The following is a 227771-nucleotide window of genomic DNA, read 5'->3' as shown; positions in this document are numbered from 1 at the left end:
GCCGACTGGCCAACCAGGATTTCGCCATCGTTGGCGTAGGCAATGATCGACGGCGTGGTACGAGCGCCTTCGGCGTTCTCGATAACCTTGACGTTGCCGTTTTCCAGAATGGAGACGCAGGAGTTGGTGGTCCCCAGGTCGATACCAATGATTTTACCCATGTTAACTCTCCCGAAACTTGAATTTGGTTGCCGCAGCAGTGGTGGCTAACTGCGGTAATACTTGAATGCTTGACACCTAGATGGGGGCGCTGAAAACGATTTCAAGCCTGCTCGTCAATCGACGGCGAAACCGTTGCCGGGGCCTTGCTGACCACGACCATGGCCGGGCGCAGCAGACGGCCGTTGAGCTGATAGCCCTTCTGGAACACCTTGAGCACGCTGTTGGGCTCGACCTCGGCGCTTTCCTGCATGGCCATCGCCTGATGGTGCTCGGCATTGAACGGTTCGCCGTGCGGGTCGATGGCCTCGAGGTTGTAGCGCTTGAGGGTGTCGTGGAACATTTTCAGGGTCAGCTCGATGCCTTCGCGCATCGGGCGGATGCTCTCGTCGTCCGGGCTGGACAGTTCCAGGCCGCGCTCGAGGCTGTCGATGACCGGCAGCAGGTCAGCGGCGAATTTTTCCAGGGCGAACTTGTGCGCCTTTTCTACGTCCTGCTCGGCGCGGCGGCGCACGTTCTGCAGGTCGGCGGCGGTGCGCAGGGATTGATCCTGGGCCGCCGCCAGCTGCTCTTCGAGCACCTGCACGCGGGCGCTCAGCTCTTGGTCGCCAGCCGCTTCGGCGTTCAGATTCTGTTCATCCAGCTGTTCGTCAGCCATAAAATCTCTCCTCTCGAATTAGGTCTGCGAGCATTACTCGCGCGTCTGCCGGCTATATGGGGTCGCAAAACCCAGGTTCAAGGGCCTGCAAGGCAGCTCGCTCAGATTCGTTCATAACCCATGGCGATCAGAACAGCGCCCTGATAACCAAATTGAACTAAACATCAGCATTGTCAGCGGATTTGAAAACACTGTATAAATAACCAGACCTAACGCCTGGGAGCCGCCCCAATGCTGGTGCACCTGTCCGTACACAACTATGCCATCGTCGAACACCTGGACCTTGAGCTCGCCCGCGGGATGAGCGTCATCACCGGTGAAACCGGGGCCGGCAAATCGATCATGCTCGACGCCCTGGGCCTGACCCTGGGCGATCGCGCCGACAGTGGCGTGGTGCGCCCAGGAGCCGACAAGGCTGACATCCTCGCCACCTTCGACCTGGTGGATATCCCCGAGGCGCGCACCTGGCTGGCCGAGCGCGACCTCGACAGCGACGGGCCGTGCATCCTGCGCCGGGTGATCACCGCCGAAGGCCGCAGCCGTGGCTATATCAACGGCACGCCCTGCCCGCTCGGCGACCTCAAGGCCCTGGGCGAGCTGCTTATCGACATCCACAGCCAGCACGAACACCAGTCACTGCTGAAAACCGACACCCACCGCCGCCTGCTCGACGAATACGCTGGCGCCACCGACCTCGCCCGCCAGGTACAGCTCGCCGCCCAGCGCTGGCGCCAGACCCGCCAGGAACTGGAGCGGCTGTCCAATTCCGGCGATGAGCAGCGCGCGCAGCACCAGCTGCTCAGCTACCAGCTCGAAGAACTGGACAACCTTGGCCTGGGCGAGAACGAACTGGAGCTCCTGGAACAGGAACACAAGAACCTGACCAATGCCGAAGCGCTGTTCGGCATCTGCCGCCAGGTCATCGACCACTGCAGCGAAAACGATTCGGGCAACGTACTCAACGCCCTGACTGCCAGCCTCAACCGCCTGACCGCCGTGCACAACGCGCCCAAGGCCCTGGGCGAGGCGGCCACCATGATCGCCAGCGCGCAGATCCAGGTAGAAGAAGCCGTTGGCGAGCTGAACCGCTTCCTCGACAACTTCGATGCCGACCCGGCGCGCCTGCAACAGCTCGAAGAGCGCCTCGACACCATCTATACCCTCGCCCGCAAGCACCGGGTGCACCCTACCGAGCTGGCCGGCCTGCAGCAGCGCTTGATGGAAGAGCTGGAAAACCTCAACGCCAACGACGAATCGATCGAGCGCCTGGCTGAAGAGCTGGCCGCCTATGCCCGCCACTACCAGGACAAGGCCGGTGAACTGAGCGCCCTGCGCCAGCAAGCCGCCAGCCAGCTGGCCAGCGCCGTGGAGCAGGAAATCCAGCGCCTGGGCATGCCTGGCGGGCGCTTCAGTATCGAGTTGCGGCCCAACAGCAGCGACGAACTGCAGCCCCAGGGCCTGGAACAGGTCGAGCTGCTGGTCAGCGCCAACCCCGGGCAGCCGCTCAAGGCCCTGGCCAAGGTTGCCTCCGGTGGCGAGCTGTCGCGGATCAGCCTGGCGATCCAGGTGATCACCGCGCAGACCTCGCGCATCCCGACCCTGGTATTCGACGAAGTCGACGTGGGTATCGGCGGGCCAACGGCAGAGATCGTCGGTCAACTGCTGCGTCGCCTGGGCGAACGCGGCCAGGTGCTGACCGTCACCCACCTGCCGCAGGTGGCCGCCCAGGGCCATCACCACCTGTTCGTGCACAAAGTGCGCAACAGCGATGCCACCCATACTGCCGTGGCCAATCTGGGCAAGCGCGAGCGTGTTGAAGAGGTTGCGCGCATGCTCGGCGGCATCGACCTGACCAAGGAATCCCTGGCACACGCACGCAAGATGGTGGTCACCAGCAAGGCCTGAAACGCGCAGCTATAAAAAACAATCAGGCAGAAAGCACGAAGGCGACCCCAGGGTCGCCTTCAGTACTTATGCAGCAATGTAATAATTGCTTACTTTTTCTTGCGTACGTACAGAACCAGGTTGTGGTCAACCAGTTCGAAACCGTGCTCTTCCACGATTTGCTTCTGACGCTTCTCGATTTCACTGTCGAAGAACTCGATGACTTCGCCGGAATCGACGTTGACCATGTGGTCGTGGTGACCACCGTCAGCCAGCTCGAACACAGCGTGGCCGCCATCGAAATTGTGGCGCACGACCAGGCCAGCGGCTTCGAACTGGGTCAGAACACGGTAAACCGTGGCCAGACCGACGTCCTCGCCTGCCTCCATCAGCGCCTTGTAGACATCTTCAGCACTCATGTGACGCTGCTCGGTAGAGTCGAGCATCTGTAGAATTTTTACTCGAGGCAGTGTCACCTTGAGACCGGCTTTGCGCAGTTCGCTATTTTCAACCATGGTCAGCTTTCTCGCCGATGCTGCTTCGCAGCTTCTCTGAATACGGGTATGATCGGGGTTTACGTTGTCCAGCCAAGATAGTGGAAGTCGCCCACCGATGCAAAACACCAAGCTCTTGCTAACCAGCCTCACCTTCGTGGGACTGCTCGCACTCGCCGGTTGCTCGTTCCCCGGGGTTTACAAAATCGACATCCAGCAGGGCAATGTCGTCACGCAAGACATGATAGACCAATTGCGCCCCGGAATGACCCGTCGGCAAGTACGGTTTATCATGGGCAACCCGCTGATCCAGGATACTTTCCACACCAATCGCTGGGACTACCTGTATAGCCTGCAGCCCGGTGGCGGTGAGCGCCAACAGGAGCGCATGAGCATCTTCTTCAACGAGAACGATCAGCTCGCCAGCCTGTCCGGCGACTTCATGCCAGGTGTCAGCCGCGACCAGGAAATCCTCGGTGGCAGCAGCGACACCACTGTCAGCCCGGCCGGCACCACCGAACCCGCTGCGCAGGAGAAACCTGCCAAGCCAGGCTCGCTGGAAGACACCATCCAGAAAGACGTGGATACCATCGAGGTCATCCCGGTGCCGGTGCCAGAAGCACTGGACACCTCGCCGCAGTAAACCTGCAGCGCACACAAAAAAGCCCGGACCAGTCCGGGCTTTTTATTGCCTGCGATTCAGCGCTTGGCTTTCTTGAAGACCCTGGCGACTTTTGCGGCGCGCTGCTTGCGCACCTCTTTCGGGTCTGCCAGCAATGGCCGGTAAATCTCGATGCGATCCCCCGCCTCGACTTTTTGCTCTTCAGGGTTAGCGATTACCCGGCCAAAAATACCGAGCGGGCAGGCTTGAATATCGGCCTCGGGAAAATGCGCGGCGATCCCCGACAGTTTTACCGCTTCATTGATAGTCGCCCCCGCCGGCACCTCAACACTGAGCAGCACCTGCCGCTCGGCCAGGGCGTACACCACCTCGACCGCCAGCAGCGCTTCAGACATGGAGCTGTTTGGCACGCTGACAGAAGGCATCGACCAGGGTATTGGCCGCCTGGTTGAACAACGGCCCCAAGGTGGCGCGCACCAGCGGCCCGGCGTAATCGAACGACAGGTCGAGGCTGATCTTGCAGGCCTTCTCGCCCAATGGCTTGAATACCCAGACGCCATGCAGCTGGGTAAAAGGCCCCTCCTCAAGGTTCATTTCAATGGACTGGCCCGGCACCAGCACATTGCTGGTTACAAACTGCTGGCTCATCCCCCCCTTGGCCACTTCCAGGCGCGCGCGCATGTGCGTGTCGCTTTCTTCCATCACGGTGCTGGACGAACACCAGGGCAGGAATTCCGGGTAGCGCGCTACATCATTGACCAGGTCGTACAGGGCCTGGGCGGGATATGGCAGCAGGGCCGAACGTTGAATATGGGTAGTCATCCAGGGGTCAATTCCAAAGCTGGGCGGCAAACACAACCAGAATGCCGAGGGGCGCCATAGAGCGCATCAAGTGCGCGCATTGTCCGGGATTCACGGCAATGGCTCAAGCGCACTGCTACCCCGTAGCCGACAGCGCGGCGACTGCCTATAATGCCGCCCCTATGGCTAACCAAAAGAAACATCCGACAGGGACTATCGCGCAGAATAAAAAGGCGCGTCACGATTACTTCATCGAACACAAGTTCGAGGCCGGATTGGTCCTGTCCGGTTGGGAAGTAAAAAGTCTGCGTGCCGGCAAGGCGCACCTGACCGACAGTTACGTGGTGCTCAAGGATGGCGAGGCCTGGCTGATGGGCAGCCATATCACGCCACTGACAGCCGCCAGTACTCACGTCATTGCCGACCCGACACGTACCCGCAAACTGCTGCTCAACCGTCGAGAGCTGGAACGCCTGCATGCGGCCGTCCAGCAGAAGGGCTACACCTGCGTAGCCTTGTCGATCTATTGGAGCAAGCACTTGATCAAGTGCGAAATCGCACTGGGCAAGGGCAAGAAGGAATACGACAAGCGCGATACCCAGCGCGAGCGTGATTCCGACCGCGAATTGCAGCGCGCGGTGCGTAACAAGGGCAAAGAAGACTGATTCCAGCCTGAAGCGCCTTTATCGCGGGGCAAGCCCGCTCCTACAGGAGCGGGCTTGCCCCGCGATTGCTAACGCCCGCTACGCCGTTCCGCCCGCGCCACCCGCTGAACCTCCTGGCGCACTTCGTCGAGCACCTCCTGCACATAGGTGATGTGCCGGCTGGACACTTCGCGAGCATCTTCCGCACGCCCTTCGACAATCGCCAGGTACAGCTCACGGTGCTGGCTGATGAGCATGTCGCGAGTTTCGGCGCGCTGTTTGTACATGCCGCCGATGTTGGTCACCACGTTGCGCTTGAGCAGGTCGAACAGGCCACGAATGGTGTGCAGCAGCACCGCGTTATGGCTGGCTTCGGCGATCGCCAGGTGGAAACGCGCATCGGCCGCGCCCTCCTCGGCCCGGTCCACTTCATCGGCGCGGGCGTAGCAATCCTGCAAGGTGTCGAAGGCCGCCTTGAGCCGCTGGCGATCAGGCTCGGTGGCGCGGATCGCCGCATAATAGGCGCAGGATGCCTCCAGGGTATGCCGGAATTCCAGCAAGTCGCGCTGCGCTTCAGGGTTGCTTTCGAGCAACTGCAGCAGCGGGTCACTGAAGGTCGAGCCGAGCGATTCGGCCACATAGTTGCCACCGCCCTGGCGGCTGACCAACAAGCCCTTGGCCACCAGCTTCTGGATCGCTTCGCGCAACGACGGTCGTGACACGCCGAACTGTTCGGCCAGCGCCCGCTCGGCAGGCAGGCGCTGACCGGCCGTCAAGGTGCCTTCGAGAATCATCCCTTCCAGCCGCTCGACGATATCGTCGGACAAACGGCGTTGGCGGACCTGATCAAAAACCATCACATGCTCTCCACATCCCGAGTGCGTTCGGGGCTGTCTATTCTGGCGCATCCGCGACCCGCCGACACCCATCAGTTGGCAAATTTCCCTGCCGCTCAGGCCCGTGCCCCCGCACAAATCCGACGAAAGTTTTCCTGGGACAAATTGACACAGCCGCAGCGAGGCTTTTAACCTAGCGCCTCGACATTGTAAATTGGTCTTACCAATTATCCAATGCCAGTGCTGACCAACAACAATTAGGGGCCACCCCATATGCAAACCTGGCAACAGCTTTACAGTCCGCTTGGTAGTCTTGGCCTGTCCGCGCTCGCGGCAGTCATCCCGATCGTGTTCTTCTTCCTCGCGCTGGCGGTGTTCCGCCTCAAGGGTCATGTGGCCGGCAGCATCACGCTGGGCTTGTCGATCCTGGTGGCGATCTTTGCCTTCCAGATGCCTGCCGACATGGCGCTTGCCGCCGCCGGATATGGCTTTGCCTATGGCCTGTGGCCAATTGCCTGGATCATTGTCGCCGCGGTGTTCCTCTACAAACTGACGGTCAAGAGCGGCCAGTTCGAAGTGATCCGCAGCTCGGTGCTGTCGATCACCGATGACCAGCGCCTGCAGGTGTTGCTGATCGGTTTCTGCTTCGGCGCCTTCCTCGAAGGTGCGGCAGGTTTCGGCGCACCGGTAGCCATTACCGCCGCTCTGCTGGTGGGCCTGGGCTTCAACCCGCTGTACGCCGCCGGCCTGTGCCTGATCGCCAACACTGCGCCAGTGGCCTTCGGCGCCCTGGGCATCCCGATCATCGTTGCCGGCCAGGTTACCGGTATCGATGCGTTCAAGATCGGCGCCATGACCGGTCGCCAGTTGCCACTGCTGTCGCTGTTCGTACCGTTCTGGCTGGTGTTCATGATGGACGGCCTGCGCGGCGTCAAAGAGACCTGGCCTGCCGCCCTGGTGGCCGGCTTGAGCTTTGCCGTAACCCAGTACTTCACCTCGAACTTCATCGGCCCGGAACTGCCGGACATCACCTCGGCCCTGGCCAGCCTGATTTCCCTGACCCTGTTCCTCAAGGTCTGGCAGCCCAAGCGCTCGTTCGCCAGCGCCACCGGCAGTGTCGGCGCTGCCGTGGTCCAGGGCGGCGGCAGCCAGCCTTCGCCCTACAGCTTCGGCGAGATCTTCAAGGCCTGGTCGCCGTTCCTGATCCTCACCGTGCTGGTCACCATCTGGACCCTCAAGCCATTCAAGGCTGCCTTCGCTGCTGGCGGTTCGATGTACAGCTGGGTGTTCAACTTCGCCATCCCGCACCTTGATCAACTGGTGATCAAGTCCGCACCGATCGTTGCCACCCCGACGGCGATCCCGGCGGTGTTCAAGCTCGACCCGATTTCCGCCACCGGTACCGCGATCTTCTTCTCGGCGCTGATCTCGATGCTGGTGCTGAAGATCAATTTCAAAACTGGTCTGACCACTTTGAAAGAGACCTTCTTCGAACTGCGCTGGCCGATCCTGTCGATCGGCATGGTCCTGGCCTTCGCCTTCGTCACCAACTACTCGGGCATGTCCTCGACCATGGCGCTGGTATTGGCCGGCACCGGCGCGGCGTTCCCGTTCTTTTCGCCGTTCCTTGGCTGGCTAGGCGTGTTCCTGACCGGTTCCGACACCTCGTCCAACGCCCTGTTCAGCTCGCTGCAGGCCACTACCGCGCACCAGATCGGGGTCAGCGACACCCTGCTGGTAGCAGCCAACACCAGCGGCGGCGTGACCGGCAAGATGATTTCGCCGCAATCGATCGCCGTGGCCTGCGCCGCCACCGGCCTGGTCGGCAAAGAGTCGGACCTGTTCCGCTTCACCCTCAAGCACAGCTTGTTCTTCGCCACCATCGTCGGCCTGATCACCCTGGTCCAGGCCTATTGGCTGACCGGCATGCTGGTTCACTAAAGTGTCAGGGGCCGGGCGCGTTGTGGCGCGCCCGGCAGCCGCCCCTTTAACCAACGCTGCGAGACCCCATGATCATTTCTGCCTCTACCGATTACCGCGCAGCTGCCCAACGCAAGCTGCCGCCGTTCTTGTTCCACTACGCCGACGGCGGTGCTTATGCCGAGCACACGCTGCGCCACAACGTCCAGGACCTGGCCGGCATCGCCCTGCGCCAGCGCGTATTGAAGAACATGTCCGAGCTGAGCCTCGAGACCCGATTGTTCAACGAAACCCTGAGCATGCCCGTGGCCCTGGCGCCGGTCGGCCTGACCGGCATGTACGCGCGCCGCGGTGAAGTGCAGGCTGCCCGTGCGGCAGCGGCCAAAGGCATTCCGTTCACCCTGTCGACCGTATCGGTGTGCCCGATCGAAGAAGTGGCACCCGCCATCGACCGGCCGATGTGGTTCCAGCTCTACGTTCTCAAGGATCGCGGCTTCATGCGCAACGCCCTGGAGCGCGCCAAGGCTGCTGGCGTCACCACCCTGGTGTTCACCGTCGACATGCCGGTACCCGGCGCTCGCTACCGTGATGCCCACTCCGGCATGAGCGGCCCGAATGCACCGCTGCGCCGGGTCTGGCAGGCCATGACCCACCCACAGTGGGCCATGGATGTCGGCCTGCTGGGCAAGCCCCATGACCTGGGCAACATCTCCGCCTACCGCGGCAGCCCGACGGGCCTGGCCGACTACATCGGCTGGCTGGGCGCCAACTTCGACCCGTCGATTTCCTGGAAAGACCTGGAGTGGATCCGTGAGTTCTGGGAGGGCCCGATGGTGATCAAGGGCATCCTCGACCCGCAAGACGCCAAGGACGCCGTGAAGTTTGGCGCCGACGGCATCGTCGTCTCCAACCACGGCGGCCGCCAGCTCGACGGCGTGCTGTCCAGCGCCCGCGCCTTGCCAGCGATTGCCGACGCGGTGAAAGGCGACCTGAAGATCCTCGCCGACTCGGGCATCCGCAGCGGCCTGGACGTGGTGCGCATGATTGCCCTGGGTGCCGATACCGTGCTGATCGGCCGCGCGTTCCTCTACGCCCTGGCTACCGCCGGCGAAGCCGGGGTGAAGAACCTGCTGGACCTGTTCGAAAAAGAAATGCGCGTGGCCATGGTGCTCACCGGCGCCAAATCGATCAGCGAAATCACCCGCGACTCGCTGGTCCGCGAACTGGGTGCCTGATTGCCGCACCTTCGAATCACAGCCTGATTGACCGGGGCACGCGGCGCACCAGACGCCACGGCCCCGCGAGGAGATTGCATGAGTCTGCCCGCCGCGTTCCTCGACTCGGTAGCCCGCCTGATACCCGGCGAGCGACGTTTCGACGACCCGCTCTCGACCCTGGCTTTCGGTACCGATGCCAGCTTCTACCGGCTGATCCCCAAGCTGGTGGTGCGGGTCGAGTCCGAAGATGAAGTGGTCGCCCTGCTCAAGCTGGCCCAGCGCGAGCGCGTGCCGGTCACCTTCCGCGCCGCCGGCACCAGCCTGTCCGGCCAGGCCATCAGCGATTCGGTGCTGATCGTGCTCGGCGATAACTGGAACGGCCGCGAGATTCGCCACCAGGGCCAGCAGATCCGCCTGCAACCCGGGGTGATCGGCGCCCAGGCCAACGCCTGGCTGGCCCCCTTCGGGCGCAAGATCGGCCCGGATCCGGCCTCGATCAACGCCTGCAAGATCGGCGGTATCGTCGCCAACAATGCCAGCGGCATGTGCTGCGGCACCGCGCAGAACACCTATCACACCCTGGCCGGCATGCGCCTGGTGCTGGCCGACGGCACGCGCCTGGACAGCGAAGATCCGGCCAGCGTCGCCGCCTTCGAACAAAGCCACGCCAGCTTGCTCGATGAGCTCACGCGCCTGGCTCGGGAAACCCGCGCCAACACCGAACTGGCGGCGAAGATTCGCCACAAGTACCGCCTGAAGAACACCACCGGCCTGTCGCTCAATGCCCTGATCGACTACGACCAGCCGCTGGATATCCTCAGCCACCTGCTGGTCGGCTCCGAGGGCACCCTGGGTTTTATCAGTGCGGTGACCTACGACACGGTGGTCGATCACCCGAACAAAGCCTCGGCACTGATCGTCTTTCCGGATGTGGAAACCTGCTGCAACGCCGTCACCGTGCTCAAGAGCCAGCCGGTATCGGCCGTGGAGCTACTTGACCGGCGCAGCCTGCGCTCGGTACAGGACAAGCCCGGCATGCCGGCTTTCGTCCAGCAACTGTCCGACGGCGCCTGCGCACTACTGATCGAATCGCGTGCGGCAACCCAGGCGTTGCTGCACGAGCAGCTGGCGCAGATCATGGCCTCGCTGGCGGGCTTCCCGGTGGAAAAGCAGGTCGACTTTACCGAAGACGCCAAGGAGAACGCCAAGCTCTGGGCCATCCGCAAGGACACCTTCCCCGCCGTCGGCGCAGTACGCAAGACCGGCACCACGGTGATCATCGAAGACGTGACCTTCCCGGTCGAGCAACTGGCCATCGGCGTCAATCGCCTGATCGCCCTGTTCGACAAGCACCGCTACGACGAAGCCATCCTGTTCGGCCACGCCCTGGAAGGCAACTTGCACTTCGTCTTCACCCAGGGCTTTAACAGCGCCGAGGAAGTCGCGCGTTACCAGGCCTTCATGGACGATGTGGCGCAACTGGTGGCGGTGGAATTCGGTGGTTCGCTCAAGGCCGAACACGGCACCGGGCGCAACATGGCGCCCTTCGTCGAGCTGGAATGGGGCAGCGATGCCTACCGGTTGATGTGGCAGCTCAAGCGCTTGCTCGACCCCAATGGCATCCTCAACCCGGATGTGGTGCTCAGCGAAGACCCGCAGATCCACCTGAAGAACCTCAAGCCACTGCCCGCCGCCGACGAGATCGTCGACAAGTGCATCGAATGCGGGTTCTGCGAGCCGGTCTGTCCCTCCAAGGGGCTGACCCTGAGCCCGCGCCAGCGCATCGTCATGTGGCGCGATATCCAGGCAAAAAAACGTGCTGGCAGCGATACCCGCGAACTGGAGCGCGACTACCAGTACCAGGGCATCGACACCTGCGCGGCCACCGGCCTGTGCGCCCAGCGTTGCCCGGTGGGTATCAACACGGGTGAGCTGGTGAAAAAGCTGCGCGCCCAGGCGGCGGATCATGTCAAGACCGCCGACTGGCTGGCTGACAACTTCCACACCGCCCTCAGCGGTGCGCGCTTTACCCTGCAGGCGGCCAATGGCGCCCGTCGCTTGCTCGGTGCGCCGCGCCTGAGTCGCCTGAGCGCCAGCCTGAACACGCTCAGCCATGGCCGCGTGCCGCAGTGGACGCCAGCCATGCCGCAACCGCTCAAGGCCGTGCAGTTCACCCCGGCCAGCAACGACGCGCGACCGCGGGTGGTGTACCTGGCAGCGTGCGTCTCGCGGGTGATGGGCCCGGCGGCGGCTGATCGCGAGCAGACTTCACTGCTGGACAAGACTCGCGCCCTGCTGGAAAAGGCCGGCTATCAAGTGATATTCCCGGACAACCAGGACAACCTGTGCTGCGGCCAGCCGTTTGCTTCCAAGGGCTACGCCGAACAAGCCGAGCACAAGCGCCAGGAGCTGATCAACGCGCTGCTCCACGCCAGCCGCGGCGGACTTGACCCGATCTACTGCGACACCAGCCCGTGCACCTTGCGCCTGGTTCAGGACCTGGCCGAAACGCGGCTGGACCTGTATGACCCGGTGCGCTTCATCCGCACCCACCTGGTCGACAAACTGGAGTTCACGCCCCAGGACGAGCCGATCGCCGTACACGTAACCTGCAGCACCCAGCACCTGGGCGAAAGCCAGGCATTGATCGACCTGGCGCGGCGTTGCAGCAAGCAGGTGGTAGTTCCCGAAGGTATTCATTGCTGCGGCTTTGCCGGCGACAAGGGCTTTACCACCCCAGAGCTCAATGCCCACTCGCTGCGCAGCCTCAGGGATGCGGTGCAGTACTGCAGCGAAGGGATCTCCACCAGCCGCACCTGCGAGATCGGTCTGTCGAACCATGGCGGGATCGATTATCACGGTCTAGTTTATCTGGTGGACCGCGTGACCCGGGCGCGAGCAATCTGAACCCTAGGCAAGCAGTGCAGTCCATCCATTTAGGCCCCTGTTTCCCGAGGCCTTTCCAGCCAAGGAGATTCACATGAAGCGTACTGCGATTTCCGGACTGTTCATTGCCGCCGCACTGCTTGCCTCCCCTGTGTTCGCGGAAGAAGACCTGTGTGCCCTAAACCTGCAGAAGATTGAAGATGCCACGGCCACCGCCGGAGCTACCTCCGAAGGTATGGACAATGCCGTGGCCGAGCATGTCAAGGACGCCAAGGCTGCCCAGGCAGCGGGCAACACGAAAGACTGCATTGCTATTACCAGCAAAACTCTGGAGCGCCTGGAGAAAACCGAGAAAGGCAGCAACGGCCAATAACCCGTCTGCCGGGCGATGTTAGGCCAGCAGTCGACGTCGCCCGACCGATGGCGTATACTCGGCCTTGAGCGTTGAAAAACGCTTACAGCTAGAGCGCAGCAAATGGGGCCGATTAGGATTCGACGCCGGTAGTGAAACTCTAGGTGCATGCCGAGTTGGTAACAGAACTCGTAAATCCACTGTTGCAACTTTCTATAGTTGCCAATGACGAAAACTACGAGGGTTACGCTCTCGCTGCGTAAGCAGCTGAGCCCGCTCTCCTGGTAGCTTCGGCTCCAGCAATCACTAGGGGATGCCTGTAAACCCGAAGTGATTGTCATACAGAACAGGATCGCCGTGCAGTACGTTGTGGACGAAGCGGCTAAAACTTACACAACTCGTCCAAAGCACCCTGCCCGTCGGGCGGCTGCGGATTAACTCAATAGACACGGCTAAGCATGTAGGACCGACAGCGGATCACTGGCGGACGGGGGTTCAAATCCCCCCGGTTCCACCAAATTTTCTTCCCAGGAAGACCCAGAAAAGCCGTAAAGCCTAGATAAATCAAAGCTTTACGGCTTTTTTCTTGCCCGTGTTTTCCCACCTGATCCCAGGGCATCCCACGGTTGACGGGGGCATATATGGGGGCATAAAACTCTCATCTGCTCGCTCGGAGAGGATGTGCCCCCAATGCCCCTGAAAGACACCAACTGCCGCAACGCCAAGCCCCAGGACAAGCCATACCGCCTGTACGACGAACAAGGTTTGTACCTTGAAGTGCAGCCCAACGGAGGCCGTTACTGGCGCTTGAAGTACCGCTTTCTGGGAAAAGAAAAGCGCCTGGCGCTTGGTGTTTATCCTGAGGTCGGCCTGCAGGAGGCACGACGCAAGCGTGATGATGCTCGTGTCCAGCTCGCCAGCGGCCAAGACCCTTCGCTGCAAAGACGCATGGCCAAGGTGGTCAGCCAGCTCGATCACCAACACACCTTTGAATCGGTCGCTGAGCAATGGCTCACTATTCGCGAATCAACCTGGGATCCGGAATACACCCGCACGGTGCGGCAGCGCCTTGAGCTCAATGCCTACCCCTGGTTGGGAAAACTCCCGATCAGCAGCATCAGCACGCCCATGCTGGTCGAAAACCTGCAGCGCATCATCAAGCGCGGTGCTCGCGAGACGGCACGTCGTGTAGCTCAAATCTACAAACAGATTTTCGAGTTCGCCGAATCTGCCGGTATCACCCCGCCCAACCAGATAGGGAATCTCTCACGGACGCTCCCAGCCAAGCGGGTAAAACACTTTGCTGCCGTGACCGATCCTGAAAAACTCGGCGCACTGCTCAAAGCACTGGATAGCTACACGGGAACAATGCCTGTTTGTTGTGCACTCAAACTGGCCCCGTTGCTGTTCTGCAGGCCCGGTGACCTGCGCCACATGGAGTGGTCGGAGGTCAATCTGGATGCGGGCGAGTGGTTGATTCCCGGCCACAAGATGAAAGGGCTCACTGCCACCAAGCAGGATCGGCCGGACCATTTGGTTCCTCTCAGCCAACAAGCAGTCGCGGTTCTGCGCGAGCTGAAACCACTCACCGGCAGACATCCGTACGCCTTCCCCTCGGCACGAGGAGGCGACCGGCCGATGTCCAACAATGCCGTACTCAGTGCGTTACGCCGCATGGACATCACCGGCGACGAAATGACTGGGCACGGCTTTCGTGCGACAGCGAGAACCATAGGCGCTGAGGTGCTGGGGTTTCGCCCCGATCTTCTGGAGCATCAGCTTGCTCATACGGTAAAAAATCCGCTGGGACGTGCGTACGATCGAACCACCTTCTTGCCGGAGCGCCGTGAAATGATGCAGATCTGGGCCGACTTTTTGGACTCGATAAAACGCTGAATGCAAGCGCCCCCATCAGCCAGCGAGCCTTCAAGCTAATACGAGCACTATCTTATCGCTCCAGTACTGGCTGAATTGCTAAACTGCGCCGATTTGGCGCCTGTAATGCGCCAGACGCAGTCCAAAAGGAATTCCTACCGATGTCAGCCTTATCAGCTTTGCTGAATACCTACCGCAGCGCTTCTGTCACCGAACGCGAAAAAGGTACTTACTTCGAAGAGCTGGTTTGCACTTACCTACGCAACGAAGCCACCTACCGCGACCTTTACGACAAAGTATGGACGTATGCAGAGTGGGCGAAGGAACAAAGCCTCAGTGGTAAGGATGCGGGCATTGATTTAGTGGCTCGCACCCAGGGCACCGGCGAGTACCACGCCATCCAGTGCAAGCTGTACGCCGCGGACTACAAAGTCCAGAAGAAGGACATAGACAGTTTCTTCACTGCCTCGGGCAAGGCGCCGTTCTCGCACCGCGTCATCGTCGCCACCACCAACAACTGGAGCGAGCACGCCGAGGACGCGTTGCAGGGCCAGCAGCCTCCGGTCAGTAAAATCGACCTGCAAGCCCTGGAAGACAGCCAGATAGACTGGGCCAAGTACCAGCCCCATCAAGCCGTCGCGCTCAAGGCCAAGAAGCAGCTGCGCGAGCACCAGCAAACCGCGTTGAATGCCGTGGCCGCTGGCCTCAAGGACGCCGAACGCGGCAAGCTGATCATGGCCTGCGGCACCGGCAAGACCTTCACCAGCCTGAAAATTGCCGAGCAGCAGGCCGGCAAGGGCAAGCGTGTACTGTTCCTGGTGCCCAGCCTGTCGCTACTATCGCAGACCCTTACCGAATGGACGCAGGAAAGCGCCACCCCGCTTCACAGCTTTGCCGTCTGCTCCGACAGTGACGTAGGCAAGAAGCGCAAAGCAGAGGATGACGCGGTTCAGGTGTTCACCCACGAGCTACGCTACCCGGCCACCACTAAGGCAGATCGCCTCGCAGCGGAAATGCTCAAGCGCCACGATGCCGAGCACATGAGCGTGGTGTTCTCCACCTATCACTCCATCGACGTGATCAGCCGTGCCCAGGCTGATCATGGCCTGGCCGCTTTCGATCTGGTGATCTGCGACGAAGCGCACCGCACCACGGGCGCCACCTTTGGCGACGATGACGAAAGCAACTTTGTGCGCGTTCATGATGCCGACTACATCCGCGCCACCAAACGTCTGTACATGACCGCCACGCCGCGCATCTACGGTGACAACGCCAAGCTCAAGGCCGAGTCCGGCGACGTAACCCTGTGCTCGATGGATGACGAAGCGCTCTACGGCAAAGAGCTGTTCGTCATCAACTTCTCCGAGGCCGTTCAGCGAGGCCTGCTCACCGATTACAAGGTGCTGGTACTCACCGTCGAGGAGAGCACCATCAGTCGCCGCCTTCAAGAGATGCTGAAGGACGAGAACAACCAGCTCAAGGTAGACGACGCCGCCAAGATAGTCGGTTGCTGGAAGGCGCTGGCCAAGCAGGGATTGGCCGAAAACCTGGTGGGTGATGATCAGCCCATGAGGCGCGCTGTAGCTTTCTGCCAGGTCATCTCGCCCAACTACAAGGGCACCAAGCACAAGGTCAGCTCGATCAACATCGCCAGCATGTTCCAGTCGGTGGTGGAGGCTTATCAGGAGTCAGAAAACATCGATGAGTCCTCACGCATCGTCTGCGAAGCCGCACACGTCGATGGCGGCATGAACGCAAGTGCTAAGGAAGCCAAGCTCAACTGGCTCAAAGAAGAACCGCCAGCCAACACCTGCCGCATCCTCAGCAACGTGCGCTGCCTGTCTGAAGGTGTGGACGTACCGGCGCTGGACGCCGTTCTCTTCCTCACCCCGCGTAATTCCCAGGTGGACGTGGTGCAATCCGTTGGCCGGGTAATGCGCAACGCACCGGGTAAGAAGCGTGGCTATGTGGTGCTGCCCGTGGTCATTCCGGCCGGCATGGAGCCCCACGAAGCGCTCAATGACAACCAGACCTACAAAGTGGTTTGGCAGGTGCTGCAGGCACTGCGGTCGCACGACGACAGCTTCGACGCCATGGTCAACAAGCTCGACCTGATCGGCTCTGACCCGCGCAAGATGGAAGTCATCGCCATCACCGACAAGGCCGAGAAGAAGGCCAGGAAAGCTAGCGGCACCAGCAACGGCCAGGCAGGCAAAGGCCAATACGGCATCGGCGAGAAACGCGCTAAGTACGATGTCGAAGGCCAGATGACCCAGCAGGCCGAGCTGACCTATGAGGTGGGGGAAATCGAGAAGGCCATCTACGCCAAGATCGTCTCCAAGTGCGGCAACCGCCACCACTGGGAAGACTGGGCCAACGATATCGCCAAGATCGCCCGCACCCATATTGATCGTATCCAGGGCATTTTGGAGAACCCTGAATATACCCAGGAGAGAGCGACTTTCGAGGCCTTCGCCGCTGAGCTGCGCGATGATCTCAACGACAGCATCAGCGATGGTGAGATCATCGAAATGCTTGCCCAGCATCTGGTAACGAAGCCAGTGTTCGATGCGCTGTTCGAGGAACACAGCTTCGCCAGCCACAACCCCATGTCCAAGGCCATGCAAGGCGTGCTGGACGCGCTCCATGAGCATCACCTGGCCAAGGAAGCCGACACACTGGAAAAATTCTACGCCAGCGTTCGTCAACGCGCTGCCGGCATCGACAACGCCCAAGGCAAGCAGAAGATCATCGTCGAGCTGTACGACAAATTCTTCCGCAACGCCTTCCCCAAGATGACCGAGCGCTTGGGCATCGTTTACACCCCGGTCGAGGTGGTGGACTTCATCCTCCACAGCGTTAACCATCTGCTGCAACAGGAGTTCGGCCAAACCCTGGGCAGTACGGGCGTTCACATCATCGATCCGTTCACCGGCACCGGCACCTTTATCACACGCCTAATCCAGTCGGGTCTGATCAAGCCGGAAGAGCTAGCGCACAAGTATAGGCACGAGATCCATGCCAACGAACTGGTGCTACTGGCTTACTACATCGCCGCCATCAATATCGAAGCGGCCTACCATGGCGAAGTGATCGACGAGTACACCCCGTTTGAAGGTATCTGTCTGACCGATACCTTCCAAATGTATGAGAAGGACGACCTGGTAGACGCACTGCTGGAGGACAACAGTGCCCGGCGTAAGCGGCAGAAGGATTTGGATATACGGGTGATTGTGGGCAATCCGCCTTATTCAGTCGGCCAAGGTGATGCCAACGCGAATAACGCCAACGTCCCTTACCCCAGTTTGGATACCCGCATCCGTGATACGTACGGAGCGCGCTCTGATGCAACGAACAAAAACTCGCTGTATGACAGCTACATTCGCTCAATCCGTTGGGCCAGTGACCGTATAGGCGATGCGGGCATCATCGGTTTTGTCACCAATGCGGGCTTCGTCGATGCCACCACCGCCGATGGCTTGCGTAAGTGTCTGGTCGATGAATTTTCCAGCCTCTATGTGTTCCATCTGCGTGGCAACCAGCGTACCAGCGGTGAAACCTCACGCAAGGAGGGCGGCAAGATTTTCGGAGGTGGCAGTCGCTCACCTATTGCCATTTCTCTGTTGGTTAAGAACCCAGACGCACATGCCCATGGCCAGATCTATTTCCATGACATTGGTGACTATCTCAGCCGTGAGGAAAAGCTAGAGAAAATTGCGGGCTTCACCAGCGTTGCGGGTATTGAGCAGTGGCAAAAGATCACTCCGGATGAGCACGGCGACTGGCTAAAGCAGCGTGACGGAAGTTTCAACCAGTTCATCGCGCTAGGAGACAAAGACGATAAGAGCTCACTAGCGCTGTTCGCAAATTACTCTAACGGCGTGAAAACTCAACGCGATGCTTGGGCCTGCAATTCCAGCAAAACCAGGCTAGTGGCAAACATGAAAAGCATGATCAGTTTCTACGACTCGGAAGTAGAGCGTTTCAATGCTGCATATCCAGGGCTGGATACTAAAGCACGCCAGACAAAGGTGGATGGGTTTATAGATACCAACCCGGCGCGTATCAGTTGGACGCGAGCCTTGAAGCAGGATCTGGGTAAAGATCGCAATTATGCTTTCGAGGCTGAATGTACAGTGACTAGCCTGTATCGCCCTTTCACCAAGCAATGGTTGTACTTCAATCGTCGATTCAACGAGATGGTTTACCAGATGCCGCGCATTTTTCCCGATGCAGTGGCTGAGAATTTGGTTATCGGCGTTTCTGCCACAGGTGAAAAGGTTGCATTTAGCGCCTTGATTTCTCGCCATGTACCAAGCCTTCACTTCGTGGATATTGAGGGTTCGCAATGCTTCCCCCTGTACCTCTACGACGAAACCGCACAGGCCTCGAAAAAAGATCTCTTTTCCGAGCCCACTGAAGCCGGGCTGCGCCGCCGAGATGCCATCACCGATGCCGGCCTTGCACACTTCCATAATGCCTACCCCGGCGAGCAGATCGGCAAAGAAGATCTGTTCTACTACGTCTACGGCATCCTCCATTCGCCCGATTACCGAGAGCGCTATGCCGACAATCTGAGCAAGGAACTGCCACGCATTCCGGCCGTAAAGAAAGTCGCCGACTTGTGGGCTTTCAGCAAGGCGGGCCGCGCATTGGCCGAACTTCACCTGAACTACGAAACCGTCGCGCCCTACCCGCTGACCATCGAGGCCAAGGGCACGCTGGCCAATGCCGATTACCGCGTGGAGAAGATGAAGTTCGCCAAGAAGGGCGACAAGACCACCGTCATCTACAACCACTGCATCACCCTAAAGGGCATTCCTGAAGCGGCGTGGGATTACGTCGTCAACGGCAAAGCCGCACTCGATTGGGTGATGGAGCGCCAAGCGGTGCGTACCGACAAGGCCAGCGGCATCGTCAACGACGCCAACGACTGGGCCGTGGAAACCATGGGCAACCCCAAGTACCCACTCGAGCTGTTCCAGCGCGTGGTCACCGTCAGCCTGGAGACCCAGAAAATCGTCAAGGCGCTGCCCAAACTCGATATTGGGACAGATAACTAGTTGAGTCCGACAGAACGCTGAGCATTCAGTCAACTACTGCCTTGGTTGGGCCACCCTTTCCCAACCAAGGCAGAGCACCTGCTGATTGCCAGCCCGGCACTCTCATGTTAAATAGTGTCTGTCCCAAGCGATCCCTATCGATCCGCAACGGGCCGCCACGTCGCCCCGGTAACGACGTTAAAAACTTTCGCCTCGTTCGCATCAGCTGAACGGGCCGCATCAGCTGCCATTGGCTGATTTGCGTATCTGGTCAGAACACTCGCAGTCCGTTCTGCCCCTAGAAGCCTTAGTGCCCTAGAACTTCTGTAGCTCACAACGACCTCCGACGCTACCGACCACAAATCTCGGAAACGCGCATATACCTATGCGTGTGGCAAATGCCCCTGCTCGCTATATAGCCAGCCGATATCCGTCTTTTTACCCTTTTTAGCAGTAGTGCCGGAGGACGCTGCCCCACGCTTCAGGACCTAGGACTCAAACCTATGGCAATGCACGTTAGCAACTTTGACGACGTCGGCGACGATGACAAGATTCTTCGTTTACGCGATGTCGAAGCAATCGTCGGCCTAAAACGTTCAACGATCTATCGGAAAATATCGGAAGGCCTTTTCCCGCGACAGCGCCTTTTGTGCGGCTCCAGCGTCGGTTGGCGTAACAGCGAAGTCCAGGCCTGGATTCGGCAAAGGGAGGCGCTGTAATGCAGCGCCGAACACCTCAACAACCGGGCTGGATGATAGAACTCACAGCAGCGGTCGATATTCCAGCGGAAAAAATCCAGTGGATTTGGCCAGGCTGGCTGCCAAAGGCAAAGTTATCCATTCTTGCCGGCGCAGGTGGATGCGGCAAAACCACGCTGGCAATCTCGCTGGCCGCCACGCTCAGCAGAGGAGGTGACTGGCCAGACGGCAGCAAATGTGAGGCAGCAGGCAACATCGTAATCTGGAGCGGCGAGGATGGTATCGCTGACACGATCATTCCCCGCCTTACGGCTGCAGATGCAGACCTAACCCGCGTGCACATTATCGAGGGGCTCAGAGATCAACGTGGGAACAGACGACAGTTTGATCCTGCAGCCAACTTTTCCCTTTTGGATGAAGCAGCCGCAAGGATTGACGGCGTTTCATTGCTGATTTTCGACCCACTGATAAATCTCATTCGTGGGGATATGCACCGGGCAAACGAAGTTCGGCAGGGGCTACAAATGGTAGTGGATTTCGCAGAGCAGCATTGTTGCGCTGTCCTCGGTATATCTCACCTGAGCAAAGGTACATCCCAGTCATCCGTAGCTGATCGCGTAATCGGCAGCCAGGCATTCTCAGCACTTGCTCGCACGGTACTGGTGGCTGGGAAAGCTCAAAATTCCGAAGCGCGAGTGCTTGTCCGACCGAAATCCAACGTCTCGATTGATAGTGGGGGGATAGAGTACTTCGTTGAGCCCTTAGTGATAAACGAGCAGTTGGAAACAACCTGCATCCGGTGGGGAGAGGCCGTCGAAGGTAGTGCTGAAACTATTTTGGCGGATATCGAGCGAGCGGACGGCGAAAGACCAGCATCAGCTACTCAAGAGGCGTGCAGCTTTCTTGAGGAGACGTTGCAAGCTGGGCCTGTTGCAATCAATGCGTTGATGGCTTTAGCTGAAGAACGTTGCATTTCTTCGGCGTCACTTCGCAGAGCCCAGAAACAGCTAGGTATACGTTCACACAAAACAGGTATGCAGGGCGGATGGGCATGGGAGCTTCCCACTGCTCCCTGAAGGCGCTCAACGCACGTCGAAGGTGCTCAATACTTGTGTTGAGCACCTTCGTTTTTATTGAACGCCTTCGACTCGCGAGAGAGTCTGTATGCCTGATTCCGCAGATAAAATCCCGGCACGCCAGTCGCACAGGTCAACCACGACTACTTCCCAATGAAATAGAGATTGCCGTTCTTGTTGTAAATCGCGGCAGGTCGGAAGTCCTTAGGCCAATTCCGTCCAGGATAGTATGCATACATCCATTCGGGCAGGTGACGAGCAATACCCGCCAGCGCATCCATGCCGTCCTTATCAGCTCTGCTAGCATCAGCAAATAGTTCGCCTGAGGGATCGGTCAGGAAAATCGGGCCGTAGGCTTTCTCGGCCGAAATGAACGCTGGCGCAGCGCTCGCCGGAGCGTCGAACGGCGCGGGGTTCCCAGCAGCCAAATCTGCAAGCCTGTCGTATTTCTTGCCTGATCCGTCAGCATACTTAGCTGGCTCATGACGCAACTTTGAGATTTTTCCACCGAAGTATTTCTCTCTCGCATCCAGCCAGGCCGACCAGACCATCGCAGATGCCTGATTGGGGTTAGACGCGAGCTCCTCAGGCACCCACGCAGCAACCTGGTAGTGATAGACAGGGCCAGCGCTGCCACCACCCAGCAAGAACAACCCTACGCCAAGAGAGGCTGCTCCTGCGCTGCTAAAACCAGTTGGAGGTGACACGTATCCCAAACCTGCCGTCGCTAGACCTCCAGAGCCTCCCGAAGACCGCGGCGCGCTCAGGTTATCTACTTCATTCCCAACCATTTCCCTTGGAATATCGCGCTGACCATCGATGCGCATGGCTTCCAGAACCAGCATGGCATCGGACCATTTCTCGCGAGGAACATCTTTAGGTTCTGGCAACGTGACCTTCGGGGTACTGGAGCAACCAACCAGCGCAACCAACAGCAAGGTACCAACGCATCCCTTCACAGAAAAAAGCATCGACATGAAAAATCCCTATTTATTCAGTGGTAGTCCGGCACACGTAGTACGCCGGAGACATCCTTCACTTGCCTGCCAGGTCATAGCGCCCAAAATTATCTGGGCAACTTCAGCGGAAAATACCACCACCACTTAAACGACCGCAGATGATTTCGGCGAACCGACGTAGCGGTAAAGCGTTGTTCGAGAAACGCCATACCGTCGGGCAACATCGGTTACCTGTATCTCAGGATCTCTGAGAAGAGCTCGTATCTCACGTACCTGACGATCATCCAGCGCAGGCTTGCGTCCACCTTTTCTCCCACGGGCACGAGCCGCAGCCAGTCCTGCACGAGTTCGCTCTCGAGTGAGGTTGCGCTCGAACTCCGCCAGGGCAGCGAACACGTGAAAGATCAGCTTGCCGGCAGCGCTGGTGGTTTCGATTCGTTCGGTTATGGATTCGAAGGCCACCCCTTCCCGCTCCAAGCTACTGACAATCCCAACCAAGTCAGGCAAAGAACGACCGAGGCGGTCCAGTCGCCAGACAACCAGAGTGTCACCACTACGCAAAGCTTTGAGGCAATGCCCCAGCTCCGGCCTGTCCGCCGACTTGCCGCTCATGGTCTCCTCGTAGACTGTTGAGCACCCAGCCAGAGCAAGTGCATCTCGCTGCAGGTCGAGGTTCTGATCATCAGTCGACACTCGGGCATATCCAATCCGCTTTCCCATACGTTTTTCTCACACTGATTTCGGTACAGGCAAAGTGACAGGAAAGCGGTAAATCCCAAGTCCAAAAGATCAGCTGGAATAGGTGTGCCGTAAACGACCGTTTACGGGACGAATGCACTCATCAATTTCAGACGTCGAAAGCGACCGAAACCGAGCCTCAGGAAATTTTTTCTAGCTCATCCTCTCCACCACAGCTCAACACCTGAGCTAATTGGGAGGAGTGATCATGAAGCAAAACTTCCACTTACGTTTTGACCGGGACTTGAGCAAGGCTGGTTCGACGATCCTGAGGGATGCAGTCCGACACGGGTTCCTCAGTCAACATGAGGCGATGATTCACGACCAGCAATGGACTCAGTTTAGTATTTACGTCAAGGAGTCTCATGAGGTGGATATCCTGGAGTTCGTCAATAAAAAGCTGGTGCGGCAATACGGCGAAGAACTCTGCATCCAGGTGTACCACAGGAACCTCTCGCAACAACAAGCGGTGAATTTGCTTCAAACCGTGCACTTGGTTATGGACCTTGCTACCAATGGTGGTTGGAGATTCGTTTTGGCTGATATTGTCGATCGCATTGTCTTTCCTACCCATGCACGGATTACCGTCCCGCGCAGTCTTGATCAAATAAAGTTCGAGGCTGCAATGGAAGACATTCGAGTTCGGTTCTCAGAACAGCTAGCAATGCTAATCAAACTAGTTCGATACCTGGGCATTTCGTTACGCGAGGCTTTCTTCTTCGATGCACAAAGTGCGGAGAAGGACGCCAGAGCAGAAAAAATATTCTATGTATCCAACGGTGAAGATCCATATGAGCACCGGGTTATGAATATCTCAAACCCTAAGCAAATGGACATCTTGGAGACAATCTCAGAAATTCAAAACCTACAGCGCGGCTACCCGGCAACGCTAAAAGCATGGCGTAGATGGAAACAAAAGAGCCTACCTGCAGCGAAGGAGCTTTTACTTGCCCATGGGCTGAGCATTAATGATTGCCGCGCAGCATATGCCTGCGAACTCTACGAGCAATTGTCTGGTCATCAAGCACCGATTCTTGGGGGGAAGGCTCCCAACGAGCTGGATTTGGAGGCGCGGAACCAACTCGCTTATGAACTCGGATATCTGCGTATTTGGGAAACTGATGCACACGTTGGTGCCCGAGCCCCCTAACTAAAGGAAGCAGCCGTTAAGGCATAACGTAGCAGATTTGGGATTAGCTCAGACGCCCTTAAACTTTGCTTACCTCGAGTCAAAGGAGTCAGGGTATGGATCGTTTTGAATTGTTGGTATGTGCGGTTGTTGCGGTCATCAGTGCGCTGACCATCACTGGGGTTGTTGTCTACATGGTCGCAGCGTACCTGGACAAGAAGCGTGGTGACGACTGAGGCTTCAGCGGGACGACCAGATACTTGTAACAAACTGTCCGCTGCCTCTTGGCAGCGGGCGCTTACGCAAATGCATCATCAAAGCCCCTATTGCTGCGATACGCAGTTTTTTCCATCCAAGTCCAGGAGGTCAGGGATGGCCTCGGCAAGACTTGGGTTTTCCTAAAGCTACCGGAGAGTGTCTCGCGACCTAATCTACCCGGAGCACCAATATGGAATTTCGTCACCTCGGTAACGGACTGTACTTCCCACCCGTTGCACCAAACGGTCGGGTTTACGCCGTACCTCTTGGACAGGAAACCCAGGTAGAAATTTTCTACCTGACACCAGTGGGCATCATGGGCGCGGGCGTCCAATCACACTGGTCAGAAATCGTTGGCTTCTACTACGACGACGAATCATGGGAGATCATCCCGCACAATTACTCGGGACGAGGAATGCGCTTCCGCAGAGGCCTATCCTGCATCATGGTGATCGCCGGCAGCGAAACCCTCACGACTCACATCCAGGGCTACCCCATCCCCATGTGCGTAATGAACCGCATTGCATTCGAACAACAACGAGTAGGTGAAGGGTAGCACGTCACCTCCACTATCCGCTGCGCGACACGGGTATCTGCTAGACGGCACCTGCCAATGTTTATTTTATGAAAGTCAAGCCTTTCACTACTAATACAGATCGCAGTAGGGCAGCCGGCTTAGACTCACGCTTCGCTGCTAATAGAAAATATTGCCTGCAAGCCCCGCCTTCATGGCTTTGCTGGCTGCCCGCGGTTAGATGTAGAACCTTACACCACTTATAGACGCATCCTTCTCAAGCGCATCAGCATGTCGCTCTGAAGTTCACTGCTGATACAAGAAAGCCCCGTCAGACCAAGGTGCGCGGGGCTTTCGTGCGTTAAAAACGATTCAGATCCGTTTGGCACTGCTTATTAGCACTCGGCCTCTACTCTCCCGAATAGAGGTCGCCATGATCGAGAGCTTGATATCTAGACAGTTTGTTTTCATAAGCAACCAACGTCCGCCGTAGCTGGCGATTTTCACTGGCGATGCGGCGGATCTCAGCAAGCTGCTCCTCCACCTGCAAAACCAGGCGGCGATAGGGGTATTTAACAAATTCGAACGAGGAAGCCGGATATTTGTGTTTGCCATTGCCCTTCGGGATAGTCAGAGGCGCGAATTTGTTTTTTTGCCCTTGCAATGGCACCAGTTTGCACCAGTAGATAGAGAATGCATTTGGGCTCACCTGCTTGATTGACACGGCAGCCACAACAGATCTGACTCCGGTCTTTTTGTACAGATTCATGGACGCACCCACATAGGTTTGTACTAGGCTTCTCGCCTGCGCCAAAACCTGATCGTATTGCTGATCCAGTAGCGTGACTATCGTTTGTGCTTCTTTACTCATGACCAAGCCTCTTTATTCTGTGGGAGTCCGAATCGTGCCTGAACTCCGATCAAAACAAATTCGCTTTCAAACGATTTTATCGACGGAAATTAACCCAAATTTGAGTTGGTTCCGTAACGCTGATGAAGACTAGGTGATCCATAACAAAACCACTTTAATCAGGCTCAGATTCGTTCACAACGGACAAACAACTGTCAATTGCACTCACCGCCCGCATCAGGTCAGCCCTCAATGATGGAAGCGTTGTACGTATTATAGAGCTGCTTCGCCTGGACATATCGAGGAAAGATTCCAATGCGGCGTCTGAGTGCTGTACTAGACGGGCCAGATGTTCACCGCGAGGGCCACAAGTCCCTTTTAACCAATTTTTGGCGGTACGTTCGTTTGCATTCGTCCATCTCATCAATGTCTTCACAGCCTGGTGCGTCGAACCCAACTCACTTTGTAATGCCAACGCCAGTCCCGACGCATAATCTTGTCTGTCCGGAAAAGTTTTGCCCTTTTTAGGAAACATTTTTCCCCCTTAAGTCCTCTATGGTGAAAAGACACACCGCTTGCTTAAGAAGCAAGCAGAACGGGTGCTCCCGCTGGCGCACGTCCAGTGTGGATGCACGCAGGGGTTATTGCGTATGCGCAGTCGAAAAAGTGCTCACTCAGGAAACCCACACCGAGACCCAGGATTGGCAGCGGCTTATGTCCGGATGTCCACAGAACATCAGCAGTACTCAACTGAAAATCAGCTCGACACTATCAAGCTTTACGCAACGGCGCAGTCTCTCGAAATCGTCAGAGTTTATACCGACGCCGGAAAAAGTGGCCTTCGCCTGGAAGGACGTGATGCGTTAATTCAGCTGTTCAGCGATGTCGAAAGCGGTGCCCTTGGTTTTTCGACTGTTCTCGTCTACGACGTAAGCCGCTGGGGCCGCTTTCAAGATCCGGACTTGGCGGCCAGCTTCGAGGTCCGTTGCAGACAGGCCGGCGTCTCGATTCACTACTGCGCGGAGCAATTTTCCAATGATGGCTCTCCCGTTTCTAACATCGTCAAAAGCCTAAAGCGCATGATGGCTGGCGAGTACAGTCGGGAGCTGTCTGTCAAAGTCTTTGCGGGGCAATCCCGCCTCATTCAGCTGGGCTATCGGCAAGGGGGAATGGCGGGGTACGGGCTCAGGCGTCAGCTGGTTGACGCGGCTGGTAACCCCAAGGCGGAACTAGCGATTGGCGAACACAAAAGCATCCAAACCGACCGCGTAAAACTTGTTCCCGGACCACCGGTAGAGGTTTCAACCGTCAATTGGATCTATCAACAGTTTGTTGAAGCCGGCTACTCAGAGATAGAGATCGCTCAACAACTGAATAGTCGAGGGCTTCAGAATGACCTAGCCAGGCAGTGGACCAAAGGGGGAGTTCATCAGGTTCTGACCAACGAGAAGTACATCGGCAACAACGTATGGAACCGGTCCTCTTTCAAACTTAAAAAAGAACATGTACGGAATGATCCAGAGCAATGGATACGCGCGGATGGTGTCTTTCCTTCTTTAGTCGACCACGTAATATTCGCCGCAGCCCAAGAAATCATCCAATCTCGCAGCTACCGCATGCCCGACTCCGAAATGCTGGAGAGGCTAAAAAAACTCTACGAGAAAGCCGGGTATTTATCCGGCATGATCATCAACGAGTCTGACGACTGCCCCTCCAGCACGGCGTATCAATATCGGTTTGGCGAGTCTTCTGCGTACGTACTCGCTCATTGGCTACACTCCCTCACGGGACTACGACTACGTCACCGCTAACCATCAGCTTCGAATGATGTATCCGCTGTTGCTGGCTCGAACCGTGGAGCAAATTCAGCAAATCGGGGGAAGAGTTGCAATAGACCCAACCAGCGACCTGCTCCTAGTCAACGAAGAGCTACTGATTTCCCTCGTCCTGTGCCGGTGCAAGCGCAGTGATTCGGGAGCAAATCGTTGGAAAATACGCTTCGACCTCGGCCTCTCACCTGATATCACCGTTGCCGTCCGAATGGAGCCTGGGGAAGAGATCGCCCGCGATTACTACATCCTGCCAACCATCGATATTCAACAGCCCAAAATTCGTCTGAGTGAGTCCAACGCCTCCAGCCTGGAAATCTATCGTTACGACAGCCTCGAAGCCCTCGCGCAACTTTCTCGTCGAACTGTTGTGGGGAGAGCCGCATGAATATGCCGCAACACCCTCGAAGCCCGCACCATGTCGGGGAAGCGACGACCGTTGTAATGGTCAGCCTGGATCGTATACGCGTCCTCAATCCCCGCGCGCGTAACAAACAAGTGTTCGCCAAACTGGTCGAAAACATTTCGAGCTTGGGTCTGAAGCGACCGATCACCGTCACCCCCAGCAGCGACCAAGACAATACTGGCTTCTTCGAACTGGTCTGTGGGCAAGGTCGATACGAAGCCTTTTGTGCGTTGGGCGAGCGAGAAATTCCCTGTGTTGTCGTCAGTGCCGGTGAAACCGACCGATTTCTCATCAGCCTAGTCGAAAACCTGGCCCGTCGTAAGCACACGAACAAGGACCTGCTCTACTCTATTCAAATCCTGTCTGACCGCGGTTACACCACTAAACAGATCAGCATGAAAACTAGCCTGGATCCCACCTATATCAACGCCATTCTCCTGCTTTTACGTCAAGGGGAAGAGCGACTCATCGCAGCTGTCGAAAAAGGCTGGTTACCCATCTCACTCGCGACAATGGTGGCTAGGTCGAGTGACACCGAAGTACAGATCGCGATGGTGGAAGCCTATGAAACGGGCGTCTTGAAAGGAGAGCAATTGATTAAGGTCAGACGTCTGATCGATAGGCGTCGTTTTTTAGGAAAACATTACGGTCAAAAGCGATCAACCACCGAACAACCGACGACGCCTCAAAAACTGCTGAGTACTTACCAAACCGAAGTCAGGCGCCAACAAGTCATGCTCAAAAAAGCCGATATTAACGAGCAACGCGTATTGATCATCGTCACGGCTATGCGCCGACTGCTGGCTGACGACTATTTCTGTACGCTCCTGCGTAGCGAAAACATCGCGGACATGCCTAAGTCGCTGGCAGACCGTATCAATGGAGAGGGGTGATTATGGGCCAGGTGAAACAAGGCTTTGAACGGCAGATCATCCCAGTCCCCCTCGACCGAATTCTTCCGACCCGATCTGTAGACAAGGATATAGAACAGACCAAAAAATACTTAACTATCCTAACTTCCATTCGCGAGTTGGGAGTCATTGAGCCACTGGCAGTGCATCGGCAACAGACCAATGTGGAGGGGGTAGCAACTTTCGTGTTGCTCGACGGCCATCTTCGCCTGCACGCCCTTAAAGCACTAGGCGCTACTGAGGCACTGTGCCTGCTGTCAATCGATGACGAAAGTTTCACATACAACCGGCAGATCAACCGCTTAACTCCCGTGCAAGAGCACAAGATGATTCTCACGGCTGTGCGATCAGGGATTTCCCCCGCCCTGATCGCCAAAGTCTTGGGCATCAACATCGAGCGCATCCATGAACGGCAGCGCTTGCTTGATGGCATCGCGCCCGAAGTGGTGGAAATGCTCAAAGTCAAAATGGTCAGCCAAGGAGTATTCCGCACATTAAGAAAAATGAAACCCATGCGCCAAATCGAAACCGTAGAGCTGATGGTGTCCGCCAACTGCTTCACCCAGACCTACGCCGACATGGTACTTGCCGCTTCACGTCCCGACATGTTGATCGAAAAAAAATCCAAGCTCTCCGCCGAGGTCAGTGTCGAAGAACTGGCAAGGATGGAACGCGAGATGGAAAAGCTGTTTCACGATTACAAGGTCGTGGAGGATACGCTGGGGGAAACCATGCTGTTTCTGGTCGTTGCCAAAGGCTATCTCGCCCGTCTGCTGCGCAATGAAACCATTTCGGGTTACTTAAACCGTTGCCACGCCGAACTTCTACATGAATTAACCGCCATCATGGAGGCGGTCAGCTCCGACGCAAGAAAGCCTGAACGAGAGTGATGAATCGACTTGGCGAGGGCATAAATATTTTCAGCGTTTCAGATGCATTTGGAGCACAGAGAATTGGAATTTTTTTCGCTGTATTGATGATATTGTCTAATAGCTCGGCATGAACAAAAGCTTCTGCTGGCAATTCAAGACCTAGCGTCCCACGCCTGCCCTCGGCTGGTTGCTGCCTGTTATACGTATACAAAATCCGCTTTTCAGCAGTCTACAAACCAATTGTAAAAACGATAGCCCGCAGCCACCGACACTGCACATGTTCCCAGGCTCAGCAGAGACCACTGTCCCTCAATACCGAGCCACCACTGGACTTTGAACAAAAGTGCTCCCACAAGAACACAGGCCAGAATACCCAATGCCAGGCCAACCAACGCAAACAGCCGAGCCCCTAAACTTGGATTTCCCCCGTGCCAGTTCTCGCTCAGGCAAAAGGGACAATGATTCGACGAAGGCGAATAGCCCCAGAAACCACGGCTGTATGTCGCTCTCGGAACCATCGCTTTGCCGCAGTTGTGACAGGTAACTATCGAATGTCTCACGCTGCACCTCAGATCAGATCGCCCTAGATGAGCCCATGGTGCTTTACCGCGAAAAAAACCCAACGGCATGATCCAACCGCTACCGAGCGTCAGGTCGCCAGCTCAACCTCTTAAATGACCGTTCATCGGAATTAAGTGTTCGGGGGCATTTATGGGGGCACTTACTTAACCAATCAACAATAAACTAATGTAAAACAAATGCTTATATACGCCTTTCTAATTCCCCCGGTTCCACCAAATACGCAAAACGAAAAAGGCATCTGGCGCTTGCGCCGATGCCTTTTTTGTTGCCTGCAGAACCCTGACTGAACCCGCCTGTCGGCCATCGACACGCCGCAGACAAAACCGCACTCATCCTATTGCCGCAGCGGTCGATAAACAGCAGAAGGACCGCCCCGTCTCGTATCCTTGTCGACTCCGGGGGGCCGCAACCACCACAGAACAGGAGCAGGCATGAAAGTCTGTATGACCCACCGCGAGACCTTCTACCACCTTCTCAAGGCAGTGTTTGACGCCTGCAACAAAAAGCCGCTCATCGCCGAGCTTGGCGTCCTGCGCGGGCAAAATGCGCTGAACCTCTACAACGCCCTCAGCCCTGAAAAGATGGTGTTGATCGACAGCTGGAGCCCCTCGGCTACCGAAGCCTACAGCTCGTTCGACCAACTGCCACCTTGGGTTGACCCTATAGATAGCTATGATTACTACTATGGCGGCTCGCTGTATGACATGACCACCTGGGACAACCTGTATGAGGAATGCCAGGGCAAGTTCGCTGACAAGCACAACGTCACCCTCATTCGCGCCGAGACGATCGACGCCATTCCTGAGATCCAGCCAAGAACCGGTATCGAGAAATTCGACCTGATCTACATTGATGCCAACCATCAATACGAGTACATCCTGCGCGACATGATGTACTACCAGGACCTGCTGGCCGATGATGGCTTCATGCTTCTCAACGATTGCTGCCATAGCCTGCAGGGCACCAAGCAGAACCTGGGTGTACTGGAAGCCCTCAGCAGCTTCCTCAAGCGTTCCGACTTCGTGCCTGTGGCCGTGACTAACACCGACTGGTCGGATGTCATCCTGGTCAAAAAGAACTCGATGATGCTGCAACTTGTGGACATCGCCATCACCAACTCGGATATCCCCTTCGTCGAGATTCCTCATCAACTGATGTCCGCCGCACGCGTTGTCTATGGCGCGCAGCGCACCAACATCAGTTTTGCCTGAGCCGAGTCAAAGCCCCGGACATATGAAGAACCAATGCGCCCATTGATTATCCTTACCCTGCTCCTGCTGTGCGGCCCGCTTCAAGCCGCACCGCAGTGCGCAGACTTCCTGGGTGCATTGGGTGCGTACCCAAAGGGAATCGAGTACCTGGGCTGCCGCCAGGAACCCGAACTGCAGACCGCCCCCTTAATCGCGACCTATAGGGTCAAAGGTGCCGAAGCAGGGGCTGCCGAGGGCTATCTGCACCACGCCTTCGGCATGCCGCGCCTGCTGTTTATCTGCTGCATGTGGGATTCATTTCGCCACTTCCACCGCGCCCCACAGAGCGGCATCGGCTACGAAATCCTCATGGCTTCCGAAGAGACACCGGTCAACCAGCGCTCGCAATGGGCACGGATCGAGTTCTTCTACATCACCGTCAGCGTCGATACCCTCGAGCCCTGACCGGGTATCAGCCCTTGGCGTACTGCAGCAGCACCTCCAGCGGATGACGCAACTGGCGGTCTGCCAAGCGCTTGACCTGGCTGCGGCATGAATAGCCGGTCGCCAACGCCTCCCCCTGTTTACCCAGCTTGCCGGCCCAGGATTGCTCGAAAATGGTTCGCGAGGTGTCCTGGTTGCGCGCTTCGTGGCCATAGGTGCCGGACATGCCGCAGCAACCGGTCGCTTCGGTGAGCAGTTTCAGCCCCAAGCGCGCGAATACCTGCTCCCACTGGCGGGTACTGGCCGGCACGTTGGTTTTCTCGGTGCAGTGGGCCAGCAGACGGAAGGTTTCGCCGACGCCCGCGGCCTGTTCGGGCAGCACGTCGATCAACCATTCCTGCGGCAGCAGCACCTTCGGGCAGTCGCTCAGGCCTTCGACCTTCTGGTACTCCTGGCGGTACACCAGGGTCATGGCCGGGTCGAGGCCGACCAGTGGCACGCCGCAATCGGCCAGGGCCTTGAGCTGGTTGGCGTTGCGAATCGCCGCCTTGGCAAAGGCGCCAAGGAAGCCCTGAACATGCAAGGGTTTGCCGTTGGCGCTGTAGGGCGCGAGGAACACCTTGTGGCCAAGACGGTGGGCCAGCTCGATAAACGACGCCAGCAGCGGTGTTTCGAAGTAGCGGGTGAACGCATCCTGGACCAGCACGATGCTGCGCTCACGCTGGGCCGGGGTCAGTTCGCGCAGCGCCGGCACGCTGGCCGCGCGGACGTTGCAACGGGTCAGGGTGTTCTGCAGGTTGTAGCGGCTGATCAGCGGGCTGTCGAGCATGCCGACATGGCGCTCGAGCAGGCGGCTGACCCACTTCGACCCCATCACCGCGTTGTACAACCCTGGCGCATAGGCCATGTAGGGAATGCTGAACTCCAGCGAGCCGATCAGGTAGTCACGCAGCGGGCGCTGATAGCGACCGTGGTACAGCTCCAGGAAGCGCGAGCGAAACTCCGGCACGTTGACCTTGATCGGGCACTGCCCCGCGCAGGATTTGCACGCCAGGCAGCCGGCCATGGCTTCGTAGACTTCGTGGGAGAAATCGGCTTCGCCACGGGAGCGTGCCTGGTTGTTGCGCAGGCGTTTGGGCAGCTCCTTGAGCCACGAAGTCTTGTTCTTTGCCGCCGCCAATACATCGATGCTGGCCGCACCCTGCAGGCGCAACCATTCACGGATCAGCGAGGCGCGGCCCTTGGGCGAATGCTGGCGCTCACGGGTGGCCTTCCACGATGGGCACATGGCGTCGTTGGGGTCGAAGTTGTAGCAGGCGCCGTTGCCGTTGCAGTGCACGGCGCTGCCAAAGCTTTGCCAGACCCGCTCATCGATCTGCCGGTCAAAATCACCGCGCATTGGCGCTTCGTTGACCTTGATCAGGCCCTGCTCGCTATCGGGCGGGGTGCAGATCTTGCCGGGGTTGAGCTGGTTGTAGGGGTCGAACGCGCCCTTGAGCGACTGCAGTGCCGGGTACAGTTCACCGAAGAAATCCGGCACGTATTCCGAACGCAGGCCCTTGCCATGCTCCCCCCAGAGCAGGCCGCCATAACGCTGGGTCAGTGCCGCCACGGCATCGGAAATCGGCTTGACCAGTGCAGCCTGGGCCGGGTCTTTCATGTCCAGCGCCGGGCGTACGTGCAACACGCCGGCGTCGACATGACCGAACATGCCATAGGCCAGGCCGTAGCTGTCGAGCAATGCGCGGAAGTCGGCGATGTAGTCGGCCAACTGCTCTGGCGGTACGGCGGTGTCTTCAACGAACGGTTGCGGACGCACTTCGCCGTCGACGTTGCCAAGCAGGCCTACCGAACGCTTGCGCATGGTGTAGACCCGGGTCACCGCCTCGGCGCCTTCGGCCAGGGTGTGGCCCAGACGCTCGACGCCGGTGTCAGCCTGCAGGTGGGCGACAAACGCCTGCACCCGCGCGTTCACTTCAGCCGGATCATCACCGCAGAACTCCACCAGGTTGATGCCCAGGGTCGGGCGCTCGGCTTCGGCGGGGAAGTACTCGGCGACGCTGTGCCAGACGATGTCCTTCATCGCCAGCATCAGTACCTTGGAGTCCACCGTCTCGATCGACAGCGGCTTGTGCGCCATCAGCGCATTGGCGTCGCGCAGGGCGTCCATGAAGCTGCTGTAACGCACGTTGACCAGCACAGCGTACTTCGGAATCGGCAGCACGTTGAGCTTGGCCTCGACCACGTAGCCCAGCGAGCCTTCGGCGCCGCACAGCACACTGTTAAGGTTGAAGCGGCCCTGCTCGTCGCGCAGGTGCGCCAGGTCGTAACCGGTCAGGCAGCGGTTGAGCTTGGGGAAGATGGTCTCGATCAGCTCGGCCTGGGTTTCCTGGATCTGCCGGGCCATGCGGTACACCTCACCGCTGCGGCCTGGTTGCGCGCAAGCCTGCTCCAGCGCCTGGTCATCGATGGGCAGGCTGTGCAGGCGCTCGCCGCCGAGCAGCACACTGTGCAGTTCAAGCACGTGATCGCGGGTCTTGCCGTAGGTGCAGCTGCCCTGGCCGCTGGCGTCGGTGTTGATCATGCCGCCGACGGTGGCGCGGTTGGAGGTCGACAGCTCCGGGGCGAAGAACAAGCCGTGGGGCTTGAGCGCGGCGTTGAGCTGGTCCTTGACCACCCCGGCCTGGACCCGCACCCAACGCTCCTCGACGTTGATCTCGAGGATGTTGTTCATGTGCCGCGACAGGTCGACGACGATGCCGTCGGTCAGCGACTGGCCGTTGGTACCGGTGCCGCCACCACGGGGGGTGAGCTTGACCTGGCGAAAGCGCGGTTCGGCCATCAGCGCGGCAACCCGGGCGACGTCCTCGGCATCCAGCGGGAACACCGCCGCTTGTGGCAGGCGCTGGTAGATCGAGTTATCGGTGGCGAGCACCGTGCGGGTGGCATAGTCGGCGCTAATCTGGCCACGGAAACCGTTGGCACGCAGGGCGGCGAGGAAATCGGAATAGTCGGCAGCAGGGGCGCTGGTCGGCAACTGGGCGATCATCAAAGGATGGCCTCTTTAATTTGGCTAATCACGGGATATCGGAACACTTGCTGGCTGAGCATAATTAGGTCAGCCTCAAGACACTGATATGCCAATGATCCCGGAGCGTGCCGCCGCGGACAACTGGATATTTCTGCCGCTATCGATGACTTTTACGAATGAATTACCGCCATCTAACGCCGTCCATGTCATTGCTGCTGGCTTTCGAAGCCGCCGCCCGGCATGAAAGCTACACCCGCGCCGCCACCGAGCTGTCGCTGACCCAGAGCGCGGTGAGCCGCCAGGTGCAGGCGCTGGAGCAGCAACTGGGCCTGACCCTGTTCCGCCGCGAAGGCCGCCAGGTGCGCCTGACTGATGTCGGTCGGCTGTATCAGCGGGAGATGAGCGAAGCCCTCGGGCGGATCCGCAGTGCTACTTTGCAGGCCATGGCTTACCAGTCTGGCGAAGGCAGCCTGCGCCTGGCGACCCTGCCGACCTTCGGCTCCAAATGGCTGCTGCCGCGCCTGCATGAGTTCTACAAGCTGCACCCGGGCATGCTGGTGCACATCAATTCACGCATCGAAGCCATCGATTTTGAAACCAGCGGCATCGACGCCGCCATCGTCGTCGGTAATGCCGACGTACCGGGGCTGGTCTGTCATCGCCTGCATGCCGAAGAGTTGCTGGTGATCCTCTCGCCGGACACCGCCGCCGGCCAGGCCGACTGGTCACCGCCGCGCCTGCATGAGCAGTTGCTGCTCAACGTGGCCAACAACCCCAACGCCTGGGGCGAATGGTTTTCCCACCATGGCCTGGCGCACCGCAGCATGCGCCTGGGGCCCAGCTTCGAGCTGACTTCGCACCTGATCCAGGCAGTGCGCGCCGGCATCGGCATCGGCCTGGTACCGCGCATCCTGGTGGCCGACGAGCTGGCCAGCGGTGAACTGGTCAGTGCCGGTGCACCGTTTGCCAGCCAGCGCAGCTATTACCTGATCTACCCGCCACGCAACCAGTCGCTGCCATCGCTGATGGCATTTCGCGGCTGGTTGCTGGGGCAGATCTGAGGCGCTGGCTCAGATGCTCAGGCAGATCTTGCCGAAGTGCTGGTTGCTTTCCTGATAGCGGAAGGCTTCGACGATCTGCTCCAGGTCGAAGGTCTTGTCCACGACCGGGCGCAAGCCATTGGCATCGATGGCGCGGACCATCGCCTGCTGCTGGGCACGGCTGCCCACCAGCACGCCTTGCAGGCGAATCTGCCGTACCAGGGCCTGGACCAGCGGCAGGTTGCCCGCCACGCCGGTCAGAATACCGATCAGCGACACATGCCCGCCGATACGCGCAGCGATCATTGATTGCTCGAGGGTCGCCGGGCCACCGACTTCGATCACGTGATCGACACCGCGGTTGGCGGTGAGCTGGCGCACCTTCTCGCCCCAGGCCGGAGTCTTGCGGTAGTTGATCAGGTGGTCGGCGCCGAGGGCCTTGAGGCGTTCGAGCTTGTCGTCGCTGGAGGACGTGGCGATCACCGTGGCACCGGCCAGCTTGGCGAACTGCAGGGCGAAAATCGACACGCCACCAGTACCTTGCACCAGCACGGTATCGCCTGGCTTGAGCGAGTCATCGGCCATCAGTGCGCGCCAGGCGGTGAGGCCGGCGGTGGTCAGGGTCGCCGCTTCGGCGTGGCTGTAGCCCTTGGGCGCATGGGTAAAAGAGGTTGCGCGGGCAGTCACCTGTTCGCGGGCGTAACCATCGATGCCGTCGCCCGGTACGCTGGCGAAACCTTCGACCAACGGCTGGCCGTCCAGCCAGTCTGGGAAGAAGGTGCTGACCACCGAATCGCCCACGGCGAACTCGCTCACGCCAGCACCCACTGCGGTCACCACACCGGCGCCGTCGGCCATGGGGATACGCGGCGCAGTCGGCCCCCACATGCCGCTGACCACGGCGAAGTCGTGATAGTTGAGCGAGTTGGCGTGCAGGCGCACGCTGATTTCGCCGGCTTGCGGCGCCGCAGCCTCGCGGGTGCCTACCTGCACCTTGTCGTAACCACCGCCGGTCTGGACGATAATGGCCCTGCTGGTCATGGAAACCTCCTGAGTCGATTGGGCAAATAGCTGACCAGTCTTTGCCTGCCCCTGCCCCAGGTCAAGCACGAGCGCTTGCATAGTGCGCCAGCAAACCACAATAATGCGACTAATTATCAATTACTCGATATTGCCTCACCATGCCCGCTCCCGATCATGCTGCCCTGCACGCGCTCTACAGCGAACATAACGGTTGGTTGAAGAACTGGCTGCGCGCCCGCCTGGGCAATGCCAGCGATGCCGCCGACCTGGCCCAGGACACCTTTATCCGGGTTTTGAACGCGCGCAATGCAGACACCATTCGCGAGCCGCGCAGCTACCTGGGCGCCATTGCCCATGCGCTGATGATCGACAAGTTCCGCCGCAAAGCGCTCGAACAGGCCTACCTGGACGAACTGGCGTTGCGCCCGGAGCGGGTCGCCGAATCGCCGGAAAGCCGCTTGCTGATCCTCGAAACCTTGCTGGCCGTGGACCAGATGCTCGATGGCCTGGGCGAGCGCACGCGCAATATTTTCCTGGCCGTGCAGCTCGAAGGCCTGAGCTATGTGGCCACCGCTGAGCGCCTGGGAGTGTCGGTGACCACGGTGAAGAAGCACCTGATCCGCGCCATGACCCACTGCCTGCTACTGACGGACGACTGACATGGCCCAGCCGCTGGACTATCGCACCCTCGAAGCTGCCGCCACCTGGTACGTGCAGCTCAACGCCGCGCCGCCCAGCGATGCGCAGTTGCAGGCCTGGCAAGACTGGCTGGGCAAGAGCCAGGCCCATGCCCAGGCCTGGGCGCGGGTAGAAAAGCTGCAGCGTCAGTTGGGACGACTGCCGGCCGATGTCGCCCTGCCGGCCCTGGCCGGTGTGCGCGCCCGGCGCCGCGCCGTACTCAAGACCCTGGCCCTGCTCATGGCCGTCGGTGCAACCGGCTGGGCCGTACGGGAAAGCACCCCGGGCCAGGCCTGGATGGCCGAGTTGCGCACCGGCAAGGGCCAGCGCCGCCAGGTACGCCTCGCCGACGGCAGCCAGCTCGAACTCAACACCGACAGCGCTGTGGATATCCGCTACGACGGCCAGCAACGCCTGCTGCGCCTTTACAGCGGTGAAATCATGGTGCAGACCGCACGCGATAGTGCGGCTCGCCCGTTCATTGTCGAAACGGCCGAAGGCCGGGTGCGCGCCCTGGGCACGCGCTTCAACGTCCGTAGCGACAACGGCCTGAGCCGCGTCAGCGTGCTCGAGCATGCGGTTGAAGTACGCCCGCTCGACCAGCCGCTGCTGATGCTGCGCCTGGAGACCGGACAAAGCGTCAGCTTCGACCGCACGCAGATTGCTGCCGCCAGCACCGCCCTGCCCGGCACCGGAGCCTGGACCCAGGGCATGCTGACCGTGATCGAATGGCGCCTGGGCGACTTCATCAGTGAACTGCGCCGCTACCGCCCCGGCGTGCTGCGCTGTGCCGAGAGCATTGCCGACCTGCGCCTGTCCGGCGCCTTTCGTATCGACGACACCGACACCGTCCTGGAAAACCTTGGCGTGTCGTTGCCGGTCAGGGTGCGTTACATGACCCGCTACTGGGTCAGCATTGAAGCAGTCTGAAGAAATTTCGCACAAAGGGTTGCCGATTTTCATTCTCATTCGGCTACGCAGTTAAAGCGGCAAATTTCGACCGCCCCTCTGCCCAGCCAATCGAAGGAAATCCTGCATGACCCCGACTTGTCCGCGCGCACCCCGCCCTCTGGTTCGCGCTGTCCACCTGGCGCTGTTCGGCCTGACCCTGGCGCCTTTGCCGCTGCTCGCGCTGCTGCCTGCCCAGGCCATGGCGCAGAGCGCCAGCACGCAATTCCAGATCGCCCCGGGCCCGCTGGGCACCACTCTGAGCCTGTTCGCCACCCGCGCCAACATTACCCTGTCGTTCGATGCCCGCCAGACTCAGGGCCAGCAGTCGGCCGGCCTGCAGGGCAACTATTCGGTGGAAGAAGGCCTGGCCCGTCTGCTCAGCGGTACCGGCCTGCAGGCTCAGCGTCAGTCCAACGGCGGCTACGTATTGGTGCCGGCCAACACCGGCGCAGCGATGGAACTGGGCGCCACCAGCATCAACGCCCAGGGTCTGGGTGAAACCACCGAGGGCACCCATTCCTACACCACGGCGGCGACCCGTACCGCGACCAAGCTGCCGCTGTCGATACGCGAAACACCGCAAACCATCACCGTGGTCACCCGCCAGCAGATGGACGACCAGGGCGCCCAGAGCATTTCCGATGTACTGCGCAACACCCCCGGCGTGTCGGCGCAAACCTATGACAGCGACCGCACCGAGTTCACCAGCCGCGGCCTGGTGATCACCAACTACCAGTACGACGGCGTCAACACCGTGTATGACGGTGTGTATGGCGAAGGCACCGCCCACGTCGACATGGCCATCTACGACCGGGTGGAAGTGCTCAAGGGCGCCACCGGCCTGATGACCGGCTCCGGCGACCCGTCGGCCACGGTCAACCTGATCCGCAAAAAACCGACCGCGCAGTTCCAGGGTTCGCTGACCGGCAGTGCCGGCAACTGGGATAACTACCGTGGCGAAGTCGATGTCTCCGGCCCGATCAACAGCAGCGGCAGCGTGCGCGGGCGCTTCGTCAGCGCCCAGCAGGACAAGAAGGGCTACCAGGACCACTACCAGCAGAGCAAAGAGGTGTACTACGGCATCCTCGAAGCCGACATCACCCCGGACACCCTGCTGACCGTCGGCATCGACCAGCAGACCACCACCCCGCGTGGCAGCTCCTGGACCGGTAACCCGGTGTATTACACCGACGGCGGCCGCACGGACTTCTCACGCTCGTTCAACCCGGGCGCCGACTGGAGCCGCCGCGACTTCCAGAACCGTACCTACTTCGCCTCGCTGGAGCAGGCGCTGGCCAACGACTGGTCGCTCAAACTCACCGTCAACCAGCTGCAAAGCGACCACGACACCCGCCTGGCCTCGGCCAGTGGCGGTGCGCCGGATCGCAATGGCGATGGCATGTCGTTCTTCTGGGGCCGCTGGGAAGGCCATCGGGTGCAGAACAGCGCCGACCTCAACCTCTCGGGCCCGTTCACCCTGTTCGGTCGCCAGCATGACCTGGTCGTCGGTCTGGACACCAACCATTCGCGCCAGACTGGCGCCACCTGGGACACCAGCGAGTTTGCCATGGTGCCCGGCAGCATCTTTGACTGGGACGGCCACATCGGCGTGCCGGACTTCCCGAAAAACGGCAAGTACGAACAGAAAAAGAGCCAGAACGGCGCCTACATCGCTACCCGCCTGCACCCGACGGACGACCTCTCGGTGATACTCGGCACCCGTGTCAGCACCTTCAAGTACGACGACAACTACGACTACGACGGCCTCAACCCGACCTTCCAGGACAGCCAGTCCGGCTACAAGCAACATGGCGTGGTCACCCCGTACGCCGGTGTCGTCTATGACCTCGACGACACCTACTCGGTGTACGCCAGCTACACTTCGATCTACCAGCCACAGAGCAACAAGGACAGCAATGGCGCGACCCTTGATCCGGTCGAAGGCGACAGCTACGAAACCGGCCTCAAGGCGGCCTACTTCGACGGCAAGCTCAACGCCAGCCTGGCGCTGTTCCGCATCGAGCAGGACAACGTCGCCGAGTCGATCGGCACCAACCCTGCGACCAACGAGGGCATCTACAAGGCCACCAGTGGCGCCACCACCCAGGGCATCGAGCTGGAAATCGCCGGCGAACTGCAGGAAGGCTGGAACCTCTCGGCAGGCTACACCTACGCACGCTCGCGCGATGCCGACGAGCAGCGCATCTATGGCTTCCCGATGAGCACCAGCAAGCCTGAGCACCTGGTGCGGATGTTCACCACCTACCGTTTGCCGGGGGTGCTGGATAAAGTGACCGTGGGCGGGGGAATCAACTGGCAGAGCGCGTTCTACGGCAAGATCTACAATCGCTCGGTGAACGACTACACCTTCATCAAGCAAGGCGGCTACACCCTGGTCGACCTGATGACCCGCTACCAGTACAACGAACAGCTGAGCTTCACGGTCAATGCCAACAACGTGTTCGACAAGCGCTACCTTAGCGGGCTGGGCAACTTCGATACCACCTACTACGGTGATCCGCGCAATGTGATGCTGACCACGCGCTGGGAGTTCTGAGTAAGGTGTGAGGGCCTCATCGCTGGCGAGCCAGCTCCCACAAGGACCGCGTGCAGCCCACCTGTGGGAGCCGGCCTTGCCAGCTATTGGTCGAGCATCACCTGCAGCGCCCGACAATCCGCCGCATGCCAGTCGGCCAGTTCCGGCCAGGGATTGTCCGGCAGGTTGACCAGAATCGTCCGCGCCCCCGCCGCCCGGCCGCAATCCAGGTCAAAGCGATAATCGCCGACCATGACCATCTCGGTCGGCGCCACGTCCCAGGCTTCGGCCAGCTTCAACAAGCCACCCGGGTGTGGTTTGGGCGGTGCTTCATCGCGACCGACGATGTGCTCGACGGCAAAGCAGTCAGCCAGGCCGATGGCCTCCAGAGTGATATGCGCCAGCTCACGGGCATTGCGGGTGAGGATGCCCAACCGACAACCACGCGCCGCCAGGTCGCGGACCAGCTCCACGGCGCCGGTAGCCGGGCGCGAGCCGATCGCCAGCTCACGCTCATGTTCCAGCAGCCAGGCGTGCTTGGCCGCGGCCTCGGCGGCCGGCAAAGCCGCCAGGTGGGTAAGGATGTCGTGCGTCTGCGGAATCTCCAGCGCCTCCTTGATCGCCGCAAAATCGTGCACGGCGACGGTCAGGGTACCGTCCATGTCGAACACCCAGTGGCGAATCTGCTGCAGGCTCATTGCCAATCCTTGCGATGACGAATCAGGCCTTCCTGGCACGACGAGGCCACTAGATGCCCGGCCTGGTTGTAGATATTGCCGCGGGCAAAACCACGGGCATTGCCGGCCCATGGGCTGTCCATGGCGTACAGCAGCCACTGGTCGGCGCGCAGGTTGCCGTGGAACCACAGCGCGTGGTCGAGGCTGGCAATCTGCATGTCTTTCTGCCACACCGATTTGCCATGGGGCAGCAGCGAAGTGGTCAGCAGGCCGAAGTCCGAGGCGTAGGCGAGCATGTACTTGTGCAGCGCCGGCACATCCGGCAGGTTGCCATCGGCGCGGAACCAGACGTACTTCACCGGCTCGCCCGGCTTGGGGTTGAACGGGTCCTCGGCGGTCACCGGGCGCATTTCGATCGGCTTGGCGCAGAGCATCTTGTCGCGGATGGCTTCAGGCAGGCGATCGGCCATGCCCTTGGCCAGCTCGACTTCCGACGGCAGGTTCTCCGGGCCGACCACATTGGGCATCTGGCTCTGGTGCTCGAAACCTTCTTCGTCGTACTGGAACGAGGCGCTGCAGGTGAAGATGGTCTTGCCCTTCTGGATCGCGGTCACCCGCCGGGTGCTGAAACTGCCGCCATCGCGCACGCGGTCGACCGAATAGACCACCGGCATGCTGGCATCGCCCGGGCGCAGGAAGTAACCGTGCAGCGAGTGCACATGACGCGCCTCTTCGACCGTCTGGCTGGCCGCCGACAGCGACTGGCCCAGTACCTGTCCACCGTACAGCTGCCGAAAGCCCAGGTCCTGGCTTCGCCCGCGGAACAGGTTTTCCTCGATCGATTCCAGGCTCAACAGGTCAACCAGATCGTCCAACACGTGGCTCATTCAAGATTCTCCAAGGCAATGCGCAACTGCTGCAAATAATACAGGGTTTGTCATTGCCAGCCCGTATGTTCTGCAATTCAGCCGCGCAGGGTAGCTTGCCACTGGGCGCGGTCGATGCGGTACAGCACGTGCGGGCGCAGGGGGTGGCCAGGCTCTAGCTTGGGGTGTTCGAAGCTGCCTGCCAGGTCCTGCTGCATGCCGATGGCCTGCATGACTTTCTGCGACGCCAGGTTGCTTTGCGTGGTGAACGACACCACCTGCTCCAGGCCCAGTTGAGCGAAGGCGCAGCGCAGGCTGGTCCAGGCTGCTTCACTGGCAAACCCCAGCCCCCAGTGACGCCGGGCCAGGCGCCAGCCGATCTCCACCGCTGGGGCGAAGTCGGCGTCAAAACTAACATTGAGCAGGCCGGTCATGCCGATGAAAGCGCCGGTATCCTTGCGTTCCAGGGCCCATAGGCCATAGCCGTATTCATTGAAGTGACCGCGGATCCGGCCGATCAGCGCGGCGCTCTCGACCCGGGTCAACGGCGCAGGAAAGTAGCGCATGACCATAGGGTCGGCGCACATGGCGGCGAACTCGGCGAGGTCGTCATCCTGCCATTGGCGCAACTGCAGCCGCGCGCTTTCAAGTTGCAGTATCGGGGTCATGCTCGGCTCCTTATCCACAGCCTGCAGTTTACAGCGTAGGCTGTTCATCGGCTGCTGGCGCTTCAGTGCTGGTAGCACAACAAGGCAAGGAGCTGGCAAGATCGATTCCTGCTCTGACCAAGACCCTGCCATGCCCCTGCCGCTGATCTATCACGACGACTACAGCCCGGCGTTCCCGCCGAGCACCGCTTTCCGATGGACAAGTTCCGCCTGTTGCGCGATCACCTGGTCGCCAGCGGCCTGACCACGGATGCGGCGCTGCTACGCCCGGAAATCTGCCCCAACGATATCCTCGCCCTGGCCCACGACCGCGCCTACATCGAGCGCTACATGCATGGCGAGCTGTCGCGTGAAGACCAGCGCCGCCTCGGCCTGCCCTGGAGCGAAGCCCTGGCGCGGCGTACCGTGCGTGCGGTCGGCGGCTCGCTGCTGGCCGCCGAGCAGGCGCTGGAGCACGGCATCGCCTGCCATTTGGCGGGAGGTACCCATCATGCCCATTACGATCACCCGGCCGGTTTCTGCATCTTCAATGACCTGGCAGTGATCAGCCATTACCTGCTGGAAGCCGGGCGGGTGCACAAGGTGCTGATCTTCGATTGCGACGTGCACCAGGGCGACGGTACCGCGCGCATCCTCCACGACACCGCGGATGCCATCACCGTGTCGCTGCATTGCGAGCAGAACTTCCCGGCGCGCAAGGCTGAAAGCGACTGGGACATTCCGCTGCCGCGCGGCATGGGTGACCAGGCTTACCTGAAGGTGGTGGATGACGCGCTCAACTACCTGCTGCCGCTGTATCGCCCTGACCTGGTGCTGTACGACGCCGGCGTCGACGTGCACAAGGACGACGCCCTGGGGTATCTGCAACTCACCGATGAAGGCGTCGCCGCGCGTGACGAAAGCGTGCTGCGCCACTGCCTGGGGCGTGACATCCCGGTGGTCGGCGTGATTGGCGGAGGCTACAGCAAGGACCGCGAGGCCCTCGCCCGCCGTCACGGGATACTGCACCACAGCGCCAGCCGCGTGCTGGGTTACTCACAATGACTGTGGAACCGCCTGTGGATAACCTGCTGGAAACCCCCTCAAGCCCTTTAACTACCTGGCCTTGAGGCTGCTGTTCATTTTTTGATCAGTGTTTCCGGGCGGCCCGCTAAGGTAGAATGCCGGCTCTTTTTCCCAGCTTGCAGCCGACCATGACCGACACCCGCCCCACCGACCGCCCACACGTTGCCATTATCGGAGGCGGGCCGGCCGGGTTGATGGCCGCCGAAGTGCTGAGCCAGGCCGGGGTCGCCGTCGAGCTGTACGACGCCATGCCCTCGGTGGGCCGCAAGTTCCTCCTGGCCGGGGTCGGTGGCATGAACATCACCCATTCCGAGCCTTACCCGGCGTTCATCGCCCGCTATGCCGAACGTACGGATGAAGTTGCCCGCCTGCTCGAAGGCTTCGATGCCGATGTGCTGCGCCAGTGGATTCACGACCTGGGTATCGAAACCTTCGTCGGCAGTTCCGGCCGGGTCTTCCCCCGCGACATGAAAGCCGCGCCGCTGCTACGCGCCTGGCTCAAGCGCCTGCGCGACGCCGGAGTAGTTATCCACACCCGCCATCGCTGGCTGGGCTGGAACGCCGAAGGAGCCTTGCGGATCGCTTATCCACAGGGCGAACTGGCGCTCAAGCCGACGGCCACCGTGCTGGCGCTGGGCGGCGGCAGCTGGGCGCGGTTGGGCTCGGATGCAGCCTGGCTGCCCTGGCTGCAAGCGCAAGGCGTGCAGATTGCGCCGTTGCAGGCGGCCAACAGTGGTTTCGAGGTCGAGGGCTGGAGCGCTGTGCTCAAGGACAAGTTTGCCGGCGCGCCGCTGAAGAATATCGCCCTGAGCCTTGAGGGCCATGCACCGCGCCTGGGTGAGTGCGTGCTCACCGCACAAGGGCTGGAAGGCAGCCTGGTATACGCCTGGTCGGCGCAGATTCGCGAGGCGATCAACCGCGATGGCAGCGCCAGGGTGCTGATCGACCTGCTGCCCAACCGGCCTGTGGATAAAATCCAGCAGGCCCTGGCCAAGCAGCGGGGTTCACGCTCGATGGCCAAGCATCTGCACAGTCAACTGGGGCTGGACGGGGTCAAGGCAGCGCTGTTGCGCGAGCAGACCGATCAGCAGACCTTTGCCGACCCGGCGTTGCTGGCGCAAGCGATCAAGGCCTTGCCGGTCACCCTGGTGCGCCCTCGCCCGCTGGATGAAGCGATCAGCAGTGCCGGTGGGGTGACCTTCGAAGCGCTGGATGAACGCTTGATGCTCAAGCAGATGCCCGGCGTGTTCTGTGCCGGCGAGATGCTCGACTGGGAGGCGCCGACGGGCGGCTATCTGCTGACGGCCTGTTTTGCCAGTGGGCGCAAGGCGGGGTTGGGGTTGCTGGAGTGGCTCAAGGCCTAAGGGAAGGCTTCGCCTTCCATCGCCGGCAAGTCCGGCTCCCACAGGTTATCGCTGCCCTCTGTAGGAGCGGGCTTGACCCGCGATGGCGTACTCAAGGCTTGCGCTTGCGCGGCCCGGTGTTGAAAGTCGGCACCTTGCGCACCGGCTTGGCCTGCGGCGCCGCCGCTGGCGTTTCAGCGCTGTCCAGCCAACGCCCGAGGCTGCGTTTGCTGCTGTTCTCCTTGGGCTTCTTCGGCTTTTTCGGCTTCTTCAGCACCTGGCCATTGGCGTCGGTCATCGGCACCTTGTGGTCCGGAGTGAAGTCCGGCTCTTCATGGCGCGGCAAGGTCTTGCGGGTCAGGGTTTCAATCGCCGACAGCAGTTGAACCTCGTCGGCACACACCAGCGAAATCGCCTCACCACTGTTGCCCTTGCGCCCGGTACGGCCGATGCGGTGGATGTAATCCTCGGCCACGATCGGCAGGTCGAAGTTGACCACCAGCGGCAGGTCGTCGATATCCAGCCCGCGCGCCGCCACATCGGTGGCTACCAGAATCTGGATCTCGCGCGCCTTGAAGCTGTCCAGTGCACGCTGGCGAGTGGCCTGAGGCTTGTCGCCGTGGATACCGTCGGCGTTGACACCCTGGCCACGCAGGCGCTCGACCAACTGGTCAACGCCATTACGGGTTTTGGCAAACACCAGCACCTGCTTCCAGCGCTGTTTGCGCATCAGGTGGCTGAACAGCTCAGGCTTGCGCTTCTTGTCCACCGGCACGATCCACTGCTTAACGGTGCTGGCGGTGACGTTGCGCGGGCTGACTTCAATGCTCAACGGATCATTGAGGGTTTGTGCGGCCAGTTGGCGGATCTCGTCGGAGAAAGTTGCCGAGAACAGCAGGGTTTGCCGGCGTGCCGGCAAGGCGGCGTACACCGCGCGCAGCTCTTCGGCAAAACCGAGGTCGAGCATGCGGTCCGCTTCATCGAGCACCAGCGCCTGCAGCTGGTTGAACTTCACCGCGTTCTGGCGGAACAGGTCGAGCAAACGGCCGGGGGTGGCCACCAGCAGGTCGATACCCTTGCGCAGCTTCATCATCTGCGGGTTGATGCTGACGCCGCCGTACACCGCGTAGGTACTCAGTGGCAGGTGCTCGGCGTAGTCGCGAATGTTGGCGTGTACCTGTTCGGCCAGTTCGCGGGTCGGCACCAGCACCAGCGCGCGTACCGAGTTGCTGGCGACCTTGGCCCCTTCCAGGGTCAGGCGCTGCAACAGCGGCAGGGCAAAACCTGCGGTCTTGCCGGTGCCGGTCTGGGCGGCGGCCATCAGGTCGCGGCCGGCCAGTACGGCAGGAATGGCCTGGGCCTGGACCGGGGTCGGGGTGTTGTAGTCCAGGCGCTCGAGCGCGCGCAGCAAGGGTTCGATCAGGCCGAGTTTGGCGAAAGTCATGGCAATACCGTCAGGGGAATTCAGCAATGGCGGCAGTTTACCTTGTTCAGGCCCGGCGCGTGCCCCTGTCGGTATCAGCCTGGCGGTTGAAAGCGCACCTTGAGCAGACGATCGACACCTTCCCCCAGATAGAACGAAAAGGGCCTGCCGCTCTGGTAGGCAACCGCTCGACAAGCGTCGAATGCCTCGGGGTCGTTGCGGATGAAGTACATGTAAGGCTGATACCTGACGGTGCCAATCGAGCCGAACTCGAACACCAGACGGTCTACAGTGTCCGGGCGGTCGATGCGTACCCGCATACCGCCCATCTCCAGACGTTCGAGCAACTGCTGATCATCGAAAAACAGCTGCGCCGGCGCCTGGACTTGCTCACCGCTGGCCATGCGCAACTTCATTTCGCCGCGCAGGTCGCTGCCACTGACATCGAACTCGGTCACCTCGAAGGGCAACGCTGCCTGCAGCCTGGCATTGGCCTCACAGATCATATCGGCCTGCGGCTTTTGCGCAGTCGCCTGCTCTTTGCGTCGCAACTGCACATCGATTCCAGAGCGAAAACTGAAGTGCAGTGGCAGCGACACCTCACCGAGTGCGACGATCTCCCTGGGCGCCGGGCCGAAGTCATAAACACCCAGGCCCAGCTTTCGCGCCTGGCGCATGTCGACCATCAGCCGACCACTGAGCCGGGCCGCTTCACGAGCGGGCTCGAATGACTCGAACAACGCCCGCAGATCCTGGCGCTGCCTGGCATTCAGGGCATCATCGGCAAAGCGCAGCTGCAGTGCCCGCCGGCTGTCGGGATCGAGCACCAGGTCGATCTTTTGTGTATCGATCTGCTGCGTAGCGATGATCTGCTGCAGCGCCTGGACATAGCGCGGGTCGATTTCGTCGCTGGCGCTGGTGCGGGTAACCGACTCCTGAAAGTACAGGGTCATGAAGGTGCTTCGGTCGTCGCGCAACATGACCATGCATACCGCGACCACTGCCACGCAACCCACGATCTTCACTGCCGTCCTGGCAAAACGTCCTTTCATTTACAGAGTTCACCTTCCACTTCGCCAACGGGTTTGGCCTTTTCAACTGCCGGTCGGCGCCACTGCGGCACACCGATCAACACCACGGCGCCAATGATAACCGCCATTGCCACGCATTCCTCGAAACCGATCTGTTCGCCGGCAAAAACGATCCCCAGCAGCACCGCCACTGCCGGGTTGACGTAGGCATAGCTGGTGGCTGCGGCCGGACGCACGTGCTTGAGCAGGTACATGTAGGCGCTGAAGGCCAGGATCGAGCCAAAGAACACCAGGTAGGCCAGCGCCCCCCAGCCGGCGGCGGTGGGCATCTGGGTCATGCGTTCGCCGCTCAACGCGCTGCCGAGCAGCAAGACCACGCCACCAACGAGCATTTCCGCGGCACTGGCCATCGGCCCCTGGGGCAGCGGCAGGCTTTTGCTCCATACCGAGCCGAAGGCCCAGGAGGCGGCGGCAAACAGGATCAGCGCGGCACCGACGGGGCTGGCCTGCAGGTTGGAGCCGAGGTTGAGCAAGGCGATGCCAACCAGGCCGAGGACAATCCCGGCCCATTCCAGGCGAGTGTTGCGATGGCCCCAGAGCAGGCCGAACATCAAGGTGAACAGCGGCACTGTGGCCACCGCCAGCGCGGCCACACCAGAGGCCACGCCAGCGTGCTCGGCCAGGGTCACGCCACCGTTGCCACAGCTGAGCAGCAATACACCGATGACACCCGCTGCCCGCCATTGCGGCCAGGTCGGTGCCGGCACGCCGCGCCAGCGCAAAAAGCCGTAGAGCAAGGAACCGGCAATGACAAAACGCACCCCGGCCATCAGCAACGGCGGCCAGGATTCGACGCCGATGCGAATCACCAGGTAGGTCGAGCCCCAGACCAGGTACAAGGCGAGAAAGGCGCCGATCAAGACTAACGGGAAGCGACGGGAGGCAGGCATGGGGGGCTCGAATTATGGGTGTCGGGCGGTTAGTTTAGAAAGGCAGCACGGCAAACATAAGTTACAAAACCTGTTTAAACGAGCCGTACACTTTTGAAACAACGGTTATTCAGGTCTTGCACCTTTGAATCGACAATCAGCCTCTGGAAGCCCATGGACAAGTACGATCGCATGCTCCTCAGCGCCCTGCTGGACAACGGCCGCGCCTCCTTCGCCGAACTCGCGCGCAAGGTCAATCTCTCCGCCCCGGCGGTGGCCGAACGGGTGGCCAAGCTTGAAGCCAGCGGGGTGATTACCGGCTATCAGGCCAAGGTCGACCTGGAGAAAATCGGCCTGCCGATCCAGTGCGTGATCGAGCTGCGCCTGGCCAGCCATGGCAACCAGCAGACCTTTGAGGAGCTCACGCAGATCCCGCAACTGACCGAGTGCCACCGGGTGACCGGCGACCCCTGCGTGATCATGCAGGCGGCCGTGGCCTCGATGCCGGAACTGGAGGAACTGATCAACCGCATCGCCCAGTTCGGCTTCAGCAAGACTTCGATCATTCTCTCCAGCGCGGTGGAGCGGCGCCTGCCGCTGGGCCACCTGGAGCACAACGGCAAGAAGGCCTAGCGATAGTTGTTCAGCGCTTCGCCGATCTTCGCCGCGGGGACTTTCTGCAGGCTGCAGAACAACTGGTGGGAGACGCCGTTGACGCCCTGCTGGCGCAATTGCCCGGCCAGGTGCTGGGCAAGGTTGGCGGCCATTTCCGCATCGGCCATGGCCCGGTGCGCGGTGCCGGTGTCAGGCAGGCCGGCCCAACGGGTCAGGGTGCCCAATTTGTGGTTAGGCGCCGATGGCATCAGGCGCCGCGCCAGCAACATCGAACAGGCGAACCGCTGGCTGCGGCTACGGCCGATCTGTGAAAGCTCGTAGTCCCAGAATTTCTGGTCGAACGAGGCGTTGTGGGCGAGCATCGGCGTATCGCCAACGAACTCGGCCACCTCGTTCATCACCCGGGCGATCGGTGGCGCACTGCGCAGCATGGCGGTGGTGATGCCGGTCAAGCCGGCGACAAACGCCGGCACCGGCACCCCGGCATTCATCAGGCTTTGATAGCGCTCGACGATGCGCCCGCGCTCCAGCATGACCACCGCCACCTCCGTGGCCCGGCAACCGGCCCCTGGTGAAATACCGGTGGTTTCAAAGTCGATGACAGCGATACGTTCCAAAACGACAACCTCGGAAATCTTAATGCTTGAGCAGCAGGCTGCCCTCGATGGGCACATAACGGCTGGCCGCGCGAATCAGTGAATTGGCGGTCAGCCCCGGCACGCCATAGGCGACGGCCTGAATGCCGTGACGGCTGATGACCCGCTCGAGCAGCAGGTCGAAATCGCCATCGCCGGAAGCCAGCACCACCTCATCGACCCGCGCGGCGGCGTCGATCACATCGAGGGTGATGCCCACGTCCCAGTCGCCCTTGGCCGAGCCGTCGCTGCGCTGGATATAGGGTTTGAGTTTGACCGTGAAACCAAGGTTGCGCAGGATCTGTTGAAACTGCTGCTGCTTGCTGTCGCCGCGGTCGATGGCGTAGGCCACCGCTTCGACGATCTGCCCGTGCTGGCTGATGTCGGCCCACAGCGCCGCGTAGTTGAAGTGGCAACCGTAGGCCTGGCGCACGGTGTAGTAGAGGTTCTGCACATCGGCGAATACCGCGATCTTCTTCACCGCTTTTCCTCATGGCGCCACGGCGCTGTTACCGGCCGCCGCACACCGGGGCCGTTTCGGCGCCCAGTATGCCAGCCCGCGAGCCATGCGGGTAAGCGCGGTCAGACGAAGCTGTCGTCGTCACCGCCGAAGAAGCCGCCGTCATCATTGCCGTAGTCGGTGTCCATGAAGCCGCCCTGGTCGTTGCCATAGCTGCCATTGTCGGCGGTCAGGCGTTGCTCGTCGTTGCTGCCCCAGCCGCCCGTGTCGCTGGCGGGCGCCGGTTCTTCCTTGATCACCTCGACCACTTCTTCAGGCTGCGAGTGGTGGTTGAACAGGCTGCTGATACCCTGGGCCAGCATCACCCCGCCGGCCACGCCAGCGGCAGTCTGCAGCGCGCCACCGAGAAAGCTGCTGGCACCACCGCGGGCCGGAGCCTGGGCGGGAGCTGCGTTGAAACCCTGCTGCTGGGCAGGTTGGTTGAATGACGGGCGCGACGGTTCGCGCCAACCGCCGCCACGGCTGGGAGTGCTGGCGGGGGCCGGGTTCTGTACCGGCTGTGGATCGCGGGTGCCACTGCCGAATATGCTCGACAAGAAGCCGCCGCCGCTGCTCGGCGCGGTCGCTGCAACCTGGGCCCTGGCCTGTTTCAGCTCGGCCTCCAGCTGTTTGTTCTGTTCGTCGAGACGCTTGAGCGCCGCTTCCTGCACCAGGATCGCCTGGGCCATGTAGTAAGGCGCCGCGGGTTGCTGCTGCAGGTGTTCGCCGATGCGCGCCTGGGCCTGGGCGTCGCGCGGCACAGCCGGGTCCTCGGCTTGCTTGAGCCGACCGAACAGGCCGTCGATCAGGGTTTGTTCTTCACTGTTCATGGGCAACCTCACTGCAAAACCGGAAAATCGAGTACGGGTAAAATGGGGTGCCGGGGCCGTAGATTCAACACAAGCCGGGATTAAACTTTCTTCAGGTTGGCCTACGGCTGGGCTAAAGTGACGCCCTGCTTTTTTTCAATGCGATATCGACCGATGAATCCGCTTAGTGTTCTGCGCGACTCCCTGTATTTCTTCCGCCGTCACCTGCTGAGCATTGCCCAGCTGTGCCTGCCGCTGGTGGTGCTCGAAGCACTGTGCACCCAGCTGCTGAACCAGCAACTGGGCGAGGATGCCTCGCCAGGCTACGGCATGCTGGTCAGCCTGCTGTTCTACCCGTTGTACAGCGCCGCGCTGATCCTCTACCTCGACACCCGCAGCAACGGCTACACCCCGCTCAAGCGCAACCTGCTGGCCATGGCCTTGCGCCTGTGGCCGTCGTTCGCCCTGATGGTGATGCTCAGCTCGTTGCTGATCATGGCCGGCGCCGCGCTGTTCATCATTCCCGGCATCTGGGTGATGATCCATCTGGTGTTTGCCGAATACGTCCTGGTGCTGCGCGGCCTGGCGCCAATCGAAGCCATGCGTGAAAGCTTCAAGCTGAGCACCGGTAATTTCTGGCGCATTTTCAGCTGCATCCTCGGCGTGCTGGCACCGCTGTGGCTGATCGACGGCCTGAGCATGATGCTGGTGCCCGAGCCTTCGGCGCTGGTGCAACTGGCCCTCGACAGCGCCAACGGCTTCCTGCAGCTGTTCAGCACCGTGGTGATGTTCCGCCTGTACATGCTGGTCAGCGAACCGGTTGCAGAGCCACCGGTATCCTGACTGGTTAGCGGACGAACGGCTCGGGTATGCTTGGCGGTGACCTGCCAAGCCAAGCCGAGCCGATGACCCGACTACTGCGCAACGCACTGCTGACCCTGCTTGTTCTGTTCGCCCTGCTGTGGCTGCTGGCCACGCAGCTGAGCTGGCAACCCGAGCCACGCGAAACCCTGCCGGTCAGTTGTCGCGCCGGCAACGCAACGCTGGTGCCGGGCCAGGTGCTCAAGGTGATGACCTGGAACGTGCAGTACCTGGCCGGCAAACGCTACGTGTTCTGGTACGACCAGGGCCGTGGCGACGACACCCGCCCTACCCCTGAAGACCTCGCCTTCAACCTCGATGAAGTGGCGCGGGTTATCCGCGCCGAGCAGCCGGACATCGTCCTGCTCCAGGAACTGGACAACAACGCCAAGGCCAGCGACTACCAGGACCAGCTGGCACTGCTGCGTGAGCGCCTGGTCGATATCTACCCCTGCGCGGTGCAGGCCTACGACTGGAAAGCCGATTTCGTCCCCGACTGGCATATTTTCGGCAGCGTCGGCCGCAGCCTGGCGACCCTGAGCCGCTACCCGATCAAACAGGCCGAACGCGTGCAATTGCCGGTGACCGCGAGCAACACCCTGCAGCGCTTGCTGCAACCTCAGCAAGCCATCCTTGCCAGCTACCTGCCACTGCGCGACGGCGGCCAGCTAGCGGTACTCAACACCCGCCTCGCCCCCTTCGAGGCGGGCAGCGATATCCAGCGCCAGCAGGTGCAACAGCTAACGCGGCTGCTCGACAAGCTCGAAAGCCAGGGCACCCCCTGGTTGATCGGCGGCGACTTCAACCTGCTGCCGCTCGGCCAGTACCGGCGCCTGCCGGCCGAACTGCGCGGTCAGTACAGCGCCGACAGCGACTTGCACCTGCTCTGGGACAAGTACCCGATGATCCCCAGCAACGCCGAAGCCAGCGGCGCCGACCGCGCGGCCTGGCTGACCCATTACCCCAACGACCGCAATGTGCAAGGGCCGGACCGCACCCTCGACTACCTGTTCCACAGCCCCAAACTGCAGCGTCTGGGGGCACGGGTGATTCAGCAGGACACCCTGGAAATTTCCGATCACCTGCCGGTAACGGCGCGCCTTGTACTGCCTGCGATGCCCTGACTATTTGCGTGGCTTGGCCCGCGCGGTGGCCTCGGCTACCAACGGGTCATCCGGCCAATAGTGCTTGGGATAGCGCCCCTTCAGATCCTTCTTCACCTCGGCATAGGTACTGCGCCAGAAGTTGGCCAGATCCTGGGTCACCTGCACCGGCCGCCGCGCGGGCGACAGCAGGTGCAACAGGACTTGCTGTCGGCCCTGGGCAATACGTGGGGTTTCGGCCAGGCCGAACAGCTCCTGCAGGCGCACGGCGAGGATTGGCGGGGTTTCGCTGTAGTCCAGGCGGATGTTCGAGCCTGAAGGCACGCTCAGGTGGACCGGCGCCTGTTCATCCAGGCGCTGAGGCAATGGCCAGGGCAACAGATTGCGCAGGATCGACGAGAGGTCGAGCTGGGCGAAATGGCTCAGACGGGTGACCTTGCCCAGGTAGGGTTGCAGCCAGTGCGAAAGGCTTGCCAACAGGGCGGCGTCGCTCAGGTCCGGCCATTCACTTTCACCCAGGGTTGCCAGGTCGAGCTGGCGCAACAGTGCCACACGCGCCTGCCACTGGCGCAGCTCGGGGGTCCACGACAGCAGCTCCAGGCCCTTGCGCCGCACCAGTTCCAGCAGGGCCTTTGCGCGGGCGTCTTCGTCCAGGCCGGTCAGTGGCTCTCGGCTGAGCACCAGCTCGCCGACCTTGCGCTGACGCTCGGCACGCAAAACGTTTTCGCGTTCGTCCCAGTCGAGGATATCGAGGCTGCGCACCTGTTCGGCCAGCACCCCGTCGAACAGTGCCGGGTCGAAGTCGGCGGCGAGATAAATGCGCTCCTCGCGCTGGCCCTGGCGGCTGCCCAGGTCGGCAATCACCAGCCACGAATGTTTCATCAAGGCATCGGCTTCGCCGAACAGCGCGGCACGGCCGTTAGCCAGCCGATATTCCGCACCGCCGGCACGCCGCTGTTGGCCGACCCGGTCCGGATAGGCCAGCGCCAGCAAGGCGCCCAGCCAGCGGGAATGGTCAGGGTCGGCAACAGCTGAAGTGGCTTTGCCACGCAGATAACCACGGTACTGGCGAGCCAGTTGCCGGGCGCGCTGCACGCCGCCCTGCCCGCCTTTGGCTGCGCGGGTTTCGCCGCTGAGCAAGGCCAGGCGACTGTGCAGGTCAGCACCGCCGCCGCGCAGAATGTCGCGTTCACCGAGCAATGCGGCGACGTCGCAAGCCATGTCGGCCAGCCCCAGGTCCTGGCCGCGCAGCAGCAAGTGGGCGATGCGCGGATGCGCCGGCAATTCGGCCATGGCCTGGCCGTGGGCGCTGAGGCTGTCCTGACTGTCGGCCTTGAACGCGCCCAGACGCCGCAACAGGTCCAGCGCCTGGCCGTACGCGGCAGCAGGCGGCTGGTCGAGCCAGCGCAATTGTTCGGGGGTGACGCCCCAGCGCGATAGCTGCAGGGCCAGCCCGGCCAGATCGGCCTGGAGGATTTCGGCCGCGCCGTACGCCGCCAGTTGCTCATGCTGGGCTTCGGACCACAAGCGATAGCACACGCCGGGCTCAAGGCGTCCGGCACGGCCGGCGCGCTGGGTGGCGCTGGCGCGAGAGATGCGCTGGGTGTCCAGGCGGGTCATGCCACTACCCGGGTCGAAACGCGGTACCCGCGCCAGGCCGGCGTCGACCACCACGCGCACGCCGTCGATGGTCAGGCTGGTCTCGGCGATGTTGGTCGCCAGCACCACCTTGCGCAGGCCGGCAGCGGGCGTGTCGATGGCGGCGCGTTGGGCATTGAGGTCGAGCTCGCCATGCAATGGGCATAGCAGGACATCGCGGCGATCACCGAGGGCCTCCTGCAAGGATTGATGCACCCGGCGAATTTCCGCCTGACCCGGCAGGAACACCAGGACACTGCCCGACTCGTCAGCGATGGCCTGCAGCACCGCATCGACCACCCGCGGCTCGATGAACTCGCCCGGCTGGAACGGCCGGCCCCACCGCACATCGACCGGGTACATGCGCCCTTCGCTGCTGACCACCGGGGCATCGTCGAGCAAGCTCGACAGACGCTCGCCCTCAAGGGTCGCCGACATCAGCAGGATCTTCAGCGGCGGCTCGTCACGCAACAACTCGCGACCATTGAGGCTCAAGGCCAGGGCCAGGTCGGCATCGAGGCTGCGTTCGTGGAATTCGTCGAAGATCAGCAAGCCCACACCGTCCAGGGCCGGGTCGGCTTGCAAACGACGGGTGAGAATCCCTTCGGTAACCACCTCGATCCGCGTGTTCGGGCCGACCTTGCTGTCCAGCCGAATGCGATAACCGACCGTTTGCCCGACCTGCTCGCCCAACTCGCTGGCCAGCCGCTCGGCTGCCGCCCGTGCCGCCAGGCGCCGCGGTTCGAGCATGAGGATGCGCTGCCCGGCCAGCCACGGCTCATCAAGCAGCGCCAGCGGCACACGGGTGGTCTTGCCGGCGCCGGGGGGCGCTTCGAGCACCGCTTCGTGGCGCAGGCTCAAGGCTGCGCGCAAGGCTGGCAGTACGGCATCGATCGGTAATGATTTCATGGTGGCCCTCAAACAATCCGCCGAGTATAACGGCGAACCGAGCCTGCCTTATCATGGTCTTAGCTGTAGATACCGGCTCTTTGCCTGTATCGTTGTCGCCTTCATTCCGGAGATTTCCATGCGTATTCCCTCCCGTGTCATTGGCGGCGTCGTGATCGCCACCCTGCTGACCCAACTGACCGCCTGCGGCACCCTGTTCTTCCCCGACCGACGCGGCCAGATCGAGGGCAAGATCGACCCGGTGGTCGCCGCCCTCGACGCAATCGGCATCCTTTTCTACGTGATCCCGGGCTTGATCGCCTTCGGTATCGACTTCGCCACCGGCGCTATCTACCTGCCAGGCGGCACCACTGCCCAGGTCGCGCCCGAGAAGCTCAATGAAGCCATCAGCGCCGACGGCAAGGTCGACAACAGCAAGCTGCAGGCTATTCTCGAGAGCGAACTGGGCCAGCGCCTGCCGCTCAACGACCCACGCCTGATCCAGCACAAGGGCAGTGTCGAGCAACTGGCCATGTACGGCCTCAAGCCCGCTGCTTGATCTTTGACAGGAAGCCACCTTCGGCATGACTCCCTCGGCTGAACACCAACGCCTGCTGCGCCTGGCCACCCGCGCCTCGCTGGCGGTGGCCAGTATCCTGATCCTGACCAAGGCGGTGGCCTGGTGGCTCAGCGGTTCGGTCAGCCTGCTGGCCGGGCTGACCGATTCGGCGCTGGATGGCGTGGCCTCCTTTCTCAATCTGCTGGCCGTGCACTACGCCCTGCGCCCGGCCGATGACGACCACCGCTACGGCCACGGCAAGGCCGAAGCCATGGCCGGCAAGGCCCAGGCGCTGTTCATTGCGGTCAGTGCGGTGCTGATCGGTGTACAGGCGGTGGAACGGCTGCAGAACCCGCAACCTTTGGGTGATACCGGCATCGGTATCGCGGTGATGCTGTTATCGCTGGTGCTGACCGTTGCCTTGTTGATGCTCCAGGGCAAGGTGATCCGCATCACCGGCTCGACCGCGGTGCGCGCCGACTCTCTGCATTACCGCTCCGACCTGCTGCTCAACGGCAGCATCCTGGTGGCGCTGGTGCTGGCGCGCTTCGGCTGGCCGCAGCTCGATGCGATTTTCGGTCTGGGCATCGCCCTGTACATCTTCTGGAGTGCCTTGCAGATTGCCCGGGAGAGCAGCTCGATCCTGATGGATCAAGAGCTGCCCAGCGACATCAGCGAGCAAATGCTGGCGCTGGCCTGCAGTGTGCCGGGGGTACGCGGCGCCCATGACTTGCGCACGCGTGTGTCGGGCAGTCACTGGTTTGTGCAGTTGCACCTGGAACTGCCCGGGGACTTGCCGCTGACCCAGGCCCATGCCTTGTGTGACCAGGCTGCGGCGGCGATCAACAGCAAGTATCCGAAGGCTGAAGTGCTGGTGCATGCGGATCCGGTGATGTGAGGCCATTGGCAAGGCCGGCTCCCACAATGGAACTGCATACACCGTTAAACTGTGGGAACTGGCCTTGCCAGCGATGGGCTGCGCAGCAGCCCCCGGTTCAGTTGACGCTATACCCCCGCCCGCTCAAACAAGCACCCTGCGCCCGCCGATAGTCATCGGCCACTTGCGCCGCTGGCGCATAGCTGGCCGCCGCCGGGTCAAACCCGGTCTGCTGCACCGCCCAGCGATGGCATTCGTAACGATCACGATCAAGCTGCTGAGGGCTCTGGCCCTGGGCCGGATAGGCGATCACGTCATAACCGGGGCTACTCTGTACCGGCGCACTGGCCGTCGGTGGATTGACCACCACGTACTCGCGGCTGTCCTCGAGGTACTGGTAGTAAGTACCCGCCGCGAGGAACAACAGCGCGCCGCCACTCCATACTTGCCGGGCATAGTCGGGCAGGTAGTTGACCCGTGCACCATAGGGCGGCGTCACCACCACATAGCGCGGGCCTTGCGGGCGATACCAGTAGCCGCCGGAATAGAAGTAGTCATCCCCGCGATAGGGCACTTTCCAGTAGCGATCGGGGAAGCGGTCGATTGTGTGCCCCGGCCGATACTGCGGGCCGGGCCCCCAGCCATTGCCGTGGCCATCCGGACGCCCGGCGCCACCGGCCTGGTAGTAGCGATTGTCGTTACGCCGCGGAATGTCCTGGTAGTAACCGGTACGCGGCTCCTGAGTCTGACGCACTTCATCGGGCCGCGACTGCAAAGGTGAAGCTCCCTGCCCTTCGGCCAGTAGCGGCAGATTGACACTCATGCACAGCAAACCAACACCTGCCATACGCCAGACGCGCGACTTCATGCTTTTCCTCTCGGACCGGTAACAAGGGGCCTGGGATTACTTTATCAGGCCGTCTGCAACGGGGTATCGGCCGCCAGATGAAATTTGCCAGGCAATAAAAAAGGGAGACCCTGGGGTCTCCCTTTGAGAATTTTGTCCGTGCTCGGCGCTTGTGACACCGGCTCACCTCACGCCGTCTTGTGGACAGTGTGTAGCCCGGGGGCCGAGCACAACCTGGTGGGGTTGCTGGCCGCAGCTGGCCTGATTCGGCCCGCCGCACTGGACTGATGTCCGGGCAGTGATTCTGGTGATAAGAATACGGCGAAGGCAGCGGCAGAGGATTGCGAAGATTGCTCAATTAAATATCACTTGCGCAATTTTTGCCTACAGATTGATAATTCAACGCAATCGAAACAGAAAAGGCCAACCCCATGAGCAAGCTTGACCGCTATGACCTGAGCATTCTTGCTGAATTGCAGCGCGATGCGCGTATCTCCAACCAGGAACTGGCCGAACGCATCGGTCTTTCACCCTCGCCTTGCTCGCGCCGGGTCAAGCAACTGGAAGACGACGGTTACATTGCCCGTCAGGTCGCCCTGCTCGACCGCAAGAAGCTCGGCCTGAGCCTGACTGCCTACGTATTGATCGGCATGGACCGCCACACCCCCGAGCGCTTCGAGACCTTCGAGTCGGCGATCCGCAGCCTGCCGCAAGTGCTCGAATGCAGCCTGGTTACCGGGATGGATGCCGACTACCAGTTGAAAGTCGTGGTGCCCGACATGGACCATTACCAGCAGTTGCTGCTGGGCCACCTGACCCGCATTGAAGGCGTTACCAGCGTGCGTTCCAGTTTCGTTCTCAACCAGGTACTGGCCAGCACCGAAATGCCGCTCACGCACCTGCGTTAGTCAGGCTGGCAAGGGGGGCGTATAATCGCGCGCCTCAACCTGCCGGAGAAAATCGATGGATCCTGCGTTGTTCGAAGAGTGGATGATGACCATCCTGGTCACCATCCTGATTGGTTTCATGGGCTTTATCGTCTGGGACCTGGCGAAAAAATCCAAGGCCGGCAAGTTCGGCACCTTCATCCTGTTTTTCGTGCTGGGCCTGGGCATCCTCGCCTTCATCATCAAAAGCGTGGTGATCGGCTTTATCGAAGGCGTTTAAAGCCTGGCCGGCACTTCCCGCCACTGGCCCTGATCGAGGCCATCCAGGCTCCAGTCGCCGATCCGCACGCGCACCAGGCGCAGGGTCGGCAGGCCGACGGCAGCGGTCATGCGCCGCACCTGACGGTTGCGCCCTTCCTTGATCACCAGCTCCAGCCAACGGGTCGGCACGCTCTTGCGAAAGCGTACCGGCGGGTTGCGTGGCCAAAGGTCTGGCTCGTCGAGCTGACGGGCCTGGGCCGGCAAGGTCGGGCCGTCGTTGAGTTCGACGCCATCGCGCAAGCGCTGCAACTGCTCCTCGCTCGGCTCACCCTCCACTTGTACCCAATAGGTTTTCGCCAGCTTGTGCCTGGGGTCGGCAATGCGTGCCTGCAACTGGCCGTCGTTGGTCAGCAGCAGCAAGCCTTCACTGTCACGGTCCAGGCGCCCGGCCGGGTAAATGCCGGGGATGGCGATGAAGTCCTTGAGGGTCGCGCGCCCTTCGCCGTCGCTGAACTGGGTCAGCACGTCAAAGGGTTTGTTGAACAGGATCAACCGCGGCTCGGCCGGCGGCGCCTTGGGCAGGCGACGCGGGCCGGCGGGTTTGGCCGCGGGACGCCGCGGCTTGGTGCGTGGGGGTAACGGCATGGGGCCTCAGCGGAACGGCGGCTCGTCAAAACTGCGCAGTTTACGCGAGTGCAGCGAGTTGAGCTCGGTACGCAGCAGGTCGAGGGCGGCGATGCCGATCTTCAGGTGCTGGCTGACTGCCCGGTTGTAGAAAGCATTGGCCGCCCCCGGCAATTTGATCTCGCTGTGCAGCGGCTTGTCGGAGACGCACAGCAAGGTGCCGTACGGGACCCGCAGGCGATAGCCCTGGGCGGCGATGGTGCCGCTTTCCATGTCCACCGCCACTGCCCGCGACAGGTTGATCAGCGGCCGTTCCTGCGCCCAGCGCAGTTCCCAATTGCGGTCGTCGTAGGTCAGCACGGTACCGGTGCGCAGGCGCTTTTTCAGTTCGTCGCCGCGCTCGCCCGTGACCTGCGCCGCCGCTTCCTGCAACGCCAGTTGCACCTCGGCCAGGGCCGGAATCGGAATGTTCGGCGGCACCACCCGGTCGAGAATCCCGTCGCGGCGCATATAAGCGTGGGCCAGCACATAGTCGCCGATGGTCTGCGATTGGCGCAGGCCACCGCAGTGGCCGATCATCAGCCAGCAGTGCGGACGCAGCACCGCCAGGTGGTCGGTGATGTTCTTGGCGTTGGACGGGCCGACACCGATATTGACCAGGGTAATGCCGTCGCCATCGGCAGCGATCAGGTGATAGGCGGGCATCTGGTAGCGGTGCCAGACCACCCCGGCGACCAGGGCCTGGGCTTCGCCGTTGTCCATGGCCTTTTCGATGATCACATTGCCGGGCAGGACCATGCGCACAAAACGCGGGTCATCACGCAGGCGCTCAAGGCCGTGGCTGATGAACTGGTCGACATAGCGGTGGTAGTTGGTCAGCAGGATCCACGGCTGCACTTGTCGCCAGTCGCTACCGGTGTAATGCACCAGGCGGCGCAGGGAGAAATCCACCCGCGCGGCGTCGAACAGCGCCAGCGGCAGCGGATCGACGTTGGCCCAGTCATACAGGCCGTCGGCGATGCCGTCGGTGGCGGCGGAAAGATCGGTACTGGGGAACACCCGCGCCAGCGCGGCGGCAGTGATGCCGGTGCCGGCCAGCTCGTCGCCCTGCTCGACCACATAGGGGTAAGGAATGTTCTGCTGGCTGACGCCCACTTCGACCGTGACGGTGAAGTCGCGCATCAGTGGCTTGAGCTGCTCGAGGAGGTAGCCACGGAACGCCGCCGGCTGGGTCACGGTCACGCTGTAGGTGCCAGGCAGCTGGACCTTGGCGTAGGCGCGGGTGATCGCCGGAACTTCACCATGGTACTGGTAGGTCAGACGCAGTTCGGGGTAGCGGAACAGCGCCCGCTCCTCGGCATCCGGCTCGGTGCGGTCCTTGAGGTAGCGCTTGAGCGCCTGGCTCAGGGCCGCGGTGGCTTGTTCGTGCAGGGCCGCGAGGCGATCGACGGCCTGCTCGGCGGTTTCTACGACAACGAAGGCTTCATCAGTACGGCTCACAATGTACTTCCTGTCTGACATGCATGCGCCCATCTTGCCTATATCCGGCGGCAAAGGCACGCACGTTAGAGCGGCCAGTTCGGGGTCGAGCGCTGCACCAGCGCCGCGACGTCGACGCCACGGGGCAGCACGCCGTATACCCGGCCGTTGCCACTCAGGCGGCTGGCGATAAAGGCATCGCTGACCGCCGTGTTACCGGCTTCGAGCAGCAGCTTGGCCTGCAGGCCGACGGCGATGTCTTCGCTGAGCTGGCGGGCGCGGTACTGGATGTCGGCGGTGTCGGCAAAGGCCGCCTTGAGGTTGCCAATATGCGCGGCCAAGCGTGGATCGCCGTGACCATCACCCAGCTCGGCGAACAGCGTGTCGAGAACGCCCGGCTCCTTGGACAGTGCGCGCAGCACATCCAGGCACTGGACGTTGCCCGAGCCTTCCCAAGTCGAGTTGACCGGTGCTTCGCGGTACAGCCTCGGCAGGATGCTGTCTTCGACATAACCGGCGCCGCCCATGCACTCGGCCGCTTCGTTGATCATCGCTGGCGCCCGTTTGCAGATCCAGTACTTGCCCACGGCGGTGATCAGCCGGGCAAAACGCGCCTGATGCGGATCATCCGGCTGGTCGAGGGCCCGCCCCATGCGCAGGCTCAAGGCCAGCGCCGCCTCGCTTTCCAGGGCCAGGTCGGCCAGCACGTTCTGCATCAATGGCTGCTCGGCCAACAGGCGTCCGCCGACCTGGCGATGAGCGCAGTGGTGGGCGGCCTGGGTCAGGGCCTGGCGCATCAGGGCGCTGGAGCCAACCATGCAATCGAAGCGGGTCATGGCGACCATTTCGATGATGGTCGGCACCCCCCGGCCTTCCTCGCCGATCATCCAGGCCAGGGCGCCGCGGAACTCGACTTCGCTGGACGCGTTGGAGCAGTTGCCGAGCTTGTTCTTCAGGCGCTGGATATAGAACTGGTTGCGACTGTCATCCGGGCGGTGGCGCGGCAGCAGGAAGCAGCTCAGGCCCTTGTCGGTCTGGGCCAGGGTCAGGAAGGCGTCGCACATCGGTGCCGAACAGAACCATTTATGCCCGACCAGCTCATAAGCCTGGCCCGGGCCGGGCGCACCGACCGGGTAAGCACGGGTTGTGTTGGCGCGTACATCGGTGCCGCCCTGCTTCTCGGTCATGGCCATGCCCAGAGTCACGCCGACCTTGTGGCGATCGCCAACGTTGCGCGGGTCGTATTCAGTGGCCAGCACTTTCGGCAGCCAGTACTCGGCCAGTTCCGGCTGCAGCTTGAGCGCCGGCACCGCGGCAAAGGTCATGGTCAGCGGGCAGCCACTGCCGGCTTCGGCCTGGCTGTGCAGGTAGGTCATCGATGCGCGGGCGACATGGGCGCCCTCCCGCGGGTCGGTCCAGGGCAAGGACGGCAGGCCATGCTCGATGGCCGTGCGCATCAGCTCGTGATAGGCCGGATGAAACTCCACCAGGTCGATGCGATGGCCATAACGATCATGACTGCTGAATTGCGGCTTGTTCTGGTTGGCCAGAAAGCCCGCGGCCATCAGCGGCCCGCCAGCCAGAGCACCGTACGCATCGATGCGCTCCTGCGCCCAACCCGCCCCGTAGCGCCGCGACCACTCCTGCAACGGCAGGTCGATGCGGTACAGGTTGGCGCCGTCCAGGGATGGCGGCTGGTTGGTGACCTCATGGGTTTCAGCGTACTGGTGCAGGTTCATCGAGGGGCCTCCTGGATCCTGGCGTGACTGAAATTTCAGTGAATCACGCCCTGCCCCCCTGTCAAAGTGACAAAAACGCCTAACTAGCCGTGATTTAGCCCTGGCCTGACCATGCCCAGCTGCGCCTGGGGCGGGCTCAAGGGCGCGCGCAGGCTCAGCTCGAAGCGACTGCCCAGCCCCGGGTTGGATTCGTGCTGCAGGCGCGCGCCGATCAGCTCGGCCAACTGCCGACAAATCGCCAGGCCAATGCCCAGGCCGCCGTATTCACGGGTCATCGAACCATCGACCTGGAAGAAGCGCTGGTACAGCGTGGCTTCATCCAGGCAGTCGAAACCGATGCCACTGTCGCTGACGCTGATGCTCAAGCCCAGTTGGTCCGGCCCCAGGCGATCACCGCGTACCTGCAACATGACTCCGCCCTGATGAGTGAACTTGATGCCGTTATCCATCAGGTAACCCAGACACATGGCCAGCTTGTGCCGATCGCCGATCAGCACATCCGGCAGCTCCGCCGGGGTATCCAGGCTCAGGTACAAGCCCTTGGCCATGGCGGGAGCAGCGTATTCGGCACGCACCTCCTGCAGCAGCGAACGCAGGCTGAACGGGGCGTTCTGGGCGCTCAGGCGGCCGGCCTGCAGCTCGGTGAGGATGAGAATGTCATCGACCATGCCCATCATGTCCTGGGCCGCCGAAGTAGCGGTGTGCTGATACTGGGCCAGCTCGCCGTCCAGCGGCATGGTCTGCATCAGCTCCAGCGAACCGATCACACCGTTCATCGGCGTGCGCAGTTCATGGGTGACGGTGGCCAGGAACTGGTCCTTGAGGCGGTTGCTGTTGGCCAGCTGGACGTTGAGCTGCTCAAGGGTCCGGCCGGTTTCGCGCAGGGTCTGGGCCTGCTCTTCACGCATACTGTTTATGCGGTCGGCCAGGGCCAGCGACAGCAGGCCGACCTCCAGCGCCGAACCGATCTGGCTGGCATACATGGTCAGGAATACGTTGGGCAAATAGCCCAGTACCATCAGGGTGTTGACCAGGCCGCCGAGCAAGAACGCCGACCAGGCGATGATGAAGTAGCGAGCCACGCGCAAACCACGGTGCCAGGCATAAATCCCGGCAGCGAAGATGCATACGGTAAACAGCAGCGCCAACGCCGTGGCCAGACGCAGGGCGACGCCGTAGCTGCTGGTCAGCGACAGCAACATGACCAGCGCACCACCGCCCATCAATGCCTTGAGCACCCCATCGAAGGCACGGCTGTGATTGCGCAGCTGCAGGAAACTGCGGGCAAACTGGCAACCGAACAGGCCGGACGCACCGATGAACATTGGCGTGGCGGCGTTCGCCCACCAGGGGCTGTCCGGCCAGAAATAGGCCACCCCGGCGCCGTTGACCGAGACCTGGTAAAGGCCGAACGAAGCGATATAGAGGATGTAATACAGGTAACTGGTGTCGCGCACGCTGAGGTAGATGAACAGGTTGTACACCAGCATCCCCAGCAACACGCCATAGATCAGGCCCAGCACATACAGGCGGGTCGGCTGTGCTTCCAGGTAGGCCTGGGCCGACCACAGGGTCAGCGGCGCCTGCACCGAACCCTGGCTGTGCAGGCGCAGGTAGGCGGTGGTGGTCTGGCCGGGAGTAAAGGGCAGTTCGAAAAGGTAGTTGTTCTGCTTGATTTGCCGACTGGCGTAAGGCAGGGCGTCGCCGGTGCGCTGGGCCAGGCGGAAGGTGCCGCTGGCGTCCGGCAGGTAGAGCTCAAGGTGATCGAGGGGTGGATAGGCCAGCTCCAGCAACCAGGTGCGTGGCGCGGCCGACGGCAAGGCGGTGTAGCGCAACTGGATTTTCAGCCAGAACACCGAGGTGGAATAGCCGGCATTGAGGACCTCGGCCCGGTGCGGGCGAAAATGCTCGCTGAACGACGGCGCACTGACCTGCGCAATGCTGGCATTGCCATCGCGGTCTTCGAACACCTGCATCATCTGCCCCAGCGGCAAGCTGCGGGTGGAGTCGTCGAAATCGACCGCCGTGGCCAGTAACGGCAACCAGCCCAGCACAACAATCAGCAAATAGCGCATACAGCCCCAGCATGGTCTGTCCCGGTCGCGTCGCGTAGCCTCCTGTCCGTTTGAGGCGACGCAATCCGGCAGTAACCGTTATCGGTTTATTCGAGCACTCTAGCATAGCTTTCCGAGCCTGCCAGACGCCACTGAAAACTTTGCGACGAAGGCTCTAGAACGGCACTTTCAGCGTTTTTTTAAACTGCAGTTCAAACGCCCGTTGAAAAATCCGCGGCGCCGGGGCGGACCCAGCAAAAGCGTTTGGTGATAAGCTCGCGCACCATGAATACCTACAGCTCCCGCCCCGTTGTCCTCTGTCTCTCCGGCCACGACCCCAGTGGCGGCGCCGGCTTGCAGGCAGATATCGAAGCCCTGATTGCGCAAGGCTGTCATGCCGCTCCGGCCGTGACCGCCCTGACCGTCCAGGATACTGTCAATGTCAGCGACTTCCGCGTCCTCGACCGCGAGTGGGTACTGGCCCAGGCCAATGCCGTGCTCGCCGATTCGACGGTAGCGGCGGTCAAGCTGGGCATGCTCGGCTCTACCGAAATGGTCGATACCGTGGTCGAACTGCTCAGTGCTCATCCGCATCTGCCGCTGGTCTGCGACCCGGTCCTGCGCGCTGGCGGCGGTGGCCGCCTGGGCAAGGATGAAGTCGGCTACGCCATGCGCGAGCGCCTGCTGCCCTTGGCAACCATCGCCACCCCTAACCTTCCCGAAGCGCGCATCCTGGCCGAACTGCCCGAAGGCAGTGCCGATGAATGCGCAGAAAAGCTCCTGCCGTTTGTCAGACACCTGCTGATCACCGGCGGTCACGGCGACGAACACGAAATCCATAACCGCCTGTACAGCCGCGACGGCCAGCGTCACACCTGGACCTGCCAGCGCCTGCCCGGCAGCTACCACGGCTCCGGCTGCACCCTGGCCAGCACCCTGGCCGGCCGCCTGGCCCTTGGCGAACAACTGCAGAGCGCCGTGCGCACAGCCCTGGACTACACCTGGCGAACCCTGCGCGACGCCGAGCAACTGGGCAAAGGCCAGTTCGTGCCGCGCCGCCTGCCCCTGGATTTCTGTTCCTGATCTTCGCTTGAGGTCTACACCATGAAGTTACGCGGCCTGTATGCCATCACTGACAGCCAGTTGCTGGCCGGCAAGTTTCTGCCCTATGTCGAAGCGGCCCTCGAAGGCGGCGTGACCTTGCTGCAGTACCGTGACAAGAGCCAGGACGAGTCCCGCCGGCTGCGCGAAGCGGAGGCCCTGGCCGAGCTGTGTGCACGCTACAACACTCAGTTGATCATCAACGATGACGCCGAGCTGGCCGCGCGCCTGGGCGTCGGCGTCCACCTGGGTCAGACCGACGGGCCGTTGACCCCGGCGCGAGCCTTGCTCGGGCGCAACGCCATCATCGGTTCCACCTGCCACGCGCAAATTGACCTGGCCGAGCAGGCCGCCCGTGAAGGCGCCAGCTACGTCGCCTTCGGCCGCTTCTTCAACTCGGTGACCAAGCCGGGCGCACCCGCCGCCGACATCGCCCTGCTGGAGCAAGCGCACGACCGCATCCATCTGCCGATCTGCGTGATCGGCGGCATCACCCTCGACAACGCCGCCCCGCTGGTCGCCCACGGCGCCAGCCTGCTTGCGGTGATTCATGGCCTGTTCGGCGCCGACAGCACGCAGGAAGTCACCCGTCGTGCCCGCGCCTTCAACGCCCTGTTCGCATCTGCCTGATTGAGAGAGCCCATCATGTCTCGTTCCGAAACCCTGTTTGCCAACGCCCAGAAACACATCCCCGGTGGCGTCAACTCGCCGGTGCGGGCGTTCAAAAGCGTTGGCGGCACGCCGCTGTTCTTCAAGCACGCCGCCGGTGCCTATGTCACTGACGAAGACGACAAGCGCTACGTGGACTACGTCGGCTCCTGGGGCCCGATGATTCTCGGCCATAGCCACCCGGACGTGCTCGAGTCGGTACGCAAGCAACTGGAGCACGGCCTGTCCTACGGCGCCCCCACCGCCATGGAAACCGAAATGGCCGACCTGGTCTGCTCGATCGTGCCATCGATGGAAATGGTGCGCATGGTCAGCTCCGGCACCGAAGCGACCATGAGCGCCATCCGCCTGGCCCGTGGCTACACCGGCCGCGACAGCATCATCAAGTTCGAGGGCTGCTACCACGGCCACTCCGACAGCCTGCTGGTAAAAGCCGGTTCCGGCCTGCTGACCCAGGGCGTGCCAAGCTCCGCTGGCGTTCCGGCAGCCTTTGCCAAACACACCCTGACCCTGCCGTTCAACGACATCGACGCGGTCGAGAAGATGCTCGCTGACGTCGGCCAGGAAGTCGCCTGCATCATCGTCGAGCCGGTCGCCGGCAACATGAACTGCGTGCCGCCGGCGCCTGGTTTCCTCGAGGGCCTGCGCACACTGTGCGACCAGCACGGCGTGGTGCTGATCTTCGACGAAGTGATGACCGGTTTTCGCGTCGCCCTGGGTGGCGCCCAGGCGCACTACGGGGTCACCCCCGACCTGTCGACCTTCGGCAAGATCGTCGGCGGCGGCATGCCGGTGGGCTGCTTCGGCGGCAAGCGCACGATCATGGAACAGATCGCGCCGCTGGGCCCGGTCTACCAGGCCGGTACCCTGTCGGGCAACCCGCTGGCCATGGCCGCCGGCCTGACCACCCTCAAGCTGATCAGCCGCCCGGGCTTCCATGACGAGCTGAGCGCCTTCACCAGCCGCCTGCTCGATGGCCTGCAACAGCGCGCCGATGCCGCTGGCATCCCGTTCGTCACCACCCAGGCTGGCGGCATGTTCGGCCTGTACTTCAGTGGCGCCGACGATATCGTCACCTTCGATGACGTCATGGCCAGCGATGCCGAACGCTTCAAGCGCTTCTTCCACCTCATGCTCGAAGGTGGCGTGTACCTGGCGCCAAGCGCCTTCGAGGCAGGTTTTACCTCGATTGCCCACGGTGAAACCGAGCTGCAGATCACCCTGGATGCGGCTGAGCGAGCGTTCGCCAAGCTCTGATTTTTGCAGCCCTCGCGGGGCAAGCCCGCCCCCACAGTGATCATTGTGGGAGCGGGCTTGCCCCGCAATGGGGCCTTGCAAAGCAGAAAATCGAGTAAAGACTTTGTAAGGTAGGCGCTGCTTATCCCATAATGTGCCACCAGACACTTTGGCCGCAGCTTTGCAGAGGTATGTCGATCCCCATGAACCGCACCGGCCGCGCCCTTGCCCTGGGCTGCCTGTTGCTTCTTCAGCCCCTGCTGGCCACGGCAGGCGGTAACTCGTTGCTGATTCCAGCAACGGGCCGCTGCACCCTCGATTCCCAGCCCGAAGACCTGCCGCAAGCCCTCGCCGCCTGCCAGGACGCGGCCAAGTCCGGGGATGCCCAGGCCCAGTACGAGCTGGGTGAGTTCTACTACGAAGGCACCCATACCCCACGTGACCTCAACCAGGCCCTGAGCTACTTCGAGCAAGCCTCGCTGCAAGGCCACGCCGAGGCTCAATACCGCCTGGGCACCATGTTCTACAAGGGTGAAGGTGTGGCAGCCAACAATGTGCAGGCCTACATCGTACTGAAGATGGCCGCGGTCAACGGCGCAGAAGACGCGCTGGACATGGCCGACGAGGTGTCTGCCAAGATGCCCCGCGATGAGCTGGAAGTCGCTACCCAGGTGCTCGGGCAGATTTTCCGCAAATACCTGTTGGAGCTGCAGACCGCCGAAGGTCGCACGCCCTTCTCACCGCTGCCCTGAAACGCTCGCCTACTTCTCCGGCATTGGCATCGGGAACGGCATTACATTGCCAGTACCGCGCGCCTCGCTGATCTTGGGCGTGCCCAGACGCTCGACCTCGTCGATGCGCACGATCGAATGCATTGGCACAAAGCTGCGCACCACGCCTTCGAACTGGGCCTTGAGCTTTTCTTCGCTCGGGTCGACCACCACCTGGGTGCGCTCGCCAAAGACAAATTCCTCGACTTCAAGGAAGCCCCACAGATCGCTTTGATAGATCTGTTTGGCGTACATCTCGTACACCTGGCCCTGGTTGAGAAAGATCACTTTGTAGATCGGAGCTTCGCGTTTGGTCATTTTTGGCGGGGACAATCACGGGTGGTAAAGAAGGCGCAAACTATAACATAGGCACCGGGCCGACAACGCTAGGATCCAAAGCCCCAGGCCCTTATAATGTGCGGTTCTTCGAATCACCAGATGATCTCCCATGGCCAAGAAGCTTTACATCGAAACCCACGGTTGCCAGATGAACGAGTACGACAGCTCGCGCATGGTCGATCTGCTGGGTGAACATCAAGCCCTTGAAGTCACGGCCCGCGCCGAAGACGCCGACGTCATCCTGCTCAACACCTGCTCGATCCGCGAGCGCGCCCAGGACCGGGTGTACTCCCAGCTGGGCCGCTGGCGTGAACTCAAAGACCTGAAGCCGGACATGGTCATCGCCGTCGGCGGCTGCGTGGCCAGCCAGGAAGGCGAGTCGATCCGCAAGCGCGCGCCCTATGTCGACGTGGTCTTCGGCCCGCAGACCCTGCACCGCCTGCCGGAAATGATCGACGCCGCGCGCACCACGCGCCTGCCGCAGGTCGATGTGTCGTTCCCGGAAATCGAGAAGTTCGACCACCTGCCCGAACCGCGCATCGATGGCCCCACCGCCTATGTCTCGGTGATGGAAGGCTGCAGCAAGTACTGCACCTTCTGCGTGGTGCCCTATACCCGTGGCGAGGAAGTCAGCCGGCCGTTCGATGATGTACTGGCCGAGGTCATTCACCTGGCCGAGAACGGCGTGCGTGAAATCACTCTGCTGGGGCAGAACGTCAACGGCTACCGTGGCCAGACCCACGACGGGCGCCTGGCGGACCTTGCCGAGTTGATCCGCGTGGTCGCCGCCGTCGACGGTATCGAGCGCATCCGCTACACCACCTCGCACCCGCTGGAATTTTCCGACAGCCTGATCCAGGCCCACGCCGAGGTGCCGGAGCTGGTCAAGCACCTGCACCTGCCGGTCCAATCGGGCTCCGACCGGGTACTGGCGGCGATGAAGCGCAACCACACCACCCTCGAATACAAGTCCAAGCTGCGCAAACTCAAGGCCGCGGTGCCAGGCATCTGCATCAGCTCGGACTTCATCGTCGGCTTCCCCGGCGAAACCGAGAAAGACTTCGAGCAGACCATGAAGCTGGTGGCCGACGTCGGTTTCGACTTCTCCTACTCGTTCGTCTACAGCCAGCGTCCGGGCACCCCGGCTTCGGACCTGCCGGATGAAACCCCGGAAGAAGTGAAAAAAGAGCGCCTCAAGGCCTTGCAGCATCGCCTCGATACCCAAGGCTTCGAGATCAGCCGACAAATGGTCGGTACCGTCCAGCGCATCCTGGTCACCGACTACTCGCGCCGTGACCCCGGCCAGTTGCAGGGACGCACCGAGAATAACCGTATCGTCAACTTCCGCTGCGACAATCCCAAGCTGATCGGCCAGTTCGTCGACATCCATATCGACGACGCGCGTCCGCACTCGCTGTTCGGCTCGCTGGCCCATTGACCTGTCCTGCCGGGCCTTGTTACAGGCCCGGCGACCCTTGATCGTTTCAGCGCTTTCGCCCTGCAGCGGCTAGGGTTATCCTTGAGACCATATCCTTTGCCGTTGGGCGGCTGAAAAACGACCTTGAACGCACCTATCGAACCACATCGCTTCATCCTAGAGCCCTTCGAGGCCCATCGCTTCGCCAACCTGTGCGGGCAGTTCGACGAGCATCTGCGCCTGATCGAACAGCGCCTGGCCATCGAAATCCGCAACCGCGGCAATCAATTCGAGCTGATCGGCGAACCCAAACACACCTCCTCTGCCGAGCAACTGCTGCGCCGGCTCTATCGCGAAGCCAAGGCCACCGACCTGTCGCCGGAAATGGTCCACCTGTACCTGCAGGAATCGGCCGTCGAAGAGCTGGAAAATCCGGCCGTCAACGAAGTCAGCGTTTCCCTGCGTACACGCAAGGGCATGATTCGTCCTCGCGGGCTGAACCAGCAGCGCTATGTGAAGGAAATCCTCAGCAACGACATCAACTTCGGCATCGGCCCGGCCGGCACCGGCAAGACGTACCTGGCCGTGGCCTGCGCCGTCGATGCCCTGGAGCGTGAACAGGTGCGGCGCATCCTGCTGGTACGCCCGGCAGTCGAAGCGGGCGAAAAGCTCGGCTTCCTGCCTGGCGACCTGGCGCAGAAGATCGATCCGTACCTGCGTCCGCTGTACGACGCGCTGTACGAGATGCTCGGCTTCGAGCACGTGGCCAAGCTGATCGAACGCCAGGTGATCGAGATTGCCCCGCTGGCCTACATGCGCGGCCGCACCCTGAACAACAGCTTCATCATCCTCGACGAAAGCCAGAACACCACGGTCGAGCAGATGAAGATGTTCCTCACCCGTATCGGTTTCGGCTCCACCGCCGTGATCACCGGCGACATCACCCAGGTCGACCTGCCACGTGGCACCAAGTCGGGCCTGACCCAGGTCATCGAGGTGCTCAAGGGTGTGCCGGGCATCAGCTTCACGCACTTCCAACCCAAGGACGTGGTCCGCCACCCGTTGGTGCAGCGGATTGTCGAAGCCTACGAGCGCTTCGACAGCCAGCAGCAGAACCCGACCGAAGGCAAACAACGCGATGCTTGAGCTCGATCTGCAGCTGGCAAGCGATGCGAACCACCCGAGCGAAGAGCAGTTCCGCCAATGGTGCGAGCTGGCCCTGCGCCAGCGCACGGCCGATTCGGAGCTGACCATTCGTCTGGTCGATGAAGCCGAAGGCCGTGAACTGAATCTCACCTGGCGAGGCAAAGACTACGCCACCAACGTGCTGTCCTTCCCGGCCGACGTGCCTGATGAACTGCTCGACATCCCGCTGCTGGGCGACCTGGTGATCTGCATCGCCGTGGTCGAGCGCGAAGCCGCCGAACAGAGCAAGGCGCTCGACGCCCACTGGGCGCACCTGGTCATCCATGGTTGCCTGCACCTGCTGGGCTACGACCACATCGACGACGATGAGGCCGAGGAAATGGAAGCACTGGAACGAACGTTGCTTGCGGAACTGGGCCATCCGGACCCGTACGCCGACGACGAACACGACGACATTTCAACACTGATATCTGCAAAGGATCACGAGTAACCGCCATGAGCGAAGATCGATCGAGCAACGGGCAAAAGTCCTGGCTGGGCAAACTGACCCAGGCTTTTGCCCACGAGCCGAAAAACCGTCAGGAGCTGCTTGAGCTGCTGCGCGAAGCCCATCAGAACAAGCTGCTCGACAGCGAGGCGCTGACCATTGTCGAGGGCGCCATCCAGGTCGCCGACCTGCAAGTGCGCGACATCATGGTGCCGCGCTCGCAGATGATGAGCATCAAGGCGACCCAGTCGCCACGTGAGTTCCTGCCGGCGGTGATCGACGCCGCGCACTCGCGCTACCCGGTCGTCGGCGAAAGCCATGACGACGTGCTCGGTGTGCTGCTGGCCAAGGACCTGTTGCCGCTGATCCTCAAGGAGAACGGCGACAGCTTCAACATCAAGGACCTGCTGCGCCCGGCCACCTTCGTGCCCGAGTCCAAGCGCCTGAACGTACTGCTGCGTGAATTTCGCGCCAACCACAACCACATGGCCATCGTCATCGACGAATACGGCGGCGTGGCGGGCCTGGTGACCATCGAAGACGTACTTGAGCAGATCGTAGGCGACATCGAAGACGAACACGACGTCGAGGAAGACAGCTACATCAAGCCGCTGCCCAGTGGAGACTTCCTGATCAAGGCGCTGACGCCGATCGAAAACTTCAACGAGTTCTTCGACAGCCAGTTCTCCGACGACGAATTCGACACCGTCGGCGGCCTGGTCATGAGCGCCTTCGGCCACCTGCCCAAGCGTAACGAGACCACCGAGATCGGCCCATACCGTTTCCGCATTCTCAACGCCGACAGCCGCCGGATTCACCTGCTGCGTCTGACCCCTATTACCCGTTAAGGACAACCATGCGCTGGATCACCCGCCCCGGCTGGCCCGGTAACCTGCTGGCCGTGGCGGCCGGTGCAATCACCACCCTGGCCCTGGCGCCGTTCGACATCTGGCCGCTGGCATTGCTCGCGGCCGGCCTGTTCTACCTCGGCCTGCGCGAGCTCAGCCCGCGCCAGGCCCTGGGCCGCGGCTGGTGCTTCGGTTTTGGCTTGTACGCCGCTGGCACCAGCTGGATCTACGTCAGTATCAACACCTATGGCGGTGCCACGCCGCTGCTGGCCACCGGGCTGTTGCTGGCGTTCTTCGCCGCCATAGCCTGGTTCTTTGCCCTGCCCGCCTGGCTCTGGGCACGCTGGCTGCGCCGCAACGAGGCGCCGTTGGCCGATGCCCTGTGCTTCGCCGCCCTGTGGGTAGGCCAGGAAGCTTTCCGCGGCTGGTTCCTTACCGGTTTCCCCTGGCTGTACTCCGGCTACAGCCAGCTTGACGGCCCCCTGTCGGGCCTGGCACCGCTGGGTGGCATGTGGCTGATCTCCTTCTGCCTGGCCCTGTGCGCGGCGCTGCTGTGCAACCTGCCACGCCTGCGGGCGCGCAAATCGTTCCTGGCGGTGGCCATCGTCCTGCTGCTGGCACCCTGGGCAATCGGCCTGGCGCTGAAGAACCACGCCTGGACAAGCCCTGCGGGCAAGCCGCTGACTGTCGCTGCGCTGCAAGGCAACGTCGAGCAGGAACTTAAATGGAACCCGGAACACATCAACGCCCAGTTGGCTCTGTACCGCGACATGAGCTTCAGCTCGAAACCTGTCGACCTGCTGGTATGGCCGGAAACCGCGGTGCCGATCCTCAAGGAACAAGCCCAGGGTTACCTGGACATGATGGGCAACTTCGCCGCCGAGCGTAATTCGGCGCTGATCACCGGGTTGCCGGTGCGCGAAGTGGTGCACGAGCAACGCCGCTATTACAACGGCATCACCGTAACCGGCGAAGGCGATGGCACTTACCTCAAGCAAAAACTGGTGCCGTTCGGCGAGTACGTGCCGCTGCAGGATATGCTCCGCGGCCTGATCGCCTTCTTCGACCTGCCAATGTCGGACTTTGCCCGCGGGCCGGCTGACCAGCCTCTGCTGCAGGCCAAGGGCTATCAGATCGCGCCATATATCTGCTACGAAGTGGTCTATCCGGAGTTTGCGGCGAGCCTGGCGGCGCGCAGCGATATTCTCCTGACCATCAGTAATGACACCTGGTTCGGCACCTCGATCGGCCCCCTGCAGCACCTGCAGATGGCCCAGATGCGCGCGCTGGAGGCCGGACGCTGGATGATCCGCGCCACCAACAACGGCGTCACCGGCCTGATCGACCCGTTCGGGCGGATCACCGCGCAGATCCCGCAGTTCGAGCGCGGCATCCTCTACGGCGAAGTGGTGCCGATGCAGCAACTCACCCCGTACCTGCAATGGCGCTCCTGGCCACTGGTGATTCTCTGCGCACTGCTGCTGGGCTGGGCCCTGCTGGCCAGCCGGATCGCCAAGACCGTCTAGTAGAACAGTTTGTAGCCGAGCAGGCCGACTGCCTCGTTGAGCAGTTGGCCGCTCTGCCACATGGACTTGCCTTCCGGCAGCCAGCCACCGAAAGGCCGGGCGTGATCGCGGCCGAGAAAGCCCACCGGTGCCGGCACCACTTCAAACCCCGCCTGCTCGAAGCTCCAGCGTGAACGCTGCATGTGCCAGGCCTGGGTTACCACCACCACGCGCTTGATCCCCAGGGGCTGCAACAGCTCGGCGCTCATTTGGGCGTTTTCCCAGGTGGTGCGGCTGCGCTCTTCCTTCCAGCGTACAGTCACGCCCAGGTCACGTTGCAGGGCATCGGCCATCAGTTGCGCTTCGCTGGGTGGCGTATCGTAGTGCAGGCCGCCGCTGGTCAACACGGGCAACCCCGACGCCTTCGCCAACTGCGCGGCGTACCGCATGCGTTCCATGGCTACGCCCGTGGGTTGGTCCTGCGAATCCCAGGCCGGATCACCGCGTTCGCGGCCGGAGCCGAGGATGACGATGGCATCGGCATGCTGGCTAAGCCCTGCCCACTGGCTGGTGGCCAGTGCCGGTTCGCTTTCCAGTCGATAGGCGGCCTGCTCCACCACGATCGGCAGGCTCATCACCCACAGCCCGCCCAAACCCAGGACGAAGCACAGGGTCGACAGCCGCGGCCAGGACCTGCGCAGCCACCAGGCAACTATAAGTAAGAGCAACAGAATGCCAGGCGGCATGATCATTTGTTTGATGAGATAGCGAAACGGCACAGGACACCTCCTTGGAGGTGCGCAGCCTAAGACGATCGGCACCTGGCAACAATAGCCAGGTGCCGATCAGAGAAGTTATTGACTCAGTGGCGCACTCCGCATTGCGCCGGAAAAACCCGAACGGCTACTTGAATTGCAGCGTCCTGGACTTTGCTGTGGTAGCGGAACGCTTGTCCTTGAGCCAGACGACTCTGGCCGCAGGCGGCGACTCCGGTTGTGGCAATGCGCCGACGCGTCCATGCCCGCCTTCCGGAAGGGATTCCAGATAGGCCTTGATCACTTCGAATTCAGCGCGGCTCAGACCACGCAACTCCAATTCAGCAGGCACTTCATCGCGTAATCGAACGGAAGTTCTGGCGACCTCGAGGGCCAGGCCCAGACGATCGATCAGCCGTTCGTAAAGCTCCGGTTTCGTTGCTTGTTGCTGCGACTCTCCCATCCGTTCACCTCATTGAAGGTAAATGTATCTCCCCCCACACATGAGCTTAGCGTTACTCGTAAAAGCAGCAGGACGCCGCGACCAACGGCCCGCCGCGCCACAGGCGGTGCAATCAGGGTTTCCCTCGATGGACAGGGGTCATGTATGCTAGGCCGTTCACCATACTTGACACCGGATTGCCGATGCAGCGGTTTGATCGCTGCCTGGATAAGGTCTCCCATTTCTCAGCGCAAAGTAGCCATGCACGAACTCTATCAGCCCCGCGAAATCGAAGCCGCCGCCCAGTCTTACTGGGATGAGCGAAAGTCTTTTGAAGTCAGTGAACAGCCAGGCAAGGACACGTACTACTGCCTATCGATGTTCCCGTACCCAAGCGGCAAGCTACATATGGGCCACGTGCGCAACTACACCATCGGTGACGTGATCGCCCGTTACCAGCGCATGCTCGGCAAGAACGTGCTGCAGCCAATGGGTTGGGACGCCTTCGGCATGCCGGCGGAAAACGCCGCGATGAAGAACAACGTCGCCCCGGCCAAGTGGACCTACGAAAACATCGAATACATGAAAACCCAGCTCAAGAGCCTGGGCCTGGCATTCGACTGGTCGCGAGAAGTCACCACCTGCAAGCCGGACTACTACCGCTGGGAACAGTGGCTGTTCACCCGCCTGTTCGAAAAAGGCGTGATCTACCGCAAGAACGGTACCGTGAACTGGGACCCGGCCGACCAGACCGTACTCGCCAACGAGCAGGTCATCGACGGCCGCGGCTGGCGTTCGGGCGCGCTGATCGAGAAGCGCGAAATCCCGATGTACTACTTCAAGATCACCGACTACGCCGATGAGCTGCTGGAAAGCCTCGATGAGCTGCCGGGCTGGCCTGAGCAGGTCAAGACCATGCAGCGCAACTGGATCGGCAAGTCCCGCGGCATGGAAGTGCAGTTCCCCTACGATCAGGCCAGCATCGGCCACGCCGGGGCCCTGAAGGTCTTCACCACCCGTCCGGACACCCTGATGGGCGCCACCTACGTGGCCGTTGCCGCCGAACACCCGCTGGCCACCCAGGCCGCCCAGGGCAACCCCGAGCTGCAAGCCTTCATCGATGAGTGCAAGAGCGGCAGCGTCGCCGAAGCCGACATCGCCACCCAGGAGAAAAAGGGCCTGGCCACTTCGCTGTTCGTGGAGCACCCGCTGACCGGCGAAAAACTGCCGGTGTGGGTCGCCAACTACGTGTTGATGCACTACGGCGACGGCGCGGTCATGGCTGTTCCGGCTCACGACGAACGCGATTTCGAGTTCGCCCACAAGTACAACCTGCCGGTCAAGGCGGTGATCCGTACCAGCGCTGGCGATGAAGTCGGCAGCGAGTGGCTGGTCGCCTACGGCGAGCATGGCCAGCTGATCAATTCCGGCGCATTCGACGGCCTGGACTTCCAGGGCGCCTTCGACGCCATCGAAGTGGCACTGATCAAGAAAGAGCTGGGTAAATCCCGCACCCAGTTCCGCCTGCGCGACTGGGGCATCAGCCGTCAGCGTTACTGGGGCTGCCCGATCCCGATCATCCACTGCCCAGCTTGTGGCGATGTGCCGGTACCGGAAGACCAACTGCCGGTCACCTTGCCGGAAAACGTCGTACCCGATGGCGCCGGTTCGCCGCTGGCGCGCATGCCCGAGTTCTACGAATGCGAATGCCCGAAATGCGGCACGGCGGCCAAGCGCGAAACCGACACCATGGACACCTTCGTCGAGTCGTCCTGGTACTTCGCCCGCTACGCCTCGCCTAACTACGAAGGCGGCATGGTCGACCCGAAAGCGGCCAACCACTGGCTGCCGGTAGATCAGTACATCGGTGGTATCGAACACGCGATCCTGCACCTGCTGTACGCGCGTTTCTTCCACAAGCTGATGCGCGACGAAGGCCTGGTCACCTCCAACGAGCCGTTCAAGAACCTGCTGACCCAGGGCATGGTCGTCGCCGAAACCTACTACCGCGTTGCCAGCAATGGCGGCAAGGACTGGTTCAACCCGGCCGACGTCGAAATCGAGCGCGATGCCAAGGCCAAGATCATCGGCGCCACGCTGAAGACCGACGGTCTGCCGGTCGAGATCGGCGGCACCGAGAAGATGTCCAAGTCCAAGAACAACGGCGTTGACCCGCAGGCGATGATCGAAGCCTACGGCGCCGACACCTGCCGCCTGTTCATGATGTTCGCCTCGCCACCGGACATGAGCCTGGAATGGTCCGACTCTGGTGTCGAAGGTGCCAACCGCTTCCTGCGCCGCGTCTGGCGCCTGGCTCAGGCCCACGTAGCCCAGGGTCTGCCGGGCAAGCTGGACATCGCCAGCCTCGATGACGGGCAAAAAGTGATCCGCCGCGCCATCCACGCTGCCATCAAGCAGGCCAGCACCGATGTCGGTCAGTTCCACAAGTTCAACACCGCCATCGCCCAGGTGATGACCCTGATGAACGTGCTGGAAAAGGCCGCGCAAGCCAGCGAACAGGACCGCGCCCTGCTGCACGAAGGCCTGGAAGCCGTCGCCCTGCTGCTGGCACCGATCACCCCGCACATCAGCCATGAGCTGTGGCAGCGACTGGGTCACCAGGGCGCCGTGATCGACGCCGCCTGGCCGGTGCTGGACGAAAGCGCCCTGGTCCAGGACAGCATCGTCCTGGTCATCCAGGTCAACGGCAAGCTGCGTGGCCAGATCGAAATGCCGGCCGCGGCCAGCCGCGAGGAAGTCGAAGCCGCCGCCCGCAGCAACGAGAACGTGCTGCGCTTCACCGAAGGCCTGAGCATCCGCAAGGTCATCGTGGTACCGGGCAAGCTGGTCAACATCGTCGCCAACTGACAGGAAACGCCGGCCCGCCATAGCGCGGGCCGGCGCACAGAATCGGCCCACAAGGGAGCTACAACATGATCAAACGCAATCTGCTGGTAATGGGCCTGGCCGTCATGCTCAGCGCCTGCGGTTTCCAGCTGCGCGGTACTGGCACCAATGAACTGGCGTTCAAGGAACTGGACCTGAGCGCGCGTAACGCCTACGGCGAAACCGTGACCAAACTGCGTCAGGCCCTGCAGAGCAGCGGCGTCAACGTCCACGCCGGCGCACCTTACAAGCTGGTGCTGACCAACGAGCAAGAGTCCCAGCGTGCGGCGAGCTACGCCGGTTCAGGTCGTTCTACCGAGTATGAGCTGACCACCGTGCTGACCTTCAGCATCGAAGGCCAAAACGACGCCAACCTGCTCAACGACAAGATCGAAGTGCGTAAGATCTACGTGCATGACGGCAACAACATCACCGGTTCCGATCAGGAAGCCGTCCAGACTCGCAAGGAAATGCGCCGCGATCTAGTGCAGAACATGCTCGTGCGCCTGCAGTTGCTGACCCCAAGCCAGCTCGACAGCCTGCAGCAAAAGGCTGACGAACGCGCCAAGGCCGAAGCCGACGCCCTGGAAGCCGCCCGCCGTGCCCAGGACGAAACGCCTCAGCAATCGCCGCTGCAACTGCCGGTCAACTGAGAATGAACGGGGCACTTCGGTGCCCCGTCTGCCATCATGAAACTCACTCCCGCCCAGCTCAACAAACACCTGCAAGGCAGCCTCGCGCCGGTCTACGTGATCAGTGGCGATGACCCGCTGCTGTGCCAGGAAGCCGCCGATGCCGTGCGTGCCGCGGCACGCCAGCAAGGTTTCGATGAACGCCAGGTGTTCAGCGCCGATGCCAACTTCGACTGGGGCACCCTGCTCCAGGCCGGGGCCAGCCTGTCGCTGTTTGCCCAGCGCCGTGTGCTCGAACTGCGTTTACCCTCCGGCAAGCCCGGCGACAAAGGCGCGGCGGCGCTGATCGAATACTGCTCCAACCCCGCTGAAGACACCCTGCTGCTGATCAGCCTGCCCAAACTCGATGGCAGCGCGCAGAAGACCAAGTGGGGCAAGGCACTGATCGAAGGCCAACACGCCCAGTTCGTACAGATCTGGCCGGTAGACAGCCACCAGCTGCCGCAATGGATCAGCCAGCGCCTGTCCCAGGCCGGGTTGAGCGCCCAGCGCGACGCAGTTGACCTGATCGCCGCCCGGGTTGAAGGCAACCTGCTGGCGGCGGCCCAGGAGATCGAGAAGCTCAAGCTGCTTGCCGAAGGCAATCAGATCACGGTCGAAACGGTGCAGGCGGCGGTAGCCGACAGCGCCCGTTTCGATGTTTTCGGCCTGGTCGATGCGATTCTCAATGGCGAGGCGGCCCACGCCTTGCGCATGCTTGAGGGATTGCGCGGCGAGGGTGTCGAGCCACCCGTGATTCTCTGGGCCCTGGCCCGGGAGCTGCGCCTGCTGGCCGGACTTGCCCAGCAGTTCAGCCAGGGCGTGCCGCTGGACAAGGCTTTCAGCCAGGCCCGGCCACCGGTCTGGGACAAGCGCAAGCCATTGATGAGCAAGGCCCTGCAACGCCATTCGGCGCAGCGTTGGAGTCAGTTGCTGCAAGATGCCCAGCGTATCGACGCACAGATCAAGGGCCAGGCACAGGGTTCGGCCTGGACCAGCCTGGCGCGCTTGTCGTTGTTGATGGCCGGGCAGCGCCTGGCGTTGCCGGCGGAGTGAAGCCGGGGGCTGCTTTGCAGCCCATCGCTGGCAAGCCAGCTCCCACGACCGTCCCTGTGGGAGCTGGCTTGCCAGCGATGGCTTCAACGCCTATATTGCGCCCCACACCCACCCCAGCAGGATTCCCTGTCATGAGCAAAAAACCCGCAAAACCCGGGCCCAACAAGGCCAAATCAATCGTTGCCCAGCCTCTGTTCCGTAGCCGCCAGGAACCCGCAGGCAAAGGCAAAGGCAGCTACCGCCGCGAAGCCTTCCAATCGAGAGATTGGGAGGCTTCTTACTTTTTGGCCGCATAAAGGCAAGAATTCGGCAGGCATGGTATGGTCGACACCTGACCTGAAATACCTGGACCTGTGCATGCCCCTTTGTCTTTCCCGTCGCTGGCAACCTCGTCAGCTGATTGCCGCCTCCAGCCTCATCCTGCTTGTCGCCTGCGCGGAAAAACCCACCGCCGCCGATGCACTGCCGCTGGCCCCTGCCCAGCCTGCTCCGGTAGTCACCCTGCCCAACCCCGCCGTCGACACCAGCACTGAAATCCAGCCGCTGCAAACTTTTGCCCAATGGCAGGCAGGCTTCCGTCAGCAAGCCCTGCAAGCGGGCATCAACGCCAGCACCTTCGACAGCGCCTTCCTCGGCGTCACGCCTGACATGGACGTGATCAAGGCTGACCGCAGCCAGCCGGAGTTCACCCGGCCGGTATGGGAATACCTCGATGGCGCGCTATCGCCGCTGCGCGTGCGCAATGGCAAGGGCCTGCTGGAAAAACACGCTGAACTGCTGAGCCAGATCGAACAACGCTATGGCGTTGATCGCAACGTGCTGGTGTCGGTGTGGGGCATGGAAAGCAACTTCGGCCAGTTCCAGGGCAACAAATCGGTGATCCGCTCCCTGGCCACCTTGGCTTATGAAGGCCGCCGCCCGGCTTTTGCCCAGGCGCAGCTGATCGCGGCCCTGCAGATCCTGCAAAACGGTGATATCCAGCCCGACGCCATGAAAGGCTCGTGGGCCGGCGCCATGGGCCAGACCCAGTTCATCCCCACCACCTACAACACCCATGCCGTGGACTTCGATGGCGATGGCCGTCGCGATATCTGGAACAGTTCGGCTGACGCCCTGGCCTCCACTGCCCACTACCTGCAGAGCTCCGGCTGGAAACGCGGCGAGCCTTGGGGTTTTGAGGTGCAGCTGGCGCCTGGCTTCGATTACTGGCTGGCGGATGGCAGCCAGCGCAAGACAGTCTCCGAATGGCTGCAACTGGGGCTGAAACTGCCTGCCGGCGTACGTCTGCCTACCGGTAGCGAGCAGCTCTCTGCCGCCCTGTTGCTGCCGGCCGGTTATCGCGGCCCGGCGTTCCTGGTGCTGGACAACTTCCGCGCGATCCTCAAGTACAACAACTCGTCGTCCTACGCCATGGCCGTCGGCCTGCTTGGCCAACGGTTCGACGGCTCGGGTTACATCGCCGGATCCTGGCCCAAGGACGACTTGCCGCTGAGCCGCAGCGAGCGGGTCGAATTGCAGACCCTGCTCAGCGCCCGCAACTACGACGCCGGGGCCGCCGACGGCATTATCGGCGCCAACACCCGCAAGGCCATTCGCAGCGCCCAGCAGGCGATGGGCTGGCCTGCCGACGGCTATCCGACGCACAAGCTGCTGGATAGCCTGCGTCAACGCTAAGCAATACAAAAACGCCCCTGTTCAGGGGCGTTTTTCATTCAGCGTCTGAACAAGTCCTGCTCCAGCCGCAAGCACTTGCGATCGGCATCCAGGTGCACCCTGGCCCCTAGCGGCAAGGTCAGGTTCGGGTCGCAATGACCGCTGCGCCATCCGGCCAGTACCGGCACCTGCAACGGCGCGAAGAACTGCCGCATCAAGGGCGCCAGCGCCTCTAGCGTGATCCCGGCAAAATCCCCCACCAACACGCCACGAACCCCTTCGAGCTTGCCCGCCAGGCGCAACTGCGTCAGCAGGCGGTCAACCCGATACAGTGGCTCATTGACGTCTTCGACAAACAGAATGCCACCGCCGCAGTGGATTTCTGCAGGGGTGCCCAGGGTCGCGCACAACATCGACAGGTTACCGCCCTGCAAGGGCCCGCTGGCGGCGCCTGGCAGGATCGAGGTCAACGGCCAGGCATCGGGGTGCTCAAGGCGGTCGCCGGCGCCCAGGCGGCCGCTGAGCTGCTCGAACAGCGATGACAGGGTCGGCTCCTGCTTGTTGCCCAGCAATTCCGACTTGAGCATGGCGCCGTGGAACGACACGAACCCGGCATGACGGGCAATGGCCGTGTGCAGCGCGGTGATGTCGCTGTAGCCGACCAAAGGCTTGGGGTGACGGCGCAGCAGGTCGAAATCGATGTTGTCCACCAGGCGCATGCTGCCGTAGCCACCGCGCAGGCAGATGATGGCATCGACATCCTCGGCAGCGAAGGCGCTGTGCAGATCTTGCAACCGCTGCGCATCGCTACCGGCCAGGTAGCCCTCGGCGGCGGTCACCCCCGGGTAGATCCGGCAACGATAGCCGCGCGCCTCGAACCACTGGTTGACCTTGAGCGTATCGACCTGGGCAGGACCTGCCGGGGCAATGATTGCAATCAGCCCACCTGCCGGCAAGGCCGCCGGCAGGGGCTGGGCATTCGTCAACAGGCCGGCCTGTTGCGTGAAGGGAAGGTTCATCCAGACGACTCCTTGTGTGGACTGATCCGTCCACAGTAAATCAACGATCCGTTCGACGGCGCAAGGAAGCCTTGCCGCAAACAAAAATGCCGATGCCGCAGGGTAGCGGGCATCGGCATTGAGGCACGGCGGCGTCGATCAGAGCTTGATCTTGGCCTCGTGCGCTTGCTGGTCAGCATGGTACGAAGAACGCACCAGCGGGCCGGAGGCGACGTTCTTGAAGCCCATCTTGTAGCCTTCTTCGGCGAACCAGGCGAAGGTGTCCGGGTGCACGAAACGCTGCACCGGCAAGTGGCTACGCGACGGCTGCAGGTACTGGCCGAGGGTCAGCATGTCGATGTTGTGCTCGCGCATGCGGTGCATCACTTCGATCACTTCTTCGTCGGTTTCGCCAAGGCCCAGCATCAGCCCGGACTTGGTCGGTACATGCGGCACCAGTTCCTTGAACTTCTGCAGCAGGGTCAGCGACCACTGGTAGTCCGAACCCGGACGCGCAGCCTTGTACAGGCGAGGCACGGTTTCGAGGTTGTGGTTGAACACATCCGGCGGGGTCTCGGCGGTGATCGCCAGGGCCACATCCATGCGCCCGCGGTAGTCCGGCACCAGGGTCTCGAGCTGGACGCCCGGCGACAGTGCGCGAATTTCACGAATGCAGTCGGCAAAGTGCTGGGCACCGCCATCACGCAGGTCGTCGCGGTCCACCGAAGTGATCACCACGTACTTCAGGCGCAGGTCGGCGATGGCCACGGCAAGGTTCTTTGGCTCGTCGACGTCCAGAGGCTTGGGCCGGCCATGGCCGACGTCGCAGAACGGGCAACGGCGGGTGCAGATGTCACCCATGATCATGAAGGTGGCGGTGCCGCCAGAGAAGCATTCGCCCAGGTTCGGGCACGAGGCTTCTTCGCAGACGCTGTGCAACTTGTGTTTGCGCAGCAGTTGCTTGATACGGTCGACTTCCGGCGAAACCGGAATACGCACGCGAATCCAGTCAGGCTTTTTTGGCAGCTCGTCGGTGGGGATGATCTTCACCGGGATACGCGCGACTTTTTCCGCGCCACGCAGTTTGACACCCGCCTCGACCTTCGGCCGTGGCGCTGGCGTCACGCTTTGCACTGGTTCTTGCACAACAGTAGTCATATTCAGAAGATTCCGCCCGTAAGGGTCGTCTGCTCAGCATAGTCGAGGTGCTTGACCAGCTGCCCGCGCAGCCTTGCCCTTACCTCAGAGAGTTCGATCGAGCCTGCCTGATCGCGCAGCTGGGTCATGGCCAGCCCCGCATACCCGCAGGGGTTAATCCGGCGGAATGGCGCAAGGTCCATGTCCACGTTCAGGGCAAGGCCGTGGAACGAACAGCCATTGCGAATCCGCAAGCCGAGGGAGGCGATTTTCGCCCCTTCGACATAGACGCCCGGCGCATCGGCCTTGGCCGCCGCCTCGACGTTATAACTGGCCAACAGCTCGATCAGGCAGCGCTCAATGCGGCTGACCAGATCGCGCACGCCAAAGCCCAGGCGGCGCACATCCAGCAACAGGTACGCCACCAGCTGGCCCGGGCCGTGATAGGTCACCTGGCCGCCGCGATCGGTCTGCACCACCGGGATGTCACCCGGTACCAGCAGATGCTCGGCCTTGCCGGCCTGGCCCTGGGTAAACACCGCCGGGTGTTCAACCAGCCATACCTCATCCGCCGTGCCGGGGCCACGCTGGTCGGTGAACCGACGCATGGCCTCCAGCACCGGCTCATAAGGCAGCAGGCCGAGGTCGCGAAAGCCGAGGCAATCGGGCATCAGAGCACCATTTTCACGATTCCGGTCGCGCGCAGGGCGCTGTTGATATCGTGCAGCTGGTCTTCACCGGTGGCGACGATGTGCAGTTGCACCGTGGTGTACTTGCCTTCCTTGCTCTGGCGTTCGGCCAGGGTATTCATGTCGACCGTGGCGTACTTCTTCAGGATCTCGATCACCGTGTCCTTGAAATTGACCACGGTGTCACCGATGACCTTGATCGGGTAATCGGCGCAGGGGAATTCGATTTTGTGCGATTTGACGTCTTCGGTCATGGCAGTAACGGCCTCGTAAGCCGTGGCAACAACAACGCCCCCGCGTGAGTGGGCGGGGGCGTGGCAGGTCACGATATCAGTTGAACAACCCGTAGAAGAATAGCCGAATGCTATCCCACACACGACGGAAGAAACCACCTTCCTCGACGCCATCCAGCGCGATCAGGTCGGCACTGTGGACAACCTTGTCATCCAGTTTGACTTCCACTTTACCGATCACGTCACCTTTGTTGATCGGAGCGATCAATTGCGGGTTCATGGTCATGCTTGCAGCCAGCTTTTTCAATTGGCCTTTAGGCAAAGTCATGCTCAGATCCTGAGCCAGACCGGCTTTGACCTGGTTGGTCGCCCCTTTCCATACCGGCGCCTGGGCCAGTTCGGTACCCTTCTGGTAGAAAGTCTGGGTTTCGAAGAAGCGGAAGCCGTAAGTCAGCAGTTTCTGGGTTTCGGCTGCACGCGATTGCTCGCTGTTGGTACCGAAGACCACGGCGATCAGGCGCATGCCGTCACGTACCGCCGAAGACACCATGCAGTAGCCGGCTTCGTCGGTGTGGCCGGTTTTCAGGCCGTCGACGGTCTTGTCGCGCCACAGCAGCAGGTTGCGGTTAGGCTGCTTGATGTTGTTCCAGAAGAACTCCTTCTGCGAGTAGATCGCGTAGTGAGCCGGGTCTTCGTGGATGATCGCGCGTGCCAGCACCGCCATGTCGTGAGCCGACGAGTAGTGCTCGGGGTTCGGCAGGCCGGTCGGGTTCATGAAGTGGCTGTTGCTCATGCCAAGATCGGTAGCGGTCTTGTTCATCATGTCGGCGAAAGCGTCTTCGCTGCCGGCGATGTGCTCGGCCAGGGCGACGCTGGCGTCGTTACCCGACTGGATGATGATACCGTGCAGCAGGTCGCTGACGCTGACCTGGGTGCCAACCTTGATGAACATCCGCGAACCGCCGGTACGCCAGGCGTTTTCGCTGACGGTGACCGGGTCGTTTTCGCCGATCTGCCCGCGACGGATATCCAGGGTCGCGATGTAGGCGGTCATCAGCTTGGTCAGGCTCGCCGGAGGCAGACGCTGGTCACCATTGTTCTCGACCAGGATGTTGCCGCTGGAGGCTTCCATGAGCACGTAGGACTTGGCAGCCAGTTGCGGCGGCGACGGCATCATCTGCTCTGCCGCGAAGGCGGCAGGGGCAATCATCAGCGGTACAAGCAGGCAAAGGCGTTTGGCAAAGCTGGTTATGTTCATCCGTCTCTCGAAATGGCTAATGGGCTCATGCCCTCATGGGCAAAACGTTTACAGGCGCATGGCCTGACGGGCAAAACCGCCATTGTACATGGCGGCTGCGCCCGGCTGCATGACAAACCGATCAGTCCCCCCGATCAGTCTGCCGTGACGACTTTGGGCTGCCCCAGATTGGCCAGCCGCACGCTGTCCTGCATCTGCTGGGCTTCGCCCTGGCTGTTGATCGGCCCCAGGCGGACCCGATGCAGGGTCTGCTGGTTACGCACCACCGAACTGATGAAGACCGGCGCGCTGACCATGCTGCTGAGCTTGGAGCGCAGCAGTTCGGCGGCGTCCGGGTTGGCAAAGGCGCCGACCTGCAAGTAAAGACCATTGCTGGCCAGGCCATTATTGCTGGCGACCTGTACCGGGACCACGGCGGCGGCGTGCTGCTGCGGTGGCGGAGTCCATTGTTCGACCGTACCGGTGCTGGCCGGCAGGGCCTGGGTCTGGGCCACTTGCGGCTGGTCGAGCACCATCGGCGCTGCTTGGCCACGCTGAGCCCACCATTGTTTCGGGTCGATACCCTCGACGCGCACCCGCGCGGTACCGGTTTCGGCATAGCCGAGCTTCTTCGCCGCCGCGTAGGACAGGTCGATGATGCGGTCGGAATAGAACGGTCCGCGGTCGTTGACCCGCAGGATCACGCTACGGTGGTTGTCGAGGTTGGTGACCTTGACGTAGGCCGGCAGCGGCAGGGTCTTGTGCGCCGCGCTCATGCCGTAGAGGTCATAGACCTCGCCGTTGGCGGTGTTCTGGCCGTGGAACTTGGTGCCGTACCAGGACGCCGTGCCCTCGGCGCGGTAGTTGCGCGAGTCGGGGATCGGGAAGTAGGTCTTACCCAGTACGGTGTAGGGGTTGGCCTTGTAGTTGCCGGTGTGCACGGTCGGCGTGGCATCGGGGATCTTCGAGACATCGACATCCCACCAGGGCGCGCCGTCCTTGTGGGCCCGGTTGATGTCCAGCCCGGGCTTGGCCCGCACCACATTGGCATTACCCTGGGTAGAGGTGCTCGGGCGGCTGCTCGAGCAGCTCACCAGCACCAGGCCCAGGGCGGCGCAACCAAGCATTTTCAGCGATGTAGCGGAGAACATTACACGCATTACTTGGCGCCCCGTGCTTGAACCAGCAGGTCCGAGAGCTGATGCACTGCCATGGCATACATCACGCTGCGGTTATAGCGAGTGATCGCGTAGAAGTTTTTCAGGCCCAGCCAGTATTCGGGGCCATTGTCGCCTTCGAGCCGGAAGGCGGTGACCGGCAGATCATCGCGCAGCGCATCATGACTCGACCAGCCCAGTGCCCGCAACTCCCCGACCGTCTTGACCGCGTCGATACCCGGGCTCAGGCCCTCTTCGACACGTTCGCCACGTACCGTGGCACGGCTGACCACCTGCTCGCCAGCGACCCAGCCATGGCGCTTGAAGTAGCTGGCAACGCTGCCAATGGCATCGTCCGGGTTGTTCCAGATATTGATGTGGCCGTCGCCGTCAAAGTCCACGGCGTAGGCGCGAAAGCTGCTCGGCATGAACTGCGGCAGGCCCATGGCGCCAGCATAGGAGCCTTTGAGGGTCAGCGGGTCAACCTGCTCTTCACGGGCCAGCAGCAGGTATTCGCGCAGCTCCTTGCGGAAGAATTCGGCGCGCGGCGGGTAATCGAAGCCCAGGGTCGACAGCGCGTCGATCACCCGGTAGTTGCCGGTGTTGCGGCCAAAGAAGGTCTCGACACCGATGATCGAAACGATCACCTGGGCCGGCACGCCGTATTCCTGCTCGGCGCGGGCCAGGGTGGCCTCATGCTGGCGCCAGAAGTCGACGCCACGGGCGACCCGGGCGTCGGTGAGGAACATCGGCCGGTAGTCCTTCCAGGGTTTTACCCGTTCGGCCGGACGCGAGATCGCATCGAGGATCGACTGCTTGCGCTGAACCTCGCGAAACACCCCCATCAGTTGCTCACCGGCAAAACCGTAGTCGCGGGTCATTTCGCCGACGAACTCGGCCACCTGGGGCGAGCCGTCATAGTCGCCGGCAGAGGCACCCTGCACCCCGCCGAACAAACCCAGAAAGCCGACCCAAGGCGCGCAACGAGCCGCCCAGCCACGCATTGCTTGCATGTAATTCTTCACCTTATTCAAACCTGCGCAATCCATTTGCGATGCGTATGGATCGACATTAAAACTCCAAACGCTGACAGCAGCGTCACCAACGAAGTTCCGCCATAACTAATGAAGGGCAGCGGCACACCCACTACAGGCAACAAGCCGCTGACCATTCCGATATTGACGAACACATAAACAAAGAAGGTCATGGTCAGGCTGCCGGCCAGCAACTTGCCGTAGAGCGTCTGGGCCTGGGCAGTAATCACCAGGCCACGGCCGATCAACAGCAGGTAGATGAGAAGCAGCGCGCAGATGCCGACCAGGCCGAACTCTTCGCCGAGCACGGCGATGATGAAGTCGGTGTGGCTTTCCGGCAGAAAGTCCAGGTGCGACTGGGTGCCCAGCAGCCAGCCCTTGCCGAACACCCCGCCCGAGCCGATCGCCGCTTTCGACTGGATGATGTTCCAGCCGGTGCCCAGCGGGTCGCTTTCCGGGTCGAGGAAGGTCAGTACCCGTTGCTTCTGATAGTCGTGCATGACGAAGAACCACATGGCCACCGCCACCGGTACCGCCGCCGCCACCACGCTAAGGATCCAGCGCCAGCGCAGGCCGCCCATGAACAGCACGAAGGCGCCGGAGGCCAGGATCAGCAAGGCGGTGCCGAGGTCTGGCTGACGCACGATCAGGATGAACGGCACGCCGATCATGATCAGGCTGATCATCACGTGCTTGAGGTGCGGCGGCAGCGAGCGCTTGGCCAGGTACCAGGCGATGGTCGCCGGCATGATGATCTTCATGAATTCCGAGGGCTGGAAGCGGATCACCCCGGGGATATTGATCCAGCGCGTGGCGCCCATGGCGTTGTGGCCCATGACGTCGACCACCACCAGCAGGATCACCCCGACCACGTAGGCCAGGGGCACCCAGCGCGCCATGAAGCGCGGTTCGAGCTGGGCAATGACGAACATCGATACCAGGCCGATGCCGAAGGAACTGGCCTGCTTGAGCAGCAGGTCCCAGTTCTTGCCGCTGGCCGAATAGAGGACGAACAGGCTGCCGGCCGCCAGGGTCAGCAGCAGGATCAGCAACGGTCCGTCGACATGGATACGCTGCAGGAAGCTGGCGCGACGACGCATCACGTCCTCGCTGGAAAGCATGCGATCGAAATTGTTCTTCACTGGGCCGACTCCTGAACAACGGTGGCGGGAGCGAACTCGGATTTGAGCCGGCCGTTCTCGTCGAGCAGCCAGGCGTCCATCACCTGCCGCATCACTGGCGCTGCGACGCGACCACCGGCCTCGCCGTTTTCGATCATGACCGAGACCACGATCTTCGGGTTCTCTGCCGGGGCGAAGCCGACGAACAGGGCGTGGTCACGGTGGCGTTCCTGAACCTTGTTGCGGTCGTACTTCTCGCCCTGCTTGATCGCTACCACCTGGGCGGTGCCGCTCTTGCCGGCAATCCGGTACTGGGCCCCGGCGGCGGCGGCGCGTGCGGTACCGCGGGCGTTGTGCATCACCTGCTCCATGCCGTGGGTGACCCTGGCCCAGTCGGACTTGTCGCGCAGCACAATGTCTTCCATCGGGTTGTCGTCCACCGGCGGCTGGCCTTCGATGGTCTTGGCCAGGTGCGGACGGTACCACTTGCCCTTGCTGGCGATCAGCGCGATGGCCTGGGCCATCTGCAACGGCGTGGTCTGCATGTAGCCCTGGCCGATACCGAGGATCAGCGTCTCACCCGGGAACCAGGCCTGGCGGCGGGTGGCGCGCTTCCATTCGCGGGTCGGCATCAGCCCGGCGGACTCCTCGAACATGTCGAGGGAGACTTTCTGCCCGAGACCGAACTTGTTCATGTAGCTGGACAGACGGTCGATGCCCATCTTGTGCGCCAGGTCGTAGAAGTAGGTGTCGTTGGAGCGCATGATCGCCAGGTCCAGGTCGACCCAGCCGTCGCCGCTGCGGTTCCAGTTGCGGTACTTGTGGTCATAGTTGGGCAACTGGTAGTAGCCCGGGTCGAATACTCGGCTGCTGGCCGTGACCACGCCACTGTCGAGGCCGGCGATGGCCACTGCCGGCTTGATGGTCGAACCCGGCGGGTACAGCCCACGCAGCACGCGGTTGAACAGCGGGCGGTCGATCGAATCGCGCAGGTCGGCGTAGGCCTTGAAGCTGATACCGGTGACGAATGGGTTAGGGTCGAAGCTCGGCTGGCTGACCATCGCCAGCACTTCGCCGGTGTTCGGATCGAGCGCGACGATAGCGCCGCGTCGCCCGCCCAGTGCGGCTTCGGCGGCCTCCTGCAGCTTGATGTCGAGGCTCAGGACGATGTCCTTGCCGGGGATCGGGTCGGTGCGCTTGAGCACCCGCAACACCCGGCCACGGGCATTGGTCTCGACCTCTTCGTAACCCACCTGGCCGTGCAGCTCCGGCTCGTAGAAGCGCTCGATGCCGGTCTTGCCGATATGGTGAGTGCCGCTGTAATTGACCGGATCGAGGGTTTTCAGCTCTTTCTCGTTGATCCGCCCAACATAGCCGACCGAGTGGGCAAAGTGCGCACCCTGCGGGTAATGGCGCACCAGCTGGGCAACCACCTCAACACCCGGCAAGCGGAACTGGTTCACCGCAATACGGGCGATCTGCTCTTCGGTCAACTCGAACAGGATCGGCACCGGCTCGAACGGCCGGCGCCCCTGGCGCATGCGCTTTTCGAACAGGGTGCGGTCATCCGGGGTCAGTTCCAGCACCTCGACGATTACGTCGAGCACCTGCTGCCAGTCGCCGGAGCGCTCGCGGGTCATGCTCAGGCTGAAGCTTGGCCGGTTGTCGGCGACAATCACCCCGTTGCGGTCGAAGATCAGCCCGCGGGTCGGCGGAATCGGCTGCACATGCACCCGGTTGTTTTCCGACAGGGTCGAGTGATAGTCGTACTGGATCACCTGCAGGTAATACAGGCGGACGATCAACACGCAGATCAGCAGGACGATCGCCACTGCACCGACCACGACGCGGCTACGCACCAGACGGGCGTCTTTCTCGTGATCCTTGAGGCGAATCGGCTGCGACATTGAAAAGGCTTAAGGCTTATTTATGGTAGGGGTGCCCGGACAGTACGGTCCAGGCGCGGTACAGCTGTTCGCCGATCAGTATCCTTACCAACGGGTGGGGCAGTGTCAGTGGCGACAGCGACCAGCGCTGCTCGGCCCGCGCGCAGACTTCCGGCGCCAGCCCTTCGGGGCCGCCAACCATGAAGTTGACAGTACGCGAGTCCAGGCGCCAGCAGTCCAGCTCGACCGCCAGTTGCTCGGTACTCCAGGGCTTGCCATGGACCTCCAGAGTGACAATCCGTTCCCCTGGCTGGACCTTGGCGAGCATGGCCTCGCCCTCCTGACGAATCAGGCGGGCGACGTCGGCATTCTTGCCCCGGGTATTGAGCGGTATTTCCACCAGCTCCAACGACAGCTCAGAGGGCAGGCGCTTGGCATATTCATGCCAACCGTCCTCAACCCACTTGGGCATGCGCGAGCCGACCGCGATCAAACGCAGACGCACGAGCCTTCCTTATTCCCGATCTTTCAGCTTGTCTGAAAACTCGTGGGCATGATCCGGGCTGTGGTGTTTGCCATCAGCTGAGCGGCTCTGCTCCGCACCCAGCCACAGGCGCTCGAGATCGTAGAACTGACGGGCAGCGGCGGTCATCATGTGGACGATGACGTCGTTCAGGTCGAGCAGGACCCAGTCGCTGTCGCCCTTGCCTTCTTCGCCCAGCGGCTGCACGCCCTTGGCCTTGACTTGCTCGCGGACCTTTTCCAGCATCGCGCTGATCTGGCGGTTGGAGGTACCGGTGGCGATGATCATGTAATCGGTCAGGCTGTGCTTTTCACGCACGTCGATAACCTGGATGTCCTGGGCCTTGACGTCTTCCAGGGCGGATTTGGTCAGTTCGACCAGCTCTTCGGCGCTGACGGCGTTGTGTTTTTGCTTGGTCATATAAAACTCATTCAACTCAATAGTATGAGGCGCTTTTCAGCGCCCTCAGTTCGGCGCACGGTAAAGGTTGTGCGCATCGATGTAGGCCAGTACTGCGTCCGGCACCAGAAACCGCACCGACTTGCCGCTGGCCAGCAGCTGTCGGATCTGCGTGGCTGACACCGCAAGCGGCGTCTGCCAGACGAATGCAATATTCCCGGCAGGCCCTTCGAGGGCCTGCGGATCACTGACCGAGCGTGCGGCCAGCAGGTTGCGCAAGGCATCCGGCGGCTCGACGTCGGCATCCGGGCGTTGCAGCACCAGGATGTGACAATGTTGCAGCAATTCTTCCCAACGGTGCCAACCGGGCAGGCCGCAGAACGCGTCCCAGCCCAGCAGCAGAAACAGTTGCTCCGAGGCGGCCATTTCGGCGCGCATCAGCTCCAGCGTTTCAATGGTGTACGACGGCTTGTCGCGGGCAAGCTCGCGGGCATCGACCGACAGCGTTGGCACACCCTGTACGGCGCACCGGACCATCGCCAGACGGTCCTGGGCCGATACCTGCGGTGTGTCGCGGTGCGGCGGGCGGGCGTTGGGCATCAGCCGCAGCTCGTCCAGCGCCAGCACTTCAGCTACCTCCAGCGCACTGCGCAGGTGGCCGATGTGCACGGGGTCGAATGTCCCGCCGAGCACGCCGATGCGCCGGGCGGGCGACAGCGTCGAAACGTGGGCGGGCGGTTTGCGCTCGGCCAAGTCAGAGCGACTCCTGTCCGCGCAGTTGACCGTCGCCGATCACCACGTACTTCTCGCAGGTCAGGCCTTCCAGGCCAACCGGGCCGCGGGCGTGCAGCTTGTCGGTGGAAATACCGATCTCCGCGCCCAGGCCGTACTCGAAACCGTCGGCAAAGCAGGTCGGGGTGTTGATCATCACCGAGGACGAATCGACCTCGGCCATGAACTGGCGAGCCTGCGCCTGATGTTCGGTCACGATGGAATCGGTATGGTGCGAGCCATAGTGATTGATATGTTCGATGGCCTGGTCCAGGCCGTCGACCACGCGAATCGACAGAATCGCCGCGAGGTATTCAGTGTTCCAATCCGCCTCGGTCGCCGGCACCGCCTCGATAATCTCGAGGGTGCGCTCGCAACCGCGCAGTTCGACACCTTTTTCCCGAAATTGACGGGCCATTTCCGGCAAGAACTCGGCCGCTACCGACTGATCGACCAGCAGGGTTTCCATCGCCCCGCAGATGCCGTAGCGGTAGGTCTTGGCGTTGAAGGCGATGCGCCGGGCCTTGTCCAGCTCTGCATGCTCGGCCACATAGACGTGGCAGATGCCGTCCAGGTGCTTGATCACCGGCACCCGCGCGTCGCGGCTGATGCGCTCGATCAGGCCCTTGCCGCCACGCGGCACGATGACATCGACAAACTCCGGCATGCTGATCAGCGCGCCGACCGCTTCGCGATCGGTGGTTTCCACCACTTGTACCACCGCCGCCGGCAAGCCGGCCTCGGCCAGCCCGCGCTGGATGCAGGCGGCAATGGCACGGTTGGAGTGGATGGCCTCGGAGCCGCCACGCAGGATGGTGGCGTTGCCGGACTTGAGGCACAGGCTGGCGGCGTCGATGGTCACGTTCGGACGCGACTCGTAAATGATGCCGATCACCCCCAGCGGTACGCGCATCTTGCCAACCTGGATACCCGATGGCCGGTAGCTCATGTCGCGGATCGCGCCGACCGGGTCCGGCAGGCTGGCCACCTGGCGCAGGCCGACAATCATGCCGTCGATGCGCGCCGGGGTCAGTGCCAGGCGCTCGAGCATGGCCGGTTCCAGGCCGTTGGCCCGGCCAGCGGCCAGGTCCAGCTCATTGGCGGCGGTCAGCTCTGCGCGGGCAGCGTCCAGCGCGTTGGCGGCGGCTTGCAGGGCGCGGTTCTTCTGCGCGGTGCTGGCACGGCCGATCACGCGCGACGCCGCGCGGGCAGCGCGACCCAGGCGGGTCATGTAGTCAAGAACGGACTCAGTCATGGGCTCAGTGGTCTTGGCGAAGGGGAAAATCGGATGATTATAACTGTCGCGTGGTCCCACGCCCAGCGGTGACAGGCGGATGGTCGAAAAGAGTGCTGATATTGGCCATTCAGGGTTGATTAAGACAGAAATTGCTATCATCGCCCACCTGCCCACCCGCGAACCCCGCCAGCATGCCCGATTCTGCCCCCTGCCCGCTCAAGGCCCTGCCCGACAGTTTCTTCGACCGCGACGCCGGGGAACTGGCCAGGGCTCTGCTGGGCAAGGTCATCCGCCACCGTCACGGCCCGTACTGGCTGGCGGCGCGGATCATCGAGACCGAGGCCTACTACCTCACCGACAAGGGCAGCCACGCCTCGCTCGGCTACACCGAGAAACGCAAGGCGCTGTTCCTCGACGGCGGGCACATTTACATGTACTACGCCCGCGGCGGCGACTCGCTGAACTTCAGCGCCCACGGGCCGGGCAATGCTGTGCTGATCAAGTCGGCCTACCCCTTCGTCGACGCCCTTTCGGATGACAACAGCCTGGCGCAAATGCAACTGAACAACCCCGACGCCAGCGGCCAGGCGCGCCCACCCGAGCGCCTGTGTGCCGGGCAGACCCTGCTGTGCAAGGCCCTGGGCCTGAAAGTTCCGCATTGGGACGGCAAACGCTTCGATGCCGAGCAGCTGTTTGTCGAGGACTGCGGTATCAAAGTGAAACAAATTATCCAGACCACCCGCCTGGGGATTCCCCACGGCCGTGATGAACATCTGCCCTACCGGTTCGTCGACGCCGACTTCGCCCGCCATTGCACACGGAACCCGCTGCGCCGGGGCCAAGTCGAAGGCCGGGATTACTTCTTACTGACACAAGGAAACTGACACGATGGGCCCATGGCTCGACAGCCTGACCACTTGGCTCAGCGCCAACCCGCAATGGCTGGGATTGGCGATTTTTCTGGTGGCCTGCGTGGAATGCCTGGCAATAGCCGGGATCATCGTCCCCGGCACCGTCCTGTTGTTCGCCGTCGCGGTACTGGCTGGCAGCGGCGCCCTGACGCTGGGTGAAACCCTGCTGCTGGGCTTTGCCGGTGGCCTGCTCGGTGACGCGATCTCCTACACCCTGGGCCGGCGCTTTCACCAGAACATCCGCCGCTTGCCGCTGCTGCGCCATCATCCTGAATGGATCGGCAGCGCCGAGACCTATTTCCAGCGCTACGGTATCGCCAGCCTGCTGGTCGGGCGCTTCATCGGCCCGCTGCGGCCAATGCTGCCCATGGTCGCCGGCATGTTCGACATGCCGCTGCCACGCTTTATCGCGGTAAGCCTGATCGCCGGGGCCGGCTGGGCGGTGGCTTACCTGCTGCCAGGCTGGGCCACGGGAGCAGCCATGCGCCTGCCGCTGCCGGAAGGCTTCTGGCCACAGGCCGGAGTGGTCGTCGGCGGCCTGGCGTTGCTGATCGGCCTGAGCATCAACAGCAGCCTGCGCAGCATGCGCCGCGGCACCCGACTGATTGCCGGGATGAGCCTGCTGGCCCTGACCGGGCTGTTTTTCGGCTGGCCGTACCTGACCCAGTTCGACCAGGGCCTGATGACCCTGATCCAGGAAAACCGCAGTCGCGCCATCGACGGCACGGTGGTGCTGATCACCCGCCTCGGCGATTTCCGTACCCAGTTTTTCCTTGGCGGCCTGCTCACTGGCCTGCTGCTGCTGGCCCGGCAATGGCGCCCGGCGATTCTCGCCGGCAGCACCCTGATCGGCACGGCACTGGCCAACGGCAGCCTTAAATGGCTATTTGCCCGGGCCCGCCCGGAAGTACTGACCGATCCGCTGACCACCTATAGCATGCCCAGCGGCCACAGTTCGGCGTCGTTTGCGTTCTTTCTGGTGCTGGCAGTACTGGCCGGGCGCGGACAACCGCCGCGCATGCGCCTGACCTGGATCCTGCTGGGCTGCATTCCGGCGCTGTCGATCGCGCTGTCACGGGTCTATCTGGGCGCGCACTGGCCGACCGACATTCTCGCCGGCGCCATGCTCGCCTGCTGCGTGTGTGCCACCAGCCTGACCCTGACCCAGCAGCGTCAACCGCTCACGGCCCTGCCGCTGCGGGTGTGGTGGCTGATCCTGCCGGCGTGCGTCGCGCTGCTGGCATTCTTCGCCCTGCACGCGCTGCCCCACGCCCTGCTGCGCTACCAGTACTGAGGGCTCAGGCGAACAGCTCGCCCTGCAGCCGATCGAGCAGCGCCTGGATAGCCTCCAGGCGTTTGTGCGGCGAATCGATGGCCAACAGGTCGAGCTTGTCTTCTTCGACGAAGGGCAGCAGGTAGGCCAACTGATTGGCCAGTGCCTGCTGGCCCGTCACGGGTACCGGCATGCCCAAGGCTTCGACCATCGGGTGCTCGCCCAGCGCCTGCAGCAGCGCCAGCAAGTCGTGGTGGTCATCTTCCAGCGACTCATCGGCAAGTTCAGGCAGCCAGGACACATCAGCAACCAGCAACTGATCCTTCTGCACCTCGAACGGCCCGACGCGAAAGCGTCGGGTGCCCTCGACGCGAATACCCAGCAGGCCGTTGTCCTGCTGCTGGAAATCACGAATCAGCGCCTCGCAGCCGATCTGCGAGAAACCGCTCGGCGCACTGCCAACCTGCTCGCCTTCAAGAATGCACACCACACCAAAGCCGCCGCCCTGCTTCATGATGCGGCCGATCATGTCCAGGTAGCGCGCCTCGAATATCTGCAAATCGAGAAAGCAGCCTGGAAACAGCACGGTATTGAGCGGAAACAGGGGTAACGTCATTGCAACTCCTCAAGCAACCAGGCTAACCGCCAGGGGCAGGAACACCGCCGTGGCAACCCCCATCAGGCTCATCGCCAGGGCCGCGAAGGCCCCGCATTCTTCACTTTCCTGCAGCGCCACCGAAGTGCCCACCGCATGCGCGGTAACGCCGAGGGCCATGCCCCGCGCCTCGGGGCTGTGCACGCCACAGCGCGACAGCAGCGCCGGACCGAAAATCGCCCCGATCACCCCGGTGATCAGTACGAACACCGCCGCCAGCGCGGCCACGCCACCAATCTGCTCGGCCACCAACATGGCAATCGGCGAAGTCACCGATTTTGGCGCCATGGTCATCAGGATCATGTGCTCGGCGCCGAACCACCAGCCCAGCAACAGGCAGGCGCCGGTGGCGAACACCCCTCCGATTACCAGCGTAGTAAAAGTCGGCCAGAACAGCTGGCGAATGCGCCGAAGGTTGAGGTAGAGCGGTACCGCCAGAGCCACGGTCGCCGGGCCCAGGAGGATGTTCATGATCTCGGTGCTTTTACGGTACTCGCTGTAGGTCAGGCCACAGGTGAGCAGTACGCCAATGACCACCAGCATCGACACCAGCACCGGTTGCAGGAAGATCCAGCGGGTCTTCTCATAGGCAGCCAGCACCAGTTGATAGGCGCCCAGGGTGATGCCGATGCCGAACAGCGGATGGTGAATGACGGCGTCGACGGCGCCGCTCCAGTCCAGGCTCATGGCTGCTCCTTGTGGGTGCCCTGGCGGGCCATCAGCTTGTGCATCAGCACACCGACAAACACCAGGGTGAGCAACGCCGACAGCACCAGGGCGCCGACGATGGCCCAGAAGTCCGCGGCAATATCCGCGGCATAGACCATCACCCCCACCGCCGGCGGTACCAGCAAGAGAGGCAGGTAGCGCAGCAGACTGTTGGCCGCCTCGCTCAGGGGCGCGCCCACTTCGCCGCGCAGCATCAGGAACACCAGCAGCAACAGCAGACCGATGATCGGCCCCGGAAGGATCGGCACGAACAGGTGATTGATCGCCGTCCCGAACAACTGGAACAGCACCAGCCAGGTCAAACCACGCAACAGCATAAGCATCTCCTTGAAGCCCGGCGGCCATTATAAGCACGCTAACGACCGGCTTATAAGCCGATATTCGCCGACTTGACCGCACCCTGCAGGCGTGCTGATCTTAGGTCTTCGAATCTGCCGAAGTCATAAGAAACCAAAGACAATCTGGAGAGTCACAATGCCCTATGTACCTGTTGCAGAGCTTTCGCAGTACGTTGGAAAGGAACTTGGACGTTCCGAATGGCTGACCATCGATCAACAACGCATCAACCTGTTCGCCGAGGCCACCGGCGACTTCCAGTTCATCCACGTCGACCCGGACAAGGCGGCAAAAACGCCATTTGGCAGCACCATCGCTCACGGTTTTCTCACCCTGTCGCTGATTCCCAAGTTGATGGAAGGCATTCTGGTTGTGCCTGAAGGCCTGAAGATGGCTGTCAACTATGGCCTGGACAGCGTGCGTTTCATCCAGCCGGTGAAGGTCGACAGCAAGGTGCGGCTCAAGGTCGACCTGACTGACGCCACCGAGAAGAAGCCCGGGCAATGGCTGCTCAAGGTCACCGCCACCCTGGAAATCGAAGGCCAGGAAAAACCTGCCTACATTGCCGAACCGCTGTCGCTCTGCTTCGTCTGAGCCAGGCAATGGGTGAAACCGTCCTGGCGACTGTTTCACCCGCCGCATTCTGCGGCATACTCGGGGCCTCACTCGTCCGGACCCCGCCATGCGCCCACTCGTTCCTCTTGCCCTGACCCTGCTACTGGCCGCTTGCGGTGACGGCGAGCCGTTGTCGCCACCCGATGCGCGCCTGCCCGATGGCGGCCGCTATCGAGGCGAGGTGGTCGATGGTCTGTTGCAAGGTGCCGGGCGCATCGACTACCCCAATGGCAGCTGGTATGAAGGCAACTTCCTCAATGGCCAATGGCACGGCCAGGGTGAATGGCACGGCAGCAATGGCGAGGTCTACCGGGGCCAGTTCCAGCAGGGCCTGTTCCACGGCCTGGGCACCCTGAAGACGCCGGGTAGCAGCTACACCGGCGGCTTCAAGCTTGGCCGCCGTGATGGCGAAGGCACCCTGAAAGAACCCGGCCTGCTCTACCGTGGCCAGTTCAAGGACGACCAGTACAACGGCGCCGGCCACCTTGAACTGGCTGACGGCAGCCAGTACCAGGGCCTGTTCGCCCGGGGCAAGCCCAACGGCGAAGGCATTCGCAGCGATGCCAGCGGCAACCAGTTCAGCGGCCATTTCGTCAACGGCCAGCTCGAAGGCAGCGGCACCTTCAACAGCGCCGAAGGCGATCAGTACATCGGCGCCTTTCACGACAACCGCCTGGAAGGGCGGGGTCGTTATGAAAACGCCGACGGCGACGTGTGGATCGGTCAGTTCAAGGACGGCTCGCTCAGCGGCAAGGGCGAACTGATCGGCAGTGACGGCAGCCACTACAAAGGTAATTTCAGCGACTGGCGCTTTTCCGGTAACGGCCGCCTGCAGTTGCCTGACGGCAGTGTCTATGTCGGCGGCTTCGAGAACGACACCTACCAGGGCAATGGCCGCCTGACCCTGGTCGACGGGCGCAGCGAAAGCGGCCTGTGGCTCAATGGCCAGCGCGTGCGCGACGAGCATGGCAAGCTGCTGCCCGACCCGCTGGAACTGGCACTGCTCAACCAGGGCAGCCTGCTTGACCAAGCGCTGACCAAGGTGCCGGCTTCGACCGCACAAATCGAACTCTACAGCCTGGCTCTGGGTGGCGATGGCAAGCAGAGCGTATTCCTGCGTGAAGCCGACTACGTCAGCAACATGCTCAAGAGCCGCTTCGGCGCGGTCGGCCAGGTCAGCCTGGTCAACCACCGCGACCACCTCGCCGACCGGCCCATGGCCACCCGCGAGAACCTCGCCCGCGCCGTGCGCACTTTGGCAGAGCGCAGCGGCCCGGAAGACCTGGTGTTCATCTATCTGACCAGCCACGGCAGCCATGAGCATGAACTGGTGCTCGACCAACCGCGCCTGCAACTGGCCGACCTGCCCGCCGATGCCCTGGCTGCCACCCTGGCGCCATTAAAAGACCGCGACAAGATCATTGTCATCTCGGCCTGTTATTCAGGGGGCTATATCGCTCCGCTCAAGGACGACAGGACCCTGATCATGACCGCTTCGCGCGCCGACCGGGTGTCGTTCGGCTGCTCGGAAGAGGCGGACTTCACCTACTTCGGCGACGCGCTGTTTGCCCAGGCCTTGAACCAGACCGACGACCTGCAACAAGCCTTTGAACGAGCCAGGGCCGCCGTCTCGGAGCGCGAGGCGATCGAAGGTTTCGATGCCTCCGAACCACAGATCTGGGCGCCCAAAGGCGTACTCGATCACTGGCAGCGCCTGCGCCAGCAACAAGCGCGCAAAGCCCTGCAAAGTGATACGGGCAAGCAACAGGCCGAGCATGCAAAAAATGCCGGTAACCACTAAGCTGACTGTATCAAGGGAGAGACATCATGTACTTGACGCCTCAGCATATCCTGCTTGCCGGAGCCACCGGTCTTACCGGTGAACACTTACTTGATCGGCTGCTCAACGAGCCCACCGTCAGCCGCGTATTGGCCCCAACCCGTCGCCCACTGGCCGAACACCCACACCTGGAAAACCCGGTGGGTGACCCGGCGGTGTTCCTCCCACAACTGGCAGGCCGCGTCGACATCGCCTTCTGCTGCCTGGGCACCACCATCAAGCAGGCCGGATCGGAGCCGGCCTTTCGCGCAGTCGACCTGGACATGGTCGTCGCCTTCGGCAAACGCGCCCGGGAGATGGGCGCGCGGCATTTGCTGGTGGTCAGCGCCCTGGGTGCCGACCGTAGATCGCCGATCTTCTACAACCGGGTCAAAGGCGAAATGGAGGCCGCATTGAAGGCCCAGGACTGGCCGCAACTGACCATTGCCCGGCCTTCGCTGCTGCTGGGCGATCGCGTCGAACCGCGGCTGTCGGAGAGGCTGGCCGGGCCACTGTCCAAGCTGATTCCGGGCAAGTATCGAGGGATCGAGGCATGCCAGCTGGCCCGGGCACTGTGGCGTCTGGCGCTGGAAGAGCAGGACGGGATTCGGATTGTCGAGTCCGATGAGTTGCGCAGGCTGGGCAAGTAGAACCTGGGGCTGCTTTGCAGCCCATCGCTGGCAAGGCCAGCTCCCACAAGGAGCTACATTCTCCCTGTGGGAGCCGGCGTTGCCGGCGATGAGGCCAGCCGCTACAACCCGCCAGTCGCCTGAAACCCAACCCCCAGCGCGGTCAATACCGACAGCGGCAACAGCAAGGTATCGAGCAAGGCACTGCCCGGCAGATCCAGCCCGGGATACTTCGGCGCCTCGGCACCGAAGCGGTCCATGGCGCAACAGCCACCCTGCATGGCATACAGATCCAGGCGCGTACCGGCATACACCAGCGGCGCACCCGGCTTGGCCGCGTCCAGGGTGCGCACGCTGGCGCAACCGCTAGCCACCAAGCACAGCGTCATCACGCCAAGCAGTCGCTTCATTCATCCGCGCCGAAATGATGCTCGCCCCAACGTGGCAGCATGTCCTGGGGAATGTTCAGCAGGTTGAGAATCCGCGCGACAACGAAGTCGATCAGGTCATCGATGGTCTGCGGCTGATGATAAAAGCCCGGCGCCGCCGGCAGGATCACCGCGCCCATGTTCGACAGCTTGAGCATGTTCTCCAGGTGGATGGTCGAGAATGGCGCTTCACGCGGCACCAGGATCAGCTGCCGACGCTCCTTCAAGGTGACATCCGCAGCCCGCTCGATGAGGTTGTTGCAGGCGCCGGTGGCGATCGCCGACAAGGTACCGGTAGAGCACGGCACCACCACCATCGCCGCCGGCGCGCCGGAGCCCGAGGCCACTGGCGACATCCAGTCTTCCTTGCCATACACGCGAATCTGCCCGGCCGCAGCGCCGGTGTATTCGGTGAGGAAGGCTTGCATGGCTTGCGGTTTGGCCGGCAGCAACACATCAGTCTCGGTGGCCATCACCAGTTGCGCGGCCTTGGAGATCAGAAAATGCACCTCGCGGTCTTCGCGCACCAGGCAATCGAGCAGGCGCAGCCCATACTGCGCCCCCGAAGCCCCGGTCATGGCCAGGGTGATGCGTTCCGGCCCGCTCATTTCAGGGCCTCGGCCAACTTGCCGTGCAGGCCGCCGAAGCCGCCGTTGCTCATGATCACCACCTGGGTGCCGGGCTTGGCCTGGCTCTTGACCCGTTCGATGATGGCTTCAAGGCTGTCGGCGACCACAGCGGGTACCTTGCATTCGGCAGCGGTGGCGGCCAGGTCCCAGCCCAGGTTCGGCGGTGCGTACCAGATCACCTGGTCGGCATCGTTGACGGCTTCCGGCAGGCCATCGCGGTGGGCACCGAGTTTCATCGAATTGGAACGCGGCTCGATCACGGCAATCAGCGGCGCATCGCCGATGCGCTTGCGCAGGCCGTCCAGAGTGGTGGCGATGGCGGTCGGGTGGTGGGCGAAATCATCATAGATGGTCACGCCTTGCACTTCAGCGACCTTTTCCATACGGCGTTTGACGCTCTTGAAAGCGCTCAACGCGGCAATGCCCATAGCTGGCACTACACCAACATGACGCGCGGCCGCCAGGGTGGCCAGGGCGTTGGCGACGTTGTGCTGACCGGTCAGCTCCCACTCGACCACGCCCTGGGTTTCGCCCTCGAAGCTGACCTCGAAACGCGAACCATCGGCGCTGAGCAGCTTGACCTGCCACTGCCCGCCCTCACCGGTGGTCTGCACCGGCGTCCAGCAACCCATCTTGATCACCCGCTCCAGAGCAGGCTCGGTGGTCGGATGAATCACCAGCCCTTCGCTCGGAATGGTCCGCACCAAGTGGTGGAACTGCCGCTCGATCGCTGCCAGGTCAGGGAAGATATCCGCATGATCGAACTCAAGGTTGTTGAGGATCGCGGTGCGTGGGCGGTAATGAACGAACTTCGAACGTTTGTCGAAGAAGGCGCTGTCGTACTCATCGGCCTCGACCACGAAGAACGGCGTGCCGCCCAAACGTGCCGATACCGAGAAATTCTGCGGCACGCCGCCGATCAAAAAGCCCGGGCTCATGCCGGCGTGCTCCAGCACCCAGGCGAGCATGCTGCTGGTGGTGGTCTTGCCATGGGTACCGGCAACCGCCAGCACCCAGCGGCCTTGCAGCACATGGTCGGCCAGCCACTGAGGCCCCGACACATACGGCAGGCCCTTGTTCAACACGTATTCCACTGCCGGGTTGCCCCGCGACAGGGCGTTGCCGATCACCACCAGGTCCGGTGCCGGGTCCAACTGGGCGGCGTCATAGCCCTGGGTCAGTTCGATGCCCTGGGCTTGAAGCTGAGTGCTCATCGGTGGGTAGACGTTGGCATCGGAGCCGGTGACCCGATGGCCCAGCTCCTTGGCCAGGACGGCCAGCGAACCCATGAAAGTGCCGCAAATACCGAGAATATGAATGTGCATGATCGACCTCGCAAAACGTCGAGGCAGGGTAGCCTAGGGCGCGACAAATCGCATCCTGTGTTTCGCTCAGGCGTCCCGGGCGATGCCGTGTTTGCGAAGTTTTCGATACAAGGTATTGCGGCTGACCCCCAACTGCGCCGCGACATGGGTCATGTGCCAGCGTTGTTGCTCCAGCACTGTCAGCAAGGCATTGCGTTCGGCGCTGTCCAGCGGCGGAGCGGGGTTATCCACAGGCGGATTGCTTTTGATAAGGACCGGTGCCTGGCGCACCACGGCTGGCAGGTCGGCAAACTCGATGCGCCCGTCTTCGCACAGGGCCACCAAGGTGCGCAGGACGTTACGCAACTGGCGCACGTTGCCCGGCCAGTTGAAGTCGAGCAACGCCCGGCGCGCCGAAGGCTCAAGGGCAACCGTTTGCTCGCCGGCCTCTTCAGCCAGGATGAAATCGAGCAGCTGGGATTTGTCGCTACGCTCGCGCAAGGCCGGCAGGTCGATTTCCAGGCCGTTGAGGCGGTAGTAAAGGTCTTCCCGGAAACTGCCATCCTCGACCCGCTCCAGCAGGTTGCGGTGGCTGGCGCTGATGATGCGCACGTTGACCGCTTGTGGCTCGCCACCGATGGGCACCACCATGCGGTCTTCCAGTACCCGTAGCAAACGGGTCTGCAGAGCCAGTGGCATGTCGCCGATCTCGTCCAGCAGCAGCGTGCCGCCATCGGCCTGCTGCAACTTGCCGCGCATGCCTTCCTTGCGCGCGCCGGTAAAGCTGCCGCCGCGATAACCGAACAGTTCGCTCTCGATCAGGCTTTCAGGGATCGACGCACAGTTGAGAGCGACAAACGCCTTGCGGCTGCGTTGACTGGCCTGGTGCACGGCTTTGGCGAAAGCCTCCTTGCCGCAGCCGGTCTCGCCGCTGAGCAGCAACGGCACATCGCGCTCGAACACGCGTACGGCGCGGCGAAAGTCGTTCTGCAGGGCCGGATCGACCAGGCAGATGCCACCGGGCTGCGCGGTTTTGGCCGGAGCAACAAAGGGCGCCGCCGCAGGCACCACCGAACGCACCTGCCCGCGCACACTGGCGAACAACACGCGGCCATCCCGGGTGCGCAGCGGCCAGCTGGTGTTGGCCTGGGCGGTGGCGCGGCTGAACAGCTCGTCCTGGGCGCAATCGAAGAACATATCCACAGGCTTGCCGAGCACACCACCGCGGATGGTGCCCAACAGGTTCAAGGCGCTCTGGTTGACCGCACAGATTCGCCCGTCGCCATCAAAAGCCAGCAGCCCTTCACTGAACATCCCGACCGATTCGGCCTGCAGATGAAAGCGCAGGAGGAACTGGTTGTCGAAATAACGCAGGAAGTAACTGCTCTCGATCATCTTCGCCGAGAGGTTGACCAGCGCCATGGTGTGAAACTGGCTCTGGCGCGATACATCAGCCCGCGCCGACGACACATCGAGCACCGCCAGCAATTCACCGTGCGGGTCGAACACCGGGCTGGCCGAGCAGGTCAGCCCGGTATGGCGGCCACGAAAGTGCTCATCCTGATGAATGGTCACCGCCTGACGTTCGACCAGGCAGGTGCCGATGCCATTGGTGCCTTCGCGCGCTTCGCTCCAGTCGGCACCGAGCCACAGCCCGGCGCGTTCGAAAATGCGTCGCTCGCTGGGCGCGGTGACGCAGTTGAGGATCACCCCACGGGCGTCGGTGAGCAGCACGGCATGGCCGGCGCCGGAAAGTTGCTGGTGCAGGCTGTTCATCTCGTTGCCGGCGATTTGCAGCACCTGTTGCAAGCGCTCGCGGCTTTCCAGCACGCGGCCGTGTTCGAGCACGGTCGGCGCCATGCTCTGGGCCGGGTCCAGGTGATAGTCCTCGAGGCAACGCAGCCAGGAACGGGCGATCGACGGGTCGCTACCGGGGCCCTGGGCCAGGGCCTTGCCCTGGGTCACGGTGAGTACTTGCCGGGCGTGCCGGCTGAGGTGATTGCTCTGCACTTTTTATTGTTCTCCGCAGACGAGATAGGCCCAGCATCCTCCACCCGTCGGCGCAATGCAATGCTGGCTTGACCGTAGGGTCACGCTTTGTGTCAGTAACGGTACAAAGTGTCACCCAGGCTGTACCGCAGCCGCTACAGCCCCTCGCCTGCGCCCCCGCAAAAACCTGCCAAGCCCTTGATTTAACTGGGCCCGGCCACACTGGCCCAACCCTTGCTCTATGCTTTACATCCTCCCCAACAAGCACAATAGCCAGGAGACACACCATGCGTTATGCACATCCCGGTACCGAAGGCGCCAAGGTTTCCTTCAAGAGCCGTTACGGGAACTACATCGGTGGCGAGTTCGTCGCTCCAGTCAAAGGCCAGTACTTCGAAAACACCTCGCCCGTGAACGGCCAACTGATTGCTGAATTCCCCCGCTCCTCTGCCGAAGACATCGAAAAAGCCCTGGATGCCGCCCATGCCGCCGCAGATGCCTGGGGCGCAACGTCGGTGCAGGCACGCTCGCTGATCCTGCTGAAAATCGCCGACCGTATCGAACAGAACCTCGAACTGCTGGCCATCACCGAAACCTGGGACAACGGCAAGGCTGTGCGCGAAACCCTCAACGCCGACATCCCGCTGGCTGCCGACCATTTCCGCTACTTCGCCGGCTGCCTGCGCGCCCAGGAAGGCAGCGCCGCCGAGATCGACGGCAACACCGTGGCCTACCACATCCATGAACCGCTGGGCGTGGTCGGGCAGATCATCCCCTGGAACTTCCCGATCCTGATGGCCGCGTGGAAACTCGCCCCGGCCCTGGCTGCCGGCAACTGCGTGGTACTCAAGCCCGCCGAGCAAACCCCGCTGGGCATCACGGTGCTGCTGGAAGTGATCGGCGACCTGCTGCCACCCGGCGTGCTCAACGTGGTGCAAGGCTACGGCCGTGAAGCCGGTGAAGCCTTGGCCACCAGCAAGCGCATCGCCAAGATCGCCTTCACCGGCTCCACCCCGGTCGGCTCGCACATCATGAAATGCGCCGCCGAGAACATCATCCCGTCCACCGTCGAGCTGGGCGGCAAGTCGCCGAACATCTTCTTCGAAGACATCATGCAGGCCGAACAGAGCTTCATCGAAAAAGCGGCTGAAGGCCTGGTGCTGGCGTTCTTCAATCAGGGCGAAGTGTGCACCTGCCCATCCCGCGCGCTGGTGCAGGAATCGATCTACCCGGCGTTCATGCAAGAGGTGATGAAGAAGATCAAGCAGATCAAGCGCGGCGACCCGCTGGACACCGACACCATGGTCGGCGCCCAGGCCTCCGAGCAACAGTTCGACAAGATCCTCTCGTACCTGGAAATCGCCGAGAAGGAAGGCGCCGAGCTGCTCACCGGCGGCAAAGTGGAAAAACTCGAAGGCAGCCTGTCGACCGGTTACTACATCCAGCCGACCCTGCTCAAGGGCACCAACAAGATGCGCGTGTTCCAGGAAGAGATCTTCGGCCCAGTGGTGAGCATCACCACCTTCAAGGACGAAGCCGAAGCCCTGGCGATTGCCAACGACACCGAGTTCGGCCTCGGCGCCGGTGTCTGGACCCGCGACATCAACCGCGCCTACCGCATGGGCCGCGGCATCAAGGCCGGCCGCGTATGGACCAACTGCTACCACCTGTACCCGGCCCACGCCGCGTTCGGTGGCTACAAGAAGTCCGGCGTCGGCCGTGAGACCCACAAAATGATGCTCGACCACTACCAGCAAACCAAGAACCTGCTGGTCAGCTACGACATCAACCCGCTGGGCTTCTTCTAAACGGGCAACAGGGCGGTCCCGACCCGGGGCCGCTCTGGCTCGCTTCCTGCAAGACCATCACCAGACAAACCGGCACCCGCCGGGATTGATAAAAAGAACAGGTGAACCCTATGCCAAGCGATCATACCGGCAGCGTGCCGGCAGGCTCTTCTGTCGACTTCGAAAAGGTCGGCTCCGATTACTTCCAACAACGTGAACTGAAAAAGGGCGCCGCCGGCTGGGTTTTGCTGGTGGGCCTGGGCGTCGCCTACGTGATTTCCGGCGACTATGCCGGCTGGAACTTCGGCCTGGCCCAGGGTGGCTGGGGCGGCATGTTCCTCGCCACCTTGCTGATGGCGACCATGTACCTGTGCATGTGTTTCTCGCTGGCTGAACTGTCGTCGATGATCCCTACCGCCGGTGGCGGCTACGGCTTTGCCCGCAGCGCATTCGGACCCTGGGGCGGGTTTCTCACCGGTACGGCGATCCTCATCGAATACGCGATTGCCCCGGCGGCCATTGCCGTGTTCATCGGCGCCTATTGCCAGTCACTGTTCGGCATCGGCGGCTGGATGATCTACCTGGCCTTCTACATCATCTTCATCGGTATCCACATCTTCGGTGTCGGTGAAGCGCTCAAGCTGATGTTCATCATCACCGCCGTGGCTGCCATTGCCCTGGGCGTGTTCCTGGTGGCGATGGTCCCGCACTTCGACGTCAACAACCTGTTCGATATCGCCCAGACCGACGCTGTCGGCGCCAGCAGCTTCCTGCCGTTCGGCTATGTCGGGGTGTGGGCGGCGATCCCTTACGCCATTTGGTTCTTCCTCGCCGTCGAAGGCGTGCCGCTGGCCGCCGAAGAAACCAAGAACCCCAAACGCGACCTGCCCCGCGGCCTGATCGGCGCCATGCTGGTATTGCTGGCCTTCGCCCTGCTGATCCTTGTGGTCGGCCCTGGCGGCGCCGGCGCCGAAGCGCTGAAAGCCTCCGGCAACCCGCTGGTTGAAGCGCTGTCGAAAGCCTACGGCGGATCGACCTGGATGGGCGGCTTCGTCAACCTGGTGGGCCTGGCCGGCCTGATCGCCAGCTTCTTCTCGATCATCTACGCCTATTCGCGGCAGATCTTTGCCTTGTCGCGTGCCGGCTACCTGCCGCGCAAGTTGTCGGAAACCAACAAGAGCAAGGCCCCGGTGCTGGCCCTGGTAATCCCCGGGATCATCGGCTTCGCCCTGTCGCTGACCGGCCAGGGTGACCTGCTGATCCTGGTCGCGGTGTTCGGCGCTACGCTGTCTTATGTACTGATGATGGCTGCGCACATCACCTTGCGCATCCGCCGGCCGAAAATGGAGCGTCCTTATCGTACCCCTGGCGGTGTCTTCACTTCGGGCGTGGCCCTGGTGCTGGCCTGCATCGCCGTGGTTGCGGGTTTCCTGGTCGACCCACGGGTAGTGATTGGCGCCGCAGTGATTTATGCGGTATTGATTGCCTACTTTGCTTTCTACAGCCGGCACCACCTGGTCGCCGGGACCCCGGAAGAAGAATTCGCCGCGATCCAGAAGGCCGAAGAGGCCCTGCACTGATCAACGCCACCTACGCCGCAGGCCAGCCCTGCGGCGTTCTGGAGATTCTGTATGGCAAGTTTTGTACACACGGCAGGCAACCAGACCTACCGTTTCGACAGCCTGAAAGAAGTCATGGCCAAAGCCAGCCCGGCGCGCTCGGGGGACTTTCTCGCCGGTGTCGCCGCCAGCAACGATGGCGAACGGGTGGCGGCGCAGATGGCCCTGGCCGATATCCCGCTCAAGCACTTTCTGACTGAAGCACTGATCCCTTACGAAGACGATGAAGTCACCCGGCTGATCATCGACACCCATGATGCCAATGCCTTCGCCGCCGTCAGCCACCTGACCGTCGGCGGTCTGCGCGACTGGCTGCTCAGCGAGGCCGCCGACGAAGACAGCCTGCGCGCCCTCGCCCCGGGCCTGACCCCGGAAATGGCCGCGGCGGTCTCAAAGATCATGCGTGTGCAGGACCTGGTGCTGGTGGCGCAGAAGATCCGCGTGGTCACCCGCTTTCGCGGCACCATGGGCCTGCGCGGGCGCCTGTCGACCCGCCTGCAGCCCAACCACCCCACCGACGAGCCGGCCGGCATTGCCGCGAGCATCCTCGACGGCCTGCTCTACGGCAACGGCGATGCCATGATCGGCATCAACCCGGCCACCGACAGCATCGCCTCGATCTGCGCGCTGCTGGAAATGCTCGACGCCATCATCCAGCGCTATGACATCCCGACCCAGGCCTGCGTGCTCACCCACGTCACCACCTCGATTGAGGCGATCAACCGTGGCGTACCGCTGGACCTGGTGTTCCAGTCGATCGCCGGCACTGAAGCGGCCAACGCCAGCTTCGGCATCAACCTCAATGTGCTCAAGGAGGGCTACGACGCCGGCCTGAGCCTCAACCGCGGCACCCTCGGGCAGAACCTGATGTACTTCGAGACCGGCCAGGGCAGCGCCCTGTCGGCCAATGCCCACCATGGCGTCGACCAGCAGACCTGCGAAACCCGCGCCTACGCCGTGGCCCGGCACTTCAAGCCGTTCCTGGTCAATACCGTGGTCGGCTTCATCGGCCCCGAGTACCTGTACAACGGCAAACAGATCATCCGCGCCGGCCTTGAGGATCACTTCTGCGGCAAGCTGCTCGGCGTGCCCATGGGTTGCGACATCTGCTACACCAACCATGCCGAAGCCGACCAGGACGACATGGACATGCTCCTGACCCTGCTGGGTGTTGCCGGAATCAACTTCATCATGGGCATCCCCGGCTCCGACGACATCATGCTCAACTACCAGACCACCTCGTTCCACGATGCGCTCTACGCCCGGCAAACCCTGGGCCTGAAACCTGCGCCGGAGTTCGAGGGTTGGCTGGCGCGCATGGGCATCTTCACCCAGGCCGACGGCCGGGTGCGTTTCGGTGACAACCTGCCACCGGCCTTCCGCCAGGCCCTGGCGCAACTGGGATAAGCGAGTCGACTATGGCCAACACCCCACAACACGACAACAGCGCCAATCCCTGGCTGGAGCTGCGCCGCCTGACCCCGGCGCGCATCGCCCTGGGCCGCACCGGCACCAGCCTGCCCACCGGCGCCCAGCTCGACTTTCAGTTCGCTCACGCCCAGGCCCGCGACGCCGTGCACCTGGCCTTCGACCATGCCGGCCTGCGCGAGCAGTTGAGCGAGCGCGGGCGTGACAGCCTGTTGCTGCACAGCGCCGCCGCCGATCGCCACAGCTACCTGCAACGCCCCGATCTGGGGCGCCGGCTGCACGAAGATTCAGCACAACGGCTGCGCGAGCATGCCCAGGCCAACCCCGGTGGCGTTGACCTGGCCATCGTCGTCGCCGACGGCCTCTCGGCCCTGGCCGTGCACCGCCACACCCTGCCGTTTCTCGCCCGCCTGGAGGAACAGAGCGCCGCCGACGGCTGGTCAACATCACCGGTGGTATTGGTGGAGCAAGGCCGGGTGGCGGTAGCCGATGAGGTGGGTGAACTGCTCGGGGCGAAAATGACCGTGATCCTGATCGGCGAACGCCCGGGCCTGAGCTCACCGGACAGCCTCGGGCTGTACTTCACCTACAACCCCAAGGTCGGCCTCACCGACGCCTACCGCAACTGCATCTCCAACGTGCGCCTGGAAGGCCTGAGCTACGGCATGGCTGCCCATCGCCTGTTATACCTGATGCGCGAGGCCTGTCGGCGGCAGCTGTCGGGGGTCAATCTGAAGGATGAAGCCCAGGTGCAAACACTTGAGTCAGATTCGGATACGCCGAAAAGCGGAAATTTCCTGCTGAGTAAACCTTGAGATCCTAGATTGCGTTTTCTAATTGCTTTCAGGCAGCATCTACCAAGGCTGTCGGCGACTTGCCGTAAACTCCCATGGACTCTGAGGCCTGCTTATGCGAATCATCCAAGCAACCCTGGAACACCTGGACATACTGGTTCCGCTGTTCGTCAGATACCGCGAGTTCTACGGCCAGTTGCCCTACCCGGACTCCTCGCGCTCGTTCCTCGAGAAACGCCTGGAGCGTGGCGAGTCGATCATCTACCTGGCCCTGCCGGACGATGACGAGAGCAAGCTGATGGGTTTCTGCCAGCTCTATCCGAGCTTCTCGTCGCTGTCGCTCAAGCGCGTGTGGATCCTCAACGATATCTATGTCGCCGAAGACTCCCGGCGCATGCTGGTGGCCGACCACCTGATGCGCGCAGCCAAGAAGCTGGCCAAGGAAACCAACGCCGTGCGCCTGCGGGTGTCCACCAGCAGCGACAACGAAGTGGCGATGAAAACCTACGAATCCATCGGTTTTCACGAAGACACCGAGTTCAAGAGCTACATCCTGCCTATCAACTCGGACTGATCCGAGCGCAACGGCAGGCACCACGCCTGCCGTTCACATCCATTCGACATCCGCCGCTACAAACTGCGCAGGCACAATCTGTTCGTAGCCGTATAATGCGCCTCTTCATTGTGTGTGAAACTTTACCCATCTTCCGGGTAGCGACCGTCCGCATTCGCACTGCCAGCCATCGCAAGCCCGTCGCTCGGGTCAAGAACACAGGTGCTGTACATGGATTTCAACCCGCTGGACCTTATTCTGCATCTCGACGCCTACCTGGACCTGTTGGTCAACAACTATGGCCCGTGGATCTACGCGATCCTGTTCCTGGTGATCTTTTGCGAGACCGGTCTGGTGGTCATGCCGTTCCTGCCGGGTGATTCCCTGCTGTTCATCGCCGGCGCCGTGGCTGCGGGCGGCGGCATGGACCCGGTGCTGCTCGGCGGCCTGCTGATGGCTGCGGCCATTCTCGGCGACAGCACCAACTACGTGATTGGCCGAACGGCGGGCGAACGCTTGTTCCGCAACCCCAACTCGAAGATCTTCCGCCGCGACTACCTGCAGCAGACCCACGATTTCTACGAGCGTCATGGTGGCAAGACCGTGACCCTGGCGCGCTTCCTGCCGATCCTGCGCACTTTCGCACCGTTCGTCGCCGGCATCGCGAAAATGCACTACCCGCGCTTTCTCGGCTTCAGCGTCGCCGGCACCGTACTGTGGGTCGGCGGCCTGGTCACCCTCGGCTACTTCTTCGGCAACGTGCCGTTCATCAAGCAGAACCTGTCGCTGATGATCGTCGCCATCATCCTGCTGTCGCTGGTGCCGATGATCATCGGTGTAGTGCGCAGCCGCATGGGCCGCAATGAAGCCAAGGTTCACTAAGCCCGGTTTATGTGGTCGCTGAGCGCCTGGCGCCGTCGTCGCACCCTGGCCCGACATCCGCTCGACCCGCAGCGCTGGCAGCGGGTGCGCCAGCGCCTGCCGATGCTCGATGGCCTCAGCGACGAGGAAGACCAGTGGCTGCGTGAAGCCTGCGTGTTGTTCCTGCACGACAAGCACCTCACCGCCCTGCCCGGGGTCGAGCTGGACGGCGAGCAGCGGCTGTTTCTCGCCGCCCAGGCGCAACTGCCGCTGCTGCACCTGGGCGAGCTGAACTGGTACCAGGGTTTTCACGAAATCATCCTCTACCCCGACGACTTCGTGAGCCCGCAGCGCCATCGCGACGCCAGCGGTATCGAGCACGAGTGGGACGGCGAGCACAGCGGCGAAGCCTGGCAACAGGGGCCGGTGATCCTCGCCTGGCCGGGGGTGCTGGCCAGCGGCGGCTGGGAAGGCTACAACCTGGTGATCCACGAACTGGCGCACAAGCTCGACATGCTCAATGGCGACGCCAACGGCCTGCCGCCGCTGCACAGCGACCTGCGCGTCAGCGACTGGGCCCAAGCCATGCAGGAAGCCTTCGACGACCTCAACCGGCAGCTCGACCGCAACCCCGATGCCGAGACCGCCATCGACCCCTATGCCGCGGAAAACCCGGCAGAATTCTTCGCCGTCACCAGCGAATACTTCTTCAGCGCCCCGGACCTGCTCAACGACGCCTACCCCGCGGTGTACCAGCAATTGCGCGGCTTCTACCGCCAGGACCCGCTCGCCCGCCTGCAGCAGCTGCAGCACCATCACCCGCATTACCAGGACGCGCAGGACTGAGCCTGCCGGACATCCGGCCGGGCGTGGCAAGCGCGCTGGAATGTGCCTATAATCGCGACCAATTTTTGGCCAAACATGGGGGCACTGCCCAATGAGCTACAGCAAGATTCCGGCTGGCAAAGACCTGCCGAACGACATCTACGTCGCCATCGAGATTCCAGCCAACCACGCGCCGATCAAGTACGAGATCGACAAGGACAGCGACTGCCTGTTCGTTGACCGTTTCATGGCCACCCCGATGTTCTACCCGGCCAACTACGGCTACATCCCCAACACCCTGGCCGACGACGGTGATCCACTCGACGTGCTGGTTGTTACCCCGTACCCGGTTGCTCCAGGCTCGGTAATCCGCGCCCGACCAGTCGGCATCCTGAACATGACCGACGACGGCGGCGGCGACGCCAAAGTCATCGCCGTACCGCACGACAAACTGTCGCAACTGTACGTCGACGTCAAAGAATACACCGACCTGCCTGCCCTGCTGATCCAGCAGATCGAGCACTTCTTCGCGAACTACAAAGATCTCGAGAAAGGCAAGTGGGTCAAGATCGAAGGCTGGGATGGCGCTGACGCCGCTCGCGCCGCGATCACCAAGTCGGTTGCAGCTTACAAAGGCTAAGCAACCCTCAACAAAAAGCCCCGCAAATGCGGGGCTTTTTGTTTCAGGGCAAGAACACCCCATCAAGCCCGCTCCCACAGCAAAGGCAGCTACCTTCTCAAGCCCTATTCATTCCCAAACCCACATCACCAACAATCGCCTTGGCGAACCCGCTCAGATAAAAAGCGGCCCACATCATGTCGCCGTCTTCATCCATAACCCCGGCCCGGGTCAGCTTGTGCACACATCCCAGCAGGGTTGAAGCCTGCTCCAGCGCGTAATCACACGGCACGCCTGGCGTAATCCGAAACAGCCCCATGGGCAATTGCTGGCTGCTGATAAAGCTTGTGACACCTACCGTCTCGTCGCACGAATCCTCGTTCATGCCACTACTCCCTCTTCCACGGCCTGCAGCTTGCGCAACGCATGCTCGACCAGCGCCCTGGCCATCTCGGCCGAATGCAGCACATTCATCAGCATGCCCTGACCAGGTTCATTGACGTGGGTTCGGCAGAATTCGTCGGTGGTTTCGTGAATACCGCGCAGCAGTTCGCTGGCGTAGGCCAGGGAATCAGGAGGGATCAGGTCGCTGTGAATGGAGAAATAAGGGGTGGTGAAGCTATTGCGGGAAATATCGGAATACGGTGGATCGGGGACGATCTTCTTCATGGCTTAACTCCCAGTCAATTCAGGAGCCTCCACCTCAATCCTTCTCACAAGATTAGGGTGGCAGCTGTACGCGGGGTGAGAAACCGAGGACATAGGAAACTCGGCCAGACCGAAGTCTGCCCGCGCACAGCCGCCATAACATGGCTGCTCTAATGTCATCGGGTTTCTCACGCCCGGTAGCCCACAAGCGACCCGAGGAAGTTAGACCCGATGCATTTTTCGAACAACAGTGAAAAGGCAGCAGCGTGCGTAGGATAGTTCCGAACGCCATTTAAGTGGATTTTTTTGCCGCGAAACCTCCTACACCAGCCTAAGCAAACACCTGTAAGCCAGACAATTTCCCGCCCTCAAAATGAACCTCGCGTTTATAGCCCGGGCTATGCAAGCCCACTAGACTCGGGCCTCATGAATACATCCGGTGATCGTCTCAAAGCGCTCCTGAGCGAGTGCAACCTGTCCCCTTCCGACTTTGCCGCACAGCGCAAGGTCACGCCGCAGCATGTCAACAACTGGTTCAAACGCGGCGTGCCCCTGGCGCGCCTGGATGAAATCGCCGAACTGCTGTGCGTGCGCAGCCGCTGGCTGCGCAACGGCGAAGGCCCCAAGCACCCCAACCCCTTGCCGCGCCTCAACAGCCAGGCCGCCCGCCCGGGCGTCGAAGGCCCCGATGCCAGCCTGCTGGCGGCGCACAACTACAACGACATCCAGCTGCCGTTCTACGGTATCCAGGCCCGCCAGCTGAAACCGCTTGATGACCGCTACCTGCGCTTGCCCATCCGCGCCCTCGACGCCCTGGGAGTCGACCCTGGCGACGCCCTGTGCCTGAGCATGCCCGGGCACAACATGAGCCCGCTGCTGCCACGCGGCACCACCCTGGCCGTCGACCGCAGCCTCACCCGCGTGGTCGAAGGCGAAATCTACGCCCTGCTGCACAACGGCCGCCTGCGCATCAACAGCCTCAGCCGCCGCGCCAACGGCGCCTTGCGCCTGCACAGTCAGGACAGCGACGAATACCCGACCGAAACCTACAGCCCGGCGCAACTCAAGACCCAGCGCCTGGAAGTACTCGGCTGGGTTTTCTGGTGGGGCCACCTGCGCGACAGCCGCCCGGCTTGAGCGTCGGGGGTGATTTTTTGCTGGGCATCGCCGGCCAATCCCAGTATGCTACGCCGCACATTTAGCCCGGCGGCCCAGCCCGCCCGCGGCCCTGGCGCGGCACCCCACAGCTTGCCCGCCACCTCCCGGCCCCAGCGCCGGAGCAACGATTTTAAGGCGGTTGCGGCTTACCAAAAATTAGCCAAGCCCGTCCCCGGAAGCCGGCCACAAGCCGGCTTTTTAATGCCTGCGATTCCACGCCCCCGCCCCTGCTGAATATGCCCGGAAGACATTCATCTCCAAGGCTACCGGTACGCTTTCATTTTTCAGGAACATCCCCGGCACTACATTAAATTCGACGGCTAAATCGCAAAAATCATTTAAAACCTCATTAATACAGGCGCGAACTCCTCTTAATCTTTAATCAACAACTTACGGAGGCGCCACCATGCTGATTTTCTTCAAATCATTGATCATCGGACTCTGCATCGCCGCGCCCGTCGGACCGATCGGCCTGCTGTGCATTCAACGCAGTCTTTCCCAGGGTTGGCGCGCAGGCTTTGCCACTGGCCTGGGCGCGGCGACCGCCGACTCGATCTACGGCTTTATCGGGGCGCTCGGCATTACTGCGCTCATTGCCACGCTGGTCAGCTGGAAACCCTGGTTGTGTATCTTCGGCGGCGCGTTCCTTGCGTATGTGGGGTATCAGATAATCAGATCGAAAGACAAAGCCGAGTCCCTGACGGGAGAGCGAAGCAACATGCTCACGGCCTATACCACCACCTTGTTCCTGACGCTGTCGAACCCGATGACGATCCTGTCCTTCATCGCCATATTTGCCGCCATGAGTGACGGTATCGGCGGCGAGCAAGGCAGTACCCTGTCAGTGGCACTGATGGTCGCCGGAATCTTTCTCGGTTCTGCGGCATGGTGGCTGGGGTTGAGCGGCTTCTCCTCCGCCTTCAAAGCCAGGATGTCCGGCGCAAAGCTGCGACTGATCAACTACTGCTCAGGCACCGCGATCAGCCTGCTCGGCGCGTATCAGATCGTCAGTGGCGTGATGCTCAGTAGCGCTGCGTGAACCGCAACCGAGCTGTGTATCGACGTAGGCGCCAAAGCGTTCGATGGCAACGCGGATCTGCTCGAGCGACACATTGCTGAAGGACAAGCGGACTTCCCGGGTGCCGTGTCCCAACAATGAGAACAACGCGACCGGAAAAACGATGACCCTGAAGGCGATGGCACACTCTTTCATCTGCGCCTGGGTAAATTCAAAGGGCAGTTTCAGATTGATGAAAAAGCCGCCTGCCGGGCGATTCCACGACACCCCGGGCTGATCGGCGAATGCCTGTGCAAGGCACTCAAGCATGTAATCGCGCTTGCGTGCATAGGCCGCCACGCGAGCGGCGTTCAACTGCACCAGGGAAAACTGGTTATCCAGCAGCAAACCGCCGACGACCGCCTGGCACAGCGCCGGTGTATGCACGCTCACCAGGCTTTTGCTTTTACACAATCTGGCCGTCCACTCGGGTGCATGAACGCCTTGCGGTGCAACCACATAGCCCATGCGCAAGCCGGGGAAGATCGATTTTGCAAACGAGCCAAGATAAAAGACCCGCTCGCTGTCGAGTGCCTTCATCGCAGGCAGCCGATCGCCTTCGTACCTGAAGTAACGGTAGGCATTGTCTTCCAGCACATAGAAATCGCACGCCCGGGCGATGTCCAGCATGGCCTGCCGGGCATCGAAGGACAGGCTGTCGGCAGTCGGATTACTGAAGTCAGGAATGGCATAAATCGCCCGCACCTTACGCCCCTGACACTGCACGGTGCTGATGAAATGGCGCAACGCGCGCGGGTCGAGAAAAGTGGCCATGGGTACGGCAACAACCTCGATCTTCAACAGTTTGGCAATCCCGGTTATGCCGGAAAACACCGGGTCAGGCACCAATAGCACTCCACCCTTGTCGAACAGTGCCAGCAGCGCCAGTGTCACTGCTTCCTGAAAACCCTGACACACCACCAGGCAGTCCGGATCAACCGGACACAAGCCTTCGTCGACCCGCATGTGCTCGGCCAGTAACTCGTTGATGATCCCTGCCGTTGCCGAGTACTGGCACAGCAATGTCGCCACCGATGCAGGCTGATCGAGATACCGCGTGTAACTGGCCAGGCCACGCTCGATCAACGCCGGATCGCATTGCTCATCGTCCGGACGGCCAGAGGCCAGTGAAATTGCCTGCGGATGCTCGCCCGTCAATGAGTTCAACAAATGAATGACATTCAACACTGGCTCATCAAAAACAGAAGATTCACTGATAGTCGACACCTTGTCGCTCCTGTAAAAAAACAACGGGCCACCTGAGCCCGTTGTTCAATTGCCGACACTTTTGCGCGCTATTGGCGTGTCGCTTGCTCAGCCGTCTGAAACGCTTGCAGCAGGTCATCCTGAAGGTCTTCCAGCGCTTCCAGACCAAAGCACAAGCGCACCAACCCCTGGCCAATGCCCATCAGCGCTTTTTCTTCGTCAGTCATTGACGCATGGCTGCCGCTAAAGGGTTGGGCAACCATCGACGTGACACACGCCATGCCTGTACCGGTTCCGAACCATCTGAGCGAGCGTGTGAAGGTTTTATAGACCGGCACCAGGTCACGGCGAATATCGACAAACACGATCCCGCCATAGCCTGTCAGCTGCTTGCCATCGATGTGCGGGTAGTAAACCCGCTCGATATAGGGGAGGTCCTTCAGATAGTTGAGCATTTGCACGGTGGTCTTGCCGTGCCGCTCCATGCGCAACTCAAAGGTCTGCATGCTTCTGCGCAACAACCAGGCGCTATGGGGCGTCAGGATTGAACCCGAATAAAAGCGCCCTTCCAGCAAGCGCTGGTAAAGTGCCTGGTCATTGACCATTACCAGCCCACCCATGACATCGCTGTGCCCTGAGAAGTACTTGGTGGCGCTGTACAGCGAAATATCCGCGCCCCAGGCCAGCGGCTTTTGAAACAACGGCGTCGCCCAAGTGTTGTCGACCACGATCAACGCCTGGGGATTGATGCTCTTGACCGCCGTCGAAACGGCCTGGATGTCGATATCCTTCAAGAACGGATTGGTCGGTGTTTCAAATATCACCATGTCGACCTTCGCCGGCAAGGCTGCCAACCCCTGCGCACAGCTCAGGTCGAGGATGCTCAATTGCACACCCAGGCGTGCTGCGTAACGCTGGAAAAGTTTGTACGAACAACCGTAGATAAGCCTGTTGATCACCAGCGAATCGCCCGGTTTGAGCAGTTCGAGCACCATGTAGAGTGCACTCATGCCCGTGGCGTAGGCCAGGGCATGTTCGCTCCCTTCAAGGGCCGCAACGACTTGTTCAAGCTCGCTGACGTTGGGATTCGCCTTTCTCGAATAGAAAAATGCCGAGTCGGCGCTGAAAGCACTGCATTGATAAAGGGGCGTGACCGCGGGTTGAGCGCCATGGTCATCCACCCGGATGTGCAACATCTCGGTCGAAATGTTCATGCCTTGCTCACCAGTTTGATGACTTGCTCATACATGTTCTGTTTGCCTTCATAGCCGACGGCTGGCGTGATGTCGTTTTGCGCTATGCCGATTTCCTCGATCGATTCAGTGGGAAAATGGGCGCGGTCAAACACTTCATGCAGGTTGGAATTCACCCCCGCTGGCAGCCAGACTTCAGGGCCCAACTCGTCCACTCGAGCCTTCGCGATGATGAACCGATAGCTTTCAAACGGCCGCAGCGTCAGGGTTTTCCACTCGCTGCTGTGGCCATCGGCATAGTTTCGACGCAGGTACACGCTTTGCTCCCGGTCAAGGGTGTTGAGAACCTGGGCGTGCAATGAAACGATATCGCCGTGCCATCCAAACTTCCTTTTCTCGTACGCAGTCAACGCCTCCTCGCGCAACTCGACCGGCTGGCCAGCGGGCAGCTCGGGCAACAACCTGAAGTGGGCATCATGACCGCATTGAGTACAGCAACCCTGGCTATCCAGGCCGATATTCCTGGCGTTCAGCCCGTAGCGGGTGACCAGCAAGGCGCTGCAGTTGTTGCAACTGGTATTGGTACCGTCGACATCATTTACGTTGCCCAGATAGACATGCTCGACCCCCATCGACCGGGCAACGTCCCTGGCCTTGAGTAACCGGTCAACCGGTGTGCGGATGCTGTTGCTCATCTTGTAGTCGGGGTGGAAGCGCACAAAGTGCAACGGCACCTCTGGGCCCAGCTCATCCAGGACCCACTGGCTGATCGTGCGTGCGGTGTCTTCGTCATCACTGATATCGGTCACCATCAACGTGCTGACTTCGACATACTTGCCCGCGTCATAGACTTTCTTGATACCCGCCAGCACCGGCTCGACCCAGCCGGTGGTGACCTTGCGGTAATACTCGGGAGAAATGGACTTCAGCGAGATCGAGAAAATATCGATGACCGGCAACAGTTCATCGATCGCTTCCTCGCTGATGAAAAAGGCCGATTTGTACAGGTTGATCAAGCCAGCTTCTTTGGCCAGCTTGGCCGTGTCCAGAATAAACTCATGCCAGACCACTGGATCATTGTAGGTCCACGACAGTACGCGAATACCGTGCTGCAACGCGGTTTCCACGACCTGTTCGGGGGTGTAGTAATAAACGTCCTTATCGGTAACGTATTTGGCCTGCGAGGTTTTCCAGTTATGGCAGTAGCCACAATTGAGCATACAGCCGATATTACCCAGCGAGAGAATCCGCTCACCGGGTGCGAAGTGGAAAACAGCCTCGGTTTCGATGGTCTCCTCGGTACTATGAACACCCTTGCCATAGTTCAATGTAACTAAACGTCCGCCGCGATTGCCACGCACCTTGCAAAAGCCGAGCTTGCCTTCCTGAATGACACAATTACGCGGAGAAAGATGACACTTTACTGCGCCGTCCGGCAACAGCTCTTCCAACTTGGCCGGGGTGCTTTGCAGGGTCCAGGTTTTATTATTGAGATCGTTCACTGTTTATTCCTCATCCATCAGCACAGTAGTTACATCATCGGTTAAGTACGCAGCCGCTCGCGCGCCAGTCACTGACTGCCGAGGAGGGTTGTTGTTATGGTTTTAAATCAGGAGGCGCTGGCCAGGCCGTGATTGGTCAGCGAAAAATGCCGGGCATTGATGGTCATGAATGGTTGAATCAACGGACCGATCACCAGCAGGAACAGAAGCGTCCCGACACCAAACGGACCGCCCAGCAACCAGCCGGTTGAAAAGATACCGATTTCAATGAACATCTTGGCCTGGGTGAATGACCAGCGCCATTTGGCGACCATGGTCAATACCACCAGGTCCATGATGCGAATACCAACGCCGCTCATGATGATCAGCGCCGAGGCATAGGCACAAAGCAGTAAACCCAGGGCCAACATGGCATAGGCATTAAGGTGGGGGACCACATGGCCCTCCAGGTCGAGCACCGTCCACAGATCGATCAACAACCCCGTCAGGGTGGTAGTGATGAACGGGCTGATCGGCGGATATTTCTTGTTCCAGAGCATCCACCAGGTCAGGAAGATCAGCGACACAATCGCCGAGCAGACGCCCATGCCGACCATCAGGATTTGATTGAAGGCAATAATAAGCACATCCAGCGGGTCGGTTCCGAGGTGACTCATAATGAACAACTTGGCACCCAGCGAGAACAGGCCGACACCGACCAGATACATGCACACCTGATCAACTTTCAAGTGGCGAAAGCCAAATAATTGCCCGGTGAGGTACTGGCGAAACGAAGGGTAGTTATTGTTATTGCAGCCGCGCGTCTTATTCCCCATACGAACTCCATTTCCAAGGAAAGACCTGGCCCGTGATCCGCGGACCGGGAAATAATTCTTATTATGTCAACGCCGTTCCCAAGCGACTCTTCGAGCGACGAAATTAGACTAGCATCGCACTATTTTTTGATGCATTATTTTTTAATGAAAAAGACACCTTTTTCATTAATTTCTTTGCTTTTGCCAGAGGAAATCTACATGGACCGTATAGACATAAAAATCCTCGCCGCGGTGCAGACCTCGGGCCGAATTTCCATCACCGAGTTGTCTCGGCACGCTGGTCTTTCTATCCCCGCGACCACTGACCGCTTACGCAAACTCGAAGATGCCGGGGTGATCAAGGGCTACAGCGCCCAGGTCGACCCCGTCAAACTCGGATACGGCATCTCGGCCGTGGTTGGCATGACCACCTTCAAGCCAGCCAAAACCAAGTTGATTGCCCTCCTTCAGGAAATACCCGAGGTCGTCGAGTGCCTGCACGTAACGGGTAACGATTCTTACCTGATCAGGCTCTACGCCAAATCCATGGCTGATATCGAAAACACCATCGCCAGGATCAATCCCTTTGGGGAGACACGCACCAGCATCGTACTGTCAGAACCCATCGAGCGACGAAAACTGGCGCCGTGAAGCGCGACATCGATCTTCAGCTACTTTCTACGCAGTCAACCTGTCCTGAATGAATGGAGGCCTCATGAAACTGATCGGCATGCTCGATTCCCCCTACGTACGCCGCGTCGCGGTATCGCTGGAGCTGTACGGCATCACTTTCGAGCACCAGGCGTTGTCAGTGTTTCGCAATTTTAACGAGTTCGCCGCGATCAACCCGGTGGTCAAGGCACCCAGCCTGGTCCTCGACGATGGCACGGTGTTGATGGATTCGACGCTGATTCTGGATTACTTCGAAGCCCTGGCCGTGCCCGCTAAAAAGCTATTGCCGCAAGACTCTCTGGCCCGCGCCAGCGATTTGCAGGTGATCGGCCTGGCGCTGGCAGCCAGTGAGAAGTCGGTGCAGATCTATTACGAACACAACTTGCGCCCGCAGGAGAAACTGCATACGCCCTGGCTCGAGCGGGTGACCGGGCAGTTGCTGGCGGCGTACGCACAGCTCGACGGGCTACTTGCCGAACAGCCGACGAAATGCCCCAGCCTGCCCTTGAGCCAGGCGGAGATCACAACGGCCGTGGCCTGGTCGTTCACTCAATACGTGTGCGCCGAGGTAGTTGCGGCCAGTGAGTTTGCGCATGTGCAGCGTCTGGCTGACAAGATTGAAGGCCATCCGGCGATGCTCAAGTATCCGATCGAATAGCACCTGCCGCCAAACCCTCGCGCAACATCTGCACGAAGGCATCCCTTGCCGGATGCCTGCCCGCCTGGGCATGCCAGTAGAAGGCGTTGCTGATGGCCTTGAGTTCGGCGAACTCATGGCCAGTCCAGCCGGCGCCTTTGCGGTATTGCTCGAAAATGCCCCTGGGCACCAGCGACACCCCGGCGCCAGCACTCACGCAACTGACGATGGCGCCATAGCTGGCGATGCCGACAATCGGCAGCTTTTGCCCCTGTTCGAGTAGCCAGCGCTCCAGCGCCGCCCGATAAGGGCAGCCTTCCGGCCACATGAAAATGGCCTTGCCCAGCAGGTCTTCAGCGCTGCGGATCGGTCCGAAGGATTCAGGGGCGATCAGTACCAGGTCCTCCTGATACATGGGCGTGCGCTTGAGCAACGGGCGCTCGACCTCCACCGCGACAATTGCACCGTCGAGTCGATGGTTGAGCACGTCATCGAGCAGTTGCGACCAGGTACCCGTGCTCAGTTCCAGCGAAACCTCGGGGAAGCGCGCATGATATTCCGCCAGCAATCGCGGTAATCGGCCACTGGCCGAAGACTCGATGGCGCCGATGCGCAAGCGCCCGCTGGGTACGGCTTGCGGGCTCAAAGCAGCCTTAGACTCTTCAGCCAGGGCGAGCATCTGGGTGGCGTATTCGAGAAAGGTTTCCCCCGCCGGGCTGATCTTCAAGCCACGCCCATGACGCAAGAACAGCGGCACACCCAGCTCCTCTTCCAGCGCCTTGATCCGCGCGGTGATGTTCGACGGCACATAGTGCAATACCTCGGCCGCACGGGCGATGCTGCCGGTGTCGTAAACCGTCTTGAACATGCGAATCTGCATCAGCTCCATACATCACCCAAAGTGAACGATCAGTTCAGTATAAGTCGATTGTGGTGAGCAGATACCTTTCTGATACTGAAGCTCCACGCCTCTGGAGCCTCTTGCGATGCCACGCGCCCACCCCTTGAAAATCGTTCTGGCGACACTGTTCGTGGTGTTGTGCTGGGCCTATTCACCCGCGGGTATCCATATCGCCCTGCAAGGTTACGAGCCGGGACATCTGGCCCTGGCGCGGTTTATCGTGGCGTCGCTATTCATGGCGTTTGTTGCGGTGTGGCGCGGCATCAGCCTGCCGCGCCCCAAGGACTTGCCGCTCTTGATACTGCTCGGGCTTTTTGCCGTGTTTGGGCATCATGTGGCGCTCAACTTTGGCCAGCGCGGAGTAAGCGCCGGAGCCTCCAGCCTGCTGGCGCAGTCGACGCCGCTGTTCACCTTGCTGATTGGCTTTTTTGTCCTGCGTCAGCGCGTCAGCGCCTGGCATTGGGGCTGCCTGGTACTGGGGATGCTCGGTGCGGCCATTGTCGCCGTCGCTGATCGCGGCTTGGGCACACTCGATGCCCATGGTCTGCTGGTGCTGTTGGCCGCGCTGTCGTGGAGCATCTACTTCACCCTGCAGAAACTTCACGGCCATCGTTACGACGGCCTGACCATGGTGTGTTACACCGTGTGGACCGGCACGGCGTTGTTGCTGGTGTACCTGCCAGGCCTTGGCGCTGCGGTGACTGCGGCGTCGCCACAGGCAAACCTGGCGGTACTGATCCTCGGCGTGTTTCCCAGTGCCCTGGCGTACCTCGGTTGGGCTTATGTACTGAGCCATTCCGACGTCAGTCGGGCGTCCATGGCGCTGTACCTGATCCCGCCCTGCGCAATATTGATTGCCGCCGTTTTGCTCGGCGAACAACCTTCACTGCTGGTGGTGCTCGGGGCACTGGTGGTATTGAGCAGCGTGCTGGCCTTGAACCTGACGCCGGGCTTGTCCTGCCCTAAGCCGGCGCGGCAAATTTCACCTTGAAGTAGTCCAGCAGGTTTTGCCCACGGCGAAAGGCCTTGCGCACCTCGTCACTTTCTTTGAGCAGCGCCTCGCTGGGCACCGCATGCTGATCCACCGGCAATGGCCTGGACCACTCCCGCACCCCCTTGGGAAACATCGCTCTGGGGCGATTGTTGACCCAGTTGGAGAGATGACACGGCAAGGTCCAGCCGCCGAACGCCTGAACGAACAGAAAGCCAAACACATACTGCAGCCACGGAAAGTTGTCGCGATAGCCGAGGCGGGCCATATGGAAAAACGCCACCGTGCCCTCCTCGAACTCTTCTGGCGGCGGCGCAGGCAAGGCAGCCGGGCCCTCTTCCATGTAGACGCGAATCGCCTCCCATTCGGCAACTGCACCGCGCAGGCTGCCACAGGCCACGGTCAGCCACAGGACGTTACCGCTTTGCGCGTCGCGCAGGCCGATCATCAGCTTGAACTCGGGCATCACCGCGTATTCGGTGACCAATTGCCCGGCCGAAACACAGGCGATGACCTCTTCCCAGGGCACATACTGGGGTGCAGCGCCCTTCTTCGGCACCATCGCCACTTCGCGGCGCTGGCGATTGAAGCGGATCGGTGGCTGGACGCTGACCTGGCGCACGGCCAGGCAAAATATGACGACGTACATCAACGCCAGCAGCCCGATAAAACCCCAGATGGGCGGCGATGCGAGAAAGTCGTAGACCCCCTCCCAGAACGGCTCAAGCCTACGCAGCACCCAGGCCCCGAGAAATGCCGTCATCACCACGCAGCTCACCACCCCCATGACCGCGGCAATACCGCAGCGGGCCATGAATTCGAAGTTGCCCCGGCCGATGCCGAAGTCCAGGTAGACCTCATTGGCATCACGATGCAAATGCCGGTAGCTGTAGGCTTCTACACCCGTGGGCAAGGGTTTGGGCGACAGGTAGACGATCTGGGTACCGGAGACTTGCTCGAAGTCTCCGGCATGGGGCAGGCGCTGGTATTTGCTGTCAGGCATGAAAACGTTCCGAGTCCTTTCGACAAGGAAGGCACGCCAGGCGCGCTTCCTATGAATAACGCCGCACAGTATCGCGCAAACAGTCATCCAGCAGTTGTGTATCACCGCGCAGCCTCGGCAAGGTCGGCGAGGTTTCGGCGCGCAGCAATTCGCTGTCGATAAACTGCTGCAGCAACACCCGCCGTGGCCCGTAGTCAGCCTCGACCGCCTGGCGCTTGATGCGCAGCAACTCATCGATCTCGGCGAGCATCTGCGGCTCGCTCAGGGTGCCCGCGAGCAGATCGGCAAAGGCCGTCGGTGGCATGCCCAGGCCCAGGTCGATCCAGCGCACGGCCAACAGCGAACGCAGCACGTACAGGTACTTCTTGAAACGCACCTGCGTGCCCTGGAGGAAGTCGCGGTGGTTCTTTTTCGCCATCGACAGGTAGTGGTGCCGCGCCGCCCTGGCGCTGTAGAACTTCAGCGCCAGCGCCTGGAGCGACTCCACTGCACCCGGTTCAGCGCGGTACACCAGCGGCGAACCGAGCCATTCGAGCAGGGTCGGGTTGGAGTTGCGCAGCAGCTTCAGGGTCTTGCGCAGTTCCCAGCCGCTGATGTCCAGTTCGTCGGTCAGCGGCCGCTCGATGACGTCGCGCGGCTCATCGACGCGCAGGTACCAATCCTGGCGCGGGACGTAGATGAAACGCACGTCGAAGTCGCTGTCGGTGGAGGCAAAACCCCAGGCGCGGCTGCCGGATTCGCAGGCGTAGAGCACGGTGACGTCGTGCTCGCGCTCGACCCGGCGCAGCTCTTCAAGCACCCACTCGCGCATGGCGTCCGGCAGTGGGTGACGGTCTTCCTTGTTCATGTTCGTATCCTTGCACTCGGGCGCCTCAAGGCGCCCTCTCTATCCTTTGACGCACACCACCTGACGCAGGGTGTGCACCACTTCCACCAGCTCACGCTGGGCTTGCATCACCGCGTCGATATCCTTGTAGGCCATGGGGATCTCGTCGATCACGTCCTTGTCCTTGCGGCATTCGACATGGGCGGTGGCGCGTCGCTGATCCTCGACGGTGAACGCCTGCTTGGCCCGGGTGCGGCTCATGACCCGCCCGGCGCCGTGGCTGCAGGAGCAGAACGCCTCTTCGTTGCCCAGGCCGCGAACGATGAAACTCTTCGCCCCCATGGAGCCAGGAATGATCCCCAGCTCGCCCTTCTGCGCCGACACCGCGCCCTTGCGGGTGACTAGCACGTCGTGGCCAAAGTGATGCTCGCGCTGCACATAGTTGTGGTGGCAGTTGACCGCTTCGAGGTTGGCCTCGAAGGGTCTACCGAGCACTTTGCGCGTAGCGGCGATCACCGCATGCATCATCAACGCGCGGTTCTGCCGGGCGAAGTCCTGGGCCCATTCCACCGCTTCGACGTAGTCGGCAAAGTGCCGGCTGCCTTCTTCGAAATAGGCCAGGTTGCGGTCCGGCAGGTTGGCGATGTGCTGGCGCATGTCGGCCTGGGCCAGGTCGATGAACAGGTTGCCGATGGCATTGCCAACTCCGCGCGAACCGCTGTGCAACATGAACCAGACGCGGTTGGCTTCATCCAGGCAGACCTCGATGAAATGGTTGCCGCCGCCGAGGGTGCCCAGGTGCTGGCGGTTGTTGGTTTTCTCCAGCTTCGGGTACTTGTCGGTGATTGCCTTGAAGCGCGCCGCCAAGTCGTGCCAGGCATGGTCAGCCATGGCCGGCACGCTGTCCCAGGCCCCCTGGTCGCGACGACCGAAGGTCTTGCCGTGGGGCACCGCTTTCTCGATTGCAGTGCGCAGGCCATGCAGGTTGTCCGGCAGGTCGCTGGCGGTCAGCGAGGTGCGCGCGGCGATCATGCCGCAGCCAATATCGACGCCGACCGCCGCCGGGATGATCGCGCCCAGGGTCGGGATCACGCTGCCGATGGTCGAGCCCTTGCCCAGGTGCACATCGGGCATCACCGCCAGGTGCTTGAAGATGAACGGCATCTTCGCGGTGTTCAGCAGTTGCTCACGGGCGCCCTCGTCCACCGGGACGCCGTCGGTCCAGAGCTTGATCGGCTTGCCGCCGGCCACTTCGAGTATGTTCATTGTCGTACTTCCACTTTTATCTGTTGCTGCCGGGCTGCTTGAGCCCGGCAAACCTCATCCGGCCTTGATGCTGACCAGTCCATTCAACACCTGATCCAGGCCGCCGAACACCGAAATCCGGTCGATTCGCTCGGCCACCCGTTCCAGGGTTTCCAGTTCCTTCAGGCGCAGGGCCGTCGGGTTGTCTTCCATGACCTTGGCGGTGTTGAGCAGCGAACGGGTTGCCGAGGTCTCTTCGCGGCGGCGGATGACGTTGGCCTGCGCCGCTTTCTCCGCCTCCACCACCTGCGCCAGCAGGGCCTTCATCTCACCTGGAAGGATGATGTCGCGCACCCCCAGGCCGCTGACTTCGATACCGCTGCCGGCGAGTTTCTCCTGCAGGTACTGGCTGACCGAATCGTCGATCAGTTGCTTGTTTTCCAACAGCTCATCCAGCGTTCGGGTGCCCACCGCCGCCCGCAGGCCGAACTGCACCTCGCGGTACAGGTGCTCCAGCGGTTTGCTCAGTTGCGCGAACGCACCGAGCACATCGCTGTAGCGCCAGTTGGCCGCAAGATTCAGGCGCAGGCTGACCTTGTCGCGGGTGAGGATTTCCTGCCCGCTGATTTCCATGGCCTGGATGCGCATGTCGACCAACTCGACACTCACCTGGCGGCTGAAGCGCCAGAAGCCGTACTGCCCGGCGCCGAGCAACTCGACCACCACGCCATCGACCTTCAACACACCGACATGAAAGGCCGGCACAGACGCCAGCAACACCGCGTCCAGCCCGGCCAGGTTACGGCTGCGCAATTTCGGCTGGTTGAGCTGGGCCACCAGGGCGCCGTCCAGGCGATAAGTCTGGCTCAGGTCGATGCGCTGCAGGGTCTGCGCGCTCTGGCCTTTCCAGTACAGCTGGCGGCTGCCCGGGGCCAGCAACTCGACCAGGGCACCGTCTTCAAAACGCAGGCCGGCTTCGTTTTCCGCCAGGTCCATGCGTTCGAAATACTGCTCGACCAGAGCCGGCTCGCTTTGCCGCAGGTAGCCGGCCAGGCGATGTTCGAACAGCGAAGTATTGAGGCTGAAGGTTTCCACCGTCAGCCGGTTGTGCAGGTCGAAACGCTTGTGCACGCCAGGTTCGAGGATCGACACAAAGTCGCCTTCGCAGAACAGCAGGCCGCGTTCGTTCTTTTTCACGATAAAGCGTTTCAACAGTTTCATCTTGATCATCCTGTGCAATTAATCCTTGGTGCCGGTGCTGCCAAAGAGCCGAGCGCTGCGGGCGTGGCCCGGAGGAGTCAGTTGCCGGGACGTCCTGTCCACTGACCGCATCCTGCGGTCCGGCAACTGCCTTGCTCCGGGCCCGGCCGGCAAGCCGGGCAAATCGGCGGTGGGCGTGTGCGCTCCGTGCGCACCTTGCAGCCTTCCCTGGCTACGCCCCACCGGCGGGTACAACATTCGAGATACCTTGGAGGGTATGTAAGGTTCGAGTCAGGCCTCGAGACCAGCGTCTCCGTGAGGAGCCACGCTATCGACTGCTCGTTGCGGCGGCGGCATGCACGACACCAACACCTGGGGTGGGCTCGTGCACCGGCGGGGACATAAACCCCGTCCCGTTGGCCAGCTTGGCGATGCGGTCGAGGGAGATATTGCGAGGGGCGTGCCAGGTTTTGAGTTAAAGACAGAATAAATTTTTATCTTATTGATTTATAAGGATTTTATTTTAACAACCATAAGCAAATGAAATTTCTCAGCCCACAACAAACAAGATTTTTATATATGATGAGATAGGTATTTATCTTTTGAGCTAAATAGAAATGAGCAAGCGTAGCGTCGCCATCGGTTTTCTCGGTACCACCCTTGATCGCAACGGCAAAGGCGCCGCGCGCTGGCAGCGCTGGCGCCCGACCATCAGCCTGTGCCAGCAAGCGCAAACCCCGATCGATCGCCTGGAGCTGATCCACGGCACCAGCGCCCGCGATCTGGGCCTGGCCGAGCGCATACGTGACGACATCCAGAGCATCTCGCCACACACCGAGGTGCGCCTGCAGCCCATGGTCCTGCGCAATCCCTGGGACTTCGAGGAGGTCTATGGTGCCCTGCACGATTTTGCCAGCGCCTACCCGTTCGATACCGAGCACGAGGACTACCTGGTCCACATCACCACCGGCACCCACGTCGCGCAGATCTGCTGGTTCCTGCTCACCGAGGCGCGCTACCTGCCGGCGCGGCTGATCCAGACCTCGCCAGCCCGCGGCAAGGAAGACACGGCCGACCCGGCCGGCACCAGCACGCTGATTGACCTGGACCTGTCGCGCTACGATCACATCGCCTCGCGCTTTCAACGCGAGCAAGCCGACAGCCTGAACTTTCTCAAGGCCGGTATCGCCACCCGGAACGCCGCCTTCAACCGCTCCATCGAGCAGATCGAACGTGTGGCGCTGCGCTCGCGGGCGCCGATGCTGCTGGTCGGCCCGACCGGCGCGGGCAAATCCTTCCTGGCCCGGCGCATCTATGAACTCAAGCGCGCTCGCCACCAGTTGGAGGGGCGCTTTGTCGAAGTGAACTGCGCCACCTTGCGCGGTGACGGCGCCATGTCGGCACTGTTCGGTCACAGCAAAGGCGCCTTCACCGGTGCCCAGAACGCCCGCGAAGGTTTGCTGCGCGCAGCCGATGGCGGCATGTTGTTCCTTGATGAAATCGGCGAGCTGGGCGCCGACGAGCAGGCCATGCTGCTCAAGGCCATCGAAGAAAAACGCTTCTTCCCGCTGGGCTCGGACCGCGAAGTAGAGAGCGACTTCCAGCTGATTGCCGGTACCCATCGCGACCTGCGCAGCCGGGTCGCCGAAGGGCTGTTCCGCGAAGACCTGTACGCACGCATCAACTTGTGGACCTTCGAGTTGCCGGGGCTGGCCGGGCGCAGGGAGGACATCGAGCCGAACATTGATTTCGAACTGCAGCGCCATGCCCGCGAACAGAACCGCCAGGTGCGCTTCAACCTGGAGGCCAAGCGTCGCTACCTGGCCTTTGCCAACTCGCCGCAAGCGCGCTGGGCCGGCAACTTCCGCGAGCTGTCGGCCTCGATCACGCGCATGGCCACCCTCGCCGACAGTGGGCGTATCGACGAAGCGCTGGTGCTGGAGGAGATCGAGCGCCTGCAGCGCGCCTGGGGCCTGGCGCAGGGAGCGGACCCGCTCGACGCGCTGCTCGGCGACAAGGCGCTGGACCAGTTCGACCGCCTGCAACTGCAGGCCGTACTCAAGGTTTGCCGCAACGCCCGCACTTTGTCCGAAGCCGGACGCCAGCTGTTCGATGTATCACGCCAGGAAAAAGAAAAGCCCAACGACGCCGACCGCCTGCGCAAATACCTGGCGCGCTTTGGCCTGGAATGGAATCAACTCAAGGGTTGAACAGGGTGCTAGAATTCGCGCCCTCTTCGGCCGCATCTGGCCGAGCACTACCGAAAAAGGACTCTCGGCCATGTCATTGCTGACAGCTACCCGCTTGCATCTCTGCTCCTTCGGCCTGCTGGCCGGCCTCAGTCTCACCGCCGCCAGTGCCTACGCCGACGAAGCCACCGACCAGGCCGTGCACAAGGGCCGCTGGCAAGGCATGGCCGCCATGGCCAACCTGTACCTCAACGACGCCACCCCGGCCGAGTTCATGGATGCCGGTGACAAGGAAAAGAGCGAGCACGACAACTATGCCGGCGCCCTGGCCTTCTATCTGACCGCCGCCCGCCTGGACCCGAAGAACGCCTTCGCCTCTTACCAGGCCGCTGCCGCGCTGTCGTCCATGGACAGCCCGGAACTGGCCGCGCAATACCTCGACCAGGCGCGTGAGCGCGGCTTCTGGCAAGCGGTGATCCTCAAGGAAGACGACGAACTGGAGCCGATGCAGAAAGACCCGGCCTACCAGAAGCTGCTGCAAGCCGCCGAGAAGAACTACCCGACCCAGGCCAAGGACGCCGGCCTCGCTGCGTTCAGCATTCCTGAAGGCAAGGCGCCGGCTGGCGGCTGGCCAGTGGTGGTATGGCTGGCCGGTTTCGGCACCGAAGGCGTCAAGGGCACCAACATGCGCGCCGACCTGGTGGGCGACAAGGCCGTGCTGGTGGCCCTGAACGGCACCCTCAAACGCGACGAGCATCAGTTCATGTGGCAGCGGCAATCGGTCGAGCCGACCGAGCAAGCGGTGGCCGCGGCCCTGAAGAAGCTGGAAAAAGACACCCGCATCGACCGCTCGAAAGTTGCCCTGATCGGCTTCTCGCAAGGCGCCGAACACGCCGCGCACCTGATCGCCCAGTACCCGCAGAACTACAGCGGCGCCGTGCTGCTGTCGCCGGGCGGCTTCAAGATCCCGTTCACCGTGCAGAAGGCCAAGGACAAGCGCCTGGTCGTGGTTCATGGTGCACAGGAGCATGAAAGCAACCTGCAACTGACCGCCACCACCGAAAAAGCCTTCGCCAGCAACAACAAGGTGCAGAGCCACGAACACCCTGAAGGCCACACCTTCCAGGACGACTGGCGCAAGGCCTACCCTGGCTACCTGGATTACGCCCTGGGCCTTTAAGCCCGGCTTAGACCTAGGTCGTAGCCCTGAGGCTTGCAAGCATGATGGCACCCTGATGTATGCTTGCACGGTCTTCAGGGCGGGGTGAAAGTCCCCACCGGCGGTAAATCGAAAGATGAGCCCGCGAGCGCCTCGGCCTTTGGTCGAGGGTCAGCAGATCTGGTGAGACTCCAGAGCCGACGGTCATAGTCCGGATGAAAGAAGGCGTCAGGTCAGGGCCATCGTGCGCCCTGGCGCACGCATTTTGTTCGCCCTGAAACGTTCATCGATCACTTACGAGGAGCGTTTCATGTCCCCTTTGCACCGCAAGCAATTCCCTAACGTCGCTGCCGCCGTCGCTGCCTATCAGGCCGGTAAACCCGTGCTGTTGCTCGATGACGACGACCGCGAGGACGAGGCGGATATCATCGCCGCCGCCGAAAACATCAGCCTGCAGACCATGGCCATGATGATCCGTGATTGCAGCGGCATCGTCTGCCTGTGCCTGGATGAAATCACCGTTGACGAGCTGTCGCTGGCACCGATGGTGCCGAACAACCGCGCCCGCCATGGCACCGGTTTCACTGTGACCATCGAAGCCGCTGAAGGTGTATCCACGGGCGTGTCGGCCCAGGACCGCATCACCACCATCCAGGCAGCGCTGGACTCGACCCGCGCAGACCTGCGCATCGTCAGCCCCGGCCACGTGTTCCCGCTGCGCTCACGCGATGGCGGCGTGCTCACCCGTCGTGGCCACACCGAAGGCTCGGTAGACCTCGCCCGCCTGGCTGGCCTGCGTCCGGCAGCGGTCCTCTGCGAGCTGATGAACCCCGATGGCAGCATGGCCCGTGGCGAACAGGTGGCAGAGTACGCCAGGCTGCATTCGCTGCCGGTACTGACCATCGACGAGTTGGCCCGTTACCGCCAGGCAGCCTTGACTCCCGCCCTGGAAAGCGCCTGAAAAATATTCTGTTCGAGAAAATTTACAGCCCTGCAGACAGCTACTAAGGTGAATGCAGAGGAGTGAATCGCGGCTGATTCAAGGCAGTCGCATCGTGCTGAGCGGGTGCAGCTTCATGCACCCGGATTTGCCTCTATTAGGAGGCGGGAAGACGACTTCATGGGGCGCCGCAAGCCAACCCGGAGTCGTCCCCGCCTCTGCTTTTTTCTGCCCTACTTCAAGCCCAGCTGCGTGCGCAAAAAGTCGTGCAGGCCGACCGCGCTTTTCTTGTAGCCGTCCGCCGTCAGGTGCACCAGATCGCCACGGGCCAAGCCTGAAGCCTGCCAGCCGGCAATCGAACACTGTCCGCCCATATACGCCTGCCAGTCCCAGAACAGGGCATTGGCCTGCTTGGCTGCCTGGCGCTGGATGCGGATCACCTGGGCCAGTTGCTGCGGCTGGCGCGCGGCGCAACTGCGGGCCTTGCGCTGCTTGATCGAGTCCGGCGGACCAACCAGCAGCACCACCGCCCGCGGCAGGTCCTGGCGCAGGCGCTTGAGGGTATTGCGCAGTTGCGTCTGGTACAGGTTGAGATCGAGGGTGTCATCGAAGGCTTCGTTGGTGCCGTAGGCGAGGATCACCAGGTCCGGCCGCAAGGTCTTGAGGTTGTCCTGCCAGCCGGCCTGCCATTTGTCCTGCACCTCAAGACGCGCGCCGTTGATACCCAGCGCCGAATAGATCACCCCGGCATTCTTCTGGCCCTGGATGTACCACCCCCCCAGCACGGTGCCGGGACGGCCGTTGAGGGTCAGGTCCAGCGGCAGACCGAGGTTGCCGACCTGCGGGCCGAAGCGCCATTGCCCGCCGGTTGCCGCCAGCATGCGCTGGTTGCGTCCACGACCGTCGCGCAGCACCAGGGTACTGTTCTCCCGCGCCTGGTACAGCGCCTGCACGCGATAACGTTGGGCACCAGGTTCACGGGCCTCGATGCGTACGCTGGGGTTGGCCGCCATCGGCACCGACAAGTAACCGCCGAGCGGGAACTGCGTGCTCTGCTGATTACGCGCCGACACCAGCTCCCACTGGCGCTTGGCGGCTTTGAGGATAACCTGGTCGTAGCGGGTGCCCGGCACCGGCGTGGCGGCGATCAGGCCGATACCGCCGTCGCCATATCGCGCTTGCAGCAGGCGGCGCATCTCGCCACTGAACAGATCGGCAGCGGTGTGCGAGTCGCCGAACTGAATGATATTGACCGGCGCGCGGTTGGCGTTCTTGAACTTGCCCGCCAGTACCGCCAGGTTGCCATCGACGCGGTTGACCGGGGCCTTGGCCGCCGTATTGGCTGGCCTGGCCGTGGTATTGACCGCCGCCACCGGGCTACAGCCCGGCAGCGCGCAGATCAGCAGGGCCAATCCCAGAATGTTGTGCAGTCGACGCATCAGTGTCCCGTTACAGTGAGGCCGGGAAAGGCGATCATCGAGAGAATCCGTTCCGAGATCAGCTTCTGTCCGGTGGTGGTGAAATGGATGCCGTCATCGACCCGGGTCTTGATCCGTTTGCCCTGGCTGTTCTGCAAAGTAGCGGAGAAGCTGTCGTCGTTGTAACCGAGTGCCGGGTTGGCCGAAACGTAGTGCTGTTGGTACAGGCCGGTCTGTTGCTCGTACAACCCGCTCAGATAAGCCATGGCCGTAGACAGCTTGGGCTTCTGCATGTTCGGCGGCCCGACCCAGATCACCTGCACATTGTGCGCACGGGCCTGGTCAAGAATCGAATCGATGCGCTGGCGATAGGTGACTTCCCACTCCGGCGACTTGAAGCGCAGGAACGGCTTGCCCTTGCCCTGGGGCATGTCCCACGGGTCATTGGGGCCGAGGAAGATCACCATCAGGCGAATGTTCGGCTCGCTTTCCAGGGTCTTGGCCACGGTCTGCGGCCAGTTGAAGAACCCCGGATAGGCAAGGCCGGTGCTTTGCTTGCTGAGGTTGACGCTCTTGATCTGGTAGCGCTTGCGCAGGCTGTTGGCCAGGTGCGGGGCGACGCCCTGCATCAGCGAGTCGCCGACCAGGAACACTTCATCACCGGCCGCCAGGGACACAACGGTGCCCGCTTGCAGCGGCGCCTGGGCAACCTGGGCCGCAGGTTGGGTCACCGGCGCAGCAACGGGCGCAGCAGGTGCCGCCACCTGGACTACGACCGGCTTGCTGACCGCTACCTGCGCGGTAGCTGGCGGCTTGCCCAGGTGCACCGGAACCACCCGGGTCGGCGCCGGCAGCTCGACCGTATCGCTGGCCTCGACCTTGGCCACCAGTACCGGCTCGTTACGTTTTTCCAGGCTATCGACAAAACTGTCGCGGGCATCGCCCAAGGCGTGGGTCAGGTTGCCACCCAGGCGCCAGGCCGGGCTTTGCCCGAGCACCGGCAGCTCGCAGCTCTGGTGATATTTCTGCTGGCAATAGAGGCTGATCGAATCCTGGTTCAGCCAGAACAACAGCAGCGTGGTGATGACGATGGCGTACAACGCCTTGGCCGCGCCCGCTTGCGAGGACATCAAACGACCGGCATTAGAAACTTGCATAGATGAACCCCGGCACGCCCGATTGCGAAGCAAAAATAACCAAGGAAACGAACAACCCCAGCGGTATCGGATACAACTGCCAAGGCAAGCGCGTGGTCGCTGCAAAGAACTGACGCAGGAGCACCAGCAACTGCGGGTAGACAGCCACATACAGCACGCTCACCAGCAACAGCAGGCCGGTACTGGAGAACAATCCATCCAGGCTCAGCCCGCCGATTCCGGCGAGCATGTCCACGGCTTCATCAAGGCTCGCACTGCGGAAGAAGATCCAGGCGAAGGCCACATAGTGGAAGGTCAGCAGACGCGCCGCCAAACCGGCCCCCGGCCAGCGCATCGGCTGCGGCAGGATGTAGGTCGAGGCCTTGTACAGCGCCAGGCCGATACCGTGCAACGCGCCCCAGATGATGAAGTTGATGCTCGCCCCGTGCCACAGCCCGGAAACCAGCATCGCCAGCAGCATGTTCAGGTTGCCGCGCCACACGCCCTGGCGGTTACCGCCCAGGGGGATGTAGACATAGTCGCGAATGAACAGCGACAGGCTGATATGCCAGCGGCCCCAGAATTCCTTGAGGTTGTGCGCGGCATAGGGCGCATTGAAGTTCTCGGGCAGGCGGAAGCCCAGCAGCAAGGCAATGCCGGTGACCAGGTTGGTGTAGCCGCTGAAGTTGAAATAGATCAGGAAGCTGTAGCCATACACGCTCAGCAGGATCTGCTCGGGCGAATAGCTGCCCGGCGTTTCAAACACCGGGTCGACCCACTCGCTGGCCAGCCAGGCGCTGCAAAAGAACAGCTTGACCACCGCCAGGGCGATCAGGCCCAAAGCCCGTTGCGGCTCCAGCACCTCACGGATACCGCTGGTGCGAATCTGCGCCAGCATGTGGCTGGCGCGGTTGACCGGGCCGGCAATCAGGCTGGGGAAGAACGCCAGGTACAGGGCCAGGTCGAACGGCGAAGCCGAGGGCATCTCGCGGCGGTTGATCGACACCAGGTAGCTGACCGAGTGAAAGGCGTAGAACGACAGGCCGATCGGCACCAGCACTTCCAGCACCGGCAGTGACACATCCAGCCCGGCACTGGCCAGGGCACCCTGCACGCCGCCGACAAAGAACTCCTGATACTTGAACAGATAGAAGCAGCCCAGCACCAGCAGCAACACCAGCAAATAGCTGAAGCGCCGCCCGGGATACCGCTCACCGACCAGGCCGAGCAGGTACACCAGGGCGCTGTAGCCCAGCAGGATATACAGGGAGTTGAAGCTGAAACTGGCCACCAGTGCGTAACTGGCCGCCAGCAGCAGGACGTTCTGCAGGCGAACGCTCCAGCACAGGCTCCAGTAGACGATGAAAAACAGTGTGAAGCAGAGGCCGAACTCGATCGAAAGGAAGCTCACAACGTAGTCCATTACGTGACAACAGAAATAGGAGGCTTCACCGCGAGAAACCCGCGGGGTAAAGCGGGCGCGATTATGGCAGAGAGCCATAAGCCCTCACAATGCGAGCCCTGCAGAAAAATCAAGACTTCACCGGCGGCCTTTGTGCAACAGAATGCGACGAAAGATCGCCCCTATCGATTTGCTCCCCCCGCCCCGCTCTGCTAGTGTCGCGCCGTTTATACCGCCACCGAGACAGCCGCCATGGCCCGAAAAAAAGCCTCCATTGATTTCGAGCAATCCCTCGCCGACCTGCAGGTCCTGGTCGAGCGCCTGGAGAACGGCGAGCTGTCGCTGGAAGACTCGCTGACCGCCTTCGAACAAGGCATCAGCCTGACCCGCGACTGCCAGAGCGCTCTGGCCCAGGCCGAACAGAAGGTCCAGGTGTTGCTTGAGCGCGATGGCGAGCTGGCCGCCGAGCCTTTCGATGCGGACCAGGCAGAATGATCAGTCGCTATCAGGCCGACTGCCAGGCCCGGGTCGACGCCGCCCTTGAGCAACTGTTCGTGCCGCCGTCGCAGGAACTCACCCGCCTCTACCAGGCCATGCGCTATAGCGTGATGAACGGCGGCAAGCGCGTACGCCCGCTGCTCGCCTACGCCGCTTGCGAAGCCCTGGGTGGCACGCCGGAGCAAGCCAACGGCGCTGCCTGCGCGGTCGAGCTGATTCACGCCTACTCGCTGGTGCACGACGATTTGCCGGCCATGGACGATGACGACCTGCGCCGCGGCCAGCCGACCACCCACAAGGCCTTCGATGAAGCCTGTGCGATCCTGGCTGGCGACGGCTTGCAGAGCCTGGCCTTCAGTGCCCTGCTCGACCCGCAACTGAGCCCGCAGCAAGACAGCATCCGCCTGGCCATGGTCCAGGCCCTGGCGTTGGCCGCCGGCCCTGCCGGCATGGTCGGCGGCCAGGCCATCGACTTAGGTTCGGTGGGCCTCAAGCTCGACCAGACGGCGCTGGAGTTCATGCACCGGCACAAGACCGGCGCGCTGATCGAAGCCAGCGTCAGGCTCGGCGCCCTGGCCAGCGCCCGCGCCGACCAGACCCAGCTCAAGGCCCTGCAAACGTATGCACAGGCCATCGGCCTGGCGTTCCAGGTCCAGGACGATATCCTCGACGTCGAGAGCGACACAGAAACCCTGGGCAAGCGCCAGGGCGCAGACATCGCCCGCGACAAGCCGACCTACCCGGCCTTGCTCGGCCTCGACGCCGCCAAGGCCTATGCCCTGGAACTGCGCGACCAGGCCCTGCATGCCCTGCGTCCGTTTGACGCGGCGGCCGAGCCGCTGCGGGAACTGGCGCGTTATATCGTTGAACGGCGTAATTAAGCGCAAACCGCATCGCGGGGCAAGCCCGCTCCCACAGCGATCACTGTAGGAGCGGGCTTGCCCCGCGATTAGCTCAAATGGGCAGCCAATACCGCAATAAGGTAAACTGCCGCCACTTCATATCTATAACGATTCGCCTGATGCCCACGACGTTTCAAGAGATCCCCCGCGAACGCCCGGTCACGCCGCTGCTTGACCGTGCTGATACGCCTGCCGGCCTGCGCCGCCTGGCTGAAGCCGACCTGGAGAGCCTGGCCGACGAGTTGCGCCAGGAATTGCTCTATACCGTTGGCCAGACCGGCGGGCATTTCGGTGCCGGCCTGGGCGTCATCGAGCTGACGATCGCCCTGCACTACGTCTTCGACACCCCGGACGACCGCCTGGTGTGGGACGTTGGTCATCAGGCCTATCCGCACAAGATCCTCACCGGTCGCCGCCAGCGCATGAACACGCTGCGCCAGAAGGACGGCCTGGCCGCCTTCCCACGCCGCGCCGAGAGCGAGTACGACACCTTTGGTGTCGGTCACTCCAGCACCTCGATCAGTGCTGCCCTGGGCATGGCCATCGCCGCCCGCCTGCAGAACGATCCGCGCAAGTCCATTGCCGTGATCGGCGACGGCGCACTGACCGCCGGCATGGCTTTCGAGGCGTTGAACCACGCCCAGGAAGTCGATGCCGACATGCTGGTGATCCTCAACGACAACGACATGTCGATTTCGCGCAATGTCGGCGGCCTGTCCAATTACCTGGCCAAGATCCTCTCCAGCCGCACCTACTCGAGCATGCGCGAGGGCAGCAAGAAAGTCCTGTCGCGCCTGCCCGGCGCCTGGGAAATCGCCCGCCGCACCGAAGAATACGCCAAAGGCATGCTGGTGCCCGGCACCCTGTTCGAAGAGCTGGGCTGGAACTACATCGGTCCGATCGATGGCCACGACCTGCCGACCCTGATCACCACCCTGCGCAACATGCGTGACCTCAAGGGCCCGCAGTTCCTGCACGTGGTGACCAAGAAGGGCAAGGGCTTCGCCCCGGCCGAAGTCGACCCGATCGGCTACCACGCGATCACCAAGCTCGAGCCTGTGGACAAACCTGCCGCCGCGCCGAAACAGGCCGCTGGGCCGAAGTACTCCGCGGTGTTCGGCCAATGGCTGTGCGACATGGCGGCGGCCGACCAGCGCCTGGTCGGCATCACCCCGGCCATGAAGGAAGGCTCCGACCTGGTGGCCTTCAGCGAGCGCTACCCGGATCGCTACTTCGACGTCGCCATCGCCGAACAGCACGCGGTAACCCTGGCGGCGGGCATGGCCTGCGAAGGCAGCAAGCCGGTGGTGGCGATCTATTCGACCTTCCTCCAGCGCGCCTACGACCAGCTGATCCATGACGTTGCGGTGCAGAACCTCGACGTACTGTTCGCCATCGACCGCGCCGGCCTGGTCGGCGAAGACGGCCCGACCCACGCAGGCAGCTTCGACCTGTCGTTCCTGCGCTGCATCCCCGGCATGCTGGTGATGACCCCGAGCGACGAGAACGAACTGCGCAAGATGCTCAGCACCGGCCACCTGTACAACGGCCCGGCGGCCGTGCGCTACCCACGCGGCAGCGGCCCGAATGCGACCATCGAGAGCAACCTCGAGCCGTTGGAGATCGGCAAGGGCATCGTTCGCCGCCAGGGCAGCAAGGTCGCCTTGCTGGTGTTCGGCGTGCAGCTGAGCGAAGCCCTGAAAGTTGCCGAGCAGATCGACGCCACCGTGGTTGACATGCGCTTTGTCAAACCGCTGGATGAAGCCCTGGTGCGCGAAATCGCCGGCAGCCACGAGCTGCTGGTGACCCTCGAAGAGAACGCCATCATGGGCGGCGCCGGTGCGGCGGTAAGTGAGTTCCTCGCGCGTGAAGCCCTACTCAAGCCGGTGCTGCACCTGGGCCTGCCAGATGTGTATGTCGAGCATGCCAAGCCTGCGCAGATGCTGGCCGAGTGCGGGCTGGATGCGGCCGGGATCGAGGCTTCGGTGCGTCAGCGGATGCAACTGCTCGGTCTTTGATCTTCGGGGCCTTAACCGGCCTCATCGCTGGCAAGCCAGCTCCCACAAGTACAGCGCATGCAGAACCTGTGGGAGCTGGCTTGCCAGCGATAGCAATGGAACTGCCCATGAAATCCCTGCGCCTGGTAGCCCCACTCCTGCTATTGCCGACCACCCTGCTGGCCGAGCCCATCGACCGCGAAAGCGCCCTGAAGCTGCCCGACACGCTGATCAGCGCCAACCGCCAGGTCGAAGACCGCACCCAGACCAGCGCCGCCAACACGGTGTTCACCCGTGCTGACATCGACCGCCTGCAACCTTCCAGCATCACTGACCTGCTGACCCGGGTACCGGGTGTTCAGGTCTCGCGCACCGGCGGGCGTGGCAGCCTGCCCGGCATCTTCATTCGCGGCACCAAGTCGGCCCAGAGCCTGGTGCTGGTGGACGGCGTACGCATCGCCAACACCTCGTCCGGTGACAGCGGCCTGCAGTTTCTCAACATCGATCAGATCGAGCGGGTCGAAGTACTGCGCGGGTCGCGCTCGGCGATCTATGGCAGCGATGCGATTGGCGGGGTGATCCAGATCTTCACCCGCCGCGCCAGCACGCCCGGCCTGCAGCCACGCCTGCACCTGGCCGGCGGCAGCAACAAGACCTGGCAGCGTGATGTTGGCCTGTCCGGTGGTGACGAGCGCACCCGTTTCAACCTCGCCGCCGGCCTGGACGAAACCGCTGGCATCAACGCCACCCGCGAATCGTTTCCCGCCAACGGCGATCACGATGCCTACCGCAACAAGAGCCTGAGCCTGAACCTCAGCCATGTCGCCAGCGACTCGCTGGAGCTGGGCCTGAACTGGCTCGACAGCCACGGGCGCAGCGAATACGACAATCTGTTTGGCGACCAGAGCCAGCCTTATACCGACTTCAACGTCTCCAGCGTCGGCACCTATGCCGACGCCCAGTTCACCGAGATGTGGCATTCACGCCTGGAGCTGGGCCACAGCGAAAACCGTGATACCAAGCGCGACTCACTGCAACCGGGCGGTAGCGAGTTCAACACCTATCGCGATTCGCTGAACTGGCAGAATGACCTGAGCCTCGACGAACACAACAACCTGCTGCTGGGTGGCGACTGGTACCAGGACCGCCTGCACGGCAGCACGCCCCTGGACGAAGACAGCCGCTGGAACCGCGCCGCCTTTGTGCAGCACCGCTACAAGGACGACAGCTTCAGCACCGAAGTGGGCGTGCGCCGCGACCAGAACCAGCAGTTCGGCAGCCAGAACAGCTGGAGCGCCAGCCTCGGCCTGCCGCTCAACGCGGACAACGACCTGCTGCTGTCCTACAGCGAAGGCTTCCGCGCGCCGACCTTCAATGACCTCTACTACCCGGACTTTGGCAACCCCGACCTCAAGCCCGAGCGCTCGAAAAGCTACGAATTGCAATGGCGCAGCCAACTGGCTGAAACCACCCGGCTGGAGGCGTCGCTGTACCGCACCGACCTGCGCAATGCGATCTCCCTGGGCCCCAACTACATTCCGCACAATGTCGGTTCGGCACGGATCAACGGCTTCGAAGCCAGCCTGCATCAGGCGTGGTTCGGCTGGCAGAGCAACCTGGGCCTGTCGCTGATCGACCCGCGTGACCGCGATTCCGGGCACACCCTGGAACGCCGTGCCCGCCGTACCTTGAGCCTGGACCTGGATCGCCAGTTCGATCGCCTGGGCCTCGGTGCCAGCTGGCAGGCGGTCAGCAGCAGTTACGCGGATGCGGACAACAAACGCTCACTCAGTGGCTACGGTCTGCTCGGTTTGCGCAGCAGCTGGAACCTGAGCCGCGAGATTCGCCTGGAGCTCAAAGCCGATAACCTGCTGGACAAAGCCTACAGCCGCGCGCAGTACAACTATGGCGCAGGCTATGCTGACTATCGTGAAGAGGGCCGAACCTGGCTATTGGGCGTCACCTGGACGCCGGCGCTTTAGCCTGCAACAACGCACACAACTTCGCCGTCGCTTCGATCATCTGCCCACTGGGGCGCTCCAGGCCTTTGTCCGGCACCTGCAGCAACAGGCCGTCGCGCACTGCCGCAACGTTGGGCCAGGCCTTCCAGGCGTCTAGCTGAGGCTGATCGGGGGCGAGGATGACTTGGGGATTGCGCGCCAGCACGGTCTCCAGGTTGACCTGAGGCGCCGGCTGGGTGAGGTCGGCGAACACGTTGCGCGCGCCGCAGACGCTGAGGGCATCGGAGATGATCTGATAGCCACCAACGGTGTACAGCGGCTTGTCCCAGACCTGATAGAACACCGACAGCGGGCGCTCTCGGCGGTACTGTTGGCGTAACGCTGCAAGGCGGCTGCGCAAGGCATCGGCCAACTGCCCGCCTTGCTCCTTGCGCCCGATGCGCACGCCAATTTCGTCGACCTGGGAAACCAGGTCATCCAGCTCGTGCACATCGACGCTATACAGCGGGATACCGAGACGTTCGAGCTGGTCGCGCTGGGCCGCCGGCACGCTGCCCGGCCAGTACAGCACCAGATCCGGGCGCACGCTGAGCAGGCGCTCCATGTCCAGTTGGCCATAGCGGCCAACCAGCGGCACGTCTTCCAGTTGCGCCGGCCGTTCGTGCCACTCGGCCATGCCCACCAGCAGATCGCCGGCCTGCAGGTCGAGAATGATTTCAGTGATCGAAGGCGCCAGGCTGACCACTCGCGGCGCTGCCGCCAATGGCATGCCGAGGGCCAGCAGCAACAGCCACAGGTAACGGCGCATCAGCCGAGCTGGCGAGGGATACGGTAGAGGTAGAGCAGGACCAGGCTGGAGATCGCCAGGAGGATCTGCGGCACCGCCTCAAGGCCGACGAATACCGACAGCGCAGCGACCCAGGCCGGCAGGCAGGCGAACAGCATGCCCAGCCGGCGGATGCGCGCCAGTTCGATCCAGGCACCTGGCTCGTCGTCAGTGTTCAAGGCTTTCTGGGTCGCGATCAGCCCATGCTTGTACGCACCGAAGCGCGGCAGGCTGAGGAACATCGACGCCACGCCGGCGATGAACATCGGCATGGCCAGGATCGGAATCAGCGCCTGCACGCCACCAAAGGCCCAGGCGAACACCAGCAACGGTGCCAGCGCCACCGCCAGGTACTGCCACCAGGCCAGCTCCAGACGACGGCGAACCTGGGCGCGGGTCACGCCCGACCGGCCTCGCCCTGGTGCTCGTTGCCCATCATGTGGCCGAGCTTGCCGGCTTTGGTCGCCAGGTAGTGTTTGTTATGCGGGTTGTGGCCGGTGTGCAGCGGCACGCGCTCGGCAACCGGGATGCCCATGCTGGTGAGGGCCTTGACCTTGCGCGGGTTGTTGGTCATCAGCCGCAGCGACTTGACCCCCAGATGCTCGAGCATCGGCTGGCACATGCCGTAGTCACGCTGGTCGGCGGCAAAGCCCAGGCGCTCGTTGGCCTCGACAGTGTCGGCGCCGCCGTCTTGCAGCTCGTAGGCGCGGATCTTGTTCAACAGGCCAATGCCGCGGCCTTCCTGGCGCAGGTACAGCAGCACGCCGCGGCCTTCGCGGGCGATCGCCTGCAGGGCCGCTTCGAGTTGCGAACCGCAGTCGCAGCGCTGGCTGAACAAGGCGTCGCCGGTCAGGCATTCGGAATGCAGGCGCCCCAGCACCGGCTGCCCGTCGGCCACATCACCCAGGCTGAGCACGACGTGCTCGCGGCCGGTGGCTTCATCGAGAAAACCATGCATGGTGAAGGTCGCAAAGGGGGTAGGCAGCTTGGAAGCGGCAACAAAAACGACGGGCACGTTGTGCTCCTGATCAGTAACTTGAAAATTGACGTGGGGCGATTGTATCAGCAGCGCAGCGCCGCTGCTTAGGCTGAATTATTGGGCAAACAGATCGAGAGGTTCGATATTGCCTAACGGTTCTTGCCCTCGCCGTCGAACGGATACGGCTGTTGCCAGTGCTCGAAGATCGCCCGCAACTCGCCACTGGCCACCAGCTTGTCCATGCGTTGATCGAACAGGACGCGCAACGCCTTGCCCTCGGCGGTGCGGCCAAAGGCGATGTACAGCGGCAGTTCGGCCAGATGGCTGCGGCGGAACAGCTCGGGCTTGGGCGCCTGTTCGAGGACATAGTCGACTTCGGTCAGGGCATCGATGTAGAAGTCGACGCGATCGTGCTCAAGCATCGGCAAAATCCCCTCGCGGCGCTGGATCTCGCGAAAATGGCCGACGTTGGGCAGGTAGTTCTTGTAGTCATAACCGCGCACCCAGGCCAGGCGATACTGGCCAAGGGTCTGCTGGGTGGGCACAGGACGGCTGGCCAGGCCCAGGGCATAGATATGGTCCATGTCGAAGTACCAGCGCGGGTAGAGGTTGTCGGCGTTCTCTTCGTGATAGGAGCCGACCCAGGCATCCGCCTCACCACGCTTGACCAGGCCGACCGCACGGCTGTACGGCGCACTCAGGGTACGGACCCTGACGCCGGCCGGCTCGAACACCTTGCGCAGCACGTCCCAGGCCAGGCCGCTGCCATCGGCGTTGGTGTAATCGAGCCATTCCTCACTGACCAGACGGACCTGGCCGGGCGTCGCCAAGGGCGCATCAGCCGCCTTTACCACATTTGCCGCCAGAACCAGCAACAACAGCAACAGCCGCCATCCCGTCATCACCCCGCTCCCTTAGGTAAAGCTCCATACCAGAACCTGCATGCCCAGCCAGGCAAACACCCCCGCCAGCACATCGTCGAGCATGATCCCGACCCCGCCATGTACGTGACGGTCAACCCAGCGGATCGGCCAGGGCTTGAGGATGTCGAAAAATCGGAACATCAAGAAGCCCGCCAGCAGCCACAACCAGCCTTCTGGCACCAGCCACAGGGTGATCCACATACCGACCATTTCGTCCCAGACGATCCCCTCATGGTCGTGGACTTTCAGGTCATCGGCGACCTTGCCGCACAGCCAGAAGCCGAACAGCATGGTCAGGCCGAGCATCAGCCAGTAGCCCCAGTCGGGCAGCATCTGCCACAACGGGATAAAAGGTAGAGCCACCAGCGAGCCCCAGGTTCCCGGCGCCTTGGGCAAAGTCCCGGAGCCGAAGCCGAAAGCCAGAAAATGCCAGGGATTGCGCCAGACCGACGGCGGAACGAACTCCGCTGGCACCTGTTTGGGGTGATCGGTCACGGTGTCTCCTTAAAATGTTGATAGCCCCGGGTTTGCGGGGTGATGTCCTGGCCGCCGCCATCGAGCAGGCGCACGCCGCTCCCGGCACCGACCCGCCCGACCACATGGATCGGCCAGCCGGCCGCCAGCAGGGACGCAAGCTCGGCTTCGGGCAAGGTAAAGGCCAGGACGTAATCATCGCCCCCGGCCAGTGCCGCCTGTTGCGCGTCGTCGTGGCCGAGAACAGCCTGCAGTGCCGCCGACAACGGTAACCGCTCAAGCTCGACCTGCAATGCCACATCCGACGCCTTGGCGATATGCCCACAATCGGCGAGCAGGCCGTCGGAAATGTCCAGCGCCGCCGTAGCCTTGCCGCGCAACGCCTGGCCCAACGCCAGTTGCGGCTGCGGCGACCAGTAATGGGCAAGCAGGGGCTCGGCCTGGGCAGCATCGGCCACGCGTTCGCCCAGCACCAGCGGCAAGGCGCCGGCGGCATTGCCCAGCTCGCCACCGACACAGAGCAGATCACCGGCTCGCGCACCGCTGCGGGTCAGGGCCTGACCGCCCGGCACACGGCCGAACACGGTCATGGTCAGGCTCAGCGGGCCACGGGTGGTATCACCGCCAATCAGGCTCAGCTGGCAACTTTCGGCCATCTGGTTCAAACCGCAGGCATAGGCTTGCAGCCAGTCGGCGCGAACCTCCGGCAGGGTCAGGGCAAGGGTAAAGCCGATGGGCGTGGCGCCCATGGCCGCCAGGTCACTGGCAGCGACGGCCAGCGAACGCTGACCGAGCAGAAAAGGGTCGCAGACAGCCGGGAAATGCACCCCGGCCACCAGCGTATCGGTGGAGATCGCCAGCTGTTCGCCCGGTGGCACGCTGAGCAAGGCGCAATCATCGCCAATGCCCAGCGCCACGCCTTCACCACCTTGCGCACAGGACGCGGCGGCGAAGTAATGACGAATCAGCTCGAACTCACCCATTGGCACATAGCGCCGCAATCAGCGCTTGAACGCCTTGACTTCGGCTTCACGCAGGCGTGGAGCCAGCTTGTCGAGCACGCCATTGACGAATTTGTGGCCGTCGGTGGCGCCAAACACTTTGGCCAGCTCCACACCTTCGTTGATCACGACGCGGTACGGGACGTCAACGCGCATCATGAACTCCCAGGTGGACAGGCGCAGCACTGCCAGTTCAACTGGATCGAGCTCTTCAAGGGCCAGGTCCAGGCACGGCTTCAGTGCTTCGTCGATTTCGGCCTTTTTCACCGGAACCCCGTGAAGGATTTCGCGGAAGTAGGCACCGTCGACATCGGTGAAATCGTTATCGACCCGGAACTGCGCTTCGATCTCGTTCAGCGACTGCTTGGCCATGTGCCATTGGTACAGGGCCTGAGTCGCGAGCTGACGGGCTTCGCGACGCTTGGCGCTTTTCGATGGCTTGCCAGCATCCGCAGGTTTTGGATCGCGCGGGTTGAAACGATCGCTTTCGTCGCTAATCACTTGGCCTCCAACTGCGCCAGCAGGCTGACCATTTCCAGAGCGGACAGGGCAGCTTCGGCGCCCTTGTTGCCGGCCTTGGTGCCGGAACGCTCAATGGCCTGTTCGATCGAGTCGACGGTCAGGACACCGAAGGAGACCGGCACGCCGAACTCCATGGACACCTGGGCCAGGCCCTTGGTGCATTCGCCCGCTACGTATTCAAAATGCGGGGTACCGCCACGGATCACGGCGCCCAGGGCGATGATCGCGGCATATTCGCTTTGCTGGGCGACTTTCTGTGCTACCAGCGGGATTTCGAAGGCACCCGGGGCACGGATGATGGTGATGTCGCTTTCGTTCACACCGTGGCGAACCAGGGCGTCAACGGCACCGCTCACCAGGCTTTCGACAACGAAGCTGTTGAAGCGGCCAACCACCAAAGCATAGCGACCTTTGGGGGCGATGAAGGTACCTTCGATGGTCTTCAGGGTCATTCCGGAGTTCTCATCTTAAAGAGCCAGGCCGCAAACGGGCGGCCTGTGGGGGTTTGGGACACGAATGGCAGCGCGACAAACCGCCTGCTTTATTCGGAGGGCACGTATTCTACAACTTCCAGATCGAATCCGGATATCGCATTGAACTTCATTGGCGAACTCATCAGGCGCATTTTGCGCACGCCGAGGTCGCGCAGGATCTGCGAACCGGCACCGACGGTGCTGTAGGTGGTCGGGGTTTTCGCCTGCGGGGCAGCGTCGGCGCTTTCGCGAATGTGCGCCAGCAGCACGTCGCCATCGAGCGGGTGACCGAGCAGCAGCACCACACCGCTGCCAGCGTCTGCAACGGCGCTCATGGCCGCGCGCAGGCTCCAGCGGCCCGGTTGCTTGACCATCAGCAGGTCGCGCAGCGGGTCCATGTTGTGCACCCGTACCAGGGTCGGTTCTTCGGCGCAGATGTTGCCCAGGGTCAGGGCCATGTGCACGTCGCCCTCGACCGAGTCACGGTAGGTGACCAGGTTGAAATGGCCCAGCTCGCTGTCCAGCGGCTGCTCGGAAACCCGCTGAACGGTACGTTCGTGGATCATCCGGTAGTGGATCAGGTCGGCGATGGTGCCGATCTTGATGTTGTGTTCGGCGGCGAAGGTTTCCAGCTCGGCACGACGGGACATGGTGCCGTCATCGTTCATCACCTCGCAGATCACCCCGCTCGGCTCGAAACCGGCCATGCGCGCCAGGTCGCAGGCAGCTTCGGTGTGGCCGGCACGGGCCAGGGTACCACCCGGCTGGGCCATCAACGGGAAGATGTGACCGGGGCTGACGATGTCTTCGGCCTTGGCATCACGGGCAGCGGCAGCCTGCACGGTGCGCGCGCGGTCGGCGGCGGAGATGCCGGTGGTGACCCCGGTGGCGGCTTCGATCGACACGGTGAACTTGGTACCGAAGCCCGAGCCATTACGTGGCGCCATCAGCGGCAGCTTGAGCGTTTCGCAGCGCTCGCGCGACATCGGCATGCAGATCAGGCCGCGGGCGTGCTTGGCCATGAAGTTGATGTGTTCGGCCTTGCAGCACTCGGCGGCCATGATCAGGTCGCCTTCGTTCTCGCGGTCTTCGTCGTCCATGAGGATGACCATTTTGCCCTGGCGGATGTCTTCGACCAGTTCTTCGATGCTGTTGAGCGCCACGTGGCACCCCCTTTCAAATCAGGATTTCAGGTAGCCGTTGGCGGCCAGGAAACTTTCGGTGATGCCGCTGCCTTTGCTCGGCTCGGCGGCCTTGTCACCCAGCAGCAGACGCTCCAGGTAACGTGCCAGCAGGTCGACCTCAAGGTTCACCCGACGACCTGGACGGTAGTCGGCCATGATGGTTTCGGCCAGGGTGTGCGGGACGATGGTCAGCTCGAACTCGGCGCCATCGACGACGTTCACCGTCAGGCTGGTGCCGTCGACGGTGATCGAGCCCTTGTGGGCAATGTATTTGGCCAGTTCTTTCGGCGCACGGATGCGGAACTGGATGGCGCGGGCGTTATCGCTGCGCGAGACCACTTCGCCGACGCCGTCGACGTGGCCGCTGACCAGGTGACCGCCCAGGCGGGTGGTCGGTGTCAGGGCCTTTTCCAGGTTGACCCGGCTGCCGCTTTTGAGCTCGTTGAAGGCGGTGCAGTCGAGGGTTTCGCGGCTGACGTCGGCCCAGAAGCCATCGCCAGGCAGTTCGACCGCAGTCAGGCACACGCCGTTGACGGCGATGCTGTCGCCCAGTTTGACGTCGCCCAGGTCGAGCTTGCCGGTTTCGACATACACCCGCACATCACCGCCTTTGGGGGTCAGGGAACGGATGCTGCCAATCGATTCGATGATGCCGGTGAACATGGAGTCCTCCTCGAGAACAGGGCTGCGCGTGGCGCTAGCCGCAAATTATACGCCGGGCGCCGGCTTCGGTACCGCAGTGACTCGCCAGTCATCGCCTATTGCGCGCATTTCGGTGATCTGCAAATGGGGCGCCTGGCTCATTTTTTCCAGTGGCCAGTCGAGCAATGGCCGGGCATTGGAGCCGAGAATGCGCCCGGCGACAAAAATCTGATACTCATCGATCAGGCCCTGCCGGGCAAAGGCACCGACCAAGCCGGCGCCGGCTTCGACCAGCACTTCGTTGATGCCACGGGCCGCCAGCTCGAGCATCAGTGCGGGCAAATCGACGCGGCCATCGCTGCCCGGCAGGTGTAACAGCTCATGCCCGGCTTCAACATAACGCGGGTCGACTTCAGCGGCGGTTACCACCAGGGCCGGCCCCGCTTGAAAGAACGCTGCATCGAGCGGCAAACGCAAACGGCCGTCGATCAACACCCGCAAAGGTGGACGGGCCAGGGCCAGCGCGGTGGTTTCAGGGTCCAGGCCAAGTTCTTCGCCGCGCACGGTCATCCGCGCGTTATCGGCCAGCACGCTTTCGGCGCTGGTCAGCACCACGCTGGATCGTGCACGCAAACGCTGCACCGCCGAGCGCGCCGCCGGGCCGGTGATCCACTGGCTCTCGCCGCTGGCCATGGCCGTGCGGCCGTCCAGGCTCATCGCCAGCTTGGCCCGCACGAACGGCAGGCCGTGTTCCATGCGCTTGAGAAAACCCGGGTTCAGGGCGCGGGCTTCAGCTTCAAGCACACCGCTGGCGACTTCTATGCCAGCGTCGGCCAGGCGCTTGAGGCCTTGGCCGGCGACTTGCGGATTAGGGTCCTGCATGGCCGCTACCACCCGCGCCACGCCGGCCTTGACCAGCGCCTCGGCACAGGGCGGCGTGCGCCCGTGGTGGCTGCACGGCTCAAGGGTGACGTAGGCACAGGCGCCGCGGGCCAGCTCACCGGCCTGGCGCAAGGCATGTACTTCGGCATGGGGCTCGCCGGCACGCACGTGCCAGCCTTCACCGACGACCTGGCCATCACGGACGATCACGCAGCCGACGCGCGGGTTCGGGTGGGTGGAGTACAAGCCCTTGCGGGCCAACTCGATGGCCCGGGCCATGTAGTGCGCATCAAGCACCGCGCGTTCGCTGGACATGCTCACTCTTTAGCCGGCACACGGGCCAGGCGGTCGATTTCTTCACGGAACTCGTTGAGGTCCTGGAAGCGCCGGTACACGGAGGCAAAGCGGATATAGGCGACTTCATCGAGCTTCTGCAGCTCGGCCATGACCAGCTCGCCGACCACCAGCGACTTGATCTCGCGCTCGCCGGTGGCCCGCAGCTTGTGCTTGATGTGCGCCAGCGCCGCTTCCAGGCGCTCGACGCTGACCGGACGTTTTTCCAGGGCGCGCTGCATACCGGCGCGCAGTTTTTCTTCGTCGAAGGGCTGGCGGCTGCCGTCCTGCTTGATCAGCCGGGGCAGAACCAGTTCGGCGGTTTCGAAGGTGGTGAAGCGCTCACCGCAGGCAACGCATTCGCGCCGACGGCGCACTTGCTCGCCCTCGGCAACCAGTCGCGAGTCGATGACCTTGGTGTCGTTGGCACCGCAGAAGGGACAGTGCATGGTGGCAGGCAACAAAAAAAAGGGAGGGCCATGGTAGCGCATCCCACTGGCAAGACAAGCCAAAGGGGTTACCATCCAGTGAGGAAATATGCCGCGAAGGAATTCCCCATGCCATCAAGAGCGCTTGTCGTGCTCAGTTTCGCCGCCCTGCTGGCCGCTTGCAGCAGCGATAAACCCCAGCCTGCGCCGGCCCCGAAAGCCCCTGTAGCCAGCAAACCGGCCAAAGAACTCGGCCCGCTGCCGGCCTATCAGCGCGAGTTGAGCGGCACTTTGCTCAACATCCCGGTCGGTGCCGAAGTCGAACTGGCCTTGCTGGTGATCGATGAACGTGGCCGTCCGCAAGGCCTGCTGGCCAGCAGCACGTTCAGCGGCAATGGCCTGGACCTGCCGTTTCGCCTGCGCTTCAACCCCGAAGCCTTTCCGGCCGGTGCGCGGGTCGAGCTGCGCGGCCGCGCGAGCAAATCCGGGCAACTGATCCTGCACCTGCCGCCCCTGCGTATCGCCCAGGCACAAACCCAGGCTACCGGCCCGCTGCGCTTCGAAAAGGCGCCATGATGGCGCCCGCTCCGCTGCAACAGGCCTTGAGCGAACTGCTGGGTGACGCGCAACTGGTGGTCAGCGATCTGCCCGAGTGCGCGCTCAGGTTGTGGCTGATCGATGCGCAGAACATGGACCGCGCCTTCAGCTCCGAAGAAACCCGGCGCATCCTCCACGAACCGCCGTACTGGAGCTTCTGCTGGGCCAGCGGCCTGGCCATGGCACGGTATCTGGACGAGCACCGGCACTGGGTCGAAGGCAAGCGCGTGCTCGATTTTGGCGCAGGGTCCGGCATTGCCGGTATTGCCGCGGCCAAGGCCGGGGCGCTTGAAGTCGTCGCCTGCGATCTTGATCCACTGGCGCTGCACGCCTGCCGGGCCAACGCCGAACTCAACGAGGTGGAACTGAGCTATTCCAGCGATTTCTTCCAGGAGGCCGACCGTTTCGACTTGATCCTGGTCGCCGATGTGCTCTACGACCGCGCCAACCTGCCGCTGCTGGATGAATTCCTCAGCCGAGGCCAGCAGGCCCTGGTGGCCGATTCACGGGTACGGGATTTCAGCCATCCGCTGTACCGGTCCCTGGGTGTGCTGGATGCCCTGACCTTGCCGGACCTGGCCGAGCCCCACGAATTCCGCCGGGTCAGCCTGTACCACGCCAGCCGCCAGCCTTTATAGTGATGCCATTCACGGATTTTCGAGAGTCGCGATGAACCCTGCTACCCCGTACATATTCGACGCCACGGCCACCGACTTCGATCAGTCGGTGATCCAGAACTCTTTCCACAAACCGGTGCTGGTCGATTTCTGGGCCGAGTGGTGCGCGCCGTGCAAGGCGCTGATGCCGCTGCTGGCGCAGATCACCGAGAGTTACCAGGGCGAACTGCTGTTGGCCAAGGTCAACTGCGATATCGAGCAGGACATCGTTGCCCGCTTCGGCATCCGCAGCCTGCCGACCGTGGTGCTGTTCAAGGATGGTCAGCCCGTGGACGGCTTTGCCGGTGCCCAGCCGGAGTCGGCGATTCGCACCCTGCTCGAACCCCACGTAAAACTGCCGCCACCCGCTGCCGCCGACCCGCTGGAACTGGCCCAGGCACTGTTCGCCGAAGGGCGCTTCAGCGAAGCCGAGAGCACCCTCAAGGCACTGCTCACGGAAGACAACAGCAATGCCGGTGCGCTGATCCTCTATGCCCGTTGCCTGGCTGAGCGGGGCGAGCTGGGTGAAGCCCAGACCGTGCTCGACGCGGTCAAGAGCGATGAGCACAAGGCCGCCCTCGCCGGCGCCAAGGCGCAACTGACCTTCCTGGGCCTGGCCGCCAGCCTGCCGGAAGTCGCCGACCTGAAAGCGCGCCTGGCGCAGAATGGCGAAGATGATGAAGCGGCGTATCAGCTGTGCATACAGCAACTGTCGCGCCAGCAGTACGAGGCGGCGCTGGAAGGCTTGCTGAAGCTGTTCAAGCGCAATCGCGGCTACGATGGCGGGGTGGCGCACAAGACCTTGCTGCAGGTATTTGACCTGCTGGGGAATGACCATCCGCTGGTCGGCACCTATCGTCGCAAGTTGTTTGCTGCCTTGTATTGAATTGATCGCGGGGCAAACCCGCTCCTGCTGATCTTGTAGGAGCGGGCTTGCCCCGCGATACCCTCATCACCCCACCCAGTGATAAACCGGCGCATCCGCCCCGCTTTCCACCTTCACCTCGGCACTATGGCGCAAGCGAACCAACAAGCGCTTGCCGGCCGCCATACTCCCCGCCAGCCCTTCCAGATGCTCGAGCAACTCCGGCCCGTTGAGCTGCCCGGCCTTGCGCAGCACCTCGCGCGCGGCCTGCCATAGCGCATCATCCGGCCGCACCGCTGCCACGGGAGCGGCAGCCACCGCCGGCGCTGGCGCCACAGCAACCAGCTGACCGCCCAGTTGCGCCCATTCCGCCGGGTCCAGTTCCAGGGTCAGGTCTACCGGCCAGTCGCCGATGTGTCCGCGAATTCGCATGGGTTTGTCCTTGTGCGCAATCAATGGGCCCATGCTCCCACGCCAACGCCTCATCGCCAAGCACACTGGCGCGGCCCGAACAAGTTGTTATAACATTACCAAATCCATCCAGTGCCTCTGCGGAGTCCGCCCATGCGTCGTCTGTTGCTTGCCTTGCCGTTTGCCTTGTTGCCCCTGGCCGTCGCTCATGCCCACGACGACGACCACGATCATGACCACGCTCATGGCAGCCTCGCCGCCCATGAGCACGGCGTTGCCCGCCTCAATGTAGTGCTGGACGACAAGACCCTGGAGCTGGAACTGGACAGCCCGGCGATGAACCTGGTCGGCTTCGAACACCCGGCCACCAGCGCCGCCGACAAGGCCAAGGTCGCTGCCGTACGCACACAATTGGAAAAACCATTGGCCCTGTTCGGCCTGGCTAAAGCGGCCAACTGCAGCGAGAGTGATCAGGAGCTGGAAAGCCCGCTGTTCGGCGACAAGCCGGCAGTCGATGACGATGGCGACGAGCACGAAGGCCACGCACACAGTGAAATCCATGCCCATTACCGGCTGGCCTGTGACAAGCCCGGCGAGCTCAAGAGCCTCGACCTGAGCCCATTGTTCAAGGCCTTCCCCGCCACCCAGAAAATTGCGCTACAACTGATCGGACCCAACGGCCAACAAGGTGTCGAAGCGACCCCGGCCAAGGCCACGATCAACTTCTGATAGCCCTTTTGCAGCGAAACGCCCGGGGTAACCCGGGCGTTCATTTATGAGCCAGGCACTGATTGAACTGACCGACCTGGGCTTTGCCTGGCCGGGCCAAGCCCCCCTGCTGGATATTCCCGCCCTGCGCCTGGAAGCCGGCGAATCGCTGTTTCTCAAAGGCCCCAGCGGCAGCGGCAAGACCACCCTGCTCGGCCTGCTCGGCGGCGTGCAAAAACCCGATCGCGGCAGCATCCGCCTGCTCGGCCAGGACTTGAGCGAACTGAAGCTGGCCGCCCGCGACCGCTTTCGGGTCGACCACACCGGTTACATCTTCCAGCAGTTCAACCTGCTGCCGTTCCTCTCGGTACGGGAGAACGTCGAACTGCCCTGCCGCTTCTCGCGCAGCCGCGCGCAACGCGCCGCCGAGCGCCACGGCAGCATCGACCAGGCCGCCGCCAGCCTGCTTGCTCACCTGGGTTTGAAAGACCCGGCGCTGCTCGCCCGCCGCGCCGACAGCCTGTCGATCGGCCAGCAGCAGCGTGTCGCGGCCGCCCGGGCCTTGATCGGCCAGCCGGAACTGGTGATCGCCGACGAGCCAACGTCCGCCCTCGATGCCGACACCCGTGAAGCCTTCATTCGCCTGTTGTTCGCCGAGTGCCGTGCCGCCGGTTCCAGCCTGCTGTTTGTCAGCCACGACCAGAGCCTGGCGCCGTTGTTCGACCGTCAGCTGTCCCTTGCCGAACTCAACCGTGCGGCCCAGCCGGCCAATGACCTGGAGGCCTGATGTACCTGCTCCGCCTTGCCTTGGCCAGCCTGGCCAACCGCCGCTTTACTGCTTTTTTGACCGCCTTCGCCATTGCACTCTCGGTGTGCCTGCTGCTGGCGGTCGAGCGGGTGCGCACCGAAGCCCGCGCCAGCTTCGCCAGCACCATCAGCGGCACCGACCTGATCGTCGGCGCCCGCTCAGGCTCGGTGAACCTGCTGCTGTACTCGGTATTTCGCATCGGCAACGCCACCAACAACATTCGTTGGGAGAGCTTCGAACACTACGCCAGCGACAAACGGGTGAAATGGGCCATCCCCATTTCCCTGGGCGATTCGCATCGCGGCTACCGGGTAATGGGCACCGACGCACGCTATTTCGAGCACTACCAGTACGGCCGCAAGCAGCACCTGCAACTGGCCGAGGGACGGGCCTTTGCCAGTGATCCGTTCGAGGTGGTGCTTGGCGCCGAAGTGGCCGACGCCCTGCACTACAAGCTTGGCGACAAACTGGTGCTGGCCCATGGCGTGGCAGCCATCAGCCTGGTCAAGCACGATGACAAACCCTTCACCGTGGTCGGCGTGCTGCAACGCACCGGCACTCCCGTCGACCGTACTTTGCACATCAGCCTGGGCGGGATGGAAGCCATCCACATCGACTGGCACAACGGCATGCCGGCCCGCGGCGCTGGGCGCATCAGCGCCGAGCAGGCGCGCAACATGGACCTCGAGCCCGTAGCCATCACCGCGTTCATGCTCGGCCTGAACAACAAGGTGGCAACCTTCAGCCTGCAACGGGAAATCAACGAGTACCGCGGCGAACCGCTGCTGGCGATCCTCCCCGGTGTAGCCCTGCAAGAGCTCTGGAGCCTGATGGGCACGGCTGAGCAGGCACTGTTCGTGGTCTCGTTGTTTGTGGTACTGACCGGCCTGATCGGCATGCTCACCGCGATCCTCACCAGCCTCAATGAACGGCGCCGGGAAATGGCCATCCTGCGCTCGGTAGGCGCGCGCCCCTGGCACATTGCCGGGCTGCTGGTGCTCGAAGCCCTGGCCTTGGCGGTAGCCGGTATCGGCGCCGGGCTGGCCTTGTTATACGGCGGCATCGCCCTGGCTCAGGGCTACGTGCAAGCCAACTACGGCCTGTTGCTGCCGCTGGCCTGGCCCAGCGCCCATGAGTGGACCTTGCTGGGCATCATTCTTGGCGCTGCCCTGCTGATGGGCAGCGTGCCGGCTTGGCGCGCCTATCGCCAGTCGCTGGCCGACGGCCTGTCCATTCACCTGTGAGCACCTCGATGACCCGCGCCCTGCTGCTGTTACTGCTGTTGATCGCCTCGCCTTTGTGGGCGGCCGAACCCCGCACCCTGGAATGGCAGCAACTGATCCCGGCCGGGGCGCCGGTGATCCAGCCGCAGCTGGCGCCGCTGCACGACCTCTCGCAATTGAGTGATGCCCTGGCCGCGGAAGCGGCGCCAGCAGCGCGGCAAACCGCACCCAATGCCCCGGTGGTCAAGGCCCTGGATGGCCAGCAGGTGAAACTGCCCGGCTATATCGTGCCACTGGAAGTCAGCGAGGAAGGCCGCACCACCGAGTTCCTGCTGGTGCCTTACTACGGCGCCTGCATTCATGTGCCGCCACCGCCGTCGAACCAGATCGTTCACATCTTCAGCGAGATTGGCGTGAAGGTCGAAGACCTCTACCAGCCTTACTGGATCGAAGGCCAGATGCAGGTCAAAGCCACCAGCAGTGAACTGGCCGATGCCGGATATCAGATGGAAGCCGAGAAAATCTACGCATACGAGCTAGAATAAATGGCCGCCTGCAGGGCTTTGACGATTTCATTGAGCTGAGTCAAAAGTCGCCGTCCGTCAGCTCCTTACCATTGGACTCATTAAATTCTAAACGTCCTTTGGGAGCTTCCATGAACAAGTCCTTGCTTGGCGCCTCGCTCGTTGCTCTGGCGCTTGCAGCCCCTGTTGCCCACGCCCACCAGGCTGGCGACTTCATCCTGCGTGCCGGTGCGATCACTACCGCTCCCAACGAGAACAGCGGCGACATCAAGCTCGACGGCACCAAGATGTCCGGCACCAAGGCAACCCTGGACAGCGACACCCAACTGGGTCTGGCTTTCGCCTACATGCTGACCGACCACATCGGCCTCGAGCTGCTGGCCGCCACCCCGTTCCAGCACACCGTTGGCGTCAAGGGTCTGGGCGCGGGCCTGGATGGCAAGCTGGGCGACATCAAGCAACTGCCACCGACCCTGTCGCTGCAGTACTACCCGATGGAAGCTTCGTCGAAGTTCCAGCCTTACGCTGGTATCGGCCTGAACTACACCATGTTCTTTGACGAAGACCTGAGCAGCAACCGCAAAGCTCAAGGCTTCAGCAACATGAAGTTGAAAGATTCGGTCGGCCTGGCCGGTCAGTTGGGCATGGACTACATGATCAACGACAACTTCCTGGTCAACGCCGCGGTCTGGTACGTCGACATCGACACCAAGGCCACCATCGACGGCCCGAGCGCCCTGGGCGTCGGCAAGACCAAGGTCGACGTGGATGTCGATCCATGGGTCTACATGGTGGGTGTAGGCTACAAGTTCTAAGCGTCGTTTAAACACAAATCGCGGGGCAAGCCCGCTCCTACAGCACTTGTAGGAGCGGGCTTGCCCCGCGATGCATTTCAGCGCCCTAAAAGACGCGCCAGCCCATCGGCCAGTGGCGTCGGCTCAGGGAAGTCAAAACGGCTCAGCAAACGCTGATTGTTCGCCCGCGAATGGCGGATATCACCCGAGCGCGCTGGCCCATGACTGATCGCCGGCAAATCGCCAACCACCGATTTCAGCGCGGCCAGCAACTGGTTCAGCGAAGTGGCCTGATTCAGGCCGATATTCACCGCGCCCTCTTCGACTTCCGCCATCTCCAGTGCCTGGACCATCACCGTCACCAGATCGCCGACATAGAGAAAGTCGCGAGTCTGCTCGCCATCGCCAAACAGGGTGATCGGCGTCCCGTTCAGGGCGCGCTCGCAGAAAATGCTGATGACCCCGGAATACGGCGAGGACGGATCCTGGCGCGGGCCGAAGATGTTGAAGAAGCGAAACACTACCGGTTCCAGGCCATGCTGACGGCGGTAGAAGTCCAGGTATTGCTCGCTGGCCAGCTTGTCTACCGCGTAAGGCGTCAACGGTGCCTTGGGCGTATCTTCCTCGATCGACTGGCCTTCGCCGTTGTTGCCATAAACCGCAGCGCTGGAGGCAAACAACACGCGCTTGATGCCGTTCAGGCGCATGGCCTCGCAGACATTCAGGGTGCCGATGAAGTTGCTCTGGTGGGTTTTCACCGGGTCATCCACCGAGGCCTGCACCGAGGCCACGGCGGCCAGGTGCACCACTGCCTGGCAACCGGCAGCCACGCGTTTGACCAGCTCGGCGTCGGCGACGTCGCCTTCGACCAGTTCCAGACGCGGGTTATCTACTTGGAGGTTGCCTGGTTTGCCGGTCGACAGGTCATCGAGGATACGCACGGCATAACCTTTGGCCAGCAGCGCATCGCTCAGGTGGGAACCGATGAAGCCAGCGCCACCGGTGATCAGAATAGGGGCATCAGCCATGACGATAGAAGCGATCCAGTAAGGGCGGCAAACCGGCGCGCCAGGCGCGGGGTTTGATACCAAAGGTGTGGAGAATTTTCTTGCAGGCCAGTACCGCATGCTGCGGTTCTTCGCTGGCGTCCGGGCGCGCGGCGTGGGCCTGCGCGGTCGGTGCCTGTACCGCCAGCTTATGCAACTGGGCCGCTTCTGTGAGGATAGCCTGCCCCAGCGCCAGCGGCGTGGTCGCCTCGTTGCCGGCGTAGTGATAGGTGCCCCACAGCGGCGCGGCGCAATCGAGCTGCTTGAGTACCGAAAGGATCACCCGCGCGGCGTCGTCCACCGGAGTCGGGTTGCCACGCCGGTCATCGGCCAACAGCAGCTCCTGGGGTTGCTCGGCGCGGGTCAGGAAGCGCCCGAGCACACCGTCGATGCTCTCGTCGAGCACCCAGCCAAAGCGCAGCAGTACATGTTGCGGGCAGGTGGCGCGTACGCTCTGCTCGATGCGCCACAAGGCCTGGCCACGCAGGCCCAGCGGCACTGGCTCATCCTTTTCACTGTAGGCCGTGGCCCGCGAGCCATCGAAGACCCGGTAGCTGGACGGCTGGACGAGAATGATGTTGTGGTGCTGACACAGCTCGGCCAGGCGCTCGACTGCGCGTTCCTGCTGGGCCAGGCGCTGCTCGCTGACTGCTTCGGCCTGGAACCAGTCGAAATAGTAGGCCAGGTTGATCAGCGCATCGGGGCGGGTGTCGTCGAGCAGTTGGGTCAGGCTCGCTGGATCCCAGCCGCTGTCCGGCGGGCGCGGCGCCAGAAAGCCGATATCTTCCTCGGCCCCGAGACGAATCAGCGCTTGCCCGAGGGCACTTCCACCACCCAACAGCATCAGGCGCATTCGCATAGAGTCAGCAGGTCCGATCAGTTTATTGGAAGAAAGCCTTCATTTTGCGGTTTCCGGCAGGGGAAGTCCAACACAGGGGCACCCGTCCCGCCCGGCGTTGCGTCGAGGGCGAGTTTTTGCCCCTGCGTAATCTACCTATACTAGATCCGGAGTAATCTGGCACAGGCAACCCGCTCGGCACGTGGCGGCATCATCAGTTCCTGGAGACGGTGTCCATGCATCTGGAAGCAACCTCGACCCAACGTTCCACCTGGCAATACGACGAACCCACCCCCGGCACCGAACGCTTCATCAGCGAAACCTTCGACGGCTTCCAGCAACAGGCGCGGCTGCTGATACCCGATCAGGAGCGCGCCGCGCCGCTGTTCGTGATCGGTGGTGCGCGCTCTGACTTCACCCGCCTCAACCCGCTGTTGTATCGCCTGCAACAGCAGGGTATCGGCTCGCTGACCGGCAACCTCTCAGGCCATAGCCTGGCGGCCGAGCCCGGCGCACCACAACCGTCGCTGACCACCAACCTGGAGGAGGCGCAGCGCTTTCACCGGCATATCGCCGAGCGCTGCCAGACCCTGCTCGGCCACAGCCTCGGCGGCGCCATCGCGCTGAAACTGGCCGCGCAAACACCGGCCATCGACAAGCTGGTGCTGATCTGCCCGGCGGTTTACCCGGATGCCGCCCACCAGGCGCCCTTCGGCCCGGCCTTCACCGAGGCGATCCGCCAGCCCTACGGGTTTCTCGACTGCGACAGCTACGAATTCCTGCGCAAGTTCCAAGGCCGGGTGCTGCTGGTGATCGGCGAGTTCGACGGGCTCAACTCCAGGGCTTATGGGCAAGGCGAAGGCACCTCGGCCGGCACCTTGTGGCTGGCCGGTGCCCAGCGTTACAGCCCGATCCCCGAAGAAGTCACCCAGGCCCTGCTGCGCGCAGTGCCGGCGCCGCACCTGGAATGCCTGCTACTGACCGATTGCGATCACGGCATCGCCGCGCACCTGCGCGACAAGCCGGCCGTGGCCGATCAGGTGGCGCAGGTGGTGGCCGAGTTCATTCTCGGCTGAGCGCGGTTATTCGATCTCGAACAGGCCGTTACGGATCGGCCCGGCGCTGAGGCGTTCGCGTACGTCGTCGTCGATCCGCGGATCGTCCGGGCGGTACAGCTTGACCTGGCGGTAGGCGCTGATGCGGTTGATCTCGGTGCCCAGGTATTCCCACACCACCCGGGTGCAGGCCGGGGTGCGCCGGTCGCCGCTGGAAACCCCGGTCTTGAGGCCGTTGAGGCGGGTAATGCGGCTCTTGAAGCTGGGTATCAGGATGGTCTGGCTCATCTCGTTGACGGTCAGCGATTCGTAGTCGAGCAAAAACAAGCGGTCCTGCAACTGGAACGCCGCGCCCAGGTAGCGGCAACGCACCCAGTCTTCGGCCTGAACGTCCGTGCTGCTGGAGCGCTCCTGACGCTCCTGACGCTCGAACAAAAAACTGCCGCGCTCTTCGCGCAGGTGCACCAGCGACAGCAGGATCGAGCCCGGTACCGACATGCAGTTGGAGTATTCGAAGTAATAACCGCAGTAGCGCGACAGGTTGCCGGCCTGTTCACGCAACGGCCGCAGCAGTTCGGCCAGCGGGTCGTCCTGGCTCACTGCGGGGTTGGCGGCACTGCGGGCACCGATCAGGCGGGCGAACTGCTCCGGCGGCAAACCCAGCTCGTAATCCTCGACACCAAAGAAATCGCCGATGCGCTTGAGGTTGTATGCCGTCGGCTGGCTCTGCCCGCTCAGGTACTTGTTGAACTGCGCGCGGTTGATCGACAGCTGCCGGCAAACTTCCGAGATAGAGCGGTAGTGGCTGCAGGCAAGCTTGAGATTGGTGCCGAGATATTCGCTCATGTGAGCCGTTCCAGGTGATGCGACAGGCGCCAGTTTAGCATCAAGTCGCATCAACTGAGAGCAACCCGCGAAATTGTAACCAACCTTGTCATGACCAACCATGCGCCCCCATGGATACGGCGTATCGACGCCGGCCTGTCGTCTTTCATGCGAAGAATAAGAATCGAGGTATTACATGCTCGAAGCGCTCAACGATTTCCTCTCGGGGAAACTCCTCATCGTGCTTATCGTCGGACTCGGCAGCTATTTCACCCTGCGCTCCCGTTTCGTCCAGTTCCGCCATTTCGGCCACATGTTCAGCGTCTTCAAGGAATCCCTGCGCGGCCAGGCCGGCCAACTGAGCTCGTTCCAGGCGCTGATGCTGAGCCTGGCCGGCCGTGTCGGTGCCGGTAACATCGCCGGTGTCGGCATCGCCGTGACCCTCGGCGGCCCGGGCGCGGTGTTCTGGATGTGGGTAACCGCGCTGGTGGGCATGTCCAGCAGCTTTTTCGAGTGCACCCTGGCCCAGGTCTACAAGCGGAGCGACGGCAACGGCCTGTACCGTGGCGGCCCGGCCTACTACATCCAGCACGGCTTGAAGCTGCGCTGGATGGCAATGGTGTTCGCGATCCTGCTGCTGGTGACCTACGGCTTCACCTTCAACGGCCTGCAGTCCTACACCGTGACCCACTCGCTGCAGAACGCTTTCGGCTTCGAACCGCAGTACACCGGCATCGCCCTGGCCGCCCTGCTCGGCCTGGTGTTCATCGGTGGTATCAAGCGTATCGCCTCGGTTTCGGACCTGCTGGTACCGATCAAGACCCTGGCCTACATCGGTGTGACCCTGTACGTGATCTTCACCCAGATCGAACACGTGCCGGCCATGCTCGAAACCATCATCAAAAGCGCTTTCGGCCTTGATCCGGCCTTTGCCGGCCTGCTCGGCAGCGCCATCGTCATGGGCGTGAAGCGTGGCGTGTTCGCCAACGAAGCCGGCCTTGGCAGTGCGCCGAACGTTGCCGCTGTTGCCGCTGTACGCCACCCGGCGGCCCAGGGCGTGGTCCAGGCCTTCTCGGTGTTCCTCGATACCTTCGTGATCTGCACCTGCACCGCGCTGCTGATCCTGCTCTCGGGCTTCTATACCCCAGGCTTCGAAGGTGACGGCATCGCCCTGACCCAGAACTCCCTGGCCGCCGTGGTCGGTGACTGGGGGCGGATCTTCGTCAGCGTGGCCCTGTCGTTGTTCGTCTTCACCTGCATCCTCTACAACTACTACCTGGGTGAAACCAGCCTGCAGTTCTTCACCCGTAACCGCCTGGTGCTGCTGAGCTACCGCGGCCTGGTGCTGCTGCTGATCCTCTGGGGCTCGGTGCAGAACCTGTCAACCGTATTCGCCTTTGCCGACATCACCATGACCTGCCTGGCGTTCGTCAACCTGATCGCCCTGGCCCTGCTGTTCAAGGTCGGCCTGCGCGTGATGCGCGACTACGACGAACAGCGCCGCGCCGGTATCGCCCAGCCGGTGTTCGATGCGTCGAAGTTTTCCGACCTCGACCTGGACCCGCAAGCCTGGCCGGTCAAGCCGGTTGCTGAAGCCGAGGCTGAAGTGGCTGTCGGTCAGGCTCAGACCCAGCGCTGATCCATACTGCAGAAAAAGCCGCCCCGTTCGTGGGCGGCTTCCCCCTCCCCCGCTTTTCTCTCACCTGCCCGGAAATTTCTCATGCGTGCAGTCAAGAACCTTCTAGTCCTGTACACCGGCGGCACCATCGGCATGCTGCAAACCCCGCAAGGCCTGGCGCCTGCCGGTGGCTTCGAAGCGCGCATGCGTGAGCACCTGCAACAGCTGGCCGATGCGCCGCTGCTGACCTGGCGCCTGCACGAACTGACGCCGTTGATCGACAGCGCCAATATGCAGCAAGGCAACTGGCTGGCCATGCGCGAGGCGATTGTCGAAGCGGTCGAGCGCGATGGCCATGACGGCATCCTCCTGCTGCACGGCACCGACACCCTGGCCTACACCGCCGCGGCACTGTCGTTCCTGCTGCTCGGCCTGCCGGTACCCGTGCTGCTGACCGGCTCGATGTTGCCGGCCGGCGCCCCCGACAGCGACGCCTGGGACAACCTCTGCGGCGCCCTGCGCTTGATGGCGACGGGTATCGACAACGGTGTGCAGCTGTATTTCCACGGCCAGCTGTTGCATGGCGCGCGCGCTTCGAAGCTGCGCAGCGAGGCTTTCGATGCCTTCGCCACGCTGCCGCGTGAACGCGATGGGCAACGCGTCGAGACGATCCCGGCCTGCCTGGATTATCGCCAGCCATGCCAACCGGTAAACCTGATGGTGTTGCCGGTGTTCCCCGGGCTGCAGGTCGGTCATCTGCGCGGCCTGCTGGCCAGCGGTGTACAAGGCCTGCTGCTGGAGTGCTACGGCAGCGGCACCGGGCCGTCGGACGATCAGGACCTGTTGGATGCATTGCACGACGCTCGCCAAGGCGGGGTGTTGATTGCTGCTATCAGCCAGTGCCCGGAAGGTGCGGTGCACTTCGATACTTATGCGGCCGGCAGCCGCTTGCGCGACACCGGCCTGGTCAGCGCTGGCGGCATGACCCGCGAAGCTGCGCTGGGCAAGATGTTCGCCTTGCTCGGCACCGGGCTGGATGTGCAGGCGGCGGAGCACTGGTTCGCCCTGGACCTGTGCGGCGAGCGCGCACAGTAGAAAATGGCGGAAGGCAGCGGGAGTCGAACCTGCCCAGGAACGGCTGCCGTCCCCAACCGGGTTTGAAGCCCGGCCGCGCCACCGGGCGCGATTGCCTTCCTTGTACGGATTACTGCCCGGGCGATTGGGCCAGGGCATTGTCGGCGCGAATCTGCCGCCGATCGCCAACACGCCGGGTGAGGCCGATGCGGTCGAAGTACTCGAGTATCTGCACGCTGCGTTTGCGGCCGATCCCCAAGACATCGCGAAACGCTGCGACCTGCACCACCGGGTCATCGCTGGCCAGCTGCAAGAGCATAGCCGCCATTTGCCGGATCGTGGCCTCAGGATAGAACAGATCGCGCACCACCTGGTGCACCTGCCCCAAGCGCCCGAGCTTGCGCAGCAACAAGCGCACCTCGGCCTCATCGGCTTTTACCGACCTGGCCAGATCGCGTACCCAGGGCGGATCGAACGTGCCTTCTTCAAGCAACGGTTGCAACTGGCTCCACAGCTGGGAGTCGGCATCGCTCAAGCGTATCTGGTGCCCGGGCAGATGCAGCCAGGGCCCGCTACCGACCAACCTGCCGCCGGCGAGCAGCTCATCCACCAGGCTGATGAATGCCGGACGTTCCAGTGCCAGGGCAATGAAGCGACGCAAACGATCGCGATCAGGGCCGAGCTGATCCGGCTCCTGCTCATGGAAACGCGCCAGCCCCTCCAGCACTGCGGTTTGCAGTGCAAGCCAATGCTCATCGGTGAACAGCAGCGGTCCTTGCCGGGTAGCGATTACCTGGACATTGGCGGGTAGTTGCCAACTGCTGCGCAGGCGGTTGAACTGACGCTCCAGGCGCTGTGGGTCGAGCCCGATGTCGTCACTGGCGAGCAGTGCCGGCAGGGCCTGTTCCAGGCTGTTGGCGCAGGCCAATGCCTGCAACTGGGCGATGCGCGCCTCGCTGCGGCGCTGGCGGGCAGGCGCAAAGGGGTCGAGTACACGGCCCCCCCCAAGGGTACGTTGTGCACGCTGGTCACGCAGTACCAGCCGATCACCGTGAACCGCCTGCAGCGGTGCATTACTGAGCAACTGGGCGAACATGCGCGCGCCCGGCAGCAACTGCTCGCCCTGCAACAAAGCCACCCGGGCGGTGACATCCTGGGTGCCCAGGTGCAGGTGCACCGGGATGAAATGCTCGAAGGCGCGAAGTTCGCTGGCCAGTAGCTGCAGCTCGATATCCAGGCGCTGGGTCGGCGCGTGCAGCCACTCGGCAAGCAGCCAGTCGCCGCGGTGAATCTGCTCAAGGTCCAGGCGCTCGGCGCTGATGTTCAGGGCGACTCGCTGCCCGGCATGGGCCTCGGCAGCCACCTGGTTCTGCGCATGCAGGCCACGCACCCGCACCGGCTTGCCGGCTTTGCCCAGCAGCAGGGTGTCGCCCAGTTGCACACGCCCGTCCAGCGCGGTACCAGTGACCACGATGCCGGCGCCAGCTACTGCGAACGCGCGGTCGATGGCCAGGCGAAAACCGCCCTGGCTACGGCGCTGGCTGACCTCGCCCTGGGCCGCCAGCAAGGCCAGGCGCAGCGGCTCGATACCCTCACCCGTCACACTGGAAACCACGAACTGCGCCGCGCCCGTATAAGGCCCGGCCGCCAGCAACGCACTGACCTGGACTTGTACTTCCTGCACCCGCTGCGGCTCGACCCGATCGCACTTGCTGATCACCACCAGGGCCTGGGGAATGCCCAGCAATTCGACAATCGCCAGGTGCTCGCGGGTTTGCGGCATCACCCCGTCATCAGCAGCGACAACCAGCAGCACCAGGTCGATACCCTGGGCGCCAGCGAGCATGTTGTGGATAAAACGTTCGTGGCCGGGCACATCGATAAAGCCGGTAAGAGGTGCGCCCTCGGTCAGGGCGGCATAGCGATAACCGAGGTCGATGGTCATGCCGCGCTCGCGCTCTTCCCGACGCTGGTCGCCCGCCTGGCCGGTCAGGGCTTCGAGCAGGGCCGTCTTGCCGTGGTCGATATGCCCGGCGGTACCGACAATCACACCTGCACCTGCGACAACTGCGCCAACCACGCGGCTTCGTCATCGAGTTGGCGCAGGTCCAGCCACAGGGCATCGTCATCGATGCGTCCGAGTACCGGAATCGGCAGGGCCCGCAGCGCGCTCTCCAGGCCATGCAAGGTGCGCCCGCGCAGGCGCTTGGAGACCTGTGGGCGCAGACACAAGGCCGCACTGGGCAAGCGCGCCACCGGCTGGCTGCCACTGCCGATCATGCCCAGCGCAGGCTCTGCGCTGACCGTCCAGTGGTCGCCCAGCTGTTGTGCCAACGCTGGCAGCAAGCGCTCGGCCTGCTGGAGGATATCGGCCTGCGGCCGGGTCAGCAGGCGCAGGCTGGGCAGGCGCTCGGCCAACAGATCGGGGTTGCGGTACAAAGCCAGCACGGCTTCAAGTGCCGCAAGGGTAAGCTTGTCGACCCGCAAGGCGCGTTTGAGAGGGTTCTTCTTGATCCGCGCGATCAAGTCCTTGCGCCCGACGATGATGCCCGCCTGGGGCCCGCCCAGCAGTTTGTCGCCGCTGAAGGTGACGATGTCGGCGCCATCAGCCAGGGCCTGGCGCACGGTAGGCTCGGCCGGCAAGCCCCAGCGGCTGAGATCGAGCAGGCTGCCGCTGCCCAGGTCTTCCAGCAACGGCAACCCGTGGCGATGGGCCAACTGCGCCAGTTCTGCCGTCGGCACCTGGGTGGTGAAGCCCTGGATGCTGTAGTTGCTGCAATGCACGCGCATCAACAGGCCGCTGCGCGGGCCGATGGCCGCTTCGTAATCGCGGGCGTGAGTACGGTTGGTGGTGCCCACTTCATGCAGCTTGACCCCGGCGCGGGCCATGATATCGGGAATACGAAAAGCGCCACCGATCTCGATCAGCTCGCCACGCGAGATGATCCCCTCCTTGCGTGCGCCCAGGCTGTTGAGCGCCAGCAGCACAGCAGCGGCGTTGTTGTTGACCACAGTGACGGCCTCGGCGCCGGTGAGCTCGCGGATCAGGCCTTCGATCAGGTCATCGCGGTCGCCGCGTTTGCCGCTGGCCAGGTCGAATTCGAGGTTGAGCGGGTAGCGGGCAGCCCGTTGCACGGCGTCGATGGCTTCCTCGGGCAGCAAGGCCCGCCCCAGGTTGGTGTGCAACACCGTGCCGGTGAGGTTGAACACCCGGCGGACCTGACTGCGGTGCCGGGTAATGAGGCGCTCGCCGGCGCGGCCAAGCAGCACAGGGGCAGCCAGTTCGGCGGCATCCAGCTGGCCGAGCCTGGCGTCGTCGCGCAGGTCGTCGAGCAGTTGGCGCAGGCTGGCCAGGACAGCGTCGCGGCCGTAGCGGTCGATCAGCGGGAGGCTGGCGGGGTGACGCAACAGGGTGTCGATGGAGGGCAGGCGGGTCGGGAGCTTGGCGAGGTTGGACGGCATTCAGACGGTTCTCAACTTCAGCGTTGACCTAGTGGGAGCTGGCTCGCCAGCGATGGCATCACTACAGTCCTGGCGATGGACCGCAGCGTCTGCATCGCTGGCAAGCCAGCTCCCACAGGGTTCGGGTGGTATGGGCAAAACCTCAGTGTAGACCCGATCTCACTCCCCTCCCGGCGCCAGCAACAGGTTCGGCGCCAGGCGCTGAAATCCTTCCTGATCCAGGCGCATATCCAGCGCCAGGCTGGCCAGGTCGGCCGACAGCGCTTCGGCATCGGCGTCGTTTTCCAGGTAGATGTGCTTGAGATAGGCGTTGCAGCCCGGACAGCACTCGGCCTGCAGCGGTGCCTTGGCGCTGGCATGGCGGTCGTCCTCAAAGCTGAAATACTTGAGGTCCTTGCTCTGCTCGCAGTACACGCACTTGACCCGCACCACATGCCATTCGCAGGCACACAGCGAACACACCAGGTAACGCAGGCCGTTGTACTTGCCGCGGTGGCGGATCACCCCGGCCATCGCCGGTGAGCCACAGGCCGGGCATTGGCACAGGCTGTCCGCCGCCTTCAACTCGACACCCTGCAGGCTCAGCAACCAATGGCTCCAGGCGGCCTGCAACGCGGCGCCGAGAAACGGCACCAACGCCGCCGGTACCAGGCTGTACTGGCCTGTGAGCAAGGCGATGGCCCAGAGCTTGCGCTGTTCGTCGGCAGCACGCTGCAGTACTGCCACCGCATCCGCCACAGCGCCACGCGAAGCCGGATAGCGCTGCAACAACGCCTGCAGATAAGCCAGCCAATGCCCTTCGCGCACCAGGCTGTCGGCCGCCAGCGGTGGCAAGCCGTGCTCGACACACAGGCGCTGGCGCTCAGTGTCGCTGGGGGCTGCGGCAGGCGGTTGGTCCAGCAGGCCCTGTTGTACCTGGCACAGGCCGGCCAGCAAGCGCAGGTAATCCGCCAGCGGGTTGCCCTCGGCCAATAGCTCCAGCCGCTGCGCGCGCAAGGCGAACAGGTTCTTCGGCGGCAGATAGAGAAACGGCGGCGTGCTGGCCGCCGCTTCAATCTGCCCGGGTTCCAGAAGAGTACTCAAGCGCTCATCCTTTTTTGTTGATCGGCGGCTCCGGTTGTTTGTCGCCGGTCACCTCCCGATACCACAGCTCATGGTGTTTTTTCGCCCAGGCGCGGCTGACCCAGCCATGCAGCATGGCGCTGACCGAGCCCTTGATCCAGATGCCGGCGTAGATGTGGACGATGATGCTCAGCACCAGCACGAACGCCGCCAGCGCATGCAGCAGGGTTGCCAGGCGAATCGAGCCGATGCCGAAGTAACTGCTGAAATAGGCGCGCCAGATCACCACGCCGCTGATCAACAGGACCAGCATGCACAGCAGCAGCGTCCAGAACAGCAGCTTCTGCCCGGGGTTGTACTTGCCGATCGGCGGTACGCCCTCCTCTTCGTTGCGCATCACCCGGTCGATGCGTTTGAGCCACAGGCGATCGTTGGCGATAAAGTAGTTCGCCCGCCAGAAACGCAGCACCAGGCCAAGAAAGAACACGAACATCAGCACGCCCATGAACGGATGCAATATGCGCGTCCAGGGCCCGCCACCGAACAGATGGCTGAGCCAGTACAGCGCCGGGTGAAACAGCGCCAGCCCCGACAACGCGGCCATGATGAAGAGGATCGCCACCAGCCAGTGGTTGGTCCGCTCGTTGGCGTTGTAGCGCAGGATCGGTTTGTCGTTCATGGTCGTTCCTCCCCTTGCCCACCTGGCCGGTTCGGGTCATAGACATGCACCGCTGGATCGACCACATGCACGCTGGCATCCGGCGGGCTGGGGTGCTCGTCTTCTTCGACCCGTTGCGGGCCGACGCGCACATAATGGAAGAACCCGGCCAGCACCGCCGCGCCCATGGCCAGCAGCGCCAGCGGCTTGGTCACACCTTTCCACAAGCCGACCAGCGGGCTGATGATCGGCTGGTCCGGAAGGCCTGCGTATATCCTCGGTGTGTCGGCGTGGTGCAGCACGTACATCACGTGGGTACCGCCGACGCCATCCGGGTCATACAGGCCGGCGTTGTCGAAACCACGGGACTTGAGGTCGACGATGCGCTCGGCGGCATGCTCCTTCATGTCCTGCTTGGTGCCGAAGACGATGGCGCCGGTCGGGCAGGTTTTCACGCAGGCCGGCTCCAGCCCCACCGACACGCGGTCGGAACACAGGGTGCATTTGTAAGCCTTGTGGTCCTTCTGCGAGATCCGCGGGATGTTGAACGGGCAGCCGGTGATGCAGTAACCGCAACCGATGCAATGGTCCTGGTTGAAGTCGACGATGCCGTTGGCATGCTTGATGATCGCTCCCGGGCTCGGGCAGGCCTTCAGGCAGCCGGGGTCGGCGCAGTGCATGCAACCGTCCTTGCGGATCAGCCACTCCAGGTTGCCCTCGCTGGTCTCGTGCTCGGTGAAGCGCATTAGGGTCCAGGTTTCGGCGCTCAGGTCCTGCGGGTTGTCGTAGGTGCCATGGTTGTGGCCAACCTCGTCACGCAGCTCGTTCCATTCCGAACAGGCCACCTGGCAGGCCTTGCAACCGATGCACTTGGTAGTGTCGATCAGCTTGGCCACTTCCTCCTGCTGACGGATAGACGAAGGGGCGGTGGTGGTGGCCGAACGGGCGATGATGTCTTGGCTGGCCATCAGATTTTCTCCACGTTGACCAGGAACGACTTCGATTCCGGGGTCTGGGTGTTGCCATCACCGAGGAACGGCACCAGGGTGTTGGTCAGGTAGCCGTGCCGGGTTACCCCGGTAAACCCCCAGTGCAACGGAATGCCGATCTGGTGCACGGTCTGGTTGTTGACCTGCAACGGCCGGATCCGCTTGGTCACCACCGCAACTGCCTCGATATGCCCACGCTTGCAGGAGACCCGTACCCGGTCACCGGCGGCGATACCCTTCTCCTTGGCCAGGGCTTCGCCGATCTCGACAAACTGCTCGGGCTGGGTCACGGCGTTGATCGGACAGTGCTTGGTCCAGAAGTGGAAGTGCTCGGTCAGGCGGTAGCTGGTGGCCGCGTAAGGGAAGTCCTTGGCTTGCCCCAGGCTGTCCCACACCGAATCGAACACCCGCCCGGCCGGGTTGCTGGTCGCCTGCTTGTTGTTCGGGTGCAACGGGTTGATCCCGATCGGCGTCTCGAACGGCTCGTAATGCTCGGGGAATGGCCCTTCGGCCATCTTGTCCAGGGCAAAGAAGCGCGCGACCCCTTCAGGGTTCATGATGAACGGGTTCATCCCCGACTCCGGCGCCGCATCGACCTTGAAGTCCGGCACGTCGGTGCCGCCCCACGCCTTGCCGTTCCACCACACCAGGCGCTTGTTCGGCGCCCACGGCTTGCCTTGAGGGTCGGCCGAGGCACGGTTGTAGAGAATCCGTCGGTTCATCGGCCAGGCCCAGGCCCAGCCCAGGTTTTGCTTCATCCCGTACGGGTCGGCGTTGTCGCGCCGGGCCATCTGGTTACCCTGCTCGGTCCAGCTGCCAGAGAAAATCCAGCAACCGGAGGCGGTGCTGCCATCGTCCTTGAGCTGGGCGAAGCCGGCCAGTTGCTGCCCGGCCTTGACCAGCGCCCCCGAGGCATCGGTGACATCGGCCACGGCGTAGCCACTGAACTCCTTGGCGATTTCTTCCGGCGTCGGCTCTTCGGGCACCTTGTAGGGCCAGTTGAGTTTGAGGATCGACTCGGCCCAAGCGCCGCCGTCGCGCTGATAACGCTCGCGCAGGCGCAGGAACAGCTCGCTCATGATGCGCACGTCGGTACGCGCCTGTCCCGGCCCTTCGGCGCCCTTCCAGTGCCATTGCAACCAGCGGCTGCTGTTGACCAGCGAGCCATCCTCCTCGGCAAAGCAGGTGGTGGGCAGGCGAATGACTTCGGTCTGGATACTGGCCGTTTCGACATCGTTGAACGGCCCGGCATTGCGCCAGAACTCCGAGGTCTCGGTGGCCAGCGGGTCCATCACCACCAGCCACTTGAGCTTGCTCAGGGCGGCGGTAACGCGGTTCTTGTCGGGCAAGGCGGCAATCGGGTTGAAGCCCTGGCAGAAGTAACCGTTGACCTGGTCCTTGGCCATCATGTCGAACATCTTCAACACGTCGTAACCGGGAATATCCAGCTTCGGCAGGTAGTCATAGCCCCAGTTGTTCTCGACTGTGGCGTTGGCGCCATACCAGGCCTTCATCAGGCTGACATGGAACTTGCCATAGTTCTGCCAGTAGGACAGCTGCCCCGGCCGCAGTGCCTTGGGCGCACGCTTGGCGATGTAGGCGTTGTAGTCTTGCTCGGCATCCGCGGGCAGGGTCAGGTAACCCGGCAGCAGGTTGGACAACAGCCCAAGGTCTGTCAGCCCCTGGATATTGGAGTGCCCACGCAAGGCGTTGACTCCGCCACCCGGCATGCCGACGTTGCCCAGCAGCAACTGGACCATGGCGGCACTGCGGATGATCTGCGAGCCGATCGAATGCTGAGTCCAGCCCAGGGCATAAAGAATCGTCATGGTCTTGCCCGGTTGCGAGCAAGTAGCGATCTCTTCCCAGATCTTGCGCATGCTGTCGGCCGGCATACCGCAGATCTGGCTGGCCAGTTCCAGGGTGTAGCGGCTGTAGTGCTGCTTCATCAACTGGTAGACACAGCGTGGGTCCTGCAGCGTCGGGTCGACCTTGGCAAAGCCGTCCTCGCCGATTTCGTAGCCCCAGCCGGACTTGTCGGTGTAACTGCGCTTGGCCGCGTCGTAACCACTGAACAGGCCGTCTTCGAAACTGAAACCGGCTTTGACGATAAACGACACATCGGTGTAGTTGCGCACGTACTCGTGCTGGATCTTGTCGTTGCTCAGCAGAAAATTGATCAACCCGCCCATGAAGGCAATATCACTGCCGGTGCGGATTGGCGCGTAATAGTCGGCCACCGAAGCGGTTCGGGTAAAACGCGGGTCGACCACGATCAGACGGGCCTTGTTGTGGGCCTTGGCCTCGGTCACCCATTTGAAGCCACAGGGATGGGCTTCTGCAGCGTTGCCACCCATCACCAGGATCAGATTCGCGTTGGCGATATCGGTCCAGTGGTTGGTCATGGCTCCACGGCCGTACGTCGGGGCAAGACTTGCCACCGTCGGGCCATGTCAGACACGTGCCTGGTTATCGAACCCCAGCATGCCAAGGCTGCGAATGACCTTGTGGGTCATGTAGCCGGCTTCATTGGAAGACGCCGAGGCGGCCAGGAAGCCTACGCTCAGCCAACGGTTGACGGTCTGGCCCTGGGCATTCTTCTCGATGAAGTTGGTGTCACGGTCGGCTTTCATCAGGTCGGCGACACGGTCAAGCGCGTCATCCCAGGAAATCCGCGTCCACTCGTTGCTCCCCGCCTTGCGCACCTGGGGGTACTGCAAACGGCTGGGGCTGTGGATAAAGTCGAGCAGGCCGGCGCCTTTCGGGCACAGCGTACCGCGGTTCACCGGATGGTCGGCGTCGCCTTCGATATGGATGATGTTCTGCGCCACGTTCTTGGCCGCATCACCCTGGCTGTACATGATCAGGCCGCAGCCGACCGAGCAGTAGGGGCAGGTGTTGCGGGTCTCTTTGGTGTGCGCCAGCTTGAAGTGGCGCACCTGCTCGGCGAAGGCAGGTGTCGGGGCCATGCCCAACGCCGCCAGGCTCGAGCCTCCAAGGCCAACTGCTGCGACCTTGAAGAACTGCCGACGGTTGAGATCCATCGTGCACTCCTGATCAGGTGGTGGACGCGCGGGACGTTGCCGGCGTCTCTTGAACGATCACGGTGGCGACATTGGTAGCAGTCACCAGTTGATACTGTAGTCAAGATTCCTGACCAGCGTGCTGAAAATGGCTCATTACCCCGTTACAGGTTGCGCACGACATTGAGCGCAGCGCTACGTCATCGCGCTTCCCCTCCCAAGTAGTCCGAAACTCCCATCTCGCCTGGGAGTATCGGCCGATGCACAAGTTCCGACGCTTATCCATAGTTGCAGCGTGTATCGATAGTAGGTCCACGGTCCGGCCCCTACGCCTGGAATTGCTCTGGAGAATGTCATGACTACCCGCAAAAAAATAACAACACCCACGAGCGACCTGACCGGTGACAGCAGTACCGATCTGTTCCCCATCCGCCAGAATGCCGTTGCGAGCAAAGACAAAAACGCTACCGTCGTAAGCGATCCACCGCCCCAACAGACGCCGACCGTCACAACCGATCAAGCAGACTACGCCCCCGGCAGCACGGCCATCATCACGGCCAGCGGTTTCGCCGCCGGTAGCACAGTGGCGCTCGAAGTGGAGCACGCCACCGGCCCAGGCGCGGATAACCTGTGGGGCACGCCCGACGATGTACTCAATACCAACACCGGCGAGGGACATGAGCCCTGGTACGTGACCGACGGCGGTGCCGGCGATCTCGACGGCCAAGTCAACGGCAGCGTCACGACCTCGTGGTACGTGAATCCCGACGATTCGGCAGGCGCGACGTTCCTGCTCACCGCCACCTCTGCCGGTGCCGATGGCAAGTTTGCTACCCGTGACGACGTTGTCGCGACAACGTCGTTTACCGACAGCGCCCTGAGCGTGGTAGCGACGGGGGTAAACGTTTCGTTGGACGAAACAGCCGGCTTGCAGAACAGCATGGCCACCGCAGTCCCTGCGGGAGACGCTGACGACAATGACATTCTGCTCACGGCGCTACCCTCGTCCTTCGCTACCCGGCTGACAGCACTGGGGGCAGGTACCGCAACAGGTGCGGCCTTGAGTGGCTATACGGGGGCGGCGGGCAACACGGGCAGCAATGCGTTCACCATCACCGCGGCGCCCGGAGCCAGCATTTCCGATATCAGCTTCACCGACAGCCTTGGCGCAGCGCTCAATGGCCTGGACAGCGGACTCGATACCCTCAATGGCACCGATATCCTTCTCTATACCGATACCAACAACAACATCCTGCTGGGCCGAGCCGGGGGCCCAGCCGGCGCGATCGTGTTCGCGGCCTACATCGAGGAAACCGGATCACCGGTCAGCGGCGGCAAGATCTGGACCGTGGAATACCAACCGCTCAAGCATCCGGACGCCAGTAACCCGGACGATGCCCTCAACCTGCTGAACAAGGTGTTCATCGGTGCTAGCCAGGACCTGGTATTCAGCCTGGCCAATGCGCCTTCAGGGCAAAACCTGTTCCTGATGTTCACGACGGCGAACCCGACCGTTGTCGACGTCGGTGGGGTCCTGCGGATCACGGACCCGACAATTATCGCCACCGGCAAGAACCCCGCCGACCAGTCGAGCGGCGCCAATATAACGACGGGCGACACGATCAATACCAGCCAGGCGGGTGGCCCGACCACCTTCGGCACCAACAGTCAGATGATTACGGAACAGGAAGGCATCCGCTTTTCGTTCGTCACCGGTGCCCGGCAGAATGTGACCATTCCCAACCTGGATCAGAACGAAGCAGATGTTGAAGCCAACATCGACTTTACCGCCGTGTTCAATACGAGGTCGGCCACTTTCGACGTCGTGCAGTTGCAAAGCGGCAAGAGCGCTGTGGTAAAAATCAGCGCATTCAGCACCGCTGCTGAACCTGGCGTGAATTTCATCAACGGCTATGTGGGTGATACGTCAGTTGCAATCAGCAATGTTCGCGTCATCAACATCAGCACCGGGCTGGTGATCGAGAACTCGGACGGATCGGCGAATGATCCGGCCATTGTCATCAGCTTTGCTTCCGGGGTTGCAACCATCACCGGCGTTAAAGCCGGCTACAAGATTGAATACACCACAACGGCAGACCACAACCGCGTGCTCATCGAGAATGGCGCGGCTACCGACGCCAAGGGCAATAACCACGCCGATTTCGATATCGGTGGCTTCAAGCTGCTCCAAGCCTCTACTACGACCGCCGAAATTGGCTCGAAGATGATCTTCGAGGACGACGGCCCGAGCATCAGCACCACCGGCACCGGCACCGAGCCAACACTGACAGTAGACGAAACTGTGCTGGCAACTAACGCCACGCAGAACTTCGCCGCCAACTTCACCTCGGCGTTTGGCGCCGATGGCGCCGGTACGTTGACCTATGCACTGGGCGTGGTAGCCGGGGCCTCGGGGCTGACCGACACCGCCACCGGTGAGGCCGTCAACCTGGCGCTCAACGGCACCGTAGTTGAAGGCCGCACCGCCACGACCAACGAACTGGTGTTCACCGTCAGCGTTGCCGCCAACGGTGACGTCACCCTCGATCAACTTCGCGCCGTGGTGCATTCCGACACCACCAATCCGGATGATTCCACCAGCCTGACCGCCGACAACCTGGTGACCCTGACGGCAACCAAAACCGACAGGGATGGCGACAGCGTCCAGGCCACCCTGAACATCGGGCAGAACCTGGTGTTCAAGGACGACGGCCCGAGCATCAGCACCACCGGCACCGAGCCAACGCTGACGGTAGACGAAACCGTGCTGGCGACCAACGCCACGCAGAGCTTCGCCGCCAACTTCACCTCGGCGTTTGGCGCCGATGGCGCCGGCACGTTGACCTATGCGCTGGGCGTGGTAGCCGGGGCCTCCGGGCTGACCGACACGGCCACTAATGAGGCGGTGAACCTGTCGCTCAACAGCGGCGTGGTCGAAGGCCGTACGGCGACGACCAATCAACTGGTGTTCACTGTCAGCGTTGCCGCCAACGGTGACGTCACCCTCGATCAGCTTCGCGCCGTGGTGCACTCCGACACCACCAATCCGGATGATTCCACCAGCCTGACCGCCGACAACCTGGTGACCCTGACGGCAACCAAAACCGACAGGGATGGCGACAGTGCCCAAGCGACCCTTAACATCGGGCAAAACCTGGTGTTCAAGGATGACGGCCCGAGCATCAGCACCACCGGCACCGAGCCAACGCTGACGGTGGACGAAACCGTGCTGGCAACCAACGCCACGCAGAACTTCGCCGCCAACTTCACCTCGGCGTTTGGCGCCGATGGCGCCGGCACGTTGACCTATGCGCTGGGCGTGGTAGTCGGGGCCTCCGGGCTGACCGACTCCGCTACCGGTGAGGCGGTGAATCTATCGCTCAACGGCGGCGTGGTGGAAGGTCGCACGGCCACGACCAATCACCTGGTGTTCACCGTCAGCGTTGCCACCAACGGTGACGTCACCCTCGACCAACTGCGCGCCGTGATCCATCCCGACACGACCAATCCGGATGACTCCACCAGCCTTGCCTCAGACAACCTGGTCACCCTGACCGCAACCAAGACCGACAGGGACGGCGACAGCGTCCAGGCCACCCTCAATATCGGGCAGAACCTGGTTATCAAGGACGACGGCCCGGCACTCGCCTTTGGCAACCTGATCGGGACCGGTAGTGTCCTTGCGCAATACGGCTTCTGGAGCATGGCCGCCGGCGCTGATGGACTGGGGACGGCGGGTCTGGACATCTCGTTGGTCAATGGCCAGTTCACCCTTGTCAGGCCAGACAACACGACCACGACCGGGACCGGCACGCTCACCGAACTGGTGCCCTCGCCGGACGTCAATGGTGCGTACCAGTTCGCCGGGACGTTGACCGGCGACTTCGACAACAACGCAGCAACGGCGAACACCACCGTCGACTACACGCTGACCGCCTATGCCAATGGCAGCTATGCACTGGATCTGGTGCAAGGTTTTGCTTCGACGATCGTGCTCAGCAGTGCCGACGGCTCGCTCGGTGCCGGCGGCCCGGACCCCGTGCGCACCTTGTTGATTCCGGCGCAGGATCCGCCGACTATTCCTTCGCCATCTGAGGAGATTGTGTTCTTCGGTGTTAACGCGACCACTAGCGCAAGCGATATATTTTCTGCCATCACCCCGGGAGTGTCCGACCTCACCGAAGCACAGATAGAGGCTGGCGGGTTTGCATTCATCGGCAGCGCGAACATGAACGTCAGCACGTCCGGCATTGGCATTACCAACAACAATCTGGATGGAAACGGGACGGCAGGCATCAATGCCGGTGACGAGAGCTTCGTCATCAATCCCGAGACCCTGTTGACGGGCATGAAGATTTTCATCGACAACTCGGTCCAGGGGTACAACCCGGCAACGGAGGAGCTGTACTACACGATCTTCTACGATGACGGCACGACGTCAGGTTCGCCGACGAAAGTTCTTGCCGCCGATCTGACCTCGGAGGATGGAGGACAGACGTCCTTCGTAATCGAAAGATCGGACTCGAAGCTCATTGACGCGGTCCAGCTCACCATGGGCCTGGGCGTGATCAAAATACCGGTGATCCAGTTCATCCAGGAGAGCGAGAGCCTGGCCAGCGATATCAAGCTGGCGTTCAATGCGACACTGACAGACAAGGACGGGGACACGGCGACCAGTGCATTCGACGCCAACCTGTTCGCCAACGACTCGGCCGAGGCAGAATTCGACTTCACCCTGGTCGGCACGGGCGGTGAGCGGGATGCCTTCAACATCGATCTGTCAGTCGCCGAGAACCAGTACCAGGTCATCGGCTTCGATGCGGGCCTCAGCCTGCGCGACACGCTGGTGCTCAACGGCGACCAGAGCGCCGTAGTCCAATCGATCAACAACAGTGGGGCAGACAGCATCGTGACGGTTGCCGAGTCTGGCGGACAGACAACGACCATCACCTTGGTCGGAGTCGATCTTCTCAATAGCGACATTGTGTTTGGCGGCGCCTGAGGCAGCGCAAGCGTGAAAGGATGCGAGGGTGGCGTGACAACCACCCTCGCATTGCTTTTGAAACTACGACAACGTTCTCGCCATCAACCAGGGACCTCGGGGGTGACCTGGCCCCCCCGAAGATCGCTCAGAGCGTGTTGTTTTGACATGAAGCTCAATCCCGCTCCCCCCGAATAGACTTGGGCGGTTCTTCGTTGTTGATGAGCCCGTGTTTCAGTGCATACATCAGCAAATCGATGCGATTGATCAGATCAAGCTTTTGATAGATGTTGCTGAGGTGATTGTGCACGGTGTGCTCGCTGATCCCCAGGCGCCCGGCGATGCTCACGTATTTGGCGGACGGGTCCCCCACGATGGCGCGAATCAGTTCCCTCTCGCGCAACGTCAGCCGCGCCTGTTTCGCCCGTTCCAGATTGCATCTCAAGGGGGTATGCACGCTCGCGGCATAGCCGGAAAGCCCACCGACCCAGGCCCTGTCCAGCCCACTGTTGTGATGATGGGCCTTGATGATGGCCTGGATAATCGATTCCGTCGGGTCTTCCGCCAACACGATGCCGCGTGCGCCCGCTTCTATCGCCTGGACAAAGGGGACGGCTTCGTACAGGCCTTTGAGCACCAGCACTTTCGTTTCAGCGCTGCGAGCCAACCCCGCGACGACCTCCAGCGGGTTCAGCGCATCCGGAAAGAAACTGAAAAGAATGACATTGGGATGCAACTGATCGGCAAGATCCAGCGCATTGGTATAGGTGCTGGCCTCACCGCTCACCTCCATCCGCGGCTTCCTGGCATTGATCAAGTCATGAAGCCCCTTGAGAACCAGGGGACGACAATCGACCAACATCACACGTATCGGCTTTCTGTGGTTAGGCATGATGTTCCTGCCTCCCATGAAAAACGATCTATGACCTGCATCCGTTGACCGTTCTGAGTCAACGACCCTGGGAGCACTTTTACCTGTGGCATCGAAAAGGGTTGCAGACGTTTTCCATCGCTGGAAGACGCCACCGAGACAATACAAATACAAATAACTATCAATAGCTTACGCACGATTCTGTGCTCCCTAGAGCCCTCTACTGAGTCTAGGTCAGCACAACGCGCCGCCTGTACAGCCACCCACCAGCCATTGACTCGAACCTTAGGCGAGTAGCCGGGTTGATGTTTCTGGGAGTTGGCCCTAGTCCTCGGAAATCAAGGTCTTAGGCGGGCCACAGGCGACCTGCAAGCAGCGTTTGACAGCGAGCAGAATCGTCAATTAACAGACGAATGGTGTGTAGTTACATGCCCTAAAAATGCACCTGTCAATTTCTCGTCCAAACCGCTTGGCGATTCATCCGCTGGAATGGCCAGGCACGCTTTCTACTAATAATCGGATCCAACGCCCGCTGCTTGGGACGGGCTGCCGGGGCTCAACCAGTTGTTCACACTGTCTACACTTTCGGCTGGTGGTTTTCCCGCCCAACGGTTGAGGGTAAACACATTGCTGAGGAACTCGTATTGCGTCTTGAGCAGGTCACGCCTGGCGCGGAATTCGTTGCGTACACTGGCCAGAACATCGACGGCATTGACCATTCCATAGGTCAACGCTTTCTCTGCCGCCACCCTGGAAAGTTTTGCCGAGTCCAGGGCCAGACGATTTGCGTCGATTTTCTCGCCGTTCGAATTGGCAGTCAGGTAAGCGCTGGTGATCTCCTTGACCACCCGGCGCCGGATCGCTTCCAGCTCCTGCTCGGCGGCCAACTGATCCTGGTAAAGCCCACGGACTCGCGCCGAAGTCGAGCCGCCGCTGTACAGCGGCACCTGAACGCCGACGCCAGCAACATAGCTGTCAGTTCGCGGCGCCAGGGAGTTGTTGTAGCCCTCGTTGGTTTCTTGTGCACTCAGGTTCAGGCTCACGGTCGGATAGTGCCCACCCTTGCCACTGCGCAACGCTGCACCCGCTGCTTCGACCCCACTTTCGCTGGCCTTGAGGGCCGGGTTTAGCGCTATACCCTCGCGGACCCAGTTTTCCAGACTCTGCGCCGAAACCCGTAGTTGTGCGTCATCGCGAATGCGGTTGAGCTTCTCTTTGACCGGCCGGCCGACGATCTCCGCCAGCGCCTCACGACTGATTCTGGCCTGGTTGCGGGCATCCACTTCCTGCGCCGCAAGTAAATCCACCCGGGCCTTGAGGTCGAGCTGATCCGTCACCAACGCCAGCTGCTTTTCATACAACGCATTGACTCGATCCAGGCTCTTTTGCGTAGTTCGGCGTTCCGCCCGCACCAACTCCAGCTCATCCTCGGCTGCTAACGCCGTGAAGTAACGCCGCGCCAATTCCACAGCGGCCTCGGCCTGGACATCCAGCGCTTGCGACTCCGACTGCCTGGCCAGGCTTTTGAATTTTTGGTAGTTCTCCCACGCGGCTTTGTTATAGAGATACTGACGCAGTACCAGGCTATAGCTTTCGCTATCGTAACTCTGCTGTACCAGGTCGTTTTCCTGGTGAATACGGTTCGATCCGGCATTGAGTGACAATTGCGGCAACAGCGCTCCCATGGCCTCGCGCTGATGTTCCTTGCCCGCCTGCGCTTGCGCAAAAGAGGCCAATACCTGCGGGTCCTCCAGGCGCGCTTCGCGATACAACTGCATGAGATCGGTGGAGAACGTAGAGGCGCTGACCCCGGCTGGCGCTTGTGCAGCGGGTTGCCCCAGGGCAGCCGCCACGGCAAGCATGCACACTCCCCCCAGAAGACCCGACGACATGCCCACGGTCATTCCTCGATCATTGATTGAGACATGACATCGCGGGCCGGCTGCATCAAGTACTGCAACAGCGTGCGTTGCCCGGTGATGATCAACACGTCCGCCGGCATCCCCGGCAACAACTTGCGCTCACCCAAGGTGCGCGCGCCCTTTTCGGTTACCCGGACCCGCGCCAGGTAATAGGCTGCCCCGGTCTTTTCATTGGTAAGCCGGTCAGCCGACACGCTGCTGACCTCACCTTCGATCACCGGGGTTGTCGAACTCTTGAACGCACCGAAACGGATATCGGCGCGCTTGCCGATGGCAATGCGATCAATATCCACTGGCGCCACCTGGGCCTCGATGACCAGTTCGGAAACCGATGGAACGATGTCCAGCAACGGCGTCGCTGGCCGCACTACCCCACCAATGGTGTGCACTGTCATGCCAATCACCATGCCCGCATCGGGCGCACGGATGACGATATGGTTGAGCCGGTCTTCCAGGGCCGAGGTTTTCTCTTGCAGGTCATATATCCGGGTCTGGACCTCAGCCAGTTGCTTGGCAACGTCGGCATTAAAATCCTTGTCGACTTGCAGAATCTGCAACTGCGTTTCGTTGATTTGCAGGCGCGTCCGGTTAATAGCGGAACGGTGATCCGCCACCTCCGACCTGAGCATCCCCAGCTTGCGCTCCTGTTCGAGCAGACGTTGTTTGTCGACGAACCCCTGATGCAGCAGATCGCTCAACTCTTTGATTTCACCACTGTAGGATTTCTCCAGGCCAACCTTGGCAGCAATCATCGACTCCAATCCCTTGATCTGTTGATTCAACTGGCCAATGCGCTCGCGCAGCACCGCTATCTGGCCCAGCCGCGAACCCTGCCGGGCATTGAAAACCTGAGTCTCGCCCTGGCGCGCTTCCTCTCCTCGCAGGCTGGCGAGATCGGCGATCTGCCCAAAGCCAATCACCGGGAGCGTGTCGCGCTCGGCGATAAGCCTTGCCTCCATGGCACTGGCCGCAACCAACTGGCCTCTGGCCATCTCGTACTCGAAGCGTAGCTGGGCATCATCGAGAACGATCAACGGGTCATCACGCTTGACGATGTCCCCGTCATGGGCCAGCACGTCTTTGACAATCCCGCCTTCAAGATGCTGGACCGTTTTGCGATAGGCCTGCACGGTGACCACCCCCGGCGCGTAAGCGGCTCCGTCGAGGGGTGCAATTGCCGCCCAGGTGCCGAACAGGCCAAAAGTAATCCCCACAATGCCAAGGCCCAGGCGGCGGATTTTTCGATCTGCTATGGGCAGGTCGGCGAAGCTTTCAATTTGACGGTTGGGCATCGTAGAGGTCATTGCCATTGCCCTTGCTGGTCTCGACCGGGGCTACGCTGGCACCTGCTGGTGCTGGCATGGCGGGCTTTTGTACCGGCGGTTGCTGCGCGTTGAGTTCGGCCAGCACATGGTCGCGTGGCCCATAGAGACTGATAACCCCGGCTCTCATCACCATGAGCCGGTCAAGTTGCGAGACGATGTTGGTTCGGTGAGTAATTACAAAGAGGGTCGCGCCGGTCTGCTTGAGCTGCTGGATGGCTGCAGCCAGGGCGCGATCGCCGACGTCGTCAAGATTGGAGTTGGGCTCGTCGAGAATAATCAGCCGCGGGTTGCCATACAGGGCGCGAGCCAGCCCGATGCGCTGGCGCTGCCCTCCCGACAGCATGACGCCCTCGCTGCCAATGATGGTGTCGTAGCCATCAGGCAACAGCAAAATCATTTCGTGAACGCCAGCCGTCCTGGCAGCTTGAATGACTTTCGCCGAATCGACCTCGGCGAAACGGGCAATGTTCTCGGCGACGCTGCCTTCGAACAGTTCAATATCCTGAGGCAAATAACCAATATGCGGGCCAAGCTCCTGTTTGTCCCAGGCACTGATGTCCGCGCCATCCAGCCGGACCACGCCCTGCTGGGGCGCCCATACACCCATCAGTGCTCTGGCCAGTGTCGACTTGCCCGAGGCGCTTGGACCGATGATTCCCACCACGCAACCGGCAGGTACGCTGAAACTGATATTTTTGATGATCGGAGTTTTCGAGCCAGGTGCCGCAACAATCAGATTCTCGACCTGCACGTGCCCCTGGGGCGCAGGTAAAGACAGACGCTCGGGTTGCGCTTGTTGTTTGTCGAGGATGTCGTTCAGACGGCTGTACTGCGAGCGCGCGGCAATAAAGCCTTTCCAGCCACCGATGATCAGATCGATTGGGGCCAGTGCACGCCCCAGCAGCACAGCTCCCGCGAACACCATACCTGCGCCCACCTGATGATCCACCGCCAGGTAGGCCCCCAGTCCCAGCACCAGTGATTGCACCAGGAGCCGGAACGACCGGGAAAGCGTGCTGAAAAGCGCGGCTCGATCACTGGCCAGGGACTGCAGCAACAGCACGCTCCTCTGCCGACGCCCCCACCGATCCATCAGGGTTTCAAGCATGCCCATGGACTCGATGACCTCGGCGTTGCGCAGGTTCTTGGTGGTGTAGAGCGTCGCGCCGATATGCTCCTTGTTGGCTTGGGCCAGTACCGGTCCGGTCAGCCTCTCATTGATAAATGCGAGCAGTAGCAACAACACGGCGCTGCCCGTCGCGACCCAACCAAACCAGGGGTGAAACGCGAACATCACCGCGATATAGATCGGCAACCAGGGAGCGTCGAAAAAGGCGAACAGACCGTTGCCGGAAAGAAACTGCCTCAAGCCCGTCAAGTCGTTGAGCGACTGCGCCGAAGCATCCATACCGCCACTTTCCAGAGCCCGCTTGAAACTGGCCTTATAAACCTGACGACTCAACAACACATCCAGCCGGGTACTGACCCGAATCATGATGCGCGAACGAACCCACTCCAGAGAGGCGAGCGTGATCAGCAGCCCAGTCATGATCAGCGTAAGCATGGCCAGGGTCGTCAGGCTTCCGCTAGCCATCACTCGGCCATATACCTGAAGCATATAGAAGGTAGGGACGAGCATTAACGCGTTAATGAAAAAACTAAAAAAACCAACAGAAACAAAGCTGTCTCTACAGGTTTTCAACGCGTGTTTCAGACTGTTTTCAGGTGTGCTTCGCATGGAAACCCCTGCTCGAAACCCCCATCCTGCTTGGAGCTTAGATCATGCCAAGGACCGCGTGTAGCAATTGGCCTGATCGTCTCAGGCAAGTCGCCTGCAGCAGGAAAAACCTGGCCTCAATAAGCACCGAGGGGCGTTAGCAGAATTGAGTCAACAGAAAACTTCCCCCCTGAAATGACAAAGCCCCCGCAATGCGGGGGCTTTCAGAAGAAACTTTACGGGAAAGTCTCTACGGCTGGTCAGAACGGAATATCGTCATCGAAGCTGTCGAAGTCCGGAGCCGGCTGCGGTGCGGCCTGCTGTGGTGCTGGACGCTGCTGTTGCGGCGCGGACTGCTGCGGACGCGGAGCCTGCTGGCGTGGCGCCTGGTTGTAGTTGTTGCCGCCTTGCGGGGCGCCGTCCTGGTTCTGTGGACGACCGCCGAGCAGCTGCATGGTGCCCTGCATGTCGACGACGATTTCAGTGGTGTAACGCTTGATGCCGTCTTTTTCCCACTCGCGGGTCTGCAGCTTGCCTTCGATGTAGACTTGCGAACCTTTGCGCAGGTATTCACCGGCGATCTCGGCAACCTTGCCGAACATCGAAACGCGGTGCCATTCGGTGCGCTCGACCTTCTGGCCGGTCTGCTTGTCGGTCCACTGCTCGCTGGTCGCCAGGCTCAGGTTGGTCACGGCGTTACCGTTGGGCAGGTAGCGGACTTCGGGATCCTGGCCGCAGGTACCGACCAGAATGACTTTGTTAACCCCACGGGCCATAACGTTCTCCTAGGCTTCGCACGCGGAGGAAGCCGGGTTTACCAGGCGTTCCAGGGTCGTGCGATCCAAAATTTGTGTATCAAGTTTGATATAGATGGCGGCTTCATCGGCCACCACCACTGCGTCGGTCACACCCGGGACGGCCATCAGCCGCTCGGTCAGCCCCGCTTCCCGTACCGCCTCGGCCGATAACGGCATGCGCAGGCTGGTCACGTACGGCGGTTCACGCATGCTCAGCGCCACGCCCCACCACAGGGCACACAACGCTGCGCAGCCAAGGAACACCGTGCTCAGGCCACCGTGCTGGAACAACCAGCCACCGAGAATTCCTCCCAGCGCGGCGCCAAGGAACTGGCTGGTGGAATACACCCCCATGGCCGTGCCCTTGCCGCCGGCGGGCGACACCTTGCTTACCAGTGAAGGCAAGGATGCCTCCAGCAGGTTGAAGGCGGTGAAGAATATCACGGTGCCGATCACCAGTTCGTGCAAGTTGTCTGCTGACAGCCAGAAGAATAGCTCGGTAAGCATCAACACACTGACCGCGCCCAGCAGGACACGTTTCATCTTGCGCTTTTTTTCGCCGTAGATGATGAACGGGATCATTGCAAAGAATGAAATCAGCAAGGCAATCAGGTACACCCACCAGTGCTCTTCCTTCGGCAGACCACCACGCTCGACGAAGGCCAGCGGCAACGCGATGAAACTGGCCATCAGAATGGCATGCAGCACAAAGATGCCGACGTCCAGGCGCAGCAGGTCCGGGTGGCGCAGGGTCGGCATCAGCGCCTGCTTGGCGACCCCGGATTCGCGATGCTGCAGGGCGCCGTGGGACGGCGGCACCACAAAGGCAATGATCGCAATACCGACCACGGCCATGGCCGCCGTGGCCAGGAACAGCCCGGACAGACCGAAGGCACGGGTGACCAGCGGGCCGACGACCATGGCCACGGCGAACGACAAGCCGATGCTCATGCCGATCATGGCCATGGCCTTGGTGCGGTGCTGTTCGCGGGTCAGGTCCGAGAGCAAGGCCATGACCGCGGCAGAAATCGCCCCGGCGCCTTGCAGGATGCGTCCGGCGATCACCCCCCAGATCGAGTCGGCCTGGGCCGCCAGCACGCTGCCCAGGGCAAAGATCACCAGCCCCAGATAAATCACCGGGCGGCGGCCGATGCGATCGGAAATCACCCCGAACGGAATCTGCAGGAAGGCCTGGGTCAGACCGTACGCACCAATGGCCAGGCCGATCAATGCCGGAGTGGCACCGGCCAGGTCCATGCCATAGGTCGCCAGTACCGGCAGGACCATGAACATGCCCAGCATACGGAAGGCGAACACCAGGGCCAGGCCGCCTGCGGCGCGGGTCTCGCTGCCACTCATGCGTTCGCTGTGGGGATCGTGCATGGATAAACCTCGTGTGAACCGGCGGCGATTCTACCAGTCCCATCGCTTAACGGCATATACGCGACGCTTTGCCGCGTAATGGCATGGAGCCGTATACTCAACCGTTTATGCCCGCCGAGCGAGGCCGCAGTGGACAAGATCCTGATTCGTGGGGCACGAACCCACAACCTGAAGAACATCGACCTGACCCTGCCCCGGGACAAGTTGATCGTCATTACCGGCCTGTCCGGTTCCGGCAAGTCGTCCCTGGCCTTCGATACCCTGTACGCCGAAGGCCAGCGCCGCTATGTCGAATCGCTGTCGGCCTATGCCCGGCAGTTCCTGTCGATGATGGAAAAACCCGACGTCGACACCATCGAAGGTTTGTCGCCGGCGATTTCCATCGAGCAAAAGTCGACCTCGCACAACCCGCGTTCGACCGTCGGCACCATCACTGAAATCTACGACTACCTGCGTCTGCTTTACGCCCGCGTCGGCACCCCGCGCTGCCCGGACCATGACATCCCGCTGGAAGCACAGACCGTCAGCCAGATGGTCGACCTGGTGCTGGCCCAGCCAGAAGGCAGCAAGCTGATGCTGCTGGCGCCGGTGATTCGCGAGCGCAAGGGTGAACACCTGGCGGTCTTCGAAGAACTGCGCGCCCAGGGCTTTGTCCGTGCGCGGGTCAACGGCAAGCTGTTCGAACTCGATGAACTGCCGAAGCTGGACAAGCAGAAAAAGCACACCATCGAAGTGGTGGTCGACCGTTTCAAGGTTCGCGAAGACCTGCAACAGCGCCTGGCCGAGTCATTCGAAACCGCGCTGAAGCTGGCTGACGGCATCGCCCTGGTCGCCTCGATGGATGACGAGCCGTTCGAGGAGATGATCTTCTCCGCCCGCTTCGCCTGCCCGATCTGCGGCCATGCGATCAGCGAGCTGGAACCCAAGCTGTTCTCCTTCAACAATCCGGCCGGCGCCTGCCCGACCTGCGACGGCCTTGGGGTCAAACAGTTCTTTGACACCAAGCGCCTGGTCAATGGCGAGTTGACCCTGGCCGAAGGCGCGATCCGCGGCTGGGACCGGCGCAACGTCTACTACTTCCAGATGCTCGGCTCGCTGGCCGCGCATTATGACTTCAGCCTCGAAATCCCCTTCGGCGAGCTGCCGGCCGAGCAGCAGAAAGTCATCCTCCACGGCAGCGGCAAGCAGAACGTCGACTTCAAGTACCTCAACGACCGTGGCGATATCGTCAAGCGCTCGCACCCGTTCGAAGGCATCGTGCCGAACCTGGAGCGGCGCTACCGCGAGACCGAATCGGCGACCGTGCGTGAAGAACTGGCCAAGTTCCTCAGCACCCAGCCCTGCCCGGATTGCCGCGGTACCCGCCTGCGTCGCGAGGCGCGGCATGTATGGGTCGGCGAGAAAACCCTGCCGGCGGTCACCTGCCTGCCGATCGGCGAAGCCAGCGGCTATTTCGGTGGCCTGAAACTGACCGGTCGACGTGGCGAAATTGCCGACAAGATTCTCAAGGAAATCTGCGAACGCCTGCAGTTTCTGGTCAACGTCGGCCTCGACTACCTGACCCTCGACCGCAGCGCTGACACTCTCTCGGGCGGCGAAGCCCAGCGTATCCGCCTGGCCAGCCAGATCGGCGCCGGCCTGGTCGGGGTGATGTACATCCTCGACGAACCGTCCATCGGCCTGCACCAGCGCGACAACGACCGTTTGCTCGGCACCCTCAATCACCTGCGCGACATCGGCAACACGGTGATCGTGGTCGAGCACGACGAGGACGCCATTCGCCTGGCCGACTACGTGGTGGACATCGGGCCGGGCGCCGGCGTGCACGGCGGCCAGATCGTCGCCGAAGGGACGCCGGCCGAGGTCATGGCCCATCCGGATTCGCTGACCGGCAAGTACCTGTCGGGCCGGGTCAAGATTGCCGTACCAGCCAAGCGTACTCCGCGTAACAAGAAGCTTTCGCTCAAGCTCAAGGGCGCGCGCGGCAACAACCTGCAGAACGTCGACCTGGACATCCCGATCGGCCTGCTGACTTGTGTGACTGGCGTGTCCGGTTCGGGCAAGTCGACGCTGATCAACAACACCCTGTTCCCGCTCAGTGCCACCGCCCTCAATGGCGCCAGCACCCTGGAAGCGGCGCCGCACGACAGCTGCGATGGCCTGCAGCACCTGGACAAGGTGGTCGACATTGACCAGAGCCCGATCGGCCGCACCCCGCGCTCGAACCCGGCGACCTACACCGGCCTGTTCACGCCGATCCGCGAACTGTTCTCCGGCGTCCCGGAGTCGCGCTCGCGCGGTTACGGCCCGGGGCGCTTCTCGTTCAACGTCAAGGGTGGGCGCTGCGAGGCCTGCCAGGGCGACGGCCTGATCAAGGTTGAGATGCACTTCCTGCCGGACATCTACGTGCCGTGCGATGTGTGCAAGAGCAAGCGCTACAACCGCGAAACCCTGGAGATCAAGTACAAGGGCAAGAACATCCACGAGGTCCTCGAAATGACCATCGAGGAGGCCCGCGAGTTCTTCGACGCGGTGCCGGCGCTGGCGCGCAAGCTGCAGACGCTGATGGATGTAGGTCTGTCCTACATCAAGCTCGGGCAGTCGGCGACCACGCTGTCAGGTGGCGAGGCGCAGCGGGTCAAGCTGTCACGCGAGCTGTCCAAGCGCGATACCGGCAAGACCCTGTACATCCTCGACGAGCCGACCACCGGCCTGCACTTTGCCGATATCCAGCAGTTGCTCGATGTACTGCACCGCCTGCGCGATCACGGCAACACTGTGGTGGTGATCGAGCACAACCTGGACGTGATCAAGACCGCCGACTGGATCGTCGACCTAGGCCCCGAGGGCGGCTCCAAGGGCGGGCAGATCATCGGCTTTGGTACGCCGGAAGACGTGGCCGAGATGAAGCAGTCGTACACCGGCTACTACCTCAAGCCGCTGCTTGAGCGGGATCGCGCCTGATGTAGGAGCGGCGGTGCGACTTGCCCCTCGATTGCGGTTTGTCTATCGCATCGCGGGGCAAGCCCGCTCCCACCAAGAGATCCCCAGATAACAAAAAGCCCCGCACTGGCGGGGCTTTTTTTGATCGGGAAAATTACATCTGCGATTGCAGGTAGTTTTCCAGGCCGATCGACTTGATCAGGCCCTGCTGCTTTTCCAGCCAGTAGGTGTGATCTTCTTCGGTATCGGCCAGCTGCAGGCGCAGGATGTCGCGGCTGATGTAGTCTTTGTGCAGCTCGCACAACTCGATGCCTTTGCACAGCGCAGCGCGCACCTTGTACTCAAGGCGCAGGTCGGCGGCGATCATGTCCGGCACGGTGGTGCCAACGTCCAGGTCGTCAGGACGCATGCGCGGGGTGCCTTCCAGCATGAGGATACGACGCATCAGGGCATCGGCGTGTTGCGCCTCTTCTTCCATTTCGTGGTTGATACGCTCGTAGAGCTTGCTCAAGCCCCAGTCTTCGTACATCCGCGAGTGAATGAAATATTGGTCACGTGCCGCCAGTTCGCCCGTCAGCAACGTGTTGAGATAATCGATTACGTCCGGGTGACCTTGCATCGCCCTGCCTCTCCCTGTGTGAAAGACATAGTTTGAACCAGGATGACCGGAAGGTCACTGAGAATCGGGCATAAAAGTGCAAAAAAGCGGGCAAACGGTAGTGATATTCATTGAAAAACCGCCCAAATGAGGGCGGTTCTTCTTATCACTTCGACTTAGGCGAGATTCAGGCCCAAAGCCTTGGCAATTCCTTCGCCATAGGCCGGATCGGCCTTGAAGAAGTGTTGCAGCTGGCGCTGAACCACGTCTTCAGTCACCCCGGCCATGGCGCCGGCGATGTTGCTGATCAGCAGGGCCTTCTGCTCCGGATTCATCAGGCGGAACAGCGCCCCGGCGTGACTGTAGTAGTCGGTGTCTTCGCGGTGATCGTAACGATCGGCGACACCGTTCAGGGCCAGTGAAGGCTCCGCGTACTGAGGAGCCTGCTTCGGCGCATTGGCGTAGCTGTTCGGCTCGTAGTTCGGTGCCGCACCGCCGTTGCTGCCAAAAGCCATCGAGCCATCACGCTGGTAGCTGTTCACCGGGCTACGTGGGGCGTTGACCGGCAGTTGCTGGTGGTTGGTCCCGACACGGTAGCGATGTGCGTCTGCGTAGGCGAATACGCGGCCCTGAAGCATGCGGTCCGGCGACAGGCCAACCCCCGGCACCATGTTGCTCGGGCCGAACGCCGCTTGTTCGACTTCGGCAAAGTAGTTCAGCGGGTTGCGGTTGAGCTCCAGCTCGCCGATCTCGATCAACGGGTAGTCCTTCTGCGACCAGGTCTTGGTCACGTCGAACGGGTTTTCATCGCGGCTGGCCGCCTCTTCCTCGCTCATCACCTGAATGCACACGGCCCATTTCGGGAAGTCGCCACGCTCGATCGCTTCGAACAGGTCGCGTTGGGCGTAGTCCGGGTCGGTGCCAGCCAGGCGCGCGGCATCGGCGGGGGCCAGGTTCTTGATGCCCTGCCTGGTTTTGAAGTGCCATTTGACCCAGGTACGCTGGCCCTGAGCATTGATCAGGCTATAGGTGTGACTGCCGAAGCCGTGCATGTGACGGTAGCCGTCCGGGATCCCACGGTCTGAGAACAGGATGGTGACCTGGTGCAGCGCCTCGGGCGAATGCGACCAGAAGTCCCACATCATCTGCGCGCTTTTCAGGTTGCTTTGCGGCAGGCGCTTCTGGGTGTGGATAAAGTCGGGGAATTTCAGTGGGTCACGGATGAAGAACACTGGAGTGTTGTTGCCAACGATGTCCCAGTTGCCTTCTTCGGTGTAGAACTTCAGGGCGAAACCACGTGGGTCACGCTCGGTATCGGCCGAACCACGCTCGCCACCGACCGTGGAGAAGCGCAGGAAGGTTTCGGTCTGCTTGCCAACGCTGTTGAACAGCCTGGCGCAGCTGTACTGGGTGATATCGCGGGTGACGGTGAAGGTGCCATAGGCACCCGAGCCTTTGGCGTGTACGCGGCGCTCAGGGATGTTCTCGCGGTTGAAGTGCGCGAGTTTCTCGATCAGGTGGAAGTCATCCAGCAACAACGGGCCACGCGGGCCTGCCGAACGCGAATTCTGGTTGTCGGCCACCGGCGCGCCGCTGGCGGTGGTCAGTATTTTGTTCTGGCTCATGCTCTCTCTCCCTATCGGTCTTGAACGGCCGGCTAATCGGCTCGGGATGAGTATCGACCACAACTATGACAACAACAAATTCATTAACTGATTCATATCAATAGATTATTACAATACATGCAGACACAAAAAACCGGGCACTAGGCCCGGCTTCTTGTTACAGACTGTTCGCCTTACTCAGCAGCTTCAACCGAGCCACCGACAGGACGATCAACCAGCTCGACGTACGCCATAGGTGCGTTATCGCCAGCGCGGAAGCCGCACTTGAGGATACGCAGGTAGCCGCCCTGACGGGTGGCATAGCGCTTGCCCAGATCGTTGAACAGCTTACCGACGATTTCTTTCGAACGAGTACGGTCGAAAGCCAGACGACGGTTAGCAACGCTGTCTTCCTTGGCCAGGGTGATCAGCGGCTCGGCAACGCGGCGCAGTTCCTTGGCTTTTGGCAGAGTAGTTTTGATCAGCTCGTGCTCGAACAGCGACACCGCCATGTTTTGGAACATGGCCTTACGGTGAGAGCTGGTACGGCTCAGGTGACGTCCACTTTTACGATGACGCATGGGTTCATTCCTTACCAAACACTACGTTCGGTGATTACGACGATCAGGCAGTCGCCTTGTCGTCCTTCTTAAGACTTGCAGGCGGCCAGTTGTCGAGGCGCATGCCGAGGGACAGACCGCGGGAGGCCAGAACGTCCTTGATTTCAGTCAAGGATTTCTTGCCCAGGTTCGGAGTCTTCAACAGCTCTACTTCGGTACGCTGAATCAGGTCGCCGATGTAGTAGATGTTTTCCGCCTTAAGGCAGTTAGCCGAACGTACAGTCAGTTCCAGATCGTCAACCGGGCGAAGCAGGATCGGATCGATCTCGTCTTCCTGCTCGACAACCACTGGTTCACTGTCACCTTTGAGGTCGACGAACGCAGCCAACTGCTGTTGCAGGATGGTTGCAGCGCGACGGATAGCCTCTTCAGGATCCAGAGTACCGTTGGTTTCCAGATCAATTACCAGCTTGTCCAGGTTGGTACGCTGCTCGACACGGGCGTTTTCCACCACGTATGCGATACGGCGAACCGGGCTGAACGAAGAGTCGAGCTGCAAGCGACCAATGCTGCGGCTTTCGTCTTCATCGCTCTGACGCGAATCGGCCGGTTCATAACCACGACCACGAGCTACGGTGAGCTTCATGTTCAAGGCGCCGTTGGACGCCAGGTTAGCGATTACGTGATCGGGGTTAACGATCTCGACATCATGATCCAGCTGAATATCGGCAGCGGTAACCACCCCCGAACCCTTCTTCGACAAGGTCAGCGTAACTTCGTCACGACCGTGCAGTTTGATAGCCAGGCCTTTCAGGTTCAACAGGATTTCAATGACATCTTCCTGTACACCTTCGATTGCCGAGTACTCATGGAGTACACCGTCAATCTCGGCCTCGACTACTGCACAGCCAGGCATGGAGGACAACAGGATGCGGCGCAGCGCGTTGCCCAGGGTATGGCCAAAGCCACGCTCGAGAGGCTCGAGCGTGATTTTAGCGCGGGTTGGACTGACGACCTGCACATCGATGTGGCGGGGCGTCAGGAACTCATTTACCGAAATCTGCATGGATGCACCTATTTTCTAGCCCTTACTTGGAGTAGAGCTCGACAATCAGGCTTTCGTTGATGTCGGCGGACAGGTCACTGCGAGCAGGAACGTTCTTGAAAACGCCCGACTTCTTGGCAGCATCCACATCTACCCACTCAACGCGGCCACGCTGGGCGCACAGTTCAAGGGCTTGAACAATGCGCAGCTGGTTCAGCGACTTCTCGCGAACCGCGACCACGTCACCCGGACGAACTTGGTAGGACGGAACGTTTACAGTCTTGCCGTTTACGCTGATCGCTTTGTGCGAAACCAGCTGACGGGATTCGGCACGAGTAGCGCCAAAGCCCATACGATAAACGACGTTATCCAGACGGCACTCGAGCAGTTGCAGCAGGTTCTCACCAGTAGCGCCCTTCTTGGAGGCCGCTTGCTTGTAGTAACCGCTGAATTGACGCTCGAGGACGCCGTAGATACGACGAACTTTTTGTTTCTCACGCAGCTGGGTGCCGTAGTCGGACTGACGACCGCGGCGCTGACCGTGGATACCTGGGGCTGCTTCGATGTTGCACTTCGATTCCAGAGCGCGAACGCCGCTCTTCAGGAACAGATCGGTGCCTTCACGACGAGACAGTTTGCATTTTGGACCAATGTAACGTGCCATTTATCTGTCTCCTGATTACACGCGGCGCTTCTTCGGCGGACGGCACCCGTTATGCGGGATTGGCGTCACGTCGGTGATGCTGGCGATCTTATAGCCACAGCCGTTCAGAGCACGAACAGCGGACTCACGACCTGGACCTGGACCCTTGACGTTGACGTCGAGGTTCTTCAGACCATATTCCAGCGCAGCTTGACCAGCACGTTCAGCAGCTACCTGAGCAGCGAACGGGGTGGACTTGCGGGAACCGCGGAAACCCGAACCGCCGGAGGTAGCCCAGGACAGAGCGTTACCTTGACGATCGGTGATGGTCACGATGGTGTTGTTAAAAGACGCATGGATGTGGGCGATGCCATCAACCACTGTCTTTTTGACTTTTTTACGAGGACGAGCAGCAGGTTTTGCCATTTCTAAATTCCTGTCGATTCGCTGGTGCGATTACTTGCGGATCGGCTTACGCGGGCCCTTACGGGTACGCGCGTTGGTCTTGGTACGCTGACCGCGTACTGGCAGACCCCGACGATGACGCAGGCCGCGGTAGCAACCCAGGTCCATCAACCGCTTGATTTTCATGTTGATGTCACGGCGCAGATCACCTTCGGTGATGTACTTCGCAACTTCAGTACGCAGCGATTCAACCTGCTCGTCGCTCAGATCCTTGATCTTTGCGGCTGGGTTGACCCCAGTGTCTGCACAGATTTTCTGTGCAGTAGTGCGACCAACACCATAGATGTAGGTCAGCGAGATAACAGTGTGCTTGTTATCTGGAATGTTGACGCCTGCAATACGGGCCATTCAGTGGGACTCCAATTGACAGCTACCTACGCCCCGGAAGCCAAGAAATAGGGCGCGAGATAATATCGCTGTAGAAACAAATAATCAACCCAGCAGCGCACTAGCTGCTGGGTTTGAAGCGCAGATCACAATCAGCCTTGGCGCTGCTTGTGACGTGGTTCCGCACTGCAAATTACTCGAACGACACCTTCGCGGCGAATAATTTTGCAGTTACGGCACAGCTTTTTCACCGATGCACGAACTTTCATCACCAACTCCTCGAACCTTAAGGGTCAATCAGCGCAGCAGACCGCTGCCACCGTAGCCTTTCAGGTTGGCTTTCTTCATCAGGGATTCGTACTGGTGCGAAACGAGGTGCGATTGTACTTGGGACATGAAGTCCATCACAACCACTACCACAATCAGCAACGAGGTCCCGCCAAGGTAGAACGGAACGTTTGCCGCGACCACCAGGAACTGGGGAAGCAGACACACGGCCGTCATATAAAGAGCACCGAACATGGTCAAGCGGGTCAGAACGCCATCAATGTAGCGCGCCGACTGCTCGCCCGGACGGATACCCGGAATAAAGGCACCGGACTTCTTCAGGTTTTCCGCTACGTCTTTCGGATTGAACATCAACGCCGTATAGAAGAAGCAGAAGAAAATAATCCCTGCACTAAACAGCAGAATATTCAACGGCTGACCAGGAGCGATCGACTGCGAGATGTCCTGCAACCAGCCCATACCTTCGGACTGACCGAACCAGGCACCCAGCGAAGCCGGGAACAGCAAGATGCTGCTCGCGAAAATGGCAGGAATTACGCCCGCCATGTTCACTTTCAACGGCAAGTGGCTGGTCTGCGCAGCGAAGACCTTGCGGCCCTGCTGACGCTTGGCGTAGTGAACGGCGATACGACGCTGACCACGCTCAATGAACACCACGAAACCGATAATCGCTACTGCCAGCAAACCGATAGCGACCAGGGCGAAAATATTGATATCGCCTGTGCGTGCAGACTCGAAAGACTGCCCGATTGCTCTCGGAAGACCGGCGACGATACCTGCGAAGATCAACATCGAGATACCGTTGCCTACACCGCGCTCGGTGATCTGCTCGCCCAGCCACATCATGAACATCGCGCCGGCCACGAAAGTGGACACCGCAACGAAATGGAAGCCAAAGTCAGCAGAAAACGCCACGCCCTGACCGGCCAGACCAATGGACATGCCAATGGCCTGGACCAGCGCCAGGATAACGGTGCCGTAGCGGGTGTACTGGCTGATCTTGCGACGGCCAGCTTCACCTTCCTTCTTCAACTGCTCCAGCTGCGGGCTAACGGCGGTCATCAGCTGCATGATGATCGATGCCGAAATGTACGGCATGATCCCCAGTGCAAAGATGCTCATCCGTTCCAGCGCGCCGCCGGAAAACATGTTGAACAAGCTAAGAATGGTCCCCTCATTCTGTCGAAACAGTTCCGCCAGCCGGTCCGGGTTGATACCTGGAACTGGGATGTGTGCGCCTATCCGGTAGACGATGATCGCCAGGAACAGAAAACGCAGACGAGCCCAGAGTTCAGACATCCCGCCTTTGCCGAGCGAAGAGAGAGCACCTTGCTTAGCCATTTATTCCTCGAACTTGCCGCCAGCTGCTTCGATAGCCGCACGCGCACCTTTGGTGGCTGCGATACCCTTGATGGTGACCGCGCGAGTAACTTCGCCGGACAGCATGATTTTCACACGCTGTACGCTTTGGTTAATCACGTTGGCATCCTTCAAGGATTGCACGGTGACAACGTCGCCTTCCACTTTGGCCAGCTCGGACAGACGCACTTCTGCGCGGTCCATGGCTTTCAGGGAAACGAAGCCGAATTTCGGCAGACGACGGTGCAGCGGCTGTTGACCGCCTTCAAAGCCTGGAGCAATGGTGCCACCGGAACGGGAGGTTTGACCTTTGTGGCCGCGGCCACCAGTCTTACCCAAACCGCTACCGATACCACGGCCCGGACGATGCTTCTCGCGACGGGAACCCGGCGCTGGACTCAGATCATTGAGTTTCATCGATTAACCCTCGACGCGCAGCATGTAGTAAGCCTTGTTGATCATCCCGCGATTCTCGGGAGTATCCAGGACTTCTACAGTGTGACCGATGCGGCGCAGACCCAGACCCTTAACACACAGTTTGTGGTTAGGGAGACGGCCGGCGGTGCTTTTGATCAGCGTTACTTTAACGGTAGCCATGATCAGCGGATCTCCTCAACGCTCTTGCCGCGCTTGGCAGCAATGGACTCAGGAGATTGCATAGCCTTCAGACCCTTGAAAGTGGCATGAACCACGTTCACTGGGTTGGTCGAGCCATAGCACTTGGCCAGGACGTTCTGAACGCCAGCAACTTCCAGGACGGCACGCATTGCGCCACCGGCGATGATACCGGTACCTTCCGAGGCAGGCTGCATGTACACCTTCGACGCGCCATGGGCGGACTTGGTGGCGTACTGCAGAGTAGTGCCGTTCAGGTCTACCTGAATCATGTTGCGACGAGCAGCTTCCATGGCTTTCTGGATCGCAGCAGGTACTTCGCGCGACTTGCCACGGCCGAAGCCAACACGACCTTTACCATCACCAACCACGGTCAACGCGGTGAAAGTGAAGATACGGCCGCCTTTGACGGTTTTAGCAACGCGGTTAACTTGAACCAGCTTCTCGATGTAGCCTTCGTCGCGCTTTTGATCGTTATTTGCCATAACTTAGAACTCCAGCCCGCCTTCACGAGCAGCATCAGCCAGCGCTTTGACGCGGCCATGGTACTTGAAGCCGGAACGGTCAAAGGCAACTTGAGATACACCGGCGGCTTTCGCGCGCTCAGCTACCAGCTTGCCAACCTTAGTGGCCGCGTCGATGTTGCCGGTGGCACCATCACGCAGTTCTTTGTCCAAGGTCGAGGCACTGGCCAAAACCTTGCTGCCGTCGGCCGAAATGACCTGGGCGTAGATGTGCTGCGAGGAGCGGAACACGCAGAGACGCACGACTTCGAGTTCGTGCATTTTCAGGCGTGCTTTGCGAGCGCGACGCAGTCGAGTAACTTTTTTGTCGGTCATTTGCTAGGCCCTACTTCTTCTTGGCTTCTTTACGACGGACGACTTCGTCCGCGTAACGCACACCCTTGCCTTTGTACGGCTCTGGTGGACGGAAGTCGCGGATTTCAGCGGCCACCTGACCTACCAGCTGCTTGTCGATACCCTTGATCAGGATATCGGTCTGGCTTGGGGTCTCTGCGGTGATACCGGCCGGCAGTTCGTAATCCACTGGATGCGAGAAGCCGAGTGCCAGGTTCAGCACGGTGCCTTTGGCTTGTGCTTTGTAACCAACACCGACCAGCTGGAGCTTGCGCTCGAAGCCTTGGCTTACGCCCTGGACCATGTTGTTCACCAGGGCGCGGGTAGTACCGGCCATAGCGCGAGTTTGTTGATCGCCATTGCGAGCAGCGAAACGCAGCTCACCAGCTTCTTCAACAATTTCAACCGACGAGTGAACGTTCAGTTCGAGAGTGCCCTTGGCACCCTTCACCGAAAGCTGTTGGCCGACGAATTTGACTTCGACACCGGCTGGCAGCTTAACGGGGTTCTTAGCGACGCGAGACATGCTTATCCCCCCTTAGAACACTGTGCAGAGAACTTCGCCGCCGACACCGGCAGCGCGCGCAGCACGATCAGTCATCACACCTTTGTTGGTGGAGACGATAGACACGCCCAGACCGCCACGTACTTTCGGCAGTTCTTCGACGGACTTGTACTGACGCAGGCCTGGACGACTTACGCGCTTGACTTCCTCGATGACCGGACGGCCTTCGAAGTATTTCAGCTCGATGGAAAGCGATGGTTTTACTTCGCTGCTGACTTGGTAGCCAGCGATGTAACCTTCGTCTTTCAGAACTTTGGCTACCGCAACCTTCAGAGTCGACGAAGGCATGCTTACGACGGACTTTTCAGCCATCTGGGCATTACGGATGCGAGTTAGCATGTCCGCTAACGGGTCCTGCATACTCATGGGCTAGACGCTCCTGATACAAGAAAAATTAGCCTCTCGGCTACTACAGTCCCCTGAAATCGCCGGACGTAAAAACCCGGGCTCAGGAGAGCCGGTCATTCTAGACAGTTCCCAGAAACGAAACAAGCCCCAGAAGGGGCTTGTTTCGTTGCAAGGTCGCCGGTGGTCGGAAGATTGCTCCCCCGCCACCTGGACGCTGCCGGTACGTCTTACCAGCTGGCTTTAACCAGACCTGGAACGTCACCGCGCATTGCTGCTTCACGCAGCTTGTTACGGCCGAGGCCGAACTTGCGGTAAACGCCATGTGGACGACCGGTGATGCGGCAACGGTTACGCAGGCGCGCAGCGCTAGCGTCACGTGGTTGCTTCTGCAGAGCTACGACGGCGGCAAAACGCTCTTCTGGAGTTGCTTCCAGGTTCACGATGGTCGCTTTCAGCTCGGCACGCTTCTTGGCGTACTTGGCAACGGTGAGCTGACGCTTCAGCTCACGGTTCTTCATGCTCTTCTTGGCCATTTTCCTACTCCAATCAGTTGCGGAACGGGAATTTGAAAGCACGCATCAGAGCGCGGCCTTCATCATCGTTCTTGGCAGTGGTGGTCAGGGTAATGTCCAGACCGCGCAGAGCATCGATCTTGTCGTAGTCGATTTCCGGGAAGATGATCTGCTCTTTCACGCCCATGCTGTAGTTGCCACGGCCATCGAAGGACTTGGCATTCAGGCCGCGGAAGTCGCGAACCCGAGGCAGGGAGATCGCCAGCAGGCGGTCCAGGAATTCGTACATACGATCACGGCGCAGGGTAACTTTAACGCCGATCGGCCAGCCTTCACGGACTTTGAAGCCCGCGATGGATTTCCGAGCGAAAGTCACAACGGCTTTCTGACCGGTGATCTTCTCCAGGTCAGCAACAGCGTGTTCGATGACTTTTTTGTCGCCGACAGCTTCGCCCAGACCCATGTTCAGGGTGATCTTGGTAACGCGCGGAACTTCCATCACGTTCGCCAGCTTAAGTTCTTCCTTAAGCTTGGGAGCAATCTCGTTCCGGTAAATCTCTTTCAGTCGTGCCATGGTCTTCTACCTAGCAGTGTTCAAGCATCAACCGCTTTTTGGGTCGACTTGAAGACACGAATTTTTTTGCCGTCTTCTACTTTGAAACCAACGCGGTCAGCCTTGTTGGTTTCGCCGTTGAAAATGGCGACGTTGGAAGCGTGCAGTGGCGCTTCTTTCTCGACGATACCGCCCTGTACGCCCGACATCGGGTTAGGCTTGGTATGACGCTTCACCAGGTTGATCCCACCAACGACCAGACGGTCGTCAGCGAGAACCTTGAGCACCTTACCGCGCTTACCTTTGTCTTTGCCGGCGATCACGATGATCTCGTCGTCACGACGAATCTTTTGCATGTCGGATCTCCTTACAGCACTTCTGGGGCGAGCGAGACGATCTTCATGAACTTCTCAGTACGAAGTTCACGGGTCACTGGCCCAAAGATACGGGTGCCGATCGGCTCTTGCTTGTTGTTCAGCAGAACAGCAGCATTGCCATCAAAGCGGATGATGGAGCCGTCAGCACGACGGACACCGTGGCGAGTGCGGACTACAACAGCAGTCATCACTTGGCCTTTCTTCACTTTACCGCGAGGAATTGCTTCCTTGACGGTTACCTTGATGATGTCACCGATGCCGGCGTAACGGCGGTGCGAACCGCCGAGAACCTTGATGCACATGACGCGACGAGCGCCGCTGTTATCGGCCACATCGAGCATGGATTGAGTCTGAATCATAAAATTTCTCCGACCCTTAGCCCTTAGACTTCAACAGCGCGTTCGAGAACTTCAACCAGTGCCCAGGACTTGGTCTTGGCCAGCGGACGGGTCTCGCGGATGGAGACCTTGTCGCCGATATGGCACTGGTTGGTTTCGTCGTGCGCGTGCAGCTTAGTCGAACGCTTAACGTATTTACCGTAGATCGGGTGCTTTACGCGACGCTCGATCAGTACGGTGATGGTTTTGTCCATCTTGTCGCTGACGACACGGCCAGTCAGCGTACGGACGGTTTTTTCAGCTTCAGCCATGATCACTTACCTGCCTGCTGGTTGAGCACAGTTTTCACGCGAGCGATGTCACGCTTAACTTGCGAGAGCAGGTGCGACTGCCCCAACTGGCCAGTTGCTTTCTGCATACGCAGATTGAACTGGTCGCGCAGCAAGCCGAGCAGTTGCTCGTTCAGCTGCTGTGCTGATTTTTCACGAAGTTCATTCGCTTTCATCACATCACCGTCCGCTTAACAAAGGAGGTGGCGAGAGGCAGCTTTGCAGCCGCCAGGGCGAAAGCCTCACGCGCCAACTCTTCAGAAACACCCTCGATCTCGTACAGGACTTTGCCTGGCTGGATCTGGGCAACCCAGTACTCCACGGAACCTTTACCTTTACCCATCCGCACTTCGAGAGGCTTCTTGGAGATCGGCTTGTCCGGGAACACACGGATCCAGATTTTACCGCCACGTTTTACGTGACGGGTCAGAGCACGACGTGCCGACTCAATCTGGCGGGCGGTGAGACGACCGCGAGCAACAGCTTTCAGAGCAAATTCGCCGAAGCTGACTTTGCTACCGCGCAGTGCCAGACCACGGTTGTGGCCAGTCATCTGCTTGCGGAATTTTGTACGCTTTGGTTGCAACATTTGGCGTACCCCTTACTTAGCAGCTTTTTTACGAGGCGCTGGTGCTTGTGGTTTCAGTTCTTCTTGGCGACCACCAATTACTTCGCCTTTGAAAATCCAAACCTTCACACCGATCACACCGTAAGTGGTGTGAGCTTCGTAGGTGGCATAGTCGATATCGGCACGCAGGGTGTGCAGCGGCACACGACCTTCGCGATACCATTCAGTACGTGCGATTTCAGCACCGCCGAGACGACCGCTCACTTGGATCTTGATGCCTTTGGCACCAATGCGCATGGCGTTCTGTACGGCGCGCTTCATGGCGCGACGGAACATCACACGACGCTCCAGCTGCTGAGCTACGCTCTGAGCTACCAGCATACCGTCGAGTTCCGGCTTGCGGATCTCTTCGATGTTGATGTGCACAGGCACACCCATTTGCTTGGTCAGGTCCTGACGCAGTTTCTCAACATCTTCACCTTTCTTCCCGATAACGATACCTGGACGAGCGGTGTGGATGGTGATGCGTGCAGTTTGGGCCGGACGATGGATATCGATACGGCTAACGGACGCGCTTTTTAGTTTGTCTTGGAGGTACTCACGCACATTCAGATCTGCGAGCAAATAGTCCGCATAAGTCCGACCGTCTGCGTACCAGACGGAGGTGTGCTCCTTGACGATTCCCAGGCGAATGCCAGTGGGATGTACTTTCTGACCCATCTGATCGACTCCGTTACTTGTCCGCAACCTTGACAGTGATATGGCAAGACCGCTTGACGATGCGATCAGCGCGGCCTTTGGCACGCGGCATGATGCGCTTCAGCGAACGCCCTTCGTTGACGAAAACGGTGGAGACCTTCAGGTCATCAACGTCTGCGCCTTCGTTATGCTCGGCGTTGGCTACGGCCGACTCGAGGACTTTCTTCATGATTTCAGCGGCTTTTTTGCTGCTGAAAGCCAACAGGTTGAGCGCTTCGCCCACCTTCTTCCCGCGGATCTGGTCGGCGACCAAGCGGGCTTTCTGGGCGGAGATTCGAGCGCCCGACAACTTAGCGGCTACTTCCATTTCCTTACCCCTTAACGCTTGGCTTTCTTGTCAGCCACGTGCCCACGATAAGTGCGGGTACCGGCAAACTCGCCCAGTTTATGGCCGACCATGTCTTCGTTCACGAGAACTGGGACGTGTTGGCGACCGTTGTGTACCGCGATGGTCAGACCGACCATTTGTGGCAGGATCATGGAACGGCGCGACCAGGTCTTAACTGGTTTGCGATCGTTCTTTTCCGCCGCCACTTCGATCTTCTTCAGTAGGTGAAGATCGATAAAAGGACCTTTTTTCAGAGAACGTGGCACTGTCGTATCCCTCTATTTACTTGCGACGACGGACGATCATGTTGTCGGTACGCTTATTACCACGAGTCTTCGCGCCCTTAGTCGGGAAGCCCCATGGCGATACCGGATGACGACCACCGGAGGTACGACCTTCACCACCACCATGTGGGTGGTCAACCGGGTTCATGGCAACACCACGAACGGTTGGGCGAACGCCACGCCAGCGTTTGGCACCGGCTTTACCCAGCGAACGCAGGCTGTGCTCGGAGTTCGAGACTTCACCCAGGGTCGCACGGCATTCAGCCAGGACTTTACGCATTTCACCAGAGCGCAGACGCAGGGTCACATAGACACCTTCGCGAGCGATCAGCTGAGCCGAAGCACCAGCGGAACGAGCGATCTGTGCACCTTTGCCCGGCTTCAGTTCGATGCCGTGAATGGTGCTACCCACTGGGATGTTGCGCAGTTGCAGGGAGTTGCCTGGCTTGATTGGAGCCAGAGCGCCTGCGATCAGCTGGTCGCCAGCAGCAACGCCTTTAGGGGCGATGATGTAGCGGCGCTCGCCGTCTGCGTAGCACAGCAGTGCGATGTGAGCAGTACGGTTTGGATCGTATTCGATACGCTCGACAGTGGCGACGATGCCATCTTTGTCGTTGCGACGGAAATCGACCATACGGTAATGCTGCTTATGACCACCACCTACGTGACGAGTAGTGATACGGCCATTGTTGTTACGACCACCAGACTTCGATTTCTTCTCGAGCAGCGGTGCGTGAGGAGCGCCTTTATGCAGCTCCTTGTTGACCACCTTGACCACGAAACGGCGGCCAGGGGAAGTCGGTTTGCATTTAACGATTGCCATGATGCACCCCTTCCTTACTCAGCACTGCTGCTGAAATCGAGATCTTGGCCTGGCTGAAGCGAAACGATCGCTTTCTTCCAGTCATTGCGCTTGCCCAGACCACGTGCGGTACGCTTGGTTTTACCCAGAACGTTTACAGTCGACACGTTTTCGACTTTTACGCCGAACAGGCCTTCGACAGCTTTCTTGATTTCCAGCTTGGTTGCGTCAGTAGCAACCTTGAATACGAACTGGCCTTTTTTCTCAGCCAGAACGGTAGCCTTCTCGGAAACATGCGGGCCAAGGAGGACTTTAAATACGCGTTCCTGGTTCATCCCAGCAGCTCCTCGAATTTCTTCACGGCCGACACAGTGATCAACACTTTGTCGTATGCGATCAGACTGACCGGATCGGAACCCTGTACGTCACGTACGTCGACGTGCGGCAGGTTACGAGCAGCCAGGTACAGGTTCTGATCAACAGCGTCCGAAACGATCAGTACGTCGCTCAGACCCATGCCGTTCAGCTTGTTCAGCAGATCTTTGGTTTTCGGTGCTTCAACAGCGAAGTCCTGAACCACGACCAGACGGTCGGTACGCACCAGCTCAGCGAGGATGGAACGCATTGCTGCGCGGTACATCTTCTTGTTGAGCTTCTGCGAGTGATCCTGAGGACGAGCTGCGAAAGTGGTACCACCGCCACGCCAGATTGGGCTACGGATAGTACCGGCACGAGCACGGCCAGTGCCTTTCTGACGCCATGGGCGCTTACCGCCACCAGCAACGTCGGAACGGGTTTTCTGCTGCTTGGTGCCTTGACGGCCGCCGGCCATATAGGCCACGACTGCTTGGTGTACCAGCGTCTCGTTGAATTCGCCGCCGAAAGTCAGTTCGGAAACTTCGATCGCTTGAGCGTCATTTACATTTAGTTGCATGTCAGCTTCCCCTTAACCGCGAGCCTTGGCAGCCGGACGCACAACCAGATCGCTGCCAGTTGCGCCTGGAACGGCACCCTTGACCAGCAACAGATTGCGTTCAGCGTCGACGCGCACTACTTCGAGGGACTGAACGGTCACGCGCTCGGCGCCCATGTGACCGGACATTTTCTTGCCCTTGAATACACGACCAGGAGTCTGGCACTGGCCGATAGAGCCCGGGACGCGGTGGGAGACGGAGTTACCGTGGGTGTTATCTTGACCGCGGAAATTCCAACGCTTGATGGTACCGGCAAAGCCTTTACCCTTGGACTGGCCGGTAACGTCTACCAGCTGACCTGCAGCGAAGATTTCAGCGTTGATCGAATCACCGGCCTGGAACTCACCTTCTTCAAGGCGGAATTCCCAGACACCGCGACCCGCGGCAACGTTCGCCTTGGCGAAGTGACCAGCTTGAGCAGCAGTCACACGCGAAGCGCGACGCTCACCGACAGTGACTTGCACTGCACGATAGCCATCGGTTTCTTCAGTTTTGAACTGGGTGACGCGATTCGGCTCGATCTCAATGACCGTGACCGGAATGGAGACACCTTCTTCGGTGAAAATACGGGTCATACCGCATTTACGACCGACTACACCAATAGTCATGTTGTAAACCTCATGAGTGTACGGGGCTTTCACCCGCTATGGCCGCCCATTTCAGAGCGTTACACGACTAAGACCGTGTCTTAGCCGAGGCTGATCTGCACTTCCACACCGGCCGCAAGATCAAGCTTCATAAGAGCATCAACGGTTTTATCCGTTGGCTGGACGATGTCCAGAACGCGCTTATGAGTACGGATCTCGTACTGGTCACGCGCGTCTTTGTTGACGTGCGGGGAGACCAGAACGGTGAACCGCTCTTTACGGGTAGGCAGTGGAATTGGACCACGCACTTGAGCACCAGTACGTTTCGCGGTTTCCACGATTTCCTGGGTGGATTGGTCGATCAGGCGATGGTCAAAAGCCTTCAACCTGATACGGATTTGCTGATTTTGCATTGGATTTCAGACTCCAGGCTGCTATTCCCACCGGGCGCACTACGCCCGTTAAAAGGAGGCGTGATTCTATAGAGGGCCCCACTGAGTGTCAACCCAATAAAAAAGCCCCCGCTGAGCGGGGGCCTTTTTAAGCGATCAACGATTACTCGATGATTTTGGCTACGACGCCGGCGCCGACGGTACGACCGCCTTCACGGATAGCGAAACGCAGACCGTCTTCCATCGCGATGGTCTTGATCAGGGTAACAGTCATTTGAATGTTGTCACCTGGCATTACCATTTCAACGCCTTCTGGCAGCTCGCAGTTACCAGTCACGTCAGTAGTACGGAAGTAGAACTGTGGACGGTAGCCTTTGAAGAACGGAGTATGACGGCCGCCTTCTTCCTTGCTCAGAACGTAAACTTCTGCGGTGAACTTGGTGTGCGGCTTGACCGAACCTGGCTTGACCAGAACCTGGCCACGCTCAACGTCGTCACGCTTGGTGCCGCGCAGCAGCACGCCGCAGTTCTCGCCAGCACGACCTTCGTCCAGCAGCTTGCGGAACATCTCAACACCGGTGCAGGTGGTGGTGGTGGTGTCACGCAGACCAACGATTTCCAGGGCGTCTTGAACGCGGACGATACCACGCTCGATACGACCGGTAACAACGGTACCACGACCCGAGATCGAGAATACGTCTTCGATTGGCATCAGGAACGGCTTGTCGATAGCGCGCTCAGGCTCTGGGATGTAGGCATCCAGAGTCTCAACCAGCTTCTTGACAGCGGTGGTGCCCATTTCGTTGTCGTCTTTGCCTTCCAGCGCCATACGAGCCGAACCGATGATGATCGGAGTGTCGTCGCCTGGGAAGTCATAGGTGGACAGCAGGTCGCGAACTTCCATCTCGACCAGTTCCAGCAGCTCAGCGTCGTCTACCAGGTCAGCCTTGTTCAGGAAGACCACGATGTACGGAACGCCAACCTGACGGGACAGCAGGATGTGCTCACGGGTTTGTGGCATCGGACCATCGGCGGCCGAGCAAACCAGGATCGCGCCGTCCATCTGGGCAGCACCGGTGATCATGTTCTTCACGTAGTCAGCGTGACCTGGGCAGTCGACGTGAGCGTAGTGACGAATCTTCGAGTTGTACTCGACGTGTGCGGTGTTGATGGTGATACCGCGAGCTTTCTCTTCTGGAGCGCTGTCGATCTTGTCGAAGTCAACAACGGCCGAACCGAAAACTTCGGAGCAGACGCGAGTCAGAGCTGCGGTCAGAGTGGTTTTACCGTGGTCAACGTGACCGATGGTGCCAACGTTGACGTGCGGAAGGGAACGATCAAATTTTTCTTTAGCCACGACAGTGAACCTCTTGCCTAAAGGGCTGGATTAGCCTTGTTTTTTAACGAGTGCTTCGACGATATTCGACGGAGCTTCGGCGTATTTGGAGAATTCCATGGAGTAGCTCGCGCGACCCTGAGACATGGAACGAACGTCGGTCGCATAACCGAACATTTCTCCGAGCGGAACTTCAGCACGGACAACCTTGCCGGACACCGAATCTTCCATACCCTGGATCAGACCACGACGACGGTTCAGGTCACCCATCACGTCACCCATGTAGTCCTCAGGGGTCACAACTTCTACCTTCATGATCGGCTCAAGCACTTTACCGCCGCCTTTGGCAGCCAGTTGCTTGGTCGCCATGGAGGCCGCCACCTTGAACGCCATCTCGTTGGAGTCGACGTCGTGGTAGGAACCATCAAACACGGTTGCCTTCAGGCCGATCAGCGGATAGCCGGCAACAATGCCGTTCTTCATCTGCTCTTCGATACCCTTCTGGATCGCCGGGATGTATTCCTTAGGAACCACACCACCTACAACCTCGTTGGTGAATTCCAGGCCTTCGGTGATGTTGCCTTGTGCGTCCACTGTTGGCTGCGAGAAGCGAATCCAGCAGTGACCGAACTGACCGCGACCACCGGACTGACGAACGAACTTACCTTCGATCTCGACGTTGTCCTTGGTGATCTGCTCGCGGTACGAAACCTGCGGCTTACCGATGTTGGCTTCGACGTTGAACTCGCGCTTCATGCGGTCAACGAGGATGTCCAGGTGAAGCTCGCCCATACCGGAGATGATGGTCTGGCCGGTTTCTTCGTCGGTCTTGACGCGGAACGACGGGTCTTCCTGAGCCAGCTTGCCCAGTGCGATACCCATCTTTTCCTGGTCTTGCTTGGTCTTCGGCTCAACAGCAACCGAGATCACAGGCTCCGGGAAGTCCATACGCTCGAGGATGATCGGCTTGTCGGCGTTGCACAGGGTGTCACCAGTGGTGACGTCCTTCATGCCGATCAGAGCAGCGATGTCGCCTGCCAGTACTTCTTTGATCTCTTCACGCTGGTTGGCGTGCATCTGCACCATACGACCAACGCGCTCTTTCTTGCCTTTGACCGAGTTGATCACGGAGTCGCCAGACTGCAGCATGCCCGAGTAAACGCGCACGAAAGTCAGGGTACCCACGAACGGGTCGGTAGCAATCTTGAACGCCAGAGCCGAGAACGGCTCGTTGTCGTCGGCGTGACGCTCGTCGTAGTCGGCCTCGACCAGCTCGTCCTTCGGCTTCTCGATCAGGTCAGGGTGAATACCCTTGATCGCAGGAATCTCGGTCGGAGCAGGCAGGAAGTCGATAACGGCGTCGAGAACCAGGGGAACACCCTTGTTCTTGAACGACGAACCGCAGACGGCCGGAACGATCTCGCTGGCCAGGGTGCGCGCACGCAGACCGGCTTTGATCTCTTCGACCGACAGCTCACCTTCTTCAAGGTACTTGTTCATCAGCTCTTCGTTGGCTTCGGCAGCAGCTTCTACCATGTTCGCGCGCCATTCTTCGGCCAGCTCGAGCATGTCCGCAGGAATCTCTTCCTCACGGTAGGTAGTGCCTTTGTCGTCGTCGTTCCAGTAGATAGCCTTCATCTTGATCAGGTCGACCTGACCCTGGAAGTTATCTTCCGAACCGATGGCCAGCTGAACAGGAACCGGGGTGTGACCCAGACGGTTCTTGATCTGACCTACGACGCGCAGGAAGTTGGCGCCAGCACGGTCCATCTTGTTCACGTAAACAACACGTGGAACGCCGTATTTGTTGGCTTGACGCCATACGGTTTCGGACTGAGGCTCAACACCGGAGGTGCCGCAGAAAACAACGACCGCGCCGTCGAGTACGCGCAGCGAACGTTCTACTTCAATGGTGAAGTCAACGTGGCCGGGGGTATCGATGACGTTTACGCGATAGTTGTCATACTGACCTTTGGAGCCCTTCCAGAAGGTGGTGACAGCAGCGGAGGTAATGGTAATACCCCGCTCCTGCTCCTGCACCATCCAGTCGGTGGTCGCGGCGCCGTCATGCACCTCGCCCATCTTGTGGCTCAGGCCTGTGTAGAACAGGATCCGCTCGGTAGTGGTAGTTTTGCCCGCGTCAACGTGCGCGCAAATACCAATGTTACGGTAGCGGTTGATTGGTGTAGTACGAGCCATAGAGCCCTCGCAAAAATAGTGATGCCTGAATTAGAAGCGGTAGTGCGAGAACGCTTTGTTGGCTTCGGCCATACGGTGTACGTCTTCACGCTTCTTGACTGCAGCACCCTTGCCTTCAGCAGCATCCAGCAGCTCGCCGGCCAGGCGCAGAGCCATGGACTTCTCGCCACGCTTGCGGGCGTAGTCTACCAACCAGCGCATTGCCAGGGCGTTACGACGGGATGGACGAACTTCAACAGGAACCTGGTAAGTGGCACCGCCAACACGGCGCGACTTAACTTCGACCAGCGGAGCGATGGCGTCGAGAGCTTTCTCGAAGATTTCCAGGGGATCGCTGTTCTTGCGTTCTTTGACCTTGTCCAGCGCACCGTAAACGATACGCTCGGCAACGGCTTTCTTGCCGCTTTCCATCACGTGGTTCATGAACTTGGCGAGGATCTGGCTTCCGTATTTTGGATCGTCCAGAATCTCACGCTTGGCTGCTACACGACGTCTTGGCATTGATAAGCCCTCAAACGGTCTTCAGGTTAGCCCGGGACAGTGCCCCCTAAGGGTGCGTGCCCGACCTTACTCTTATCGACTCAATAAAATGAATAACTGCAAACTGCTGCAAACGGCCGATTACTTCGGACGCTTGGTACCGTACTTCGAACGACCTTGGTTACGACCTTTGACGCCGGAGGTATCCAGGGAGCCGCGAACGGTGTGGTAACGAACACCTGGCAAGTCTTTTACACGGCCGCCACGAATCAGGACGACGCTGTGCTCTTGCAGGTTGTGGCCTTCACCGCCGATGTACGAGGAAACCTCGAAACCGTTGGTCAGACGCACACGGCAAACTTTACGCAGTGCCGAGTTAGGTTTTTTCGGCGTGGTGGTGTACACACGGGTGCACACGCCACGACGTTGCGGGCAGTTCTGCAGCGCAGGAACGTCGGATTTCTCGACGATACGCTTACGCGGCTGACGTACCAGCTGGTTGATAGTTGCCATCTACTAGCTCCACTGTTGTCTTGCGACGCTATTGTCTTGCAAGAAAAGCAAAAATTGGCAGGACGGAGTCCCACCAAATTTAGGGGTACAAGAGTCTAAAGAGGATCTTGCCCCCAGTCAAGACAAGGCCCCGGCCCTCCCCTTCCGGTCATCGGCAACAAATTATGTCGCCGATGACCAAAACAGGTTTGCCGGGGCCCTATCCTACTTTCAGTTACCGCTGGAATTCAGCGCTTCGGTCAGTGCGGCTTCCACCTCACTGGCACTTACGCGCAGCGGTTTGTCGGCATCACGGCGACGCTTGCGCTCGCTGTGGTAGGCCAGACCGGTACCGGCCGGGATCAGACGACCCACGACCACGTTTTCTTTCAGGCCGCGCAGGTAATCGCGCTTGCCGGTTACCGCCGCTTCGGTCAGTACTCGAGTGGTTTCCTGGAAGGAAGCCGCCGAGATGAACGATTCGGTGGACAGCGAGGCCTTGGTGATACCCAGCAGTACGCGAGTGAACTTGGAGACAAACTTGTCTTCCGCGCCAAGGCGCTCGTTCTCTACCAGTACATGGGTCAGTTCCATCTGGTCGCCCTTGATGAAGCTGGAGTCACCCGACTCGGCAATCTCGACCTTGCGCAGCATCTGACGCAGGATGGTTTCGATGTGCTTGTCGTTGATCTTAACGCCTTGCAGACGGTAAACGTCCTGAATCTCGTTGACGATGTACTTGGCCAGCGCGCTGACACCCAGCAGACGCAGGATGTCGTGCGGATCGCTCGGACCGTCGGAGATAACTTCGCCGCGGTTCACTTGCTCGCCTTCGAAGACGTTCAGGTGACGCCACTTTGGAATCAGCTCTTCGTACGGATCGCTACCGTCGTTCGGGGTGATGACCAGACGGCGCTTGCCCTTGGTCTCTTTACCGAAGGCGATGGTGCCGCTGACTTCAGCCAGAATCGAGGCTTCTTTCGGACGACGGGCTTCGAACAAGTCGGCAACCCGCGGCAGACCACCGGTGATGTCACGGGTCTTCGACGTTTCTTGCGGGATACGCGCGATAACGTCACCGACGCCGATCTGGGCACCGTCAGCCACACCGACCAGGGCGTTGGCCGGCAGGAAGTACTGAGCCGGTACGTCGGTACCTGGCAGCAGCAGATCCTTGCCATTGGCGTCGACCATCTTGATTGCAGGACGGATTTCCTTGCCTGCAGCCGGACGGTCTTTGACGTCCAGAACTTCAATGTTGGTCAAACCAGTCAATTCGTCAGTCTGACGCTTGATGGTGATGCCTTCTTCCATGCCCACGAAGGTCACGGTACCTTTCATCTCGGTAACGATCGGGTGGGTGTGCGGGTCCCACTTGGCGACGATTGCGCCAGCGTCGACCTTGTCGCCTTCCTTCACCGAAATGACCGCACCGTAAGGCAGCTTGTAACGCTCGCGCTCACGACCGAATTCGTCGGCAATCGCCAACTCACCGGAACGCGATACGGCGACCAGGTTACGGTCGGCACGCTCAACGTGCTTCAGGTTATGCAGGCGAACCATACCGCCGTTCTTCACCTGGACGCTGTCGGCAGCCGAGGTCCGGCTTGCAGCACCACCGATGTGGAATGTACGCATGGTCAGCTGGGTACCCGGCTCACCGATCGACTGGGCAGCGATAACGCCGACCGCTTCACCGATGTTCACCTGGTGACCACGCGCCAGGTCACGACCGTAGCACTTGGCGCAGATGCCGTAGCGGGTTTCGCAGCTGATCGGCGAACGCACGATCACTTCGTCGATGCTGTTCAGCTCGATGAACTCGACCCACTTCTCGTCGACCAGGGTACCGGCCGGAACGATAACGTCGTCGGTGCCTGGCTTGAACACGTCACGGGCGATAACACGACCCAGTACACGCTCACCCAGCGGCTCTACAACGTCGCCGCCTTCAATGTGCGGCGTCATCAGCAGGCCTTGCTCGGTGCCGCAGTCGATCTCGGTCACGACCAGATCCTGGGCAACGTCTACCAGACGACGAGTCAGGTAACCGGAGTTCGCGGTTTTCAACGCGGTATCCGCAAGACCCTTACGAGCACCGTGAGTCGAGATGAAGTACTGGAGTACGCTCAGACCTTCACGGAAGTTCGCGGTGATCGGCGTCTCGATGATCGAGCCGTCCGGCTTGGCCATCAGACCACGCATACCGGCCAGCTGACGAATCTGAGCTGCCGAACCCCGGGCACCGGAGTCAGCCATCATGTACATCGAGTTGAAGGACTCTTGCTCGACTTCGTCGCCATTGCGGTCGATGACCTTCTCTTTCGAGAGGTTGGCCATCATCGCCTTGGAAACTTCGTCGTTCGCCTTGGACCACAAGTCGATGACTTTGTTGTACTTCTCGCCCTGGGTTACCAGGCCGGAGGCGTACTGGCTCTCGATCTCTTTCACTTCGTCGGTGGCAGCACCGATGATGCGGGCTTTTTCATCCGGGATAACGAAGTCGTTAACACCGATGGAAACGCCGGAGATGGTCGAGTAGGCAAAACCGGTATACATCAGCTGGTCAGCGAAGATCACGGTCTCTTTCAGACCAACCACGCGGTAGCACTGGTTGATCAGCTTGGAGATCGCCTTTTTCTTCATTGGCTGGTTGACCACGTCGTACGACAGACCTGGTGGAACAACCTGGAACAGCAGTGCACGGCCGACAGTGGTGTCGACGATACGGGTGTTCTTGACGCTGCCGCCATCACGATCGTTTACGGTTTCGTTGATACGAACCTTGATCTTGGCGTGCAGGGCAGCTTCGCCGGCACGGAATACCCGGTCGACTTCCTGCAGGTCAGCGAATACGCGACCTTCGCCCTTGGCGTTGATGGCTTCACGGGTCATGTAGTACAGACCCAGTACAACGTCCTGCGACGGAACGATGATTGGCTCACCGTTGGCTGGCGACAGGATGTTGTTGGTCGACATCATCAGCGCGCGCGCTTCGAGCTGGGCTTCCAGCGTCAGCGGCACGTGAACGGCCATCTGGTCACCGTCGAAGTCGGCGTTGTACGCAGCACAGACCAACGGGTGCAGCTGGATAGCCTTACCTTCGATCAGTACCGGTTCAAACGCCTGGATGCCCAGACGGTGAAGGGTCGGTGCACGGTTGAGCAGTACGGGGTGTTCGCGAATCACTTCGGCGAGAACGTCCCAAACCTCTGGCAGCTCACGCTCGACCATTTTCTTGGCGGCCTTGATGGTGGTCGCCAGACCACGCATTTCCAGCTTGCCGAAAATGAACGGCTTGAACAGCTCGAGAGCCATCTTCTTCGGCAGACCGCACTGGTGCAGACGCAGGGTCGGACCTACGGTAATTACCGAACGGCCGGAGTAGTCAACACGCTTACCGAGCAAGTTCTGACGGAAACGACCTTGCTTACCCTTGATCATGTCGGCCAGGGACTTCAGAGGACGCTTGTTCGAGCCGGTGATGGCACGACCGCGACGGCCGTTATCCAGCAAGGCGTCGACCGCTTCCTGCAGCATGCGCTTTTCGTTGCGCACGATGATGTCCGGCGCGGACAGGTCGAGCAGGCGCTTCAGACGGTTGTTACGGTTGATCACCCGACGATACAGGTCGTTCAGGTCGGAAGTCGCGAAGCGACCGCCATCCAGCGGAACCAATGGACGCAGGTCTGGCGGCAGAACCGGCAGAACGGTCAGGACCATCCACTCAGGCAGGTTGCCCGAGCCCTGGAAGGCCTCCATCAGTTTCAGACGCTTGGACAGCTTCTTGATCTTGGTTTCCGAGTTGGTCTGCGGAATCTCTTCGCGCAGGCGACCGATCTCGTGCTCCAGGTCGATAGCGTGCAGCAGCTCGCGGACAGCCTCGGCACCCATGCGGGCGTCGAAGTCGTCACCGAACTCTTCCAGCGCTTCGAAGTACTGCTCGTCGTTGAGCAGCTGGCCTTTTTCCAGGGTGGTCATGCCCGGGTCGATAACGACATAGCTCTCGAAGTAGAGAACGCGCTCGATATCACGCAGGGTCATGTCCATCAGCAGGCCGATACGCGACGGCAGCGATTTCAGGAACCAGATGTGGGCAACCGGCGAAGCCAGTTCGATGTGCGCCATGCGCTCACGACGAACCTTGGCCAGGGCGACTTCAACGCCGCACTTCTCGCAGATCACGCCGCGGTGTTTCAGGCGCTTGTACTTACCGCACAGGCACTCGTAGTCCTTGACTGGGCCAAAGATCTTGGCGCAGAACAGGCCGTCACGCTCAGGCTTGAACGTACGGTAGTTGATGGTTTCCGGTTTTTTAACTTCACCGAACGACCACGAACGGATCATCTCAGGCGAGGCCAATCCGATACGGATGGCGTCGAACTCTTCGACTTGACCCTGGTTTTTCAGCAAATTCAGTAGGTCTTTCAAGGCCTTTCCTCCTGGCGGAGCAGGGAGCGGGCTTTTCAGCCACGCTCCCGATTCGCGTCACGTGTTATTCGGTTTCCAGATCGATATCGATACCGAGCGAACGAATCTCTTTGATCAACACGTTGAAGGACTCGGGCATGCCCGGCTCCATACGGTGATCGCCGTCCACGATGTTTTTGTACATCTTGGTCCGACCGTTCACATCGTCCGACTTCACTGTGAGCATTTCTTGCAGGGTGTATGCCGCGCCGTATGCTTCCAGCGCCCACACTTCCATCTCCCCGAAACGCTGACCACCGAACTGCGCCTTACCACCCAGCGGCTGCTGGGTAACCAGGCTGTAAGAACCAGTGGAACGCGCGTGCATCTTGTCGTCCACCAAGTGGTTCAGCTTGAGCATGTACATGTAACCAACGGTCACATGACGCTCGAACTTGTTACCAGTACGACCGTCGAACAGCTGCATCTGACCGCTTTCTGGCATGTCTGCCAGTTTCAGCATGGCCTTGATCTCGCTTTCCTTGGCACCGTCGAAGACTGGAGTGGCCATTGGCACACCGCCTTTGAGGTTCTTCGCCAGGTCCAGGATCTCCTGGTCGGAGAAAGTCTCCAGCTCTTCCTGACGACCACCGATCTCGTTGTAGATCTCGGTGAGGAACTTGCGCAGCTCGATGACCTTGCGCTGCTCTTCGAGCATGCGGTTGATCTTCTCGCCCAGACCTTTGGCCGCCAGGCCCAGGTGGGTTTCGAGGATCTGACCAACGTTCATACGCGATGGTACACCCAGCGGGTTGAGTACCACGTCGACCGGAGTACCGTTGGCGTCGTGCGGCATGTCTTCGACCGGCATGATCACCGAGACCACACCTTTGTTACCGTGACGACCGGCCATCTTGTCGCCCGGCTGGATGCGACGACGGATTGCCAGGTAGACCTTGACGATCTTCAGTACGCCCGGTGCCAGGTCATCGCCCTGCTGCAGCTTGCGCTTCTTGTCTTCGAACTTGTCGTCCAGCAGACGGCGACGATCAACGATGTAGGCCTGGGCCTTCTCGAGCTGCTCGTTCAGCGCGTCTTCGGCCATGCGCAGTTTGAACCACTGGCCGTGCTCCAGACCGTCCAGGACTTCGTTGGTGATCACAGTGCCTTTCTTCAGGCCTGCACCACCGTCGACAACCTGGCCGTTCAGGGCCGAACGCAGACGCTCGAAGGTTGCGCCTTCGACGATGCGGAACTCTTCGTTGAGGTCCTTGCGGATCTCGTCCAGCTGCATCTTCTCGATGGACAGCGCACGGCTGTCGCGCTCGACGCCATCACGGGTGAAGACCTGTACGTCGATGACAGTACCTTTGGTGCCGGTAGGCACGCGCAGGGAGGTGTCTTTAACGTCGCTGGCCTTCTCACCGAAGATCGCGCGCAGCAGTTTTTCTTCCGGAGTCAGCTGGGTTTCGCCTTTTGGCGTGACCTTGCCGACCAGGATGTCGCCAGCGCCAACTTCAGCACCAACATAGACGATACCAGCTTCGTCCAGCTTGTTCAGCGCAGCTTCACCGACGTTCGGGATGTCCGCGGTGATTTCCTCTGGGCCAAGCTTGGTGTCACGGGCCACACAGGTCAGTTCCTGGATGTGGATCGTGGTGAAGCGGTCTTCCTGAACCACACGCTCGGACAGGCAGATGGAGTCTTCGAAGTTGAAGCCGTTCCACGCCATGAACGCGATGCGCATGTTCTGACCCAGTGCCAGTTCACCCATATCGGTGGACGGGCCGTCGGCCATGATGTCGCCACGCTGAACCGCGTCACCCTTGTTCACCAGCGGACGCTGGTTGATGCAGGTGTTCTGGTTCGAACGGGTGTACTTGGTCAGGTTGTAGATGTCGACACCGGCTTCACCGGTTTCAACTTCGTCATCGGCAACGCGAACAACGATACGGCTGGCATCGACGGAGTCGATCACGCCACCACGACGGGCCACGACGCAAACGCCGGAGTCACGGGCAACGTTGCGCTCCATGCCGGTACCGACCAGCGGCTTGTCGGCGCGCAGGGTTGGTACAGCCTGACGCTGCATGTTCGAACCCATCAACGCACGGTTGGCGTCGTCGTGCTCGAGGAACGGAATCAGCGACGCTGCAACCGAAACTACCTGCTTCGGCGAAACGTCCATCAGGGTGACGTCTTCCGGCGCCTTGACGGTGAATTCGTTCAGGTGACGAACAGCTACCAGCTCGTCGATCAGGTGCTTCTTCTCGTTCATCGTGGCCGAAGCCTGGGCGATGACGTGATCAGCTTCTTCGATCGCCGACAGGAACACGATGTCGTCGGTAACCACGCCTTCTTTCACCACGCGGTACGGGCTTTCCAGGAAGCCGTACTGGTTGGTGCGAGCGTACGCAGCCAGGGAGTTGATCAGACCGATGTTCGGACCTTCAGGGGTCTCGATCGGGCACACACGGCCGTAGTGGGTCGGGTGTACGTCACGGACTTCGAAGCCTGCGCGCTCACGGGTCAGACCACCAGGGCCGAGTGCGGAGACACGACGCTTGTGGGTGATCTCGGACAGCGGGTTGTTCTGGTCCATGAACTGCGAGAGCTGGCTGGAGCCGAAGAACTCTTTCACCGCCGCCGCAACCGGCTTGGCGTTGATCAGGTCCTGAGGCATCAGGCCTTCGCTTTCAGCCATCGACAGACGCTCTTTGACCGCGCGCTCTACACGCACCAGGCCAACGCGGAACTGGTTCTCGGCCATCTCGCCGACACAACGGACGCGACGGTTACCCAGATGGTCGATGTCGTCGACGATACCTTTGCCGTTACGGATGTCGACCAGGGTCTTGAGGACCTCGACGATATCTTCCTTGCTCAGCACGCCCGAACCTTCGATCTCGGTACGACCGATACGACGGTTGAACTTCATGCGGCCAACGGCCGACAGGTCGTAACGTTCGGCGCTGAAGAACAGGTTGTTGAACAGGGTCTCGGCGGCATCCTTGGTTGGCGGCTCGCCAGGACGCATCATGCGATAGATCTCGACCAGCGCTTCCAGTTGGTTGCTGGTGGAGTCGATCTTCAGGGTATCCGAGATGAACGGACCGCAGTCGATGTCGTTGGTGTACAGGGTCTCGATGCGAACAACCTGAGCCTTGGCGATCTTCACCAGGGCGTCGGTGGTCAGCTCGGTGTTGCACTCAGCCAGGATCTCGCCGGTAGCCGGGTGCACGATCGCCTTGGCGGTAGTGCGGCCCAGGACGTATTCCAGCGGAACGTCCAGCTGCTTGACGCCAGCTTTTTCCAGCTGGTTGATGTGGCGAGCGGTGATACGACGACCTTGCTCGACAATGACCTTGCCGGTTTCGTCATGAATATCCATGACCGCAACTTCACCACGCAGGCGCTGAGGCACCAGCTCCAGGCTGAGCTTCTCGCCCGACACGTGGAACACGTTGGTGGTGTAGAAAGCATCCAGCACTTCTTCAGTGCTGTAGCCCAGCGCGCGCAGCAGAACCGACGCAGGCAGTTTACGACGACGGTCGATACGGACGAATACACAGTCTTTCGGATCGAACTCGAAGTCCAGCCACGAACCGCGGTAAGGAATGATCCGCGCCGAGTACAGCAGTTTGCCAGAGCTGTGCGTCTTGCCGCGGTCGTGATCGAAGAACACGCCCGGCGAACGGTGCAGCTGGGAAACGATAACACGCTCGGTACCGTTGATTACGAAGGTACCGTTTTCAGTCATCAGGGGAATTTCACCCATGTAGACTTCTTGCTCTTTGATGTCCTTGATCGCTTTGTTCGACGACTCTTTGTCGAAAATGATCAGGCGGACTTTTACCCGCAGCGGAACCGCATAGGTCACGCCACGCAGTACGCATTCTTTGACATCAAAAGCCGGTTCGCCCAGACGATAGCCAACGTACTCCAGGGCAGCATTGCCGGAGTAGCTGATGATCGGGAAAACCGATTTGAAGGCCGCATGCAGGCCCACGTCGCGGAACTGATCTTTGGTCGCTCCCGCTTGCAAGAATTCACGATACGAATCCAGCTGGATGGCCAGGAGGTAAGGCACATCCATGACGTCCGGCAACTTGCTAAAGTCCTTGCGGATACGTTTTTTCTCAGTGTATGAGTAAGCCATCAGCGTTCCCCAGCTTGGTCACCTGCTTGTTTGGCTTCTCCCGACGGGAGCAGCCAGAAAATCGTGCAAACCCCATGGTTTGCGCCACCATCATTGGTGGTTGCAGCTCGTTATCGGCGCCGACCTGGTCAGCTGCCAATAACGGAAAAAGGCCGGTGGCAAGAGCCACCAGCCATCAGCCTTTCGCTTATCGCTCGGGCTGGAGACGCACAGTCGAAATTACTTCAGTTCGACGGTAGCGCCTGCTGCTTCCAGGTCAGCTTTAGCTTTGTCAGCGGCTTCTTTCGAAACGCCTTCAGCAACAACCTGAGGAGCGGTATCAACCTTTTCCTTGGCTTCTTTCAGGCCCAGGCCGGTCAGTTCACGAACAGCCTTGATCACGTTTACTTTCTTGTCGCCAGCGGCAACCAGAACAACGTTGAACTCGGTTTGTTCTTCAACAACGGCAGCGGCAGCAGCTGGGCCGGCAGCGGCAACAGCAGCGGTAACACCGAAGGTTTCTTCCATTGCTTTGATCAGCTCAACAACTTCCAGAACGGTTTTCTGGCCGATTGCTTCGATGATTTGCTCGTTAGTCAGAGACATGACTTAAATCCTGTATTGGGGTGACAGCCTACGCAGCCATCAAATTAAACGTATGATTTCGAAAGTGCTTTCTGCGCCTTAGGCTGCAGCAGCTTCTTTCTGGTCGCGAACGGCTGCCAAAGTACGAGCCAGCTTGCTGGTAGCGCCTTGGATCACGCTCATCAGCTTCGCAATGGCCTCGTCGCGGGTCGGCAGGGAAGCCAACACGTCGATCTGGTTTGCGGCAAGGAACTTGCCGTCGAACGCAGCTGCCTTGATCTCGAACTTGCTCTGACCCTTGGCGAATTCTGCGAACAGACGGGCAGCAGCGCCCGGGTGTTCGTTGGAGAATGCGATCAGGGTAGGGCCAGTGAAGGCGTCGTTGAGGACACTGAATTCAGTGTCAGCAACAGCGCGCTTGAGCAGGGTGTTACGTACAACACGTACGTAAACGCCAGCTTCACGAGCCTCTTTACGGAGTCCGGTCATTGCGCCTACAGTCACGCCACGGGCATCAGCCACGACAGCAGACAGAGCGACTTTGGCAGCCTCGTTGACTTCAGCGACGATGGCCTTCTTGTCTTCGAGTTTAATTGCCACGGGTAAAACTCCTGCTTGTTACCGTTTCATCCAGCCGGAGCCGGATGTCGTTTTGGTGTCTGATTCGGTAAGGAACCAGGGGCACCATCTGCGTAGGCTTGTGGTTTAAGACTTGCGTCGCCTACGGTCTTGGATAGCCCCCGCCAGGCAGGGACCCCAATTTTTTCAACCTGGTGCGATCGCTCGCACCGGGTTTTGTCTTACGCGTTCAGCGAGCTCTGGTCGATGACCAGACCTGGGCCCATGGTGGTGCTCAGGGTAACGCGCTTGACGTAGATACCTTTCGAGGAAGCTGGCTTGATGCGCTTCAGATCAGCGATCAGGGCTTCAACGTTTTCCTTCAGCTTGCCAGCTTCAAAGCCGACTTTGCCAACGGAGGTGTGGATGATGCCGTTTTTGTCGGTGCGATAACGAACCTGACCAGCCTTGGCGTTTTTAACCGCGGTGGCTACGTCTGGAGTTACGGTACCGACTTTCGGGTTAGGCATCAGGCCGCGAGGACCCAGAACCTGACCCAGCTGACCTACAACACGCATTGCGTCCGGGGAAGCAATAACGACGTCATAGTTCAGGTCGCCGCCTTTCATTTCGGCAGCCAGATCGTCCATACCAACGCGGTCAGCGCCGGCAGCCAGAGCGGCTTCAGCAGCAGGACCCTGGGTGAAGACAGCTACACGTACGGTCTTGCCAGTGCCGTGTGGCAGCACGGTAGCGCTACGAACGACCTGGTCGGATTTACGTGGGTCAACACCGAGGTTGACAGCAACGTCGAAGGATTCGCTGAACTTCACGGTGGACAGTTCGGCCAGCAGCACTGCTGCGTCTTCGAAGTTGTAGACTTTGCCTGCTTCGATTTTCGAAGCAATGGCCTTTTGGCGCTTGGTCAGCTTAGCCATTACACACCCTCCACGTTGAGGCCCATGCTGCGAGCAGAACCGGCGATGGTTCGCACGGCTGCATCCATGTCAGCAGCAGTCAGATCAGCCTGTTTGGTCTTGGCGATCTCTTCCAGCTGAGCACGGGTCACAGTACCGACTTTAACGGTGTTCGGACGTGCAGAACCGCTGGTCAGGCCAGCTGCTTTCTTCAGCAGAACCGAAGCAGGGGTGCTTTTGGTTTCGAAGGTGAAACTGCGGTCACTGTAAACAGTGATGATCACAGGAGTCGGCAGACCGGCTTCTTGACCCTGAGTACGGGCGTTGAAGGCCTTGCAGAATTCCATGATGTTCACACCGTGTTGACCCAGTGCTGGACCAACGGGTGGGCTTGGGTTGGCCTGGCCGGCCTTTACTTGCAGCTTGATGTAAGCCTGAATCTTCTTAGCCATGAGCTACTCCAATATCGGGTACGAACGCCTGAAGGCTCCCCGGATTACTTGCGTTTTATCCCAGTGACGACAAAACCCCGCAGCACATAGGGCTGCGGGGTATGGGATGCTTTGTTCGGCTAGACCTTCTCGACCTGGCTGAACTCGAGCTCTACCGGGGTAGAGCGACCGAAAATAAGCACGGCCACTTGGATCCGGCTCTTCTCGTAGTTAACTTCTTCAACGGTACCGTTGAAATCAGCGAACGGACCGTCGATAACGCGGACCACTTCGCCCGGCTCGAACAAAGTCTTCGGCTTCGGCTTATCGCTGCCATCGGCAACGCGACGCAGAATGGCTTCAGCTTCTTTGTCGGTGATGGGTGCAGGCTTGTCTGCAGTACCACCGATGAAGCCCATGACACGAGGAGTATCCTTGACCAAGTGCCAAGTCCCTTCGTTCATGTCCATTTGGACCAGCACATAACCCGGGAAGAACTTACGCTCGCTTTTGCGCTTCTGGCCATTGCGCATCTCAACCACTTCTTCAGTGGGGACCAGAATCTCGCCGAAGCCATCTTCCATGCCAGCCAGCTTTACGCGCTCGATCAGCGAGCGCATTACATGCTTCTCGTAACCCGAGTAAGCATGCACAACGTACCAACGCTTAGCCACGGGACACCCTTAGCCAACAATCAAGGAAATCAACCAACCCAGCAGGGAGTCGAGACCCCACAGCAGCAACGCCATAACCAGGACAACCGCCACTACGATGAGCGTGGTCTGCGTGGTTTCTTGGCGGGTTGGCCATACGACTTTACGAATCTCGGTGCGAGCTTCCTTTGCCAGCGCAAAGAACGACTTGCCTTTGGCAGTCTGCAGGGCAACGAAGCCAGCTACAGCAGCAAGAGCAAGCAGTGCAAGTACGCGATACAGAATCGGCGAGGCGGAGTAATACTGGTTACCCACAACACCAACGACTACCAAAGCGACAACAGCCAGCCACTTGAGCAGATCAAAACGAGAGTCTTGGGCTTCAGCCTTGGGAGTCATCTAGGAAAATCCTGTGAAAAGAAAGCCAGACACACGAGGTGAATCTGGCAGGTCAGGAGGGAATCGAACCCCCAACCTACGGTTTTGGAGACCGTCGCTCTGCCAATTGAGCTACTGACCTAAAAGCTTATCAGGCCGACCATTATGTCGGCCTGATCGAGAGAAATCAACTACTTATTCGATAATCTTTGCTACGACACCAGCACCGACGGTACGACCGCCTTCACGGATAGCGAAACGCAGACCGTCTTCCATCGCGATGGTCTTGATCAGGGTAACAGTCATTTGAATGTTGTCACCTGGCATTACCATTTCAACGCCTTCTGGCAGCTCGCAGTTACCAGTCACGTCAGTAGTACGGAAGTAGAACTGTGGACGGTAGCCTTTGAAGAACGGAGTATGACGGCCGCCTTCTTCCTTGCTCAGAACGTAAACTTCTGCGGTGAACTTGGTGTGCGGCTTGACCGAACCTGGCTTGACCAGAACCTGGCCACGCTCAACGTCGTCACGCTTGGTGCCGCGCAGCAGCACGCCGCAGTTCTCGCCAGCACGACCTTCGTCCAGCAGCTTGCGGAACATCTCAACACCGGTGCAGGTGGTGGTGGTGGTGTCACGCAGACCAACGATTTCCAGGGCGTCTTGAACGCGGACGATACCACGCTCGATACGACCGGTAACAACGGTACCACGACCCGAGATCGAGAATACGTCTTCGATTGGCATCAGGAACGGCTTGTCGATAGCGCGCTCAGGCTCTGGGATGTAGGCATCCAGAGTCTCAACCAGCTTCTTGACAGCGGTGGTGCCCATTTCGTTGTCGTCTTTGCCTTCCAGCGCCATACGAGCCGAACCGATGATGATCGGAGTGTCGTCGCCTGGGAAGTCATAGGTGGACAGCAGGTCGCGAACTTCCATCTCGACCAGTTCCAGCAGCTCAGCGTCGTCTACCAGGTCAGCCTTGTTCAGGAAGACCACAATGTACGGAACGCCAACCTGACGGGACAGCAGGATGTGCTCACGGGTTTGTGGCATCGGACCATCGGCGGCCGAGCAAACCAGGATCGCGCCGTCCATCTGGGCAGCACCGGTGATCATGTTCTTCACGTAGTCAGCGTGACCTGGGCAGTCGACGTGAGCGTAGTGACGAATCTTCGAGTTGTACTCGACGTGTGCGGTGTTGATGGTGATACCGCGAGCTTTCTCTTCTGGAGCGCTGTCGATCTTATCGAAGTCAACAACGGCCGAACCGAAAACTTCGGAGCAGACGCGGGTCAGCGCTGCGGTCAGCGTGGTCTTGCCATGGTCGACGTGACCAATGGTGCCGACGTTCACGTGCGGCAGACTACGATCGAACTTTTCCTTAGCCATCGAGACAATCCTCAGCAAGAAGAAATAAGCAAGTCAATACGACCATTAAAACAAAGGCAGATATTTTCATATCTGCCTTAGTTATATGGAGCTCTTGAGCGGATTTGAACCGCTGACCTCACCCTTACCAAGGGTGTGCTCTACCAACTGAGCTACAAGAGCGTAACACTGTGCAACAACCGTAAACTTGGAGCGGGTAGCGGGAATCGAACCCGCATCATCAGCTTGGAAGGCTGAGGTTCTACCACTAAACTATACCCGCGGAGCTTGCGGCTCTCGCTAAAACTGGTGGAGGGAGAAGGATTCGAACCTTCGAAGCTCTCGCAACGGATTTACAGTCCGTCCCCTTTGACCGCTCGGGAATCCCTCCAGATTTGGCCGGCATTCTATGCAGAATGCCGATCCAGTGTCAAGCTCTTTTTCAAATTTTTTCAATCAAATCTGAAACTTAGCTGCTTTGACACCGCCTCCAGCTCTACCACCTGAGTGGTGTTCCCTGTGAAGCGGGCGCCATTCTATCAAGCTATTCGCCAGTTGCAATACCCTCGCACAACATTATTTTATGTTTTAAGTCTTTGAAATCATGGGAAAGTGTCCCAAGCACGGTTTGGTCCAGCAAACGCTGGCTCTGGGGCGCGATCTGCAGCCACAAACCAGTGCTATCACCCAGGCGGCCGGTCACCGGAACAGCAGCAATATCCAGGGTCAGCAAGCGCTGACGCAGTGCCTTTACCTGATCCTGGCCCGCCAGGCCGCCTACGTAGAGGCATTCCTGGCCACGCTCGGGCGCCGTTTTACCCTTGCTCGACTCGCTCAGCAGACGAATATCCTGCTGATTTCCCTTATACAGCGACAACGGCGCCACTTCCTTGGCCTTCAACGGCGCTTCCTGCTGGTGCCAGACGTAATAAAAGACATTGAGCACCACCAACAACAGAAACAACCAACGCATAGGCACCTCAATCCAGGGGACAAGCCATGGCCAGACCAACGAACACCAGGTCCGGCACCACCCGGGCCTGTGGCGCGGTCTCCTGCACCAGGAGCGCATCGCCCCCGGTTAGCAGCACGGTGAAATCATCACCCCACAGTCCCTGAGCGTATTCGAGCTGCGAGCGAACAAAGCCCTGCAGCATATGCACGCAACCACGCTCCACCGCCTCGACAGTAGAACGCCCAGGCGCCAGGCTCGACAATGCCCGTTCAGCCGAAGCATCGTCATAGCGGATACGCCGGGTGTGGGTACGCAGCTGACTGCGCATCAACGGCATGCCCGGGCAAATGAAACCACCCAGATGCTCGCCGTCGGCAGATACGAAGTCGGCCTTGGCCGCCGTACCAAAATCCATGACCAGGCAAGCGCCGCCCGCCAAGTGATACCCCCCCAGGAGCGCAAGCCAACGATCCAGGCCAAGGCGCTGGAAGTCTTCGTAACCATTACGCACGCCACAGACCTCTTTGGCCGGCTGCGCCACGACAACATTCAGGCCAAAGTGCTGAGCGAGCAGCGCCGAAAGACCGGCAGTCTCCTCTTCACTTCTGACACTGACCAGGCGGCAGCGCCTGGGCGCCTCAGGGAGCGCCATGACAGCCGCTACCAGGGCCTGATCGGAGTCCACTATGCCGCCGGCAGCCACAGCACCCTGCGCAGCATGGATTACCCGCCACTTGATAAAGCTGTTGCCACAATCGAGCTCAAGAATCATCACGCAACCTCAAACTGAGCTCACCACCGCTAAAGCTCTTCTCAACACCATCAACCTCGAGGCGCAACGCCCCTTGCCGGTCAATGCCTAGAACAATTCCGTCAATCCGGTTGACTCCGGCAATCAGGGACACCGCAGCCCCCTGCCACAGATGGGATTGTTCCCATTCGGCCTGGAACGCGGCGAAACCGGATTGCCGATGGCGCTGCAGATCCTGCTGCAGGTTCTGACTGAGCGCAGCCACCAGCTTATTACGATCGACTGCCACCCCTGTCTCACGACGCACAGACGTCCACAGCTGATCGATCTGCTCGTTGACCTGCATGTTGACGTTGATACCAATCCCCAGCACGACGTGACAGACGTCCGCGGGATCTCCAACCAGCTCCAGGAGGATGCCAGCGATTTTCTGATTGTTTACCAGAACATCATTCGGCCATTTCAGTCCCGCGCTGGCAACACCAAAGGCCTGCAGCGTACGCATTACCGCCAGGCCAACCACAAGGCTCAAACCTTCCAGCTGGCGCATGCCGCCTTCAATACGTAGCACCAGGCTGTAGTACAGGTTTTCCGCGAATGGGCTGACCCACTGCCGGCCACGCCGACCACGCCCGGCCGCCTGACGCTCAGCCAGCACCAGGAACGGCGCAGCCTGGCCTTCGCTGATCGAGCGCAGGGCCTGGGCGTTGGTCGAGTCGATGGATTCGAATATCAACACTGGCCACTGTTCACCTTGGGAAAGCTCGGCTAATGCCGACTCTTCCAGCAACGACAGCGGCGTGGCCAACTGATAGCCGCGGCCACGGACTTTATGAATGGGCAGGTTCAGCTCAGCCTCAAGAAGCTGCAATTGCTTCCAGACAGCGGCGCGACTGACGCCCAAGGCTGCGCCCAGGTCTTGCCCGGAATGGAACCGGCCATCCTTGAGGAGCTTCAACAACTTCAGCATGCCAATCTCGACTCACAATGAGGAGGGCATGATAGCCATGCAGGTGGGGATTGCATAGAAAACTGAGTTGCGGAAGCGGCAGCAGGAGCGCACAGAGGAAAATGCCAGAAAGACAAAACCCCTACCTGCGTACGCAGATAGGGGTTTCGGAATTTAATCTTGACGATGACCTACTCTCACATGGGGAAACCCCACACTACCATCGGCGATGCATCGTTTCACTACTGAGTTCGGGATGGGATCAGGTGGTTCCAATGCTCTATGGTCGTCAAGAAATTCTGTTGCCAGAAGGTCTTGTTAGACACTCCAGCGAATCGGGTATGTGATGTTTGTGAGTTACAAATTCTCGGCTTTGCAGTCTTCACTACCGCAATTTGGCCTGCTCTTTATTTAGGAGCAGCAAATTGCTTGGGTGTTATATGGTCAAGCCTCACGGGCAATTAGTATTGGTTAGCTCAACGCCTCACAGCGCTTACACACCCAACCTATCAACGTCGTAGTCTTCGACGGCCCTTCAGGGAGCTCAAGGCTCCAGTGAGATCTCATCTTGAGGCAAGTTTCCCGCTTAGATGCTTTCAGCGGTTATCTCTTCCGAACATAGCTACCCGGCAATGCCACTGGCGTGACAACCGGAACACCAGAGGTTCGTCCACTCCGGTCCTCTCGTACTAGGAGCAGCCCCTCTCAAATCTCAAACGTCCACGGCAGATAGGGACCGAACTGTCTCACGACGTTCTAAACCCAGCTCGCGTACCACTTTAAATGGCGAACAGCCATACCCTTGGGACCGGCTTCAGCCCCAGGATGTGATGAGCCGACATCGAGGTGCCAAACACCGCCGTCGATATGAACTCTTGGGCGGTATCAGCCTGTTATCCCCGGAGTACCTTTTATCCGTTGAGCGATGG

218 protein-coding genes, 5 tRNA genes, 2 rRNA genes, 1 other RNA gene, 2 pseudogenes and 1 riboswitch (1 of these 229 running past the window's edge) are annotated in these 227771 nt (G+C 61.2%); of the genes and pseudogenes, 84 read left to right on the top strand and 144 right to left on the bottom strand.

All coding sequences use genetic code 11. The features are described from left to right. Together dnaK and grpE are read right to left on the bottom strand one after the other, a co-directional pair. Window positions 1-161: the beginning of a molecular chaperone DnaK gene (dnaK, locus tag CCOS864_RS04435; RefSeq protein WP_115085224.1), read on the bottom strand. 1759 nt of this gene lie to the left of the window's left edge; the window shows 161 of its 1920 coding nt (coding positions 1-161); the start codon lies at window positions 159-161; the stop codon falls past the left edge of the window. A 101-nt stretch (window positions 162-262) separates the two neighbouring features. Continuing rightward, window positions 263-817 carry a nucleotide exchange factor GrpE gene (gene grpE / locus CCOS864_RS04430; RefSeq protein WP_115085223.1) on the bottom strand — a complete coding sequence of 185 codons (555 nt, stop codon included), beginning with the start codon at window positions 815-817 and terminating at the stop codon, window positions 263-265. A gap of 231 nt (window positions 818-1048) precedes the next feature. Here grpE and recN point away from each other — a divergent pair, with 231 nt between their 5' ends. Next, the gene (gene recN / locus CCOS864_RS04425) at window positions 1049-2722 is read left to right on the top strand and encodes a DNA repair protein RecN (protein WP_115085222.1); all 1674 of its coding nucleotides are present in this window, start codon (window positions 1049-1051) and stop codon (window positions 2720-2722) included. A gap of 89 nt (window positions 2723-2811) precedes the next feature. On the opposite strand, the gene fur is transcribed toward recN, so the two are convergent. Continuing rightward, a complete protein-coding gene (fur, locus tag CCOS864_RS04420; RefSeq protein WP_045199750.1) occupies window positions 2812-3216 on the bottom strand; it encodes a ferric iron uptake transcriptional regulator in 405 nt (134 codons plus the stop codon). Window positions 3217-3313: 97 nt separating this feature from the next. Here fur and CCOS864_RS04415 point away from each other — a divergent pair, with 97 nt between their 5' ends. Further along, complete coding sequence (locus CCOS864_RS04415; RefSeq protein ID WP_115085221.1) at window positions 3314-3838, top strand: outer membrane protein assembly factor BamE; 525 nt, start codon at window positions 3314-3316, stop codon at window positions 3836-3838. A 56-nt stretch (window positions 3839-3894) separates the two neighbouring features. Here the strand turns inward: CCOS864_RS04415 and CCOS864_RS04410 are convergent, their stop codons facing one another. Continuing rightward, entirely contained in the window at window positions 3895-4212 is a 318-nt protein-coding gene (locus CCOS864_RS04410) for an RnfH family protein (protein ID WP_115085220.1), read from the bottom strand. Continuing rightward, on the bottom strand, window positions 4205-4639 hold the full coding sequence (locus tag CCOS864_RS04405; protein ID WP_010222960.1) for a type II toxin-antitoxin system RatA family toxin: 435 nt from the start codon (window positions 4637-4639) through the stop codon (window positions 4205-4207). The genes CCOS864_RS04410 and CCOS864_RS04405 overlap by 8 nt, the downstream gene beginning before the upstream one ends. 161 nt (window positions 4640-4800) lie before the next feature. Here CCOS864_RS04405 and smpB point away from each other — a divergent pair, with 161 nt between their 5' ends. After that, window positions 4801-5283, top strand: coding sequence for an SsrA-binding protein SmpB (gene smpB, locus CCOS864_RS04400; RefSeq protein ID WP_010222959.1), 483 nt, complete (start codon window positions 4801-4803; stop codon window positions 5281-5283). 68 nt (window positions 5284-5351) lie between these two features. On the opposite strand, the gene CCOS864_RS04395 is transcribed toward smpB, so the two are convergent. Continuing rightward, window positions 5352-6119: a GntR family transcriptional regulator gene (locus CCOS864_RS04395; protein WP_115085219.1), complete on the bottom strand. Its 768-nt coding sequence runs from the start codon at window positions 6117-6119 to the stop codon at window positions 5352-5354. Between the two features lie 252 nt (window positions 6120-6371). On the opposite strand from CCOS864_RS04395, the gene CCOS864_RS04390 reads away from it, so the two are divergent. The 9 genes from CCOS864_RS04390 (at window position 6372) to CCOS864_RS04350 (ending at window position 21164) form a co-directional block, all read left to right on the top strand. Then, on the top strand, window positions 6372-8039 hold the full coding sequence (locus tag CCOS864_RS04390) for a lactate permease LctP family transporter (RefSeq protein ID WP_115085218.1): 1668 nt from the start codon (window positions 6372-6374) through the stop codon (window positions 8037-8039). Window positions 8040-8107: 68 nt separating this feature from the next. Continuing rightward, entirely contained in the window at window positions 8108-9253 is a 1146-nt protein-coding gene (lldD, locus tag CCOS864_RS04385) for an FMN-dependent L-lactate dehydrogenase LldD (protein ID WP_115085217.1), read from the top strand. Between the two features lie 78 nt (window positions 9254-9331). Further along, entirely contained in the window at window positions 9332-12142 is a 2811-nt protein-coding gene (locus tag CCOS864_RS04380) for an FAD-binding and (Fe-S)-binding domain-containing protein (protein ID WP_115085216.1), read from the top strand. A 73-nt stretch (window positions 12143-12215) separates the two neighbouring features. Continuing rightward, entirely contained in the window at window positions 12216-12494 is a 279-nt protein-coding gene (locus tag CCOS864_RS04375) for a hypothetical protein (protein ID WP_045199770.1), read from the top strand. A 104-nt stretch (window positions 12495-12598) separates the two neighbouring features. Then, window positions 12599-12990, top strand: a transfer-messenger RNA (tmRNA) gene (ssrA, locus tag CCOS864_RS04370). 173 nt (window positions 12991-13163) lie between these two features. After that, complete coding sequence (locus CCOS864_RS04365; RefSeq protein ID WP_115085215.1) at window positions 13164-14369, top strand: tyrosine-type recombinase/integrase; 1206 nt, start codon at window positions 13164-13166, stop codon at window positions 14367-14369. Window positions 14370-14509: 140 nt separating this feature from the next. Continuing rightward, on the top strand, window positions 14510-19411 hold the full coding sequence (locus tag CCOS864_RS04360; protein WP_115085214.1) for a DEAD/DEAH box helicase: 4902 nt from the start codon (window positions 14510-14512) through the stop codon (window positions 19409-19411). 482 nt (window positions 19412-19893) lie between these two features. Continuing rightward, window positions 19894-20109 carry a helix-turn-helix transcriptional regulator gene (locus tag CCOS864_RS04355; RefSeq protein WP_034133699.1) on the top strand — a complete coding sequence of 72 codons (216 nt, stop codon included), beginning with the start codon at window positions 19894-19896 and terminating at the stop codon, window positions 20107-20109. After that, window positions 20109-21164 carry an AAA family ATPase gene (locus tag CCOS864_RS04350; RefSeq protein WP_115085213.1) on the top strand — a complete coding sequence of 352 codons (1056 nt, stop codon included), beginning with the start codon at window positions 20109-20111 and terminating at the stop codon, window positions 21162-21164. Before CCOS864_RS04355 ends, CCOS864_RS04350 begins: the two co-directional genes overlap by 1 nt. Window positions 21165-21307: 143 nt before the next feature. On the opposite strand, the gene CCOS864_RS04345 is transcribed toward CCOS864_RS04350, so the two are convergent. Further along, complete coding sequence (locus CCOS864_RS04345) at window positions 21308-22141, bottom strand: hypothetical protein (RefSeq protein WP_115085212.1); 834 nt, start codon at window positions 22139-22141, stop codon at window positions 21308-21310. A gap of 126 nt (window positions 22142-22267) precedes the next feature. Then, window positions 22268-22843, bottom strand: coding sequence for a recombinase family protein (locus CCOS864_RS04340; protein WP_115085211.1), 576 nt, complete (start codon window positions 22841-22843; stop codon window positions 22268-22270). 226 nt (window positions 22844-23069) lie between these two features. Here CCOS864_RS04340 and CCOS864_RS04335 point away from each other — a divergent pair, with 226 nt between their 5' ends. Beyond that, window positions 23070-24011 (top strand): integrase, encoded by a 942-nt coding sequence (locus CCOS864_RS04335; protein ID WP_115085210.1) that lies wholly within the window; start codon window positions 23070-23072, stop codon window positions 24009-24011. 427 nt (window positions 24012-24438) lie between these two features. After that, entirely contained in the window at window positions 24439-24804 is a 366-nt protein-coding gene (locus CCOS864_RS04330; RefSeq protein ID WP_115085209.1) for a hypothetical protein, read from the top strand. 367 nt (window positions 24805-25171) lie between these two features. On the opposite strand, the gene mobI is transcribed toward CCOS864_RS04330, so the two are convergent. Continuing rightward, complete coding sequence (mobI, locus tag CCOS864_RS04325; RefSeq protein ID WP_115085208.1) at window positions 25172-25633, bottom strand: conjugative transfer protein MobI(A/C); 462 nt, start codon at window positions 25631-25633, stop codon at window positions 25172-25174. A 629-nt stretch (window positions 25634-26262) separates the two neighbouring features. Between mobI and CCOS864_RS04315 the strand changes: the two are divergent. The 5 genes and pseudogenes from CCOS864_RS04315 (at window position 26263) to CCOS864_RS04295 (ending at window position 31867) form a co-directional block, all read left to right on the top strand. Beyond that, window positions 26263-27829, top strand: a pseudogene (locus tag CCOS864_RS04315) (recombinase family protein). Continuing rightward, window positions 27826-28740 carry a plasmid partitioning protein RepB C-terminal domain-containing protein gene (locus tag CCOS864_RS04310; RefSeq protein ID WP_115085206.1) on the top strand — a complete coding sequence of 305 codons (915 nt, stop codon included), beginning with the start codon at window positions 27826-27828 and terminating at the stop codon, window positions 28738-28740. The pseudogene CCOS864_RS04315 and the gene CCOS864_RS04310 overlap by 4 nt, the downstream one beginning before the upstream one ends. Window positions 28741-28742: 2 nt before the next feature. After that, window positions 28743-29648: a ParB/RepB/Spo0J family partition protein gene (locus CCOS864_RS04305; protein WP_115085205.1), complete on the top strand. Its 906-nt coding sequence runs from the start codon at window positions 28743-28745 to the stop codon at window positions 29646-29648. A 995-nt stretch (window positions 29649-30643) separates the two neighbouring features. Beyond that, window positions 30644-31423, top strand: coding sequence for a class I SAM-dependent methyltransferase (locus tag CCOS864_RS04300; RefSeq protein ID WP_115085204.1), 780 nt, complete (start codon window positions 30644-30646; stop codon window positions 31421-31423). 33 nt (window positions 31424-31456) lie between these two features. Continuing rightward, window positions 31457-31867 carry a DUF4952 domain-containing protein gene (locus tag CCOS864_RS04295; protein WP_115085203.1) on the top strand — a complete coding sequence of 137 codons (411 nt, stop codon included), beginning with the start codon at window positions 31457-31459 and terminating at the stop codon, window positions 31865-31867. A 7-nt stretch (window positions 31868-31874) separates the two neighbouring features. Here the strand turns inward: CCOS864_RS04295 and ydiJ are convergent, their stop codons facing one another. Then, the gene (gene ydiJ / locus CCOS864_RS04290) at window positions 31875-34895 is read right to left on the bottom strand and encodes a D-2-hydroxyglutarate dehydrogenase YdiJ (protein WP_115085202.1); all 3021 of its coding nucleotides are present in this window, start codon (window positions 34893-34895) and stop codon (window positions 31875-31877) included. Window positions 34896-35053: 158 nt separating this feature from the next. On the opposite strand from ydiJ, the gene CCOS864_RS04285 reads away from it, so the two are divergent. Then, on the top strand, window positions 35054-35938 hold the full coding sequence (locus tag CCOS864_RS04285) for a LysR substrate-binding domain-containing protein (protein ID WP_115085201.1): 885 nt from the start codon (window positions 35054-35056) through the stop codon (window positions 35936-35938). Window positions 35939-35947: 9 nt separating this feature from the next. Here the strand turns inward: CCOS864_RS04285 and CCOS864_RS04280 are convergent, their stop codons facing one another. Continuing rightward, the gene (locus tag CCOS864_RS04280) at window positions 35948-36958 is read right to left on the bottom strand and encodes a zinc-dependent alcohol dehydrogenase family protein (RefSeq protein ID WP_115085200.1); all 1011 of its coding nucleotides are present in this window, start codon (window positions 36956-36958) and stop codon (window positions 35948-35950) included. A gap of 140 nt (window positions 36959-37098) precedes the next feature. Here CCOS864_RS04280 and CCOS864_RS04275 point away from each other — a divergent pair, with 140 nt between their 5' ends. From CCOS864_RS04275 to CCOS864_RS04265, 3 genes are all read left to right on the top strand, one after another. After that, the gene (locus CCOS864_RS04275) at window positions 37099-37599 is read left to right on the top strand and encodes a sigma-70 family RNA polymerase sigma factor (RefSeq protein WP_115085199.1); all 501 of its coding nucleotides are present in this window, start codon (window positions 37099-37101) and stop codon (window positions 37597-37599) included. Between the two features lies 1 nt (window position 37600). After that, window positions 37601-38548: a FecR domain-containing protein gene (locus CCOS864_RS04270; RefSeq protein WP_115085198.1), complete on the top strand. Its 948-nt coding sequence runs from the start codon at window positions 37601-37603 to the stop codon at window positions 38546-38548. Between the two features lie 106 nt (window positions 38549-38654). Next, entirely contained in the window at window positions 38655-41126 is a 2472-nt protein-coding gene (locus CCOS864_RS04265) for a TonB-dependent siderophore receptor (RefSeq protein WP_115085197.1), read from the top strand. A gap of 83 nt (window positions 41127-41209) precedes the next feature. Here the strand turns inward: CCOS864_RS04265 and CCOS864_RS04260 are convergent, their stop codons facing one another. The 3 genes from CCOS864_RS04260 to CCOS864_RS04250 form a co-directional block, all read right to left on the bottom strand. Continuing rightward, window positions 41210-41803: an HAD family hydrolase gene (locus tag CCOS864_RS04260; RefSeq protein ID WP_115085196.1), complete on the bottom strand. Its 594-nt coding sequence runs from the start codon at window positions 41801-41803 to the stop codon at window positions 41210-41212. After that, window positions 41800-42669 (bottom strand): acyl-CoA thioesterase II, encoded by an 870-nt coding sequence (gene tesB, locus CCOS864_RS04255; protein WP_115085195.1) that lies wholly within the window; start codon window positions 42667-42669, stop codon window positions 41800-41802. The genes CCOS864_RS04260 and tesB overlap by 4 nt, the downstream gene beginning before the upstream one ends. Before the next feature lie 77 nt (window positions 42670-42746). After that, complete coding sequence (locus tag CCOS864_RS04250; RefSeq protein ID WP_115085194.1) at window positions 42747-43316, bottom strand: GNAT family N-acetyltransferase; 570 nt, start codon at window positions 43314-43316, stop codon at window positions 42747-42749. 130 nt (window positions 43317-43446) lie between these two features. On the opposite strand from CCOS864_RS04250, the pseudogene CCOS864_RS04245 reads away from it, so the two are divergent. Then, window positions 43447-44360: pseudogene (locus CCOS864_RS04245) on the top strand (histone deacetylase family protein). Window positions 44361-44509: 149 nt separating this feature from the next. After that, window positions 44510-45745, top strand: a complete 1236-nt coding sequence (locus tag CCOS864_RS04240; RefSeq protein WP_115085193.1) for a TIGR03862 family flavoprotein — start codon at window positions 44510-44512, stop codon at window positions 45743-45745. Window positions 45746-45836: 91 nt separating this feature from the next. On the opposite strand, the gene CCOS864_RS04235 is transcribed toward CCOS864_RS04240, so the two are convergent. The 3 genes from CCOS864_RS04235 to yedA form a co-directional block, all read right to left on the bottom strand. Next, on the bottom strand, window positions 45837-47168 hold the full coding sequence (locus tag CCOS864_RS04235; RefSeq protein WP_115085192.1) for an RNA helicase RhlE1: 1332 nt from the start codon (window positions 47166-47168) through the stop codon (window positions 45837-45839). Between the two features lie 74 nt (window positions 47169-47242). Continuing rightward, window positions 47243-48199: a hypothetical protein gene (locus CCOS864_RS04230; protein WP_134061331.1), complete on the bottom strand. Its 957-nt coding sequence runs from the start codon at window positions 48197-48199 to the stop codon at window positions 47243-47245. Next, window positions 48196-49128: a drug/metabolite exporter YedA gene (yedA, locus tag CCOS864_RS04225; protein WP_115085190.1), complete on the bottom strand. Its 933-nt coding sequence runs from the start codon at window positions 49126-49128 to the stop codon at window positions 48196-48198. The genes CCOS864_RS04230 and yedA overlap by 4 nt, the downstream gene beginning before the upstream one ends. A gap of 153 nt (window positions 49129-49281) precedes the next feature. On the opposite strand from yedA, the gene CCOS864_RS04220 reads away from it, so the two are divergent. Further along, on the top strand, window positions 49282-49740 hold the full coding sequence (locus tag CCOS864_RS04220; RefSeq protein ID WP_115085189.1) for an Lrp/AsnC family transcriptional regulator: 459 nt from the start codon (window positions 49282-49284) through the stop codon (window positions 49738-49740). Here CCOS864_RS04220 and CCOS864_RS04215 read toward each other — a convergent pair. The 3 genes from CCOS864_RS04215 to CCOS864_RS04205 form a co-directional block, all read right to left on the bottom strand. Further along, window positions 49737-50339, bottom strand: a complete 603-nt coding sequence (locus tag CCOS864_RS04215; RefSeq protein ID WP_115085188.1) for a 3'-5' exonuclease — start codon at window positions 50337-50339, stop codon at window positions 49737-49739. The two genes, CCOS864_RS04220 and CCOS864_RS04215, sit on opposite strands and share 4 nt — an antisense overlap. A 19-nt stretch (window positions 50340-50358) precedes the next feature. Next, window positions 50359-50838, bottom strand: coding sequence for a LabA-like NYN domain-containing protein (locus CCOS864_RS04210; protein WP_036996945.1), 480 nt, complete (start codon window positions 50836-50838; stop codon window positions 50359-50361). Window positions 50839-50939: 101 nt separating this feature from the next. Then, window positions 50940-51686: a DUF2076 domain-containing protein gene (locus CCOS864_RS04205; RefSeq protein ID WP_115085187.1), complete on the bottom strand. Its 747-nt coding sequence runs from the start codon at window positions 51684-51686 to the stop codon at window positions 50940-50942. A gap of 153 nt (window positions 51687-51839) precedes the next feature. On the opposite strand from CCOS864_RS04205, the gene CCOS864_RS04200 reads away from it, so the two are divergent. Continuing rightward, on the top strand, window positions 51840-52508 hold the full coding sequence (locus CCOS864_RS04200; RefSeq protein ID WP_115085186.1) for a YciC family protein: 669 nt from the start codon (window positions 51840-51842) through the stop codon (window positions 52506-52508). A 62-nt stretch (window positions 52509-52570) separates the two neighbouring features. After that, the gene (locus CCOS864_RS04195; RefSeq protein ID WP_115085270.1) at window positions 52571-53650 is read left to right on the top strand and encodes an endonuclease/exonuclease/phosphatase family protein; all 1080 of its coding nucleotides are present in this window, start codon (window positions 52571-52573) and stop codon (window positions 53648-53650) included. Here the strand turns inward: CCOS864_RS04195 and hrpB are convergent, their stop codons facing one another. Further along, entirely contained in the window at window positions 53651-56176 is a 2526-nt protein-coding gene (gene hrpB, locus CCOS864_RS04190) for an ATP-dependent helicase HrpB (protein ID WP_115085185.1), read from the bottom strand. 118 nt (window positions 56177-56294) lie between these two features. On the opposite strand from hrpB, the gene CCOS864_RS04185 reads away from it, so the two are divergent. Together CCOS864_RS04185 and CCOS864_RS04180 are read left to right on the top strand one after the other, a co-directional pair. Then, window positions 56295-56714 carry a polyribonucleotide nucleotidyltransferase gene (locus tag CCOS864_RS04185; protein ID WP_115085184.1) on the top strand — a complete coding sequence of 140 codons (420 nt, stop codon included), beginning with the start codon at window positions 56295-56297 and terminating at the stop codon, window positions 56712-56714. Window positions 56715-56739: 25 nt separating this feature from the next. After that, a complete protein-coding gene (locus CCOS864_RS04180; RefSeq protein ID WP_115085183.1) occupies window positions 56740-57612 on the top strand; it encodes a cation diffusion facilitator family transporter in 873 nt (290 codons plus the stop codon). 97 nt (window positions 57613-57709) lie between these two features. Here the strand turns inward: CCOS864_RS04180 and CCOS864_RS04175 are convergent, their stop codons facing one another. Beyond that, a complete protein-coding gene (locus CCOS864_RS04175; protein ID WP_115085182.1) occupies window positions 57710-58459 on the bottom strand; it encodes a DUF6515 family protein in 750 nt (249 codons plus the stop codon). Between the two features lie 410 nt (window positions 58460-58869). On the opposite strand from CCOS864_RS04175, the gene CCOS864_RS04170 reads away from it, so the two are divergent. Further along, the gene (locus tag CCOS864_RS04170; protein WP_115085181.1) at window positions 58870-59346 is read left to right on the top strand and encodes an Lrp/AsnC family transcriptional regulator; all 477 of its coding nucleotides are present in this window, start codon (window positions 58870-58872) and stop codon (window positions 59344-59346) included. Window positions 59347-59401: 55 nt separating this feature from the next. Next, window positions 59402-59605, top strand: a complete 204-nt coding sequence (locus CCOS864_RS04165; protein ID WP_010222926.1) for a DUF2788 domain-containing protein — start codon at window positions 59402-59404, stop codon at window positions 59603-59605. Here CCOS864_RS04165 and CCOS864_RS04160 read toward each other — a convergent pair. From CCOS864_RS04160 to CCOS864_RS04145, 4 genes are all read right to left on the bottom strand, one after another. Beyond that, window positions 59602-60168, bottom strand: coding sequence for a pseudouridine synthase (locus CCOS864_RS04160; protein WP_167458859.1), 567 nt, complete (start codon window positions 60166-60168; stop codon window positions 59602-59604). The genes CCOS864_RS04165 and CCOS864_RS04160 overlap by 4 nt on opposite strands. A 69-nt stretch (window positions 60169-60237) precedes the next feature. Continuing rightward, entirely contained in the window at window positions 60238-61743 is a 1506-nt protein-coding gene (gene amn / locus CCOS864_RS04155) for an AMP nucleosidase (RefSeq protein WP_115085179.1), read from the bottom strand. A 32-nt stretch (window positions 61744-61775) separates the two neighbouring features. Next, the gene (locus CCOS864_RS04150) at window positions 61776-63428 is read right to left on the bottom strand and encodes an acyl-CoA dehydrogenase family protein (RefSeq protein ID WP_115085178.1); all 1653 of its coding nucleotides are present in this window, start codon (window positions 63426-63428) and stop codon (window positions 61776-61778) included. 83 nt (window positions 63429-63511) lie between these two features. After that, window positions 63512-65503, bottom strand: a complete 1992-nt coding sequence (locus CCOS864_RS04145; protein ID WP_115085177.1) for a sensor histidine kinase — start codon at window positions 65501-65503, stop codon at window positions 63512-63514. Between the two features lie 264 nt (window positions 65504-65767). Here CCOS864_RS04145 and CCOS864_RS04140 point away from each other — a divergent pair, with 264 nt between their 5' ends. From CCOS864_RS04140 to CCOS864_RS04125, 4 genes are all read left to right on the top strand, one after another. Then, on the top strand, window positions 65768-66565 hold the full coding sequence (locus tag CCOS864_RS04140; RefSeq protein ID WP_115085176.1) for a hydroxymethylpyrimidine/phosphomethylpyrimidine kinase: 798 nt from the start codon (window positions 65768-65770) through the stop codon (window positions 66563-66565). Between the two features lie 21 nt (window positions 66566-66586). After that, window positions 66587-67213: a thiamine phosphate synthase gene (gene thiE / locus CCOS864_RS04135; RefSeq protein WP_115085175.1), complete on the top strand. Its 627-nt coding sequence runs from the start codon at window positions 66587-66589 to the stop codon at window positions 67211-67213. A gap of 15 nt (window positions 67214-67228) precedes the next feature. Beyond that, window positions 67229-68509: a glutamate-1-semialdehyde 2,1-aminomutase gene (gene hemL / locus CCOS864_RS04130; protein WP_115085174.1), complete on the top strand. Its 1281-nt coding sequence runs from the start codon at window positions 67229-67231 to the stop codon at window positions 68507-68509. Between the two features lie 182 nt (window positions 68510-68691). Next, window positions 68692-69240, top strand: coding sequence for a tetratricopeptide repeat protein (locus tag CCOS864_RS04125; RefSeq protein ID WP_115085173.1), 549 nt, complete (start codon window positions 68692-68694; stop codon window positions 69238-69240). 9 nt (window positions 69241-69249) lie between these two features. On the opposite strand, the gene CCOS864_RS04120 is transcribed toward CCOS864_RS04125, so the two are convergent. Then, on the bottom strand, window positions 69250-69576 hold the full coding sequence (locus tag CCOS864_RS04120) for a DUF1820 family protein (RefSeq protein ID WP_010222917.1): 327 nt from the start codon (window positions 69574-69576) through the stop codon (window positions 69250-69252). 130 nt (window positions 69577-69706) lie between these two features. On the opposite strand from CCOS864_RS04120, the gene miaB reads away from it, so the two are divergent. The 5 genes from miaB (at window position 69707) to lnt (ending at window position 75021) form a co-directional block, all read left to right on the top strand. Continuing rightward, the gene (gene miaB / locus CCOS864_RS04115; protein ID WP_115085172.1) at window positions 69707-71035 is read left to right on the top strand and encodes a tRNA (N6-isopentenyl adenosine(37)-C2)-methylthiotransferase MiaB; all 1329 of its coding nucleotides are present in this window, start codon (window positions 69707-69709) and stop codon (window positions 71033-71035) included. A gap of 123 nt (window positions 71036-71158) precedes the next feature. After that, the gene (locus CCOS864_RS04110; protein ID WP_115085171.1) at window positions 71159-72160 is read left to right on the top strand and encodes a PhoH family protein; all 1002 of its coding nucleotides are present in this window, start codon (window positions 71159-71161) and stop codon (window positions 72158-72160) included. Further along, window positions 72153-72650, top strand: coding sequence for an rRNA maturation RNase YbeY (gene ybeY, locus CCOS864_RS04105; RefSeq protein WP_115085170.1), 498 nt, complete (start codon window positions 72153-72155; stop codon window positions 72648-72650). Before CCOS864_RS04110 ends, ybeY begins: the two co-directional genes overlap by 8 nt. Before the next feature lie 5 nt (window positions 72651-72655). Beyond that, window positions 72656-73495 carry an HlyC/CorC family transporter gene (locus tag CCOS864_RS04100; protein WP_010222913.1) on the top strand — a complete coding sequence of 280 codons (840 nt, stop codon included), beginning with the start codon at window positions 72656-72658 and terminating at the stop codon, window positions 73493-73495. An 8-nt stretch (window positions 73496-73503) separates the two neighbouring features. After that, entirely contained in the window at window positions 73504-75021 is a 1518-nt protein-coding gene (gene lnt, locus CCOS864_RS04095; RefSeq protein WP_115085169.1) for an apolipoprotein N-acyltransferase, read from the top strand. Here lnt and CCOS864_RS04090 read toward each other — a convergent pair. Together CCOS864_RS04090 and CCOS864_RS04085 are read right to left on the bottom strand one after the other, a co-directional pair. Then, complete coding sequence (locus tag CCOS864_RS04090; protein WP_115085168.1) at window positions 75018-75779, bottom strand: YdcF family protein; 762 nt, start codon at window positions 75777-75779, stop codon at window positions 75018-75020. The genes lnt and CCOS864_RS04090 overlap by 4 nt on opposite strands. A gap of 124 nt (window positions 75780-75903) precedes the next feature. After that, window positions 75904-76218: a hypothetical protein gene (locus CCOS864_RS04085; RefSeq protein WP_115085167.1), complete on the bottom strand. Its 315-nt coding sequence runs from the start codon at window positions 76216-76218 to the stop codon at window positions 75904-75906. Window positions 76219-76458: 240 nt separating this feature from the next. On the opposite strand from CCOS864_RS04085, the gene leuS reads away from it, so the two are divergent. The 5 genes from leuS (at window position 76459) to CCOS864_RS04060 (ending at window position 82484) form a co-directional block, all read left to right on the top strand. Continuing rightward, window positions 76459-79065, top strand: coding sequence for a leucine--tRNA ligase (gene leuS, locus CCOS864_RS04080; RefSeq protein WP_115085166.1), 2607 nt, complete (start codon window positions 76459-76461; stop codon window positions 79063-79065). A gap of 65 nt (window positions 79066-79130) precedes the next feature. After that, window positions 79131-79736 (top strand): LPS-assembly lipoprotein LptE, encoded by a 606-nt coding sequence (locus tag CCOS864_RS04075; protein WP_115085165.1) that lies wholly within the window; start codon window positions 79131-79133, stop codon window positions 79734-79736. 36 nt (window positions 79737-79772) lie between these two features. Next, entirely contained in the window at window positions 79773-80810 is a 1038-nt protein-coding gene (holA, locus tag CCOS864_RS04070; RefSeq protein WP_115085164.1) for a DNA polymerase III subunit delta, read from the top strand. Window positions 80811-80941: 131 nt separating this feature from the next. Continuing rightward, window positions 80942-81106 carry an alternative ribosome rescue factor ArfA gene (gene arfA, locus CCOS864_RS04065; protein ID WP_038998593.1) on the top strand — a complete coding sequence of 55 codons (165 nt, stop codon included), beginning with the start codon at window positions 80942-80944 and terminating at the stop codon, window positions 81104-81106. Window positions 81107-81167: 61 nt separating this feature from the next. After that, window positions 81168-82484: a lytic murein transglycosylase gene (locus tag CCOS864_RS04060; RefSeq protein ID WP_115085269.1), complete on the top strand. Its 1317-nt coding sequence runs from the start codon at window positions 81168-81170 to the stop codon at window positions 82482-82484. Between the two features lie 38 nt (window positions 82485-82522). Here CCOS864_RS04060 and CCOS864_RS04055 read toward each other — a convergent pair whose 3' ends face one another. From CCOS864_RS04055 to CCOS864_RS03995, 13 genes are all read right to left on the bottom strand, one after another. Further along, window positions 82523-83482 carry a S66 peptidase family protein gene (locus CCOS864_RS04055; protein WP_115085163.1) on the bottom strand — a complete coding sequence of 320 codons (960 nt, stop codon included), beginning with the start codon at window positions 83480-83482 and terminating at the stop codon, window positions 82523-82525. Between the two features lie 138 nt (window positions 83483-83620). Further along, window positions 83621-84619 (bottom strand): lipoyl synthase, encoded by a 999-nt coding sequence (lipA, locus tag CCOS864_RS04050; protein WP_010222903.1) that lies wholly within the window; start codon window positions 84617-84619, stop codon window positions 83621-83623. Between the two features lie 2 nt (window positions 84620-84621). Further along, window positions 84622-85269: a lipoyl(octanoyl) transferase LipB gene (gene lipB, locus CCOS864_RS04045; RefSeq protein WP_115085162.1), complete on the bottom strand. Its 648-nt coding sequence runs from the start codon at window positions 85267-85269 to the stop codon at window positions 84622-84624. Further along, window positions 85269-85541, bottom strand: coding sequence for a DUF493 domain-containing protein (locus tag CCOS864_RS04040; protein WP_115085161.1), 273 nt, complete (start codon window positions 85539-85541; stop codon window positions 85269-85271). The genes lipB and CCOS864_RS04040 overlap by 1 nt, the downstream gene beginning before the upstream one ends. Window positions 85542-85617: 76 nt before the next feature. Continuing rightward, window positions 85618-86778 carry a D-alanyl-D-alanine carboxypeptidase family protein gene (locus tag CCOS864_RS04035; protein WP_100782774.1) on the bottom strand — a complete coding sequence of 387 codons (1161 nt, stop codon included), beginning with the start codon at window positions 86776-86778 and terminating at the stop codon, window positions 85618-85620. A 134-nt stretch (window positions 86779-86912) separates the two neighbouring features. Further along, on the bottom strand, window positions 86913-87917 hold the full coding sequence (locus tag CCOS864_RS04030; protein ID WP_115085160.1) for a septal ring lytic transglycosylase RlpA family protein: 1005 nt from the start codon (window positions 87915-87917) through the stop codon (window positions 86913-86915). Next, window positions 87917-88927 carry a lytic murein transglycosylase B gene (mltB, locus tag CCOS864_RS04025; protein WP_115085268.1) on the bottom strand — a complete coding sequence of 337 codons (1011 nt, stop codon included), beginning with the start codon at window positions 88925-88927 and terminating at the stop codon, window positions 87917-87919. The genes CCOS864_RS04030 and mltB overlap by 1 nt, the downstream gene beginning before the upstream one ends. A 17-nt stretch (window positions 88928-88944) precedes the next feature. Beyond that, the gene (rodA, locus tag CCOS864_RS04020; protein WP_166675638.1) at window positions 88945-90048 is read right to left on the bottom strand and encodes a rod shape-determining protein RodA; all 1104 of its coding nucleotides are present in this window, start codon (window positions 90046-90048) and stop codon (window positions 88945-88947) included. Between the two features lie 38 nt (window positions 90049-90086). Beyond that, window positions 90087-91976 carry a penicillin-binding protein 2 gene (gene mrdA, locus CCOS864_RS04015; RefSeq protein ID WP_115085158.1) on the bottom strand — a complete coding sequence of 630 codons (1890 nt, stop codon included), beginning with the start codon at window positions 91974-91976 and terminating at the stop codon, window positions 90087-90089. A gap of 16 nt (window positions 91977-91992) precedes the next feature. After that, complete coding sequence (gene rlmH / locus CCOS864_RS04010; RefSeq protein WP_115085157.1) at window positions 91993-92460, bottom strand: 23S rRNA (pseudouridine(1915)-N(3))-methyltransferase RlmH; 468 nt, start codon at window positions 92458-92460, stop codon at window positions 91993-91995. Window positions 92461-92469: 9 nt separating this feature from the next. After that, a complete protein-coding gene (gene rsfS, locus CCOS864_RS04005) occupies window positions 92470-92898 on the bottom strand; it encodes a ribosome silencing factor (RefSeq protein WP_115085156.1) in 429 nt (142 codons plus the stop codon). A 45-nt stretch (window positions 92899-92943) separates the two neighbouring features. Continuing rightward, window positions 92944-93630, bottom strand: a complete 687-nt coding sequence (nadD, locus tag CCOS864_RS04000) for a nicotinate-nucleotide adenylyltransferase (protein ID WP_115085155.1) — start codon at window positions 93628-93630, stop codon at window positions 92944-92946. Window position 93631: 1 nt separating this feature from the next. Then, entirely contained in the window at window positions 93632-94903 is a 1272-nt protein-coding gene (locus CCOS864_RS03995) for a glutamate-5-semialdehyde dehydrogenase (protein ID WP_115085154.1), read from the bottom strand. Between the two features lie 173 nt (window positions 94904-95076). Between CCOS864_RS03995 and CCOS864_RS03990 the strand changes: the two genes are divergently transcribed. Then, window positions 95077-95769 carry a DNA-3-methyladenine glycosylase gene (locus CCOS864_RS03990; RefSeq protein WP_115085153.1) on the top strand — a complete coding sequence of 231 codons (693 nt, stop codon included), beginning with the start codon at window positions 95077-95079 and terminating at the stop codon, window positions 95767-95769. Between the two features lie 4 nt (window positions 95770-95773). After that, complete coding sequence (locus CCOS864_RS03985) at window positions 95774-97090, top strand: bifunctional DedA family/phosphatase PAP2 family protein (protein ID WP_115085152.1); 1317 nt, start codon at window positions 95774-95776, stop codon at window positions 97088-97090. A 4-nt stretch (window positions 97091-97094) separates the two neighbouring features. Here CCOS864_RS03985 and CCOS864_RS03980 read toward each other — a convergent pair whose 3' ends face one another. From CCOS864_RS03980 to CCOS864_RS03970, 3 genes are read right to left on the bottom strand one after another with little or no spacing between them, the layout of a single operon-like run. After that, complete coding sequence (locus CCOS864_RS03980; RefSeq protein WP_115085151.1) at window positions 97095-97685, bottom strand: LON peptidase substrate-binding domain-containing protein; 591 nt, start codon at window positions 97683-97685, stop codon at window positions 97095-97097. A gap of 9 nt (window positions 97686-97694) precedes the next feature. Continuing rightward, a complete protein-coding gene (locus CCOS864_RS03975) occupies window positions 97695-98411 on the bottom strand; it encodes an LrgB family protein (protein WP_115085150.1) in 717 nt (238 codons plus the stop codon). Further along, complete coding sequence (locus CCOS864_RS03970) at window positions 98408-98770, bottom strand: CidA/LrgA family protein (protein ID WP_115085149.1); 363 nt, start codon at window positions 98768-98770, stop codon at window positions 98408-98410. The genes CCOS864_RS03975 and CCOS864_RS03970 overlap by 4 nt, the downstream gene beginning before the upstream one ends. A 157-nt stretch (window positions 98771-98927) precedes the next feature. Between CCOS864_RS03970 and CCOS864_RS03965 the strand changes: the two genes are divergently transcribed. The 3 genes from CCOS864_RS03965 (at window position 98928) to CCOS864_RS03955 (ending at window position 101873) form a co-directional block, all read left to right on the top strand. Then, the gene (locus tag CCOS864_RS03965) at window positions 98928-99383 is read left to right on the top strand and encodes a MaoC family dehydratase (protein ID WP_115085148.1); all 456 of its coding nucleotides are present in this window, start codon (window positions 98928-98930) and stop codon (window positions 99381-99383) included. An 88-nt stretch (window positions 99384-99471) separates the two neighbouring features. Beyond that, entirely contained in the window at window positions 99472-101205 is a 1734-nt protein-coding gene (locus tag CCOS864_RS03960; protein ID WP_115085147.1) for a C13 family peptidase, read from the top strand. Window positions 101206-101231: 26 nt separating this feature from the next. After that, a complete protein-coding gene (locus tag CCOS864_RS03955; RefSeq protein ID WP_115085146.1) occupies window positions 101232-101873 on the top strand; it encodes an oxidoreductase in 642 nt (213 codons plus the stop codon). A gap of 101 nt (window positions 101874-101974) precedes the next feature. On the opposite strand, the gene CCOS864_RS03950 is transcribed toward CCOS864_RS03955, so the two are convergent. The 4 genes from CCOS864_RS03950 to CCOS864_RS03935 all read right to left on the bottom strand — a co-directional run bounded on the left by CCOS864_RS03950 (window position 101975) and on the right by CCOS864_RS03935 (window position 106223). Beyond that, a complete protein-coding gene (locus CCOS864_RS03950; protein WP_115085145.1) occupies window positions 101975-102262 on the bottom strand; it encodes a YceK/YidQ family lipoprotein in 288 nt (95 codons plus the stop codon). After that, entirely contained in the window at window positions 102259-102888 is a 630-nt protein-coding gene (gene ubiX, locus CCOS864_RS03945; protein WP_115085144.1) for a flavin prenyltransferase UbiX, read from the bottom strand. The genes CCOS864_RS03950 and ubiX overlap by 4 nt, the downstream gene beginning before the upstream one ends. Then, window positions 102885-104234 carry a UDP-N-acetylmuramate:L-alanyl-gamma-D-glutamyl-meso-diaminopimelate ligase gene (mpl, locus tag CCOS864_RS03940; protein WP_115085143.1) on the bottom strand — a complete coding sequence of 450 codons (1350 nt, stop codon included), beginning with the start codon at window positions 104232-104234 and terminating at the stop codon, window positions 102885-102887. Before mpl ends, ubiX begins: the two co-directional genes overlap by 4 nt. 66 nt (window positions 104235-104300) lie before the next feature. Further along, window positions 104301-106223, bottom strand: a complete 1923-nt coding sequence (locus CCOS864_RS03935; protein WP_115085142.1) for a sigma-54-dependent Fis family transcriptional regulator — start codon at window positions 106221-106223, stop codon at window positions 104301-104303. A 266-nt stretch (window positions 106224-106489) separates the two neighbouring features. On the opposite strand from CCOS864_RS03935, the gene exaC reads away from it, so the two are divergent. The 8 genes from exaC (at window position 106490) to ppa (ending at window position 114709) form a co-directional block, all read left to right on the top strand. Beyond that, complete coding sequence (gene exaC / locus CCOS864_RS03930; protein ID WP_115085141.1) at window positions 106490-108010, top strand: acetaldehyde dehydrogenase ExaC; 1521 nt, start codon at window positions 106490-106492, stop codon at window positions 108008-108010. 110 nt (window positions 108011-108120) lie between these two features. Continuing rightward, window positions 108121-109569, top strand: coding sequence for an ethanolamine permease (gene eat / locus CCOS864_RS03925; protein ID WP_115085140.1), 1449 nt, complete (start codon window positions 108121-108123; stop codon window positions 109567-109569). A 51-nt stretch (window positions 109570-109620) separates the two neighbouring features. Beyond that, window positions 109621-111015: an ethanolamine ammonia-lyase subunit EutB gene (locus CCOS864_RS03920; RefSeq protein WP_115085139.1), complete on the top strand. Its 1395-nt coding sequence runs from the start codon at window positions 109621-109623 to the stop codon at window positions 111013-111015. 11 nt (window positions 111016-111026) lie between these two features. Then, window positions 111027-111851, top strand: a complete 825-nt coding sequence (gene eutC / locus CCOS864_RS03915; RefSeq protein WP_115085138.1) for an ethanolamine ammonia-lyase subunit EutC — start codon at window positions 111027-111029, stop codon at window positions 111849-111851. 94 nt (window positions 111852-111945) lie between these two features. Next, a complete protein-coding gene (locus CCOS864_RS03910) occupies window positions 111946-112404 on the top strand; it encodes a GNAT family N-acetyltransferase (RefSeq protein WP_115085137.1) in 459 nt (152 codons plus the stop codon). 210 nt (window positions 112405-112614) lie between these two features. Next, complete coding sequence (locus CCOS864_RS03905; protein WP_115085136.1) at window positions 112615-113265, top strand: DedA family protein; 651 nt, start codon at window positions 112615-112617, stop codon at window positions 113263-113265. Between the two features lie 9 nt (window positions 113266-113274). Beyond that, a complete protein-coding gene (locus CCOS864_RS03900) occupies window positions 113275-114090 on the top strand; it encodes a M90 family metallopeptidase (protein ID WP_115085135.1) in 816 nt (271 codons plus the stop codon). A gap of 91 nt (window positions 114091-114181) precedes the next feature. After that, complete coding sequence (gene ppa / locus CCOS864_RS03895; protein WP_007933577.1) at window positions 114182-114709, top strand: inorganic diphosphatase; 528 nt, start codon at window positions 114182-114184, stop codon at window positions 114707-114709. 97 nt (window positions 114710-114806) lie between these two features. On the opposite strand, the gene CCOS864_RS03890 is transcribed toward ppa, so the two are convergent. Further along, a complete protein-coding gene (locus tag CCOS864_RS03890; RefSeq protein WP_115085134.1) occupies window positions 114807-115073 on the bottom strand; it encodes a DUF3077 domain-containing protein in 267 nt (88 codons plus the stop codon). Next, window positions 115070-115357: a hypothetical protein gene (locus CCOS864_RS03885; RefSeq protein WP_115085133.1), complete on the bottom strand. Its 288-nt coding sequence runs from the start codon at window positions 115355-115357 to the stop codon at window positions 115070-115072. The genes CCOS864_RS03890 and CCOS864_RS03885 overlap by 4 nt, the downstream gene beginning before the upstream one ends. 405 nt (window positions 115358-115762) lie before the next feature. Between CCOS864_RS03885 and CCOS864_RS03880 the strand changes: the two genes are divergently transcribed. Then, complete coding sequence (locus CCOS864_RS03880; RefSeq protein ID WP_115085132.1) at window positions 115763-116473, top strand: LexA family transcriptional regulator; 711 nt, start codon at window positions 115763-115765, stop codon at window positions 116471-116473. Between the two features lie 427 nt (window positions 116474-116900). Continuing rightward, entirely contained in the window at window positions 116901-117533 is a 633-nt protein-coding gene (locus CCOS864_RS03875) for a LysE family translocator (RefSeq protein WP_115085131.1), read from the top strand. Here CCOS864_RS03875 and CCOS864_RS03870 read toward each other — a convergent pair. The 4 genes from CCOS864_RS03870 to CCOS864_RS03855 form a co-directional block, all read right to left on the bottom strand. Beyond that, entirely contained in the window at window positions 117462-118778 is a 1317-nt protein-coding gene (locus CCOS864_RS03870; protein WP_115085130.1) for an aminotransferase-like domain-containing protein, read from the bottom strand. The genes CCOS864_RS03875 and CCOS864_RS03870 overlap by 72 nt on opposite strands. Before the next feature lie 68 nt (window positions 118779-118846). Next, window positions 118847-119971, bottom strand: coding sequence for a trans-sulfuration enzyme family protein (locus tag CCOS864_RS03865; RefSeq protein ID WP_115085129.1), 1125 nt, complete (start codon window positions 119969-119971; stop codon window positions 118847-118849). Beyond that, window positions 119968-121452, bottom strand: coding sequence for an AmmeMemoRadiSam system radical SAM enzyme (gene amrS / locus CCOS864_RS03860; protein ID WP_115085128.1), 1485 nt, complete (start codon window positions 121450-121452; stop codon window positions 119968-119970). The genes CCOS864_RS03865 and amrS overlap by 4 nt, the downstream gene beginning before the upstream one ends. A gap of 107 nt (window positions 121453-121559) precedes the next feature. Continuing rightward, the gene (locus tag CCOS864_RS03855) at window positions 121560-122267 is read right to left on the bottom strand and encodes a YczE/YyaS/YitT family protein (protein ID WP_115085127.1); all 708 of its coding nucleotides are present in this window, start codon (window positions 122265-122267) and stop codon (window positions 121560-121562) included. Between the two features lie 198 nt (window positions 122268-122465). On the opposite strand from CCOS864_RS03855, the gene CCOS864_RS03850 reads away from it, so the two are divergent. Both CCOS864_RS03850 and CCOS864_RS03845 read left to right on the top strand, forming a co-directional pair. Then, entirely contained in the window at window positions 122466-122897 is a 432-nt protein-coding gene (locus CCOS864_RS03850; RefSeq protein ID WP_115085126.1) for an Lrp/AsnC family transcriptional regulator, read from the top strand. Between the two features lie 64 nt (window positions 122898-122961). Continuing rightward, window positions 122962-123576, top strand: coding sequence for a glutathione S-transferase family protein (locus CCOS864_RS03845; RefSeq protein WP_115085125.1), 615 nt, complete (start codon window positions 122962-122964; stop codon window positions 123574-123576). Here the strand turns inward: CCOS864_RS03845 and CCOS864_RS03840 are convergent. Then, a complete protein-coding gene (locus tag CCOS864_RS03840; RefSeq protein ID WP_115085124.1) occupies window positions 123557-124444 on the bottom strand; it encodes a LysR family transcriptional regulator in 888 nt (295 codons plus the stop codon). The genes CCOS864_RS03845 and CCOS864_RS03840 overlap by 20 nt on opposite strands. A 97-nt stretch (window positions 124445-124541) precedes the next feature. Here CCOS864_RS03840 and CCOS864_RS03835 point away from each other — a divergent pair, with 97 nt between their 5' ends. Beyond that, window positions 124542-125447 (top strand): DMT family transporter, encoded by a 906-nt coding sequence (locus CCOS864_RS03835; RefSeq protein WP_115085123.1) that lies wholly within the window; start codon window positions 124542-124544, stop codon window positions 125445-125447. On the opposite strand, the gene CCOS864_RS28360 is transcribed toward CCOS864_RS03835, so the two are convergent. Genes CCOS864_RS28360 through CCOS864_RS03815 form a run of 4 tightly spaced genes read right to left on the bottom strand, consistent with a single transcriptional unit; the run spans window position 125419 to window position 129742 of the window. Then, a complete protein-coding gene (locus CCOS864_RS28360; protein WP_115085122.1) occupies window positions 125419-126450 on the bottom strand; it encodes a DUF6708 domain-containing protein in 1032 nt (343 codons plus the stop codon). The genes CCOS864_RS03835 and CCOS864_RS28360 overlap by 29 nt on opposite strands. A gap of 49 nt (window positions 126451-126499) precedes the next feature. Next, window positions 126500-127297 carry a nucleotidyltransferase domain-containing protein gene (locus CCOS864_RS03825; protein ID WP_115085121.1) on the bottom strand — a complete coding sequence of 266 codons (798 nt, stop codon included), beginning with the start codon at window positions 127295-127297 and terminating at the stop codon, window positions 126500-126502. 39 nt (window positions 127298-127336) lie between these two features. Beyond that, the gene (locus CCOS864_RS03820; protein WP_115085120.1) at window positions 127337-128542 is read right to left on the bottom strand and encodes an RtcB family protein; all 1206 of its coding nucleotides are present in this window, start codon (window positions 128540-128542) and stop codon (window positions 127337-127339) included. 54 nt (window positions 128543-128596) lie between these two features. Next, window positions 128597-129742 carry a slipin family protein gene (locus CCOS864_RS03815; RefSeq protein ID WP_115085267.1) on the bottom strand — a complete coding sequence of 382 codons (1146 nt, stop codon included), beginning with the start codon at window positions 129740-129742 and terminating at the stop codon, window positions 128597-128599. Window positions 129743-130338: 596 nt separating this feature from the next. Here CCOS864_RS03815 and rtcR point away from each other — a divergent pair. From rtcR to ribB, 3 genes are all read left to right on the top strand, one after another. Beyond that, window positions 130339-131931 carry an RNA repair transcriptional activator RtcR gene (rtcR, locus tag CCOS864_RS03810; RefSeq protein ID WP_115085119.1) on the top strand — a complete coding sequence of 531 codons (1593 nt, stop codon included), beginning with the start codon at window positions 130339-130341 and terminating at the stop codon, window positions 131929-131931. A gap of 70 nt (window positions 131932-132001) precedes the next feature. Further along, on the top strand, window positions 132002-133090 hold the full coding sequence (locus CCOS864_RS03805; RefSeq protein ID WP_115085118.1) for an alpha/beta hydrolase: 1089 nt from the start codon (window positions 132002-132004) through the stop codon (window positions 133088-133090). Window positions 133091-133156: 66 nt separating this feature from the next. After that, window positions 133157-133300: riboswitch (FMN riboswitch) on the top strand. A 79-nt stretch (window positions 133301-133379) separates the two neighbouring features. Then, window positions 133380-134030 (top strand): 3,4-dihydroxy-2-butanone-4-phosphate synthase, encoded by a 651-nt coding sequence (ribB, locus tag CCOS864_RS03800; protein WP_115085117.1) that lies wholly within the window; start codon window positions 133380-133382, stop codon window positions 134028-134030. A 212-nt stretch (window positions 134031-134242) separates the two neighbouring features. On the opposite strand, the gene CCOS864_RS03795 is transcribed toward ribB, so the two are convergent. The 3 genes from CCOS864_RS03795 to CCOS864_RS03785 are packed head-to-tail and all read right to left on the bottom strand — an operon-like array spanning window position 134243 to window position 137974. Further along, window positions 134243-135448 carry an SGNH/GDSL hydrolase family protein gene (locus CCOS864_RS03795; RefSeq protein WP_115085116.1) on the bottom strand — a complete coding sequence of 402 codons (1206 nt, stop codon included), beginning with the start codon at window positions 135446-135448 and terminating at the stop codon, window positions 134243-134245. Further along, window positions 135448-136557: an SGNH/GDSL hydrolase family protein gene (locus CCOS864_RS03790; RefSeq protein ID WP_338068365.1), complete on the bottom strand. Its 1110-nt coding sequence runs from the start codon at window positions 136555-136557 to the stop codon at window positions 135448-135450. Before CCOS864_RS03790 ends, CCOS864_RS03795 begins: the two co-directional genes overlap by 1 nt. A gap of 13 nt (window positions 136558-136570) precedes the next feature. Then, the gene (locus tag CCOS864_RS03785) at window positions 136571-137974 is read right to left on the bottom strand and encodes an MBOAT family O-acyltransferase (protein ID WP_233674426.1); all 1404 of its coding nucleotides are present in this window, start codon (window positions 137972-137974) and stop codon (window positions 136571-136573) included. A 243-nt stretch (window positions 137975-138217) separates the two neighbouring features. On the opposite strand from CCOS864_RS03785, the gene CCOS864_RS03780 reads away from it, so the two are divergent. The 4 genes from CCOS864_RS03780 (at window position 138218) to CCOS864_RS03765 (ending at window position 143344) form a co-directional block, all read left to right on the top strand. Continuing rightward, window positions 138218-138460: an exodeoxyribonuclease VII small subunit gene (locus tag CCOS864_RS03780; protein ID WP_115085113.1), complete on the top strand. Its 243-nt coding sequence runs from the start codon at window positions 138218-138220 to the stop codon at window positions 138458-138460. After that, window positions 138457-139344, top strand: coding sequence for a (2E,6E)-farnesyl diphosphate synthase (gene ispA, locus CCOS864_RS03775; RefSeq protein ID WP_115085112.1), 888 nt, complete (start codon window positions 138457-138459; stop codon window positions 139342-139344). Before CCOS864_RS03780 ends, ispA begins: the two co-directional genes overlap by 4 nt. 140 nt (window positions 139345-139484) lie before the next feature. Continuing rightward, window positions 139485-141383, top strand: a complete 1899-nt coding sequence (dxs, locus tag CCOS864_RS03770; RefSeq protein ID WP_115085111.1) for a 1-deoxy-D-xylulose-5-phosphate synthase — start codon at window positions 139485-139487, stop codon at window positions 141381-141383. Window positions 141384-141490: 107 nt separating this feature from the next. Beyond that, a complete protein-coding gene (locus CCOS864_RS03765; protein ID WP_115085110.1) occupies window positions 141491-143344 on the top strand; it encodes a TonB-dependent receptor domain-containing protein in 1854 nt (617 codons plus the stop codon). Here CCOS864_RS03765 and CCOS864_RS03760 read toward each other — a convergent pair. From CCOS864_RS03760 to nrdR, 12 genes are all read right to left on the bottom strand, one after another. Beyond that, a complete protein-coding gene (locus CCOS864_RS03760) occupies window positions 143322-144131 on the bottom strand; it encodes a cobalamin-binding protein (RefSeq protein ID WP_115085109.1) in 810 nt (269 codons plus the stop codon). The genes CCOS864_RS03765 and CCOS864_RS03760 overlap by 23 nt on opposite strands. Further along, window positions 144131-144550, bottom strand: a complete 420-nt coding sequence (locus tag CCOS864_RS03755; RefSeq protein ID WP_115085108.1) for an MFS transporter — start codon at window positions 144548-144550, stop codon at window positions 144131-144133. Before CCOS864_RS03755 ends, CCOS864_RS03760 begins: the two co-directional genes overlap by 1 nt. Next, window positions 144547-145164 carry a GTP cyclohydrolase II gene (ribA, locus tag CCOS864_RS03750; protein WP_115085107.1) on the bottom strand — a complete coding sequence of 206 codons (618 nt, stop codon included), beginning with the start codon at window positions 145162-145164 and terminating at the stop codon, window positions 144547-144549. The genes CCOS864_RS03755 and ribA overlap by 4 nt, the downstream gene beginning before the upstream one ends. 113 nt (window positions 145165-145277) lie before the next feature. Continuing rightward, a complete protein-coding gene (locus CCOS864_RS03745; protein ID WP_115085106.1) occupies window positions 145278-146030 on the bottom strand; it encodes a substrate-binding periplasmic protein in 753 nt (250 codons plus the stop codon). 12 nt (window positions 146031-146042) lie between these two features. Beyond that, window positions 146043-146546, bottom strand: a complete 504-nt coding sequence (locus tag CCOS864_RS03740) for a phosphatidylglycerophosphatase A family protein (protein ID WP_115085105.1) — start codon at window positions 146544-146546, stop codon at window positions 146043-146045. Then, on the bottom strand, window positions 146543-147508 hold the full coding sequence (gene thiL / locus CCOS864_RS03735) for a thiamine-phosphate kinase (protein ID WP_115085104.1): 966 nt from the start codon (window positions 147506-147508) through the stop codon (window positions 146543-146545). Before thiL ends, CCOS864_RS03740 begins: the two co-directional genes overlap by 4 nt. Before the next feature lie 18 nt (window positions 147509-147526). Then, window positions 147527-148027, bottom strand: a complete 501-nt coding sequence (gene nusB, locus CCOS864_RS03730; protein ID WP_115085103.1) for a transcription antitermination factor NusB — start codon at window positions 148025-148027, stop codon at window positions 147527-147529. Next, window positions 148024-148500, bottom strand: coding sequence for a 6,7-dimethyl-8-ribityllumazine synthase (ribH, locus tag CCOS864_RS03725; protein ID WP_010222842.1), 477 nt, complete (start codon window positions 148498-148500; stop codon window positions 148024-148026). The genes nusB and ribH overlap by 4 nt, the downstream gene beginning before the upstream one ends. 89 nt (window positions 148501-148589) lie before the next feature. Then, a complete protein-coding gene (ribBA, locus tag CCOS864_RS03720) occupies window positions 148590-149684 on the bottom strand; it encodes a bifunctional 3,4-dihydroxy-2-butanone-4-phosphate synthase/GTP cyclohydrolase II (RefSeq protein WP_115085102.1) in 1095 nt (364 codons plus the stop codon). A gap of 18 nt (window positions 149685-149702) precedes the next feature. Beyond that, on the bottom strand, window positions 149703-150368 hold the full coding sequence (locus CCOS864_RS03715; RefSeq protein ID WP_010222840.1) for a riboflavin synthase: 666 nt from the start codon (window positions 150366-150368) through the stop codon (window positions 149703-149705). Between the two features lie 45 nt (window positions 150369-150413). Continuing rightward, complete coding sequence (gene ribD / locus CCOS864_RS03710) at window positions 150414-151544, bottom strand: bifunctional diaminohydroxyphosphoribosylaminopyrimidine deaminase/5-amino-6-(5-phosphoribosylamino)uracil reductase RibD (RefSeq protein WP_115085101.1); 1131 nt, start codon at window positions 151542-151544, stop codon at window positions 150414-150416. Between the two features lie 2 nt (window positions 151545-151546). Then, on the bottom strand, window positions 151547-152011 hold the full coding sequence (gene nrdR / locus CCOS864_RS03705) for a transcriptional regulator NrdR (RefSeq protein WP_010222838.1): 465 nt from the start codon (window positions 152009-152011) through the stop codon (window positions 151547-151549). A 108-nt stretch (window positions 152012-152119) separates the two neighbouring features. Between nrdR and CCOS864_RS03700 the strand changes: the two genes are divergently transcribed. The 3 genes from CCOS864_RS03700 to trxA are packed head-to-tail and all read left to right on the top strand — an operon-like array spanning window position 152120 to window position 154129. Beyond that, on the top strand, window positions 152120-152566 hold the full coding sequence (locus tag CCOS864_RS03700) for a hypothetical protein (RefSeq protein ID WP_115085099.1): 447 nt from the start codon (window positions 152120-152122) through the stop codon (window positions 152564-152566). Next, window positions 152566-153225, top strand: a complete 660-nt coding sequence (locus CCOS864_RS03695; RefSeq protein WP_115085098.1) for a class I SAM-dependent methyltransferase — start codon at window positions 152566-152568, stop codon at window positions 153223-153225. The genes CCOS864_RS03700 and CCOS864_RS03695 overlap by 1 nt, the downstream gene beginning before the upstream one ends. A gap of 31 nt (window positions 153226-153256) precedes the next feature. Continuing rightward, window positions 153257-154129 (top strand): thioredoxin, encoded by an 873-nt coding sequence (gene trxA / locus CCOS864_RS03690; protein WP_115085097.1) that lies wholly within the window; start codon window positions 153257-153259, stop codon window positions 154127-154129. Window positions 154130-154195: 66 nt separating this feature from the next. Here the strand turns inward: trxA and CCOS864_RS03685 are convergent, their stop codons facing one another. Next, the gene (locus CCOS864_RS03685; protein WP_115085096.1) at window positions 154196-154540 is read right to left on the bottom strand and encodes a hypothetical protein; all 345 of its coding nucleotides are present in this window, start codon (window positions 154538-154540) and stop codon (window positions 154196-154198) included. 132 nt (window positions 154541-154672) lie between these two features. Between CCOS864_RS03685 and CCOS864_RS03680 the strand changes: the two genes are divergently transcribed. The 5 genes from CCOS864_RS03680 (at window position 154673) to CCOS864_RS03660 (ending at window position 158597) form a co-directional block, all read left to right on the top strand. Continuing rightward, window positions 154673-155248: a DUF2796 domain-containing protein gene (locus CCOS864_RS03680; protein WP_115085095.1), complete on the top strand. Its 576-nt coding sequence runs from the start codon at window positions 154673-154675 to the stop codon at window positions 155246-155248. Window positions 155249-155294: 46 nt separating this feature from the next. Next, complete coding sequence (locus tag CCOS864_RS03675) at window positions 155295-156014, top strand: ABC transporter ATP-binding protein (protein ID WP_115085094.1); 720 nt, start codon at window positions 155295-155297, stop codon at window positions 156012-156014. Further along, window positions 156014-157279 carry an ABC transporter permease gene (locus CCOS864_RS03670; RefSeq protein ID WP_115085093.1) on the top strand — a complete coding sequence of 422 codons (1266 nt, stop codon included), beginning with the start codon at window positions 156014-156016 and terminating at the stop codon, window positions 157277-157279. Before CCOS864_RS03675 ends, CCOS864_RS03670 begins: the two co-directional genes overlap by 1 nt. A gap of 8 nt (window positions 157280-157287) precedes the next feature. Further along, the gene (locus tag CCOS864_RS03665) at window positions 157288-157803 is read left to right on the top strand and encodes a DUF3299 domain-containing protein (RefSeq protein ID WP_115085092.1); all 516 of its coding nucleotides are present in this window, start codon (window positions 157288-157290) and stop codon (window positions 157801-157803) included. A 110-nt stretch (window positions 157804-157913) separates the two neighbouring features. After that, window positions 157914-158597, top strand: coding sequence for an OmpW/AlkL family protein (locus CCOS864_RS03660; protein WP_115085091.1), 684 nt, complete (start codon window positions 157914-157916; stop codon window positions 158595-158597). Window positions 158598-158674: 77 nt separating this feature from the next. Here CCOS864_RS03660 and CCOS864_RS03655 read toward each other — a convergent pair whose 3' ends face one another. Then, window positions 158675-159604, bottom strand: coding sequence for an NAD-dependent epimerase/dehydratase family protein (locus CCOS864_RS03655; RefSeq protein WP_115085090.1), 930 nt, complete (start codon window positions 159602-159604; stop codon window positions 158675-158677). Further along, entirely contained in the window at window positions 159597-160481 is an 885-nt protein-coding gene (locus tag CCOS864_RS03650; protein WP_045199991.1) for a sugar nucleotide-binding protein, read from the bottom strand. Before CCOS864_RS03650 ends, CCOS864_RS03655 begins: the two co-directional genes overlap by 8 nt. A gap of 215 nt (window positions 160482-160696) precedes the next feature. Here CCOS864_RS03650 and CCOS864_RS03645 point away from each other — a divergent pair, with 215 nt between their 5' ends. Beyond that, on the top strand, window positions 160697-161536 hold the full coding sequence (locus tag CCOS864_RS03645) for an alpha/beta hydrolase (protein WP_115085089.1): 840 nt from the start codon (window positions 160697-160699) through the stop codon (window positions 161534-161536). 6 nt (window positions 161537-161542) lie between these two features. Here CCOS864_RS03645 and CCOS864_RS03640 read toward each other — a convergent pair whose 3' ends face one another. After that, on the bottom strand, window positions 161543-162361 hold the full coding sequence (locus tag CCOS864_RS03640) for a helix-turn-helix domain-containing protein (protein ID WP_115085088.1): 819 nt from the start codon (window positions 162359-162361) through the stop codon (window positions 161543-161545). A gap of 175 nt (window positions 162362-162536) precedes the next feature. On the opposite strand from CCOS864_RS03640, the gene CCOS864_RS03635 reads away from it, so the two are divergent. Beyond that, window positions 162537-163979 (top strand): alanine/glycine:cation symporter family protein, encoded by a 1443-nt coding sequence (locus tag CCOS864_RS03635; RefSeq protein ID WP_115085087.1) that lies wholly within the window; start codon window positions 162537-162539, stop codon window positions 163977-163979. Between the two features lie 81 nt (window positions 163980-164060). Next, entirely contained in the window at window positions 164061-165053 is a 993-nt protein-coding gene (locus tag CCOS864_RS03630; RefSeq protein ID WP_115085086.1) for an asparaginase, read from the top strand. 4 nt (window positions 165054-165057) lie between these two features. Here CCOS864_RS03630 and CCOS864_RS03625 read toward each other — a convergent pair. The 7 genes from CCOS864_RS03625 to fdnG form a co-directional block, all read right to left on the bottom strand. Then, window positions 165058-165153, bottom strand: a tRNA-Sec gene (locus tag CCOS864_RS03625). Between the two features lie 9 nt (window positions 165154-165162). Then, entirely contained in the window at window positions 165163-167082 is a 1920-nt protein-coding gene (gene selB / locus CCOS864_RS03620) for a selenocysteine-specific translation elongation factor (RefSeq protein ID WP_115085085.1), read from the bottom strand. After that, window positions 167079-168494 (bottom strand): L-seryl-tRNA(Sec) selenium transferase, encoded by a 1416-nt coding sequence (selA, locus tag CCOS864_RS03615; RefSeq protein WP_115085084.1) that lies wholly within the window; start codon window positions 168492-168494, stop codon window positions 167079-167081. The genes selB and selA overlap by 4 nt, the downstream gene beginning before the upstream one ends. A gap of 159 nt (window positions 168495-168653) precedes the next feature. Further along, window positions 168654-169577, bottom strand: coding sequence for a formate dehydrogenase accessory protein FdhE (fdhE, locus tag CCOS864_RS03605; RefSeq protein WP_115085082.1), 924 nt, complete (start codon window positions 169575-169577; stop codon window positions 168654-168656). A gap of 4 nt (window positions 169578-169581) precedes the next feature. Then, on the bottom strand, window positions 169582-170235 hold the full coding sequence (locus tag CCOS864_RS03600; protein ID WP_115085081.1) for a formate dehydrogenase subunit gamma: 654 nt from the start codon (window positions 170233-170235) through the stop codon (window positions 169582-169584). Further along, the gene (gene fdxH / locus CCOS864_RS03595; protein ID WP_115085080.1) at window positions 170232-171182 is read right to left on the bottom strand and encodes a formate dehydrogenase subunit beta; all 951 of its coding nucleotides are present in this window, start codon (window positions 171180-171182) and stop codon (window positions 170232-170234) included. Before fdxH ends, CCOS864_RS03600 begins: the two co-directional genes overlap by 4 nt. Then, entirely contained in the window at window positions 171182-174247 is a 3066-nt protein-coding gene (gene fdnG, locus CCOS864_RS03590) for a formate dehydrogenase-N subunit alpha (RefSeq protein WP_148708515.1), read from the bottom strand. The genes fdxH and fdnG overlap by 1 nt, the downstream gene beginning before the upstream one ends. A gap of 334 nt (window positions 174248-174581) precedes the next feature. Here fdnG and CCOS864_RS03580 point away from each other — a divergent pair, with 334 nt between their 5' ends. Continuing rightward, window positions 174582-179228, top strand: a complete 4647-nt coding sequence (locus CCOS864_RS03580) for a DUF5801 repeats-in-toxin domain-containing protein (RefSeq protein ID WP_115085077.1) — start codon at window positions 174582-174584, stop codon at window positions 179226-179228. A 154-nt stretch (window positions 179229-179382) separates the two neighbouring features. On the opposite strand, the gene CCOS864_RS03575 is transcribed toward CCOS864_RS03580, so the two are convergent. From CCOS864_RS03575 to CCOS864_RS03550, 6 genes are all read right to left on the bottom strand, one after another. Beyond that, on the bottom strand, window positions 179383-180099 hold the full coding sequence (locus CCOS864_RS03575) for a response regulator transcription factor (RefSeq protein WP_115085266.1): 717 nt from the start codon (window positions 180097-180099) through the stop codon (window positions 179383-179385). A gap of 488 nt (window positions 180100-180587) precedes the next feature. After that, the gene (locus tag CCOS864_RS03570) at window positions 180588-181940 is read right to left on the bottom strand and encodes a TolC family outer membrane protein (protein ID WP_115085076.1); all 1353 of its coding nucleotides are present in this window, start codon (window positions 181938-181940) and stop codon (window positions 180588-180590) included. 38 nt (window positions 181941-181978) lie between these two features. Continuing rightward, window positions 181979-183292, bottom strand: coding sequence for an HlyD family type I secretion periplasmic adaptor subunit (locus tag CCOS864_RS03565; RefSeq protein WP_115085075.1), 1314 nt, complete (start codon window positions 183290-183292; stop codon window positions 181979-181981). Then, complete coding sequence (locus CCOS864_RS03560; protein ID WP_115085074.1) at window positions 183273-185063, bottom strand: type I secretion system permease/ATPase; 1791 nt, start codon at window positions 185061-185063, stop codon at window positions 183273-183275. Before CCOS864_RS03560 ends, CCOS864_RS03565 begins: the two co-directional genes overlap by 20 nt. Before the next feature lie 239 nt (window positions 185064-185302). After that, on the bottom strand, window positions 185303-185818 hold the full coding sequence (locus CCOS864_RS03555) for a single-stranded DNA-binding protein (protein WP_115085073.1): 516 nt from the start codon (window positions 185816-185818) through the stop codon (window positions 185303-185305). 9 nt (window positions 185819-185827) lie between these two features. Then, on the bottom strand, window positions 185828-187222 hold the full coding sequence (locus tag CCOS864_RS03550; RefSeq protein ID WP_115085072.1) for an MFS transporter: 1395 nt from the start codon (window positions 187220-187222) through the stop codon (window positions 185828-185830). A 129-nt stretch (window positions 187223-187351) separates the two neighbouring features. Here CCOS864_RS03550 and uvrA point away from each other — a divergent pair, with 129 nt between their 5' ends. Further along, the gene (gene uvrA, locus CCOS864_RS03545) at window positions 187352-190186 is read left to right on the top strand and encodes an excinuclease ABC subunit UvrA (RefSeq protein WP_115085071.1); all 2835 of its coding nucleotides are present in this window, start codon (window positions 187352-187354) and stop codon (window positions 190184-190186) included. A 133-nt stretch (window positions 190187-190319) separates the two neighbouring features. Here the strand turns inward: uvrA and bfr are convergent, their stop codons facing one another. From bfr to CCOS864_RS03285, 52 genes are all read right to left on the bottom strand, one after another. Beyond that, window positions 190320-190784 (bottom strand): bacterioferritin, encoded by a 465-nt coding sequence (bfr, locus tag CCOS864_RS03540; RefSeq protein WP_045200027.1) that lies wholly within the window; start codon window positions 190782-190784, stop codon window positions 190320-190322. 155 nt (window positions 190785-190939) lie between these two features. Next, complete coding sequence (locus CCOS864_RS03535) at window positions 190940-192388, bottom strand: catalase (RefSeq protein ID WP_115085070.1); 1449 nt, start codon at window positions 192386-192388, stop codon at window positions 190940-190942. 173 nt (window positions 192389-192561) lie between these two features. After that, window positions 192562-192948, bottom strand: coding sequence for a 50S ribosomal protein L17 (gene rplQ, locus CCOS864_RS03530; protein WP_002555463.1), 387 nt, complete (start codon window positions 192946-192948; stop codon window positions 192562-192564). 43 nt (window positions 192949-192991) lie between these two features. Beyond that, window positions 192992-193993: a DNA-directed RNA polymerase subunit alpha gene (locus CCOS864_RS03525; RefSeq protein WP_003186012.1), complete on the bottom strand. Its 1002-nt coding sequence runs from the start codon at window positions 193991-193993 to the stop codon at window positions 192992-192994. Between the two features lie 22 nt (window positions 193994-194015). After that, window positions 194016-194636, bottom strand: coding sequence for a 30S ribosomal protein S4 (gene rpsD / locus CCOS864_RS03520; RefSeq protein ID WP_010220321.1), 621 nt, complete (start codon window positions 194634-194636; stop codon window positions 194016-194018). Window positions 194637-194651: 15 nt separating this feature from the next. Continuing rightward, window positions 194652-195041, bottom strand: a complete 390-nt coding sequence (gene rpsK / locus CCOS864_RS03515; RefSeq protein ID WP_002555466.1) for a 30S ribosomal protein S11 — start codon at window positions 195039-195041, stop codon at window positions 194652-194654. Between the two features lie 30 nt (window positions 195042-195071). Then, the gene (gene rpsM, locus CCOS864_RS03510) at window positions 195072-195428 is read right to left on the bottom strand and encodes a 30S ribosomal protein S13 (RefSeq protein WP_038998488.1); all 357 of its coding nucleotides are present in this window, start codon (window positions 195426-195428) and stop codon (window positions 195072-195074) included. 131 nt (window positions 195429-195559) lie between these two features. Then, entirely contained in the window at window positions 195560-195676 is a 117-nt protein-coding gene (rpmJ, locus tag CCOS864_RS03505; protein WP_002555468.1) for a 50S ribosomal protein L36, read from the bottom strand. A 28-nt stretch (window positions 195677-195704) separates the two neighbouring features. Beyond that, entirely contained in the window at window positions 195705-197036 is a 1332-nt protein-coding gene (gene secY / locus CCOS864_RS03500) for a preprotein translocase subunit SecY (protein ID WP_010220319.1), read from the bottom strand. Continuing rightward, a complete protein-coding gene (rplO, locus tag CCOS864_RS03495) occupies window positions 197037-197471 on the bottom strand; it encodes a 50S ribosomal protein L15 (protein WP_115085069.1) in 435 nt (144 codons plus the stop codon). It abuts the gene before it with no gap. 3 nt (window positions 197472-197474) lie between these two features. Further along, window positions 197475-197651 carry a 50S ribosomal protein L30 gene (rpmD, locus tag CCOS864_RS03490; RefSeq protein WP_010220317.1) on the bottom strand — a complete coding sequence of 59 codons (177 nt, stop codon included), beginning with the start codon at window positions 197649-197651 and terminating at the stop codon, window positions 197475-197477. Window positions 197652-197653: 2 nt separating this feature from the next. Then, entirely contained in the window at window positions 197654-198154 is a 501-nt protein-coding gene (gene rpsE, locus CCOS864_RS03485; protein ID WP_010220316.1) for a 30S ribosomal protein S5, read from the bottom strand. 3 nt (window positions 198155-198157) lie between these two features. Next, window positions 198158-198508, bottom strand: a complete 351-nt coding sequence (rplR, locus tag CCOS864_RS03480; RefSeq protein WP_009397496.1) for a 50S ribosomal protein L18 — start codon at window positions 198506-198508, stop codon at window positions 198158-198160. 10 nt (window positions 198509-198518) lie between these two features. Beyond that, window positions 198519-199052, bottom strand: a complete 534-nt coding sequence (gene rplF / locus CCOS864_RS03475) for a 50S ribosomal protein L6 (protein ID WP_010220314.1) — start codon at window positions 199050-199052, stop codon at window positions 198519-198521. Between the two features lie 12 nt (window positions 199053-199064). Further along, window positions 199065-199457 (bottom strand): 30S ribosomal protein S8, encoded by a 393-nt coding sequence (gene rpsH, locus CCOS864_RS03470; protein WP_010220313.1) that lies wholly within the window; start codon window positions 199455-199457, stop codon window positions 199065-199067. A gap of 209 nt (window positions 199458-199666) precedes the next feature. Further along, window positions 199667-199972, bottom strand: a complete 306-nt coding sequence (gene rpsN / locus CCOS864_RS03465) for a 30S ribosomal protein S14 (RefSeq protein WP_038998487.1) — start codon at window positions 199970-199972, stop codon at window positions 199667-199669. Between the two features lie 13 nt (window positions 199973-199985). Then, window positions 199986-200525: a 50S ribosomal protein L5 gene (gene rplE, locus CCOS864_RS03460; protein WP_010220311.1), complete on the bottom strand. Its 540-nt coding sequence runs from the start codon at window positions 200523-200525 to the stop codon at window positions 199986-199988. A gap of 20 nt (window positions 200526-200545) precedes the next feature. Further along, window positions 200546-200860 carry a 50S ribosomal protein L24 gene (gene rplX / locus CCOS864_RS03455; protein ID WP_009397501.1) on the bottom strand — a complete coding sequence of 105 codons (315 nt, stop codon included), beginning with the start codon at window positions 200858-200860 and terminating at the stop codon, window positions 200546-200548. A gap of 11 nt (window positions 200861-200871) precedes the next feature. Then, window positions 200872-201240 (bottom strand): 50S ribosomal protein L14, encoded by a 369-nt coding sequence (rplN, locus tag CCOS864_RS03450; protein ID WP_002555479.1) that lies wholly within the window; start codon window positions 201238-201240, stop codon window positions 200872-200874. Between the two features lie 23 nt (window positions 201241-201263). Continuing rightward, window positions 201264-201530: a 30S ribosomal protein S17 gene (gene rpsQ / locus CCOS864_RS03445; protein WP_008374160.1), complete on the bottom strand. Its 267-nt coding sequence runs from the start codon at window positions 201528-201530 to the stop codon at window positions 201264-201266. 2 nt (window positions 201531-201532) lie between these two features. Further along, window positions 201533-201724: a 50S ribosomal protein L29 gene (rpmC, locus tag CCOS864_RS03440; RefSeq protein WP_002555481.1), complete on the bottom strand. Its 192-nt coding sequence runs from the start codon at window positions 201722-201724 to the stop codon at window positions 201533-201535. Beyond that, window positions 201724-202137 carry a 50S ribosomal protein L16 gene (gene rplP / locus CCOS864_RS03435; RefSeq protein WP_003255479.1) on the bottom strand — a complete coding sequence of 138 codons (414 nt, stop codon included), beginning with the start codon at window positions 202135-202137 and terminating at the stop codon, window positions 201724-201726. Before rplP ends, rpmC begins: the two co-directional genes overlap by 1 nt. 12 nt (window positions 202138-202149) lie before the next feature. After that, window positions 202150-202836, bottom strand: a complete 687-nt coding sequence (gene rpsC / locus CCOS864_RS03430; RefSeq protein ID WP_010220308.1) for a 30S ribosomal protein S3 — start codon at window positions 202834-202836, stop codon at window positions 202150-202152. Between the two features lie 13 nt (window positions 202837-202849). Further along, window positions 202850-203182, bottom strand: coding sequence for a 50S ribosomal protein L22 (gene rplV, locus CCOS864_RS03425; RefSeq protein ID WP_003103908.1), 333 nt, complete (start codon window positions 203180-203182; stop codon window positions 202850-202852). 11 nt (window positions 203183-203193) lie between these two features. Further along, window positions 203194-203469 carry a 30S ribosomal protein S19 gene (rpsS, locus tag CCOS864_RS03420; protein WP_002555486.1) on the bottom strand — a complete coding sequence of 92 codons (276 nt, stop codon included), beginning with the start codon at window positions 203467-203469 and terminating at the stop codon, window positions 203194-203196. A gap of 16 nt (window positions 203470-203485) precedes the next feature. Next, the gene (rplB, locus tag CCOS864_RS03415) at window positions 203486-204310 is read right to left on the bottom strand and encodes a 50S ribosomal protein L2 (protein WP_038606161.1); all 825 of its coding nucleotides are present in this window, start codon (window positions 204308-204310) and stop codon (window positions 203486-203488) included. Between the two features lie 14 nt (window positions 204311-204324). Continuing rightward, the gene (gene rplW / locus CCOS864_RS03410) at window positions 204325-204624 is read right to left on the bottom strand and encodes a 50S ribosomal protein L23 (protein WP_010220306.1); all 300 of its coding nucleotides are present in this window, start codon (window positions 204622-204624) and stop codon (window positions 204325-204327) included. After that, window positions 204621-205223, bottom strand: coding sequence for a 50S ribosomal protein L4 (gene rplD / locus CCOS864_RS03405; RefSeq protein WP_010220305.1), 603 nt, complete (start codon window positions 205221-205223; stop codon window positions 204621-204623). Before rplD ends, rplW begins: the two co-directional genes overlap by 4 nt. 12 nt (window positions 205224-205235) lie before the next feature. Further along, on the bottom strand, window positions 205236-205871 hold the full coding sequence (gene rplC / locus CCOS864_RS03400; protein ID WP_010220304.1) for a 50S ribosomal protein L3: 636 nt from the start codon (window positions 205869-205871) through the stop codon (window positions 205236-205238). A gap of 80 nt (window positions 205872-205951) precedes the next feature. Next, window positions 205952-206263 (bottom strand): 30S ribosomal protein S10, encoded by a 312-nt coding sequence (gene rpsJ, locus CCOS864_RS03395; protein WP_003186070.1) that lies wholly within the window; start codon window positions 206261-206263, stop codon window positions 205952-205954. A 142-nt stretch (window positions 206264-206405) separates the two neighbouring features. After that, complete coding sequence (tuf, locus tag CCOS864_RS03390) at window positions 206406-207599, bottom strand: elongation factor Tu (RefSeq protein WP_115085064.1); 1194 nt, start codon at window positions 207597-207599, stop codon at window positions 206406-206408. A gap of 30 nt (window positions 207600-207629) precedes the next feature. Further along, window positions 207630-209777: an elongation factor G gene (fusA, locus tag CCOS864_RS03385; RefSeq protein ID WP_115085068.1), complete on the bottom strand. Its 2148-nt coding sequence runs from the start codon at window positions 209775-209777 to the stop codon at window positions 207630-207632. Between the two features lie 30 nt (window positions 209778-209807). Continuing rightward, on the bottom strand, window positions 209808-210278 hold the full coding sequence (gene rpsG, locus CCOS864_RS03380; protein WP_008089143.1) for a 30S ribosomal protein S7: 471 nt from the start codon (window positions 210276-210278) through the stop codon (window positions 209808-209810). Window positions 210279-210398: 120 nt separating this feature from the next. After that, window positions 210399-210770, bottom strand: a complete 372-nt coding sequence (rpsL, locus tag CCOS864_RS03375) for a 30S ribosomal protein S12 (protein WP_003186084.1) — start codon at window positions 210768-210770, stop codon at window positions 210399-210401. Between the two features lie 210 nt (window positions 210771-210980). Then, window positions 210981-215180, bottom strand: a complete 4200-nt coding sequence (rpoC, locus tag CCOS864_RS03370; protein WP_115085067.1) for a DNA-directed RNA polymerase subunit beta' — start codon at window positions 215178-215180, stop codon at window positions 210981-210983. A 64-nt stretch (window positions 215181-215244) separates the two neighbouring features. Beyond that, window positions 215245-219318: a DNA-directed RNA polymerase subunit beta gene (gene rpoB / locus CCOS864_RS03365; protein WP_115085066.1), complete on the bottom strand. Its 4074-nt coding sequence runs from the start codon at window positions 219316-219318 to the stop codon at window positions 215245-215247. Between the two features lie 219 nt (window positions 219319-219537). After that, window positions 219538-219903, bottom strand: a complete 366-nt coding sequence (rplL, locus tag CCOS864_RS03360) for a 50S ribosomal protein L7/L12 (RefSeq protein ID WP_043861936.1) — start codon at window positions 219901-219903, stop codon at window positions 219538-219540. Between the two features lie 78 nt (window positions 219904-219981). Continuing rightward, the gene (gene rplJ, locus CCOS864_RS03355; protein WP_045190247.1) at window positions 219982-220482 is read right to left on the bottom strand and encodes a 50S ribosomal protein L10; all 501 of its coding nucleotides are present in this window, start codon (window positions 220480-220482) and stop codon (window positions 219982-219984) included. Window positions 220483-220682: 200 nt separating this feature from the next. After that, window positions 220683-221378 (bottom strand): 50S ribosomal protein L1, encoded by a 696-nt coding sequence (gene rplA, locus CCOS864_RS03350; protein WP_038606147.1) that lies wholly within the window; start codon window positions 221376-221378, stop codon window positions 220683-220685. Next, entirely contained in the window at window positions 221378-221809 is a 432-nt protein-coding gene (rplK, locus tag CCOS864_RS03345; RefSeq protein WP_115085065.1) for a 50S ribosomal protein L11, read from the bottom strand. The genes rplA and rplK overlap by 1 nt, the downstream gene beginning before the upstream one ends. A gap of 119 nt (window positions 221810-221928) precedes the next feature. Next, the gene (nusG, locus tag CCOS864_RS03340; RefSeq protein WP_010220294.1) at window positions 221929-222462 is read right to left on the bottom strand and encodes a transcription termination/antitermination protein NusG; all 534 of its coding nucleotides are present in this window, start codon (window positions 222460-222462) and stop codon (window positions 221929-221931) included. Window positions 222463-222471: 9 nt separating this feature from the next. Beyond that, window positions 222472-222840, bottom strand: a complete 369-nt coding sequence (gene secE, locus CCOS864_RS03335) for a preprotein translocase subunit SecE (RefSeq protein WP_045202238.1) — start codon at window positions 222838-222840, stop codon at window positions 222472-222474. Window positions 222841-222885: 45 nt separating this feature from the next. Beyond that, a tRNA-Trp gene (locus CCOS864_RS03330) sits at window positions 222886-222961 on the bottom strand. Window positions 222962-223014: 53 nt separating this feature from the next. Beyond that, the gene (tuf, locus tag CCOS864_RS03325) at window positions 223015-224208 is read right to left on the bottom strand and encodes an elongation factor Tu (RefSeq protein ID WP_115085064.1); all 1194 of its coding nucleotides are present in this window, start codon (window positions 224206-224208) and stop codon (window positions 223015-223017) included. 86 nt (window positions 224209-224294) lie between these two features. Then, a tRNA-Thr gene (locus CCOS864_RS03320) sits at window positions 224295-224370 on the bottom strand. Between the two features lie 26 nt (window positions 224371-224396). After that, window positions 224397-224470, bottom strand: a tRNA-Gly gene (locus CCOS864_RS03315). 24 nt (window positions 224471-224494) lie between these two features. After that, window positions 224495-224578 (bottom strand) — tRNA-Tyr (locus tag CCOS864_RS03310). Window positions 224579-224731: 153 nt separating this feature from the next. Further along, complete coding sequence (locus CCOS864_RS03305; protein ID WP_115085063.1) at window positions 224732-225160, bottom strand: hypothetical protein; 429 nt, start codon at window positions 225158-225160, stop codon at window positions 224732-224734. Between the two features lie 7 nt (window positions 225161-225167). Further along, entirely contained in the window at window positions 225168-225914 is a 747-nt protein-coding gene (locus CCOS864_RS03300; protein ID WP_115085062.1) for a pantothenate kinase, read from the bottom strand. Then, complete coding sequence (gene birA / locus CCOS864_RS03295) at window positions 225904-226863, bottom strand: bifunctional biotin--[acetyl-CoA-carboxylase] ligase/biotin operon repressor BirA (protein ID WP_115085061.1); 960 nt, start codon at window positions 226861-226863, stop codon at window positions 225904-225906. The genes CCOS864_RS03300 and birA overlap by 11 nt, the downstream gene beginning before the upstream one ends. A 157-nt stretch (window positions 226864-227020) precedes the next feature. Then, a 5S ribosomal RNA gene (gene rrf / locus CCOS864_RS03290) occupies window positions 227021-227136 on the bottom strand. A gap of 146 nt (window positions 227137-227282) precedes the next feature. Further along, window positions 227283-227771: ribosomal RNA gene (locus CCOS864_RS03285) — 23S ribosomal RNA — on the bottom strand; the annotation flags it as partial.

It is taken from the genome of Pseudomonas wadenswilerensis, assembly GCF_900497695.1.
Taxonomy (GTDB): Bacteria; Pseudomonadota; Gammaproteobacteria; order Pseudomonadales; family Pseudomonadaceae; genus Aquipseudomonas; species Aquipseudomonas wadenswilerensis.
The sequence above is the reverse complement of the archived record's forward strand: the minus strand, read 5'-3'. Positions and strand labels throughout refer to the sequence as shown.

Coding starts and splice junctions, on each gene's coding strand:
- CCOS864_RS04250 (WP_115085194.1), bottom strand. CDS start 43,316: ATGACCCCGATACTGCAACTTGAAAGCGCGCGGCTGCAGTTGCGCCAA.
- CCOS864_RS03885 (WP_115085133.1), bottom strand. CDS start 115,357: ATGAAGAAGATCGTCCCCGATCCACCGTATTCCGATATTTCCCGCAAT.
- CCOS864_RS03700 (WP_115085099.1), top strand. CDS start 152,120: ATGCCATCAAGAGCGCTTGTCGTGCTCAGTTTCGCCGCCCTGCTGGCC.
- CCOS864_RS04330 (WP_115085209.1), top strand. CDS start 24,439: ATGGAATTTCGTCACCTCGGTAACGGACTGTACTTCCCACCCGTTGCA.
- CCOS864_RS03525 (WP_003186012.1), bottom strand. CDS start 193,993: ATGCAGATTTCGGTAAATGAGTTCCTGACGCCCCGCCACATCGATGTG.
- birA (WP_115085061.1), bottom strand. CDS start 226,863: ATGCTGAAGTTGTTGAAGCTCCTCAAGGATGGCCGGTTCCATTCCGGG.
- lipB (WP_115085162.1), bottom strand. CDS start 85,269: ATGCCCGATTGCCTCGGCTTTCGCGACCTCGGCCTGCTGCCTTATGAG.
- ybeY (WP_115085170.1), top strand. CDS start 72,153: ATGCTTGAGCTCGATCTGCAGCTGGCAAGCGATGCGAACCACCCGAGC.
- CCOS864_RS03965 (WP_115085148.1), top strand. CDS start 98,928: ATGCCCTATGTACCTGTTGCAGAGCTTTCGCAGTACGTTGGAAAGGAA.
- CCOS864_RS04360 (WP_115085214.1), top strand. CDS start 14,510: ATGTCAGCCTTATCAGCTTTGCTGAATACCTACCGCAGCGCTTCTGTC.
- CCOS864_RS04125 (WP_115085173.1), top strand. CDS start 68,692: ATGAACCGCACCGGCCGCGCCCTTGCCCTGGGCTGCCTGTTGCTTCTT.
- CCOS864_RS03695 (WP_115085098.1), top strand. CDS start 152,566: ATGGCGCCCGCTCCGCTGCAACAGGCCTTGAGCGAACTGCTGGGTGAC.
- rpsC (WP_010220308.1), bottom strand. CDS start 202,836: ATGGGTCAGAAAGTACATCCCACTGGCATTCGCCTGGGAATCGTCAAG.
- CCOS864_RS03850 (WP_115085126.1), top strand. CDS start 122,466: ATGGACCGTATAGACATAAAAATCCTCGCCGCGGTGCAGACCTCGGGC.
- rplL (WP_043861936.1), bottom strand. CDS start 219,903: ATGTCTCTGACTAACGAGCAAATCATCGAAGCAATCGGCCAGAAAACC.
- CCOS864_RS04275 (WP_115085199.1), top strand. CDS start 37,099: ATGCCCGCTCCCGATCATGCTGCCCTGCACGCGCTCTACAGCGAACAT.
- bfr (WP_045200027.1), bottom strand. CDS start 190,784: ATGCAAGGTCACCCGGACGTAATCGATTATCTCAACACGTTGCTGACG.
- CCOS864_RS03825 (WP_115085121.1), bottom strand. CDS start 127,297: ATGAACAAGGAAGACCGTCACCCACTGCCGGACGCCATGCGCGAGTGG.
- mobI (WP_115085208.1), bottom strand. CDS start 25,633: ATGAGTAAAGAAGCACAAACGATAGTCACGCTACTGGATCAGCAATAC.
- CCOS864_RS03575 (WP_115085266.1), bottom strand. CDS start 180,099: ATGCCTAACCACAGAAAGCCGATACGTGTGATGTTGGTCGATTGTCGT.
- CCOS864_RS04235 (WP_115085192.1), bottom strand. CDS start 47,168: ATGACTTTCGCCAAACTCGGCCTGATCGAACCCTTGCTGCGCGCGCTC.
- CCOS864_RS03580 (WP_115085077.1), top strand. CDS start 174,582: ATGACTACCCGCAAAAAAATAACAACACCCACGAGCGACCTGACCGGT.
- CCOS864_RS04030 (WP_115085160.1), bottom strand. CDS start 87,917: ATGCGTGTAATGTTCTCCGCTACATCGCTGAAAATGCTTGGTTGCGCC.
- exaC (WP_115085141.1), top strand. CDS start 106,490: ATGCGTTATGCACATCCCGGTACCGAAGGCGCCAAGGTTTCCTTCAAG.
- CCOS864_RS03900 (WP_115085135.1), top strand. CDS start 113,275: ATGTGGTCGCTGAGCGCCTGGCGCCGTCGTCGCACCCTGGCCCGACAT.
- CCOS864_RS04150 (WP_115085178.1), bottom strand. CDS start 63,428: ATGAACCTGCACCAGTACGCTGAAACCCATGAGGTCACCAACCAGCCG.
- nrdR (WP_010222838.1), bottom strand. CDS start 152,011: ATGCACTGTCCCTTCTGCGGTGCCAACGACACCAAGGTCATCGACTCG.
- CCOS864_RS03975 (WP_115085150.1), bottom strand. CDS start 98,411: ATGAGCCTGGACTGGAGCGGCGCCGTCGACGCCGTCATTCACCATCCG.
- CCOS864_RS04035 (WP_100782774.1), bottom strand. CDS start 86,778: ATGAACATAACCAGCTTTGCCAAACGCCTTTGCCTGCTTGTACCGCTG.
- CCOS864_RS04260 (WP_115085196.1), bottom strand. CDS start 41,803: ATGAGCCTGCAGCAGATTCGCCACTGGGTGTTCGACATGGACGGTACC.
- CCOS864_RS04270 (WP_115085198.1), top strand. CDS start 37,601: ATGGCCCAGCCGCTGGACTATCGCACCCTCGAAGCTGCCGCCACCTGG.
- CCOS864_RS04390 (WP_115085218.1), top strand. CDS start 6,372: ATGCAAACCTGGCAACAGCTTTACAGTCCGCTTGGTAGTCTTGGCCTG.
- selA (WP_115085084.1), bottom strand. CDS start 168,494: ATGCCGTCCAACCTCGCCAAGCTCCCGACCCGCCTGCCCTCCATCGAC.
- rplW (WP_010220306.1), bottom strand. CDS start 204,624: ATGAACCAGGAACGCGTATTTAAAGTCCTCCTTGGCCCGCATGTTTCC.
- rplN (WP_002555479.1), bottom strand. CDS start 201,240: ATGATTCAGACTCAATCCATGCTCGATGTGGCCGATAACAGCGGCGCT.
- CCOS864_RS04185 (WP_115085184.1), top strand. CDS start 56,295: ATGCGTATTCCCTCCCGTGTCATTGGCGGCGTCGTGATCGCCACCCTG.
- CCOS864_RS04055 (WP_115085163.1), bottom strand. CDS start 83,482: ATGAACCTTCCCTTCACGCAACAGGCCGGCCTGTTGACGAATGCCCAG.
- rplE (WP_010220311.1), bottom strand. CDS start 200,525: ATGGCACGACTGAAAGAGATTTACCGGAACGAGATTGCTCCCAAGCTT.
- CCOS864_RS04240 (WP_115085193.1), top strand. CDS start 44,510: ATGACCGACACCCGCCCCACCGACCGCCCACACGTTGCCATTATCGGA.
- rplQ (WP_002555463.1), bottom strand. CDS start 192,948: ATGCGTCATCGTAAAAGTGGACGTCACCTGAGCCGTACCAGCTCTCAC.
- CCOS864_RS03790 (WP_338068365.1), bottom strand. CDS start 136,557: ATGTCCTCGCAAGCGGGCGCGGCCAAGGCGTTGTACGCCATCGTCATC.
- CCOS864_RS03765 (WP_115085110.1), top strand. CDS start 141,491: ATGAAATCCCTGCGCCTGGTAGCCCCACTCCTGCTATTGCCGACCACC.
- rpsM (WP_038998488.1), bottom strand. CDS start 195,428: ATGGCCCGTATTGCAGGCGTCAACATTCCAGATAACAAGCACACTGTT.
- CCOS864_RS04395 (WP_115085219.1), bottom strand. CDS start 6,119: ATGGTTTTTGATCAGGTCCGCCAACGCCGTTTGTCCGACGATATCGTC.
- ribB (WP_115085117.1), top strand. CDS start 133,380: ATGTCCCCTTTGCACCGCAAGCAATTCCCTAACGTCGCTGCCGCCGTC.
- CCOS864_RS04340 (WP_115085211.1), bottom strand. CDS start 22,843: ATGGGAAAGCGGATTGGATATGCCCGAGTGTCGACTGATGATCAGAAC.
- CCOS864_RS03855 (WP_115085127.1), bottom strand. CDS start 122,267: ATGGGGAATAAGACGCGCGGCTGCAATAACAATAACTACCCTTCGTTT.
- thiL (WP_115085104.1), bottom strand. CDS start 147,508: ATGGGTGAGTTCGAGCTGATTCGTCATTACTTCGCCGCCGCGTCCTGT.
- ribH (WP_010222842.1), bottom strand. CDS start 148,500: ATGACCCTGAAGACCATCGAAGGTACCTTCATCGCCCCCAAAGGTCGC.
- CCOS864_RS03560 (WP_115085074.1), bottom strand. CDS start 185,063: ATGCGAAGCACACCTGAAAACAGTCTGAAACACGCGTTGAAAACCTGT.
- CCOS864_RS04310 (WP_115085206.1), top strand. CDS start 27,826: ATGAATATGCCGCAACACCCTCGAAGCCCGCACCATGTCGGGGAAGCG.
- CCOS864_RS03950 (WP_115085145.1), bottom strand. CDS start 102,262: ATGAAGCGACTGCTTGGCGTGATGACGCTGTGCTTGGTGGCTAGCGGT.
- fusA (WP_115085068.1), bottom strand. CDS start 209,777: ATGGCTCGTACTACACCAATCAACCGCTACCGTAACATTGGTATTTGC.
- CCOS864_RS04040 (WP_115085161.1), bottom strand. CDS start 85,541: ATGACCGAAGACGTCAAATCGCACAAAATCGAATTCCCCTGCGCCGAT.
- CCOS864_RS03805 (WP_115085118.1), top strand. CDS start 132,002: ATGTCATTGCTGACAGCTACCCGCTTGCATCTCTGCTCCTTCGGCCTG.
- CCOS864_RS03970 (WP_115085149.1), bottom strand. CDS start 98,770: ATGCTGTTGCGTGGTTTGACCTGGCTGGTGCTGTTCCAGTTGTTCGGG.
- CCOS864_RS03880 (WP_115085132.1), top strand. CDS start 115,763: ATGAATACATCCGGTGATCGTCTCAAAGCGCTCCTGAGCGAGTGCAAC.
- CCOS864_RS03865 (WP_115085129.1), bottom strand. CDS start 119,971: ATGAACATTTCGACCGAGATGTTGCACATCCGGGTGGATGACCATGGC.
- tuf (WP_115085064.1), bottom strand. CDS start 224,208: ATGGCTAAGGAAAAGTTCGATCGTAGTCTGCCGCACGTGAACGTCGGC.
- CCOS864_RS03550 (WP_115085072.1), bottom strand. CDS start 187,222: ATGCACGATCCCCACAGCGAACGCATGAGTGGCAGCGAGACCCGCGCC.
- CCOS864_RS03685 (WP_115085096.1), bottom strand. CDS start 154,540: ATGCGAATTCGCGGACACATCGGCGACTGGCCGGTAGACCTGACCCTG.
- CCOS864_RS04380 (WP_115085216.1), top strand. CDS start 9,332: ATGAGTCTGCCCGCCGCGTTCCTCGACTCGGTAGCCCGCCTGATACCC.
- rpsG (WP_008089143.1), bottom strand. CDS start 210,278: ATGCCAAGACGTCGTGTAGCAGCCAAGCGTGAGATTCTGGACGATCCA.
- mltB (WP_115085268.1), bottom strand. CDS start 88,927: ATGCAAGCAATGCGTGGCTGGGCGGCTCGTTGCGCGCCTTGGGTCGGC.
- CCOS864_RS04085 (WP_115085167.1), bottom strand. CDS start 76,218: ATGGGAGAGTCGCAGCAACAAGCAACGAAACCGGAGCTTTACGAACGG.
- CCOS864_RS03920 (WP_115085139.1), top strand. CDS start 109,621: ATGGCAAGTTTTGTACACACGGCAGGCAACCAGACCTACCGTTTCGAC.
- eutC (WP_115085138.1), top strand. CDS start 111,027: ATGGCCAACACCCCACAACACGACAACAGCGCCAATCCCTGGCTGGAG.
- CCOS864_RS03565 (WP_115085075.1), bottom strand. CDS start 183,292: ATGCCCAACCGTCAAATTGAAAGCTTCGCCGACCTGCCCATAGCAGAT.
- CCOS864_RS03990 (WP_115085153.1), top strand. CDS start 95,077: ATGCCCGATTCTGCCCCCTGCCCGCTCAAGGCCCTGCCCGACAGTTTC.
- CCOS864_RS04075 (WP_115085165.1), top strand. CDS start 79,131: ATGATCAAACGCAATCTGCTGGTAATGGGCCTGGCCGTCATGCTCAGC.
- rplR (WP_009397496.1), bottom strand. CDS start 198,508: ATGACCGACAAAAAAGTTACTCGACTGCGTCGCGCTCGCAAAGCACGC.
- CCOS864_RS04300 (WP_115085204.1), top strand. CDS start 30,644: ATGAAAGTCTGTATGACCCACCGCGAGACCTTCTACCACCTTCTCAAG.
- holA (WP_115085164.1), top strand. CDS start 79,773: ATGAAACTCACTCCCGCCCAGCTCAACAAACACCTGCAAGGCAGCCTC.
- arfA (WP_038998593.1), top strand. CDS start 80,942: ATGAGCAAAAAACCCGCAAAACCCGGGCCCAACAAGGCCAAATCAATC.
- ubiX (WP_115085144.1), bottom strand. CDS start 102,888: ATGAGCGGGCCGGAACGCATCACCCTGGCCATGACCGGGGCTTCGGGG.
- smpB (WP_010222959.1), top strand. CDS start 4,801: ATGGCTAACCAAAAGAAACATCCGACAGGGACTATCGCGCAGAATAAA.
- CCOS864_RS04345 (WP_115085212.1), bottom strand. CDS start 22,141: ATGTCGATGCTTTTTTCTGTGAAGGGATGCGTTGGTACCTTGCTGTTG.
- CCOS864_RS03905 (WP_115085136.1), top strand. CDS start 112,615: ATGGATTTCAACCCGCTGGACCTTATTCTGCATCTCGACGCCTACCTG.
- recN (WP_115085222.1), top strand. CDS start 1,049: ATGCTGGTGCACCTGTCCGTACACAACTATGCCATCGTCGAACACCTG.
- rsfS (WP_115085156.1), bottom strand. CDS start 92,898: ATGACCAAGCAAAAACACAACGCCGTCAGCGCCGAAGAGCTGGTCGAA.
- yedA (WP_115085190.1), bottom strand. CDS start 49,128: ATGCCTGCCTCCCGTCGCTTCCCGTTAGTCTTGATCGGCGCCTTTCTC.
- rpsL (WP_003186084.1), bottom strand. CDS start 210,770: ATGGCAACTATCAACCAGCTGGTACGTCAGCCGCGTAAGCGTATCGTC.
- dxs (WP_115085111.1), top strand. CDS start 139,485: ATGCCCACGACGTTTCAAGAGATCCCCCGCGAACGCCCGGTCACGCCG.
- rpsJ (WP_003186070.1), bottom strand. CDS start 206,263: ATGCAAAATCAGCAAATCCGTATCAGGTTGAAGGCTTTTGACCATCGC.
- CCOS864_RS04230 (WP_134061331.1), bottom strand. CDS start 48,199: ATGAAAGGACGTTTTGCCAGGACGGCAGTGAAGATCGTGGGTTGCGTG.
- amn (WP_115085179.1), bottom strand. CDS start 61,743: ATGGGCGCATGCATGTCAGACAGGAAGTACATTGTGAGCCGTACTGAT.
- CCOS864_RS04060 (WP_115085269.1), top strand. CDS start 81,168: ATGCCCCTTTGTCTTTCCCGTCGCTGGCAACCTCGTCAGCTGATTGCC.
- rplC (WP_010220304.1), bottom strand. CDS start 205,871: ATGACTATTGGTGTAGTCGGTCGTAAATGCGGTATGACCCGTATTTTC.
- rpsE (WP_010220316.1), bottom strand. CDS start 198,154: ATGGCAAATAACGATCAAAAGCGCGACGAAGGCTACATCGAGAAGCTG.
- mrdA (WP_115085158.1), bottom strand. CDS start 91,976: ATGTCGCAGCCGATTCGCCTCAAGGATCACGAGAAAGACGCCCGTCTG.
- CCOS864_RS03635 (WP_115085087.1), top strand. CDS start 162,537: ATGCTCGAAGCGCTCAACGATTTCCTCTCGGGGAAACTCCTCATCGTG.
- rodA (WP_166675638.1), bottom strand. CDS start 90,048: ATGCGTCGTCGCGCCAGCTTCCTGCAGCGTATCCATGTCGACGGACCG.
- rpoB (WP_115085066.1), bottom strand. CDS start 219,318: ATGGCTTACTCATACACTGAGAAAAAACGTATCCGCAAGGACTTTAGC.
- rplP (WP_003255479.1), bottom strand. CDS start 202,137: ATGTTGCAACCAAAGCGTACAAAATTCCGCAAGCAGATGACTGGCCAC.
- rpsN (WP_038998487.1), bottom strand. CDS start 199,972: ATGGCCAAGAAGAGCATGAAGAACCGTGAGCTGAAGCGTCAGCTCACC.
- CCOS864_RS03955 (WP_115085146.1), top strand. CDS start 101,232: ATGTACTTGACGCCTCAGCATATCCTGCTTGCCGGAGCCACCGGTCTT.
- ispA (WP_115085112.1), top strand. CDS start 138,457: ATGATCAGTCGCTATCAGGCCGACTGCCAGGCCCGGGTCGACGCCGCC.
- CCOS864_RS03845 (WP_115085125.1), top strand. CDS start 122,962: ATGAAACTGATCGGCATGCTCGATTCCCCCTACGTACGCCGCGTCGCG.
- CCOS864_RS04175 (WP_115085182.1), bottom strand. CDS start 58,459: ATGAAGTCGCGCGTCTGGCGTATGGCAGGTGTTGGTTTGCTGTGCATG.
- ribD (WP_115085101.1), bottom strand. CDS start 151,544: ATGTCCAGCGAACGCGCGGTGCTTGATGCGCACTACATGGCCCGGGCC.
- rplD (WP_010220305.1), bottom strand. CDS start 205,223: ATGCAACTAAATGTAAATGACGCTCAAGCGATCGAAGTTTCCGAACTG.
- CCOS864_RS04280 (WP_115085200.1), bottom strand. CDS start 36,958: ATGACCAGCAGGGCCATTATCGTCCAGACCGGCGGTGGTTACGACAAG.
- CCOS864_RS03985 (WP_115085152.1), top strand. CDS start 95,774: ATGGGCCCATGGCTCGACAGCCTGACCACTTGGCTCAGCGCCAACCCG.
- CCOS864_RS03715 (WP_010222840.1), bottom strand. CDS start 150,368: ATGTTCACCGGCATCATCGAATCGATTGGCAGCATCCGTTCCCTGACC.
- CCOS864_RS04305 (WP_115085205.1), top strand. CDS start 28,743: ATGGGCCAGGTGAAACAAGGCTTTGAACGGCAGATCATCCCAGTCCCC.
- rplV (WP_003103908.1), bottom strand. CDS start 203,182: ATGGAAGTAGCCGCTAAGTTGTCGGGCGCTCGAATCTCCGCCCAGAAA.
- rpsH (WP_010220313.1), bottom strand. CDS start 199,457: ATGAGTATGCAGGACCCGTTAGCGGACATGCTAACTCGCATCCGTAAT.
- CCOS864_RS03960 (WP_115085147.1), top strand. CDS start 99,472: ATGCGCCCACTCGTTCCTCTTGCCCTGACCCTGCTACTGGCCGCTTGC.
- CCOS864_RS03555 (WP_115085073.1), bottom strand. CDS start 185,818: ATGGCCCGTGGGGTTAACAAAGTCATTCTGGTCGGTACCTGCGGCCAG.
- fur (WP_045199750.1), bottom strand. CDS start 3,216: ATGGTTGAAAATAGCGAACTGCGCAAAGCCGGTCTCAAGGTGACACTG.
- CCOS864_RS04295 (WP_115085203.1), top strand. CDS start 31,457: ATGCGCCCATTGATTATCCTTACCCTGCTCCTGCTGTGCGGCCCGCTT.
- CCOS864_RS03665 (WP_115085092.1), top strand. CDS start 157,288: ATGACCCGCGCCCTGCTGCTGTTACTGCTGTTGATCGCCTCGCCTTTG.
- ppa (WP_007933577.1), top strand. CDS start 114,182: ATGAGCTACAGCAAGATTCCGGCTGGCAAAGACCTGCCGAACGACATC.
- trxA (WP_115085097.1), top strand. CDS start 153,257: ATGAACCCTGCTACCCCGTACATATTCGACGCCACGGCCACCGACTTC.
- CCOS864_RS03655 (WP_115085090.1), bottom strand. CDS start 159,604: ATGGCTGATGCCCCTATTCTGATCACCGGTGGCGCTGGCTTCATCGGT.
- CCOS864_RS03305 (WP_115085063.1), bottom strand. CDS start 225,160: ATGCGTTGGTTGTTTCTGTTGTTGGTGGTGCTCAATGTCTTTTATTAC.
- rpmJ (WP_002555468.1), bottom strand. CDS start 195,676: ATGAAAGTTCGTGCATCGGTGAAAAAGCTGTGCCGTAACTGCAAAATT.
- CCOS864_RS03820 (WP_115085120.1), bottom strand. CDS start 128,542: ATGAACATACTCGAAGTGGCCGGCGGCAAGCCGATCAAGCTCTGGACC.
- CCOS864_RS04285 (WP_115085201.1), top strand. CDS start 35,054: ATGAATTACCGCCATCTAACGCCGTCCATGTCATTGCTGCTGGCTTTC.
- rplO (WP_115085069.1), bottom strand. CDS start 197,471: ATGAAACTCAATGATCTGAGTCCAGCGCCGGGTTCCCGTCGCGAGAAG.
- CCOS864_RS03815 (WP_115085267.1), bottom strand. CDS start 129,742: ATGAAACTGTTGAAACGCTTTATCGTGAAAAAGAACGAACGCGGCCTG.
- CCOS864_RS03600 (WP_115085081.1), bottom strand. CDS start 170,235: ATGAACGACAAACCGATCCTGCGCTACAACGCCAACGAGCGGACCAAC.
- CCOS864_RS04365 (WP_115085215.1), top strand. CDS start 13,164: ATGCCCCTGAAAGACACCAACTGCCGCAACGCCAAGCCCCAGGACAAG.
- CCOS864_RS03835 (WP_115085123.1), top strand. CDS start 124,542: ATGCCACGCGCCCACCCCTTGAAAATCGTTCTGGCGACACTGTTCGTG.
- CCOS864_RS04335 (WP_115085210.1), top strand. CDS start 23,070: ATGAAGCAAAACTTCCACTTACGTTTTGACCGGGACTTGAGCAAGGCT.
- rplF (WP_010220314.1), bottom strand. CDS start 199,052: ATGTCTCGCGTCGCTAAGAACCCCGTTAAGCTGCCAGCCGGTGTCGAA.
- rplK (WP_115085065.1), bottom strand. CDS start 221,809: ATGGCTAAGAAGATTCAGGCTTACATCAAGCTGCAAGTAAAGGCCGGC.
- CCOS864_RS04410 (WP_115085220.1), bottom strand. CDS start 4,212: ATGTCTGAAGCGCTGCTGGCGGTCGAGGTGGTGTACGCCCTGGCCGAG.
- tesB (WP_115085195.1), bottom strand. CDS start 42,669: ATGAGCCACGTGTTGGACGATCTGGTTGACCTGTTGAGCCTGGAATCG.
- hrpB (WP_115085185.1), bottom strand. CDS start 56,176: ATGAAATCATTACCGATCGATGCCGTACTGCCAGCCTTGCGCGCAGCC.
- CCOS864_RS03570 (WP_115085076.1), bottom strand. CDS start 181,940: ATGCTTGCCGTGGCGGCTGCCCTGGGGCAACCCGCTGCACAAGCGCCA.
- CCOS864_RS03645 (WP_115085089.1), top strand. CDS start 160,697: ATGCATCTGGAAGCAACCTCGACCCAACGTTCCACCTGGCAATACGAC.
- CCOS864_RS04200 (WP_115085186.1), top strand. CDS start 51,840: ATGAATCCGCTTAGTGTTCTGCGCGACTCCCTGTATTTCTTCCGCCGT.
- CCOS864_RS03760 (WP_115085109.1), bottom strand. CDS start 144,131: ATGCGCCGTTACCTGTGGCTGTTGCTGCTGGCCCTCGGCATGCCATTG.
- rtcR (WP_115085119.1), top strand. CDS start 130,339: ATGAGCAAGCGTAGCGTCGCCATCGGTTTTCTCGGTACCACCCTTGAT.
- CCOS864_RS03660 (WP_115085091.1), top strand. CDS start 157,914: ATGAACAAGTCCTTGCTTGGCGCCTCGCTCGTTGCTCTGGCGCTTGCA.
- thiE (WP_115085175.1), top strand. CDS start 66,587: ATGAAGTTACGCGGCCTGTATGCCATCACTGACAGCCAGTTGCTGGCC.
- rplA (WP_038606147.1), bottom strand. CDS start 221,378: ATGGCTAAGCTGACCAAGCGCCAAAAGGCCATTGCTTCGAAAATCGAA.
- CCOS864_RS04180 (WP_115085183.1), top strand. CDS start 56,740: ATGACTCCCTCGGCTGAACACCAACGCCTGCTGCGCCTGGCCACCCGC.
- CCOS864_RS04355 (WP_034133699.1), top strand. CDS start 19,894: ATGGCAATGCACGTTAGCAACTTTGACGACGTCGGCGACGATGACAAG.
- rpsD (WP_010220321.1), bottom strand. CDS start 194,636: ATGGCACGTTACATTGGTCCAAAATGCAAACTGTCTCGTCGTGAAGGC.
- CCOS864_RS03630 (WP_115085086.1), top strand. CDS start 164,061: ATGCGTGCAGTCAAGAACCTTCTAGTCCTGTACACCGGCGGCACCATC.
- CCOS864_RS03995 (WP_115085154.1), bottom strand. CDS start 94,903: ATGACTGAGTCCGTTCTTGACTACATGACCCGCCTGGGTCGCGCTGCC.
- lipA (WP_010222903.1), bottom strand. CDS start 84,619: ATGACTACTGTTGTGCAAGAACCAGTGCAAAGCGTGACGCCAGCGCCA.
- rpmC (WP_002555481.1), bottom strand. CDS start 201,724: ATGAAAGCGAATGAACTTCGTGAAAAATCAGCACAGCAGCTGAACGAG.
- secY (WP_010220319.1), bottom strand. CDS start 197,036: ATGGCTAAGCAAGGTGCTCTCTCTTCGCTCGGCAAAGGCGGGATGTCT.
- CCOS864_RS04120 (WP_010222917.1), bottom strand. CDS start 69,576: ATGACCAAACGCGAAGCTCCGATCTACAAAGTGATCTTTCTCAACCAG.
- lldD (WP_115085217.1), top strand. CDS start 8,108: ATGATCATTTCTGCCTCTACCGATTACCGCGCAGCTGCCCAACGCAAG.
- CCOS864_RS04405 (WP_010222960.1), bottom strand. CDS start 4,639: ATGACTACCCATATTCAACGTTCGGCCCTGCTGCCATATCCCGCCCAG.
- rpmD (WP_010220317.1), bottom strand. CDS start 197,651: ATGGCTACCGTTAAAGTAACGCTGATCAAAAGCACCGCCGGCCGTCTC.
- CCOS864_RS03640 (WP_115085088.1), bottom strand. CDS start 162,361: ATGAGCGAATATCTCGGCACCAATCTCAAGCTTGCCTGCAGCCACTAC.
- eat (WP_115085140.1), top strand. CDS start 108,121: ATGCCAAGCGATCATACCGGCAGCGTGCCGGCAGGCTCTTCTGTCGAC.
- grpE (WP_115085223.1), bottom strand. CDS start 817: ATGGCTGACGAACAGCTGGATGAACAGAATCTGAACGCCGAAGCGGCT.
- CCOS864_RS03670 (WP_115085093.1), top strand. CDS start 156,014: ATGTACCTGCTCCGCCTTGCCTTGGCCAGCCTGGCCAACCGCCGCTTT.
- CCOS864_RS04205 (WP_115085187.1), bottom strand. CDS start 51,686: ATGAACAGTGAAGAACAAACCCTGATCGACGGCCTGTTCGGTCGGCTC.
- CCOS864_RS03910 (WP_115085137.1), top strand. CDS start 111,946: ATGCGAATCATCCAAGCAACCCTGGAACACCTGGACATACTGGTTCCG.
- CCOS864_RS04350 (WP_115085213.1), top strand. CDS start 20,109: ATGCAGCGCCGAACACCTCAACAACCGGGCTGGATGATAGAACTCACA.
- CCOS864_RS03680 (WP_115085095.1), top strand. CDS start 154,673: ATGCGTCGTCTGTTGCTTGCCTTGCCGTTTGCCTTGTTGCCCCTGGCC.
- CCOS864_RS03300 (WP_115085062.1), bottom strand. CDS start 225,914: ATGATTCTTGAGCTCGATTGTGGCAACAGCTTTATCAAGTGGCGGGTA.
- mpl (WP_115085143.1), bottom strand. CDS start 104,234: ATGCACATTCATATTCTCGGTATTTGCGGCACTTTCATGGGTTCGCTG.
- CCOS864_RS03675 (WP_115085094.1), top strand. CDS start 155,295: ATGAGCCAGGCACTGATTGAACTGACCGACCTGGGCTTTGCCTGGCCG.
- CCOS864_RS04415 (WP_115085221.1), top strand. CDS start 3,314: ATGCAAAACACCAAGCTCTTGCTAACCAGCCTCACCTTCGTGGGACTG.
- rplX (WP_009397501.1), bottom strand. CDS start 200,860: ATGCAAAAGATTCGTCGTGACGACGAGATCATCGTGATCGCCGGCAAA.
- rpsK (WP_002555466.1), bottom strand. CDS start 195,041: ATGGCAAAACCTGCTGCTCGTCCTCGTAAAAAAGTCAAAAAGACAGTG.
- CCOS864_RS03795 (WP_115085116.1), bottom strand. CDS start 135,448: ATGCGTCGACTGCACAACATTCTGGGATTGGCCCTGCTGATCTGCGCG.
- CCOS864_RS04170 (WP_115085181.1), top strand. CDS start 58,870: ATGAGCAAGCTTGACCGCTATGACCTGAGCATTCTTGCTGAATTGCAG.
- CCOS864_RS04195 (WP_115085270.1), top strand. CDS start 52,571: ATGACCCGACTACTGCGCAACGCACTGCTGACCCTGCTTGTTCTGTTC.
- fdxH (WP_115085080.1), bottom strand. CDS start 171,182: ATGGCCAGCCAAGACATCATCGCCCGTTCGGCCACCACCACCGCCCCT.
- CCOS864_RS03980 (WP_115085151.1), bottom strand. CDS start 97,685: ATGACGTTACCCCTGTTTCCGCTCAATACCGTGCTGTTTCCAGGCTGC.
- CCOS864_RS04145 (WP_115085177.1), bottom strand. CDS start 65,503: ATGCGCTATTTGCTGATTGTTGTGCTGGGCTGGTTGCCGTTACTGGCC.
- CCOS864_RS04100 (WP_010222913.1), top strand. CDS start 72,656: ATGAGCGAAGATCGATCGAGCAACGGGCAAAAGTCCTGGCTGGGCAAA.
- ydiJ (WP_115085202.1), bottom strand. CDS start 34,895: ATGATCGCCCAGTTGCCGACCAGCGCCCCTGCTGCCGACTATTCCGAT.
- leuS (WP_115085166.1), top strand. CDS start 76,459: ATGCACGAACTCTATCAGCCCCGCGAAATCGAAGCCGCCGCCCAGTCT.
- CCOS864_RS04140 (WP_115085176.1), top strand. CDS start 65,768: ATGAATACCTACAGCTCCCGCCCCGTTGTCCTCTGTCTCTCCGGCCAC.
- secE (WP_045202238.1), bottom strand. CDS start 222,840: ATGACTCCCAAGGCTGAAGCCCAAGACTCTCGTTTTGATCTGCTCAAG.
- miaB (WP_115085172.1), top strand. CDS start 69,707: ATGGCCAAGAAGCTTTACATCGAAACCCACGGTTGCCAGATGAACGAG.
- CCOS864_RS04220 (WP_115085189.1), top strand. CDS start 49,282: ATGGACAAGTACGATCGCATGCTCCTCAGCGCCCTGCTGGACAACGGC.
- CCOS864_RS03780 (WP_115085113.1), top strand. CDS start 138,218: ATGGCCCGAAAAAAAGCCTCCATTGATTTCGAGCAATCCCTCGCCGAC.
- CCOS864_RS28360 (WP_115085122.1), bottom strand. CDS start 126,450: ATGCCTGACAGCAAATACCAGCGCCTGCCCCATGCCGGAGACTTCGAG.
- hemL (WP_115085174.1), top strand. CDS start 67,229: ATGTCTCGTTCCGAAACCCTGTTTGCCAACGCCCAGAAACACATCCCC.
- CCOS864_RS03650 (WP_045199991.1), bottom strand. CDS start 160,481: ATGCGAATGCGCCTGATGCTGTTGGGTGGTGGAAGTGCCCTCGGGCAA.
- CCOS864_RS04375 (WP_045199770.1), top strand. CDS start 12,216: ATGAAGCGTACTGCGATTTCCGGACTGTTCATTGCCGCCGCACTGCTT.
- CCOS864_RS04265 (WP_115085197.1), top strand. CDS start 38,655: ATGACCCCGACTTGTCCGCGCGCACCCCGCCCTCTGGTTCGCGCTGTC.
- CCOS864_RS03875 (WP_115085131.1), top strand. CDS start 116,901: ATGCTGATTTTCTTCAAATCATTGATCATCGGACTCTGCATCGCCGCG.
- lnt (WP_115085169.1), top strand. CDS start 73,504: ATGCGCTGGATCACCCGCCCCGGCTGGCCCGGTAACCTGCTGGCCGTG.
- rplB (WP_038606161.1), bottom strand. CDS start 204,310: ATGGCAATCGTTAAATGCAAACCGACTTCCCCTGGCCGCCGTTTCGTG.
- CCOS864_RS03840 (WP_115085124.1), bottom strand. CDS start 124,444: ATGGAGCTGATGCAGATTCGCATGTTCAAGACGGTTTACGACACCGGC.
- CCOS864_RS03890 (WP_115085134.1), bottom strand. CDS start 115,073: ATGAACGAGGATTCGTGCGACGAGACGGTAGGTGTCACAAGCTTTATC.
- CCOS864_RS04165 (WP_010222926.1), top strand. CDS start 59,402: ATGGATCCTGCGTTGTTCGAAGAGTGGATGATGACCATCCTGGTCACC.
- rpsQ (WP_008374160.1), bottom strand. CDS start 201,530: ATGGCTGAAGCTGAAAAAACCGTCCGTACGCTGACTGGCCGTGTCGTC.
- CCOS864_RS03745 (WP_115085106.1), bottom strand. CDS start 146,030: ATGACGGGATGGCGGCTGTTGCTGTTGTTGCTGGTTCTGGCGGCAAAT.
- CCOS864_RS03535 (WP_115085070.1), bottom strand. CDS start 192,388: ATGAGCCAGAACAAAATACTGACCACCGCCAGCGGCGCGCCGGTGGCC.